Annotated in this window: 138 protein-coding genes and 1 riboswitch; of the genes, 54 read left to right on the forward strand and 84 right to left on the reverse strand. The window is 38.1% G+C overall.

From position 1 onward, the window contains the following. Positions 1 to 93 precede the first annotated feature (93 nt). Both BM141_RS04545 and BM141_RS04550 read left to right on the forward strand, forming a co-directional pair. The gene (locus BM141_RS04545; RefSeq protein ID WP_091540794.1) at positions 94 to 2256 is read left to right on the forward strand and encodes a PAS domain S-box protein; all 2163 of its coding nucleotides are present in this window, start codon (positions 94 to 96) and stop codon (positions 2254 to 2256) included. Positions 2257 to 2386: 130 nt separating this feature from the next. Then, positions 2387 to 3625, forward strand: a complete 1239-nt coding sequence (locus BM141_RS04550) for an MFS transporter (RefSeq protein ID WP_091540797.1) — start codon at positions 2387 to 2389, stop codon at positions 3623 to 3625. 11 nt (positions 3626 to 3636) lie between these two features. Here BM141_RS04550 and BM141_RS04555 read toward each other — a convergent pair whose 3' ends face one another. The 4 genes from BM141_RS04555 to BM141_RS04570 form a co-directional block, all read right to left on the reverse strand. Beyond that, positions 3637 to 5010: an ethanolamine ammonia-lyase subunit EutB gene (locus tag BM141_RS04555; RefSeq protein ID WP_091540799.1), complete on the reverse strand. Its 1374-nt coding sequence runs from the start codon at positions 5008 to 5010 to the stop codon at positions 3637 to 3639. Positions 5011 to 5093: 83 nt separating this feature from the next. After that, positions 5094 to 5393, reverse strand: a complete 300-nt coding sequence (locus tag BM141_RS04560) for an SCP2 sterol-binding domain-containing protein (protein ID WP_091540802.1) — start codon at positions 5391 to 5393, stop codon at positions 5094 to 5096. A gap of 60 nt (positions 5394 to 5453) precedes the next feature. Continuing rightward, a complete protein-coding gene (locus BM141_RS04565; RefSeq protein WP_091540807.1) occupies positions 5454 to 6086 on the reverse strand; it encodes an OB-fold-containig protein in 633 nt (210 codons plus the stop codon). 180 nt (positions 6087 to 6266) lie between these two features. Beyond that, positions 6267 to 7136: a PIG-L deacetylase family protein gene (locus tag BM141_RS04570; RefSeq protein WP_091540809.1), complete on the reverse strand. Its 870-nt coding sequence runs from the start codon at positions 7134 to 7136 to the stop codon at positions 6267 to 6269. Between the two features lie 505 nt (positions 7137 to 7641). On the opposite strand from BM141_RS04570, the gene BM141_RS04580 reads away from it, so the two are divergent. The 3 genes from BM141_RS04580 to BM141_RS04590 all read left to right on the forward strand — a co-directional run bounded on the left by BM141_RS04580 (position 7642) and on the right by BM141_RS04590 (position 11188). Further along, the gene (locus BM141_RS04580) at positions 7642 to 8106 is read left to right on the forward strand and encodes a hypothetical protein (RefSeq protein WP_091540812.1); all 465 of its coding nucleotides are present in this window, start codon (positions 7642 to 7644) and stop codon (positions 8104 to 8106) included. 220 nt (positions 8107 to 8326) lie between these two features. Next, a complete protein-coding gene (locus BM141_RS04585; RefSeq protein ID WP_091540815.1) occupies positions 8327 to 8656 on the forward strand; it encodes a PadR family transcriptional regulator in 330 nt (109 codons plus the stop codon). Positions 8657 to 8686: 30 nt separating this feature from the next. Then, positions 8687 to 11188, forward strand: a complete 2502-nt coding sequence (locus BM141_RS04590) for a PspC domain-containing protein (protein WP_091540816.1) — start codon at positions 8687 to 8689, stop codon at positions 11186 to 11188. A gap of 69 nt (positions 11189 to 11257) precedes the next feature. Here BM141_RS04590 and BM141_RS04595 read toward each other — a convergent pair whose 3' ends face one another. Next, positions 11258 to 12031 carry a glycosyltransferase family 2 protein gene (locus BM141_RS04595; RefSeq protein WP_091540819.1) on the reverse strand — a complete coding sequence of 258 codons (774 nt, stop codon included), beginning with the start codon at positions 12029 to 12031 and terminating at the stop codon, positions 11258 to 11260. A 45-nt stretch (positions 12032 to 12076) separates the two neighbouring features. Between BM141_RS04595 and BM141_RS04600 the strand changes: the two genes are divergently transcribed. The 7 genes from BM141_RS04600 to BM141_RS04630 all read left to right on the forward strand — a co-directional run bounded on the left by BM141_RS04600 (position 12077) and on the right by BM141_RS04630 (position 17826). Continuing rightward, positions 12077 to 12877 carry an amidohydrolase gene (locus tag BM141_RS04600; RefSeq protein WP_245763981.1) on the forward strand — a complete coding sequence of 267 codons (801 nt, stop codon included), beginning with the start codon at positions 12077 to 12079 and terminating at the stop codon, positions 12875 to 12877. A gap of 179 nt (positions 12878 to 13056) precedes the next feature. Continuing rightward, the gene (locus BM141_RS04605) at positions 13057 to 13518 is read left to right on the forward strand and encodes a CBS domain-containing protein (RefSeq protein ID WP_091540821.1); all 462 of its coding nucleotides are present in this window, start codon (positions 13057 to 13059) and stop codon (positions 13516 to 13518) included. Between the two features lie 105 nt (positions 13519 to 13623). Beyond that, positions 13624 to 14067, forward strand: a complete 444-nt coding sequence (locus tag BM141_RS04610) for a DUF3592 domain-containing protein (RefSeq protein ID WP_177217259.1) — start codon at positions 13624 to 13626, stop codon at positions 14065 to 14067. A gap of 73 nt (positions 14068 to 14140) precedes the next feature. Beyond that, positions 14141 to 15775, forward strand: a complete 1635-nt coding sequence (locus tag BM141_RS04615; protein WP_091540831.1) for a GAF domain-containing protein — start codon at positions 14141 to 14143, stop codon at positions 15773 to 15775. A gap of 47 nt (positions 15776 to 15822) precedes the next feature. Then, positions 15823 to 16380 carry a DJ-1/PfpI family protein gene (locus BM141_RS04620; protein ID WP_091540838.1) on the forward strand — a complete coding sequence of 186 codons (558 nt, stop codon included), beginning with the start codon at positions 15823 to 15825 and terminating at the stop codon, positions 16378 to 16380. A gap of 6 nt (positions 16381 to 16386) precedes the next feature. Further along, positions 16387 to 16749: a transmembrane 220 family protein gene (locus tag BM141_RS04625; protein WP_091540841.1), complete on the forward strand. Its 363-nt coding sequence runs from the start codon at positions 16387 to 16389 to the stop codon at positions 16747 to 16749. Positions 16750 to 16755: 6 nt separating this feature from the next. Continuing rightward, on the forward strand, positions 16756 to 17826 hold the full coding sequence (locus BM141_RS04630) for an aminotransferase class V-fold PLP-dependent enzyme (protein ID WP_091540845.1): 1071 nt from the start codon (positions 16756 to 16758) through the stop codon (positions 17824 to 17826). On the opposite strand, the gene sdaAB is transcribed toward BM141_RS04630, so the two are convergent. Next, positions 17801 to 18475 carry an L-serine ammonia-lyase, iron-sulfur-dependent subunit beta gene (gene sdaAB / locus BM141_RS04635; RefSeq protein ID WP_091540849.1) on the reverse strand — a complete coding sequence of 225 codons (675 nt, stop codon included), beginning with the start codon at positions 18473 to 18475 and terminating at the stop codon, positions 17801 to 17803. The two genes, BM141_RS04630 and sdaAB, sit on opposite strands and share 26 nt — an antisense overlap. 3 nt (positions 18476 to 18478) lie before the next feature. Then, entirely contained in the window at positions 18479 to 19174 is a 696-nt protein-coding gene (trmB, locus tag BM141_RS04640) for a tRNA (guanosine(46)-N7)-methyltransferase TrmB (protein ID WP_091540852.1), read from the reverse strand. Between the two features lie 217 nt (positions 19175 to 19391). On the opposite strand from trmB, the gene BM141_RS04645 reads away from it, so the two are divergent. Next, positions 19392 to 21017, forward strand: a complete 1626-nt coding sequence (locus tag BM141_RS04645) for an NADP-dependent glyceraldehyde-3-phosphate dehydrogenase (protein WP_091540856.1) — start codon at positions 19392 to 19394, stop codon at positions 21015 to 21017. Between the two features lie 133 nt (positions 21018 to 21150). Here the strand turns inward: BM141_RS04645 and BM141_RS04650 are convergent, their stop codons facing one another. The 3 genes from BM141_RS04650 to BM141_RS04660 form a co-directional block, all read right to left on the reverse strand. Continuing rightward, positions 21151 to 22488: a D-alanyl-D-alanine carboxypeptidase/D-alanyl-D-alanine-endopeptidase gene (locus tag BM141_RS04650; RefSeq protein WP_091540860.1), complete on the reverse strand. Its 1338-nt coding sequence runs from the start codon at positions 22486 to 22488 to the stop codon at positions 21151 to 21153. A gap of 73 nt (positions 22489 to 22561) precedes the next feature. After that, positions 22562 to 23167: an NADPH-dependent FMN reductase gene (locus BM141_RS04655; RefSeq protein WP_091540863.1), complete on the reverse strand. Its 606-nt coding sequence runs from the start codon at positions 23165 to 23167 to the stop codon at positions 22562 to 22564. A gap of 69 nt (positions 23168 to 23236) precedes the next feature. After that, positions 23237 to 25102, reverse strand: a complete 1866-nt coding sequence (locus BM141_RS04660; protein ID WP_177217260.1) for a PAS domain S-box protein — start codon at positions 25100 to 25102, stop codon at positions 23237 to 23239. Between the two features lie 233 nt (positions 25103 to 25335). Between BM141_RS04660 and trhO the strand changes: the two genes are divergently transcribed. Together trhO and BM141_RS04670 are read left to right on the forward strand one after the other, a co-directional pair. Further along, positions 25336 to 26310: an oxygen-dependent tRNA uridine(34) hydroxylase TrhO gene (gene trhO / locus BM141_RS04665; protein ID WP_091540870.1), complete on the forward strand. Its 975-nt coding sequence runs from the start codon at positions 25336 to 25338 to the stop codon at positions 26308 to 26310. Between the two features lie 41 nt (positions 26311 to 26351). Then, on the forward strand, positions 26352 to 27218 hold the full coding sequence (locus BM141_RS04670; protein WP_143090799.1) for a methyltransferase, TIGR04325 family: 867 nt from the start codon (positions 26352 to 26354) through the stop codon (positions 27216 to 27218). Positions 27219 to 27222: 4 nt separating this feature from the next. Here the strand turns inward: BM141_RS04670 and BM141_RS04675 are convergent, their stop codons facing one another. Beyond that, entirely contained in the window at positions 27223 to 29625 is a 2403-nt protein-coding gene (locus BM141_RS04675; RefSeq protein ID WP_143090800.1) for a tetratricopeptide repeat protein, read from the reverse strand. Positions 29626 to 29862: 237 nt separating this feature from the next. Here BM141_RS04675 and BM141_RS04680 point away from each other — a divergent pair, with 237 nt between their 5' ends. Both BM141_RS04680 and BM141_RS04685 read left to right on the forward strand, forming a co-directional pair. Continuing rightward, on the forward strand, positions 29863 to 30636 hold the full coding sequence (locus BM141_RS04680; RefSeq protein WP_091540879.1) for a PAS domain-containing protein: 774 nt from the start codon (positions 29863 to 29865) through the stop codon (positions 30634 to 30636). A gap of 18 nt (positions 30637 to 30654) precedes the next feature. Beyond that, positions 30655 to 31212, forward strand: coding sequence for a PAS domain-containing protein (locus BM141_RS04685; RefSeq protein ID WP_091540885.1), 558 nt, complete (start codon positions 30655 to 30657; stop codon positions 31210 to 31212). Between the two features lie 80 nt (positions 31213 to 31292). Here the strand turns inward: BM141_RS04685 and BM141_RS04690 are convergent, their stop codons facing one another. Beyond that, positions 31293 to 32843 carry a SusD/RagB family nutrient-binding outer membrane lipoprotein gene (locus tag BM141_RS04690; protein WP_091540888.1) on the reverse strand — a complete coding sequence of 517 codons (1551 nt, stop codon included), beginning with the start codon at positions 32841 to 32843 and terminating at the stop codon, positions 31293 to 31295. A gap of 126 nt (positions 32844 to 32969) precedes the next feature. After that, positions 32970 to 36260, reverse strand: a complete 3291-nt coding sequence (locus tag BM141_RS04695; protein WP_317039430.1) for a SusC/RagA family TonB-linked outer membrane protein — start codon at positions 36258 to 36260, stop codon at positions 32970 to 32972. Positions 36261 to 36620: 360 nt separating this feature from the next. On the opposite strand from BM141_RS04695, the gene BM141_RS04705 reads away from it, so the two are divergent. Next, positions 36621 to 39629: a SusC/RagA family TonB-linked outer membrane protein gene (locus tag BM141_RS04705; protein WP_143090801.1), complete on the forward strand. Its 3009-nt coding sequence runs from the start codon at positions 36621 to 36623 to the stop codon at positions 39627 to 39629. A gap of 64 nt (positions 39630 to 39693) precedes the next feature. Here the strand turns inward: BM141_RS04705 and BM141_RS04710 are convergent, their stop codons facing one another. The 12 genes from BM141_RS04710 to BM141_RS04760 form a co-directional block, all read right to left on the reverse strand. Next, positions 39694 to 40056, reverse strand: a complete 363-nt coding sequence (locus BM141_RS04710) for a DUF5615 family PIN-like protein (RefSeq protein WP_091540898.1) — start codon at positions 40054 to 40056, stop codon at positions 39694 to 39696. Positions 40057 to 40072: 16 nt separating this feature from the next. Continuing rightward, the gene (locus BM141_RS04715; protein WP_091540901.1) at positions 40073 to 40309 is read right to left on the reverse strand and encodes a DUF433 domain-containing protein; all 237 of its coding nucleotides are present in this window, start codon (positions 40307 to 40309) and stop codon (positions 40073 to 40075) included. 114 nt (positions 40310 to 40423) lie between these two features. Further along, a complete protein-coding gene (locus tag BM141_RS04720; RefSeq protein WP_091540905.1) occupies positions 40424 to 41074 on the reverse strand; it encodes a hypothetical protein in 651 nt (216 codons plus the stop codon). Positions 41075 to 41145: 71 nt separating this feature from the next. Continuing rightward, positions 41146 to 41778, reverse strand: a complete 633-nt coding sequence (locus BM141_RS04725) for a hypothetical protein (protein WP_091540908.1) — start codon at positions 41776 to 41778, stop codon at positions 41146 to 41148. Between the two features lie 276 nt (positions 41779 to 42054). Beyond that, the gene (locus tag BM141_RS04730) at positions 42055 to 42369 is read right to left on the reverse strand and encodes a hypothetical protein (protein ID WP_091540911.1); all 315 of its coding nucleotides are present in this window, start codon (positions 42367 to 42369) and stop codon (positions 42055 to 42057) included. Next, positions 42339 to 42497 carry a hypothetical protein gene (locus BM141_RS22775; protein WP_177217261.1) on the reverse strand — a complete coding sequence of 53 codons (159 nt, stop codon included), beginning with the start codon at positions 42495 to 42497 and terminating at the stop codon, positions 42339 to 42341. The genes BM141_RS04730 and BM141_RS22775 overlap by 31 nt, the downstream gene beginning before the upstream one ends. 206 nt (positions 42498 to 42703) lie before the next feature. Then, positions 42704 to 43285: a hypothetical protein gene (locus BM141_RS04735; protein WP_091540915.1), complete on the reverse strand. Its 582-nt coding sequence runs from the start codon at positions 43283 to 43285 to the stop codon at positions 42704 to 42706. Between the two features lie 72 nt (positions 43286 to 43357). After that, complete coding sequence (locus tag BM141_RS04740) at positions 43358 to 43972, reverse strand: hypothetical protein (protein ID WP_091540920.1); 615 nt, start codon at positions 43970 to 43972, stop codon at positions 43358 to 43360. Between the two features lie 4 nt (positions 43973 to 43976). Then, the gene (locus BM141_RS04745) at positions 43977 to 44594 is read right to left on the reverse strand and encodes a hypothetical protein (protein WP_143090802.1); all 618 of its coding nucleotides are present in this window, start codon (positions 44592 to 44594) and stop codon (positions 43977 to 43979) included. 235 nt (positions 44595 to 44829) lie between these two features. Further along, positions 44830 to 45639: an enoyl-ACP reductase FabI gene (locus BM141_RS04750; protein ID WP_091540926.1), complete on the reverse strand. Its 810-nt coding sequence runs from the start codon at positions 45637 to 45639 to the stop codon at positions 44830 to 44832. Between the two features lie 86 nt (positions 45640 to 45725). Continuing rightward, complete coding sequence (locus BM141_RS04755) at positions 45726 to 46601, reverse strand: NAD kinase (RefSeq protein WP_091540929.1); 876 nt, start codon at positions 46599 to 46601, stop codon at positions 45726 to 45728. Between the two features lie 84 nt (positions 46602 to 46685). Beyond that, positions 46686 to 48131 (reverse strand): transglutaminase domain-containing protein, encoded by a 1446-nt coding sequence (locus tag BM141_RS04760; RefSeq protein ID WP_091540933.1) that lies wholly within the window; start codon positions 48129 to 48131, stop codon positions 46686 to 46688. 85 nt (positions 48132 to 48216) lie between these two features. Here BM141_RS04760 and BM141_RS04765 point away from each other — a divergent pair, with 85 nt between their 5' ends. Then, entirely contained in the window at positions 48217 to 48651 is a 435-nt protein-coding gene (locus tag BM141_RS04765; protein ID WP_091540936.1) for a DUF4174 domain-containing protein, read from the forward strand. Positions 48652 to 48669: 18 nt separating this feature from the next. On the opposite strand, the gene BM141_RS04770 is transcribed toward BM141_RS04765, so the two are convergent. Further along, on the reverse strand, positions 48670 to 50505 hold the full coding sequence (locus BM141_RS04770) for a GAF domain-containing protein (RefSeq protein WP_091540940.1): 1836 nt from the start codon (positions 50503 to 50505) through the stop codon (positions 48670 to 48672). A gap of 113 nt (positions 50506 to 50618) precedes the next feature. Between BM141_RS04770 and BM141_RS04775 the strand changes: the two genes are divergently transcribed. Together BM141_RS04775 and BM141_RS04780 are read left to right on the forward strand one after the other, a co-directional pair. Continuing rightward, a complete protein-coding gene (locus BM141_RS04775) occupies positions 50619 to 54359 on the forward strand; it encodes a PAS domain-containing hybrid sensor histidine kinase/response regulator (protein WP_091540944.1) in 3741 nt (1246 codons plus the stop codon). A gap of 209 nt (positions 54360 to 54568) precedes the next feature. Then, entirely contained in the window at positions 54569 to 59842 is a 5274-nt protein-coding gene (locus BM141_RS04780) for a T9SS type A sorting domain-containing protein (RefSeq protein ID WP_091540947.1), read from the forward strand. Between the two features lie 78 nt (positions 59843 to 59920). Here the strand turns inward: BM141_RS04780 and BM141_RS04785 are convergent, their stop codons facing one another. Together BM141_RS04785 and BM141_RS04790 are read right to left on the reverse strand one after the other, a co-directional pair. Beyond that, entirely contained in the window at positions 59921 to 62089 is a 2169-nt protein-coding gene (locus tag BM141_RS04785; RefSeq protein WP_091540950.1) for a glycoside hydrolase family 9 protein, read from the reverse strand. A 108-nt stretch (positions 62090 to 62197) separates the two neighbouring features. Then, positions 62198 to 63145 (reverse strand): N-acetylornithine carbamoyltransferase, encoded by a 948-nt coding sequence (locus BM141_RS04790; RefSeq protein WP_091540955.1) that lies wholly within the window; start codon positions 63143 to 63145, stop codon positions 62198 to 62200. A gap of 103 nt (positions 63146 to 63248) precedes the next feature. Between BM141_RS04790 and BM141_RS04795 the strand changes: the two genes are divergently transcribed. Continuing rightward, positions 63249 to 64655, forward strand: coding sequence for a Gfo/Idh/MocA family protein (locus tag BM141_RS04795; protein ID WP_091541227.1), 1407 nt, complete (start codon positions 63249 to 63251; stop codon positions 64653 to 64655). Positions 64656 to 65012: 357 nt separating this feature from the next. Here BM141_RS04795 and BM141_RS04800 read toward each other — a convergent pair whose 3' ends face one another. Both BM141_RS04800 and BM141_RS04805 read right to left on the reverse strand, forming a co-directional pair. Then, positions 65013 to 66791, reverse strand: coding sequence for a flotillin family protein (locus BM141_RS04800; RefSeq protein WP_091540958.1), 1779 nt, complete (start codon positions 66789 to 66791; stop codon positions 65013 to 65015). Between the two features lie 227 nt (positions 66792 to 67018). Then, on the reverse strand, positions 67019 to 67969 hold the full coding sequence (locus BM141_RS04805; RefSeq protein ID WP_091540961.1) for a DMT family transporter: 951 nt from the start codon (positions 67967 to 67969) through the stop codon (positions 67019 to 67021). 180 nt (positions 67970 to 68149) lie between these two features. Between BM141_RS04805 and BM141_RS04810 the strand changes: the two genes are divergently transcribed. From BM141_RS04810 to uvrB, 7 genes are all read left to right on the forward strand, one after another. Further along, positions 68150 to 68560, forward strand: a complete 411-nt coding sequence (locus BM141_RS04810) for a hypothetical protein (protein ID WP_091540965.1) — start codon at positions 68150 to 68152, stop codon at positions 68558 to 68560. Positions 68561 to 68931: 371 nt separating this feature from the next. Then, a complete protein-coding gene (locus BM141_RS04815) occupies positions 68932 to 71124 on the forward strand; it encodes a sodium-translocating pyrophosphatase (RefSeq protein ID WP_091540967.1) in 2193 nt (730 codons plus the stop codon). Positions 71125 to 71312: 188 nt separating this feature from the next. Beyond that, a riboswitch (SAM riboswitch) is annotated at positions 71313 to 71444 on the forward strand. Between the two features lie 228 nt (positions 71445 to 71672). Next, positions 71673 to 72215 (forward strand): GNAT family N-acetyltransferase, encoded by a 543-nt coding sequence (locus BM141_RS04820; protein WP_091540970.1) that lies wholly within the window; start codon positions 71673 to 71675, stop codon positions 72213 to 72215. Positions 72216 to 72364: 149 nt separating this feature from the next. Then, on the forward strand, positions 72365 to 72916 hold the full coding sequence (locus BM141_RS04825; RefSeq protein WP_177217267.1) for an REP-associated tyrosine transposase: 552 nt from the start codon (positions 72365 to 72367) through the stop codon (positions 72914 to 72916). A 464-nt stretch (positions 72917 to 73380) separates the two neighbouring features. Then, positions 73381 to 74043, forward strand: a complete 663-nt coding sequence (locus tag BM141_RS04830; RefSeq protein ID WP_091540975.1) for a CAP domain-containing protein — start codon at positions 73381 to 73383, stop codon at positions 74041 to 74043. A gap of 185 nt (positions 74044 to 74228) precedes the next feature. After that, positions 74229 to 78047 (forward strand): methionine synthase, encoded by a 3819-nt coding sequence (metH, locus tag BM141_RS04835; RefSeq protein ID WP_091541231.1) that lies wholly within the window; start codon positions 74229 to 74231, stop codon positions 78045 to 78047. 38 nt (positions 78048 to 78085) lie between these two features. Continuing rightward, positions 78086 to 80116: an excinuclease ABC subunit UvrB gene (uvrB, locus tag BM141_RS04840; RefSeq protein ID WP_091540979.1), complete on the forward strand. Its 2031-nt coding sequence runs from the start codon at positions 78086 to 78088 to the stop codon at positions 80114 to 80116. Positions 80117 to 80167: 51 nt separating this feature from the next. Here uvrB and BM141_RS04845 read toward each other — a convergent pair whose 3' ends face one another. The 4 genes from BM141_RS04845 to BM141_RS04860 form a co-directional block, all read right to left on the reverse strand. Then, entirely contained in the window at positions 80168 to 81247 is a 1080-nt protein-coding gene (locus BM141_RS04845) for a bifunctional 3-deoxy-7-phosphoheptulonate synthase/chorismate mutase type II (RefSeq protein WP_091540983.1), read from the reverse strand. Positions 81248 to 81630: 383 nt separating this feature from the next. After that, complete coding sequence (locus BM141_RS04850) at positions 81631 to 82842, reverse strand: class I SAM-dependent methyltransferase (RefSeq protein ID WP_091540986.1); 1212 nt, start codon at positions 82840 to 82842, stop codon at positions 81631 to 81633. After that, positions 82833 to 84593, reverse strand: a complete 1761-nt coding sequence (locus tag BM141_RS04855; protein WP_091540989.1) for a M61 family metallopeptidase — start codon at positions 84591 to 84593, stop codon at positions 82833 to 82835. Before BM141_RS04855 ends, BM141_RS04850 begins: the two co-directional genes overlap by 10 nt. 93 nt (positions 84594 to 84686) lie before the next feature. Continuing rightward, positions 84687 to 85799: a toll/interleukin-1 receptor domain-containing protein gene (locus BM141_RS04860; RefSeq protein WP_091540993.1), complete on the reverse strand. Its 1113-nt coding sequence runs from the start codon at positions 85797 to 85799 to the stop codon at positions 84687 to 84689. A gap of 171 nt (positions 85800 to 85970) precedes the next feature. Between BM141_RS04860 and BM141_RS04865 the strand changes: the two genes are divergently transcribed. Further along, entirely contained in the window at positions 85971 to 87050 is a 1080-nt protein-coding gene (locus BM141_RS04865; RefSeq protein WP_091540996.1) for a dipeptidase, read from the forward strand. Between the two features lie 69 nt (positions 87051 to 87119). Here BM141_RS04865 and BM141_RS04870 read toward each other — a convergent pair whose 3' ends face one another. The 5 genes from BM141_RS04870 to BM141_RS04890 all read right to left on the reverse strand — a co-directional run bounded on the left by BM141_RS04870 (position 87120) and on the right by BM141_RS04890 (position 92975). Then, positions 87120 to 87851: a DUF4097 family beta strand repeat-containing protein gene (locus BM141_RS04870; protein WP_091541000.1), complete on the reverse strand. Its 732-nt coding sequence runs from the start codon at positions 87849 to 87851 to the stop codon at positions 87120 to 87122. A 145-nt stretch (positions 87852 to 87996) separates the two neighbouring features. After that, complete coding sequence (locus BM141_RS04875; RefSeq protein WP_091541003.1) at positions 87997 to 88842, reverse strand: DUF4097 family beta strand repeat-containing protein; 846 nt, start codon at positions 88840 to 88842, stop codon at positions 87997 to 87999. Positions 88843 to 88975: 133 nt separating this feature from the next. Further along, positions 88976 to 89854, reverse strand: coding sequence for a HEAT repeat domain-containing protein (locus tag BM141_RS04880; protein ID WP_091541007.1), 879 nt, complete (start codon positions 89852 to 89854; stop codon positions 88976 to 88978). Positions 89855 to 89924: 70 nt separating this feature from the next. Then, positions 89925 to 90449 (reverse strand): RNA polymerase sigma factor, encoded by a 525-nt coding sequence (locus tag BM141_RS04885; protein ID WP_091541010.1) that lies wholly within the window; start codon positions 90447 to 90449, stop codon positions 89925 to 89927. A 330-nt stretch (positions 90450 to 90779) separates the two neighbouring features. Continuing rightward, positions 90780 to 92975 (reverse strand): DUF5916 domain-containing protein, encoded by a 2196-nt coding sequence (locus BM141_RS04890; protein WP_091541013.1) that lies wholly within the window; start codon positions 92973 to 92975, stop codon positions 90780 to 90782. A 358-nt stretch (positions 92976 to 93333) separates the two neighbouring features. Between BM141_RS04890 and BM141_RS04895 the strand changes: the two genes are divergently transcribed. Beyond that, positions 93334 to 94179: a type 1 glutamine amidotransferase gene (locus BM141_RS04895; protein WP_091541017.1), complete on the forward strand. Its 846-nt coding sequence runs from the start codon at positions 93334 to 93336 to the stop codon at positions 94177 to 94179. Between the two features lie 84 nt (positions 94180 to 94263). Here the strand turns inward: BM141_RS04895 and BM141_RS04900 are convergent, their stop codons facing one another. Further along, complete coding sequence (locus BM141_RS04900) at positions 94264 to 95616, reverse strand: Gfo/Idh/MocA family protein (RefSeq protein WP_245763982.1); 1353 nt, start codon at positions 95614 to 95616, stop codon at positions 94264 to 94266. A gap of 430 nt (positions 95617 to 96046) precedes the next feature. On the opposite strand from BM141_RS04900, the gene BM141_RS22780 reads away from it, so the two are divergent. Both BM141_RS22780 and BM141_RS04910 read left to right on the forward strand, forming a co-directional pair. Further along, positions 96047 to 97054: a septal ring lytic transglycosylase RlpA family protein gene (locus BM141_RS22780; protein WP_091541020.1), complete on the forward strand. Its 1008-nt coding sequence runs from the start codon at positions 96047 to 96049 to the stop codon at positions 97052 to 97054. Positions 97055 to 97101: 47 nt separating this feature from the next. Continuing rightward, on the forward strand, positions 97102 to 99504 hold the full coding sequence (locus BM141_RS04910) for an alpha-L-rhamnosidase-related protein (protein ID WP_245763983.1): 2403 nt from the start codon (positions 97102 to 97104) through the stop codon (positions 99502 to 99504). Between the two features lie 114 nt (positions 99505 to 99618). Here the strand turns inward: BM141_RS04910 and BM141_RS04915 are convergent, their stop codons facing one another. From BM141_RS04915 to BM141_RS04925, 3 genes are all read right to left on the reverse strand, one after another. Next, positions 99619 to 105072 (reverse strand): alpha-2-macroglobulin family protein, encoded by a 5454-nt coding sequence (locus BM141_RS04915; RefSeq protein ID WP_091541022.1) that lies wholly within the window; start codon positions 105070 to 105072, stop codon positions 99619 to 99621. Positions 105073 to 105587: 515 nt separating this feature from the next. Next, complete coding sequence (locus BM141_RS04920) at positions 105588 to 106811, reverse strand: efflux RND transporter periplasmic adaptor subunit (RefSeq protein ID WP_245763984.1); 1224 nt, start codon at positions 106809 to 106811, stop codon at positions 105588 to 105590. A 67-nt stretch (positions 106812 to 106878) separates the two neighbouring features. Beyond that, entirely contained in the window at positions 106879 to 107283 is a 405-nt protein-coding gene (locus BM141_RS04925; protein WP_091541025.1) for a hypothetical protein, read from the reverse strand. A 399-nt stretch (positions 107284 to 107682) separates the two neighbouring features. Here BM141_RS04925 and ubiE point away from each other — a divergent pair, with 399 nt between their 5' ends. The 3 genes from ubiE (at position 107683) to BM141_RS04945 (ending at position 110352) form a co-directional block, all read left to right on the forward strand. Further along, positions 107683 to 108408 (forward strand): bifunctional demethylmenaquinone methyltransferase/2-methoxy-6-polyprenyl-1,4-benzoquinol methylase UbiE, encoded by a 726-nt coding sequence (ubiE, locus tag BM141_RS04935; RefSeq protein ID WP_091541032.1) that lies wholly within the window; start codon positions 107683 to 107685, stop codon positions 108406 to 108408. A gap of 162 nt (positions 108409 to 108570) precedes the next feature. Beyond that, entirely contained in the window at positions 108571 to 109281 is a 711-nt protein-coding gene (porT, locus tag BM141_RS04940; RefSeq protein WP_091541035.1) for a type IX secretion/gliding motility protein PorT/SprT, read from the forward strand. Between the two features lie 195 nt (positions 109282 to 109476). Then, positions 109477 to 110352 (forward strand): SDR family oxidoreductase, encoded by an 876-nt coding sequence (locus tag BM141_RS04945; RefSeq protein ID WP_245763985.1) that lies wholly within the window; start codon positions 109477 to 109479, stop codon positions 110350 to 110352. Between the two features lie 78 nt (positions 110353 to 110430). Here the strand turns inward: BM141_RS04945 and recQ are convergent, their stop codons facing one another. Beyond that, positions 110431 to 112644 carry a DNA helicase RecQ gene (recQ, locus tag BM141_RS04950; protein WP_091541243.1) on the reverse strand — a complete coding sequence of 738 codons (2214 nt, stop codon included), beginning with the start codon at positions 112642 to 112644 and terminating at the stop codon, positions 110431 to 110433. A gap of 205 nt (positions 112645 to 112849) precedes the next feature. Further along, the gene (locus BM141_RS04955; RefSeq protein ID WP_091541042.1) at positions 112850 to 113083 is read right to left on the reverse strand and encodes a 4a-hydroxytetrahydrobiopterin dehydratase; all 234 of its coding nucleotides are present in this window, start codon (positions 113081 to 113083) and stop codon (positions 112850 to 112852) included. A gap of 202 nt (positions 113084 to 113285) precedes the next feature. Between BM141_RS04955 and BM141_RS04960 the strand changes: the two genes are divergently transcribed. Next, positions 113286 to 114680, forward strand: a complete 1395-nt coding sequence (locus BM141_RS04960; RefSeq protein WP_091541045.1) for an arylsulfatase — start codon at positions 113286 to 113288, stop codon at positions 114678 to 114680. Positions 114681 to 114765: 85 nt separating this feature from the next. Further along, the gene (locus tag BM141_RS04965; protein WP_091541048.1) at positions 114766 to 115689 is read left to right on the forward strand and encodes a sugar phosphate isomerase/epimerase family protein; all 924 of its coding nucleotides are present in this window, start codon (positions 114766 to 114768) and stop codon (positions 115687 to 115689) included. A 62-nt stretch (positions 115690 to 115751) separates the two neighbouring features. On the opposite strand, the gene BM141_RS04970 is transcribed toward BM141_RS04965, so the two are convergent. Beyond that, entirely contained in the window at positions 115752 to 116171 is a 420-nt protein-coding gene (locus BM141_RS04970) for a nucleoside-diphosphate kinase (RefSeq protein ID WP_091541052.1), read from the reverse strand. Positions 116172 to 116431: 260 nt separating this feature from the next. On the opposite strand from BM141_RS04970, the gene BM141_RS04975 reads away from it, so the two are divergent. Both BM141_RS04975 and clpB read left to right on the forward strand, forming a co-directional pair. Beyond that, positions 116432 to 117187 carry a lysophospholipid acyltransferase family protein gene (locus BM141_RS04975; protein WP_091541055.1) on the forward strand — a complete coding sequence of 252 codons (756 nt, stop codon included), beginning with the start codon at positions 116432 to 116434 and terminating at the stop codon, positions 117185 to 117187. A gap of 123 nt (positions 117188 to 117310) precedes the next feature. Continuing rightward, positions 117311 to 119920: an ATP-dependent chaperone ClpB gene (gene clpB / locus BM141_RS04980; protein ID WP_091541057.1), complete on the forward strand. Its 2610-nt coding sequence runs from the start codon at positions 117311 to 117313 to the stop codon at positions 119918 to 119920. A gap of 14 nt (positions 119921 to 119934) precedes the next feature. Here the strand turns inward: clpB and BM141_RS04985 are convergent, their stop codons facing one another. From BM141_RS04985 to BM141_RS05035, 11 genes are all read right to left on the reverse strand, one after another. Next, complete coding sequence (locus BM141_RS04985) at positions 119935 to 121128, reverse strand: NAD(P)/FAD-dependent oxidoreductase (protein ID WP_091541060.1); 1194 nt, start codon at positions 121126 to 121128, stop codon at positions 119935 to 119937. Positions 121129 to 121133: 5 nt separating this feature from the next. After that, on the reverse strand, positions 121134 to 121952 hold the full coding sequence (ppk2, locus tag BM141_RS04990) for a polyphosphate kinase 2 (RefSeq protein WP_245763986.1): 819 nt from the start codon (positions 121950 to 121952) through the stop codon (positions 121134 to 121136). A gap of 315 nt (positions 121953 to 122267) precedes the next feature. Then, positions 122268 to 122807, reverse strand: coding sequence for an acetolactate synthase small subunit (gene ilvN, locus BM141_RS04995; protein ID WP_091541248.1), 540 nt, complete (start codon positions 122805 to 122807; stop codon positions 122268 to 122270). 107 nt (positions 122808 to 122914) lie between these two features. Continuing rightward, positions 122915 to 123604: a class I SAM-dependent methyltransferase gene (locus BM141_RS05000; RefSeq protein WP_143090803.1), complete on the reverse strand. Its 690-nt coding sequence runs from the start codon at positions 123602 to 123604 to the stop codon at positions 122915 to 122917. A gap of 29 nt (positions 123605 to 123633) precedes the next feature. Beyond that, on the reverse strand, positions 123634 to 124248 hold the full coding sequence (locus BM141_RS05005; RefSeq protein WP_091541067.1) for a hypothetical protein: 615 nt from the start codon (positions 124246 to 124248) through the stop codon (positions 123634 to 123636). Between the two features lie 103 nt (positions 124249 to 124351). Continuing rightward, a complete protein-coding gene (ilvB, locus tag BM141_RS05010) occupies positions 124352 to 126091 on the reverse strand; it encodes a biosynthetic-type acetolactate synthase large subunit (protein WP_091541071.1) in 1740 nt (579 codons plus the stop codon). 499 nt (positions 126092 to 126590) lie between these two features. Continuing rightward, positions 126591 to 126944 carry a DUF5615 family PIN-like protein gene (locus BM141_RS05015; RefSeq protein ID WP_091541074.1) on the reverse strand — a complete coding sequence of 118 codons (354 nt, stop codon included), beginning with the start codon at positions 126942 to 126944 and terminating at the stop codon, positions 126591 to 126593. 1 nt (position 126945) lies between these two features. Then, entirely contained in the window at positions 126946 to 127179 is a 234-nt protein-coding gene (locus BM141_RS05020) for a DUF433 domain-containing protein (RefSeq protein ID WP_091541078.1), read from the reverse strand. Between the two features lie 156 nt (positions 127180 to 127335). Next, positions 127336 to 127602: a hypothetical protein gene (locus BM141_RS05025; RefSeq protein ID WP_091541081.1), complete on the reverse strand. Its 267-nt coding sequence runs from the start codon at positions 127600 to 127602 to the stop codon at positions 127336 to 127338. Between the two features lie 420 nt (positions 127603 to 128022). Next, positions 128023 to 129144 carry a S1 family peptidase gene (locus tag BM141_RS05030; RefSeq protein WP_091541084.1) on the reverse strand — a complete coding sequence of 374 codons (1122 nt, stop codon included), beginning with the start codon at positions 129142 to 129144 and terminating at the stop codon, positions 128023 to 128025. Between the two features lie 48 nt (positions 129145 to 129192). Then, the gene (locus BM141_RS05035; protein ID WP_091541088.1) at positions 129193 to 129741 is read right to left on the reverse strand and encodes an RNA polymerase sigma factor; all 549 of its coding nucleotides are present in this window, start codon (positions 129739 to 129741) and stop codon (positions 129193 to 129195) included. 361 nt (positions 129742 to 130102) lie between these two features. Between BM141_RS05035 and tsaB the strand changes: the two genes are divergently transcribed. Then, positions 130103 to 130783, forward strand: a complete 681-nt coding sequence (gene tsaB / locus BM141_RS05040) for a tRNA (adenosine(37)-N6)-threonylcarbamoyltransferase complex dimerization subunit type 1 TsaB (protein WP_091541091.1) — start codon at positions 130103 to 130105, stop codon at positions 130781 to 130783. Positions 130784 to 130810: 27 nt separating this feature from the next. Here the strand turns inward: tsaB and BM141_RS05045 are convergent, their stop codons facing one another. The 6 genes from BM141_RS05045 to BM141_RS05070 form a co-directional block, all read right to left on the reverse strand. Further along, complete coding sequence (locus BM141_RS05045) at positions 130811 to 133903, reverse strand: tetratricopeptide repeat protein (protein ID WP_091541095.1); 3093 nt, start codon at positions 133901 to 133903, stop codon at positions 130811 to 130813. An 89-nt stretch (positions 133904 to 133992) separates the two neighbouring features. Then, a complete protein-coding gene (gene eutC, locus BM141_RS05050; protein ID WP_091541098.1) occupies positions 133993 to 134763 on the reverse strand; it encodes an ethanolamine ammonia-lyase subunit EutC in 771 nt (256 codons plus the stop codon). 78 nt (positions 134764 to 134841) lie between these two features. Further along, positions 134842 to 136014, reverse strand: coding sequence for an efflux RND transporter periplasmic adaptor subunit (locus BM141_RS05055; RefSeq protein WP_091541101.1), 1173 nt, complete (start codon positions 136012 to 136014; stop codon positions 134842 to 134844). 65 nt (positions 136015 to 136079) lie between these two features. Then, entirely contained in the window at positions 136080 to 140489 is a 4410-nt protein-coding gene (locus BM141_RS05060; protein ID WP_091541104.1) for a CusA/CzcA family heavy metal efflux RND transporter, read from the reverse strand. Positions 140490 to 140788: 299 nt separating this feature from the next. After that, positions 140789 to 141169 carry a hypothetical protein gene (locus BM141_RS05065; protein WP_091541109.1) on the reverse strand — a complete coding sequence of 127 codons (381 nt, stop codon included), beginning with the start codon at positions 141167 to 141169 and terminating at the stop codon, positions 140789 to 140791. Between the two features lie 70 nt (positions 141170 to 141239). Further along, a complete protein-coding gene (locus BM141_RS05070; RefSeq protein ID WP_091541113.1) occupies positions 141240 to 143222 on the reverse strand; it encodes a tetratricopeptide repeat protein in 1983 nt (660 codons plus the stop codon). Positions 143223 to 143343: 121 nt separating this feature from the next. On the opposite strand from BM141_RS05070, the gene BM141_RS05075 reads away from it, so the two are divergent. Both BM141_RS05075 and rsmA read left to right on the forward strand, forming a co-directional pair. Further along, positions 143344 to 143925, forward strand: coding sequence for a hypothetical protein (locus tag BM141_RS05075; RefSeq protein WP_091541117.1), 582 nt, complete (start codon positions 143344 to 143346; stop codon positions 143923 to 143925). Positions 143926 to 143930: 5 nt separating this feature from the next. Further along, positions 143931 to 144731, forward strand: coding sequence for a 16S rRNA (adenine(1518)-N(6)/adenine(1519)-N(6))-dimethyltransferase RsmA (gene rsmA, locus BM141_RS05080; protein ID WP_091541120.1), 801 nt, complete (start codon positions 143931 to 143933; stop codon positions 144729 to 144731). 53 nt (positions 144732 to 144784) lie between these two features. On the opposite strand, the gene rpmA is transcribed toward rsmA, so the two are convergent. From rpmA to BM141_RS05105, 5 genes are all read right to left on the reverse strand, one after another. Beyond that, complete coding sequence (rpmA, locus tag BM141_RS05085; protein ID WP_091541123.1) at positions 144785 to 145048, reverse strand: 50S ribosomal protein L27; 264 nt, start codon at positions 145046 to 145048, stop codon at positions 144785 to 144787. Positions 145049 to 145088: 40 nt separating this feature from the next. Beyond that, entirely contained in the window at positions 145089 to 145400 is a 312-nt protein-coding gene (gene rplU, locus BM141_RS05090) for a 50S ribosomal protein L21 (protein WP_091541126.1), read from the reverse strand. Positions 145401 to 145583: 183 nt separating this feature from the next. Continuing rightward, entirely contained in the window at positions 145584 to 146537 is a 954-nt protein-coding gene (locus BM141_RS05095) for a c-type cytochrome (RefSeq protein WP_091541129.1), read from the reverse strand. A 63-nt stretch (positions 146538 to 146600) separates the two neighbouring features. After that, positions 146601 to 148259 carry an FMN-binding glutamate synthase family protein gene (locus BM141_RS05100; protein WP_091541133.1) on the reverse strand — a complete coding sequence of 553 codons (1659 nt, stop codon included), beginning with the start codon at positions 148257 to 148259 and terminating at the stop codon, positions 146601 to 146603. A gap of 213 nt (positions 148260 to 148472) precedes the next feature. Beyond that, positions 148473 to 151475 carry a PVC-type heme-binding CxxCH protein gene (locus BM141_RS05105; protein ID WP_091541136.1) on the reverse strand — a complete coding sequence of 1001 codons (3003 nt, stop codon included), beginning with the start codon at positions 151473 to 151475 and terminating at the stop codon, positions 148473 to 148475. 260 nt (positions 151476 to 151735) lie between these two features. Here BM141_RS05105 and BM141_RS05110 point away from each other — a divergent pair, with 260 nt between their 5' ends. Together BM141_RS05110 and BM141_RS05115 are read left to right on the forward strand one after the other, a co-directional pair. After that, positions 151736 to 152521 carry a Uma2 family endonuclease gene (locus BM141_RS05110; RefSeq protein ID WP_091541139.1) on the forward strand — a complete coding sequence of 262 codons (786 nt, stop codon included), beginning with the start codon at positions 151736 to 151738 and terminating at the stop codon, positions 152519 to 152521. Positions 152522 to 152590: 69 nt separating this feature from the next. Next, positions 152591 to 153208: a tetratricopeptide repeat protein gene (locus BM141_RS05115; protein ID WP_091541142.1), complete on the forward strand. Its 618-nt coding sequence runs from the start codon at positions 152591 to 152593 to the stop codon at positions 153206 to 153208. A 55-nt stretch (positions 153209 to 153263) separates the two neighbouring features. Here the strand turns inward: BM141_RS05115 and BM141_RS05120 are convergent, their stop codons facing one another. Further along, a complete protein-coding gene (locus tag BM141_RS05120; protein WP_091541144.1) occupies positions 153264 to 155153 on the reverse strand; it encodes a beta-N-acetylhexosaminidase in 1890 nt (629 codons plus the stop codon). A gap of 97 nt (positions 155154 to 155250) precedes the next feature. Between BM141_RS05120 and BM141_RS05125 the strand changes: the two genes are divergently transcribed. Next, entirely contained in the window at positions 155251 to 156054 is an 804-nt protein-coding gene (locus tag BM141_RS05125; RefSeq protein ID WP_091541147.1) for a DUF4905 domain-containing protein, read from the forward strand. An 8-nt stretch (positions 156055 to 156062) separates the two neighbouring features. Here BM141_RS05125 and dnaG read toward each other — a convergent pair whose 3' ends face one another. From dnaG to nadD, 7 genes are all read right to left on the reverse strand, one after another. Then, positions 156063 to 158102, reverse strand: a complete 2040-nt coding sequence (gene dnaG / locus BM141_RS05130) for a DNA primase (RefSeq protein WP_091541151.1) — start codon at positions 158100 to 158102, stop codon at positions 156063 to 156065. Between the two features lie 81 nt (positions 158103 to 158183). Continuing rightward, the gene (locus BM141_RS05135; protein WP_245763987.1) at positions 158184 to 161612 is read right to left on the reverse strand and encodes an amidohydrolase family protein; all 3429 of its coding nucleotides are present in this window, start codon (positions 161610 to 161612) and stop codon (positions 158184 to 158186) included. Positions 161613 to 161633: 21 nt separating this feature from the next. Further along, positions 161634 to 163256: a tubulin-like doman-containing protein gene (locus BM141_RS05140; RefSeq protein WP_091541158.1), complete on the reverse strand. Its 1623-nt coding sequence runs from the start codon at positions 163254 to 163256 to the stop codon at positions 161634 to 161636. A gap of 210 nt (positions 163257 to 163466) precedes the next feature. Then, the gene (locus BM141_RS05145; protein WP_091541159.1) at positions 163467 to 165884 is read right to left on the reverse strand and encodes an OmpA family protein; all 2418 of its coding nucleotides are present in this window, start codon (positions 165882 to 165884) and stop codon (positions 163467 to 163469) included. Positions 165885 to 166006: 122 nt separating this feature from the next. Continuing rightward, complete coding sequence (locus tag BM141_RS05150) at positions 166007 to 167155, reverse strand: aspartate aminotransferase family protein (RefSeq protein WP_091541162.1); 1149 nt, start codon at positions 167153 to 167155, stop codon at positions 166007 to 166009. 214 nt (positions 167156 to 167369) lie between these two features. Further along, complete coding sequence (gene aroQ, locus BM141_RS05155) at positions 167370 to 167789, reverse strand: type II 3-dehydroquinate dehydratase (RefSeq protein ID WP_091541164.1); 420 nt, start codon at positions 167787 to 167789, stop codon at positions 167370 to 167372. A 126-nt stretch (positions 167790 to 167915) separates the two neighbouring features. Beyond that, a complete protein-coding gene (gene nadD / locus BM141_RS05160; protein ID WP_091541166.1) occupies positions 167916 to 168488 on the reverse strand; it encodes a nicotinate (nicotinamide) nucleotide adenylyltransferase in 573 nt (190 codons plus the stop codon). Between the two features lie 123 nt (positions 168489 to 168611). Between nadD and BM141_RS05165 the strand changes: the two genes are divergently transcribed. Together BM141_RS05165 and BM141_RS05170 are read left to right on the forward strand one after the other, a co-directional pair. Beyond that, positions 168612 to 169586 carry a glycosyltransferase family 9 protein gene (locus BM141_RS05165; protein ID WP_091541170.1) on the forward strand — a complete coding sequence of 325 codons (975 nt, stop codon included), beginning with the start codon at positions 168612 to 168614 and terminating at the stop codon, positions 169584 to 169586. A gap of 10 nt (positions 169587 to 169596) precedes the next feature. Then, a complete protein-coding gene (locus tag BM141_RS05170) occupies positions 169597 to 170238 on the forward strand; it encodes a phosphoribosylanthranilate isomerase (protein ID WP_091541174.1) in 642 nt (213 codons plus the stop codon). 3 nt (positions 170239 to 170241) lie between these two features. Here BM141_RS05170 and BM141_RS05175 read toward each other — a convergent pair whose 3' ends face one another. Then, positions 170242 to 171387, reverse strand: a complete 1146-nt coding sequence (locus tag BM141_RS05175) for a glycosyltransferase family 2 protein (RefSeq protein WP_091541177.1) — start codon at positions 171385 to 171387, stop codon at positions 170242 to 170244. Continuing rightward, the gene (locus tag BM141_RS05180; protein WP_091541180.1) at positions 171384 to 171845 is read right to left on the reverse strand and encodes a DUF1801 domain-containing protein; all 462 of its coding nucleotides are present in this window, start codon (positions 171843 to 171845) and stop codon (positions 171384 to 171386) included. Before BM141_RS05180 ends, BM141_RS05175 begins: the two co-directional genes overlap by 4 nt. Before the next feature lie 197 nt (positions 171846 to 172042). Here BM141_RS05180 and BM141_RS05185 point away from each other — a divergent pair, with 197 nt between their 5' ends. From BM141_RS05185 to accC, 3 genes are all read left to right on the forward strand, one after another. Beyond that, entirely contained in the window at positions 172043 to 174400 is a 2358-nt protein-coding gene (locus BM141_RS05185; protein ID WP_143090804.1) for a TonB-dependent receptor, read from the forward strand. A gap of 211 nt (positions 174401 to 174611) precedes the next feature. Beyond that, positions 174612 to 176291 carry a sodium-dependent transporter gene (locus BM141_RS05190; RefSeq protein WP_091541187.1) on the forward strand — a complete coding sequence of 560 codons (1680 nt, stop codon included), beginning with the start codon at positions 174612 to 174614 and terminating at the stop codon, positions 176289 to 176291. Between the two features lie 168 nt (positions 176292 to 176459). Further along, entirely contained in the window at positions 176460 to 177962 is a 1503-nt protein-coding gene (accC, locus tag BM141_RS05195) for an acetyl-CoA carboxylase biotin carboxylase subunit (RefSeq protein WP_091541193.1), read from the forward strand. Between the two features lie 11 nt (positions 177963 to 177973). Here accC and BM141_RS05200 read toward each other — a convergent pair whose 3' ends face one another. Further along, a complete protein-coding gene (locus tag BM141_RS05200) occupies positions 177974 to 178798 on the reverse strand; it encodes a class I SAM-dependent methyltransferase (protein ID WP_091541197.1) in 825 nt (274 codons plus the stop codon). A gap of 199 nt (positions 178799 to 178997) precedes the next feature. Here BM141_RS05200 and BM141_RS05205 point away from each other — a divergent pair, with 199 nt between their 5' ends. From BM141_RS05205 to BM141_RS05215, 3 genes are all read left to right on the forward strand, one after another. Then, the gene (locus BM141_RS05205; RefSeq protein ID WP_091541200.1) at positions 178998 to 180635 is read left to right on the forward strand and encodes a pyruvate dehydrogenase complex dihydrolipoamide acetyltransferase; all 1638 of its coding nucleotides are present in this window, start codon (positions 178998 to 179000) and stop codon (positions 180633 to 180635) included. Positions 180636 to 180703: 68 nt separating this feature from the next. Beyond that, positions 180704 to 181690: an NAD-dependent epimerase/dehydratase family protein gene (locus BM141_RS05210; protein WP_091541203.1), complete on the forward strand. Its 987-nt coding sequence runs from the start codon at positions 180704 to 180706 to the stop codon at positions 181688 to 181690. A 42-nt stretch (positions 181691 to 181732) separates the two neighbouring features. After that, entirely contained in the window at positions 181733 to 182386 is a 654-nt protein-coding gene (locus BM141_RS05215; protein ID WP_091541206.1) for a protein-L-isoaspartate(D-aspartate) O-methyltransferase, read from the forward strand. 2 nt (positions 182387 to 182388) lie between these two features. Here the strand turns inward: BM141_RS05215 and glmS are convergent, their stop codons facing one another. The 5 genes from glmS to BM141_RS05235 all read right to left on the reverse strand — a co-directional run. Then, the gene (glmS, locus tag BM141_RS05220; protein WP_091541210.1) at positions 182389 to 184233 is read right to left on the reverse strand and encodes a glutamine--fructose-6-phosphate transaminase (isomerizing); all 1845 of its coding nucleotides are present in this window, start codon (positions 184231 to 184233) and stop codon (positions 182389 to 182391) included. A 235-nt stretch (positions 184234 to 184468) separates the two neighbouring features. Continuing rightward, positions 184469 to 184606, reverse strand: a complete 138-nt coding sequence (locus BM141_RS22790; protein ID WP_177217266.1) for a hypothetical protein — start codon at positions 184604 to 184606, stop codon at positions 184469 to 184471. 147 nt (positions 184607 to 184753) lie between these two features. Then, positions 184754 to 186238, reverse strand: coding sequence for a PorP/SprF family type IX secretion system membrane protein (locus BM141_RS05225; RefSeq protein ID WP_091541213.1), 1485 nt, complete (start codon positions 186236 to 186238; stop codon positions 184754 to 184756). 150 nt (positions 186239 to 186388) lie between these two features. Beyond that, entirely contained in the window at positions 186389 to 188308 is a 1920-nt protein-coding gene (locus tag BM141_RS05230) for a T9SS type B sorting domain-containing protein (protein WP_091541217.1), read from the reverse strand. A 29-nt stretch (positions 188309 to 188337) separates the two neighbouring features. Then, positions 188338 to 190866: tail fiber domain-containing protein (locus BM141_RS05235; protein ID WP_143090805.1), on the reverse strand; the 2529-nt coding region annotated here is incomplete at its 5' end.

The following is a 190866-nucleotide window of genomic DNA, read 5'->3' on the forward strand; positions in this document are numbered from 1 at the left end:
ACCCATATTGCCCAATATAAGCAGGAATTAGAAACCTTAATTTCTTGGAATTTTCATATCCCTAAAACCAAAACCAATTTTTATTGAGTATAAATGAACCTACCTATAAATATTAATATTGATTATGAGTACTTTAAGCGTTTTGTACCAACCTACTTACAAAACTCTAAGCAGTATTACGTTTGTATTACTAATTTGGCAGGTAAATATGTTTTTGTGAATCAACTTTTTCAAGAGCGTTATTCTTTTATTACAGAAAATTTTTTAGGTTTAGACTTTGCTATTACTATCCATTACGAAGACATAAATAAATGTAATGAAGCTGCTCTGTACTGCATTTCTCACCCCAACAAAACAACGATTGTAAAGATAAGAAAGCCTCAAGAAAACTTAGCAGATTTTTATTGGACTGAGTGGGAGTTTTCATTGCTCAAAGATGAAAACCAACAAGCAATAGGTATTTTGTGTGTAGGAAATGATGATACGGAAAAAGAAAATTTGAAAGTCAAAGAAAAAGAAAATTACGAAAGATTAGTCTATTCTGAAAGCAAATTAAGAGCTATCATAGACTGCTCCCCTAATTATAAGTATTTGATTAGCTCGGATTTTGCTATACTGAGTATCAACAAGAGTGCTAAAAAGCTCATTAAATCTATCTTTGGCAAAGAACCAGCGGAGGGACATGACTTCCGCCAATACCTTATAAAAGGTACAGAAGAGAACTTTTTTAAAAATTTTTACCAAGCACTTGCAGGAAAAACTGTATTAGTAGAGGAGGAGTTTGCACTTCAAGAAGGCGTGCCTAAGTCTTACTTTCAAATTGCCTACGTGCCTGCTTATCACAAGCAAGGAAAATTATTAGGGATTACACTCACTTTTACTAGCATCAACAAACGCAAGCAAATAGAAGAAAGTCTATCCGATGCCCAAAATAAATTAAAGGCTATACTGGACAGTTCGCCTGTCATCTACATACTACTTAGCCCTGACTTGAAAGTACTTAGCACTAACCAAACCGCCAGAAAAAGTTACCTTACTCTCATGAATAGAGAAGTAAAGGAAGGCGATGATTTTAGAGGTTTTATTTTAAAAGAAACAGAAGAAAGCTTTTTTCAGAACTTTAACCGTGCCTTAGCAGGCGAGCAGGTAACAGTAGAAAGGGAAATCTACTTAAAAGAAAAATTTAAAAAGTGGTTTGAGTTTGCTTTTTTTCCTGCTTATGACCAGCAGGGTCGCCTAATAGGTGTATCTTTTAGTGCCTTAGACATTGACAGTCGGAAGCGAACAGAGCAGCAGCTTAGATATTCCGAATCAAAAGTACGAGGAATTTTGGACAGTCGCTTTAGTAGCATAGCTCTTATAGGTCGTAGTTTTGAAATGTTGAGCATTAACAAGAAAATGAAGGAAGCTGCTAACAAACTTTTTGGGAAAGAACCCCAAGAAGGAGATAATTGCTTAGAATACGTAATGCCTGATGCTCAGGATAGTTTCAAAGCTAATATCGAGAAGGCATTTACAGGGGAAAAAGTATTTGTAGAAAAAGAACTCTTGGAAGTAGGAGGGAAAAAATATTGGCTCGATGTTACCTACAGTCCTGTTTTTGATGATAGCCACCAAATTATTGGGGTAGCATATAACGCCATAGACATAACACATTGGAAAAAAGTAGAAGACGAATTATTAGAAAGTGAAAGAAGATTAGCTATCTTAGCAAACAATTTTCCTGATGGCTCTATTAGTTTGATAGACAAAAACTTACAAATATTATATACAGGGGGTAAAATATATCAAACGCTTGGTATTAATCCTTTGACACTTATTGGGCAATCTATCAGTAGTATATTTCCTGCTGATACATCTTGTAAGATAATAGAGTTACTACCCAGCATACTCGCTGGTAATTTGCACCATTTTGAGGTAACTCGTGAAAATAAAGTATATATGAATACTCTCAGCCCTATCATTGATGAACCCAAAGATATAATAGATAAGTTTGTGCTTTCTATTATTGACATTACTGCACAAAAGCAACGCGAGGAGGAGATTCGCTCTAAAAATGAGAAATTGGAGAAAATAGCATGGATACAGTCCCATGAGATACGACGCCCTGTAGCAAATATCTTAGGCTTAGTGAACCTGATGAATGAGGAGAGTAGTTATGAGGGCATAGAAATTTATTTAGAACACTTGTATCGTGCAACTAAAGAACTCGACATGATTATTCATAAGATTGTATATCATAGCAACGATTTATAGTGAAATCTACAATTTTTGCTTCTTTAAGTAGCTAAGTTGCTTGTCAGTAGAGTAACAATTCATTAAGCGGGCGTTTTAAAATTCCTATTTCTTTGTATTTTTGCACCCAATCATTTTACAAGCAAATTTCATGTCCCACGACCCGTACTTGGCGTTGCGCCTTCCAGAGTTTCGTTATTACTTGGCGATGCGTTTTTGCATTACCTTAGCCGTACAAATAGAATCCGTCGTAGTCGGTTGGCAGATTTACGAAATTACCAAAGACCCGCTTTCTTTGGGTTTGATAGGTTTGGTAGAGGCTATTCCTGCCATGAGTGTAACCTTGTATGCAGGCTACTTGGTGGACATCAGCAATCGCCGCAATATCATTTTAATTACTTACATAGGTTTGTTATTGAGTGCTATGGCTTTGACATTCAGCACTTTTGACTCTTACCAAACTTTTATTAAAGAGGTAGGTATCTCCCGAACTGCTCCTATCTACTTAGCGATATTCATTACAGGTTTGGCGCGTGGCTTTCTTGCTCCTGCTAACTTTGCTTTTATGTCGCAGATAGTCAGCAAAGAAGAGATGCCAAGTGCAGTAACTTGGAACAGTTCCAATTGGCAAGTGGCTACTATTGGAGGTCCTGCTTTGGCGGGGCTTCTCTATGGTTTTTTAGGAATTACGATTACTTACAGTATCCAAACGGTATTAGTACTTTTTTCTATTGTTTTTTGTTTGTTGATAGCGGCAAAGCCTGTTCCCCCTAAGTCAGACCGCTTGCCTATAGGTCAGAGCCTAAAAGAAGGAATCAAGTTTGTTTTTGGTAATGAGCTGATTATCAGTGCTATTTCCTTAGATTTGTTTGCAGTACTATTCGGTGGAGCAGTAGCCTTATTGCCTATTTTTGCCTCAGATATTCTGCACGTAGGGGCAGAAGGTTTAGGATTTTTGAGGTCAGCCCCTGCTATTGGCTCGGTATTGATGATGTTTTTGATTACTTACCGCCCTGTAAAAAGAAATGCGGGAGGGGTACTGCTTTGGTCGGTGGCAGGTTTTGGACTTTGTATGATAGTTTTTGCTATTTCTACCAACTTTTGGCTTTCACTGTTGGTGCTGGCTTTGAGTGGTGCATTTGATAGCATAAGCGTCATTATCCGAAGCACTTTGTTACAAACTCTGACCCCTGAAAATATGAAAGGCAGGGTTTCGGCAGTTAATAGTATTTTTATAGGCTCGTCCAATGAGATTGGGGCTTTTGAATCAGGGGCAGCCGCCAAACTCATGGGCGTAGTGCCTTCTGTTATTTTCGGCGGTTGCATGACTTTATTAGTCGTAGCTGTTACAGGTTGGAAAGCAAAGAAACTGAGGAAGTTAAACTTTTGAAAATACATAGATTAAAATTGCTTATGGTAGTCTAATAGCAAGGATTGGGAGGTGGACAAAGAAAAATTCCTGTCCATCAAGCCCATGTTTATCAACCATGTTTCAAACTCTGGTGCAGGGCGCAGTCCAAGTAACTTTCTGATATACAAGGCATCGTGAAAAGAAGTGCTTTGATAGTTAAGCATGATGTCGTCTGCGCCTGGTACACCCATGATGTACGTACAGCCCGCAGTAGCCAAGAGCGTAAGCAAGTTATCCATATCGTCTTGGTCTGCTTCTGCATGATTGGTATAGCACACATCGCAGCCCATAGGCAAGCCTAAGAGTTTTCCGCAAAAATGGTCTTCCAAACCTGCCCTAATGATTTGCTTGCCGTCAAATAAATATTCAGGTCCTATAAAACCTACTACCGTATTGACTAAGAGAGGGTTAAAGTGCCTTGCTACTGCATAAGCCCTTGCTTCGCAGGTTTGTTGGTCGAGTCCATGATGGGCATTGGCAGAAAGCGCACTTCCCTGTCCCGTTTCAAAATACATGACATTGTTCCCAATGCTTCCTCTTTTCAAAGACAATGCTGCTTCGTAGGCTTCTTGGAGTAGGCTTAGCGAAACTCCAAAACTCTGATTTGCTTTTTCTGTACCCGCAATCGACTGAAATACTAAATCCACTGGCGCATTTTTTTCGATTGCCAAAAGCGCAGTAGTTACATGACAAAGTACACAGGACTGCGTAGGAATCTGATACTGAACTATCAGCTTATCAAGCATTTCTAAAAGACGAATTACAGCCTGTACGTTGTCAGTTGCAGGATTAATCCCAATGACTGCATCTCCATTGGCATACATCAGCCCGTCCAAGATAGAGGCAGCAATGCCTTTCAAGCTATCTGTGGGGTGGTTGGGCTGGAGGCGTGTAGAAAACCTCCCTTTTAGTCCGATAGTGTTGCGAAATTGGGTAATGACTTCGCACTTTGCACCTACCAAAATCAAGTCTTGCAAGCTCATGATTTTGGAAACAGCTGCCGCCATTTCAGGGGTAATTCCTTGACTTATGTGCTTTAATGTATTTGTAGTGGCTTTGTCTGAAAGTAACCAATTTCTAAAATCTCCTACGGTAAGATGACCAATGGCTTGAAAAGCCTCTGCATCATGGGTGTCTATAATGAGGCGAGTAACCTCATCTTCTTCGTAAGGAATGAGAACTTCTTGTAAAAAAGTTTTCAAAGGCACCTCAGCAAGAGCAAGTTGAGCAGCAACACGCTCTTGATAAGTTGATGCGGCTACTCCTGCCAACTGGTCGCCTGAGCGCAGGGGAGTAGCCTTTGCCATGAGGGTTTTTAGGCTTTCAAAGGTATAGGTATAACTGCCAAGCGTGTGTCTATACATAAGTAGGGGAATTTGCAAAATTTTTAGAAATTTTACCCTTTCTCAAACTATCAGACAAATAGCCTTACTGCTGATACAGCTATTTATTTCCCAATAATTTGTGCAATTTTCATGGCAATTCCTGTATCTCCGCTCACTTTTAGTTTTCCAAACATAAAAGCGGTAACAGGATTAAGTTCACCGCTAAGCAACTTCATTGCATCGTCTAAGGAAAGACTAATCGTGCAGTCTGCGTCTTTATTGTCATTGCTCACCGCATACGGTTGTTGGGTAGGGTCTATAAAAACTACCCCTTCATTGAATGAAAATTTGACAGAACCTTTGAGTCCTGTGGCAGTAGATGCAATTTTTGCTACTTGTTCTGTAAAAGACTGTAAGCTCATGTGTACTAAGGAATTATGTAAATGATTGTTTTATGTTTGCAAATTAATACAAAAAACACATCAATCATATTTTTCTACCAAATAAACATTTCTTTCTTTGTCAAAATCTAAGATGAGTAGTTTTTGTCCATATTCTAACTGATTCTGCTGTTCTGTAATTCGGACTGCTATTTCTATGGTATTGCCGTCTTCTAACTTCAAGGTAGCTTGTCCAAATTCTGTACTGACCTTGCCAGAGGTAACTTGAGCGATTTTCCCCACCACTGACTCTGCTTTGGTTACAGTTCCATAATCTTTAAAAATATAACGTAGAGGTCGACTAACTACCCCAGCCAATACCATTCCTACAATCAAAGAGGCTAAAAAATTACCTCCTAAGACAAGGTAACGCATCGCTCCCTCTGGAGCAAAAAGGCTCAATAGCCACTCATTCAAAGTAATGCCTGTAACTCCTTGGAAAAACAAAATTAGCGTAAGCAAAACAGAAGTTGGCACCATGCCAAAGCCAATGGCTTCGCCTATGCCGTCAAAAAAAGAACCTCCCTCTACATGAACATCATGCGACACATCTGCTCCTGTATCACTATGGAAAATACCTAAGGCAGAAACTAACCAAATCCCTAAGGAAACAAAAATGGAAAAGGAATAAAACCAGTTGTAGGGTTGTTCTAAAACATCTATGATGAATTGCATAGTCAGTAGTTTTTATCTATAGTAAAAGTATAGATTTTTATTTGTTTTTCCAAACAGAAAATATTACGGTCAAAATTTAATCAGTAGAGTTCTTGCGAAAGTACCTATTTTCCTTCTCAGAAGGAGAAGGGGCAGGGGTGAGGCGATAAAAAAACACTTTTGCAAGGAGTATAGTGATTTTTACTTTTCTACTTGTAGAGTGAAGTATTCTTTGTCAAAAAGCCTAAAATACCAAAATGGAGGAACTTGGTCATACAAAGGGAATACATCGGTAAAAGTTCTTTTTTGAGTGCGGTGTGCTTGGATAGCTTGCAGTTTACACTCGCCTACAGAGCTAATATTAACGGCAAAAGAGGCGGGAGGCAAGCCTTTTTCTGGGTCTTGAGGATAGTTGCGTTTGAAAGTTTCAGCAATAGAAAGAGCTATTTCTATCATGCCTTGGGAGAGGGTAGGGCAATAGAGTTTTTGTATAGGAAAGCTATCATTTTTCATGTTTTCCTCACAAATCTGTTTTGCCCATTTACCTGCAAGCAAGTGGTCGGGGTGTCCATACAGCCCTACTCTGTCATCAAAGGAAATCATGATGTCTGGGCGATAGCGATAGATAGCTTCCAAAATGCGCATTTTTACTGTATCTACCTCCGCCTGATTTAATTTGCCATCTGGAAAACCTAAAATTTCTAAATGCTTGTAGCCTACTACTTTTGCTAAGTTCTCTAATTCTTTGGTGCGCTCCTCGCCGAGTTGCTCTTGGGGGACAAGTCCTCCTGTGCCGCCCGCCTCCCCTCTGGTCAAGTAAATGCCTATGATTTGATTTTGAGGATTTTGACTGAGTTGGCAAAGCGTACCTGCTATGGATATCTCATCGTCGGGGTGAGCAAAAAGACACATGATAGTGTGCTTACCCTCTTCCAAAGGGAAGTTTTCGTAAACGGTAATAGGATTTGCTGTTTTATTTAGTTTATTTTTTACAAAAAATAGCCCTGCTGCTAAGATTATCACTACTAACAACAGCAACAACACGAGAGATAGAAGTATTTTTTTTATCATAGGTTTATGTAAAATTAAGAATTTTATGGTTATCTATTTCATAAAACACCTTTCCTGTCCGATTAATAGAGCCATTTTTGTAGTTGCCTTTGGCTCGGCTACCAAATATATAGGCTTGTTGTACCTCTGGATACTTCGATAATGCATGGCATATAGTTGTTAAATCACTTTGCCTGAGTCCAAAACTATGATTCATTGTTTTTTTGATTAAAGGTGTTTTGCAAGGCTTTGGATATAGGAAAATATTTTTGATGAATCAAAATACCCCATAGTATTATTTTTAAAGTTCTTGCTAATTTCTTTTTTATGATTGTATCGCAAAATATTGCCAATGAAAATCAAACAAACCTACAAAAGTTTTATATTTTCAAAGCCCTTTGAGATAGTTTTTTAGATTTTATCACTTCATATAAAATGATTTTTACCATAAAACAAAAATTTTTTTACCAACTACTTGGTAATACAAGGTAACTTTTTATATATTTGTTGCGTATATGTTAGTATTATGAAAAACTTGCTGATTTTAATAGGCTTATTAATCCTGTTTGGGTGTGCCTCGCAAAAGAAGGGAGTAGCATCAAACAGGGCAACGGGAGATACTCGAACTCAGGAGGTAGAGTTCTTAGATGAAAACACCTATCTGTTAAATGAAAAGTCAAATGACAAATCTTACGGATACGACAAATCCAATCCGATAAAAGTAGGTGGAGCAGAAGAGGGTAGTGGACCGAGAAACGAAAGAAGATTTTTAAACGCACTTTTGGGACCGAATGGAGAGGAAATGATTTATTATAGGGCAGGAAACTGTTGTGCTTTCTCAACCCCTAATGGAACTTTTGACAACATGGGACTGCTTGATAGATATAGGGTAAGTTGGGAAGGGGCTTCGGATACCTTAGATATTTATATCAATATGTATGGTAAAGGGGATTTAAAGATACCTGTGGGGTTGACAGCTAAGAAAAAGTAGCACTATATCGAGAGAATCTACAACAGTTAAAACATATTTTTTTTGAAAAAATACTTGGTATTACAAGGTACTTTAATAATTTATATAAAAACTTAAACTTCTTACTTTCATGGAAAATTTACTTCATAGGCAAGTTACTGCCAAAGAGGCTAAGAGCCATAGCGTGATTTTGAAAAAATCATTTTTAATCAGGTTACTCAACCATTTTTAAGAAAAGACTATGAACTTGGAAAATACACAGGTACAAATGCGAAAAGGAGTATTAGAATTTTGTATATTGAGCATTATTGCCAGAGGGGAGGTATATGCCTCTGATATGCTTGAGGAACTGACGAATGCTAAGATCATGGTAGTAGAAGGAACACTTTACCCTTTGCTTACTCGCCTAAGAAAAGCAGGTCTGGTGGATTATAAATGGGTAGAATCTATCTCTGGACCTCCACGAAAATATTATACTCTTACGGACAAAGGAAATCAGTTTTTACAAGGGCTTAGAAGCACTTGGAATGAGTTGGTAACATCTACTAATACTATCGTCAATCACGTATAAAAACCACAAACTTTGAATTACACGAGTGTTATGAAAAAAAATATAAGCATCAATATAAGCGGTATCATTTTTCACATCGAGGAAGATGGGTATGACAAGTTAAAAAGTTATTTGAGCAGTATTCATCAATATTTTTCTACTTATGAGGAGAGTGAGGAGATTATTGCTGACATAGAAAATCGCATTGCGGAGATTTTTCTTTCTAAATTAGGGCAACATAAACAGGTAATTACAGTAGAAGATGTGCAGGAACTGATAGCCACTATGGGTACGGTAGATGATTTTGAGGTAATGGAAGGTGAAAGCAAGCAACAAAAGCAAAAACAGCATGCTAATTATCAGAGTGATTTTGCTTTTGAGGAGAGTAGCTTTCATTACTCCCACGAGGAGGGTGCGACAGAGGGTGGGCAAACAAATGAGAAAAAGAAGCTATACCGCGACCTAAAACGCAAGTTGATTGCTGGTGTAGCCTCAGGCATTGCTCATTATTTTAGTATTGACCCTCTTTGGATTCGTTTGATTTTTGCTGCGACTTTTTTAGGTGTATTTGGGGCAGAGATTATTCCTACTATCGCCCTCATTACCTACATTGCTTTGTGGATAGTTACGCCTGTGTCTGACAACCTGCCCGAGGATACAAAAATCAAAAAACTATTCCGCAATCCAGATAAGCGTATCTTAGGAGGGGTAGCAAGTGGCTTAGCAGCATACTTTGGGGCAGATGAAACTATCATTCGCTTGCTTTTTGTATTAGGGATTCCTTTGGGGGGAACAGGCTTTATCATATACCTGATTTTGTGGGCAATTACCCCAGAAGCAAAGACCCTGACCGAAAAAATGCAAATGGAAGGAGAACCTGTTACCCTTTCTAATATAGAGAAAAAGATTAAGGAAAGTTTTAATATAAGCGAAGACGATGAGGAAAATATTTTTGCCAAAATCTTAGTTTTCCCTTTCCAAATTATCGCTAAGATTTTTAATTTCCTGACAGAAAACTTCAAGCCCTTAGGTAATTTTATCTTTGAAACTATTAGGGTATTGGCAGGGAGCGTTCTGACGATGAGTTCTTTTGCCATAGTGTTAGGTTTGCTTATCTTCTTAGCCATGTTCTTAGGATTATTTTCTGTACCTGCGGCAAGCCACGCTTCTATAGATGGTATTCCACTCAGTTTAGTTAGGCAAAGTGTTCCCTTAGGTGGTTTGGTAGCACTTGTTTTTATTTTACTTATTCCCTTCCTCACCTTAGGCATTACGGGGGTATCTTTGATTGCCAGACGCAAAGTAGTAAGCACGGCAGCGGCTTGGACTTTATTTAGTATATGGGTATTAGGTTTGTTAGGGGCGGCGGCGACTATTCCTCCCTTTGTGCAGTCTTTCCAAGTAGAAGGTAACTATAAAGAGATTAAGACTTACAAAGCAGATGCTCCTCTTATTACGCTTGGCTTAGAAGATACCAAGGAAGGTTTGAACTTAGTAAAATTAACACTTAGAGGATACGAAGGCAAGGAGATGAAGTTGGTGCAAAAGGTAGAGGCTCGTGGAGCAAGCCAAGAAGATGCTAACAAAAATGCACAAACAGTGATTTATAATATAAAAGATAAAGGCGATTCTCTACTTTTTGATAAAACTTTCTTTCTCAAAGAAAATGCAGCTTTTAGGGCGCAAAATGTAAGCATGGAACTTTTTATTCCTTACGGCAAAGAGTTTGCGATGCAAGAAGATTTAGGAGAAATCCTACGTCATACCCTGCACCCATTTGGTTATGGGAGGCAGGAGTTGAAAAAGGAGCATCGCTGGACTTTTGATGAAAACGGACTAAAATGCTTGAACTGTCCTGAAAAAGTAATGGAAAAGCAAGAGGAGATAGATGAAGAACAAGATGAAAGTAGTGAAAACGAAAGTGGAGAAATATTTACCCAAGAAATCAAGGACTTCAAAGGTTTTAAGAAAATAGAAGTCAGAGATAACTTGGAAGTGGAAATAGAAGGAGGGAAAGATTTTTCCATAGTACTTGACGGTGAAGACAAGATAATCAAAGATATAAAAATAACACAAGATGGCGAGGAGTTAAAGATAGGTTTTAAGACAAGTTCCAATCAAGTAAAAAAATGGCTCAGATATAAGGCAAAAATTTATATAAGTATGCCCTCCATGAGTAGCCTTTCTCTCAAAAGCTCATCTAACGCTACCTTAAATGGATTCAAAGAAAAAGAAATGAACATTACGCTCGCTGACCGCTCAGAGTGCGAGGTAAATGCGGAGATAGCTAAGTTGAACGTAGTAGCCAAAGACCGCTCAGAAATTGATGTGGCAGGCAAAGGAGAGTATTTATCTATTTTTGCCAGCGATAGAGCCGAGATAGATGCTTTTGATTACGAAGCCCAAAGAGTCAATGTGAAAGCCAATGACAAAAGTAATGTGAGAGTATTTGCCTCAGAAACTATCTATATGGATGCCAAAGATAAGGGAGGTGTAGTATATAAAGGCAAACCAAAGGTGGTGAACAACAAAGGTAATCATGGGATAGAATAACGCTTTTTAGTCTATGTTAGAGGTCATAATATTCTAACAGGACGTCAAAAGTACATAGTTTGCGAAGAATTACTTAAAATTCTTCAGACTCATCAAACCCTCAAAAAGGTGGGTAGGAAGCAACTTTTCTGTCCACATCACAAACTTTGCATAAAGGATTTGTTTTTGATAATACTTTTTTGACTGGGGGTAAGTCTGACTTGCAATACTTTGACATTCTTTTAGGTAATTGATTTTGTGCTTTGTAGAAGTACCGCCTGCTTTGAACTCGGCAATAAAAAGGTCGATATGCTGGAATATTCTTCCTGCTTGATAAAAATGAAAGAGTTGTTCGTAATCGCAGGCAAATCGGAAGCTGGTATCGTACAAATGCGTTTTAGCTAAGTCTGTTTTGATGAATGTACTTTGGTGATTAAGCAACATACCTTTGTATAAATCCTTTAAAACTTTGGGAGTATATTTAGGTTTGAGGTAATTTTCAAAACTGATGACATAATTCCCATAAAGGATTTCTGAGGATTCTTTGGCATACTGAAATACCTGCTCTACAATTTTAGGGCTTGTAAACGTATCTCCTGCATTCATAAAGTTAATCCATTCCCCTTGTGCTATTTGTATGCCCTTGTTCATGGCATCGTAAATGCCTCTGTCGGGTTCGCTTACCCAGTGCGTAATGTATTTTTCATATTTCTTAATGATTTCTGTTGTATGGTCTTGGGATTTGCCATCTATGATAATATACTCTATTTGAGGAAAATAAGATTGGGTAATGATGCTTTGAATGGTTTTTTCCAATACCTGAGCGGCATTATAAGTTACAGTAACGATGCTTAGTTTCTTCATTTGAAATCTCCTATATTTGCAAAAATACGTAACCTTAGTAAGAAAATGAACAAAATTCCCACAGAAGAAATCTCTATCACACTGATACAGTCTGAACTACATTGGGAAAATATCCCAGCTAACTTAGCAATGTTTGAGGAAAAAATCTGGCAGATAAGTAGGAATACTGACCTCATCGTCCTACCAGAGATGTTCAGCACAGGCTTTACTATGAATGTCAAAGACTTAGCAGAGCCTATGAACTTGACTACTTTCAAATGGATAAAACAACAAGCCGCACAAACGAAGGCTGTCGTTACAGGCAGTTACATCGTCAAAGAAAAAGACCAATATTTTAATCGCTTGCTTTGGATGCAACCTGACGGGAATTTTACTTTTTATGACAAGCGGCACCTCTTCCGTATGGCTGGTGAGCATCAATATTATGCTATGGGGCAGAGCTTAGTAATCAATCAGTGGAAAGGTTGGAACTTTTGTGGCTTGATTTGCTATGACTTGCGATTTCCTGTGTGGAGTAGGAACGCACCAACTTTAAAATATGACTGCTTATATTATGTAGCCAATTGGCCGCAGCCAAGAGCCAATGCTTGGAATACCTTATTGAGGGCAAGAGCCATAGAAAATCTCTCTTACGTAATAGGGGTGAATAGGGTAGGGCAGGACGGCAATGGCATCGCTTACACAGGAGAGTCGGCAATAATAGATGCCAAAGGCAATGAACTTTTCTATCAAAAAGATATACCTACAATAGCTACCATAACGCTCAAATACAGCGAATTATCTACTTTCAGAGAAAAATTCCCAGCTTACTTAGATGCAGATAATTATGAATTGCTTTTGAAGTAACTAAAAGTGTTCGGTCTATTTATCAAAATTTTTTGAAATGATTTTAAAAAATTTGTAAAAAAACATTTTTTCTTATTAATTTAATATAAATCTTTCTGCCAAAAATTTATTTTTTAAACTTTTCTATTGATTTTCAATATTTTATCGTATAATTTACTAAATCTAAAAATTGTTAGCCTATGAACTTCACTCCAAGAAAAGCAGAAGACGAGAGTAAAACTGCAAAACTGATTAAATATGAATCTGTGACCAAATACATGGCGAAGGACTTAATCACATTTAGACCTGAGCAAGATATTTACGAAGCTATAGACCTAATGCTCAAGCACAAGATTTCTGGCGCACCTGTACTTGACAACAATGGCAAACTTATCGGTTTGCTTTCTGAGAAAGACTGTTTGAGAGTGATGATTTCGAGTGCCTATCACAACGAACCGGTAGGAATTAGGTGTGTAGCTGATTATATGACCGTCAATGTAGCTACTATTACCCCAGACAAAGACGTACTTGATGTTGCCAATATGTTTCTTAGCTCCAATTACAGGCGATTCCCAGTAGTAGAAAATGGTAAACTGCTTGGGCAGGTAAGCCGTAGAGATATTCTCAGAGCCGCCAAAGACTTGAAAGCAAGTACATGGTAAATGGCTTTCAATCAAATCTATCAATCAATTCCACTTTTAATAATAAAGTGGAATTTTTTATCAAAAATTTATCCATTTTCCCATTTAATCCAAACTTTATTTATTATGTCAGGAAATAGCGACAAAGCTTTTTTATTGCTTTTTGGAGGAATATTTGGTGGCGTTGGTTTGTTATTACTCTCCTTAGCTATCTACTTTTTTTATGATACTATTCAAGCCCAAAAAAGTGCTTTTAGAGTGAAAGGGACTGTGGTAGAAATGCAAAGGTCGCGAGGGAGCAAGGGAGGGAGTGTTTATACTCCCGTAGTAGAGTTTCAACTCAATAACCAGACCGTTCAAATCTATGGCTCGGTAGCAAGTAACCCTCCTGCATTTGACAAGGGGGAAGTTGTAGATGTAATAGTAAACCTGAACAATCCGCAAGAATCTCGTATTGATAGCTTTATGGAAAATTGGTTTGGGGCATTAATATTAGGATTTATGGGAAGTATATTTTCTGCCGTAGGTGGAGGTATTTTCTATCAAGGCATGAAAAGTTGGAAAAGGTAAACAAAAATATTAGCTATATCTTATTCTTTATATGCTAAAAATTTGTCAAATTTGAATTATAAAAATTGTTGATATGCTTAGAACACGTTTAGGCATTCGTGGAAAAATTTTGCTTGGCTTTGTTGCATTAATCATATTTTTTATCATTAATGTTATTTTTATCTTTCGTACTATCAACAACTCTCGTGAGATAGTTACAGGACTTTTTGAGGACAAAGACCAGTCTGTTATTTTGCTCAATGACTTCAAAGACTTAGTACTGCGCTCTAAAATGTACACACTCAACTGGGTATTCCAACGCAAAGATGAGGAAGGCAAAACCATATTGAAAGAGATTCATACCGAAGAATATCCCGTAATGAAAGCCAATTTCGAAAAGTATGCCGATATTTGGGGAAGTAAGGAACAGTACAACGAAATTAGCAAGATTCTGCTCAACTTTGAATTTCTCAAAGACAGCCAAGAGGACATTATGAAAAAGTTGGCGAGTTTTTCAGATTACGATGACTTTGTCATCAAATCGGAAGCAGAAGACATTTTAGAAACCTCTGTTATCCCCCAATCTAACAAAATTCTTGCTCAGATAGACCAACTGCTCCAACTTAAAAAGCAAGAAAAACAGATTGCTCGTCAGAATATTTTGAACTCTTTTGATAATCTTTCCACAGGGCTAATTTTTTCTTTGGGGATAGTTGTGTTGATAGGTTTAGGTATGTCCTTTTTTGCGGCTAATAAGATTACTCAACCAATCCAAAACCTCAAAGTCTTGATAGATGCTTTAGGCAGAGGAGAACAGCCCAAACTGGTCGAGAAAATTTCTAATGATGAAATCGGCGACATGAGCAAATCTGTCAATCAACTTATCACAGGCTTAAATGCTACTTCGCAGTTTGCCGAGGACATTGGGCGAGGCAATTTTGACTCATCTTTTACTCCCCTAAGTGCCAGAGATGTTTTGGGGAATGCACTGATGGAAATGCGTGATAACCTCAAAAAAGTGGCAGAAGAAGATAAAAAACGCTACTGGGCAAATGAGGGAAATGCCTTGTTTAGTGATATGCTGAGGCGTTACAACACTTCTGTCAATGAATTAGCCAATCATTTGATGGCTGCTTTGGTCAAATTTGTAAGAGCAAACCAAGGTAGCTTTTTCATTGTCAATGATGACCTTAAAGATGACATACACTTACAACTTATTTCATGTTACGCTTGGAACAAGCAAAAGTTCATCAAGAAACGTGTGGACTTGGGTGAGGGTTCGGTAGGGCAAGCATGGATTGAAAAAGATGTCATTTTCCTAACAGATATTCCTAATAACTACATTCAAATCACCTCTGGTCTGGGGGAGAGCAATCCTCGCTGTATTATGATACTTCCTCTGATTTTTAATGATGAGGTTTTTGGGGTCATTGAATTAGCCTCTTTTAATGTTTTTGAAAAACATGAAATTGATTTTTTAAAGAAATTAGCAGAAAATATTGCTTCCTCTGTTTCTATCATTAAAAACAATGAACGAACCAAACATCTACTCACCGAATCCCAACTGATGTCAGAGCAACTTCGCACCCAAGAAGAAGAAATGCGACAAAACTTAGAGGAACTAATGGCTGTTCAGGACGAACTCCAAAGAAAAGTGAAAGATTATGAGCAGGAACTTAATGAGTACAAAATTAGGCATGCTAAGGGAAATGGAGTAATGGCAGGATAACCCAAATATTTATATCGTATTCATCAATAAATCAAAAAACTAAAACTATGGCAAATCAAATTTTAATTGTTACAGGCGATGGAGGAGAAAGTTATGAGGCGTGGTATGCTTACCACCGTTTTTTAGAGGCAGGCGACAGACCTGTTATCGCTGCACCCTCTAAGCGTAGGCTGCACTTAGTCATGCACGACTTTGAGGAAGGCTGGGATACCTATGTAGAGCGACAAGGCTACGGCATGGAGTCCCAAGTAACAATAGATGAAGTCAAAGAAAGCGACTATGATGCTGTCCTGATTTTGGGAGGACGCGCTCCTGAGTACTTGCGTCATAACACTAAACTTCTCGACTTAGTGCAGCAGTTTCATCAAAAAGGCAAATGGGTATGGGCTATTTGTCATGGTATTCAGGTACTTATCAATGCAGGACTCGCTGATGGGAACTGTCTTACTTGTTACGAACACGTCAGGTCTGAGGTGGAGCGAAATGGAGGTACTTACAGCACTTTGGAGGCGGTCAGAGATAAAAATATAGTTACTGCCCAAACTTGGCAATCTCACCCTGACTTTTACAGAGAAGTTTTCAAATGTTTGGCAGAAAAAAAATAACAGAATATGGTCAAAAGAATCATTAGCCTTGTTTTAGCCCTTTTATTTGCCCTATTTGCCTATTTTCAGTTCAACGACCCTGACCCTGCTATCTGGGTAAGTATTTACGGATACGTGGCAGTTATCGGTTTTTTGGCTTTCATGCAAAAGTTTTACAAAATACCTACGCTGATAGGCATACTCATTTGCGGATCAGGTATGTTATATCTACTTCCAAGTGTATATGATTGGCTTTCCAATCATTCAGATGTTAGCTTGCTGTACGGCATGGCACCCGATAAGCCCTACATAGAAGAATCTCGTGAGTGTGGTGGCTTGTTTATCGCCTTATTAGGTATGGTCTATTTTTATTTTCAAGGGAAGAATTGATAAAGTATGCTCTATTTTTACCCTGGTCCTTCTAAATTGTATCCTACTGTTCGTCAGTACTTATCAGATGCTTACGACAGTGGGATACTCAGTTTGAATCACCGCAGCCAAGAATTTGTAAATCTTTCAAAATCAACTATTTCTTTCTTAAAAGAAAAGTTGCATATTCCGCAAGAATACACTATTTTCTTTGTTTCTTCTGCGACTGAATCTTGGGAAATCATTGCCCAATCGCTTTCTCCTCAAGGGAGTTTGCATATCTTTAATGGTGCATTCGGGCAAAAGTGGTATGAATATACCTTGAAAATCAATGAAAAAGCCCAAAGTTTTCCCTTTGGACTTAATGAAGAAATAAATATTCATTTCTTACCTACTATTGAAATAGATACTGTTTGCCTCACCCAAAATGAAACTTCTAACGGCACACAAGTAAGTAATGAAACTATTGCCCAAATCTCAAAAAAATACCAAAACAGCCTTATTGCTTTAGATGCTACTTCCAGCTTAGGAGGGATTGAAATAAATTGGCACTATGCAGACATTACTTTTGCTTCGGTGCAAAAATGCTTTGGCTTACCCGCAGGATTGGGTATGATGGTTTGCTCTCCCAAAGCCATAAGAAAAGGAATGGAAATTAATGAAAAAAAGTATTATAATAGCTTTATTTTTCTTTACGAGAATATGCAAAATTGGCAAACTAATTATACACCTAATGTGCTGAATATTTACCTATTGAATCGTGTATTGAACGATGTCTTGCCTATTGATTTGGTAAGTAAACAAATAAAAGAACAAGCAAAAAATTGGTATGGTTTCTTAGAAAAGTCTTATTTTTCTGTTTTAGGGAAAAATCCCAACACACGCTCAGATACAGTCATTGCCGTACAGGGAGAAGAAAATTTCATCAAAGCAATAAAAGAAAAAGCTAAAAATCAAGGCATTATCTTAGGAAACGGCTATGGAAAATGGAAAAATAACACCTTTCGCATTGCTAACTTCCCTGCGATTACTCAGGAAGAAATAGAGGCTTTACAAGATTTTTTAGAAAAATTTATCTCACAGGAAGTAAGTAATTGACTTCTTTTACCCAAGACAAATTTTTGATGTACTCCAAAGAAATTGGGCGAATGTCAGAATCCAACTCTATGAACTGACAGGCAAAGTCATTTTTGCCCTTGCGAGAAACGGACATAGTAGCTATATTGGCATCATCTTGGGCTAAGATACTTGCAATGAAGGCGATAGCTCCTTTTATGTCCAAAGTAAGGATAATGAGCGTATGCAAGGAAGCAGAAAAATTGGCGGTAAACCCATTGACTTCTTCTATGTGTATCAAACCTCCTCCCTTGCTAATTCCTATGAGTTCAATGCTTTTCTCTCCTTTTCTAATGTTCAGTTTGATGGTATTGGGGTGCATGACAGAGGAACTTCCTATTGCTTTGAAAGTATATTTTAGTCCTGCTTCTTTGGCAAAGTCAAAGGAGTTTTTGATTCTCACATCGTCAGTGGCATAGTCCAACAAACCAGCAATAATCGCTCTATCGCTCCCATGACCTTCGTAAGTCCTTGCGAATGAGTTATAAAAAGTAACTTCTGCTTCGTCAGGGATTCCGCCTAATATGCCTACGGCAGTGCGAGCAATTTTAACTACTCCTGCCGTATGCGAACTCGAGGGACCTATCATAATAGGACCTATCATATCAAAAATGCTACTCCTTTCTGCCATAAATTAGGGATTTGAGTTAGTTGCTGCTTCCTTTAATTTGAATTTGATGTAATGAATAGAGTGTCCCTTTTCTGAAAAATGATTTTCGTATTTTGTTTTGATAGCTTGCTGATTGATGTCCAAATGGTCTGCTAACAAGGGCGACTCGTATAAATTATCAGTATGAACTAAATCACTAATAGCCTCATTTTCAAGAATTTCTAATGTGTATTGGTATAGTAACTCGCTATCTGTTTTCAGGCGTACCCACATATCGGGCTTGCCAATCTGGCGATATAAGTTCAAAAATCTTGGGCTGGTGAGTCTTCGCTTGGCATCTCTGAGTTTGGGCTGGGGGTCGGGGTGAATCAGCCAAATTTCAGATACTTCTCCTTGCTCAAAAAACTGGTCTAAGTTTTCTATAATAGTTCTCAAAAAACCTACATTTTTTAATCTTAGCTTATCTGCTGTAACAGCCCCTTTCCATATCCTTGCACCTTTGAGGTCGACCCCAATAAAATTTTTCTCAGGGAACTTTTGTGCCAAAGCTACCGAATATTCGCCTCGCCCACACGCCAGCTCCAATACAATAGGGTTGTTATTTTTAAAAAAATCGCTATGCCATTTGCCTTTGATAGTTTGATAGTTAGGTTTACCTGCTTGGATAACACGCTCATTTTGCTGGTTTTCCTCAAATCTCTGTAATTTCTTTCGCGACATGAATTTGTATAAAGTTTGCCCAATAATGCCTTTTCAAAGCACAAAAGTAGCAAAGAAATTAGAATTTTTATGCTGAGTTGGATTTGCTTCATTATATTTTAATTTTTTATTCTATACTTGACTTTCATAAAAAATTTGTTAATTTTATCTTTGAAATCTCTTTAAATGTAAAATTTTAAACAATATTTTTTACAATTTTTCTAAAACAACAAACCTCATGTCTTTAAACGAACAAATTGCAAACATTTTTCCTACTGAATCTCAAATTCCCGAAGAGTTTAACTTAACTGAGCCAATTCATCAAAAGGAATATTTGGTGAATGGAGAAATGCGCACTTGGAACGGTGCTATGCACACTGTACTTTCGCCTGTGTACATAAAAACAGCCAATGGCTTGGAGCAGAAAGTGGTAGGGAGCTATCCTTTGGCTACAGAAGTCGAAGCCTTAGAAGCCTTAGAAGCGGCAGTAAAAGCCTACAATCACGGCAGGGGAGAGTGGCCCACAATGACTATACCTGAGCGAATCGCTTGTTTAGAGAAGTTTACCAACATGATGACCGAGAAAAAAAAGGAGATTGTAAACTTGCTCATGTGGGAAATAGGGAAGTCTTATGCTGACTCAGTCAAAGAATTTGATAGAACGGTACAGTACAACTACGATACGATAGACGCTTTGAAAGACTTAGACCGCAATCACTCTCGTTTTGTCATAGAGCAAGGCATCATTGGACAGATTCGGCGCGCACCTTTGGGTGTAGTGCTTTGCATGGGACCTTTTAACTATCCACTCAATGAAACTTTTGCTACCTTGATTCCTGCACTTATCATGGGCAATACCGTACTTTTCAAGCCACCAAAACATGGAACTTTGTTGCATTACCCTCTTTTAGAGGCATTTAGACAGTGTTTCCCCAAAGGCGTAGTCAATACAGTCTATGGCAGAGGCAATACCATCGTAGGACCTATGATTGCTACGGGCAATATCAACGTACTTACTCTCATAGGCTCAAGCAAGGTGGCAGACAAATTGAAAAAATCACACCCTAAGTCCAATAGATTGAAAGCTGTTTTAGGATTAGACGCAAAAAATTTAGCTATTATCTTGGACAATGCAGACATAGAAGCTACGGTCAAGGAATGTATTTTAGGTACTTTGTCTTTCAACGGACAGCGTTGCACAGCTTTGAAAATGATTTTTGTGCATAACAAAGTCAAAGATGTTTTCATCAAACGCTTTTCCGAAGAAGTAAGTAAGTTGAAGATAGGAATGCCTTGGGAGAAAGGTGTGCAAATTACTCCGCTTCCTGAGCCTCAAAAACCAGCCTACATCAAGGAATGTATAGAAGATGCCGTAAGTCAAGGTGCGAAGGTGATGAACGAAGGTGGTGGACTTACGAATCAATCTTTTGTATTCCCTGCGGTGCTTTATCCAGTCAAAAAAGGCATGAAATTATATACAGAGGAGCAGTTCGGTCCTGTGATTCCTATCGCTTCTTTTGATGACATAGAGGAGCCTATCCAATACATGATAGAGTCTGAGCATGGACAACAGCTGAGCATTTTTGGGACAGACCCTACACAGATTGCTAAACTCATAGACCCCTTAGTCAATCAGGTTTGCAGGGTAAATATCAATGCACAGTGCCAGCGAGGTCCTGACACATTCCCTTTTGCGGGGCGTAAGGATTCGGGTGAGAATACCCTTTCTGTAACTGATGCTTTGCGGGCATTTTCTATCCGTACTATGGTAGCGACTAAGCAAACAGAGGAAAACAAAGCCATTTTAAACCATATTGTAGAGCATCACGAGTCTAAGTTTTTATCTACGAGGTTTATTTTTTAGAAAGTAATTATTGGGATACTCTTAAAAATTACAAATCATAAAAATATTTTTTACCACAAGTTCACAAGATTCACAAGAGAAATTATAAAAAACTTGTGATGTTTGTGTGCTTGTGGTAAATAGCCAATTTATTTCAATAATTAAGATAAAAATTAGTCAAAATCTTTTCCATTTCTGCCCTGATGGTAGAGGTGGCTTGCATAAAATGGTTATTCATAAATGCGAAGCACAATCTCCTACCTGAGCGGGTAATGAGGTAGCCGCTTAGGCAAGAATTATTACTCAACGAACCTGTTTTAGCAAAGACAAAGGGAGGGTAATTTTTAAACAAATTTCTCAGTGTGCCTGCTTTACCCCCTATGGCTAACATACTGAATAGGCGAGCTTCTTCTGACTTACTTACAGCGACTTCTTTATAAATTTTCAGGAGTAGCTCTACCTGAGAGCGAGGAGAAAAGAGATTCATACGAGAAAGTCCAGAGCCATCTACCCACTTGGGCTTGTCGCTGAGGTCTGCAAGGTGATTTTTGAGCATAAAATCTATAGCATTTTGCGTACTGATAACGCCCTCTCCAATCTGGCTACTACACATGAGCAAAATCTGCTCTGCTAAAAAATTATCGCTTGGCTGTAACATTCTGCGATAAAGGCTATCAGCTTGGAAACCTTTTAATACTTTTACTGCGGATTTTTGATAGGGATACTGGATAAGTTTGACCTCTTTTTTCAAAGTATCGCTGAGCAATTGAGCGGTAAGCATAGAAGAAGTAATAAATGGAACTTCTTGGTATTGAGTCTTTTGTACTTTTTGCAAAGTATAGGTAAAATCATTTTCTCTCAGTTTCCTTTGCACAAACAGTCCCTCGCCTAAGTTTTTATCCTCTTTCGTAAATCTTTCAAAATACTTAGGCTGCGTATTCAGATTCTTTTCTGATTGGGCAGTGAATGTTACCAAATTTCCATAAATAGGCAATACGGAACGTTCAGGCGAATAATCTTCGTTATAATCGTCCCAAGACCAACCTTCTCCAAAATGAACTTCTTTCCAGTGAGTATCAGAAAAGTAGATTTTTTCTTTGCTATTTTTTAAAAAGTCAAACACTGCATCATGAGCAAAATCTGGGTGTAGGAAAGTAGGGTCGCCTGTGCCAAAAATAATCAGAGAATCAGTACGTTGAATATACTGTAGTGCAGGAACTTGCTGATTAGGAGTGTTGCCCAAGATTTTTAAGCCTGCGTAAAAAGTGAATAATTTGGTAGTAGAGGCAGGGGTAAAATATTTATCATAGTTGTATGCTAAGAGGTATTTTCCTTTGTCCATGTCATACACCGCTACTCCTATCAATGTTTTAGCCTGCGCTGGATTTTTCTGTATATAAGCAGAAAATTTTTTGTTAGAAGCAATGTAAGATGTTGTTTTACAGGAAGTAAAAATAATAAAAGTAATGATAAAAAGTAATAGATTTCTCATATTCACTCAGATTTGTTGAGTCAATATTATAGCAAAAAATTCAATAAATCGATTTTAGTATAAAAAATTCGTTTTAGAGTAAAACTTTGGCTTTTTGCTTAGCTTTCTGGCTTACGATAGCCTCTGCAAACCAAACAAATTCGCTGATGAACTTTTCAAAGTTTTTAGCAATGCTTTCATTTACCAAAATGCCATTTTCATCAAAGGCTTCATCTACAAAAGGGACAAGCAACTTGTAGGGCATAGGGAAGGCGCCCAGAGCAAGAACAAGTAGCTGCATTTGTGTAGAGGCATTAATCCCTCCAAACTTGCCTGTAGTGGCTGTTACTACTCCTATAGGCTTTTTGTCAAACTCTTTCCAAACATAATCTATGGCGTTTTTGAGTGCGCCAGAGTAACTTCCATGATATTCAGGAGAAACAAAAATCATGGCATCTGCTTCCTCTAATTTTTGAGCAAATGCTTTAAGACCCTCAGGGGGATTTTGGTGCTTCTTAGCAGTTTCTTCCAACATAGGAAATCTATACTCGCTCAGGTCTATTATTTCTGTGCTGATTCCTCTTTTGGCAAATCTTTTTTGTAGTTCTATACTTGCTTGGTGTGACAGTCTTCCGATACGTGTACTTCCAGAGATAATGACAACATTCATGATAAAAAAATTAATTTGTATTTTATTCATAACTGATTTGGTATAAAGAAAGTTTAAGATACAACACGATGTTTTGCACTAATACCTTAAAGCATCGTACTAATACATTTCTATCTGCTGTGTTAGTTCTACGATTCTATGAATGACGGCATCGAGGTCTTCAGTAGCCTTATATAGATAGTCTATGTACTGCTGTACATTTTTCTCATCTGTTTTAATCAGGTGTGCTAAGCCAAGAATATTAGCCACAGGGCGGCGGGCATCGTGGGACTGTAACCATGCAATTTCTTTGAAAATATTGTTCTGACGTACTAATATTTCGTTTTGCAGCCTAATTTTCTCCTCGCTTTGCTTTTGCTCGGTAATGTCAAAGGAAGCTAAGACAAATGCGCTTACTTGTTGATTTTTATCTAAAATAGGTTGGTAAACGTTTAAAAAGGTCTTATTCTCGAAATTTGCTTCATGTGTACATGTGTTTCCTGCAAAGATTTCTGGCAGGCAAGTTTCTAATTGCTGATAAATTTCTTTGATTAATATACTTTTGACTGGTTTCCCAATAAAGTCTTGTGGATTAATAGGGTAATTCTTGTATCCCGCTCCTCCTGTATAAAGAAACTTTAAATCTTTATCTATCAAGCTAATAGAACCTTCTGGAAAGTTATCTACTACTGCTTTGAGTCGGGCTTGGCTTGCCTCAAGCTGCAAGTTGGCTTGATAAACCTCTTCCAAACTCTGCCGGAGTTCCTCCTCCGTATTGGCGAGCATTTCATTCTTTTGTTGTAGCTGTCTTTCTAACAATTTTTGATTGGTAATATCTTGTTGCATTCCGTACATTTTCAATGGCTTGCCTTCTGCGTCCCATTCCAAAACTTTGCCCTTGTCCAATATCCAAATCCAATTTCCGTTCTTGTGTTTCATGCGAAGTTCACATTCATATATTTCAGTTTCTCCTCTTATATGCTTTGCTAAGAGTGCCTTAGCTATCTTGAGGTCTTCGGGGTGTACGAACCTTTCCCATGTATGAATCGTATGAGATGTTATTTCCTTTAATGTATAGCCTATCATATCTGCCCACTGCTCGTTATGCTTTACTTCTCCCGTTTGTATATTCCATTCCCATGTACCTACTCCTACACTACGAATAATATTGGTAAGTTGTTGTTTTTCAGTAGCTATACTATTTTCCATGATTTTCCTTTGGCTAATATCAATCAAAGTATATAAAATGCAAGGCGTGTTACTAATTTCGTATTTCTCCAAAGATGCCAAGACTGTTTTAGGTGTTCCTTTACTTGTTTGAATAGTAAGCTCAATATGTCCTGAAAATCCATTAATGGTGATTCGTTCTTTTAATGCCTGTCTTGCTTGCTCATCTATCACCCCAAGTTCTGTATGCGTTTTTCCTATCACATTTTCATAGTCAAAATCTAACAATTCCAACCAAGCTTTATTTACCTCCATGATTTGCCCGTTAGCAAAATTGGTAATTGCAAGTGCTACGGGAATAGCCCCAAAGGATTTTGAAATTAGTTCTTCAGATTTTTTAAGCAAGTCAGAAGCGCGTTTTTTTTGGTCTATATTCTCTATGCTAAAGTTTATACCCAATAACTCATTGTTAGAATGATAGACAGGAAGGTATTTGCCTCTAAGCCATACCTTATTACCCATAACATCTGTAATTTCTCTTTCTGTATGAATGATTTGTCCTTGGAGGGCTTTTTGAAATTCTTGTTCAAACTCATTTTTTAAATTAGGAGCAACATAAGGCGAAAAATCTTCTCCAATAGCGATTTCCTTACCCCATAGTTGCAAAATATCCTTTTGAGTTGTTTTATTAAAAAATAAGACTTTTTGCTCAGGGCTTAATAGTACATTTCCTACATCAGAACTGTCCAATATGGCTTGTAATAAGTTTTTTAGCTTATTTACCTCTTCGTATGTATTTTCTGTATTTGTATGACCCACAGTAAAAGAAGTTAAATCATTTTTAGTAAGACAAAGAGAAGTAAAAATTTTAAGAATGAATACCAATAAAACATTACATTTAAACTTTTACGAATATATAGATAAAAAAATAAAATAGGGAATTAATAATTAGAAAATTTAAGAGAAGGTGCTTTATCCAATATTCGATTATTTTTTGTACTTTTGTGGCTCAATTCGCACCATGTCTGAAGCATGGCTAAGTATTTTTTATTATGGAAAACAACAAAAAGTATTACATTTTACTGTATTATTGCTATACTCCTATTGACCATCCAGAGGAGTTCAGAGAACAGCATCACTATTTTTGCTTAGACCTTAACCTTAGAGGGCGTATCATTGTCGCTCCTGAGGGCTTAAATGGTACAGTTTCAGGATTAAAAGCAGATTGCCAAAAGTACATGGACACCATGAAGGCAGACCCTCGCTTTGCCAACATAGATTTTAAAGTAGAGGAACATGACACCCATGCTTTTACCAAACTTCATGTAAGAACGAAACCTGAAATCGTACATTCTGACTTGTACCATATAGACCCTAACAAACGTACAGGCATACACCTTGCCCCTGCGGAGTTTAAAAAAATGAAAGATGCAGAAGACGTAGTGATTTTAGATGTAAGGTCTAACTACGAACACGCTGTAGGTAAATTTAAAAATGCAATTACTCTTGATATCGAGAACTTTAGGGACTTTCCTGAGAAAGTAGCGGAGTTAGAGCAATTCAAAGACAAAAAAATAATTACCTACTGTACGGGAGGCATCAAGTGCGAAAAAGCAAGTGCTTACTTACTGGAAAAAGGCTTCAAAAATGTTTATCAGTTGCATGGAGGAATTATCAAGTATGGTTTGGAAGAAGGAGGAGAGGACTTTGAAGGAAAATGTTATGTATTCGATAATCGCATTACCGTTGATATAAACAAAGTAAATCCTACGGTTATCTCTAAGTGTTTTGTGTGCGGAACTACTTGCGACAGAATGGTAAATTGTGCCAACCCAGAGTGTAATAACCACGTTCCTATTTGCGAAAAATGCGGCTGGGAAATGGAAGGGGCTTGCTCACCTGCTTGCAAAGCACACCCCGAGAAGCGACCTTATGACGGTACGGGTTACTATCAAAAAAATACTAATCATTACAACCCCTTCAAAAACGTAAAAAGGGAAAAGAGGTTAGTATTTGCCAAAAATTAATAGCATAGAGTATATATATAATTGTACTAAACCTTGCAACATTGATAAAATTTGCAAGGTTTGATTATCTCATAGCTGTTGTCAATTACTTCTTAATGATGAATATTTTAAAAAGAATAGCTCGTAAGTTTAGCTACCAGCATCAACAAGATACTTTTTGGAAAGGGAACTATGCTACTTGGCAGGAGGCAATGCAATATGCACAAGGGTATGACGCACAGGCTTCTTTCGAGCAGATTAAAACGGCAGCACTAAAAGTTAAAAATGGAGAAGCTATCTTTGAGCGAGATGGTAAACTATTTCACCAAGCTGAGTATAATTGGCTCTTACTAACTCATTTACAAAAAATAGCCTTAGCTTCTGCCAACTCCCTCAACCTTATAGATTTTGGGGGAGCTTTGGGAAGCACCTATTTCCAACATTTGACATTTTTAAAAGAGATTGCTCATTTGAGGTGGAACATAATAGAACAGCCTCATTTTGTAGCATTTGGCAAAGAGAATTTAAGTAGTCCAAACCTATATTTTTATGAAAACCTTGCTACTTGCTTCAAAGAATCAAAAGCAAGCACCATTTTACTCTCAGGTTTACTATCTTATGTAGTTGAGCCATACAGGCTCTTAGAAGAAATACAAAGTCTTGGTTTTAACTACGTTATTATAGAGAGAACTCCTTTGATAGCTTCTACTTCTGATATTCTTACTATACAATACGTCAATCATACTAATCTGTACCAAGGGAGCTATCCTGCATGGATTTTCAGTGAAGGGAAACTGAAAAAAGCTCTTGAATCTACCTATGATTTGCAAGGCGAATATGCTTCTTTTGATACGATTTCTGCTCAGGTAAAAGGCTTACCTTCTCATTTTAACCAATTTAAAATGCTTTTCTGGGAAAAGAAAAAATAGTCGTTTACTTCATCTTTTCCAGTACTTGCTTAAACCTTGCATTGCCTTGTAAGCCCTTAAAAACTTCTTCATTCTCAATTTCGTATCTATTCTGAAAGCCTACACTGACCGCTTTTTCTATTTGATTGATGGCTTCCTCTTTATCACCACTGACAGCGGCAAAACCTGCCCTCGCAATAAGTGTATAAGCGGTATTTTGGTCTAACTGCTCTAACTGTTTTAAATCAGCCTCAGCCTTTTGCGTTTGTTTAAGGTTCAAATAGCATAAAAAGCGAATAAGGAATGCATCTAAATCCTTGTCTATCTTAGACATAGCCATATATCTATTCATTTCCTCTACGGCTTGTTTGTATCTTTTTAGGCGATATAAGCAAAAAGCACGGTTATAAAAAGCATTGGGGTCATCTTTGACCATGCCAATCACTGTATCAAAATCTTTGAGTGCCTCCTCGTAGCGGTGCAACTTTTCTAAGGTCAAACCTCTGTTAAAATATACTCTGGGTTGATTTTTAAGAAAAATAGCGGCTTGGTTTAGATAATTTAATGCTTTCTCATATTCTCCCAGATAAAAATGAGTTACCCCGAGTTTCATATTCATAACACCTTTGTCTGATTCATCTCCTATATTCAAATCAAACTGTTGAAAATAACTCAATGCCTGTGAGAAAAGACGGTTATCCCCATAGATAGTGCCTATCTTGTCCAACAATATATTGACCAAAGGTTTATTATTCAATGACTTTCTTATTTGCAAAGACTTGTCCCAAAGTTCCACGCCCTTATCTGTTTGATTAGCTAAAATGTAAACCTCTCCCATACTGTAAAAGCAAGCGGCAATAGATTCGCTGTCATTTGCCTCTTCGTAAACCTTCATGGCTTCTTGGTAATAAGCCAATTGCTTTTCTATCGGTTGCTTTAACTCTTTGGCAACTACTGCTAAGTTGATGTAAGATTGGGCTAACGCCGCTTTTTTATCAGTTTGCTTGAGCAAAGCAATGCGTTTTTCCTCATAGCCTATGGTTTTCTCAAATTCTTTGTTTGCATAGAGTAGGCTAATTATTTTTTCTACTGCTGTTAATTGTTTTTCTTTTTCTCCTTGTTTTTCAAATAATTCTAAGGCTTGAGAAAAGTATTTCAGTGCGTTAGCGTTATCTTTGAGTTCTTGGTAGATAGTAGCCAAATTATTGTAGAGTATAGGAATTACGGCTTCGTTGCCTATCTCTTTTCTGATTTCTAAAGATTTCGTTACCAACTTGATAGCCTCTTGGTAGTTTTGTTTCAAACCTTCTACTTCTGCCAAATTAATCAGCGATGCCGCATAGTTTTCTTTATTGCCTAATTGCAGATAGATTTCTGACATTCTTTTGAAAGCCTTTAAGCAGTTATCATAATCTTCTAACTGCCTGTAAATGTTACCAATATCTATATTTATCCTTGCAAGAGATGCTTTATCTCCTCTCTGTTCGTAAATTGCTAAGAGCCGTTGAGCAAAAGGCAGTGCGGCGGCATATTGTTGGAGCGAAAAGTTGAGTTTCATGATGTCCTCATCAAGTTCGGGCATTTGGTCAGCTTGCCCTAATTCCGTGTAAAGGACTTTGGCTTTTTCTGCATACGAGAGGCTTGTTTTCAAATCGTCAGCTTGAGCATATAAATTAACCAAGTATCGGGCTATGTACGCCTGATTTACTTTTTGGTTGAGTGCCTCTTGGAGACGGTAAGCCTCCTGCATATTGGCAAGGGCATTTTTTAAGTCCTTGTTTGCCAAATATATCTCTGCCAGAGAATAGTGTACCTCTGCGACTTTTGTTTTTTGATTAAGTTCTTGGTAAATTTTTAGGCTTTGCTGAAAACTTTGGAGAGCTTGCTCAGGTTTAGGGACATTAGCGTATGCAATTCCCTGATAACCATAGAGTTCTGCTATTTCTTCTTTATTACCCAATCCTTGATAAATCTGTATGGCTTCCTGCAAAGCCTCTACTGCTTTTTCTGCTTGCTGTGTATAGATATGGCAACCAGCCATTTTGCTTAACACGTTGGCGACTTCCTGCTTGTTTGTTACCTGTCTGTTGATAGTCAATGATTTACTATACAACTCTAAGGCTTCTTTGAACTGCTGACTGCGGGCTTTGGCATTGCCCATGAACTTGTAGCTATCGGCTTTGCCTTGCACAAAGTTGTTTTTTTCTGACAGGTCTAAGGCACTTTGGGCAGTTTCAAAAGCCTTTGTATAATCTTGAACTTCAGCATATTGAAAGGAAAGCTCATTCATTAGGCTTACTTTATCTGCTATTTTCTCTGCCTTAGTAAGTAGATTTTTTACGCTATCAATTTGGGCATTCTGGGCAAATAGCTTGGTACTACATAAAAATAGTATTGGAAGGAAAATATATGGTATTGTGTTTTTCATGGTTTTATACAATTGATTTGTTTGGTGTATTTATCTTGGAAAATTGAGCCAAGTATGGTAAATATAGCTTGAACTGTTAAAAAATAAATTTCATTTAAAACATTTTAACATAACCAATCGTTATATTGGGTATCTATTATCATCTGCTTGGAATAGTTTGTCTTTATTTATCTTTGACTAATAGACCCTACTACTTTTCCTATCAATTTTTATAAACTTTAATTATGTGCTATCATTATGTCCCTGTCTTATAATGAGATTACTCGTTGGCTACCGGTTTCTTTACTTCATTCTCAGAGCTACTCTGTGGTACTTACTGACTTAGAGGGCAGATGTATTTTTGTGAATGACTTGTTTAAAAAGCGTGTTTCTTTTATTGCTACGGATTTTGTTGGCTTACCTTTCCAACGCACTGTGCATGAAGAAGACATAGAAAAATGCAATGAAGCGGCTTATTACTGCATTACTCACCCTGAGGAAATCATTAGCCTTATGGTTCGCAAGCCAGAAAATGAGCTTGGTGAATTTTATTGGACAAGCTGGGAGTTTTCCCTTTTCAAAGACCAAAATGGGCAGGCAGTTGGCATACTTTGCATAGGGCATGATGTTACAAGCGAAAAAGTAGCACAGCAAAAATTGCAATCGTCTCAAAATATGCTTTCTGCTATTTATAATAGTGCTATAGATGCCAAAGTATTTATTAGTTCTGAATCTAAAATTCTATATTTCAATAAGATAGCAGCAGAACTTGCGAAAGGACTTTTTGGGAAGTATCCACAAATCGGAGAGAATTATTTGGACTATATACTGCCTCACTTGCAGGAAAAAGTAAAAGCTGAACTTAATAGAGCTTTATTGGGAGAAGTTATACGAGATGAGCAAACAGATGGCAAAAAGTGGTATCAGTTTACTAACTTTCCTGTATATGATGAAAATAACAAATTGGTGGGTATAGCTATCAACATTAGGGATATTTCTGAACTTAAAACAACGCAACTTACACTCAAATAAAGCGAACGACGCTTAGAAATTTTAGCCAGCAATTTCCCCGATGGTTCTATTAGCTTAATAGATAAGAACTTAAAATTCCTCTATACAGGTGGGGCGGGCTACAAAAATTATGATGTGAATCCTTGGGTGTTTATAGGAAAATCTATCTATGAAGTGCTACCTGTGGAGATTTATACCCAAATTGTAGAGTTGTTGCCAAGCCTACTTGCGGGGCATTACCATTCGTTTGAAGCGATGTTTCACGGACAAGTCGTTTTGAATACGCTTCAACCTATTGCCAATGAAGAAGGGCAAGTAGAGAGTTTTGTGCTTGCTTCTATAGATATTACTGAACGCAAAAAAAACGAGGAGAAAATTAAAGAAAGAAATAGTCTTTTAGAGGAGATAGCATGGCTACAGTCCCACGAAATGAGGCGACCTGTGGCAAATATTTTAGGACTGATGCACCTAATCAAGATGGAAGAGCAGGATGAGGATAGAAAAATTAGGCTTTACCTTGAGCATCTCGAGAAAGCTACTGAACACCTCGACCAAGTTATTCATAAGGTGGTGGCAAAAGCCAATGGCATTGTTTGATAGGCAGTATATTATTTTGAAAGAAAAAGTCATTCCCTTTGCAGGAAATGGCTTTTTTGAGGCTATTACAAATTTTTAGCTTATTTCATTATCCACAAATCTGTATTAATATCGTCCTTGCCGTCAAATTGGCGTTGGATAGCTTCGGTGTAATTAGCCAAGTTAGTTTGTCTTTCGCTTTGTGGGTACTGCCAACGCTTAGGGATACGACCGCTGTTAGCATTACCGGGACCTGCTGCAAAGAAAGTAGGTATGCCTGTTCTTCTTTGGTTATAAAATGCCTCCCAGCCTGAGTTTTGGAAAAAAGCCAAGTATTTTTGCAAAAGAATTTGACGCAATCCCTCAGCATTATTTCCTGCGTATTTCACAGTTGTTTGGTTCAAATAATCGGTAACAGATGCTTTTACTCTGCCTAACTCTCTCCTGTCTTGGTCGGTAACAGGAATCTCTACGCCATCAGTAATTCCGAAGAAACTCATAGAAGCAATGATACCTCTACGGTAAGCCTCTTCTGCATTACCACTTATCCAACCTCTGTTGATAGCTTCAGCAATGTTAAAACACTGCTCTGGAAAGCCAATTTGGATAGTAGTTTCGGGAGTGTAAGAACTGTAATAGCGCAGGCGGCTGCGGAAAGAATACTCACCATTGAGAGCCTTAGTGGACATCGTGCCTAAGTCTTCGTCAGAGGGTGCGCCTACGTAAGCGGCAAAATCGTCAAACTTAATGCCTGCTTTGAGTTTTGCAGCGGCAGGAACAGAAGTTACAAAAGTTCTTGGGTCTTTCAAAGCAGTTAAGTTACCTAAGAAAGTAGCAGCCATATTGTATCTGAGCGCATCAAAACCAAAGTTATCAGGGTTGCTTGGGTATTTGTTGAAAACTGCATTGTAGGTATATTGGAGGTTATCTTCCATACCTGCAAACAAAGGATATTTGGCTGGATTACCTACTACGTTGGCAAAATCTTGCTTGATTCTCAAGTCGTTATCTCCATCTTTTTTGCTTAAATGAATTAAAGTACGCAAGCGAAAGGCATTGACTGCTCTTTGCCATTTTCTCAAATCGTTGTTGTAATAAATATCTCCAGAAAGAGAAATATCCCCTGCAGCAATCAGCTGCGCTAAGTCGTTGTTTGCTCCTTCCAACCATTGAATAATTTGCAAAAAGATTTCCTTTTGGGTATCATACTTTGGTGTAGTGTTTTCTAATGCCTTCAAAGACTCTTTCAAAGGCAAATCCCCTGCTCTCAAAGTCATCTGCTCAAAGAAATATGCCCTAAAAAACTTGCCTAAAGCCGAGTAAGGATTCAAGTCTTTGCCTGAGGATTTTTTGGCTTCCTCCTCCATTTTAATTACGTTTTTCAAGGTCAAGTAATTCAAATCTGTAGCTGTCCAGTTGTATTCTTGCGTGCCGTAATAGTTGTAGTTTACGCAGTCAAACTGATTCCAGCGAGAAACATTATTCCAAGGTCTTTGGTACAAATCATTCAAGATACCATTGAAAATCAAAGAGGCAGGTACAGAAGTTGGACGGTTAGGGTCTTTTTCCAACTCCTCAAATTTTTGGCAACTGCTTAAAGACAAGCCAATTGCAAAAAAGAAAATGATGAAATTATATTTAAAGTTTTTCATAAATCGTTTTAAAAATTTTTGTTGAAAATTGTTTTGCGATTGATAACATTCGCAAAATGGTCTATGTTATGGATTAAAAATCTCCTTGTCTGGAGTTATCACCAGACAAACGCAACCTACTTATTATTAAAACACAATATTCAAATTCACCCCATAACGGCGCATAGTAGGCGTTTGGAAATCAGAGCGACCCTGTCCAGAACCCGCAAATTGGTCTAAGTCAATGTCTTTCTTCTCTGCAAAATACAAGAGATTTCTGCCTACAAAAGATACACTTACCATTCGGAAAGGAGTTTTAGCTATTAGACTTTGAGGTAAGGTATAGCCAATAACTACCTCTCTCAACTTAGCAAAAGAACGACTCATCAGGTTGCCTTCAGAAGTATTGTAGTAGCGACTGATGTAGTCTTGCAAGAATTGCTTAGTTTCATTAGGTTTGAACTGCAACTCTCCATAGTTAGTAATATTGCCTAATACGTCGTAGTTAATTCTTGCTCCATTACTTACTTGCACCCCTTCGCCAAGCCAAGTTCTGTTGCCTTTGGTGTCTTCTTCTCTGGCGATTCCCATTGCTCCTTCTACGGTAGCGATGTGTCTGCCACCCCTGAAAGTTTGCTGTTGGATATAGTTTACAACTTTTCCACCTACTCTGCCGTCAAATTGGAAACTGAAGGTAAAGTTTTTATAAGAAAACTTATTGTTTAAGCCCCAAACCCAATCAGGATTGGTATAGCCTAAAAACTGTCCCACAGGATTTACAATCGGTCTGCCCCCTGCATCATTGATAATTTGACCATCTTGGGTACGAACAAAGGCACTTCCAAAGAACTTATCGGTGCGGTCGCCAATATTGATGAAGTTGTTGCCGCTGCCACCGCCTACAAAATAATTGGAAGGCAATTGCGTAACACCTGGATAAATATCTCGCAGATACTCTCTATAATAAGACCAGTTGGCAGTAACGTCCCAATTTAGCCCTTCCTCATTTTTCAAGGCAGTTCCCGTCAAAGCGATTTCCATACCTTTTTTCTGTGTTTTAATCCCGTTTACGATTTGGCTGGTGTAGCCCGTAGTCTGAGAAAGAGGCAAGTTAAAAATCCTCGGACCATCATTGCTGACGAAGTAAGTTATGTCCAATCCTAAGCGGTTTTCTAAAAACTTCATCTCCAAACCAGCCTCATAGATAGAAGTAGAGTTAGGCTGTAAGTTTGGATTGTTTAGCGTATTGGTAAAAAAGGCAGCAGGTTGGTTGTTGTAAATCAGTTGGTTAGTATAAACTGCGGCATTGGCATAAGAGGGACCATCATAAGAAGAAGCATAATTTTCCCCGTAGCCAATAGGATAGCTTGCAAAAGGCGTAGTGCCTATGTAACCTTGCGTTAATCCATCTTTTACATTGGCAAAAGAACCTCTCACTTTTAAAAATGAAATCACCTCTGGTAAGTTTACATAATCAGAGATAGGTGTACTCAAAGAAACAGAAGGATAGAAGTAGGTATTGTTTTTTGAAGGCAAGGTAGAAAGTTTGTCCACACGACCTGTAGTAGATAGATTGATGTAACCCCTATAAGACAAATCTATGGAGTAGTATCCGCTTGCTACTTGCATTTTAGAGTTGTAGCTTGAGGCTACTAAAGGATTTCTGGAATTGTCGAAGCGATATAAGCCCGGTACGTTCAAGTAGTTGGTAGAAGTGAAAGCAGAGTTGTACGACCAAGTACGCAAGTTACCACCTACCCAAGCCTTCACATCAAAGTCATTAGAAATTTTTTTATCGAATTTCAATAAAATATCTGTATTATTCTCAAATAGGTTTCTTCTATTTTCTCTATAATCTCCTCTGGCTTCTTCTCTGCCATAGGAAGTAGCAGAGTATGGGAATTTCTCATTGCGGAAAAGGTCATAAGTAGTTACCTGGGTTCTACCTGTAACCTCTATGAAATCATTGATTTTGTACTTCAAAGAAACCGTACCGTAAATATCTGTTTTGTAATGCCCTCTGAGCCACTCATACACCATAAAGTAGGGGTTATTGTAGCGTTGGTACTCGGCATAGATTTGCTGGATGCCTTCTTTACCCGGTTGCCAATAGTTTTTCATATCATCCACGTTCCAGTCTGCACCTCCCCAAGTAATCATATTGTAAACCAAACTGTTGGGACCGTAGTTAATATCAGGGAAGTTAGGTGTATATTGGCGATTGTAGTTGATATTGGACTCAAAACGCAATTTAGAAGAAAAGTTGTACCCCAAAGAAGTATTAAAGTTGGTGATATTTAACTGCGTATTGGGTACAATGCCTTGCTGATAGCCATGCGAAACAGAAAAGCGTAAGTCATAGTTTTGTCCAGAAGAAGAAACCGCCACATTGTTATTAGACAAAATTCCCGTGCGGATAAAACGTTTCAAATTGTCTTTTCCTCTTGGAATCCAAGGCGTTGGAATACGCTTGCCTGTGGCAGGGTCTATCGGACTATCGTACTGAGGTAAAAGTCTTCCATCTAATTTAGGTCCCCAAATGTCATAGTCCCCGTCATTTTTCCCACCGCCACGACCATCTACAAACTCATACACTCCATGGTCGCCGGGGCCGTAGATGTCTTGCACTTTGGGAATAGCGATAAAGCCTTTGTCAAACATAGTGCTTGAATTGAACTCTACGGAGAAACCTCTTTTGTCCGCAGAACCTCTCTTAGTGGTGATCAGAATCGCACCATTTTTCCCTCTGAAACCATACAAGGCGGAAGCATTTGCCCCTTTTAAAACAGTGTAAGATTCAATGTCGTCAGCACTCAAATTCCAAGTATCAGAATTAATTGGTACACCATCAACTACATACAGCACATTGTCACTGCCTCTCAAAATCACTTGCGGTCTTCTAAGCATTTCCGCAGAAGGGGCAACTGTCAAGCCTGCGATTTTTCCTGTCAAAGAGTTCATAGGGTTAGGTTCTCTGGCTTTGACCAAATCTCCACCTTTTACCTCTTGTACAGAATAACCTAAGGCTTTTTTCTCTTTGGCAATACCCAAAGCAGTAACTACTACCTCTTGGAGTTGCTTTAAGTCCTGCTCTAAGATGATGTTAATTTCCGTTTGATTACCAACAAGAATTTCCTGTGCCAGATAACCTACATAAGAAACTACTAAAATAATCTTTTCTTTGCTTCCAAATTGTTGGATAACAGTTGGATTGAGTGCTAATTTAAAAATACCTTCAGCATCAGTAATAGTACCGATGTTTGTGCCTTTTACGAGGATATTGGCACCTGGAATAGGGCTACCGTCTTCTTTGGCTGTGATTTTTCCATTGATAGTCTGTGCAAATAGACTACCAGCCCACAGCAAAAAAAACAACATAAGTGTGAAACTTCTGCAAACATTTTTGGCAGAAGTTTTGTTTTGTAAAAGATTTTGCATAAAATGTAGTGTTTTTGTTCGACAAATTCCTACTCCATACCTTTATTTATTTGGCGATAAGTACAGGTGTGCAAAGACAAAAGCCGTATGACTGTTGGCGCAGTTTACGGCTTTTTTATAATTATACAATTATCAAATTTGTATCTCTCACAGGAGTAAGTTTTTGTCAGTTTTGTTTAAATTTTAACATTCAAAATTATGGTGCTTATTTGTTAAAAAAGAAAAAAGAGGGTTACAAAATATTTAAAGAATTGTTAATTAAAATTTCTGCCTATTCCTTCTGCTCTTTCTCGCAAAAATTTGTTTAAAACCTTCCTTCCCGCTAAATTGCAGTCCTTTGAAAACACAAAAATCGCTTGTATGAAAAAAATAGAAGTGCCTTGTTGGTTTATATTTTTTGTATTTACTTGTTTATCAATAATTTCTATTCTGTCCTTTGCCCAGAATCGCACTATTAGCGGTAAGGTTATTTCTGCCAAAGACGAAACACCTTTGGAAGGAGTAAACATCATGGTTAAAGGGACAGAAAAAAGCACAACTACCAATGCCAAAGGTACTTATCGCATTGTTATCAACAGGCGAGATGATAAAGAATTGGTTTTCAGCTTAGAAGGATACGAAAGCCAAACAATAAAAATAGGAACAAAGGGAACTATCAATGTAGAACTCATGCCCGATGCGACTACGGTTTTAGAGCCAATTCATATAGGCTATGGAATGCAGGACAGGCGAGTGCTGGCAGGAGCAATCACTTCTATCAATTTAAAAAATACTGAGCAAATGCCTTTGGCAAGTCCTGATTTGCTTCTGCAAGGCAGGGGAGCGGGAATCTTGGTAAATAGCCACTCTGGAACGCCCAATGCAGGGGCTACGGTTTGGGTGAGAGGGGTAAGTTCTATTTTGGCGAGTAGTTCGCCCTTGTACGTCATAGACGGCGTACCTGTTTTGCCTACGGATTTGAGTAGCCAAGACGTAGGTGGGCAAATTGCTAATCCTCTATCAGACCTCAATCCTGCGGACATAGAACGCATAGAAGTTCTCAAAGATGGCAGTGCCACGGCAATTTATGGCTCAAGAGCGGCTAATGGAGTGGTGTTGATTCAGACTAAAAGAGGGACAAAAGGCAAGCCTATGGTGAATTTTAGCATTTTGTATGGGGAACAAAGTACACAAAAAAGACCTGAAATTGCTGATGCCTCTACTTTCCAACAGTTAATGAACGAAGCAGCTACCAACAATGGGCTTACGCCACCTTTTGCCAATCCTACTCAGACCAATGCCAATGTGAACTATCCAAGCCAAGTATTCCAATCTGCGGCAGTGAGAAACATCAACTTTTCTATTGCAGGAGGAGATAGTACAGTGAAATACCTTTTTTCGTTTAACAATTGGAATCAAGACGGCATAGTAAAACCTGCTGCTTTTGATAGAAAAACTTTTCGCTTGAACTTGGACTTTGATTGGAGCGAAAAAATCAAAGCAGGAGCAAACCTTCTGTATGCCAGAGGAACAAACGAAAGAATGCAAAATGATACTGATGCGTTGAACGGGGTATTAGGAACTTCGGCTAATTTTTTGCCGAATCTGCCTACTTTCCAAGCCAACGGAAGCTATACGAAGTCAGGTATTTACGCTAACCCTTTGGCTACGCTCAACGAACAGGGCAATACGCTTTTGACTAACCGCTTTTTAGGAAATATTTTTGCCAATTATTACTTTACAGAAGATTTGTTTTTCAAAACCAGTTGGAGTCTGAACTACCAAAATGCCCAAGAAAACTTGTATTACAGTACAGCTACTAATTTTTCGCAAGGCAGAGGTGTATCTGCTCATACTTTTGAAAATCAATATGTAATAGAAAATACCTTGCACTACCAAACGCTCATCGGCTACAACAAGCACCAAATCCATGCAGTTATAGGCAATACAGTCCAAGAAAATATACTGAAACGCACGATTGCTGAAGGGCAGAACTTCCCTACTAATAATTTTACCAATGTGGGGGCAGCTTTTATCCGAAATTCTTTTGCAGGGAATACCTCTTGGGCTTTGCTTTCTTGGTTTGCCCGCTTCAATTATGCTTACAAAGGCAAATACATGGCAAACTTGACTGTTCGCACTGATGGCTCTTCTCGCTTTGGCACAGATAATCGCTGGGGAACGTTTCCTGCGGTGGGCTTGGCGTGGAACATCAAAGAAGAAAAGTTTTTGGAAAAAGTCAAGGCGATTTCTTCTATGAAAATCAGAGCAAGTTATGGCTTAGCGGGCAATCAAAATTTTACCAATTTTTCCAATAACCCCAATGCCATTTTATTGAGCAACTACATCGCCCAAGGGCTTTGGAATAGCGGAGCAAACTATGCAGATTGGTTGGGCATAGAGCCTGTGCAGTTAGCAAACCCTAAGCTAAAATGGGAAACTACCGCACAAATGAATGTGGGTTTGGACGTAGGTTTGTTGAAAGACAAAATTAACCTAAGCATAGAATACTATCAAAAACAAACTTCTGATGTGCTTGTGCCTGTGTCGATTCCCCGAAGCACAGGATTTGCCACTCAGATTCAGAATATAGGTCAAGTGGAAAACAAAGGCATAGAAATAAATCTGAATGCTAAAATATTGAATAAGAAAGATTTGACTTGGGATTTGTACTTTAATGTTGCCACCAATCAGAATACGATTACTTCCCTGTCCAATACCTATTCTTCCTTTGAAAATGGAGTTATCAGATTTGAGGAAGGCTCTCCTATGTACTCTTTCTGGTTGCACAAGCAAAATGGAGTCAATGCAGAAAATGGCAATATTCTTTTAGAAAGCAGAAACACGGTTTTCAATCCTGCCACAGACCGCTTTATTATAGGCAATGCCCTGCCTCAATTTTATGGAGGCTTTGCCAATGTAGTGAATTGGAATGGCTTAGAACTTACTGTTTTTGTGCAGTTTACACAAGGGAACAAGCAACTGAATTGGAGTAGGTATGCTCAGGAACATGGAGGTACTCGCAATGCCAACTTCAGCATTTCGCAGTTAGACCGTTGGCAGAGAACGGGAGATATTACCAATGTACCTAAAATGACCGATGCCAACTATGAAAATATTTATGCCTCTCGTTTTTTAGAAGATGGCTCTTTTGTCAGGCTCAAAAATATAGTTTTGGCATACCACTTGCCCAAAGAAGTCGCAGAAAAAGTAAAACTCCAAACGGCAAAAATTTACCTCTCTGTCCAAAATTTGCTGACTTTTACCAAGTACAAAGGGCTTGACCCTGAAACCAATGCAGGAGGAGGCTATCCCGCCGTGCAAGGCGTAGAATTTTACACTGTCCCCCAAGCAAGGTGGCTGACTGCGGGAGTGCAGATTGGGTTTTGATATTACTTTTTCAGAGGATACAGTTTTTTATTAGAGGTCGATTTTTTGTGAGTTTAATGCTTTTTTATTCCAAATATAGCTTAACCCCTTCTCGGCTTACCTCTATAATTCTATGATTTTCTAATAGCTGTGCAATATAAGCAATGTTATTTTCAAAAATAGTTATCAATTCTTTGTTTTTGATGTTGCCAGTAGTAACATATACTAACTGTTTCAAAACTTTACTAATTCTTACTGTATCAACGAAATCGGCATCTTTGGAAATAATGATGCGGTCTTGTTTGGTAGCAATAGAGATAAGCGTATCATCAGAAGTGTGGTTTTGCGTATCGGGAATGTCTTTTGTATGCAGGGTATCATAGGAAAGATTGTTTAACTTCTGTGCCAAACCGTAAGGTAGCTGGGCATCTACCAAAAATTTTTTCATTTGTAGCTACTTTTTTTTAAGCCTCAGCCAATTCCTTTACTTCATAATTCACCACCTTTGCCGCATACCACAAGCACGCATAAATATCTTGTATTTCCAACTCAGGATAATCTTCTATTAATTCTTCTATGCTCATCCCTGCTGCTAAAAGCTCTAAAACAGTAGAAACCATGATTCTCATGCCACGAACAGTCGGTTTTCCATGACAAATTGTAGAAATTTTAGTAATGCGTTCTAAAAGTATATCTTTCATGCTTCTCATTTTTATTTACCAAAGATACATATTTTTCAATAATTCACCAAGTTATGCTATCTTCATTAAAAAAAATCTTTTAACAAAGCAATGCTTCTAAGGTTGCTTTCTCTCTTACTTATACTCCATCTTTGCTCCATACCCTTCCGAAGTTTGGATTCGTATAGGTCTGCCATCAGTTCTCTCTATGACCATAGTCTGCAATCGGTCAAAGTTGTTACCGTGCCAAAATAGCTTAAACTCGTTTTCTGTCCACTCTTTGGGAGTAAAAGTGGGGAAACTGACTACGTACCTTGGGCTATCGGTTTTGCTTGGCAGGTTAAAGGGTTGGGCTATTTTCCTGTAATTGACTAAGTGCAGGTATAGGGAATACGCAGGAAGCCCCAAAGAGGTATAAGCATAAAACCAACGCCAAACTTCCTGAAAAGTAATGCGTCTGATATAGGAACGAGAAATCCACAAGTCTTTGACATCGGAATCAAACATAGGGTAGTTGATGCGGATAACAGAGGTAGTATTGGGTTCGTAGCTATAGGAGGTATCCAAGCGGTGATAAAGCTTGGGAAGGTCATCTATCTGAATCCAGTCGCCGTCATAGATTTCTTGGTCATAGTGAATCACTACCTTGTTGCCCTTGCCCTGTGTATAAAATTTGATACCTGATTCAGGTACAGGCACGATGGAAAACTCCTCTTGCTTAGTACAAGAGAAAAGGAGGAGGAAAACTACCAAAGCAAGCAAATTTTTCATAAGTAGATTTTTCATATACAGTCTAATTTTTAGGTTTTATGAGAGCATCAAACTTGTTGAAATAAGTTTGATGCTCTGTATTCTTTTTACTGATACTCTATCTTTATCTTGTACCCTTCAGATGTTTGAATTTTAATATCTTTTCCATCAAGGCGTTCTATATTCAGCACTGCGTACTTGTCAGCGGTTCTTTTATCAGAAAACCCTTGCCCATCAGGGAAAGAATAGTAATACTGCAAGGAATCGCTGAAGGTTTTAATATTTTCAAAACTTATTTTGTACTGCATCTGAGTAGTTGAGGGCTTTATCCCATAAGGATTAGCTAATGCTCTTGTTTCTGTCAAATTCCTAAATAGAGAATAAGCTGACAAGCCGCCTGAGGCAAAGCTTTTACGCCACCTTACAGATATAAAACCCAAATTCCATTTTTCGGAAACCCACCCATTAGAGAAATCTTCAATTAAAGGCATATCTCTTGGATAGGTGGTTTGTATGATTGCTAATCCATCAGGCTGGTCAACAAATTTATTTGTATCTAAGTAATGATAAAATTTCTCATTATCATCAAGCTGAATCCAAGCCCCATCAGGCACTTCCTCAAAAGTAACTTGTACCTTGCTACCACTTGTTTTGGGTTCTATATTTTTATTTTTGCCACAAGCCCAAATGCCTAAGCAAAAGAAAAAGGCTAATAGTAGATTTTTCAAATATGTTTTCATGATCTTATTTATATTAAATTAAAGATTATTTGCACAAGTTTCTGTGCTTCCTGTTGTTTTCCCACACCCACCAGGTAAAGCACTGACACATACAGTTACATTAGGATTGCGAGAGGTGTAAGAAATTTCAATAAATAATTCTCCTTGTGAATTAACACCTTGATTTAGTATAGTTAAACCAGTAAATCCACTAAACGACCAAGAGCCAGAAGTTGCATTAGTACCTATTCCTCTATATCTAACTTGATTTGTTCCAAGAATATCTCTCTCTATGTCTTATACACCTACAATTTTAGTAACATTCAAAGAAGCATATCTTGTTGCAGGGGTAGGAGAACAAGAAGTAGCTGTAACATTGATTGTGCCTGTGCCTCCTGAACTATTCCAAGTAATATTAATGACTGAACCAAAATTGCTGGTGATAGAGCCTCCTGTAACTGACCATGAATAACTACCACAAGTCGCTCCTGTATAAGCGTAGGTATGCGTACCATTCACACATACATTGGTACTACCTGTAATAGCCCCTTGTGCTAATACATAAGTATTTAGCAAGCAAGCTATAACTGCTCCTTGCCACTTTCCAAACAACAGTCCAAAGATTTTTGCGAGAAACCCGATGAGAAAGTTCCCATCAGTAAGAAAAGCGTAAGCACCCGCCCGCTCAGATTCTTTCTGGGGGGGGGGGGGGTAAAACAGTGATTTTGAAATACTTTCATAAGCTAATTTGGATTAAATAATTGAAAAAAGAAGTAGGTTTTGAAAGTCTAAGCAGTGAATTTGATGATAAAAACAAAGGGCGATGCCGCTTTGTTTTGTTAAACTCATGCTCAATACGAAAGGAAATAGCGGGAGGGTTGCAAGGAAGAGAAAAATTTTAGAGCATCAAACTTGTTGAGATGAGTTTGATGCTCATATTTCTTTTCTACTGATACTCTATCTTGGCATCATAGCCTTCGGAGGTCTGAATCTTGATAGGTTTTCCGTCAAGGCGTTCTATGATGATGGTTGTTATTTTGGCAAAATTATTGGCAATCATAGCCTCACGTTCATATGCAAAAAAGTCTTCTTGCTTACCAAAATTTTTAAAAGTAATTTTGTAGATGCTTTTTTCACTTATCTTATCATAAAAATTGCCTATTCTACGAACATTTACTAAATGATAATAAAGAGAGTAAGAAGGCACTCCTCCAATTCCATCACCAGAAATCAGCCAGCGATTAGAAATCAAGCCAATCGTCCAACGCTGACTTATCCATAAATAATCTATCAAATCTTCCATTGGAAATAGTTGTGGGTAGTTAGAACGAACAAATATGCTTCCGTCAGGCAAATCTTTAAACCTCATAGTATCTAAACGATGAGGTAACTGTGGCAAATCGTCTATCTGAATCCAATCCCCATGTTTGATGTTACCAAAGGTAATGCTTACCTTGTTTTTAGGAGAGATTTTGGATTCTGAACAAGCAAACGCACCAATCAGAAGTAATATAATGAGATTTTTCATATACAGTCTAATTTTTAGGTTTTTATGAGAGCATCAAACTTGTTGAAATGAGTTTGATGCTCTGTATTCTTTTTACTGATACTCTATCTTGGCATCATAGCCTTCGGAGGTCTGAATTTTGATAGGTTTTCCGTCAAGGCGTTCTATGATGATGGTAGATAGCTCTTTAAAATTGTCTATTAGCATTCTTTCATTCTTATAAAGCTCAAAATATGCCCTTTCAGCAAAGGCTTTAAACGTAACCTTATAAATAATTTTACTTGAATCATCATTAAAAGCTCTTTCGTAAAATCTGCTATTCCTACGAACATGTACCAAATGATAGTACAAAGAGTAAGCTGGCATACCAGTTACTACCTCTGGGGAAGGAGACCACTTATCAAAGATAGCTCCTATTCCCCATCTTTGGCTTATCCATAAGTAATCTTCTAAATATTCCATAGGAAATAATTGGGGATAGCTTGACCTAAAAAAAGCACTACCATCATCAAAAAATCTTATGCGCATCGTATCTAACAAGTGAGGCAGTTGTGTCAAATCGTCTATCTGAATCCAATCTCCATGTTTGATGTTACCAAAGGTGATGCTTACCTTATTTTTAGGCGTTTCTTCTTGAGGGGCTACGTCTGTTTGTTTGCAAGCAACAGCAAGTAACAGACAAAGTGAAAAATAAAATAGTTTTTTCATAGTGTTACATATTTAGATTTGGGAAGTTAGAAGCACAAAAAGGTTGCCTTGAAGGAGGTTGACAGTCTATTGGGCAGGTATTGACGCATACGACAGCACTACTTGTAGATGAAAACCTAATAACAATTTTTCTACCTGACCTACTTATTTCTTGATAGTCGTTAAAGTTTGTAAAACTCCATTGGAAACAATTTGCAACAGCGCAGTCTGCCTCAAATTCATATTGAAACTTTCCATTAACTATGCCTTGGGCTATCCATTTTATATCGCAAGGGGGCTTAATCACATTCACACTGAGAAAACCAGACCTTTCCGCAGGAGTGGGAGAGCAACTGTAAGCATTGACTGATATGTAGCCTGTAGTACCACTATTGTTCCACTGCACAGTAACCGAGATATTGTTAGAGGAAAGAATAGTTCCACCTCCTACAATCCAATTTGCCGTAGAGCAAGTAGTCCCTATAATAGAATAGGTCTGTGTACTACTAACGCAAACATTAGGACTCCCTACAATGGTAACGCTGCCAACCTGCGAGAAACCCGATGAGAAAGTTCCCATCAGTAAGACAAGCGCAAGCACCCACCCGCTCAGATTCTTTCTGGGGGGGGGGGGGTAAAACACTGATTTTGAAATACTTTCATAAGCTAATTTGGATTACATAATTGAAAAAAGAAGTAGGTTTTGAAAGTCTAAGCAGTGAATTTTGATGATAAAAACAAAGGGCGATGCCGCTTTGTTTTGTTAAACTCGTACACAATACGAAAGGAAATAGCGGGAGAGTTGCAAGGAAGAGAAAAATTTTAGAGCATCAAACTTATTGAAATGAGTTTGATGCTCTGTATATTTTAGTGGTAAACTATTTTCCAAACTGAGCAACTATCTCTTCGCTGATACCCATAGCAGAGAATCCTCCGTCATGGTAGAGGTTTTGCATAGTAACTTTTTCGGTCAGGTCAGAGAAAAGAGTAATGACATAATTAGCACAGTCATCTGCGGTCGCATTGCCCAAAGGGGACATTTTTTCTGCATACTCCAAAAAGACATCAAAGCCACTGATGCCTGTACCTGCGGTAGTAGGGGTAGGGGACTGTGAAATAGTATTGACTCGGATTTTCTTGCTTTTCCCAAGTTTGTATCCATAACTGCGTGCAATAGACTCAAGCATGGCTTTTGCTTGTGCCATGTCGCCATAGTCAGGGAAAGTACGCTGGGCAGCTATGTAAGAAAGTGCCACGATAGAAGCTTTTTCGTTCAAAGCATCGGCTTTTTCGCCTACTTGCATTAGTTTATGGAAAGACAGGGCAGAAATATCTAAGGTTTTCAGAAACCAGTCATAGTTTAAGTCGTTGTAAGGTCTATCTTTTCGTACATTGGGGCTCATGCCGATAGAGTGCAATAGAAAGTCTATTTTTCCGCCTAAGTGTTCCATAGATTGTTGGTAGAGTTTTTCTATGTCCTCAACCAAAGTTGCATCAGCAGGAATCACAATAGTATTACATTCATCAGCTAACTGCTTGATTTTACCCATTCTAAGTGCGATAGGAGCATTGGTTAAGGTAAAGGTTGCCCCTTCTTCTTTTGCTTTCAAGGCTACTCTCCATGCAATAGAGTTTTCGTCTAATGCGCCAGTAATGATGCCTCTTTTCCCTTTTAATAAATTATACATAACAGTTCTATGTTATAAATTGTAAATGAAGTTACTTGTTTGATTTAAAATATTAAGTATTAAGACTTGATAGCTATGTTAGTATATCAATTTCTCGAGTCCAGCCCCCAGTTGAGTTTTTGTCGTAGAGTAGTCAAAAAATTTTCTCCATTGAGGCGTAGCAACTTGACTTTAAAATCACACTTTCTTACGGCTAACTGCACGCCTGCCTCCACTATTTGAGAGCGGGAGTCCAAAGAAACTAAAAAATTATTATTTCTTCCCTCTACCTCAAAGGAAAGTACGGAATTATCAGAAACTATCAAAGGTCTTACGTTCAAGTTGTGTGGACTGATAGGGGCGATGATAAAGCTACTTGAATGTGGCAGGACTACGGGACCTCCTACGCTGATAGCGTATGCAGTAGAGCCTGTGGGCGTAGCTATAATCAATCCGTCTGCCCAGTAAGAGTTCAAATACTCTCCATCTATGTAAGTATGCACAATAATCATGGAAGCAATATCGCGCTTGCTGATTGTAAATTCATTTAAGCCAAAATTTAATTCTCCAAAGACATCGTTGGAACTGTCCAAACTAATCAGCGTGCGCTCATCAAAAGTATAATAACCATTGAAAATAGCATCTATTCCTTCCTTGATTTTGTCATTAGAAACAGTAGCAAGAAAGCCCAAACGTCCTGTATTGATACCTAAAATAGGCACTTCTGTGTCTTTGACTAAGGTAACAGATTCCAATAGGGTGCCGTCCCCACCTATGCTTATGAGCAGGTCTGTATCTGCTAATTCTTTGTAAGAAGAAAAAATATTTTTATACTGACAATGATAGTTTACTCTATCCAAGTAAGACTTAAAATCTTTAGAGAGAGAAATTTCTACCTTTCTTTGGAGCAGTTCCTCGATGACAGTTTGTATAAAAGGGAATTTGTGTTGCTCAAAAGAACGGCTATGTAGGGCAATTTTCATTTTTTGTTAATCCCAAATGTTAAAAAGTTTTGCAATGATACAAAGAATTAGGAAAAACAATAAGCAAATGAAAAGGAAAATGTACTAATTCACAAAATGATTAATATTTTTTAGTGCTTTTTCCAACTGAGGTTTATCAGGCTGCAGAGCGAGTGCTTTGACGACGTGAGGCTTCGCTTTGGTAAGGAGATTGACCAACTCTTTTTTCATTTCTTTGCTTTGATTTTCATTGGGGTTGAGGTTTCTCCAAGAGTCATAAACGTCAATCGCTTGATTGTAATACAGTACTCCTAAGTTGTAATGAGGCTCGTAGTAGTCTGGGGCGAGTTCTATGGCTTTTTGATAAGCAAAAATGGCTTTTTCTATCAAATTTAGTTTTTCATACAAATCTCCTAAGCGAAAGTATAGCCACTTATTGTTGGGATAAAGGCTAATACCTTCTTTGAGTAACTTTTCCAACTTAAAATAATGCTCTTTTTGAGCGTATTCTATAAATTTAAACATAAACCAATAAGGCATCTTTGTCAAGGTATCCAACTTAAAGTCTGATTGAGTATTGCAGACATATTTCAAGCTATTCTTGCCTGTATCAATGTAGTAAGTTACCAACAAATCAAGCATTTGGCAAGAATCCGTGCTTGCTCCATAGATATTTAATTCATACGTTTGATTTGCTTTGAGGCTATCTATTTTGATGCTTACTTGGTTGTTTTTTCTACTAATATTCTCTTCTAAATCTATGACTTCTTCCTCAGACTTTAAAGTAGCAGCAAGCTGATTTTTGGCAGGGGTACTGAATGTAAAGTAAATGACTGCCTGGGAAGCGTTGATAATAGCTTCCTTGTGGCTTAGGTTGCTCAGCGGCATATCAAAAAAGGCAGGATATACCAAAGGTTTTCGCTCAAACTCATACATGGTCAAGCGAGAAGGTAATAATTGCCATTTGCTCTGCTCAGGAAAATGCGTATAGATGAGTTTTTCTGGAGCAGGCAGGAAATAGTAATCGTTCATGCGATTGTTTCTGTCATTCGTTCCCCATGTTAAGTCGGTAAGATGCCATTTTCCTGCAATTTTAACCACATTCCAAGAATGATTTGGCTCGTCAATAGGCTCTCCTACTTGGTAATCTGTGCCTTTGGCATATCCACTCACCACCTCGCAGGGAATATTTAATGCTTCGCAAAGCGCTTTGAAAAGGTTGGCGTAACCTTCGCATACTGCTAAACGGCTTTGTAGTATTTTTTCTGCACTTTGGTCGGTAATAGACTTTTGCTGGAAGGTATCCCAATCGTATCTTATGTGGTGCGTAATCCATTTATAAACAGCACGAACCTTCTCTAAGTCGTTTTTAGCTGGTTTGGAGAGTGTTTTAGCAAGCAAGTTAATGTCTTTGGTTTGGTTTTCAGGGATAGTAAGCACAAACTTGTCTATTTCTGCAAACGGCGATTGGGGTTGTGCAGAAAGCAGATGGCTAAATATGCAACACGCAATTAGCAAACTCCAAAAACTATGATGATAATAAGAGGGCATAATGTTATCAGGAATCTATTAATCTAACGTTTTTTCTTTTAATTAGGTTTAACAAACATAATTTGTATTTTGGAGTTTTATAGGCATGAGCAAAATTATTAAAACGGTAGCATTATTGTTATGTATTCCTATGCTGACTTTTAGTCAATCAGAGGATATTTTACAGCCATATATTTGGAAAAATCGTCTGCTGCTGGTTTTTGCTACTTCGGATAAAACCCTTGATTATCAACAGCAAATGAGCATAATTGCAAAGGCAAGCACAGGTTTTGCAGAAAGACATCTGATAGTATTTTCCTTTTTTGAAAATCGTGGCATTAGCCCTACGCATCAAAACCTTGATTTTCATACTTGTAAGAAATTATATGAGAAGTTTAGGATAAGCAAAGATAACTTTACTGTAGTACTCATTGGGAAAGACGGTGGAGAAAAGTATAGGAAAAATACTATTTTGACCAGTGAAGAATTATTTGCTATCATAGATGCAATGCCTATGCGAAAGGCAGAAATGAAAAATTAAGAAAGTGAGGTTTTGTTTTTAGCTTTTGTTTTTCAGTTCCTCTATTTCCTTTTCTTTTTGTGCTAACTGTTCTTTGAGGTTTCTTTCCTTATTTTTAAAATCTTCCATAAACTTGACCATGAGTTTTTTCTGTTGTTCTACTAAGAGCTTGGTGCGTTTCTGTTCTTCTTCCTTTAGCTTTTCTATCTCGGCTTTGGCTTTTTCCAATTCTGCTACTTTTTGTTGCATTTCTTCTTGCTTCTGCTCCAATGCTCTGTTTACCATTTGTAGTTCTTCGCCTTGTTTTTTGGCTTTTTCCATAGACTTTTTGAGAATAGCCTCATTGGTCTTGAGTCTTTGATTGACAAATTCTACTTCTTCTTGTTTGCGTTTCATCTGCTCTTGGGTAGCGATAAGTTCCTCTACGTTTTGGCGCATTTCTTCTTCTTGAGCGCGTAACATTTCTGACTGCTCTTGGCTTTCTCTAAGCAAGCGGGCTGTTTTTTCATTGATTTTGGCAGTAGCGATGGTAGATGCGATGTTTTCTGCTGTTTTTTCCAAAAATTCTCTTTGGTAGTCTTGAAAATCCTCAAAGGAAGCTATTTCTATTACACCATATACTTTATCATTGATTTTCAGCGGAATAATTAAGAGGTGTGAAGGGGTTGCCTCCCCAAGTCCTGATGTAATGCTTACATAGCCATCTGGGACTTCTTTGAGATAAATGATGTCTTTCTCTAAAAAAGCCTGCCCAAGCAGTCCGTCTCCTACGGGAACACTATTTTCTATGTAACGTTTTCGCTCGTAAGCATAACAGGCAAGTAGGTCTAAGGTATCTTTATCTTCGTTATAAAGAAAAATTCCGCCCTGATTGGCATTTAAGTACTTGACTAAGTTGCTGATAATCTTATCGGCTAACTGCTTGAGGTCTTGATTGTCCAGACGCAAAATACTAACAAACTTTGCCAGTCCTTCGGTAGTCCACTTCCTTTTCTGCTCGTCCTCATTGGCTTTTTTGAGGTTATCTCGCATGGCAAGCAGCGCATAGCCCAGTACATCTTTTTCGCTGCGTAACTCTAATTGGGCATTGAAATCGCTTTTTCCCACTTTATCAGCAAAGGAAGTAATTTTTTCTAAACCTTCGCTGATGTCATTTAGACCACTGAAAACTGTACCTATTTCATTGTTTTGGATTTTGTTAGCATATTTTACTAATTCTCCTTTGGCAATGCGTTGGCTAAGAGAGGAAACCTGATGCAAAGGTTGGATAACGAAACTAAAAATAGCATAAAGATTAATGGCAAAAATGGATAACAAGACTACTAATAAAGTAAGTAAGTATTTAAGATGCCTATTGTTATACTGTTGGATAAGTTGGTAGTAGTGGTCGCTTAGGCTATCAATGATATTTCTAATTTTGCTTACATTATTAACAATATATTTTTGGGCGTTGAGGTCTATTCTGTCAGGGCGACTATTAGTAATTTTCAAAAGATTTTCTTTATAACCTATCCACTCTGCCTCCAATTGAGAGAGAATATCTAAACTTTTTGTATCAGAGAACGGTTCAACTTGTGTTTCTATATTTCTAAATGTAACTTTCCCCCCTTGCTTCAGTGTGTTGAAATAACTATCAAAGTCATTCATATCATTGTTAATATCTACTATGGCAGTACGCTCTCCGTCTGCGTAGTTGAGGGCATGAAAACTCAAGGAAGTTACTGACTGTTCCATCTGATTGGCTAATTCCAAGTGAATAACCTTCTCAGAAGTTTGCAAATAGTCATAAATAAGCCCAGAAACGCCAAAGATAATAGTAGTAAATACTAAGCTAAAAATTATCCTTAATCGCTGTTTAAAGTTTAAATTGTTCATGCTTATTGGATAATATAACAACAAAAATTTGTAGTTTTAGCAAAATAGGAAAATACAATACTATAACAAAATTAACTTTTTAAAGTAATATTGTTTAATATTCGGATAAAAATATGTTTTTTTCAAATAATATCCAAAAACAAGATTGGCAAGTTATAAAGATTATCTTACTTCTTGGAGCGTTGATGATTCCTTTGGCAGGTCATTTATGTAGTTTTTGGCTCTTAGATGCAAAGGACTCATTAGTAGTGCGTTATTTTTTTGCTTTAGAAAGTGTGCTATGGGTATATTTTTTCGCTCAGCAAAAGATAAATGATAAGGTAGCTTACCTGTGGCTTTATGTTCATATCTTTACCTTAGCTATATTTTTTTCCTTCTGCCTTTACATCAATCAATTAAATTATTTGTATCAGCTACAATACCTTATTGTTTGCGTAGCTCTTTCTTTTTGCATTCGTAGTTTTCGCCTAATACTCATTTTTACTTTGTTTAATGTAGCATTTTTGGGTTTTATGGCTTTTTCTTTGGAGGATTCTTTATATACGGCTTACGCTTTCTGTATTGCGGCTTTAGCTCTTATGTCAATAACACTTGCTTTTCATCTACCTTTCATCAAACTACTTTCCAATTTACAAAATAGCTGGGAAGCATTAGAAAAAAGTCAAACTGCCTTAGAAGATTCCGAACGCTACATGAAGGCATTTCTGAATAGTACCGAAGAGGGTATTATTATTCTTTCTATTGATAAAAAAGTGATGATATTCAATAACATAGCAAAAGTTTTAGCCAAGACTTTTGCTAACCTTACTTTGGAAAAAGGTGTTTTATTTGATAAGTTTTTTACCAGTAAAAGCCGTTTAGATAGTTTCAAGTATAGTTTCAATAGTGCCTTGAGCGGGGAAAGAGTAAAAGTCATCGAAAAATCTTATGGTGGGCAAAAGTGGAATGCTTACAGTTATACACCCATCTACAACGAGCAGGAAAAGATTTGGGCAGTAGGCATAGCTATTGCTGACATTACAAAAGAAAAAGCTTACGAGGACGAACTTCGCAAAGCAGAGGAGATGTATAGACAGATATTGAATGCAGTGGAAGAGCATATCATCGTCAAAGAAAGAGGCTCAAAATATGTCTGGGCAAACCAAGCCTTTCATGATTTTTATCAGATGAGTTTAGAGCAGTTTTCTAAGTTTTCGGAAGGAATTTTTGAGAATAAAGCTATAGAACAAAGGCATAATCAAGATGATGAGTATATTTTTGAAACAGGACAGAGCATTACCACCAGCGAGTCGTTGAGGCGTTATGATGGGCAGGAGAGAATATTCCAAACAGTAAAATCTCCCATTAAAGATGCCGAAGGAAAAGTAACCATGACCGTGAGTGTAGCCAGAGATATTACCGAACAGTTCAAAATGGAAAAAGCCCTGCGACAGTCGGTAGAGGAAGTAGAAGAATTGTTTAAACAACTTGTCAAAAGTAGAGATGAACTGGCAGAAAGTGAACGAAAATTACGCTTATTGGCAGACAATTCCGCAGAAATGATTTCTCTTTGTACGCCTGAGGGGGTTATTACCTATCTTAGTCCTTCTTCGGAAAGACTGACGGGCTATTCAAGGACATACCTCTACGGGAAAAATTTGGTTGACTTTTTCCATCCTGACGACATTCACCCTGTCCAGATAGCCTCACAAGAACAGGTAAGTCAAAATATCAAAGAAGTGCATCTAACACATCGCTTTAAGTGTAGTGCTGGTAATTACATCTGGGTAGATAGTATTTTTAAATATATCTTTGATGAGGACGGGGAAGTGCTCAATTTGCAGACCTCTTCTCGCGATGTGAGTAGCAGGGTAGCCGCAGAGAGAGCCTTGCAGTCTTCGGAAGCTAAGTTCAGGGAACTTTTTAATAGTGGTTATGATGCCATTTTTATTTTTGAAATCCTTGAAAATGGGCTTCCTGAACTCATAGAAGTCAATCAGATAGCTTGTCAAATGTTTGGCTATACGCCTGAGGAATTTTTAAGGCAAAAAATCCGCGATTTAGAACCCTTACTTAGCAGAGAGGTACTTCAAGAAAGAATACAAATCCTTCTCAAAGAAAAATCGCTGTCTTATGAAACTACTTTGCGTAGCAAGCAAGGTAACTTAGTACCCGTAGAGATAGTCAATACCTTCTCCAAATACGCAGACCATCAAGTAGTTCAGGCGGTAGTGAGGGACATAACAGAGAGAAAAAAAATAGAGAAAATACAGAGAGAAAAGGAAATAGCCGAACAAGCCTTAAAGATAAAATCTAATTTTTTGGCAAACATGGGGCATGAAATCCGTACTCCCATGAATGGCATTATTGGTATGGCACACCTCTTGACCAGTACTTCGCTTACTGCTAAGCAGGCTATCTACACCAAAGCTATTTTGGACAGTAGCCAAAACTTGCTGAATATACTGAATGATATTTTGACGCTTTCTCAAATAGAAGCAAACAAGGTAGTACTCAACACCAAAGCATTTCATCTTCAAAGATTAATTAGAAACCTGAAACAACTTTTCGCTCCCCTGCTTATGCAAAAACACTTGCATTTTTTTGCAGATGTAGATGACAACGTACCTGCTTACATCAAGGCAGATGAAACCAAACTCTTGCAAGTGCTAACTAATCTGCTCAGCAATGCTATTAAGTTCACTCATCAGGGAAAAATTAGTTTGAGAGTGGAGATTCTCAATAAAGACGAGATAAGTCAGCACTATTGGCTCAAAATCAGTGTATCTGATACAGGAAAGGGTATTCCCCAATCGCATCAACAAGCTATTTTTGAGCATTTTTATCAGGTAGAAAACAAAAGTGAAGGTAAAAATGAAGGAGCAGGGCTGGGTTTGGCTATTTGCAAGGAATTAGTTACGCTCTGGAAAGGAGAAATAGGAGTAAAAAGTATTGAAAATCAAGGAAGTACATTTTGGTTTACTATTCCAGTACAAAAAGAAGCTAAGCCCCAACCGCAAATACTTACACAAAAGATGGATTTTTCTTCTATCAGATTTCTTGAAACAAAAGTGCTAATTGCAGAAGATAAAAAAGTCAATCAAGAAATTATCAAAATTATGTTAGAGGAAAAAGGCTGCGTAGTAGAAATAGCCAATCATGGGGCAGAAGCCTTGCAATTAGCAAAGGAAAAATCTTTTGACTTAATAATTATGGATATATTGATGCCTGTTATGGACGGGCTGGAGGCTACCCGCCAAATTAAAGAAAAAGTATCTAAATCACCTATAATCATTGGGCTAAGTGCCAACACAGTGGAAGCGGAAGTTCAAAACTACCTTGCACAAGGCATGGACGATTATCTCGCCAAACCAATTGTTCCTGATTTACTCTATGAAAAAATGGCTTATTGGTTAGCAGATAAAGTATCGTCAAGCAACAATGAAAGCGATACAGAAAAAAACGCTCTTTTAGAAAAAATGAATCTTAAAAAAGAATCAAATCACGAAGAAATTAATTTGATAAATATAAAAACTGTAGAGAAAATCAAAATTTTGTCAAAAAACAATCAAAAGTACATAGCTTCTCTCTATCAGTCTTTTAAAGAAGATGTAGAAAATTTGATAAAGGAAGCTCACAAAAGTATTCACTTGCAAGACAAGGTACAGTTAGCTCGCCATGTCCATACTTTGAAAGGCTTAACAGGAACTATAGGTGCATCTGCCCTGTATAGTATCGTTTCAGAGTTTTACATAAAGCTAAAAAACAATGAGTTAGAGAACGAAACCGAAGAGAATTTATTAGCTACTCTCCAAGCGATACAGCATACTTTCCAACAAACCTGTCCATTGCTTGCGCAATCATTAGGAATTTAACAAGTATAAAATCGCAAATTATTTCTACTAATTTTTTTATTTCCATGAAAAATGATATAATTTGCAAGAAAATTACAATTCTAATTATCACTTTTTCGTTAAGTTTTCGTTTTCAAACTTTATAAACGACAAACCAAGAACTATAAATCTATAAAAATACATACGCATTTTTTTAATCAGTGTACCTAAACCTAAACAATCTGACACTTATGAAAAAGATACTTTTACACCTAATTTTACTCTTTATTTCCATTTTATTTTTTCCTGCTCAGGGTCTTTTGGCTCAGGGTTCAGGAAGTGCAGTACAACTCAACGGCACTACGGGTTACTTACAGTCAGGAGAAGATGTAAATGTGCTGTTTTCCGAGGATTTGCGCATGGAAGGCTGGTTCAAGTTCGATAATGTAACAAAAGCAGTTTTTTTAATTACTATTGCCAATGATGAGGCTTCCTCTGGCGCACCTGCTTTTCCTAATCCTGCCACTACGCCACCATTTCGTACCCAGAAAGCCCTTTGGTGGAGTGGAAGTACGGGGGCATTAAATATCCCTGCTAATCACCTTGTAATTACAATCAGAGATAACAGCGGGGACTTTAACAATGGAGGAGGAAGTTGTAGTTTAGTAAGTGAGAACAGAGGCAGATTTTGGGATTTCTCTTTCCCATTTACCTTACAGCCAAATGTGTGGTATCACCTTTCTGCCATCATTAATGATGACGCGGTAGGTGATAATTTGAGTACACAAATGCTTGTCAATGGGGTTGCTATTACTTCAAGTACCAATGTACTAAGGACAAGACCTGCTGGTGTAGGAATGGGGTGTCCTACAGAAACCTTAAACGTAGGTATTGCTGCTTCTACCTTGCCCACAGTAGATATTGGGGGACGCATCATTGCAGGTGCAACTTATGGAGCAATAGCAGCAGGTGATGTAGAAACTAATGTTTTTATTGGTATGCGTCCAGATGAATTATTAAATGATAATACTCTACCCGATGCAGACTTCCTTTTTGCAGGGCAGATAGACCATATCCGACTGTCTAATTCAGGAAGGAATGAAACAACAGTTCGCACCAATATGTGTAACAATAGCGTAACCAACCTCATGACCTATACCTTTGACGATGTCCCTGACTATGACGATACAGGAACCTTAGCTACACAGCCACCATTAAGACCTATTGGTGGCGTTACCCAAGTACTCTCGGGGGCTCCTATTGGGAATGCAAGTAATTTTGTCTATGGAGGTACCAGCCTTACACTCAACTATCCTCCCGCAGGCACAAGTACATTCGGCGTGAACGTAACTGCTGGAACTTCTAATGTACTGCATATTTATAGGGTAGATGCTTCGCCTAATAATACTACTCTACCAACAGAAATGGGCAATTTTGATACGCGCTATTTTGGTATTTTTACAGGAACAGACAATATCACTTACGATGCAGTATACACTTATACCACGAACACTGTTCCCAACCCTCCTTTGAGTGGTAGCCCTACTGCCCTCGCTGTAGCAAGGCGATTGCGGAATAATGCCAGAGTAGCAGATGGAGATGATAGGCGGTTTACTTTCCAAGTAGGAACGGTAAATACAATAGCTACTACACATACCGTTACAGGGCTAACAACCGACCTCAGCGCAGCTACACCAAGAAATCAGCAAGAATTTATTTATGGAGCAGTTTCAGACCCTATCTTAGCCAATATAGAACCCCAAGCAATTAACTATTCGGAAGGAGCGGGAGACCCTTCCACTAATCCTACAGTAAATATTACTAACAATATCACAGTAACCTATCCGGGTACGCTAACGAGTGCTACTGTGCAGATTACTGGCAACTACCAAAATGGGCAAGATATTTTAGGCTTTGTCAATGGAACTTATGGAGGGGTTGCTTTCTCTGGTACTTTCAATGCCGCCACCGGCACAATGACTATTACCCCTGATGTAGCAGGCACAGGCACTGCCGCTGCCACACAAGCCGCTTTGAGTGCAGTAACTTATTACAACAACAGCGATAATCCTAATACCTCTATAAGAACTGTTACTTTTAGGGTAATAGATGGAGTCAAACAGAGCAATACGCAAACAAGAAATATAAATATTACCGCAGTAAACGATGCCCCTACGCTTTCAGGGCAGGTTTGCTCAGGGACTACTTTCACAGAAGACGGCGCAGCTGTAAATATTTTGACTGCTATTACTGTAAATGACCCTGATAATACTTCATTGACAACAGCCACTGTTCGTATTACCAACGTACAGGCAAGCGATATATTGTCATTTACTACCATTATGGGAAATCCTGTTACTTCTGCGGGCTATAACGCTGGCACAGGTACACTAACCTTAAACGTAAATAGTGCTACTCATGCCCAACTCGCAGCGGCTTTGCAAGCAGTGCAGTTTAGCAATAGTAGCCAAAACCCCAATACTACCCCAAGAACTATCAGATTTACGGTGAGAGATGCGGCATTGAACAGTAATGATGTAGATTGTACGATTAATGTGGTTTCTGTTAATGATGCTCCTGTCATTAGCCCTGCCACAAGCAGCGTTACCTACAACAAGTTAGCCTCAGCTGTTACTGTAGCCTCCTCAGCTACAATTACTGACTCTGATAATACTACCTTAGCAGGTATGACTTTAAATATAGGTAGCTATAATGCAGGCGAAGACATTATTACTTTTACTTGCCCTGCTGGCGTAACCTGCTCCGCCGTAGGTGCCGCTATGACTTTTACTGGCACCGCTCCTTTAGCCTCATATCAAGCACTGATTAGGAGTTTTGCTTACAGAAATTCCTCTGCTACACCCACAGGAACGGATAGGACGTTTACCTTCCAAGTAGATGATGGAGAAGCAGCAAATAATTTGAGCAATAATGCAGTATTTACCGTAAATATTAATGCAAACTTTAATATCGCACCTACCTTAGATGCAGGCTGTCCTACTACTATTGCTAATTTTACAGAAGGAGATAATACGCTTGCTATCTTCCCCAGTCCCGTAGATATTAATGACATAGATAACGCTAACCTGTCAAAAGCAGAATTTAAAATTACTACAGGATACCGCAACGGAGAAGATGAACTTTTGTATGATGATGATGCTATACCTCTTCCCGGTACGCTTACTGCCACTTGGAACGCCGCTACAGGTACACTGACTATTACAGGAGTCGACCTAATTACTGTGTACGAAGCTATACTTGCTCGCATTAAATTTAAAAATGAAAGCGAAAACCCCACAGGAGGAAATCGCACTATTACTGCACAATTTTTTGATAATGGCTTCCCTGACGGAACTGTGGCTAATATAAAAAGTACGACCCTCTGTTCGTTTCAAATTAGTGTAATTCCTGTCAATGACCCACCTGTACTTGATAATATCGGTGTTTCTCCGATTACATATACAGAAAATGACCCACCTCTTATTATCACTTCCACGATAGAAGTTACAGATGTGGACAATACGAATATGTCAAGTGCTACGGTAAGCATTACGGGTAACTACCAAAGCGGACAAGATGTATTAGAATTTACCAATCAGTTAGGCATTACAGGCTCTTGGAATGCAACATCTGGCGTGCTTACATTGTCTGGTTCATCTTCTAAGGCAAATTACCAAACTGCCCTAAGAAGTGTTACATATAAAAATACAAGTGAAAATCCAAGCAATTTGGTTCGCACTGTTTCTTTTAGAGCAAATGATGGACAATCAACTAATAACCTTAGTAATATACTAACGATAAATATTAATGTAGTTCCCGTCAATGACGCTCCTGTATTGGCAAATATAGAAAGTACACCTTTGACTTATACAGAGGGAGATTTATTAAAAATCATCACTTCTAATATTACGATAGCTGATGTAGATGATGACAACATGGAAAGTGCAACAATAGCTATTACAAGCGGCTACCAAAATGGAGAAGATTTATTATTTTTTACTAATCAATTAGGCATTACAGGGTCTTTTAACTCCACAACAGGTGTGCTTACGCTGTCTGGTTCATCTTCTAAAGCAAACTATCAAACAGCTTTAAGAAGTGTAAGTTATCTCAACCTGAGCAACGACCCTAACACAACTGATAGAACCATTACTTTTAGAGTAAATGACGGAGATTTGAATAGCAATTTGCAAAGCAGAACTATCAAAGTGATTTCTGTAAATAATGCTCCTATTATCACTTATACTCCTGTTGATGCTCAGACCTATGTAGAGAATGAAGCACCTAAAGGCATCTTCCCGTTCCCTAACAATTTTGCTATTATTGATTTAGATAATATTAACTTAGTTAGAGCAACCATACAAATTACTACTAACTACTTTGCTAACCAAGATGTCTTGGGCTTTACCAATCAGTTAGGTATTACAGGCTCTTGGGACCCAATTACAGGTACATTAACCTTGACGGGAGTGTCTTCTGTAGCCAATTATCAAACGGCTATTAGGAGTGTTACTTATGTCAATACAAGTGAAAACCCAAGTAACCTCCCGCGTACACTCACCATCATAGCAAGTGATGGAATTACCAACAGCGTTCCTACAATTACACAAATTATCAATGTAGTTCCTGTCAATGACCCCCCAGTAGTTACCAATATTAATCGCCAAATTATTATCAATGGTTCTTTACAACTCTTTAGCAATCCTTTTGAAGAAGCCTATACTGATATAGAAAGCGACCCATTGCAGCGAATCATTATTACTTCTTTACCAAATAATGGTAAACTGAAAAATAATAACGTAGATGTAGTACTCAACCAAGAAATCTCTGTGGCTAATATTAGCCTGAACTATGTGCCTAACTTGAATTATGCGGGTGATGACTTTTTTGAGTGGAGAGCCTCAGACAGGACTACAGGTATGAGTTTGTCTAATACTGCAAGGGTAAATATACAAGTGGGGCTTCCTTCGCTTTATCCTCCTGACAAGTTGAAGGCACAAGCAGGCAGCAGGCAAGTGTTGCTTACTTGGGACCCAGTAGTAGTAACTGGACTAAATATGCAGTATGAAATTTATATGCTTGCTCCTAATCAGCCTTGGAAACATGTAGGCACTACCAATGAGGAAAAGTTCTTAGTAACAGGGCTTGAAAACGCAACAGTATATAGCTTCAGAGTACTTGCTTTTGACAACTTGGGTAGGAGAAGTGATTTTTCATTTACAGTAACGGCAAGACCTTCTATTGTTTTAGGAACAGAAGATGAGTTGTCAGCACTACAACTCAACCTTTTCCCTAATCCCAATACGGGAAGTTTTGTCATTCAGTTTATAGAAAAAACAAGCAAGAAAGCGAACCTCTCTATTATCAATACCATAGGACAGAGGGTATTTGAGAAAGAAATAAAATCAAGCACAGGGTTATATGAAGAAAAGATAGAGGTAGAGGTACTCAGTGAAGGAACTTATATCTTGCAGATTAGTACAGGGACAAATACCTATCAAAAAAGATTTGTAGTGCAGAAATAAGTTGGTTTTTATTAGCGTTGCTAAAACATAAAAATAAAACCTATCATGCAGTTTTGCTTGGTAGGTTTTATTTTTATCTTATTCTACTACTAATTTTTTTACTCCGTATAGCTGATTCGTAGCAAGATGAATAAGGTAAATTCCTCTCGAGAACTGACTAATCTCTATCTCACAATTAGCTTCCTGTGCGGTAAAAGTGTAATTAATTTCCTTTAAAATTTTTCCTGTAACATCTGTAATGCTAATGTTAGTATCTTCACTTTTGGAGGTAATAAACTGAATTTGTACTTTGTTTTTACTTGGATTAGGGAATACTTTTAGTTGATTTTCTGGAATTTCGTTTTTTTTTACTCCTGTGGGTATAGTATTGGAGGGTAAAGGCAAATCAGTATTAGAGGCAGTAGCAAAATAAGAGAGTGCTTTGATGTAAGCTGATTGGTAGTAGATAGCGGGTTCGGTAACTTCCCAGCTTGCATCGGGCCATATCCCGTTCCAATCTCGGTAAGATTTCTGCACTGGTTGGTTACAAGGCGGCGATAAAATACAACTACCTTGCCCAGGTTTATAATCTTTATTAGGACCTCCCGGTACATATCCCGGGGCAGGACCTCCTTTGGCGGATTGAGGATTATCCCAAGCCGAGCCATCTTTAAACCAAGAGTGATAAATTTCATTGAGAGATTTTTCTGCTCCATACATAGGCATATTGCTCAAATAAACCGTGTTCAGGGGATTTACTCCATGAAAATAATGCAATATCTCCTCAGCACGCTGTCGATAAATTTCATGATTAGCAGGGTCGAGATTGTAAGTAATCATGTTCATATTGAGAATAGCTGTATTGGCTCTTGTATTCAGGCTTCCCCAATGATAAGTTTCATTTCGCATAAAGGCACGATAAGGGTCTTTGGTATTCCACTTGTAAAAGTCTTGGTTGGTAGCTTGAATCTTACTGTTCCTAATGGCATTGGCTATTTCGTTAGAAACATTGGGTAGGCGAGTAAAATAGAGCAGTGCTTCTGTTACTGTTACGTTATAAGGTCCCCACCAAACAATTTCATCTACTACTGTTCTATATTCCTTTTCTACAGTTTCTTTGTAGGTATTTTCTCCTGTAAGTGCATAAAGATAAACTGCCGTTTGAATTTTTACTTTTTCTTGTGTTTTGATGTCCCAATCTGCATCGCCTGCTTGTATGTTGCCATTGTCGCAGTCAGTTTGCTTAGGATTCATGTTATAGTGCCGATAAGCACTAATAGCTCTTTGCTGAAGGTCGTTAGCATAATCAATGAAGGCAGGAATGGTTTTAAGAGTAATAGCGGCATGGGCAAAAATACTTGCTAATGAGATAGTTGCCGACGAGCATCCATTAGGATAGTAATATCTTGGTCTTCTGTCTGTACTTGGTGGAAGCGGTCCGTCAGTATCTTTTAAATTCCCAACTTTAATGAGGGCATTGCCTTCGGGGAGTTGCATTTTTTTTAGCCAGTCGAGTTCCCACTTTACTTCATCTATCAGGTCAGGGATTCCATTACCAGACTCAGGGATTTTGTTGTTGTCCCCCCAGATAGTTGGGTTATGCTCATACGCTTCTAAAAGTTGGTGCATAGGACTGTGGGCAAAAGTAGTATATTTGTTGTAATCTCCTGCGTCCCACCAGCCGCCGCTAAGGTCTTTGGCAGTAGCGGGATTGTTCCTATCTCTTTCAGAGCGAGCCTCTCTGTCTTGCCCTGCCCCTACAAAAGAAGCCCCATCTACGTAGTTTACCCCTGCATGTTCTAACTTTTTTTCTGCATTACAACGGTTATAATAAAACATTCGCAAGGCAACTCTGAGCAAATCACTATATACATCATCTCTAATATCGAACTTAAAAGAGCCAACCCTATTTCCTACATCATAGATATAATAACTCCCTACTGCATTGACCGAAGAAAAGTCGAACCACCATGCTCTATCTCCAGAACTTGGGTCAGTAACCCCATTGTTCCAGACTTCCAATGTTCCTGTAAAAACAACCTCGTCATTATCCCACTTCCGAACTTGGTACTGGTTAGCGGCAACAGAGGGATTAAAAGATTGGTTAGCATTGAAACCTACCAAGGGGTTTATGATGACAGCCACTTTTTTTGCTTTTGTACGGTAGCCAAATTGGTCGATGCGGATAAAATCAGAAATTTGTGTAGGCACAGAAAACCCTTCTAAGTAAGAGATAGCTAATAAAATAATAGGCAATAATTTTTTCATATTTATAGAATAGTTAGTGTTGAATAAGGAACGGTATTTTTCTATAAAGTACGCCTACTTGTATTTTTTACTCTTTACTTTGATGAAATAGCTTAGTGATATGTAAAATTATGTATGCTCTAAAATTTTTTTCAATACCGCTTGGGCTGCCCAAAGGCGATTTGCTGCTTGCTTGATGACGATAGATTGAGGACTATCGATGACCTCATCATCAACTACAACATTGCGACGTACCGGAAGGCAGTGCATAAAATAAGCCTCATTTGTAAGTTTCATCTTGTCTGCTGATACCGTCCAGTTGCGGTCTTTGCTCAAAATTTTTCCATATTGTTTGTAAGATGACCAGTTTTTGGCATAAATAAACTCTGCTCCTTCAAAGGCTTTCTTTTGGTCATACTCTATGGTTGCATTCCAAGTATATTTTTCATCTAACTCATAGCCCTCGGGGTGAGTAATTACCAAATCTACCTCTGCATTGCACATCCACTCAGCAAAAGAGTTTGGCACAGCTTGAGGTAGGGCTTTGGGGTGAGGCGCCCATGTCAATACTACTTTGGGTTTGGGTGTTTTTTTGTATTCTTGGATAGTAACAAGGTCAGCTAAAGACTGTAAAGGGTGCAAAGTAGTGGATTCTAAGCTCACTATAGGCACGCCTGCATATCGGATAAATTGATTTAATACATTTTCTGCATAGTCATCTTCCCTATTTTCCAAACTTGGGAACGACCTTATCCCAATTATATCACAGTACTGCCCCATAACAGCCACCGCATCTTTTACATGCTCTGCCGCATCTCCGTCCATAACTGCTCCTTCTCTGCTTTCCAACTTCCACCCTTCTTTGTTAATATCCATGACTATAACATTCATTCCTAAGTTCATGGAGGCGCGTTGCGTGCTTAGTCGAGTTCTCAAACTGGGATTCATAAAAATTAAGCCCAACACTTTGTTTTCGCCAAGGTGTTTGAAAGCGTAGGGTTGTTGTTTTAAAAATAGTACCTCTTCTACTAAGGCTGAGATGTTAGTAACATCTTTGACACTCGTAAAATGTTTCATTTTTCAAATTTCCAAAAATAGGTAAATGAACAATTTGATTAAGTTGATTTTTAATTGCAAATTTGAATATAATTTTGAGAAAAATTTAAAAATCTATGTAGATATGAAAAAAAGGGAAACAAAAAACTCAAGAAGAAAATTTTTAAAGGCTTTGGGTGGAACTTCTGCCTTACTTGCTTCTGGCTCATTGGGAAACTACGGTCATGCTAAGGTAATAGAGCTTAAAGCGGAGCAGGAAACTGAAAAAAAATATACGGCTAACGATAAAGTACGATTAGCTGTAATTGGTTTAGGTATCATTGGGCATTATGATATAGATACGGCTTTGAAAGTACAAGGTACTGAGTTAGCCGCCATTTGCGACTTGTATGATGGAAGGATAGAGCAGGGGAAACGCAAATATGGGAAAAATGTATTTACTACGCGAGATTATCACGAAGTATTAGAGAGAAAAGACATAGATGCTGTATTGATTTGTACGCCAGACCATTGGCATAGTCAAATAGCAATTGATGCTATGAACAAAGGCAAGCATGTGTACTGTGAAAAGCCTATGGTGCATAAATTGGAGCAGGGATTATCGGTCATAGAGGCACAGAAAAAGACAGGAAAAGTATTGCAAGTAGGTAGCCAACGTACAAGCAGTATTGCGATGGCGGAGGCTAAAAAATTGTACGAATCAGGGACGATTGGACAGATTAACATGGTCATGGCTACTTATAACCGCCACAGTTCAGGGGGGGCATGGCAGTATTCTATTCCTCCAGATGCCTCTCCAAAAAATATTGACTTTGACCGTTTCTTGGGTAATGCCTCCAAGGTGGCATTTGACCCTATGCGATTTTTCCGTTGGAGAAACTACCAAGACTACGGCACAGGCGTACCGGGCGACTTGTTTGTTCACTTGCTTTCTGGCTTGCACTACATCACTGGCTCGCTCGGACCTACGAGGATTGTTGCAAGTGGCCAATTAGCGTATTGGAAAGATGGTCGCGATGTGCCAGATGTAGTTTCCGCAATTATGGAATACCCCGCAACAGACAAGCACCCTGCCTTCCAAGCAGTCTTACAGGTAAACTTTGTAGATGGCTCAGGGGGAAGGAATCAAACGCAAATTATTGGTTCTGAGGGAATGATAGACATTGGTTGGAATGATTTTGTTGTCAAACGCAACCCACTTCCTAAGGCACCAGACTTCGGCGGTTATGATTCCCTTTTTACCTTTACTGAGGAGGTACAAAAAGAATTTATCAAGCAATACGATGCCAAGTACAGCAAAGAAGATAGAGAGTGGAAAAAAGTAGAAGACATTATTTATAAAGCAGAAAGAGGATACGATGATAGATTAGACCACTTTAAGAACTTCTTTGCCTCTATTCGCGAAGGTAAACCCGTAGCCCAAGATGCTGCTTTTGGCTTTCGTGCCGCCGCACCTTGCTTAGCTACTAATCTGAGTATTTTCGAGCAGAAAATAGTACAGTGGGACCCAGTGAATATGAAAATGAGTTAAACTGCAAAATAACTATGAAAATATTGACATAAGTACCTAATCAAATTAAAACGTTTTTTATTCAGTGCCGTAGGCACGACAGCTTTGTAGTGGATAGTAGTCAAACAGATTTATCAAAGTCCCGTTAGGGACGGCACATAAAAATTAATAATCAATTAGTTACGTCCCTAATAGGACTTTGATGATTATTTCTCATGATTCATTTCAAAGCGGTCATTCCTACGGAATTAAAAGAAGGCAAAAAAAGTTAAATTACTTATCAATCCAAGTCAGACACACACTGCCTTGAAAAGTCATACCTGCACTCGAGGAGCGATTTTTCCTTGAATGTTAATAAAAAAAATCTTAATTTTTTTGTTACTTACTGAATTTCAAAGCGTCGTCTTCTACTGTTTGAGCATGCTCTACTTTCCCATTTTCATTAAAATTTTCAATGTATTTAAGTAGATTTTCTCCCCCCGGTAACTGTTTAAGGTTTTCTAAGACACTACTGAGGTCATTGTCAGTTTTTAATGTCTTTACTACTTCTTTCATTACGGGTAGGAGCATACTTACGTTCATCAAAGTTCCAATGACTCCCCCTGTACTTGTAATAGGTGCATTTGTCGCTGCTTCTCCATTTTGGTTGGTTAATCCATTGATATGCAAAAACTTAATGCTATCTATTTTTTCCGCAGGAAGCATAAGTTTTTCAATGATTTGAGGCAATAAAGGTATGAGTTTTTCCAAAGCCTGAGAAAGCATAGCATTTCTGCCTATGGAATTTTCTGCTTCTAATTTTGCCGCTAAGGCTTTGGCTTCTGCATTACCTATTTCCATAATAGCTTTGGCTTGATTTACTGCCGCTTGGAGTTCTAATTCTGCTGCTTCCTTTTTTGCCTTAGCAATAGTCATGAGCCTGTATGCTTCTGTATCACTTTCTACATTGTTTTTAGCTAACTGCACTTGTGCTTCTTTTTCGGCATTAGTAACCTCTATTTGCTTTTGACGATTGGCTACTTCTATGGCTTTGACTGTAATAGCCTGTTCCTCTGCTTTGATTTTTAAGGCTTCTTGCTTAGCTGTTGCCTCCAGCATTGCCAATTTTTGCTTCAATTGCTCTGCCGTCATAGTTTCACGCTGAATTTTAGCAATCTCAACAGCTTGCTCTTTTTCCTGTTGGGCAACTAAAATGGCTTTTTCTCTCAACGCCTCTACTACTCTGGTTTCTTGGAGTTTTTTCTCTTCTGCAATTTTTACTGCTCGCTCTTTTTCTATAAAAGCCTGTTGCTCGATAGATTCCTGTTCTTGCTTAGTTTTTTCTGCTAAGGCATTTTCTTTGGAAACTCTTTCCTTAATTTCTCTTTGTTGTATAGCTTCTTTTTCTTTCAAATCTTGCTCTATTTGCAACTGCTTGGTACGTGCCTCTTGGTTTTGAACTGCAATGGTGATTTCTCTCTCTCTCAATCGCTTGTTGGCAGATTCTGCTTCACCAGAGGTGCGTTGTGCTATTTCCTTAATGCCTTTGGCATCTAATACATTGTTCTCATCGTGCTTGGAAAGCGGTAACTGCTCTAAGTAATGAATAGCCACATCATCGAGGCGATAACCGTTGAGTATCACATCTCCCCCTTGTGTATGTCCAAGTGCTATGAGGATTTCATCTCTGAACTGATGCCGATTTTGGTAGAGTTGGTCAAAAGTAAGTTTTGAGCCTGCTGTTTTGAGTGCATCGGCAAATTTTGCTTCAAATAATTCTTTGATAGTCTGCAAATTAGATGCTCTATCACAACCGATAGTAGTAGCCACTCGCCTGATGTCCTCTTCTACTGAATTGATTTTGACGTAAAAATCTACCTCTACTTCTGCACGAATCCCATCAGCGCAGGAAAGGCTGTCTGAACCTTTACGGATAATTTTCACAATTTTCACCGTCAAATCTATTGTTTCTATGCGATGGAGTAGGGGAATCACAATAGAAGAACTTGTAGAAACTTGTGGGTGCGAAAAGCCCAAACCTGTTTTGACCAAAGCCGTCCCCGGTGCCGCTTTTTTCAGAAAGGCATTGAGCAAAGCAAAGATAAAAACGAGAAAAATAACTACAATCCCTGCAGGAACTAAAATAGTATAGATGTCCAAAAGCATTAGGTATATCATAATAGTAATAATGTTGAAATGTTAATTAGTCAATGTAATTATACGCAAGATTTGAGAATAAAGGCATAGAATTACTAAAAAACTTTTAGAAAATGACCTGATTTATTTAGTAGAGTTCTTGCGAAAGTACCTATTTTCCTTCTCAGAAGGAGAGGGGGCAGGGGTGAGGCGATAAAAAAACACTTTCGCAAGAAGTATAGTATTTAATTTTCTGATAATATTCTCAGCTACACTAAGTCTTCCTGATTTTCCACAGTCGCTATTGCTTTATCTTTCTTTTTGATGCCAATGAGTAAGATGCCCGCAAGAACAAATAAAGTACCTATCACTTGCCAGAAAGCAATAGGTTCATCTAAAAAAATATTGGCTAAGACAATAGTGGAAACAGGTCCTATCGTACCTACGATTGCCATGTTGTCCGAGCCAATAAGCCTGATGCCCTCTGCTGTAAGGAAGGCAGGGGCTACAGTAGCTATCATTGCCATCCAAATGTTAAGTTGATAGACTTCTTTGGGGAAATCCCATAAGCCACTACCTTTGACAAAAAGATAGTGCATAAATATACAGGCTGTCGCCACCAGCATTACGTAAGAAGTGTATAAGAGAGAGCCTACTCTGGGTATAATTCTACCACTCCCAATCAAATAAACAGAATAGGTAAGGGCAGAAGAAAATATCAAGGAAACGCCTAAAAAGAAGTTAGCACTATTCAAAGAAAAATCGGTTAATAAAGCCAGAGAAATTCCTAAATAAGTCATTACCAATGCAATAATTTGATTTTTAGTGATTTTTTGCTTAAATAAAACTGCCATAAGTAAGATAACAATAGTGGGATAGATGAATAATATTAGTCTTTCTAAACCTGCACTGATGTACTGTAAGCCTAAAAAGTCCAATAAACTTGAGCCATAATAGCCCACTATTCCCATAATAGGAATGAGTAGCTTGTCTTTTTTGCTAAGGGCATGGAAAGGTGCTTTCTTGTATTTATAAAGAATGACTAAGAAAAAGAAAGGAATAGAAAATACCATTCTCAACATGAGGGTAGAAATAGTATCTACGCCATAGCGGTACATGAGTTTGACTATCACGGCTTTAGAACTGAATCCAATCGCCCCAAGCATGACCATACCTACCCCCATAAGTCTTTTCAAATCAAGCGAAATGCTTTTTCTCATCAAGAAGTAATTTTAAGGATTCAAAGTTAGGTAAGATATAAACTAAAAATCGGGTCATTTAAAAAAATAAATCATTTTTTACGATTGAAAAGCAACCTTTCGTATTTTTTATTCCTCTATATCGTAAATTTTAGTAGTAATAAAAACATAAAAATTATCTAATGTCAAATTTACTTTTATATGAAAACTTATCTTTTTTTTGTTTTACTTTTGTTGATTATTGGATTGAATCAACAAACATTTGCGGCCCACGATACCTCTTTCCCTGTAATTACGGCAGTTTATGAGCGTATGGATTTACCTGTGGAGAATTTTTTAGAAGTTACCAATGAATCAACAAAGCATCGCGTATCTTGGAAAGAGCGAACTCTCTCCAAAATGATACATAAAAAAGTTACCAAAGCGAAAAAAAGTATCCAACATCATAGAAAATCAAAGTCCTTAGGTGGCTTGCTTGCTTTGGTAATAGTTGGCTTAGTACTTATTCCAATAGGTATTGTGATACTTTTGCCTTTGCTCATAGTAGGAGTGGTTTTGTTAGTATTAGGTATTACAGGTACATTTTTGAGTGGCATAGGAAGTATTTTTTGATAAAATATGCTTACCTTTACTAAAATAAACCTTATAAGATTGAAAAATCTTACAAGGTTTTTTAGTTTATTTTTGTTTTTGAATATTACCTGATTTCTCAAATTTCAAAATATTCACAAATTATTTTTAAATGTTTTTCCTTCCATTATCTTTGCAAACCTTTTTTTTAGAGTTATGAATAATGAGTTATGAGTTATAAATTGATTATCAAATATATAGTACTCAATTTGGACAACTTAAATGATTTGTTTTTTTATTTATAACTTCATAATTTACAATATTCTATGCTTTTTTCACATATTACAATGCTAAACTCATAACTTAGAACTCATGACTCACAACTTAAAACTTATAACTATATAATATAACGTATGGAAAACTTGGTTTACTCTCTACCGATTTTTGGTATAATCGGTTTACTCTATGTGGCTTGGCGTTCGGCATGGGTAGCAAAGCAAGACGTAGGTTCTCAAAAAATGGCTGACATTGCGGCGCGTATCGCTGAGGGTGCTATGGCATTTTTAAAAGCAGAATACAGAGTATTAGCGATTTTCGTAGTTTCTGTTGCTATTCTGCTTGGTGTAAGTGCAGGTGATAATTCTTCTCCTTTGGTGGCTGTTTCTTTTGTGTTGGGGGCATTTTGCTCTGCTTTGGCAGGCTTTATAGGAATGCGCGTAGCAACCAAAGCAAACGTAAGAACTACCAATGCTGCCAGAACAGGATTGAGCAAAGCCTTAGAAGTAGCTTTCATAGGCGGTTCTGTGATGGGAATGGGAGTAGTTGGCTTAGGAGTGTTAGGTTTGGGAACGCTTTTTATTGTGTATGGCAATCTCTTTGGTACTGATGCTCAAAATATTCAAAAGGTAATTACAGTAATCACAGGTTTTTCTTTTGGAGCTTCCTCTATTGCACTTTTTGCACGTGTAGGTGGAGGCATTTACACCAAAGCGGCAGACGTAGGGGCTGACTTAGTAGGAAAAGTAGAAGCAGGTATCCCCGAAGACCACCCTTTAAACCCTGCCACTATTGCAGACAACGTAGGGGATAACGTGGGGGACGTAGCAGGTATGGGAGCAGACTTATTTGAGTCTTACGTAGGTTCTATTATTGGTACTATGGTATTGGGTGCGGCTTTTATGTCTGCGGATTTTGTTCAGGCTGATGGCATGAATGGACTCTCTGCGGTGCTTTTGCCTTTGGCTTTGGCGGCAGTAGGTATCATTGTTTCTATTATTGGTACGTTCTTCGTAAAAGTAAAAGAAGGTGGTAATCCTCAATCTGCCCTAAATATTGGTGAGTTTGGCTCATCTGCCATTATGATTGTTGCTTCTTACTTCATCATTACCAATATTTTGCCTGAAAAATGGACTTTTGTAGATGCTTTGTATGGTGGAGTTACCAGAGAAATGACTGCTATGGGGGTATTTTGGGCTACTATCATTGGTTTAGTAGCGGGTGTACTGGTAGGTTTGATTACGGAATACTATACAGGCATGGGCAAAACTCCTGTAAAATCTATTGTAAATCAGTCTTCTACAGGTGCAGCAACCAATATTATCGCAGGTTTAGGCGTAGGTATGATGAGTACCGCAATTCCTGTGCTTTTAATCGCTTTCTCTATTGTAGCGGCATTTGAAGCAGGTGGCTTGTACGGCATTGCGATTGCGGCGGTAGGTATGCTTTCTAACTTAGGGATTCAGTTGGCAGTAGATGCTTACGGACCGATTTCTGACAATGCAGGTGGTATTGCAGAGATGTCAGAATTACCCAAAGAAGTACGTGGCAGAACGGATAAATTAGATGCAGTAGGAAATACGACAGCGGCGATTGGAAAAGGTTTTGCGATTGCTTCTGCGGCATTAACAGCCTTGGCTTTGTTCGGGGCTTATATGACTTCTGCGGGAGTAGGTTCTATTGATATTTCTAAGGCAAACGTAATGGCAGGTTTGTTGATTGGGGCTATGTTGCCTTTTGTATTCTCTGCTTTGGCAATGGGAGCAGTAGGTAAGGCGGCAATGGATATGATTCAAGAAGTTCGCAGACAGTTCAACAATATTCCTGCCCTAAAAAATGCACTTGAAGTAATGCGTAGGAATGAAGGCAAAGAGGAGCATGAATGGTCAGCACAAGACCAAGAAACTTTCCGCTTGGCAGATGGGAAAGCTGAGTATGGAAAATGTGTAGAAATCTCCACTAATGCAGCAATCAAGCAAATGGTAGTACCGGGAATGTTGGCAGTAGTTGCTCCTGTGGTAATTGCTTTCTTGCCGGGTATGGGCAAAGAGGCTTTAGGTGGCTTATTAGCGGGTGTAACTGTTTCAGGTGTACTCATGGCGATTTTCCAATCTAATGCAGGTGGTGCTTGGGATAATGCAAAGAAATCTTTTGAAGAAGGGGTGGAAATCAATGGGAAGGTATATTACAAAAAATCTGACCCACACAAAGCAGCAGTAGTAGGCGATACCGTAGGCGACCCTTTCAAAGATACTTCAGGACCCTCTTTGAATATCTTATTGAAATTAATTTCAGTAGTGGCTTTGGTGCTTGCGCCATTTATTAGATAAAAATTTATATATTTCATACATCTTTTAAAACTGTACTCTAAACTTAATCATTGCATTAGGTTTTGGGTACAGTTTTTGATTTTCGTGAACACTGCGTTTTGACAAATATTGTAAGTTTTCATTCTATTACATTTGTAAATCAGCAAAATACCTATTATATTTGTAAGTCAAATAGTTTATTATACAAATACTTATCAAGAAAGGCGGAGGGCTGGGTACCCTGCGAAGTCTTAGCAACCTACCAAAACTCATTGGCAAGGTGCTTCTGGGCGACAATTCGCTTCCCACTCAAAACTAATTGATTTTGAGATAGATAAGTAAGAGCAAATCTTTTGTTCTCCCGCCAAATTAGTAATAGTGAATAAGTTTTTTACAAGTAAGTAAAGTGTATAGGGCATAGGAGTTAGTAGCTTTTAGCATATAGTGGATTTCTCACGTGTTTTCACGTGAGAAGGGAAAAAACTTAGGTTATTTTTCACATCAAGCGACATGAAAAATTATTCAAAAAAACAATCAGTTTCGCGAGTGATAACACACGAGAAACCCATATGAAATCATACAAAATGCTAATATACAAACTACTGTCCCAAAACGAAATCTCAAAATTCCCTGAAATTGACAGAAGCGAAAAGGTACAATATAGTTATGTTTACAAAGATAATCAGTTGGAAATTGTGCCTTGTGAGCTAAAAATTGAGGATTGGGAGGAGGAAGAATTAGCAGATTTTATACAAAGATTGCATGATTTATATGACAGATGCGGTTTTATTTGGGGAACTTTTGAAGAAAATAGATTAGTAGGCTTAGTTTCATTAGATAACAAGCGATTTGGGAAAAACTTGGATTTCTTAAAATTGGATATGCTGTATGTAAGTAACTCGCACAGAGGAAAGGGAATAGGGCGTAAACTCATGGCAATCAGCAAGACAAAAGCGAGAGAAATGGGTGCAAGTAAACTCTATATTTCTGCGACTCCTTTTAAAAATACGGTGGACTTTTACTTGGGCTTGGGCGCAGTGCTGACTTCCGAACTGAATCAGGAACTCTTTGATTTAGAGCCAGAAGATGTGCATTTGGAAATAGAGGTGTGAGAAGCTATTGTTTTTATCACGTCAAAATATGTGGCTCGTGTAGTTTTTCACGTCAAAAGACGGTGAAAAAGGGTTTTAAAATGTAAATAGTCAATTTATCATGTGTTGAACTCGGTACGAAGTACATGATAAACAATATAGTAAAATATATGCTTCGCAGAGATGTTTATTTTTTTACAGCAACTATCCATGAGTGGCAAAAACTACTCAAACCAGATAAGTACAAGCAACTTATCATGGATAGCTTGAAGTTTTTGGTGGAAAATAAACGGATTTTCTTGTATGGTTTTGTCATCATGCCAAACCATATTCACCTGCTTTGGCGTATGCAAGAGGGGCATGATGAAAGAGATGTGCAAAGGGATTTTCTAAAATTTACAGCACAACAAATCAAGTTTGACTTGGTAGCCAATCATCCGAGAGTTTTACCTTTTTTCAGGGTGCAAGAGAAAAGTAGGCAATATCGTTTTTGGCAAAGTGAACCCTATATCAGTACCATGTATCGCAAAGAAGTTTTTGAGCAAAAGTTGAATTACATTCATCAAAATCCTTTGCAAGAAAAGTGGCAGTTGGCAAGCAAAGCAGAGGATTATCATTATTCATCTGCTCGTTTTTATTTGCAAAATGTTGACGATTGGGGTTTTATCACTCACTATCAAGCACATAGTGAAGAAGTAGGCTGGGAGAAAAAGAAAAAGTGAAATGAAGTAGTTTATCACATCAAAAGATGTAATAAATGGAAAGGATATGTAGAGGGTTTATTAAGGTTTCTCATGTGAAAACACATGAGAAATGGAAATATTAATCAATTTGTTATGTCTTATGACATGGCAAACTAATGTGTAGAGCGGTAGTTTTTCACGTCAAAAGACGGTGAAAAATGGAGATACACAAGAAAAAGTCAATTTTTCACGTGTTATCACGTGAAAAACTAATGCAGTGAAGTAGTTTTTCACGTCATAAAACGGTAAAAAGGGAAGAATTAGATAGGAAACCAATCAATTTGTCATGTCTTGACCCTCAGTGGAAATGATGACAAATTTGTATGAGTGATGGTTTTTCACGTCATAAGACATGAAAAATGGAAGGTTACATAGAAAAACTAGTCAATTTGTCATGTGTTTTCGCAGGGCAAACTAACGAATCATAAAAAAGTAGATTTAAAATGAATGGACGCTTTCTAAGTATTTTAGTATTACACCTACTTCTTTCGCCAAATCTATTCCTTTTTGCACAAGACAAGGAAAAATTTGTAGAGTGGACTGAAATAGAAATAGAACTTGCTAATACTGCCAAAGACAATAAAAAATTAACAAAAGAAGAGAAAAGAGTAGTTTATTTGACAAATCTATGTCGTATCAATGGAAAAAAATTTACCTTGACTTATTTGAAAGAATACTGCCAGAAAAATAAACTAAATCATCGCAAAGGTAACATAGCAAGTTTGATAAAAGATTTGCAAAAAGTAAGAATGCCTCCACTCATTGTCCTACCAGAATTGTGTGATGCAGCTACTTTTCATGCCAAAGATATGGGAGAAACAGGACAAGTAAGTCATAATTCATCTGATGGAACTGATTTTTCTGATAGAATGAAAAGTTTTACAGGTGCTATTTATGGATTAGGCGAGAATTGCTCATACGGACATGATAAGGCAGAGAATATAATTATGCAATTACTAATAGATGATGGAGTGCCAAGTTTAGGACATCGCAAGAATATTTTAAATAAGGATTATCGTAGTATTGGAGTATCTATCCAAAGACATAAAACATACAAATATAATTGTGTCATGGATTTCTCAACATCAAAGAAAATTGAAAAATAACATTAATCAATTTTGCATGGTCTTTTGACCTGCAAGACTAACATATAGCAAAGGACTGTTAGGGTTTTTACCTACTTATAGCCATAAATCATTCATAATTAATAATTTATAACTCATAATTAAGAGAAGTGAAGAAAGACATCAGAGAAATTTTAAAACATAGAATCCTCATTTTGGACGGAGCAATGGGGACAATGATTCAGCGATACAAACTCACTGAGGCTGATTTTCGTGGCGAGCGATTCAAAGACCACCCTTGTGATTTGAAGGGAAATAACGACCTGCTATCTATTACCCAACCGCAGATAATCAAGGAGATACACCACCAATACTTAGAGGCGGGGGCTGACATCATAGAAACCAATACATTCAGCAGTACAACTATTGCAATGGCTGATTATCAAATGGATAACAATGAGTTGGTTTATGAACTTAACTTTCAATCTGCTAAAATAGCCAAAGAAGTAGCCGACGAGTTTACTGCTAAAAACCCCGATAAACCTCGATATGTAGCGGGGGCTTTGGGACCTACCAACCGCACAGCTTCTATTTCTCCTGACGTGAACGACCCTGCTTTTCGGGCTGTTACTTTTGATGAGCTGGTAGAGGCTTACTACGTTCAGGTCAGTGGTTTGGTCGAAGGCGGGGTAGATATTTTATTAGTAGAAACCATTTTTGATACACTGAACGCAAAAGCAGCACTTTTTGCGATAGATAAGTATTTTTCTGAACCGCATAAGCCTCACCCCCTACCCCTCTCCTTTGGAGAGGGGAGTAACTCCCTCTCCAAAGGGGGCGCAGTGCATACTGAGGGCAGGGGTGGGGGCAGACACCTCCCTATCATGGTTTCTGGCACTATCACCGATGCAAGTGGACGTACCCTTTCGGGGCAGGTTACAGAGGCGTTTTACAATTCCGTTTCTCATGCCCACCTGTTGAGTGTGGGGCTGAACTGTGCCTTAGGAGCAGATTTATTGCGACCTTATCAGCAGGAGTTGGCTCGTATCGCTACTACTTATGTGAGTTGTTACCCTAATGCAGGTTTACCAAATGCCTTTGGGCAGTATGATGAAACGCCAGAGTACATGGCAAAGCAGTTAGAAGATTTTGCAAAAAATGGCTTTTTTAATATCGTGGGTGGTTGCTGTGGCACTACGCCTGACCACATTAGAGCCATCGCCGAGATGGTGAGAAAATACCCACCAAGGAAGCTACCAGAGCCAGATACTTTTCTTCATTTATCAGGTTTAGAGCCAATCGTGATTAAGCCTGAAACTCGTTTTGTCAATATTGGAGAGCGTACCAATGTAACGGGCAGCCGTAAGTTTGCCAAACTAATTAAAGAAGAAAAGTATGATGAAGCATTAGAAATTGCTAAGCAACAAGTAGAAAATGGTGCGCAAATCATTGACATCAATATGGACGAGGGAATGTTGGATTCGGAAGCGGCGATGGTGAAGTTTTTAAACTTAATTGCCTCAGAGCCAGATATTTGTAAAGTACCTATTATGATAGACTCTTCCAAGTGGTCAGTTATTGAAGCGGGTTTGAAGTGCATACAAGGCAAGGGCATTGTCAATTCTATTTCTTTGAAAGAAGGAGAGGAAAAGTTTATTCATCAAGCAAGGCTGATTCGCCGTTACGGTGCGGCTGTGGTCGTCATGGCTTTTGACGAAAATGGACAAGCAGATACTTATGAAAGGCGTATTCAGATTTGTGAGCGTTCCTACAAAATCCTGACTGAGCAGGTGGGTTTTCCTCCCCAAGACATTATTTTTGACCCGAATATCTTGACCGTAGCTACGGGCATAGAAGAACACAACAACTATGCGGTAGATTTCATCAATGCCACTCGTTGGATTAAGGAAAACTTACCACATGCCAAAGTTAGTGGTGGGGTAAGTAACATATCTTTCTCATTTAGAGGCAATGATGTAGTAAGAGAGGCGATGCACTCTGCTTTTCTCTTCCATGCAATCAAGGCAGGTTTGGACATGGGTATCGTCAATGCGGGTATGATTGAAGTGTATGAGGAAATTGACAAAGAACTTTTGGAACGCATCGAAGATGTGTTGCTAAACCGCAGACCTGATGCCACAGAACGCTTAGTAGAATTTGCCGAAACAGTAAAAAACAAAGGTAAAGCCGTAGAAAAAGACGAGGAGTGGAGGAAAGCAGACGTAAAAGAACGCCTCAAACACGCACTTATCAAAGGCATTACAGATTACATAGAGCAAGATACAGAAGAAGCAAGACTACTTTACGAAAAACCTTTACAAGTGATTGAAGGACCGCTCATGGACGGAATGAATGTAGTAGGTGATTTGTTTGGAGAAGGCAAAATGTTTCTCCCCCAAGTAGTTAAATCGGCAAGGGTAATGAAGAAAGCTGTTGCCTATTTGATTCCTTACATAGAGGAAGAAAAACTAAAAAATCCAGGGAGTAGCCAAGCAAAAAATAACGGAAAAATCTTATTAGCTACCGTTAAGGGTGATGTGCATGACATTGGGAAAAATATTGTAGGAGTGGTTTTGGCTTGTAATAACTTTGAAATCATAGACTTAGGAGTAATGGTACCCAAAGAAAAAATCTTAGAAACTGCAATCAAAGAAAATGTAGATATTATTGGGCTAAGCGGTTTGATTACTCCTTCTCTTGATGAAATGGTCTATGTTGCCCAAGAAATGGAACGCAGAGGCATGAAAACGCCTTTATTGATTGGTGGAGCTACTACTTCCCGCTTGCATACTGCGGTGAAAATCGCCCCTAATTACAGTGGAGCGGTGGTACATGTATTAGATGCTTCTAAAAGTGTACCGGTGGCTTCAAACTTAGTTACTGATAATGAGCAAGTAAAATTTGATTTTATTCAAGAGGTTAAAGACGAATATACAAGACTTAGACAAGAACATGCTAAGAAACAAGATAGTAAAAACTATCTTTCTCTGGAAGAAGCAAGAAAAAATAAAGTACAGATAGACTGGGAAAATGAGCGTATCGTAAAACCTTCATTTTTAGGAACAAAGGTTTTTGATGATTATTCTTTGGAAGAATTGACGAATTACATAGACTGGACTCCTTTTTTCCAGTCTTGGGAACTCTACGGAAAATATCCACAAATTTTGAAAGATGATGTAGTAGGGGCAGAAGCAACTCGTCTATTCAATGATGCCCAAAAACTTTTGAAGGAAATAGTTGATAAAAAACTCATTAAGGCAAAAGCAGTGATAGGTTTTTTTCCTGCCAATAGCGTAGGGGACGATATAGAACTTTATGATTTTGAGGAATTTGAAGTAGAAACGGTTTGTGATAAGCATGGAAGTCATGTCGAGAAGGTGTATGAGGTCAAGAAGGAAGCAAGTTCTGTCAGGTTTTCAAAACCTGACAGAACTAAAACGGTTCTCCACCACCTCCGCCAACAAAATCAAAAGGCGAAAAACTTACCTAACTTCTGCCTTTCTGATTTTATTGCCCCTGTCGAGAGTGGCAAGCAAGACTATATTGGCGCTTTCGTAGTTACAGCTGGGATTGGCACAGAAGAATTGGCATTGCAGTTTGAGAAAGACCACGATGACTATAATGCTATCATGGTTAAAGCTCTTTCTGACCGCTTGGCAGAGGCTTTTGCAGAGCGTATGCACGAAAGAGTACGCAAGGAATTTTGGGGATACGCACCTTTTGAAAACTTAGACAATGAGGAACTTATCAAAGAGAAATATCAAGGCATACGTCCTGCCCCCGGTTATCCTGCTTGCCCTGACCACTTGGAAAAAGGCACTTTGTTTGAACTGCTCAATGTAGAGGAAAGCATAGGTGTAACCTTAACAGAAAGCTATGCTATGTTCCCTACTGCTTCGGTAAGTGGGTGGTATTTTGCCAGCCCACATGCCAAGTATTTTGGTTTGGGCAAAATCAGCAAAGACCAAGTAATGGACTATGCCGAACGCAAAGGCATGAGTGTAGAAGAAATAGAGAGATGGCTGGGGAGCGTATTGGGGTATTAGATTAGTGCAATACATAAAACACAAAATAACTGCAAATTATGCAATTTCGACTTATTTCTAAGTACGCCCCCACAGGCGACCAACCTAAGGCGATAGAGCAATTAGTTAGAGGAATAAAAGAAGGAGAACGTTTCCAAACACTCTTAGGGGTTACAGGTTCGGGCAAAACTTTTACTATGGCAAATGTGATTGCCCAAATCAATCGTCCTGCTTTGGTACTTAGTCATAATAAAACTTTGGCAGCGCAGTTATATGGAGAGTTGAAACAGTTTTTCCCTGAAAATGCGGTGGAGTATTACATTTCTTATTATGATTACTACCAGCCAGAGGCATACATTGCCAGCACTAATACCTACATAGAAAAGGACTTGGCGATTAATGAAGAAATAGAAAAGCTAAGATTGAGTGCTACTTCTGCCCTCATGTCGGGGCGTAATGATGTAGTAGTAGTAGCCTCAGTGTCTTGTATTTATGGTATTGGAAATCCAGAGGAGTTTAGTAGGTATATTATTAAAATAGAGCAAGGAGATAAAATTTCACGTCAGAGGTTTCTTTTTGCCTTAGTAGATATTTTGTATAGTCGCACAGAAGCAGAGTTTAAGCGAGGGAATTTCAGAGTAAAAGGGGATACCGTTGATATTTTCCCTGCGTATGCTGATTTTGCTTATCGAGTTTTCTTTTGGGGAGATGAGATAGAGGCTATTCAGCGCATTGAGCCTCAGAATGGGAAAAAAATTGCCGATGAGAGTTCCATTGCTATCTTTCCTGCCAATCTGTTTGTAACGGGTAGAGAAACTCTCAACACTGCTATCTATGAAATTCAAGACGATTTAGTTTCGCAAATCAAATTTTTTGAAACAGAGCAACGCTACATAGAAGCCCAAAGAATCAAAGAGCGTACAGAGTTTGACTTAGAGATGATGCGGGAACTGGGCTATTGCTCTGGAATAGAGAACTATTCTCGTTATTTTGACCGAAGACAAAAAGGACAAAGACCTTTCTGTTTGCTTGATTATTTTCCCAAAGATTATTTATTACTTATAGACGAAAGCCATGTTACCATTCCCCAAGTAAGGGCAATGTTTGGAGGAGACCGCTCTCGTAAAATTGCTCTGGTAGATAATGGGTTTCGTTTGCCTTCTGCTTTGGACAATAGACCTCTGACTTTCAACGAGTTTGAAGATATGATGGGCTATACTATTTTTGTAAGTGCTACCCCAGGTGATTACGAAGCGATGAGGTGCGAAGGAGTAGTGGTAGAGCAGATTATCAGACCTACAGGCTTGCTTGACCCACACATAGAAGTACGCCCAAGCATCAATCAAATAGATGACCTATTAGAAGAAGTTGATATTACAGTAAAAAATGGAGATAGGGTACTCATTACTACGCTTACCAAACGCATGGCAGAGGAACTTACGGATTATCTAATAAAATTAGGAATCAAAACTCGCTATATTCACTCTGAGGTAAAAACTTTGGACAGGGTAGAGATTTTGAGGGAATTGAGATTGGGGGTGTTTGATGTATTAGTGGGGGTAAACCTGCTTAGGGAAGGTTTAGACCTACCTGAAGTTGCTTTAGTAGCTATTATGGACGCAGACAAGGAAGGTTTCTTACGCAACCAACGCTCTCTAATTCAGACTATTGGACGAGCCGCAAGAAATGTAAACGGTAGGGTAATCATGTATGCAGATACCGTTACAGAATCTATGCAAGTAGCGATTGAGGAAACCAATAGACGTAGAAAAATCCAAGAAGATTACAACAAGGCTAATGGAATTGTCCCAATGACTGTAAAAAAATCCACAGAGGCTATTCTACAACAAACTAAAGTAGCAGATGCTAAGAAAGAAGCCAAACAGTACTACATAGAACCTGAGGAAGCAGGCTATGGCATAGCGGCAGACCCCGTAGTGAACTATATGAGTGCCAAAGATATAGACAAGCTCATCATGCAAACTCAAAAACAGATGGAAAAAGCGGCAAAAGAGTTAGACTTTATAGAGGCAGCGAGGTTGAGAGATGAACTATTGGCATTGAAAAAAAAGAAAGAAGAAAAAGCTTAACATATTTCAACGCTTACAAGATTAAAACCCTGTAAGCGTTGAAGATAGTGATTATCTGCTTGCTTGAATCTTGATAGACTCATCGTGAATAAGTTTGAAAAGCTGGGCGGTGAAGTCCTTGTGCAGTTTCATTTTCTCTCCCCACTCTGGACGAGTTTGGAACACTTTAATCCATCTATCTACTTGGAAAACAGTGATGTTATTTTCCCTTTTATAATCCCCTATTTTTTCTACCAAAGCCATACGAGCCGCCAAAATCTCCAAAATTTCTCTATCAATCATGTCTATCTTTTGGCGCAAATCGTCTAAATGTGTATTAAATTCTTTATCTTCTGTGCTTGGACTCTTAATTTTCAATTCACTCAGTATTTCACTTAGGCGAACAGGGGTAACTTGCTGGCTGGCATCGCTCCAAGCATTATCAGGGTCTATGTGCGTTTCTATCATCAGTCCATCATAGTTCAAATCTAAGGCTCTTTGGGCTATTTGGAAGATAAGGTCGCGCTTGCCGCCAATATGACTTGGGTCGCAAAAAATAGGCAAGTTTGGCAAAGTACTTTTCAGTTCAATAGCAATTTGCCACATGGGAATATTGCGATATTTAGTTTTCTCAAAAGAAGAAAAACCTCTATGCAAAGCGGCAATTTTAGTAATTCCTGCATTGGCAATGCGTTCAATACCTCCTAACCATAGGGAGAGGTCTGGGTTGATAGGATTTTTAACAATCACAGGAATATCTACACCCTTTAGGGCATCAGCTATTTCTTGGACAGTGAAAGGATTAACAGTGCTGCGCGCCCCAATCCAGAGGACATCAACCTCATGTTTTAAGGCTAACTCGACGTGCTGGGCATTGGCTACTTCGGTAGCAGTAGGTAATCCTACCTCTTTTTTTACCTCTTTGAACCACTTTAAACCAATCTCGCCCACTCCCTCAAAGCTATTAGGGCGAGTACGCGGTTTCCATATTCCTGCACGCAAAATATCTACTCCTGCATCAGTCAATGCTTTGCAAGTATTGAGCAACTGCTCTTCTGTTTCCGCACTGCAAGGTCCTGCAATCACTACAGGTTTTTTTTCACTGTTTGTATTGGTTTTGCCAATCCAAGACTCTAAAGTACTAATGTTCATAAAATACTGAAATTTAATTAGATTAATAAAGTGTGCTATTACATTGTTTACAGTTTTAAGTTTTATGCAGTTGTTTTTGGCAAATAAAAAAGGCTTGCGGTTCGTATGAACAGCAAGCCTTTTTAGATTTATGTTATTTCAACTCATAACAATAGCTTTCTGCTCATACGATTTTATCGTACCAGAAGTAATAAAAGCTAAAGTATGTGTTGTTCATTAAATTCATCACCTATTATAATTGCTTAATTTTTGACAAATGTAGGTATTTTTTAATATTCTACAAATTTTTTACTTGTTTTTTTTTAATATTTTAAAACGTATAGATTGCTTTATTATACTATTTGGCTTGAAAAAATTAAATAAAAAGTATAAATTACTTATAATTAAATAGTTAAATTACTTGAAGCGTTGATTTTCTTACACACTATCACTATTTTTTTTTCTTGATAGTCTGTGGTAGCAAATAAATACATTTCTCCCCCTTCCTTGATGCCTGTTTTCTTGCGGATTTGCTCTACGGTCATGGGGAAATTGCGGACAGCTATATTTGCCTTGTTTTCAGGAAGATAAGCTAATAATTCTTTTTTATCTAATTGGCAAACAGCTTGCACTTCAAATGCTCGTCCTGCAAAATTTTCTACTAAGTGATTAGATGTATATAAATGACTGTGAGTATGTAGCTTGCTTAGCTGAAAGTAATAAGCAATGCTTTTAAAACCTCCTGCTTTGAGTACGGCTACATTTGGCTCGTAGAGGTAAGACTGAGGAAGGCTGTAACGATTTGATAAAGAGCTTTCTACTTCTTTTTCAAAAGAAAAATATTGAGTTTCGTTTTTTGCTAAGTTCACAGTTTCTATCAGTAGTTTTTCATTTGTTATGCCTAAAAGATACAAGACTTCTTTACACTCATTTTCTATGGCTAATACAATGATTTTTTGAACTTTTCCTTGTAAAGACTTCACTGCTAAGTCTATATCCAGCATAGGGGAAGTTTTGACAAGTACGCACTGGGCTTTTTCCAATAAAATCTCTGCGAGTTCGAGCAGATTGGGTTCGCAGTCTTCTAATAAAAATACTTTGCGGTTAGCTCTGTCCCTGCGGGCAGGGTCTAAGTAAATGCAGTCGACTTTTTCTGATAGATTTTGTAAAAAAGTTTCTGCTTGATTTATATGAATGTGCACATTATCAGCTTTTAAAACTTTAAAATTGTGTTGGGCTATACAGGCAAGGACTTCATTTTGTTCTACATAATCTACCTTTGCAAAAGACTTACTCAAAAAATAAGCATCTATGCCAAAACCACCTGTTAAATCTACTAAATATTTCCCTTTCAATAGTTTAGCTTTAAAAAGAGCCGTTTGCTCTGAGGAACACTGCTCCAAAGAAAGCGAGGCAGGATAGACGATATGGGCTGTTTGGTAAAAAGTGGGAAGTTTAGTTTTCGCTTTTTGTCGCCCCGCAATTTGCTGAATCATCAAAGGTAAGGGAATCTGAGGATACAAATTCCCTTTTAATGCCAACTGTTGCACATCTGCATTTTCATTTTTAAGTATAAAATCTTGAATATGAGGCTGTAAAAGTATATCTATATCCACAATGCTAAACTTTTTGCTTGTTCTTCTGATTGTTTTTCCATTAATCTTATCTCATAAATAGGTAGGTATAATTTTCCGTCTGTACTGATTTGTATTTCTCTAATTTTGTTCATTCGCCTAATTTTCAAAGAAATATTTGCTTTTTCTTGCACCAGTTCATTCATTTTATTATTTCCCTCTTGAATAACTCTTTCATTGTCAATTTCTAAAATGCTATCTTTCAAGGAAAGCACACAGTCCGCAGGAGAGTTAGGGGCGATAAGTTCTATAACCAATTCATTGTCTTTTTGGGCTGTGATAAAGCCAAAATGGCTTTCATTCAGATTTTCAGAATAAGACTTAAACAACTCACAACCAACATGTTGTAAGGCTTGATTTAATCTCTGTGCCAAATCACCTATACCAAAAATACACTGTTCAAAGTAGTCTTTCATCTCTCTGCCCGCTACTTGATTGACGATGCTCATGTAATCCTCTGCGCTGTAACCTACTTGCTTTTTTCCAAAACTTTCCCACATTAGTCGCATTACATCGTCCATAGAGCGTTGATTATCTGTATGTTTACGAATTTCCAAATCTAAAATCAGGCAAGCAACAGCCCCTTCTACGTAGATAGAACCCTTGCGATTGGGGATTCCCTTCTCGTAGCCGTCCAGCCAAAGGTCAAAAGAGGAATCAGCCACAGAAAGATTCAAGCGCCCAAAGTTATTAAAATGCCTTTTCAAAAGATTTTTAAGTTCGGTAAAATACTGTTCTCTTGTCCAAACGCCACTCCTTGCCAAAATCCAATCGCCATAAAAAGTCGTAATTCCCTCAATCACAAAACCTGTTTTAAAGTAGTTTTCTTGGGTAAAATCGTAAGGAAGCAATTCTTTAGGTCTGATTTTCACTACATTCCACACGTGAAAAAGCTCATGAGAGGCTACTCCTACTATGTCATTGTAAAAATAAGTCTGCTTAAACATCTCCTCACTACCCAACACGATGACCGTAGAGTTAAAATGCTCTACACCATGATAAAACTTAAATGGGGTAATGATGAAAATAAAGTGATATGTTGGTTCAGGAAAGCCACCGAAAATATCGACTTGTAGTTGTGTAAATGCCTTAAAATCAGTAACTAACTTTTGCCAATCAGGTTCACAATTACCATAAAACCAAATATGAAAAATACTTTCACTGTTAGCCACTTGGTAGCTTTGGTGCTGTAAACTCTGAGCGGCTAAGAGGGGTGCATCTACTACTTGATAAAAACTTTGGGCATGAAGTGTGATTTCTTCAAAAAGTACATCTTCCTTTTTTACTTGCTTACCTACTGTGTATTTTAAGCCACAAGCGATTTGATAACTACTTGGTAATAAAATTTTTACCTCATATCCTTCATTAATTCTCCCTTCTACATACATCAAACAATTTACAAAATTCAGGTAAAAAACTTCCTCATCTAACCAACTTCCTCCTCCATCTAACTGCTGAGCATAGTAGTTGTATTTGACTATTATTTGCTCATGTGTCCCAACGAGTATTTTCCAACGGTCTTTGGTAATTTTCTGAAAAGGAATGACTTGTCCTTCCATATTTTGCACAGAAAACCGTTGAATATTTTTGGCATAGTATTGTAGCTGATACCTTCCTGCTCGCCAAGTAGGAAGTTGGATTTCTATTTCTTCTTGCTTAATATTTTCTATAAGCATTTCAAAATCAATAAAATGCCTGTTGGGGTACTGATAAGAGAGGGTATATTTTATCATGTTTTATTCAGTGCTTGTATCAGTTGCAATTCAACCTAAATCGGATTGCTTAGTAGTTGGTAGTAAAGACTACTTTTGTCATCTGGAATCTAATTAAAATTGAGTATCTTTAAAATACAAACGCTCCGATTTAGCGTATATTTTTTGTTTAGTAATAAAATGTACGACTAAATCCGTATTAGGGTCTGGAAGTACATATTTCTTCTGCTCCTTCTGGTAAATAATGAGAGGAATAGTCAGATGAGTTCCTTTAAGGCATTTGAGCGTTGGGGTCAATGTAAAAAGATAGTGAGCATTTATCTCTTCCTTAGGCAAATCTATGGCAAAAATAGGACTATCTGCTTGGGTAGAATCAGCAATTAGTTCCAGCGAGCTTGCTTTCTGCTCATAAGCAGGATAGTTATTGCGAATAGCCTCTATTTTAATAAATTCTATGTCTAAATCTTGGCTTGTGTCATTAAATAAAATAAATTTACTTACGAGCAGGTCTTTATAAACAGTTTGCAAAAAATTTTCATTTTTTTCTGATTTCACATCAACCAGTTTGAAATTGTAAAAATCGGGGTGATTTGTATCTATTGAGTCTTGAGGAAGACCATTATTTTCTTTCAAGCTACTTGTTGGTGGTATATCTTTTACATCTACTTGATTTCCGTCAGCTTGTATAAACAGAAAAAGTACGATTGCACTAAACGCAAAGAATGAAGAGGCTATCCAAGTTTTGCGTTTAAGCCATATTGAGGGCAGATTAATGGAGAGTGTTTGGCTCTCGAAGGTAATTTCAGGAAATGCAGGCTCTGATTTTTGCCTTATTCTATCTGCTATTTCATTGGCAATAGCTTGTGGGCTTTTATTCTCAGTAGCCACTACCCTGATAGAAGAAATCAGGCTGAACATCGCATTATTTTTAATGTAATCGTAGTTGATAAGATAAGTAACAGGAATAATTAGATGATTAGGACGATTATGGCTAGCACTATGAAATTCTTTCTCATGCCAGAACCTTCCATAATTGGGGCTAATAATAGGTAAGAAATAAAGACAATCAGGCAAGGCTTTGCTCACCTCAGCGTGTATGTCTGCTCCTATAGGTACATCTTTGGCACTGCACCACACCTTTAGCCCTTCAGCTTGCAAGGCATCGCAGAGTTCTAAGGCAAAGGATTTGTCCTCATCTGCAAAGCTAATGAAAATATCATTTTTCATAGTAATAGAAAAAATTTAAAATAGGGGTTTACCGAGCTTGTCAGTGAAAGAAAAATATGGTTGTCTTACAATTTAGACTTCTCAAAAATACAAAAAAAAAGCAATATTTAATAAAAATTTTTTAAACCTTTGAAATAAGATTAAAATACTAAGCGCAATAAGATTACTTAAATGACGAAAAAACTCATTTTTGATGCACATTTAGACCTCTCAATGAATGCCTTAGAATGGAATAGAGATTTGACACAAGACATTCAAAACATTCGCCAAAGAGAGCAGCACCTCACTGACAAGCCCGATAGGGGCAAAGGACTTATCAGTTTAGCAGAAATGCGAAAAGGCAAAATAGGTGTCTGTGTAGCCACACAAATAGCTCGTTATGTAACTCCAGAAAGTTCTCTGAGCGGTTGGAACTCACAGGCACAAGCCTGGGCGCAGACCCAAGGGCAGTTAGCATGGTATGAAACTATGGAAGAGCAAGGTGAGATGATACAAATACGAGATAGAGAAACGCTAAAGAAGCATATAAATTTGTGGGAAAATGCAAAAAGTACTGAAAAACTACCTATTGGCTATATTTTGAGTTTGGAAGGGGCTGACTCTTTGGTTAAGATTTCTTACTTAGAAAAAGCCTATCTGAAAGGGTTGAGAGCGGTAGGTTTAGCCCATTATGGTAAAGGAGTGTATGCCTACGGGACTGATTCTGACGGAGGTATAGGACAAAAAGGTAAAGATTTGCTTAAAGAAATGGAGAGGCTCAATATTATTTTAGATGCTACTCATCTTTCTGATATAAGTTTTAGAGAGGCAATGGACAATTTTCAGGGAGCAGTTTGGGCAAGCCATCACTTATGCCGAAGCATTACGCCACACAACCGACAGTTTTCTGATGAGCAAATCAAAGAACTTATACAAAGACAAGCGGTTATTGGGATGGCTTTTGACGCATGGATGATGATTCCTAATTGGGTGAGAGGCAGAAGCACTCCTGAAAATACAGGCTTGAAATTAGAACATATCGTTCCTCATATAGATACGATATGTCAAATTGCAGGAAATAGCTTGCATGTGGGGATTGGCTCGGATTTAGATGGTGCTTTTGGAAAAGAGCAATGCCCACAGGATTTAGAAACGATAGCAGATTTACAAAAGTTGGAACTCATTTTGAAAAACAAGGGCTATACAGACCAAGATGTAGAAAATATTTTCTATAAAAATTTCTTGCGATTTTTAGAAAGGGTTTGGATATGAGGAATTATTTTGCTCAAAAACTAAAAAGCGAATGTTATCTTTTAAGAGAAACATTCGCTTTTTATTTCACTAATTTTCCTTTCTCAGGTACACATTCCCACTAATAGATTCTAAATGAATAGGAACGCCACCGCCATTGATTTTGCCTTTGAGTTGGTAGCCTACGGGAGAGTTTTTCTTTTTGTTTTCTATGGCTACATCAAAATTGGAAAAAACATCGCCTGAAATAGTTTTCATTTCTAAATCTGCCCCTTTGTTATTTTTCCATGTGAGGTCGACAAAGCCAGAGATGGTTTTAGCAAAAAGTTTTCCTGCAAAACCTTGAATTTCCATATTGCCCGAGATGCTCTCTATCCGCAAATCTGCTTTATCGGGTAATTTGATTTCAAAATAAATGTCTGAGCAAATCATGTTTCCGTTGTTCCAATGTGTGCCTTTGCCATTAACAGCGTAAGACTTTCCATTTTTATCAATGTACTGAACATAATCTTTGCAGTCCGCTGCATTTCCTTGTTTTATCATTTCCTTGTCAAAATCAGTAACTATTTCCAGTTCACCTCCCTCTTTGTCGACTTTCATGGTGAAAGCATCGTTAAGTCTGCCATTGTTGATAAGAATGACAGCTTTGATTTGGATTTCATCTCTATCCCAAGAGGTTACTCGGATAGAATCTGCAAATTTAAGGTTCAAGTTTACCTTGCTACTCTCGGGGAGTTTGTAAGTTTCATTGACAATCTTTTGTCCTAAAATGAGGCTACACGCCTTGATAAATAAGAGTGAAAATAAAATAAGCTTTTTCATACGTTTAAGTTTTTATAAATAATTAGAAATTTGACAATCAGGAATGTGGAATATTTGTTTAATGTGGAATTTGAAATTTGTATCTTAGTCATTTTTAATTCCTTATTCCAGATTTCTCATTCTGTATTTCATTCCAGATTTGTATTTATTTTTTCCTGATATACACATTCCCGCTGATGGATTCCAGACGCATCTCTACTCCTCCGCCATTGAGCGTCCCTTTTGCCTCATAACTACCATGCTTCCATGAGGTCATTCCTTTGGACTTCTCATCGTTCTTTTTTTCTGTTTGAATATCCAAGTCAGTATAAACATCACCAGAAATAGATTTGGTTTTGATATTGGCTTTGGTATCTGAGGGCAGAGTTACATCTACTTCTCCGCTGATGTTGGTAATAGAAGTAGGCTTGTCAGGGTTCACCTTGCCGAAGACTACATCTATGCTTCCGCTTGTGCTGTGGGCAACTAATGAGCCGTTTAGGTTGCGGACAACGATGTCTGCTGTTTTGGACTGTACCTCTACGTTGCCTTCAATATCGCTTATTTTAAAATCGCCTCCTCCATGAAAAGACATTTCCTCCACTAACAAAGACACATTTTTTGGAACTTTGATTTTAAAATCGCCATCTCTTTTATTGACTTTGGTAACTTTGATAGTGCTTCCTTCGCTGACTACTTCCAAGCCAATTCCTGTGTTGTCTGTCCCATTGGCGTAGAGAGATTTTAAGCCTTTTGCCCTTTCTGGGGTAGCTTCTGCTCTGTCTGTGGTGATTATCAACTCATCACCATTGTAGCCTTCTATGCTCAGGCTTGCTTTGTCCAAGTAGATTTCTAAGCGTCTGTCTTTGGCGGAGCCTCCAAATTTGACCTTATACTCGCCAGAACGCCCACTGCGAGAGCTACTTACGCTACCTCCTACTGAAACATTTTGAGCATATAATCCCTGCACCCAAAAAACTGCACACACTAAAATTAAAATTGCCTTTTTCATTGTTTTTAAAAATTTAAGTAATTGAAAGTTAAGTTTTTATAATTATTAATCTGAAATCTGAAAATTTGTAATCTGGAATATTTTTAACTTAGAATTTATACTTTACTATTATTTCTCATTCCAGATTCTACATTCATAATTTGTAAAGTTCTCCCACTCCTTCTGCCGCTTTAAATTTCACGATGTCGGGGAGTTGTTTGTTTTCCATGAGCTTTTGTATCTCGTTTACGGCTTCTTTTTCCTTCAGACGCACCAAGGTTTCTATCAAGGCTATTTGCAAGTTTGGTTCAGTTTGCAAGCGCAAAGATTTGGTCATGGCTTGGCGCACCTCTTTTTTATCGCCAAAGTAGTAAAGTGCATTGATGGCTTCCAGCCTTACGTTAATGCTTTTGTCGTAATTCATTACATTGACCAAAGCGTCAATCGTTTCTTTATCAGCATCTTCCATTTCATATACATAGCTAACTGCCTTGATTCTATCGCTTGCCGATGCTTGTTTGAGCATGTTGAGCATGACCAAGTTTTTAGTATTTGCAATTTCTTGTTTTAAAAGAGCAATTGCTTCGCTGTTTTGCTCTGTAACTGACTGTCTGCCAAAGAAAAAGGTGGCAATTAACAAGGCAATAGAAGCGGCAATTCGCAGAAGACTTGCTTTACGAGTGAAAACACTCGCAAAGGTGAAAGTTTTTGCTTTTTGCAGGTCAGACGTTCCATCAACCCTATCCACTTTGCCATTGTCAGTGTCCTCACTGATAATTTCCATAAACGACTTGGAAAGCCGCTCTACTGCTTTTTCCTTTTCCAAAAAAGCATAAAAATTATCGTCTAATGCCTTTGGTGTAGGGACAAGTGGCTGATTTTGAAAAGTTTGGAAAAGTATTTTCAGTTCCTCATATTCTTGCTGACAATCGGGACAGTTTGCCAAACCTTCTTCTACTTCTTTCTGAAGTTCAGTAGGGAGGTTGTTGTCTATCAAGTCTATCAGATGTATTTTTATCTCTTCGCAGTTCATGATTTTATTGTTAAATTATTGAATTGCTTTATTGTTCTTTTTTATGTATTTGATTTTTATTCCAGATTCCTTATTCCAGATTCTGTATTAATTCTTTTAATTTCTGTATTGCCCTGTGTGCTTTGACTTTGACGTTGGCAACGGAAAGTCCTAACATCTGCCCAATTTCCTCGTATTTTAATTCCTCAAACCTGCTCAAAATCAAGATTTCCCTTTGGTCATCTGGCAGTTTTTTCAATGCGTTGTGAAGTAACTGTTCTCTTTCATGTTGCATCATGGGTTCAGTTTCTGTGTCGTGTTTTTGTCGTGCCGATTTCAAGTCTATCATCTTTGTTTGGTTCTCTTTATAGCTGTCTTTCAATATATTCCGAGCAATCTGGTAAATCCAAGCCTTAAAAGGTTGCCCTTCGTGATAAGATTGACGGTATTTCAACATTCGGTAAAAAGTGTTTTGCGTCATATCTTGACTTTGCGCCTCGTCCCCACAGAATTTGAGAAAAAAGTTGAACAGACGAATTTTGTATCGCTCAAAAAGAATCGCCGCCTTGTCCAAATCTCCCGCTTTTACGGACTGCATTGCCTGTTCGTCAGTCATTTACTTTCGAAATTGTTTATTGTTTTATTGTTCTTTTTATTTCTCTTTCCAGATTTCAGATTTCCAGATTTTGTATTTGATTTTGTATTTTGATGCTATGGTTACAAAGGTTTTTGAGAAAGGTTACAAAGGATAGGAAATTTTTTTTTTAAATCTAAAAGTTTTTGCAACTTATTAAGAATAGCGAAAAGCCATTTTGTTCTGGAAAATCCAAATGGGAGGATTAGACTCCAAAACATGATGGCTTTTGGGGGATTTCAATAAAAAGTAGAATACTAAGGTTTTATATATTTGAAAATTACTAACTTATCTATTTGTTTGTAATCTTCTTTATACATTCCACCAATAAGTAAACTTAAACACCAAAGCCCTGTTTCTTACTTTAAAAGAATCTGAATAATAGTTGTCTGTATAGACGATAAATAAATCAGATGCAGGGCTATATCTCCACTGCAATCGCATATTCATATTTACGTTTTGGATTTGATTATTGTATTGCAAGAAGTTGGTGAAAAATAGCTTATTCGTCAAAGTAATGTCCAAGCGAGTCCCTACTAACCAAATGTCATAACTTTGATTTTTAAGCCTTTCTGGTAATACTTCTGCATCATGGAAGTCTATGCGATTGTAGTTCCAAGTAAGTGAAAGAGCTGCATAAGGCTGTATGCGATAGCCCACTTCACCATTGAGGCGCAAACGCTTCCCATCTGCATAAAAACCCCCATAACGACCTGACAGCGAGTAGGTAAGTAATGTTTGGGGTTTAGAATTATAATCGAAGCCGTAAGAATGCCAAAAATGCCTCGTTCCTGTGGCTAAGGTATCCCCCACAAAATTGGTAGGGTCAAAAGGACGCAGGAGTTTTACGTAGTTTGTTGCCGTCCAAACTACCAGTTCGCTCCTATTGTAAAAGTTAATTCTATACAGTATAGGTAGCTCATTTTCAGTTTGTTGCATATTTTTGTCAAAATAAAAACTTAAAAAGGTACTCGGTCCGTGGCTAAGTACTGCTCCTTTTCTCTTAGGGAAAAATAAATGTCCTATGGTAGGGTAAAATCCATGATAGTTCAAACGAGGGACGAAACCTACTTCTGCGTTATAGTTCTGCCCAACGTATTCGTACTGAACTCTATAATTCCAACGGCGAGAGTTGTGTTGGATATGCCCTGCTATAGTTTGGTCATTGCCATTGCTGTTGGGGCTAAGGGATTGGAGAAAAAGCAACTTTCCCGTCCAAATATTATTAGAAGAAGCAAGGTTATACTCAAAGCCAAAGTTTCGGTTATAACGTGTAAGCGAGGTATTATTTTTAACTGCATTTTCGTAGTCAAAGGTTTCTTTATTGATAAATATTGCCGAGATATTTGAGCGTGAAAAAACTTGCCTTTGCAAGGCTAAAATACCAAAATTTTGTGCAGGCGTACCTTTATTATTATCTCCTGTTTGCATATTCATCACCCCTATTCGCCAGTTTTTATCTATCTTTCCGCTTAATCTCGCTCCAAAGTGGATAGGAGCATTCAAACCAATTCTTCGGGAAAAGAAAGGTCTAATGGTTTGATAACCAAAATTGGCAAAGAGGTCTGCATTTTCTAAGAAGAATTGGCGGCGTTCAGGGAAAAAAAGCTCAAAACGGTCAAGGTTAATCTGCTGTCTATCTACTTCCACCTGCGAAAAATCAGGATTGATAGTCAAATCCAAGTTTAAAGAAGAAGTTACGGCTACTTTTGCGTCCATACCTGCTTGCAAAGCGTAAACTGCCTCAGCATTTTTCTCATGATTCTTGTTCAGACTGCTTGCTACGTATGGGATCAAAGAAATATTGGTGCCTACTCTGGGCGGTGCTTCGTCCCAAAGGAGAATGCCTGTATAGGCAAGTGAGGCGGTAGGGAACTGTCGGGGGACGGGCGCCCAAGCTGATTTTTCTGTAGTTTTCATATCCAAACGGCTAAAATTTACTCCCCAGCGTTTGATGCCTTCTTTGTAACGTATGCTCTTGAAGGGAACTTTCATCTCAAATACCCATTGGTCGTCCTCACTTTTTACTACGGATTCCCATTTGTTATCCCAGTTGAGATTGACCGAACCGCCGTCAAACATTTGCCCGTCCCACTGTGCCCCCATCGCATTTGCTCCAAAGGTAAAACCATTGATTTGGTCATCAAAAGGGTCTAAAAAGAGCAAAAAGTTGTCGTTTCTCCCAAAAGAAAAATCCCTACGCAAGGACTCGACCATGTAATCACCTTCCAATTTATCATAATTTACAGCTAATAAATAAAAACTCTCATTGTCATAAAGCATTCTTACTTCTGTGCGTACGCTTGACTTGCTCGTATCCATAGGCAAAACCATAAAAAAATCGGTGGCAAGCTCTGCTTCGTTCCATGCAGACTCATCTCCTATACCGTCAATTTTGATAGGAGCGGTTGCCCGATGAATGTGGTATTGGTAGCTTTCATTTTTCTTTTGTGCAAAAATGATAATTGGAAAAAATAACAAAAAATACAAAATGGCTGTTGGTTTCATGAATTGGTTTGCGATATAATAAAACGAAGTCACTAAGTAAAAAACGCATGTTTTGTACTTTTGTAAAGTTAATAACTAATAGGTTGGCTTATGTTTTTAAGATTTTGTAGTTTGGCTTTAGAGCAAGAAGTTCAGATAGAATTAAGTGCAAGCATAATAAAATAAAAACACAAGGCAAAATTACTTAATTTTTTTACTTTTTATCCAAAAAAACAGATTCTTGCAGAACATTTTATCTTGAGAGCTTGTTAAACCTAATTAATGTTTTCAATCTTAAGCCTAAGTTGCTCAAAAGGCTTAGGAAGTTTTCAATTTATTATTTTTTTCTTATTTTTATCAGTACCAAACAAAGGACAATATGAGCGAGAATCACATCAAAGTAGCGGTGTTGGATTTGTATGACAATGTGCCTAACCAAGGAATGAGATGTATCAAAGAAATCGTAGAGGCACATAGTGGAAAGACCTTAGACCAAACCCTTTCTTATCATATCTACGAAACCCGCTATAAAAACGAACTGCCTCACAAAGACGAATACGATATATACATTTCTACAGGCGGCCCAGGTAGTCCTTATGATGGGGAAGGCAAGGCGTGGGAAAGGAACTACTTTGACCTAATAGAGGACTTATGGAATCACAATCAACGCAATTATGAAAAGAAAAAATACGTTTTCTTTATTTGCCATTCCTTTCAGATGATGTGCAGACTCTTTCAGTTAGCAGAAGTAACTAAAAGAAAATCAACATCATTCGGTATATTTCCTGTGCATAAGGTAAACAGTGGCTTGGAAGATGCTATTCTTGGGAGTTTGCCAGAGCCTTATTATGCAGTAGACTCCAGAGATTGGCAAGTTATACAGCCCAATCATCACGCTATCAACGATTTAGGAGCAGAGATAATTTCCATAGAAAAAGAAAGACCCCATGTAAATTTGGAAAGAGCTATTATGTCTATACGTCTTTCTGACGAATTTTTTGGTACACAATATCACCCTGAGGCAGACCCAATAGGCATGACTATGTATTTCCAACAAGAGGAAAAAAGAAAGCAAATTATTGAAAATCACGGAGAGGAAAAATACAACAATATGATAGAGCATCTGAATGACCCCGACAAAATTCTGATGACTTATAGCACAGTGATTCCTAACTTTTTGAGTAATGCTATCTATGCACTTAAAGGCGAAGAAGTGCTTTATTGAGTTATTTCAACAAGAGTTTTTACCACAAGTTCCCAATTTATGTTCTTGTGGTAAAAAACTATGTGTAGAAGACAGAATAGGTAGTTAAACACTCGGCAATCCCCAAGGCTTGCGGTAAGTTCTTTTGGTCATGGCTTGGGCTTCTGGGTCTTTGAGGAATGTATTAGTAGTTGTGTCCCAATAAACTTTTCTGCCTAAGCGATAAGCAATATTTCCTAAGTGTGCATTGATAGCTACATTCGCTCCTATTTCTATATCACAAATAGGTTTTTGGCGTGTTTTGATACACTGCACAAAGTTAGCGGCGTGCAAATCTCGGTCATCTGCTCCTGCTCTTTGGTAAGGCATCGCTTCCAACTTATATTTTCTCATGTGTGCAGGGCTGTTGTTGTCTATTTCTGGAAAGACCTCCCATCCATTTCTGTCGACCACTAAATAGCCATTTTCTCCATAAAAAGCTACACCATGATGCTTGTCGAAAAGCCCCTTGAATGAACCAAAAGTATGCTCCCAACTTATCAAGAAGTTGTCGAACTCATAAATCGTCATCATGGTATCAGGCGTTTCCATCATGTCGGTAGGATAGGCAAATTTGCCACCAGAAGCGACTACCGATTTAGGAGTTTTTACGTTCATAGCTCCAAATGCAATGTCAAGCAAGTGTACGCCCCAGTCTGTCATTAGTCCGCCTGCATAATCCCAGAAAAACCTGAAAGTCCCATGAAAGCGGTATTTGTGAAAAGGCTTGAGAGGGGCAGGACCTAACCACATATCGTAGTTTACGCCTGTGGGTATAGCTTCCTCAGATAGGGGGGGGAGCTCACCTCTGTTCCCATTAGAAATCCAAGTTTTTATATTGCGGATTCGCCCTAATTTTCCTGATTGTATATAGTCCATGACCGTTTGCCAGTGAATCCCACTGCGTTGTTGCTGTCCTACTTGTACTACTCTGTTATACCTTTTTGTAGCTTTGACCATAGCTAAGGCTTCCTCAATAGTAACGGAGATAGGTTTTTCTACATATACGTCTTTCCCAGCACTGCACGCGTCTATCATCTGTATAGCGTGCCAATGGTCAGGAGTTCCTATAAGTACAGCATCTATGTCCTTGTTTTCCAATAGTTTGCGATAATCTTCGTAAAGTTGTACTTTCTTTCCTGTGAGTTTTTCAAAATCTGTAGCTTTTTGATTCAGTACATTGGCATCTACATCGCAGAAAGCTACACACGATACATCAGCTAACTTATTGTGGGACATCAGATTAGCCCATCCTATATTCCTACAACCAATGACTGCTATTTGTACCTTATCATTGGGCGAAACCCTTTTGTAATTGGCAAAACTCTCTGCTAAGGGTAGATTGACCAAGCCAATTGTAGCGGCTAACTTAGAAGAATCAAACAAAAACTTGCGTCTTGAAATTGCTTTCATTTTCATATTTTTATCACTTTATGGATTAGACAAAAACAACTACCAAAATTTACTTTAAAGTTCTTATACTCAATAAAAATGGGTTTTGGTTTTAGGAATATGAAAGTTCCAAGAAATTAGCCTGTCAAATTCCTGCTCATATTGGGTAATTAAGCCTCTTTTTTTTTTTAAGAATCATTATAATTTTTCCAATTTGAAAGTTTATAACGATATTTGACTGGGCTTTTTGACATTTGTTTCATGTAATTTATGCTTTGGTAAAACAAAATTATATAAAAAGCCCTTTTTCACTAAATCAAACGTTGCAACAAAGCCGCAGAAAAATACAAACTTTTTCTTAATTTTGCAAGTACCTAAATAGTTACAAAAGTAAAAGAAAAACAACCATAAAGAAGTCCAGAGGAGAGCGTATTATTTTTTACTAAAATCATTGCCAATGATAAAAAAACAGACTTTTATATTTTTACCCCTTTCATTTTTATTCGTAAGTGCTGATAATCTTGACCAACCCTACAATCTTGTGGGTTACAAACAAGAAGGCAATGCGTCTTATTATGCAGAGAAGTTTCACGGTAGAAAGACAGCAAGCGGAGAGTTTTATGATATGAATGAACTGACCGCCGCTCATCCGCGTATTCGTTTTAATACTAAAATCAAGGTAACTAATCTTAATAACAACAAGACTGTTATTGTAAGAATCAATGACAGAGGACCTTACACGGGAGGACGCATCATTGACCTTTCACAAGCAGCTGCTAAAAAGTTGGATATGATAAAAGCAGGGGTAGTGCCTGTAAAAACAGAGGTAATAGCTACGGCAGAACAGCCTATTTTAGTAAAAAAAGAAGAAAAACCAGTAGAAACAGTAAGAAAGACAGAAGAAAGACAACCTTCAACCAAGAAAAAAACGAAAATTGGTCGTTTGTTAGATAGAGTTTTTAACAATAAAAAACAAGAGCCTCAAAAGCAGGAAAAACCCAAGCAAGAGGAAAGCAAAAAAGATACTAAACCAGTAGAACAACAAGTCCCCGTCCAGCAAGAGGAAAAGCCTGTTTCTTCGGAAAATAATAAGAATGTTTCAAGCAATACTTCTGAGAAAAGCAAAGGAGGAGTATTAGACAAACCTGAAAAGCAGGTGAAACCAAAAACTAACGAAGAGAAGTTTGCTGGAGTAAGTACTTATAGTATTTGGGGAACGGTCAAATATCCTAATGGTTTTGGGGTGCAGATAGGTTCGTTTACGGTTTTAGATATTGCTTTAGAAAAAGCCAAAGGAGTGTATGAAAAAGGATACAACGATGTATTTATTCAGACAGGATGGGCGGGGGAGAGGCGAGTATATCGCATTCTGGTTGGGGAAGGTTCAAGCGAAACAGTGGCAACCCTCATTCCAAAGTTAAGGGCATCGGGCTATGCTGGAGGCTTCGTAAAACAACATTATTGATTTTTCTCTCTAAATGTCAAACTTCTATCATCAAACACCTAAGCAATATGAAAATGAAAAGATTTTGTTATTTATTTTGTTTGGCATGTTTTAGCCTCTACCAAAGTACTGCTGCACAAGTACTCATGCAAGAAATAAATCCTGAGTTATTCCGTTCTCTTTGGTCTGCCCATTGGATAGCTCCACCCAATACCTCTTTGAAGGAGTACGGGGTTTTTCACTTTCGCAAAGCTTTTTCTTTGGAGAGTAAACCTGACAAATTTATCATTCATGTTTCTGCGGATAATCGCTATCGCTTGTTTGTCAATGGGAAATCTGTGGGTGTTGGACCTGCCAGAGGTGACTTAGCTCATTGGAACTTTGAAACTTTAGATATAGCTAAGGAGTTGGTAGTGGGGAAAAATGTCATTGCCGCCGTAGTCTGGAATTTTGGTGAATATATACCCTTTGCCCAAATTACCAACAAAACCGCTCTTATCGTACAGGGAAATTCGGAAGTTGAGAAAGTAGTGAATACAAATAATTCTTGGAAAGTAATTCAAAATCACGCCTATAGCCCTATTGGTGATTTTAGCTATCTGCGCACTTTTATCGTAGTGGGTTGTGGGGACGAAGTCAAGGGGAAGAAATTCATTTGGGGATGGCAAACCACAGATTTTAATGATGAAAATTGGACAAAAGCAAGACAGTTAGAGAGAGGCGTTCCCAGAGGAGTAGGTTCAGGTGCGGAGTGGCATTTAGTCCCAAGAACTATTCCTTTGTTAGAAGAAAAACAAGAACGTATAAAGAAAATTGCAAGGGCAGAGGAAGTGAATATCAATGACAACTTCTTGAACGGCAAGGCGGTAACTATTCCCGCTAACAGCAAAGTAAGTTTGTTGTTAGACCAAACTTTCCTCACCAATGCTTATCCTCATCTCTTAGTAAGTGGAGGAAAAGAGGCACAAATCAAACTCACCTATGCAGAGGCTCTTTTTGATGCAAATGACCAAAAGGGCAATCGCAATGAAATAGCAAGGAAATCTATCAAGGGGACTTATGATATTTTTCACTTGGAAGGTGGGGAAAATAGGCTTTACACTACGCTCTGGTTCCGAACCTATCGCTATGTCCAAATGGAAATAGAAACCAAAGCACAGCCTTTGATTATCAATGATTTTTATGGAGTTTTTACTGCTTATCCTTTTCAAGAAAAAGCAAGTTTTTCCAGTAATGATGCTTCTTTAAAAGAAATATGGAATGTAGGCTGGAGGACAGCAAGACTATGCGCCGCAGAAACCTATTTCGACTGCCCTTACTATGAGCAGCTACAGTATGTAGGCGATACGCGTATCCAAGCCCTTATTTCTTTGTATGTGAGTGGAGATGATAGGCTAATGAAAAAAGCAATTACCGATTTTGATAACTCGAGAGTGTACGAAGGGCTTACTCAAAGCCGCTATCCAAGTGTAGTTCAGCAAATTATACCGCCATTTTCGCTTTTCTGGACAAATATGGTCTATGACTACTTCATGCACCGAAAAGATGATGACTTTGTAAAATCTCAATTACAAGGTATTGAAAATGTGTTAAATTGGTACGAAAATCATCTTGACAGGGAAAAAAATATGTTAGGAAAAATGGAGTGGTGGAACTTTGTCGATTGGGCAAAAGAATGGCCTTGGAATATCAATAAGAGCATAGGAGGCGTTCCACAAGGCACGCTTGACGGCAATTCTTCTATTTTGACTTTTCAGTATGCCTATTCCCTAAATTTGGCAGCACAGGTCTTTGATTATTATGGAAAAACAGCTCAAGCACAACATTATAAGCAACTTGCTGAGAAAATTGCTAAAAGCACTTTTGAACTTTGCTTAGACAAGGAAAAAGGAATCATAGGAGATACACCTGAAAAACAAGCCTTCAGCCAACATGCTATTATCATGGGTGTATTGAGCGGCGGAATACCTGCCGAACAACAAAAAGCATTTTTGGAGAAAGTATTGAAAAGCAATGACTTAATTGAAATAACTTTTTACTTTCGTTTTTACCTGACCCAAGCACTCAAAAAGGCAGGCATGAGCGAATTGTACTACTCCAATCTAACTCCTTGGCGTGAGATGCTTAAAATAGGACTTACTACCTTTGCAGAGAAGCCAGAGCCGACTCGCTCTGATTGCCATGCTTGGTCATCGAGTCCTAACTATGACTTTTTAGCGACTATTTGTGGCATCATGCCCGAGAAGGCAGGATTTGAGCGTGTATTGGTACAACCTGCTCTTGGAGAGTTGAAAAATATAGAAGCCCGAATGCCGCACCCCAAAGGAGAAATCAACCTTAAACTCAGTAGGGTAGGGGAGAAGGGCGTAACAGGAGAGATTAGCTTGCCTCCTAATACCACAGGTAGGTTCATTTGGAAAGAAAAAATCATCAACTTGAATGTAGGGGTGAACAAAGTGGAGGTGAAATAAAACTTTAAGTTTAAAGGATAAATAATAAGCAAACCTTTCTAAAAAGATTTTAAGACGTTTCAGGTTTTTAAAACCTGAAACGTCTTAAACACTTGTATTCCAACCAAATAATTTTTATTCCACCACTACCGTCCCTGCGCCGTTATACGAATGATACTCCCCATTATACATCGCATCAGCACTGACGGGACCCATCTTGAATGTACCACGACTGACGGCTCGGCAGATATAGTAGAAATTCTTAATTTCCGTAGGCGAAGCAGAAGTAAAAATATTGATGCGGTCGTCGCGGAAGTCAAAATGCTCAGCTTCGGAGGCATTAGCAATCCAACTTACCCCTACGCCCCCCAAGCGTGGGTTATCTATCTCTAAGCCCGCAGGTAACATATCGGTAATCACTACGTTAGGTACGCTTCCCCCTGTACTTTGCAAGGTAATTTTTACTACTACTAAATCGTTCTGTTTGAAGGTATTGCCACTGATACGGTTGCCGTTGCGGTCATAAAATTCCTTACGCACTTTGAGGAAACTGTCCTCTTCCTTATACTCTCCTGTGGTGTTTAATCCTTCTAACTCCCAGAAATAGTAGAGATTACCACCTTGGGCATCTATTTTTACTTGCTTACCTTGCACTTGCTTAGAAAGAACAAGAGATTTATTGCTCACTTCTCCAATTCTCGAACCATCGGCATAGACCGTAGCAGTCGCATTGCTTTCACCTGCTTTCTTCGCCAACTTGCCCAGAGCCAAAAGCCCAAAGGCATTTTCTTGGGTGTTGAGGTAAACCGCTTGCTTCATCTGTTGGGCTAAGTGTCTTGCCATGATGCCAATTTGGGCATTTTGAGGGTCAGTTTCTATCAAAGCGTTCAGTGCAATCGCCTCATCACGAATGTAAGAGTGAAAACTTCCTCCTAAGGCAGTAAGAGATTTCTCTCCTGAAAAACTTTGTGGCAAAAGTTTGCGGTAGGAGGCTTGGTCGCCTACATGGTAATAGGCAGTTGCCAATAAGTATTTGGAATCCAAAGACATCAACTGCTGATTTGCCTTATAATAGTTCATAGTCGCTACATCCTGCCTGCCTGCCAATGCCAACACATACAAAGAATAGAAGGTTTCTTTAGGGGCAATGCGCGTCGCTTTTCTTATGTTCCCATTGTCAAAATATTCGTAGATATAGGTTTCTTTTCGTTTGACTTGGCTACCTAAGTAGCTGTAAATCTGATTTAAAAACTTGGTATCCACCTCAAAGCCCGCCTTTCTTGCCTCTATCAAGAAATGCGCCGCATACACCGTTCCCCACCAGCTTGCATAGCTTCCACCCTGCCAATAAGACAGTGAGCCATCGTACAACTGCATGGTTTGCAACTTCCTAATTGCCTCTTGCACATTGAAATAGGCATTTTGCTTGGCGTAATTACTGCCCGCTTGGGTAGAGTACAAATCGTCTATCAAATCGGCAAAATAGATTTGTGGGAAGGCAGTAGAAACTGTCTGTTCCACACAGCCATAAGGATACATCACTAAGTAATTCAAGGACTTAGCAAATTCTACTACAGGAGAGCGACTGATAATCAGCTTGCCTTTGACCGAGTTTTGAATGTAATCTGCTTTCATGTCTATATTGGCAGATTTTCCTGCTTCCACCAAACCTGAGCCACTTCTTTTCAGCAATGAAGTACTTGGACGAACAGTCATGTCTATCTTTTCAGTGAATTTCTCCCCTAAGCCATTGACTTCCACGTTTACTAAGGCTGTCCCTATCTCATTTTTTGCTTTTGCCCTAAAAAATACTTGGCGTTCATCTCCCGCAGGAACACTCACGCTTTGAGCATTTTCGTCCACTAACTCCATTGCTCCGCTTGTCCCAATTTGTACTTTTGCTTCTGCATTTTTTTCTGTGGTATTGGTCAAAGTTACAGGAACTAAAATCTCGTCATTGGGGCTTAAAAACAGAGGCAAAGAAGTACTAACTACCAAAGGGTCAACTACTTTCATATTAGCTACGCCTGTGCCGAAGGCATTGTCTTTGGCGGCAACCGCAATAATCCTTAAATCTCCCGAGAATTGGGGAACGTCTATGGTAAACTTGGCTGAGCCACTTCCGTTGGTTTTTAGCGTACCACTCCAAAAAGAAATAGGCTTAATGCGCTTATTTGCCATAGGGTTTAATCGCTTGCCCAAGTCGTAACCGTCAGCCCCATAGTTGCGTTGCGTTGCCTTCAATTCAGGGAAAAGTCTTGGGTAAATGTTGTAAGAATTGACCTCTAAGGCTCTTTTTTGATAGAAAAATTCAAATGGTGCGGGGTTGTCGGAGTTTTTCAAAAGCAAAATGCCCTCATCCACTGCCGCAATCGTAACTTCTATGTCCGATTGCCTCTTATCTGTTTGAACTACAATCTCTTGCTTTGTTTTTGCTCTGATTTTCTCAGGTACTTTAATCGTCAAGTTGAGTTTGCTTCCTGCGTCTTCTACTTTCAAAGTTTTGTAACCGTAAGCTACCGTTAGCGGTACAGAAGAGTCGTCAGTAGGTTTTATCAAGGTAGCTGAAATATAAGCATTGGGCAAGTATTCTTTCTTGATAGGCAAGTTAAATGATGCTGCTTTTTTGTCCGTTTGCACTATGAAATAATCATACACTTTGTCCCTTTCTATTGTCAATAAAATTTTTCCTGCAAAAGGCGTTTTCATCAAAATTTTGGCTTCTTCGCCCACTGCAAATTTTTCTTGGTTCAAAGTAATGTCAATCTCACCTTCTTTATTTACTTCAAAAGAAGTTCCCGAAGTCATGCCCCAGCCGTAAGCATAAAAAGTGCGGCTCACATAGCTATCTGTGGCATTGGGCGAGGAGATGCGGATTTCGTATTCGCCAGACCTTGTGGGGACAAAAGGAACATAAGTACTTGTTCCTGTAATGGTTAAATCTAATTCTTTCTCTACAAATTCTTTTCTTTGCGACACATAGCGATAGCCCGAATAGGTATTTTCCAGGGCATTTTGCCACTCGTAGCGCATAATTCTCACCTTTGCCTTCGCATTGGTTGCTAACTGTCCCAAGTGATTGACCGCTATAACAGGAATACTCAGAGGTTGGCGTGTGTCCACGTAATAATCAAAGCCTTTGATGCCATAGAACACGTCTTGGGTGAGTATAGTAAAAGTGCGAGAACGGTTTACTTTTCTTCCCGATTCATCAAAAACGGTAATATAAACTTTGCCCTCTAACATTCCTACATTTTTGTAATTGCTTGGCATAGTGAAAGTTTCAGAAAAGCGACCTTCTTCATTGGTTATGCCTTCTCTGAAAATATTTTCAAAAGTGATGTCCCCTCTGCCACTCAAAGCAAAAGTGTAATCTGAATATTGCGCAGGGCTAAAATACTTGCGGGAAAGTTGCATCTCCATTTCGTAGTTACGGTTCTTGGCAGGAGGTCCAAAAAGATTCAAGGCTTGCCCACTTACCTCTAAGTTTTCCCCAATTTTGACCACTTCCTTGCTCACTTTTGCTTCTACTTTGATGCGGTCAGGGACAAATTCCTCTACATAGATGTATTTGGAATTGAGCAAGATGTCATTAGAAGTATAAACCTCTACGGTATATGCCCCCGTTACCGTACTTGCAGGAATTTTTACCGAAGTTTCAAAAGAGCCTTGCTTGCTCAATGTGCCTTTTTTCGTGATAAATTCCTTTCCATTGGGCAGTAAGACCTTCATTTTTATAGGCAAATCCGTTACTGCTTGCCACTGTTTATTTCTGATGATGGTTTTCAGATTCATGGTTTCATCAGGACGGTATAGTTCTCGCTCTCCATAGATAAATGCCTGATAACCAGATTCATTTTCACGAATCCCTCCTACATCATATCGAGAAGTACTTACTCCTGTCTGACTGAAATAGAGGTAGTTAAAATCACTTTCCTTGCTTGCGGTAATCATGCCTACTTTGAAACCACTTGCCTTGGACTTGATACTTGGGAATTTGGCAACCCCGTCGCTCCCTGTGGTGGCGGTATAGACTTCTTGGTTATTGGTGCTGACTAAAGTAACACTTACACTATTAAGCGGTTGAGCATCTAAGATAGAATTAGCAAAAACCAAAATCTCGTCAGGTGTTTCTTTTACTATCAAACCAATGTCAGACAGCGAAAGCAGTTGAGTCGCACTGCGATAGCTCTCGTTGTCATCTGAAACTTTCATGACGTAAATCCCTTTAAAAGGCTTAGAATCAATGAAACTCATATTGAGCAGGGACAAACCATCGGCTTTGGGTAAGTTTTTGGTTTCATAAGTTTGCTCAAAAACCAAATCTCCATAATTATCAAAACTGCCATAATACCCATAATCATATTCATAATCAAAGTAGTAGCTCTGTTCTCTCAAATATGCCAAAATGTTATTTGCATAAATTTTATAAATTTGTACTCTAATTTTGGGAATACTCGTAATTCGCATTCCCACATTTTTGTTTCCTTTGGAAGTCAAATAGATAGCTTTTTTAGAAGCAAAAGCGATGCTGGGTTGCAAGTCGCCAAAAACCACCATTTGCTCTACATTGCTGTTCAGACTTCCACCAAAAATGCCTTTCAAAGATTTATCAACGATTAGTCTATAATTTTTCCCAAACTCAAAATTCCCTTTGAGCATAAAGCCAAAATCCGCTAATTCTATCTCATAAGAAATTGCAGGAGAAAGACTTAAAAACCTCTTAATATCGCTGATATTGGGTTGTACGGCTTGGTTAGTATAAACTTTGATGTAAGGCTTGTCCTCATCAGTTTCGCCTGTGATTTGCAAAATTTTAAAATTGTCTTTGGAAGGAATCTCTGTTTCGAACTCCAAGTCAGAGGCGGGTTTTTCGCCTTGTGGTGTTTTCAAGCCTGGCTTAATGGTAATTTTAAGTTTCTGCTCATCAAACTTTTGAGAGGACTGCTGAGGAACAGCCAATTGGACAGATTCACTTATTTCGGAAGTATTGGTTTTGTAGCCTGCCTCAGCCCCACCTATGGAAACTTTGGCAAGTTGGTTCACCTCCGCAGGGTTTACAGGATAGTTGAAATTCAAGTTCATACGCAACTCAGGTATGTTTTGCTTGTTCATTACCCAAAAAATATCTGTTCCTAACAAGTTCAGGTAAGGCGTATGAAAGGAAAAAGCAATGTCGTCGCCTAATTTCAACTTTTCAGTAGAAGCCTCTACCACCTTGTCCGTAATTTCTGCCTTGTAGTCCGTGCTTGGCTTAAAACCTGTTTCAGGGGAAAAAACCAACTCGTTTGCAGCAGTCCACTTGAACTTTCCTTTGACTTCTGGGGTAAACTTAATGTAATCTTCTTTCTTCCAAATATCTATTAATGAATCTTTTACGATATTAGCGTTAAAGGTAAAAACTAAGTTTTGCTGCACGGCAATCTCCTCCGTAAAATTGCGGTTGGTAACATTGAGTGCGCTCCTGCCAAACTTCCCACAAGCAAAAGCAAGGAAAAGAAGGGCAGTAAAAAATAAAGCAATTTCGGCTTTTGAGAGAAATTTTTTTTCATGTAAAAACATATGAAAAATGGAATTACGTTTAGACATATAGATTTATGATTTATTTTTTGTTGTTCATTGTCCATTCCTACACCTGAAAGGTTTCCCAAACCTGTCAGGTGCAAACTAAAATGTAAGAATTTGAGGGAAATTTACACATTTTTTGATAGAGAGATGCGGAATGGCAGAAATTTATTTTAGATTTCTTTTTTTTGAATAAAATGGACAAATACTATGAGCTTAACTTTTGATGAAATTCCTTACAAGGAAGAAATAAGTATAGACATACCAAGCAGAAATCATAGAAAATGTATTGAGAGATTTATGTATTTGTATTTTTGTGTCATAAGAAATGAACAAGGAAAAGGAGTTAGCTTGCTTGCTTAAATTTCCTTTATTAAGTTTCAATAAATATTTGTTCTCATGTAGCTCTGGCTTTCTAAAGCAGACTATCCGATCTGGAAAATCGGAACTACAGTCAAAGAACGATTTTTTTAAATACCAAAAAAGTAAGGGTTCTATTTATGTAAGTTTGAAATAAAACCCTTCTCTGATACTACCTCCTACTTATTGGCTGTTTTCATCTCAGGTACTTTAATCTTAGCATTTTTGTCTATGCCTGATAAGATTTCTATATTGATACCATCAGAAATTCCTGTTTTTACCAAACGTTTTTCAAAGATTTGAGACTGTGAAGTTTCTACTTCTACGAACACGCTGTCTTTTTTACCAAACTGCAAGAAACTTTCTTTGATGGCTAATACACTATCTTTGTGGTCAAGAACGATGTCGGCATTGGCACTGTACCCTGCTCGGATAAAATCCTCTTGGCTGAGCAATACTTTTGCCTTGATTTGGAATTTGATTGCCCCTTCTTCTGTAACGCCTTTGGGCGAGATAAACTCCAATTTAGCTTTGAAAACTTTGTCAGGAATCGCTCCTACGGTCAAGTTCAAGTCCATACCTTCTTTGATTTTTCCTACTTCCGACTCATCTACTTTCCCCTCGAAAAGCAAGCTATTCATGTCTGCTACAATCGCAATCGTAGTGCCTTCATTAAAGTTATTGCGTTCTATTACCGAGCTACCTACTTTTACAGGTACGTCTAGCACCATTCCGTCCACCGTAGAGTAAATTTCGTTGGCGATGCGTCCAGAGTTTTGCAACACATTTTGGCGGGTAATATCCAAGCCTCTTTCTGCTCTTTCCCATTCTTCTTTTCTCATGTTGTACTCTGTCAAGGCACGCTGATATTCTTGTTGGGAAATAGCTTTTTGGGCTAATAGTTTTTCTTGACGCTCTTTCTCGATGCGTGCATTTTCAAAACTTACCTTAGCGGTTTCTACAGCTCGCTCTCCTTCGTTGATAGTTCTTAGGTCATTGTTTTTACCTGATAAGTTCTGAACTACTCTTACTTTGGCGATGAGCTGCCCTGCTTTTACGCTTTCCCCAGCTTCTACATACAAGGCTTCGATGATGCCCGAAACTTGGGGTTTTATTTGTACCTCGCGCTTTGGAAGGATAGAACCTGTGGCTACCGTTTTCTTGGTAATGCTGGTAATAAACGGAGTTTCTGTCTTATAAATGGTTTTTGGAGTGCTTGATTTATTGACAAAATAATAAATTAGCCAAATCGTCCCTGCGGTAAAACCAATTAAAAAGAGGGCTAAAAATGCTTTTTTCAGTACCCCACCAATAGAGAGGCTTTTTTTAGGCGTTCTTTCTTGCATAGGCACTTCTTTTACGCCGTTTTGCTTTTTTTCCAAAATGATTTCTGTGGTTTCCATGTAAAATCAGTTTAAGTCTTTTTGTTGTTATGTAAATGAATCGAATGTAAGTTTTTAGTTCTATCAGTTATCTTCTGTGTTGTTTTCCCACATTGTTGTCCAGCATGGTATCTACCTTTTGTAGCATTTTACTCATCACAGATTTAAAGTTCTCCTCCAAAGGAACTTCTTGTGGCTTCTTAAAATGTGTACCATTCCATTGACCTTGATTTATATGAGTTTGCTTATTTTGCTGCTGCACTCTGAGGTAGTTTTCCATGAGCGTAGGGTCTGCGTTGGTAACGATGACCTCTAAGTTTTCTAATCTCTGCCTAAGTTCTTCATTTTCAGCTTTTATTTGCAATAAGTCCTTATTGCTTAGGCTGTATTTACCTCTCCCTGTCAAAATCTGCAAACTTTTGATAAACGTCCAACTCAAAATGCCTATGATAGGAGTCCCAAAAATAAATGTAATTGCAATGATGTCTTCCATGTTACTTAATGCTTAAAAGTATTTTAACTGAGTTAATTGCCGTATAAATGATAACTATAATTTAGTATGAGCAGAATTTTACCTTTTCATTAAATTTTTTTAACACAATTAGCCAATTAACATACCAACTAATTTAAAATTATGAAAATCAAATAGTTAAAATATTTATTTTTTATTCTAATGTTCAAAAACGAACAATAGGTTGTACGAGTAGGAACGTTTTGAATCAAAGATGCAAGACAGTAGAAAAAGGTTGCTTGCAAAATAGAAGTTTAGGCTACATTTTAAAAATCAAACATTTTGACAAACATTTTGTAGTTTTGTATGCTTATAATTTTAAAGCCTCACACCTAACAGGTTTCAAAAATCTGTTAGGTGCGAGCATAATCAAAAAATCCAATGACCGTAGTACCGTATAAAGACCAAAGCAAAAGCAAAAAAGAGCAAGTAGCTCAAATGTTTGATAATATCTCTCCCAAGTACGACCTCTTGAATCGAGTGTTGAGCATGGGTATAGATGTTTCTTGGCGAAAAAAAGCGATTACAATGCTTGAAAAAGAGCAACCTAAACTCATCTTAGACGTAGCGACAGGCACAGCGGACTTTGCGTTGGAAGCCCTATCTTTGAATCCCGAGAAAATCATAGGGGTAGATATTTCCGAAGGAATGTTAAACCTTGGTAAAGAAAAAATTGCTAAGATGAACCTAAGCCATAAGATAGAGCTACAAATGGGTGATTCTGAGCGACTTTTATTTGCTGATGAAACCTTTGATGCAGTGATTGTGTCTTTTGGGGTTCGCAACTTTGAAAATTTGGAAAAAGGTTTGCAAGATATATACAGGGTGTTGAAAAAAGGAGGAACATTGATTGTTTTAGAATTTTCTCAGCCACAAGGCTTTATCTTTAGCCGTTTGTACCATTTTTACTCCAAATATATTTTACCGACCATAGGCAAGATAGTTTCCAAAGACGATGCCGCCTATACCTACCTGCCTGAGTCGGTCAAGGCTTTCCCTTTTGGCAAGGATTTTTTAGCTATTATGGAAAAAGTAGGCTTTACAAAAACAGAGGCAAAAGAATTGACCTTTGGCATAAGTTCGATATACAAAGGAAAGAAGGGGTAGGCTCATACGTACCTGTACTTGATATTAAAACCATAAAAATCCAAACTTTTAACTAAAAATTACATTAAAATTTGCACTATGGCATAAAATTTTACACTTTTATTAACTTTCAAAAGTTCTGAGCAAATTTTTTAAATTTTCAAGTAAAATCATTCAATATTAATGACTTATTTCAGATTCTTTTTAATCGCATTTGCCATAGTAAGTTTGTCCAATGCTACTTTTGCCCAACGCCAAAAAACTAAAAACTTACCTTTTTATGACGATAAAAAGTTGCACTATGGGTTCTTGATAGGGCTTCATTATTCGCGCTTGCACATTCAGCGATATTCTGAACTTTTTGCTACTCGCGATGACTTGGATACGCTCAAAGCGGCCAACCCTATGATTTCTCCCGGATTTTCTTTAGGTATTATTACTAACTTTCGCTTAGGCAATGAGTTATGGAATTTACGCTTTTTGCCCAATGTTTCTTTTTATGAACGAAGTACCAAATATACTTTTGAGAAAGGGAGTGTTCTGACTGACCTTACAGAGTCGACTTTTATAGAACTTCCTGTCTTAGTAAAATACAAATCTATTCGCCGAAACAACACACGCTTATACATGATAGGTGGCTTTTCTTACAATATCAAAGTGGCAGGGAAAAAGGAACTCATAGATACTCACCTCATTACCAAAGACAGCAACTTAGAAATTCAATACGGTTTTGGCTGGGATAGGTACTTAGATATGTTCAAGTTTGCTTTGGAAGTGCGTTTTTCGCATGGAATCCCCAATGTTTTGAGCATAGAAGATAGCAAGAAAAATCTTGCAGACCCTATTGGTAGGCTTACTACACACAAAGTTGCTTTGTTTTTGAATTTTGAGTAAAAGAAAAGATTATCTTTACAAATACTTATCTGCTTTTTTGTAATAAAACATGGATTTTGGGGAGATTCATCAGTGGAAATTTGTCTAATCCGTAAAATCTGTGTTCCAAAATCATTATCTAAAAAGATAATAGACTAATTGAGTGATTATAACCAAGAATAAGCAATATATTTTTCACTATCAACTCAAAACAATATGTATCAAGAACCAATGTTAAAAGACAACGCCTTGAAAGACAAAGTAATATTAGTTACAGGAGGCGGAACAGGCTTGGGGAGGTCTATGAGCAGGTACTTCCTCCAACTTGGAGCAAAAGTAGTCATTGCCAGCCGTAAATTAGATGTATTAGAGCAGACAGCAAAAGAATTGGCAGAGGAAACAGGCGGAGAAGTGCTGCCTCTGGAATGTGATGTCAGGGATTACCTAAAAGTAGAAAAAACTTTACAAGCCATTTTAGAAAAATGGGGAAAAATAGATGTATTGGTAAATAATGCAGCAGGAAATTTTATTAGCCCTACTGAAAGACTATCTGCCAAAGCTTTTGACACTATTATAGGCATTGTTTTACAGGGGACTTATAATTTTACCTTAGCTATAGGGAAGCATTGGATAGAGCAAAAACAAAAAGGCACTATTCTTAACATAGTTACTACTTATGCTTGGACAGGCTCGGCGTATGTAGTGCCTTCTGCTTGTGCCAAAGCGGGAGTACTTGCGCTTACTCGCTCTTTGGCCGTAGAGTGGGCAAAATATGGGATTCGCTCTAATGCCATTGCTCCTGGTCCTTTCCCTACAAAGGGGGCATGGGATAGGCTTTTTCCTGAAAATCTTAGAGAAATGATGAAAATAGAAAAGAAAATACCCGTGGGGCGTGTAGGGGAGCATCAGGAGTTAGCTAACTTAGCGGCTTATTTGGTTTCAGATTTTAGTGCTTACGTAAATGGAGAAGTCATTACGATTGACGGTGGTGAGTGGTTAAAAGGAGCAGGAGAGTTTAATTACTTAGATATGCTTACCCCTGAAATGTGGGAAATGGCAGAGAAGATGGTCAGGAGTGCGAGAGGTAGTTAGTGGGTAGTATTTTTTTCAAGTTAGAATGTCCAAATCAAGACACATTTACAAAGCATAAAGCCTTGTAAATGTGTTTTTTTATAAAGCTACTTCTGATAGGAATTTAATCCTCATGAGCCTCAATTCTTCTTCAGAGTATTCATCTTCGCCTAATTCTCCTAAGGCTACAGAAATGTTATCGGTTTCTGCCCCCATGAAGTAGTCGTAGATTTCTTGCTGCCTATCCTTGTCCATGATTTGATTGATATAGTAGTCTAAGTTAAGCTTTGTTCCAGAGTAACAAATATGTTCAATCTCTTCTATGACTTCCTGCATACTTACTCCTTTGGCTTCACAGATTTCTTCTAAATCTACCTTTCGGTCTATCTGTTGGATAATGAATATCTTAATTTTAGACTTATTGACCATAGATTTCACTACCACATCAGAAGCTGTTTCTATCTCGTTTTCTTCTACGTATTTGGAAATCAGTTCTACAAACTGTTTTCCAAATTTGCGGGCTTTGCCTTGACCCACTCCGTTGATTTGGGCTAACTCCTCCATGGTAGTTGGGTAAGTGGTCGCCATTTCTTCTAAGGAGGGGTCTTGGAAAATCACATAAGGAGGCAAGGACATTTGCTTAGCTACTTTTCTACGAAGTCCTTTGAGTAAGTCATAGAGAACCTCGTCATAAGAGCGAGTTTGAGGAAGATTGTTTTGCTCTACATCATCATCTTCACTTTCTGTATCGGAGTAATCGTGGTCTTTGGCAAAAGTAATAGGGGAAGGTCTTTGTAAGAACTTTTCTCCTTTTTCACCTATTTTTAGTACACCGATATTATCAATATCTTTGACCAAAAATTCGTAAAGGAGTGCCTGCCTTACCACCGATAACCATACTTTAGCATCTTCGTCTTTCCCCTTGCCGAATACAGGAAGCTGGGTATGTCCATAGCTTATGGCATATTCATTTGCCACTCCTCTAATGACATCAACTAAATGCTCAGCATTAAATCTTTGCCCTGTTTTGATAGCAGTTTCTAATACTAAAATCAGTTTTTCTTTTGCTTCAAACAGTTTTTCTTTGGGGACATGACAGTTGTCGCAGCCTCCGCTTTCGTTGCACAAGTGGTCATCATATCTTTCTCCAAAATAGTGCAGCAACTGTCTGCGTCGGCATACAGAAGATTCTGCATACGAAGACATCTCTGCAAGCAGGTGTTTGGCATTATCTCTTTCGGTAACAGATTTATCTTTGTTGAATTTTTCTAACTTCAAGATGTCATTAGGGCTATAAAACATAAGGCAATGCCCCTCTAATCCGTCCCTACCTGCTCTTCCTGTTTCTTGATAATAGCCTTCTAAGGATTTAGGTGTATCATAGTGAATTACAAAACGCACATCGGGCTTGTCTATACCCATACCAAAAGCAATAGTAGCGACAATCACGTCCACATCTTCGTTCAGAAATGCGTCTTGGTTGTGCATTCTTACCTCTGCATCTAATCCCGCATGATAAGGTAAAGCCTTAATGTCATTGACTTTGAGAAACTCGGCAATTTCCTCTACTTTTTTTCTGCTCAAGCAATAGACAATGCCTGACTTGCCTTTGTGCTGTTTGATGAACTTGATGAGTTGCTTTCGAGTATTGATTTTAGGCTTTACCTCATAGTGCAAGTTAGGACGGTTGAAAGAGGAGATAAAAATATCTGCATCTTCCATTTGCAAGTTTTTCTGAATATCTAATTGCACTTTGGGCGTAGCTGTAGCGGTCAGGGCAATAATAGGAAATCTACCAATTTGGTCTATGATACTTTTGATTTTTCGGTATTCAGGTCTGAAATCGTGTCCCCACTCTGAAATACAGTGTGCCTCGTCTATGGCTACAAAAGAAACCTTAGCATTTTTCAAAAAGTTGATATTCTCTTCTTTGGTCAAAGACTCAGGGGCTACATAAAGCAGTTTTACCTCTCCACTAAGGGTTTCTTTTTTTACTTTGGTAATTTCTGCTTTAGAAAGGGTCGAGTTTAAAAACTGTGCATTTACACCTAAGGCATTGAGTTGGTCGACTTGATTTTTCATCAAGGCAATCAAAGGAGAAATCACTATTGCCGTACCTTCCAATACTACCGCAGGAAGTTGGTAACACAAAGACTTACCTGCCCCTGTGGGCATAATGACAAATGTATTCTTTTTTGCAAATACGTTCTTAATAATTGCCTCTTGATTTCCTCGAAATTGGGTATAGCCAAAAACAGATTTGAGGCTCTCTTTTAACGTCGACGTAACGTCTTTCTCTAAGGTCTGTGTCATCTTCTGTCGTCGTTTTAAGTAAAAAAACATCCTCTTGATTTGCTGTATTTCTTTATTTATACTCAGCAAAAATATTTTGCTTTCAAAATATAATCTAATGAAAGGGAAAACAAAAAATCCCTCTTTCATAAAAATCAGCTAAGTGTGAGTATAAATTACAGAAAAGTAAAAAATGTAAATGTTTTGAGATTTGATTTGTAAAATATTAAACTAATAATTTATCTATTTCTTTTGCCAATGTACGGTCTTTGTCTGTAACGATATTACCTGCATCATGAGTACTAAGTCTGATTTGAACTCTGTTGTATATGTTTGTCCACTCTGGATGGTGGTTCATTTTCTCAGCGATAAAAGCCACTTTGGTCATAAAGCCAAATGCCTCTATGAAGTCTTTGAAAGTAAAAGTTTTGATTAATTGGTTGTTTTCTTCTTGCCACATATTTTGCTAAGTTTAGGGTAAATATAGTAAAATCTCTGTAAATAATTATCAAAAAAAAAAGTATAAAAAATTGTATAAAAAAATAAACCCTTTAAAACTTTGAAATTTTAAAAGATTTGATTATATGTGCTTTGAAAACCCTTCTTAGTTAAAATTTGCTTTTTTTCAGTGTTATGTAATCTCAAACAAAACCAATACTATTATGAAGAAATACCTATATTTTTTACTTCTTTTTCTTACACAAGTTATCTGGGCGCAAAAAAATACTCCTAAACCAAACATCATCTATATTCTCATGGACGACTTGGGTATTGAGGAAATAGCACCTTATGGAAACACTATTTTTAAGACTCCTCACTTGACCAAAATGGCTCAGGAAGGCATGAAATTTTCCAAGCATTACGCAGGAACTTCAGTATGCGCCCCTTCGCGATGTGCTTTGATGACGGGTAAGCATACAGGCAACTGCGAAGTAAGAGGAAACAAACAAGCCATCCCTCACGGACAAATGCCTATATCAGACCAGACTCTAACCGTAGCCGAACTACTCAAGCAAGCAGGTTATCAAACTTTTTTATCTGGAAAATGGGGATTAGGCATTGAGGGAACCTCAGGCGAACCTACCAAGCAAGGTTTTGATGCTTATTATGGATTTTTAGACCAAATCCTTGCTCATAATAACTTTCCTGAATATTTGCTGAGAAATGGGCAAAAAGAATATCTGAAAAATAAAGTTATCTGGGAACCTACTCAAACTACATGGAGTAGAGGTTTAGGAAGTTATACCCCAGAGGAGAACAAAGCAGAATATGCAAACGATTTATTTACCCAAGAAGGCTTGAAGTTTATAGAAGAATATGCAAGCAAAAAACCTTTTTTCCTTTATCTTGCTTATACTTTGCCTCATAACAATGGCGAAGCACCCAAAGAAATCCGCTTCCAATCGCCTACTTTGAAACCTTATGAAAATGAGGACTGGACAGAATTGGAAAAAAACTATGCCGCTACGATTAGCCGAATGGACGATTATATAGGTCAGATTATGCAAAAATTAGAGAAAAAAGGTATTGCAGAAAATACCATCATCTTTTTCTCAAGCGACAACGGCTCTACGGAAGATATACCAGAAAGGTTTGTGCAAAAAAACAGGTACAGAGGTTTTAAGCGAAGCCCCTACGAAGGTGGGATTCTGGCTCCTTTGTTAGTTTGCTGGGAAGGCAAAATCAAGAAAGGTGGCATTTCTGATTTTCCTACGGCTCAGTGGGATTTTCTGCCGACTGCTTGTGAATTGGCTGGGGTAGCACCACCCAAAGACATAGACGGCATTTCCATTGTACCAACTTTAACGGGGAAAAAACAGATAAAACGCAAAACTAATATGTATTGGGAATTTCACGAACAAGGAGGTTGGCAGGCACTGCAAGAAGGCGACTACAAACTCATTTATTTTGTAAAAAAACAAGTCTATGAACTTTATAACTTAAAAAAAGATACAGGTGAAAAAAATAACTTGGTAAACCAAGAACCTGAAATCTTTGAAAAAATGAAAAAGAAACTTCACAACGCTCGTTCAGAGTCAAGTACATTTAATTTTTAGGATACTTGTTTCTCTCTATAAAATTTATTTACTTGGCAATGTATCTATAAAAGTTTTAATCACTCATAACCTAATTATAAACAACATGTTATCACTCGGATTTGTAAGTGCTATTTTGGCAGAAAGTAGCTTTGAAGAAGTAGTAGAATTTGCCGCTAAAAATAAGTTTTCGTGTGTGGAAATAATGTGCTGGCCTTCAGACAATACGGACAAAAGGCGTTATGCAGGCGTTACACACATCAACGTAGAAGATTTGACAGAAAAAGAGATAAAGCAAATCCATAAAACGCTTAAAAAAAATGAAGTATTTATCTCTGGCTTAGGCTATTATCCTAATCCTCTTGACCCTGACAAAGAAAAGTCAGAGTTTTACATTGAACATATCAAGAAAGTAATCCGTGCTGCTGCTAAGTTGGAGATTCCTGTAATGAATACTTTTATTGGTAGAAATCCTTTTAAAAATGTAGCTGAAAATCTGCAACTATTTGAATATCATTGGAAGCCTATAATCAAAGTAGCAGAGGAATGTAATGTAAAAATTGGGATAGAGAACTGCCCTATGTTATTCACCAATGATGAGTGGCCCGGCGGGAAGAATCTGGCAACTACTCCCGCCATTTGGGACAGGATGTTTGAAATCATACCTTCTCCTATCTTAGGACTAAACTATGACCCTTCGCACCTAATTTGGCAAATGATGGACGAAGTGCAACCTCTTTACGATTACAAAGACCGATTGCACCATATTCACCTCAAAGATGCCAAAGTATTCAAAGACAAACTCAACCGAGTAGGCATCATGGCTTATCCCTTGGAATATCATTCGCCTAAGCTACCGGGACTGGGAGATGTGCGATGGAGGGAATTTTTCTCTGCCTTGACCACTGTTCGTTATAGAGGGGCAGTGTGTATAGAAGTAGAGGACAAAGCCTATGAAGGCTCTAAGGAAGACGTACAAACTGCTATTTTAACAAGTCGCAACTATTTGAGTCAGTTTTTAGTGCTGTAGTAAAAGAAAATTAAAAAGCCCGTCATCGTAAAAGGAAGGGCTTTTTAATTCTATTTATATGCTTAGAACTGCTCAGTTCCTGCAAAGAAAAATGCACCCTCTATGGCTGCATTCTCATCTGAGTCAGAGCCATGTACGGCATTTTTTTCAATAGATTGAGCAAAAATTTTGCGGATAGTACCAGCCTCTGCGTTAGCAGGATTCGTTGCTCCTATCAACTTGCGGAAGTCTGCTACTGCATTTTCTTTTTCTAAAATCATCGCAAAAATATTTCCTGAAGACATGTACTTACAAAGGTCTTGATAAAAAGGTCTTTCTTTGTGGACTGCATAAAACTGACCTGCACGCTCTTCTGTAAGGCGAGTAAGTTTTGCCGCCACAATTCTAAATCCAGCCTCCTCAATCATTTTGATAATTGCTCCGCTATTACCAGCCTCATAAGCATCAGGCTTTATCATGGTAAAAGTCCTATTTGTTGCCATAAATTTGTGTTAAGCTATTAGATAAATAAATAAAAAAATAAGTCTAACTAATTAGTCATCAAATACTAAGCATTTTGTTTTACTTATCAATGCACGCATTTGCGAAGCAAAATTATAAAAGAAATCTAAATGCACTATGGATTTTAATAAAAATACTCACTACCTTTGACAACCTTAACAGCTTTGAACTAAGCTATTGCTTTTATATTAAAAGTATTAATTGTTGATTATTAACTGTTTACTAACTTTCTTATTGCTCTATGTGGCGTAAAATTCTTGGTTGGCTCATTACACCCTTTTATGCAATAGTTTTCTTTTTTATTCTTTGTTTCTTCCATCCAATCTTGTGGATTACACATAAGTTATTTGGCTATCAAGCCCTTAAAAATAGCGTAGATGTATTAATGCACTCCTTGCTTAATAGCCTTTATCTCATGGGGGTTCAGTACACCTTTGTTATGCCAGATAATCCTTTTCCCTTAGACCGTCCCATGATTATTGTGAGCAATCACCAAAGCATGTTCGACATTCCTATTATAGGTTGCCTGCTCAAAAAACATCACCCAAAATTTGTTGCAAAACAAGAATTGGCAAGAGGAATCCCAAGTATTTCTTATAACATTAGAAATGGAGGCTCTGTTACCATAGACCGCAAAGATGCTCGTCAAGCCCTTACTGCCATCAAAGAGTTTGCAGAATACCTCAACAAAAATAATTATGCAGGTTGTATTTTCCCCGAAGGTACCCGCTCTCGAAATGGCGAGCTTAAAACTTTCAAATCGCAGGGATTACTGATGCTCTTGCGTTCTATGCCTACAGCTACGGTTGTGCCTGTAGCAATAGACGGTGCATGGAAGCTCATGCGCTACAATGCCGCTCCTATCCCTTTTGGCGTACACGTCAAAGCCAATATTCTTCCTGCAATAAACCGCGAAGGTAAGACCAACGAACAAATCATAGAAGAAATAGAATCAGCAATTAGAGAGACTTTGGGGCAGGAACTTGTAGAGAAATAAGTCATTTTGTCTTAGTTTTGCTCTGTTTTTTTGAAAATCCTGAAATTTTGACAGCTTTTTTTATTGAAATTACTGTGGCAATACTTTTGTTAAAATGAAGTAAAAACTTTTACTTTAACAACTATGAACTTTGATAATTTCACAATTAAAGCACAAGAAGCAATACAGCAAGCGGCAAGCATGGCAAGTTCACGAGGACAACAAATCGTGGAAACAGGACATATCTTGAAAGCTGTTTTAGAAACTGATGAAAATATTACCAATTTTCTTATTAAGAAATTGGGTGTCAATAAGAATCTGTTAGACAGCAAATTAGAACAGTTTATTAACAACTACCCTAAGTCGAGCAGTACCTCCCCTTATTTGTCTAATGATGCTCATGCAGCCTTGCAAAAGGCACAGAACTATTTAAAACCTTTCAAAGATGAGTTTATCACCATAGAGCATATACTTTTAGGATTGTTAGCAGGCAAAGACAAGGTAGCAGACTTGATGAAGGAAGTAGGCTTCACAGAAAAATACTTGATAGAAGCGATAAAATCTTTGCGAGGGAATACTTCGGTCAAAGACCAAGATGCAGAAACCAAGTACAGAAGTTTAGAGCGTTATTCCAAAAATCTCAATGAATTGGCACGACAGGGTAAAATAGACCCCGTGATAGGCAGAGATGAGGAAATTCGTCGCGTTTTGCAAATTCTTTCTCGCAGAACTAAAAATAATCCTATTTTACTTGGTGAGCCGGGGGTAGGTAAAACGGCTATTGTAGAGGGCTTGGCACAGCGTATCGTCAATGGAGATGTTCCTGAAAATTTGAAAGGAGTAACTTTGGTATCTTTGGACATGGGCTTACTGGTGGCAGGAGCAAAATACAAAGGCGAATTTGAGGAACGCTTGAAATCCGTCATCAAGGAAGTGATAGATTCTGATGGGCAAATTGTACTTTTTATAGATGAGATTCATACTTTGATAGGTGCTGGTGGAGGCGAAGGGGCTATGGATGCGGCAAACTTGCTGAAGCCAGCCTTAGCAAGAGGTGAGCTGCACGCAATCGGGGCGACAACTTTGAAGGAATACCAAAAATACATAGAAAAGGATAAAGCCTTAGAGCGTCGTTTCCAAGCAGTTATGGTGGACGAGCCAAGTGTGGAAGATTCTATTTCTATCCTAAGAGGTATCAAAGACAAATACGAGGTACATCATGGCGTACAAATCAAAGACGATGCAATTATTGCTTCTGTCCAACTTTCTGACCGCTATATTTCTGATAGGTTTTTGCCAGATAAGGCAATAGACCTTATGGACGAGGCGGCTGCCCGATTGCGAATAGAAATAGACTCTATGCCAGAAGAACTGGACGAGGTAAATCGCAAAATCATGCAGTTAGAAATTGAGAGAGAGGCGATTAGGCGAGAAAATGATGTAGAAAAAGAAAGAGTTTTATCTGCCCAAATTGCAGAATTGGAGGAGCAGAGAACTTCTATGCAAGGCAAATGGAAACAGGAAAAAGAGATTATCAGTAACTTGCAACAAGAAAAAGAAAATGTAGAACGCTACAAGCAAGAGGCAGAGCAGGCAAGGCGAGAAGCAGACTTAGGCAGGGTAGCGGAATTGGAATATGGAAAAATTCCAGAAACTTTGCAGAAAATCAAAGATTTACAACATCAATTTGATACCCTTTCTAAAGAAAAGAGTATGCTCAAAGAGGTTGTTACTGCCGAAGATATCGCTGAGGTAGTCGCTAAGTGGACGGGAATCCCCGTGAGCAAAATGTTGCAAAGCGAAAGAGAAAAACTACTGAACTTAGAGGCAGAATTAGGTAAAAGAGTCGCAGGACAGGAAGAAGCTATTACTGCGGTAGCTGATGCAGTTCGCCGAAGCAGGGCAGGTTTGCAAGACCCTAAACGCCCTATTGGTTCATTCATTTTCTTAGGAACGACAGGTGTAGGAAAAACCGAATTGGCAAAGGCTTTGGCAGAGTTCCTGTTTGATGATGAGAATGCTATGGTGCGAATAGATATGTCTGAGTATCAGGAAAGACACGCCGTGAGCCGTTTGATAGGGGCACCTCCGGGCTACGTAGGCTACGATGAAGGCGGGCAACTTACCGAAGCAGTGCGAAGAAGACCTTATTCTGTGATTTTGTTAGATGAAATAGAAAAAGCACACCCCGACGCTTTCAACGTACTCTTACAAGTGCTTGACGAAGGGCGGCTTACAGACAATAAAGGCAGAGTAGCCAATTTTAAAAATACTATTATCATCATGACCTCAAATATGGGTTCTGACCTTATTAGAGAACGCTTTGAGTTGATTTCTCCGTTCAATGAGGAAAGCATAGTGGAGCAAACCAAAAAAGAGGTGATGAATCTGTTGAAAGCCAATATTCGCCCTGAGTTTTTGAACCGCATAGATGAGATAATTATGTTTAAGCCTTTGTCTAAGAAGGATATGCGTAAGATTGTAGATATTCAAGTGAAGCAAATTCAAAAACGCATGGATGCGGCAGGCATTGTGTTAGAAGTAGCCCCAGAAGTGTTATCTTATTTGGCAGATTTAGGTTTTGACCCTCAGTTTGGGGCAAGACCACTCAAACGCATCTTGCAAAAACAGTTGTTAAATGAACTTTCCAAAGAAATCCTAAGCGGAAAAATTAACAAAGATACGCCCGTGGGAGTAGTGTTGGAGAATGGACAGATTCAGTTTATTAATGTAGAAAATGTGGAATTGCCTTAGGTGGGCTAACGCCCCTACCTCATCTGAAACAAAGGGTGTAGGGGCTTTTGCCCACTAATTATCTGAGCAGCTAATTCGCCTAAAGCAGGCGCGTGCTTGAAGCCATGTCCCGTACCACCGCCTAAGAACCAACAGTTACCTGCCTCTGGGTGCGTATCTAAAATAAAGTTTCCATCGGGAGAATTTTCATATGGACAAACCCTGTTTTCTACCAAAGGAGCATTTTTGAGGGCAGGGAATCTATGAGAAATAAACTGAGAGGCTTTGATAAAAACTTCTTGATTCAAGAAACGATTGCTACATGTAGGGTCAAAAATTTCTCCTCTTTTGTCCACCCCAATCTTGAAACCACGAGCAGCATTGGCAGGAATACCATAATAAAAATTTTCGCCATCTAAATCTACCCAAACAGGCATACCGTCAAACAAGGCAGCATGGGAAGCAGGTACGCCAAAATAATACGCTTCTTGCTTGGTGCAAGTAATGACCTCCCCTAATACCTCAGGGAAAATTTGCCCTAACCACGAGCCACAAGCAAAGATAAAAACATGTGATTGCCAAATACTTCCATCAGATAGTCTTATGTTTTCTAATCTTTCATTCTTGATAGTAGCAGGACTAACTTGGGCTTGGAGATACGTTCCACCCTCTTTGACGAAGGCTTCTTGGACTGCTTGACAGCTTTCACGAGCTTTGAGATAGCCACCATAGGGGTCAAAAACCAAATGATGTAGGTCATCTACGTAAATGTGCGGAAATCGCTGTTTTGCTTCTTGCAAAGGAATGTATTGGTATGCTAAGCCATGTTTTTGCATAAAAGGTAAGCTATCTTCTATGATAGGCGGATGGGCTTCGTAGCAAAACCACAAAATCCCTGAGTTGAAAAATAAGGATTTGTTCCACAATTTTTGATGAGTTTTCCACAACTCTAAAGCCCTGACATTGAGGTCAAAATAAGCTTCATTAGCGCCGTAGGTGGAGCGAGTAACTCTGGTTTCATCTCCCGAACTTGAACGAGAGTTTCCTGCTCCCCACGCATCTATAAGGGTAACTTTAAAGCCATTTCTAAGTAAGAATAATGCCGTCCAGCCTCCAAAAGCCCCCGCACCTATGACGGTAATAGAGGCACTTTTTTCTAATAGAGGGGCTTGTCTTGGTATTTTAGTTTCTACTGTGCTTCGTGGGGCAAAAGTTGCTTGTTCTTTCATATTGATTAGTACGGGTCTGTAATCACAGGTTGATACAAACTAATGATAGTAGGGTCTGGGGCTATCAAATCAGCGATTTCCTCCTTTTCCCTGTAATTAATCGTTCTCAATACGTATTTGATAGATTCCAAGCGTGCTTTTTCCTTGCTGTTCCCTTTGATAATGACCCAAGGGCTGTATGTACGGTGAGTAGCATCAAACATTTTATCTTTGTAAATAGTAAACTCTGACCATTTTTTTTGGGCTTCCATATCTATTGTGCTAATCTTCCACTGTTTAAGTGGATTGGTTTGGCGTGCTATTAGTCGGCGTTTTTGTTCTTCTATGTCTATGGAGAACCAAAACTTGATGAGTAGAATACCGTCATCGACTAACATTTTCTCAACCATAGGTACTTGCTGTAAAAATAATTGGTACTGTTCCTCTGTGCAAAAACCCATGACAGGCTCTACTACGCCTCTATTGTACCAACTTCTGTCAAAAAAAACCATTTCTCCCGGATTAGGAAGTTCTTTGATGTATCTTTGGAAAAACCATTGCCCTTTTTCTACTTCGGTAGGTTTAGGCATAGCTACTACGCGCATAGCTCTGGGGTTAAGGTATTGGGTAAAGCGAAAAATAGCCCCTCCCTTGCCTGCGGTATCTCTTCCCTCAAAAATCAACAATACTCTTTTATGGTTCTCTTGCACCCATCGTTGGAGGCTTACAAGTTCTATCTGCAATTTTTCTAAGGTAGCTTCATAAGCCAATGGATAGTTCTCCATGTCTATGTAGCCATTGTTTCTCAAAGGGGAAATAGTGGGGTTCAATGTTGAAATCTCCATAATCGGTAATAAAAAGTTTCTACTATGCCACAACAAACGTAAAAATACACTTTCTTGTTACTTTTTATTCAAGATGAATTAAGTTAGACACTTACTTTTCGTGGTTTTGACTTTTTCTGTCAATCACCACTGAAAAGGTTGTTCTAAAATATTTTTAAAAAGTCAGAAAGTACATACAATGCTCAAAATTAATTCTTTGAAACATCATTTGTATCAATGGCAAGTTAATAAATTGCTAAGATATTTACATAGAGGTTTCATATTTTTTATCTCTAAGCAAATGAATCCGCCAAATCTTACTCCTACACAACTATACTATTCAAAGAGCGACACACTTTCCAACTCCTCCAAGTGGGTTTGCAAGCGTTTCATCGGCTTGGCAATCGCTACCCTGCCTGAGCGCACAAAACTCAAAATCCCAAAAGGTTCTAATTTCTTGAAAAGGGCTTGAGTTTCATGTTCTCTGCCTGTTTTTTCTATCACGATAAACTCAGGCTCAATCGCTAAAACCCTTGCATTGCTCTCCCTAATGATGTCTTCCACAGATTCGCTATTGGCAAATACTTTGGTAGGCATCTTGTAAAGTGCTAACTCTTGATAGACAATCTGCTCGTCTTCGTAGAAAAAGCATTTCAGTACTTCTACTTGCTTTTCTATTTGCTTGACTACTTGGGCGATTTTGTCATAACTCCCATTGACCACAATGGTAAAGCGACTAACGCCCTGAGTTTCCGTTTCTGAAACGGTAAGGCTTTCTATGTTAATTTTTCTGCGAGTAAAAACCGTAGTTACTCGGTGCAGTAAGCCAATGGTATTTTCTGTAAAAACAGAAATGGTAAATTTTTTATTTTCCATTTTTTTATTTTTTCCACGAAGACAATAAACCATGAAGAAATTTAATAGAATACATATCAAAATCTCGTCATGGGGTATTACGTGTCTTCTCTTAGTAAGTGATAAAACTAAATATTTGTAATTTTCCAAAGAATTAAAGACTTATCTTTATAATTTCCATCGCCTTCCGTACAGTTTTCATTAATGACTTTCAAAGGTTTAGGAAAATGAAAAGGGGCAATCTCCAAGTTTAAAGTACGCCAATCTCCTGTAACGATGTCCTGATTTTCAGTTCTATCGGGAAAACTTGTCGTTAAAAGATATTTAATATTGCTTTTCTTCAGATTCTCGAGAAATCGGTGAATGTCTGCAAAAGACAAATGCACCAAACAATCCCTGCAAAGCATTAGCTCTGCCTCGGGGAGTGCATCATTGGTAATATCCAAGACAAGAAATTGGTAATGCGTTTGCTTTGTGGCATTGGCTAAGGGGGCATGTTGCTCATTATGTTTGGTGATGACCTCTGGCACTATGTCTGCCCCGATGTATTTTTTTACGGGCAAATCAACTTTGCTAATCCAGCCAAAGTCGCCACAAGGGGCATCAAGGAGGGTTTCTATGCCCAATTCTGCCAATAGCTTAGGTACTTCTACGGAAATAGTAGCTGTTTGCTCGCTATTAGAGCCTTGCCCAGACACTGACTCGCCGTCCCCCCAATGGTTTTCTTGGTGGATTTTCTTAAAAACTTCCTCAATATTTAGGGCTACTCCACTCTCTTTTAGTTTTTGAAAATGTTTTTCGTCAAAAGGTAAATTCATGTTGTTTATGGTTAAGAGTTTAATGTACCTCAATCCTTTTTCATATAAAAATCAGCTATTTGTTTTAAAATACTCAACAAAATAGGAAGTTCGTTAGTCCCACTATAATAACGTTGCAAGTCAATGTAAGCATCTTGATGGTCTAATTTTAGAAAAAGCCAATCATATCCGTTTGTTACACAGCCATAGATAATAGGGGTAGGCTTATCGTTGCGAAGATTAAAAATTTGTGCGGCATACATTTCTGCAAATGCTTGTGGTATGCCTTCCTCTATTGCTCTGTTTTTTGCCTCAACTACACAAAAAACTATAGAACGAATCTCTATACTTTGCTCTGTGCTGAATAGATAATCACAAACCCCAACTAATTTGTCTTCTTCTGAGATATTAAAAGAATAGCCAGAATAAAAATGAAACTGACGGTCGCTTTTTCGCCAAACCTCACGCAGAATGGGAGCAATCATGTTTTCTGATTTTGCTTTTTCACTAAGTATAGGAAGCAGTGCAGCTTCTTCCAAATCTCGAACTAAACTTTCACTTGGTGGTAAAGGCGTAATTGCTTGCAAAGAAAAGAGGTGTGCTTTTTTTTCTTTTAGACCAAATTTCTTAGAAAGTTCAGTCATAGTAAAATCGCTATATGCCATAATAATTACCTTTTTAAAGCATAAATTTACAAAATATTTGCACAAAATCCTATCTTGACAACTAAACCTTCCCAATGATTTTTAGACAAACCATGAACTAACTTCATTCTAACCTAATATCCCCTACCCCTGCACCCGCAGGTACCATAGGGAATACATTGGTTTCTTTTTCTACGCAGATTTCCAAGAAATAAGCCTCTGGACTCTCGAGCATGGCATCTAAGGCACTGCTCAATTCTTCTCGTGTTTCTACTTTTTGGGCTTTGATAGAAAATGCTTCTGCTAACTTGATAAAATCAGGGTTTTCCATATCCACTGACGAGTAACGATTGTCAAAAAAGAGCTGCTGCCACTGGCGAACCATGCCTAAGAAATTGTTATTCAATATGATGATTTTTACAGGAATTTTGTATTGCATAATTACGCCTAACTCTTGCATAGTCATTTGGAAACCTCCATCACCGATAATAGCTATTACTTGGCGGTCAGGTCTGCCCACTTTTGCACCGATGGCAGCGGGCAAGCAAAAGCCCATGGTCCCTGCCCCCCCTGAGGTGATATTGCTGTCTGTTTCGGTGAATTGGTAATAGCGAGTTGTGGTCATTTGGTGCTGCCCTACGTCAGTAGCTATGATTGCCTTGCCTTCAGTTTTATCAGAAAGCATTTTAATGACTTCCGCCATCTTGATTTTTTCTGTATTAGGGGCAAAATCTTTACTCACTACTTTCTCATACTCAATTCTATCTGCATCTGCAAACTCCTGTAGCCAGTCTGGGTAGGATTTTGGAGTTACTTTTTCAGTCAAAGCTATTAAGGCTTCTTTAGCATCGGCAATAATAGCTACTGTGGTTTTTACGTTTTTATCTATTTCCGCCGGGTCTATTTCTATGTGAATCACTTTGGCTTGCTTGGCGTAAGTCTTCAAATCGCCTGTAACTCGGTCATCAAAACGCATTCCCACTGCCAAAAGCACATCACATTCATTGGTTTTGATATTGGGTCCGTAGTTTCCGTGCATTCCCAAATAGCCTACGTAAAGCGGGTGTTTGGTAGAGAAAGCAGACAAACCAAGCAAGGTACTTGCCACAGGAATCCCCGATTTCTCAGCAAATTCTTTGAGTTCCTTTTCTGCTTTGGAAAGTATCACGCCTTGCCCTACCAACATCAAAGGTTTTTTAGCACTATTGAGCAAGTCAGCCGCTGCCTCTACTGCGTTCATGTCCACTTTACGGCGAGGGAAGTAGCTACGAATTTTAGTACATTTATGGTATTCAAAATCAAAACGTTCATTTTGCGCATTTTTAGTAATGTCAATCAGCACAGGACCGGGACGACCACTCTGGGCAATATAAAAGGCTTTGGCGATAGCAGTAGGGATTTCCTCTGCTCTGGTAACTTGAAAATTCCACTTGGTTATCGGCAAAGAAACACTAATCACATCTACTTCCTGAAAAGCGTCAGAACCAAGCAAGTGTCGGAAAACCTGACCTGTAATGCAGACCACAGGTGTAGAGTCTATCATCGCATCGGCGATGCCTGTAATGAGGTTGGTCGCTCCAGGTCCGGAGGTAGCAATAGCTACTCCTGCTTTGCCTTTTACTCTGGCATAGCCCTGTGCAGCGTGGATAGCCCCCTGCTCATGGCGGACTAAGTAGTGCTTTAGTTTGTCTTGGTAGTGATAGAAGGCATCATAGACAGGCATAATAGCTCCCCCAGGGTAGCCAAAAACGCATTCTACGCCTTCTGCTAAAAGGGAAAGTACAACAGCCTCCGCTCCCGTGATATTTAATTTCTGACTGCTTGGTTTTTTTTCCGTAGTTACTTCTTGCAACAGTGTTTCCATATATTCTTAAAAAGTTGGATAGTTTAATAGTTAATTGTTAGTTGTTGGTTGTTATTAGACATTGTTTGAGGTAGTTTGACATTGTTTGAAGTGGTTATTCAACCATTTCAAACTTTTGTATTCAAACTTGTATTTTTTACAAATTTAATGAATCAAATTGGCAAAAATTCTATAATTCGGTTCATTTTTTTTATAGTTCGTCAAAAAATGACTGATAGTCAGTTTTTGTAAGTTAATTTCAAATCCATATCATTATGTCCCAAAGGAACGAGATATTGGTAGAAAAATTTACCTATCAAAAAAATTATGTTCCATAGGAACTATATATGGTGGTGTACCTAACAGCACACTCACAGATGTCTTATGATTTTTCTACCAATATTTAATTCCTAACGGAATATTTATTTTTGTACTGTTTCTATTAAGAATTTGATTTTCAAAATATTGCTGCATTTAAAATTCCGTTAGGAATGACCGCTTTGTAAAAAAAAATTGATTTTTAAAGCAAAGGAGTTACTTTATCTTTATACAAATTTACTACTTCATAATTTTGTAAAGCAGCTACAATTTCATCTAAATAACTTTCAAAAACAGCTTTCAAATCCTTTGTACTCATATTGCCTGTTTGGATAAAAAGAATTTTATAAGGCTGTTTCTTTAAAAGGAAAGTATCAAAAAAATCACTGTCTTTTGTTACAACAATCCTCTCCTCTTGCATAGAAATTTTAATAATTTCCCTATCATCTGTTTCATTTTGCAAAGGCAAATCTCTTGTATGCGAAGTATCAAAGCCTTTTTCAATCAAAAAAGTCTGCAAGCTTGGCGGAATATGAGCATCTAATATAAACTTCATACTATGCCATAGTTGTCGGTAAATTTTTGGCTCTTACAGATAACAAAGCATACTGAAGACAAGCCAAAATATCCTCTCTTTCCAAATCTTCAAACTCTGCTAATAAGTCTTCTACTGTATCGCCTCCTGCTAAGTATTCTAAGATTGCTTCCACAGGATACCGCTTATTGCGAATGGTTGGTTTCCCATGCGAAATAAGTGGGTTAATAGTAATTCTATGCAGATGTGTTTCCATATCAGTTCAATTTAAAATTATGATTTTCAAAACATTACTGTATTTAAAATTTCGTTAGGAATGACCGCTTTATAGCAAAATAATCCATATATTTTTTAGTTCCGTTAACAATGCAACTTATTTTAATTTGCTAAGAATTTGATTTTCACCATAATTTTACTTAAATAAATTCATTACCTTTTTATAAATACTTTTCAATAAGTCTGGTAGAAAGAAAAGACCAAGAAAACAAGCTATACCGATAAAAATAGTATATTCTATTGCAGTTTTTGGTCGATTCCAATAATGATGATGCAAATAAGCAAAACTTAAAAAGGCTGTTATTATGCTTCCTGCTATACTAAAATACAAGTACCCATAAAAAAATTTATTTGAGAGAGAGAATTCTTTCTTTTTTACTTCTTTTATCTCGTTGTTTTCCATATTGTTATAAAATTTAGATTTTACAAATTTTATAAATAAATACGCTGTTTTAGGCGATAGAGTTATCAAACCACCTCAAACTTGTATTCTCAAACCACTATCATTTCAAATATTTTAGTTATCTAACAATCTTCTATGGCAGTTAATTTACCCAAAATTTATTTAGGAGTTTGACTTTTCTATGCTTCAAAACAAAAAAGCCCCTCTACATTGGAGTAGAAAGGCTTTTTTGTTTTATTTAGTATGCAACTATTCCTTTCTTACCCCGAAACCGAAGTAATAATGAGAATGACCACCACGAGAATAATTGCACTAAATTTCATTTCTTATTAGTTTGTGTCAAATGTCTTGAATAAAAAATAAAAAAGCAAATAATTTTTAGAAAATTTATATTTTTAACAGGAAAATAACCACAGGTTTCTAATATACTTTGACTTGGAAGATATAGTCTTGTAATTTTTTGATTTGCTGTGGTCTTTTAACCCCTGCTAATTTGTTACTTTTTGGCAAAACTATGGGTATTTTTAAGGAGTCTGGGTGGACTTCTTCTAAGATTTTAAATAACTCTTTGGTTTTAAGTGCAAAAGCTACTCCTTCTGAGTCTTTGTCTTTTTTGGTAATTACCCCAATGATATTGCCTTTACTGTTAAAAACAGGACTTCCACTGTTCCCACGATTGACTGGGATAGATACTTGATATTCAGTGGTATCACTATCAAAACCTGTTTTAGAACTTACCGTTCCCTCGCTATATACAATATCATCTTTGGGGTAAGCCAAAGTAAACACCTCCTCGCCCAAATCTGCAATATTTTTCTCGAGAGTATAAGGTAATTTGCCAAATCCTGTGAAGTTACTATCTGAAATTTTTAAGATGGCAATGTCTTTATCTTTATTACCATAAATCATTTCTATTCTGTATCTATGTTGAGCATTGGTCATAGACTCAATAACTAAAGAATCTGCCATTCCTTCTAAGTGCTGATTTGTCTTTTTGACGACGTGGTAGTTAGTAATCAAGTAGCCGTCAGACGAGATGACAAAGCAAGTGCCTCCACTTTTTTGTACTCGGGAATGTTGATTTTCTTGTGCTTTGATAGTATTCTTTAAATCATTGATAGAGAGTTTTGTTTGGTTTAGCTCTCTGGCAAGTTGCTGTACACGAGAATATTGCTTCCCTTCTAAGGTTTTGATGTAGTCTAAGGTAAATACTGTACTTAATACAGCTATCAAGGCTACCGAAGCCGCTACGGCAATGGTAGGCAAGTATTTCTTTTGGAATAACTTGATAGAAAAATTGAGTGATGAAGGCTTAACCTTGCTTTGCGCAGCCATTTCCTCATGAAATTCATTAAGCATTGATTTCAACTGCTTGCTTTTGGCGTACTTATCAAAGCCCTTTCTTAGTTTTTGGTGTGCTTCTACTTCTTGGGCTAAGAATTTATCATTACTTAATTCCTCCTCAAATTGGCGTAATTCTTTTGCTGAGAGTTGTCCTTCTAAGTATCTTTCTATTTGCTCTATTTGCTTATTGGTCATCATGGATATTAGTAATTTCTAACGGTTAAAAAGCAAAATATTTAAAATAGCTTAAATACCAATTATTTTTTTCAAGCGATTTAAGCATTTATATTTCTGAGTTTTAGCATTATCAGCATTGGTATAGCCCATTTTTTCGGCTATTTGATTCATGCTTAGTTTTTGGATATAGTAATCTTCTAAAATAGTACGACAGGGTTCACCTAACTTGTTGAGTGCTTCTTCCATTTGACCAAAGTGAATTTCGGTATCTACCTGTTCATCTTCTTCAATTAGAATGAAATCCTCAAAATCCTCTATTTTTCCTAAGAATTTGTTTTTCTTATATAGATTTTTTAACCAAAGTCGCCTACAAACAGAATAAATATATGTTTTTATTTTACAATTCAGTTGGAAGTCAGGATTTTGGAGATTTTCATAAAGGATAATAAAAGCTTCTTGATAAATGTCCTTTGCTTCGTCTTCTGTTCCGTTATTGGTATTGACAAAGTGCAATACCATAGGAAAATGGATTTTATACAAGCGATTCATTATCTGGCGGTTATCTTGCCTAATACCTTCAACAAATTCCTCTTCCGTCAGAATTTTTAATTGGTTCATGCAAATGCTATGCTGTTAATACGATTAATAAGGTAAAAGTAACCCTCAAATTTGCAAAAATAAGTTTTTTAATATTTTTTTAATTAAATGAGTAGCAAGAATCTATGCTCAAAATTTTTGAATCTTCTGACTTTTTAGTGCAAAAGTTATTTTCTATCAATATACTACGCCCAAAGATATTTATTTTGTAGCCTGATGGTTATGTGTTATCAAGTAAGAAGTTACGTTTTGTGCTAAAATCATTGATGAGCCAAAGTTTTTGATATTTTCTTGATTTTAATGATGGCGATGGTAAAAAACAAAACAAAAATCTCAACTTTGTACTCAATAAGCCCATAATTCAAAGTAATAACATCTAAATATGATTTTGAGTATAGAAACTTCCACTGAGGTTTGTTCGGTTGCCTTGCACGAGAATAGCAAGGTGCTTTCCTACTATGAACTTTTTACAGAAAAATCACATTCCTCTGCCTTGACTTTGCTCATCAAAAATGTGATAGAAAATACTCAAAAAAAACTTTCTGATTTGCAAGGCATACTACTTTCTCAAGGACCGGGGTCTTACACTGGGCTGCGTGTAGGTACTTCGGTAGCCAAAGGACTTTGCTATGCTTTGGACATTCCCTTGTTTGCGGTAGATACGCTATTAGCAATGATACATACTGCTAAGCAAATGATGTATTTAAGAGATGAAGTACTATTCTGCCCGATGATTGATGCAAGGCGCGATGAGGTATTCACCATGCTCGCTGATAGCCAACTTCATATTTTAAAGCCCACAGAAGCCCTGATTCTTACTCAAGATTCATTGGCAAAGGAGTTAGCAGAGAAGACTATCGTAATATTTGGAGATGGGGCAGATAAAGCAAAAAGAATCATTAGCCACTCTAACTTGATATTTTTAAAAAACATTTACCCCTCTGCTAAAGCTATTGGAGATTTATTTTTCCTGCAAAAAGCACAACAAGTTGATGTGGCGTATTTTGAGCCTTTTTACCTCAAAGAAGTTTATACCAAAGTAAAAATACCTTCTAATTCATAAATTAGATTTTTGTAGCTTACTTAGGTACTATTCCCAATTTTCCATTCTTTGCTGTACTTTTGCTATTTCTACATCAAATATTTTTTTGAAAAAAGCATATTCTTCTTTGGGAGCGATTTCTTCCAACTTAGCTATGGCATCTTCTGCAAAAGCCACATAGTTCATCTCTAAGCATTGTAAGATGTACAACTCATACAAAGAAACAGGAAATTCTTGATAATCAGAATATAGACTTAATGCTTCTACCAAAATATCGTATGCCTTTTGTGTTTGACCTCTTTTATTGTAATGCACAGCCAACTCCATAGAAATATCTGTTTGCAAAGGTAGTTGGTGATGTGCTTTCCTGAACAAAAACTCTGCATTTATACTGTCTTTTTGACTATCTAAATAAAGAGCCTTGAAAAAGTTTTTATAACCCTCTTGGTTTTTCTTTGGTTTAAAACTATCTATCAAATTCCCTATTTCTTTGATTTTCTTTAACTTGTAAAGTAATTTTAAGTCAGCCAAAATGAGTTCTTGCTGTATTTCTGGGCTTATGCCACTCACTCCTGTTAGTGCATTGCGGATAATCTCTGCTGAGGTTGGTCGGTTAAGATTAAGATAATAAGAAATTCTATCAATAGTAGCAAGTATTTGATAATTAGGCTCTTGGATGTTTTTTAGAATTTCGTTAAAACTTTGGTCTGATAGTGAAAATTGGTTGTAATGAATAAGCCTATATTTTGAAATATCATCTAAGCTAACGATATTCAATTTCTTAATACTATCTGGGTGGATAAACCTTAACATGTCCTTCGCCATAAATCTATGAATGGAATCTGCTTTGGTATCATTAGAGATAGTAGTCCAAACCTCTATGGCTTTATCGCGCTCTTGAGGAATTTCCGAAAGTGCAATCGCATAGTTGAGCCTACCTTGTTTACTGTCCAACTTGGAGGCGGAAGCCAGATATTTGATAGCTCTTGGGTAGTTATCTTGCTCTATCATCATGATTCCTGCCAAATTTCCATAAAAAGGACTTACATCATTCAAGGAGCTATGCAACTTATCCATGTTTCTGTAAGCCTCTAAGTTTTCTCCTATAGCTCTGTTTCTCAGAATATCAATCAAATCTAAGTAGAGCATTACCTCGCCGTTACTGCTTACTTTTCTGTATTGGCTTAACTTTGACCATATCAAACTGTCATTGTTTTCTATTTGATTGAGTGCATAGTTGTAAAAATAGCATAGAGTTCCTCCCAAAAGTACAGAATCAGGGAGATAGGCTAAATTAAGTTTTTTAGTACTTTTTTGCTTTTGAGCATTATAGAGAACTAACTCATTGTTGTCGGTGTGCAAGTCATCTTTTAAGCCTAACATAGTTTTCACAGAGTCAGGGGACATCAAAAGATTATTTTTTAATAAAGTAGCGTAAATATTAGCAGAGGCTACGCCCTCTTCGGCGAGTAGTGGACGTGCTTTTTCAAAGTGGTAGAAAGCAGAGTCCCACAAGTTATTGGTGTTAGCAAAAAGCAGCCCTAATTTCAAATGCAATTCACCGCTTTTGGGAAAGCGATTTATCCCCTCTTGTAGTTTGAAAATAGCCTCTATCAATCTGTCATTTTGCATGTACAAATCAGCTAACTGGGCATAAGAGAATGGTAATGTATTTTTTACCACTGCCCTGTTAAAGTAAATGTAGGCATTCTCGACATTGCTGAACTGTAGGGCTATTGTTCCTAAGGAATAGTTGGATTTATGATTAAAGGGGTCATAACCTGTGGCGGTTTTATAGTACTGTTCGCTTAGGAAAATGTCATTGGTGGCTCGATAGGTATCTGCTATTCCATTGTAATAGCCTGCAATAGACTGATTATAAATAAAATAGCTTGAACGAGAAAACATAAAAAAGAGTAGTACTCCTCCAATTACATAAATCCAAATGAAATCCAGTCGCTTAGGCTGATAAATTACCTTATAAACTTTTTGGTTAGCTTGGATATACGGATAGAAATTGGTGAGGGAGTATAAGAAAAATGATGCTCCAAAGGCTAAATGTGTATATAAAATGCTATCATGGAAAACGTCTATCAGTGGGTCATTGGCAGTAGCAAGGGCATAGCTGATAGTAGCTAAGCTAATGATTGCCAATGCCAAGTAGAAGAATGCTCCCGTGGGAGAGAACAGCATAATGCCTTTATAATGAATTTCTCTTCGTTTGAACCCCCATAGTCCAATAATCACAGTAATAGCAAAAAGTACAAAAGTATCTATATACAAAATTCTCCAATTTACCGCTCCAATACTTACCATGTAGGCATAAAGGACATTGAAAAGATAAATACTTGAAAGGACTATGTAATGTCTTGCTGTATGCTTGCTTGCTACGCTTGCCGAGTCTGTTACCAGATACAAAATGCCGTTAATGATTTCATGAGCATTAAAAGCGACAAAGGTTACGCAAATAATCATAGGTACGATGATACCGAAGTTAGCAATGAACATTTCAGGATAAGAAACTTCTGCGAATTGGTAAACAAAGATGCCTAAGCTAAGTGTAATCAAAGTAAAAACTAAGAAACGAAAAAAAGCAGATGACTGCCAACCTGTTTTACTGTTGGCGAAGGCATTGAAATAATAGCTAAGTGGCATGTAGGCGAGCAGAGCGATAAGAAGGAAGATTTTCTCTTCAGAGCCAAAAAATCCTAAAAGTTCGCTATTGAGCGTAGCTAAATAAAGCACAAAAATAGAAGCAATCACAAAATACCAAGTACGACTCAGAAAGGTAGCCGTAGTAAGTAAAACTACCAGACCAAACAAAAGAAAAATCAAATACAGGTAGGTAGCTGTAAAATTTAGTTCTATGTTACCCGCTTTGTAGCCTTCTACTATGAGGTAACTATCCGCAGTAATTTGAAACTCAAAGAGATTTTTATCAAAGGTATCTACTACTACTTGTTGTGGTTTAGTTTCGCTGACTTTTTCCCAGCGAATTACAAATCCATTGCCTACCCAATAGCTGATAAAGAACAAAACGACAGCAACTCCAAATACTGCTAAAGTTGTCAAGAATAGGTATTTTTCGCCTTTGCTCACTTCTGAGTTTTTCCAGCGATTCCAGAAAAGTAAGTCTTTCAAGGGTGTTGTTTATTTTAATAATTACAAATTTTACTGATGTAAATAATTGTAACCTCTCTATTGTTTATTTTGCAAAATTAAATGCAAATCTACATAATTTCCTTAATAAAATCAGCAGTAGGCAAATCTTCTTCATCTTTGAGTGCTACTCCTGACAGTTGTTTGTTTTTTATCATTTCTAACAAGTAAACGATCTTTGCTTGGGCGAGGGGATAAGTTAAACCCTCAGGACGAATATTAGAAATACAATTTCTCCTTTCATCAGTAGTCCCGATAGAGGGTTGGAAAGTAAGGTAAATGCCCATGCTATCCGCTGCAGTTAGCCCAGGACGCTCTCCGATTAATATAACGGCGATTTTTGCTTTTAGTAAAACTGCTATTTCATCAGCACAAGCGACTCTACCCTGCTCAACTAAACAAATCGGGGCTACTTCCCATTTTTTTGCTTGTAAGTAAGGAATGACTTGGTTCAGAATGGGGGCAGCATGAGCATTGACCGCAGTAGCAGAAAGCCCGTCTGCAATTACAAAAACTACCTCATGGCTTAGCAAATGATTCGTATTTTTTTGTAATAATTCTTGTGAAGTTGGGCTTAGCCTTCTGCCTTGATTAGGGTTTTTAAGATAGGTTAAGCGGTCTTGGGCTTGTGTCTGCAAATCAAAAATAGTAAATGATGGAAGTAAATCTCTTTTGATTTTATTTTTGTCTAAAATCGAGTAAACAGCGTCTCTTGCTTTAGCATGTTCTAAGCGAAAATGCAGTAGAAAATGTGTGGGCAAAGAAGTCCCTGTACGCCCAATAGCAATGCGTGCCTGTGTGAACTGGTTTAAAAAATCCCATGTATTCTTTTCATATTCCATGGATTATAGATGTTTTGTATTTGCTTATTTTTTTACTTGCTCTTGTTTGTTTTTTGCTAAACAAGAGCAAGTTATTCATTACAAGTTCCCCAGCAACTGTTTTCTCTGCATCTCCAAAGCCGCTACATTGTTTTGGGCAATGCTTAGATTGGGAGGTGTGCCATTAGGGAAGATGATTTCTGTAAAGTTTTCATCTTTGTCGCCAAGGCTAACCTTGTATTTCCTAATTTGTAACTTGCCACTGCCTGTGGGGGATTCTGTACCAAAGACGTAGTAGTTATCTTCCTCTTGTAATACTGAAGACAGAGGGACTGCTTGGGCTTCCACATCATCATCTTTGCTCAAAACGATGGCTCTGACGCTCATTCCCGGTAAAACCAATGCCCCTTGTGGGGGATTGAAAGTTACATGGACTTCTATGGCTTTGGTTTCGGGGTCTATGGAGCGAGAAATGCTTTGTACCTTACCTGTAACTGATTTAAAAGAAGAATTGACAAAATCTATTTCTACGCTTTGCCCTTCTTTAACCAAGTTAATTTCCTTGTCATAGACATAAATCTCGGCATGGAGTTCATTGACATTGACCAACTCTGCCAATACGGTCTGCTCCGATGCCAATGCCCCCACAGAAATAGGTAGTTTGATTACGTAGCCGTCTATAGGTGAGGTAATAGTTACCGAATTGGATATTTTAGCGTTTTGGGGGTCTTGCAAGTTATTCAGATTAATGCCTAAAAGTTCTAATTTCGCGCTGATGCTTTTTTCTCTGCTGATAGCTGCTTTATACTTTGCCTCAGCAGTTTGTAGTTCCACCAAAGCTCCTACTCTGTTTTTGATAAGTTCTTTTTGTCTTTCTAACTCGATAGTAGCGAAATCAGCCTCACTTTTGGCAGCTAAATATTCGTTTTGCAATTCTATAAGACGCATACTCGTCAAAGTCATCAAGGCAGCTCCCTTTCTGACTATACTTCCTTCTACTACGAAGATTTTGTCGACCTTGCCCTCTATATTCGAGCTTACTGTAGCACTCAGGTTGGGCAGGGATTTGACTTTGCCATTGAGATAGACATTCTGAACAATCTGCTTGCGTTCAGGCTTGATGAATTTGATATTGAGGGTAGCTAACTGACTTTCAGAAAGTTCTAAAAAGTCAGGTGCTTTGGCAAGGTTTTCTCCTGCTTTTTCATCTTTGCTACAACCTGATAAAAAAAGTACAATAGTGAGTATATAAAGAATGAATGTATTTTTCATAGGAATAATTTTTTTGTTAATTAATATTTAGTATTTACACGAGTTAAAAATTCGTGTCCCTATTTTTACTGTTCTCCTTTGAGGTATTGCAAATAAATAATGGACTGATTAAAGTTTTTAAGCGTTTCTAAGTAGTTACCTTCTATTTGAAAAGCCAATTCCAGGTTTTGCAAGTAAGCGTAATAGGTAATGCTCCCTAATCGATAGCTTTCCCTTGCATCGCGCAAAATTTCATTTGCTTCTCTTAATCCAACATTTTCAAAGTAATTTAAGTTTTCATCTGCTTGCCTATATAGGGCAAGGGCATTAGTATATTCTGTATTGAGTTGTAAGGTGTTGATGCGAGTTTGGGTTTGGGCTATTTCAAATTCTTTCATGCTTGCCCTGATGCTTGCTCGCTGTCCCCATGCCCAGATAGGGATAGAAATTCCATAACGCAAACGATTTTGGAAAGGAGCATAGCTGAGATCGTTTATATCTGTCGAGCCTTGATTAAGGTAGCCGAAAAACAAATTGGGCAAAAGTTTCCTTTTCTCTACCTTTACCAAACTATTGTTGAGGCTTTCAATTTGGCGATTAAATGTCAAGATTGGGTTGGCTGCAAAAGCAGTTGTGTCCAATAATCTATACGAAGCGGGTAGGGGAGGCATTTTGCTTAGCTTGGCATTAGGGAGCTTGGTGGTATCTGCCGCATTTCCTAAGAGTAAGCCAAATTGGAGTTTGGTATTGCGGAGTTCTACCTCTGCCTGTCGTAAGTTATACAAGATTTTTTTGTACTGAGATTCCCCATTAATACGCTCTAAATTAGTGATTTGCCCCACGCGATAGCGTACATCGTTTACTCGGATAATATCCCGATAAATAGAGTCTTGTCTTCTCAAAAGATTTACCTTTTCTATGATAAACTGCAAATTGACGTAGGCGGCTTTTACTCGGTAAGCTAAATTATTAGCTGAGATTTGCTTTTCTGCTTCTGAAACTCCTATTCTGTTTTGTTGTGCTTCTGCCTGAGCGGCATAAACCGAAGGAAATTGTATCCTTTGCATTACCCCTGGACGCATTGCCGTTCCCGTTGGGGCTTCAAAAATCAACTCTGGACTTTCTATGTAGTAAGCGGCAGGTTTGAGCAGGATTTGCTGTTGAATTTTTTGGTCAGCCAATTTGATTTGTGGATTTTTTTCTATTGCCAAATTAACCGCCTCTTGCATAGAGAGGCTTTGTTGCCCAAAAGCAAAGGTGCTGATAATCAATAAGCTCAAAGTCATCATTACCTTGCTGAAAGGTACATGCGCCTTTTCTCTTTTAGAAAGGTCTTCCTCGTCTTCTTTCTTTCTTTTTCTTTTAAAAATACAATACAAGGTAGGTAAAACAATAAGTGTCAAAATAGTAGTAGTTACTAAACCTCCTATAACTACCGAAGCCAAAGGTTTTTGCACTTCTGCCCCAACACTTGTGGAAAGAGCCATAGGCAAAAAGCCCAATGCCGCCACTGCTGAGGTCATTAAGATAGGTCTGAAACGCTCTCTCAAGCCTCTCATTACTCTGTGTTCTGGTTTGATTACGCCCATTTCTCCTAATTGATTAAAATGCTCTACTAATAAAATACCGTTTAATACAGCTACTCCGAACAAAGCAATAAAGCCTACCCCCGCAGAAATACTGAAATTCATGCCTCTGATGAGCAAAGCAAAAACGCCTCCTACAGCAGATAAAGGAACAACAGTGTAAATCAATAAACTATCCCCCACCTTGCCAAAAGAAGCAAAAAGTAAGCAAAAAATGATGAACAAGGCTATAGGCACTACAATACCCAGTCTTGCTTTGGCTCTACTAAAATTCTCAAATTCACCGCCGTACTCTATTTCATATCCTTTGGGAAGACTCACTTCTGCATTAACTTTCGCCATTAAGTCTTTGACAATAGATTCCAAATCTCTCCCTCGAACATTAAAACCAATGTTAGATTTTCTTTTTAGATTTTCATGACCGATTTCTGAGGGTCCGATTTCTTCGGTAATATCTGCTAATTCTCTGATAGGTATGCTTACGCCTGTCGAGGATTGCACAAACAAGTTTTTGATGTTTTCTACTTTTTCTCTTTCAGAGCTGCTCAATCGCAAAGTTAAGTCAAATCGTTTGTCATTTTCGTAAACCGTTCCTGCGATTGCTCCTGCAAAAGCCAACTGAATTGCACGATTCATCTGCTCTACAGTAACGCCGTACACGGCCATTTGCTTGCGGTCGTATTTGATATTGATTTGTGGTAAGCCAAAAATCTTGTTTTCTTGCACATCTACCGCTCCTTCAATAGTCTTAATGAGGCTAATAATCTGATTGCTTTTAGCCACAATAGTGTCCAAATTGAATCCATATACTTTGACCACTACATCGGTTCGCGCCCCGCTCATGAGTTCGTTTACCCTGTTTTCTATGGGCTGTTGTACCGAAATCACAATTCCGGGAAACTGCTTCATCACATCGGAAACCATGTCTGCCAAGTCTTCCTGTGCGTGTGCTTTTTTCCACAACTTTTTATCCTTTAATACGACAACTATTTCTTGAGCTTCCAAGGGCATAGGGTCCACGGGTACTTCTGAAGTCCCTATTTTGGAAACGATACGCTCTATCTCATCAGGGAATTCTTTTAAAAGTACTCTTTGAATTTTATCTCCCAAATTGATGGCTTCAGTCATGGCAGTTCCCACAGGAAGATTGACCTCAATCACTAAATCTCCCTCTTGAAGTTTAGGAATAAACTCACCTCCAATTTTGCTAAAACCATATCCCCCAGCAAACAAGATAAGCAAAGCCGCTCCAACAGCAATGTAATTTCTTCTCAAACAAACTTTTACGACAGGTTCTATGAGTCTGTAGTAAATAAACTGCACAAAAACCTCTGAAATACCGTGAGAATGAGCAGACTTCGGTGGACGCAGTATTAAGGCACTCATCATTGGGACATAGGTAACTGACAAAATCAATGCACCCAAAATAGCAAAACCCACCGTTTTCGCCATAGGGGCAAACATTTTGCCCTCTACGCCCTCTAAGGTCAAAATAGGAAAATATACGATTAGAATAATTAATCCTCCAAAAACTACTGATTTTTTGACCTCCTGAGCTGCATCTATGATGATAGCTTGTCGTCTTTTGTAAGACATAGGTTTACTTGGAGCGGATGAGTGATTATTATGGCTGTATTTACTCATTTCATTTGCCAAGAACAAGACTACGGTTTCTACTACAATAATAGCAGGGTCGACCAACAAGCCGAAGTCAATAGCACCCAAACTCATGATATTCCCTACTACATCAAAATACCGCATCCAGCCAAAGGCAAAAAGCATCGCTAAAGGAATCACTGAGGCAGCAAGTAAACTCGCCCTCCAATTTCCTAAGAAAACAATGATAACTAAAACAACTATCAACGCTCCCTCAATCAAGTTTGTCATTACTGTTTTAATCGCATTATTTACTAACTTAGAACGGTCTATGAAAGGCTCTATGACCAAACCTTCAGGGAGCTTAGCTTGGATTTCCTCCATCTTGGCTTTAATACGAGTGATTACTTCATTGCCATTTGCACCTTTAGTCATCATAATAATTCCACCTACAGTTTCACCAAGCCCGTTGTAGGTAATTGCACCGTAACGAATGCTATTTCCATAGTCCACATCTGCCACATCTTTGACTAAAACGGGGATATTATTATTCATTTTTACTACGGTATAGCCAATTTCTTCTAAACTGGTTGCTAAGCCTATACCTCTGATAGTAAAGGCTTTATTTTGTTTTTCTATGTATGCCCCCCCTGTATTGCTATTCCCTTTACTAAGGGCTTCAAAAAGTTCATCTACTGTTACGTTCAATGCCTTCATTCGCTCAGGGTTGATTTTGGCTTGGTATTCTTTTTTATATCCACCAAAACCACTGACTTCTGCAATACCCGGAATACCTAAGAGTTGTTTGCGGATAACCCAGTCCTGCATAGTTCGTATCTCCATAAGAGAGAAGGACTTATCATTAGGGTCTTTAGGGCGAATGATGTATTGGAATACCTCGCCCAAGCCTGTAGAAGCAGGTCCCATATAAGGCTTGCCTACTCCTGCGGGAATTTCATTTGCGACCTGCTCTAATCTCTCAAAAACTTGTTGGCGAGCCCAGTAGATATTTGTATCATCTGTAAAAACTACTTTTACTACAGAAAGTCCAAATTTGGAAATAGAGCGAATCTCTACCAAACCTGGTATGTTTGACATTGCCATCTCGATAGGCGCAGTAACAAACATTTCCATTTCCAAAGGAGCGAGGCTTGGTGTATTGGTGATAATATCTACCTGATTGCTTGTTACATCAGGAACTGCGTCGATAGGCAAGTTGCTAAGGGAAACACTCCCCCAAATAATCAAGATTGTTACTAAGATGCTAATAGTAAGAGGTCGCTTGACGCTGAACTCAATGATTTTATCTATCATGATGAATATGTTGCTGTTAATAAAGAAATAAACAAAGGCTTAATGAAGTAAAAATTACGTTGTTTAAAAAGGTAATAAGCTAAAAATAATCAAATAGTGGAGGTTTCATTTGAGTTTTTTAAACCTACCAATTTGTTATTATAAAGTTAAGTAATTCAACTTTTTCAAGCGTTCTTTTTAAAATTATAAAGTATTAGTTATCAATTAGTTACAAATTTGAAAGAACGATTAGAATTTTTGACTTACTTAAAATCACTTGAAATGTTTTAAGTAAAAGGCTATAGCTCGGAAAGTAATTTTTAGCAACGCAGAGAACAGTACTTCAAGTGAAGTTTGGTGAAGAAAAATGAAGAATATGACTGATAAACGGGGATATTTTTGAATAAAGCAAGTCTAATTTTGTAAAGGATACAAAAAGGAAAAACAGGTACGACAAAAAAAATAGAGTAGTTCTTATTTATAGGTTGAGATAAATGAGCAGGAGGGCAAACTAATTTTGTAAATCGTGTACTTCCTTCGTCAAAGACTTCTTCTACACATTGGAAGTTAAGCGAGGCAGAGAAATCTGCTAACCATTTTATATGTTTGAAAAACCTATCTCCTTGCATAATAGCAACTATCGTAAACAAGTAAAAGGCAACAAACAAGGTGAATTTTTTACTATAAAATCGATTAGTCATTGAAAGATAAAATTAGCCTGGCAAATTTAAGACTAATTTATGAATATTTGTATAAAAAATGTAAAAAGGTCTAAATTTCTATACCTATAACAATAATATCGTCGGTTTGTTTATTATTGCCTTTCCAGTTATTCAAGGTATCGAGCAGTATTGCCGATTGCTTTTCGATGGGTTCTCTACTAATATTTTGTATTAGATTTCTGAAATTTTTTACTAAAAACTTCTTATTGTGTTCGCCTCCAAATTGGTCTTGGAATCCGTCGGAAGCCAAGTAAAACCTATCACCTTTCTCGATAGGAATAGTATGCTCGGTGTAGGTACGTTGCATAGCATAGTGAATATCTCCAATAGGTAGATGGTCGGCTTTGACAATTTTTAATTCCTGATTATGAATAAGATACAGAGGAATTTTCGCTCCTGCATAAATCATCTGCTTTTTGTCATCAGAAATCTTGCAGATTGCCAATTCTAAGCCATCATTGCTTTGTCCTTCCTCTTGGTGCAGTTGTTTGACAATTTTTTGGTGCATTAGGGTCAGAATAGCCGCAGGAGAATCTATATTTTCAGTAATTTCTTGTAAAAATGAATTACATAAAACTGTAATCAAAGCGGCAGGAACGCCATGCCCTGTGCAATCTCCTAAGGCTACTAAAGTATGCCCTTCCATTTGTTTAAACCAACAAAAATCTCCACTGACTATATCACGGGGCTGATTAAAAATAAAATACCCTGAAAAAGACTGCATAATTTCAATGCTCTCTGGTGCAAGTGCGTCTTGAATATTGCGGGCATAATTGATGCTACTAAACAAGTTTTGATTTATTTGCTCTATGGTTTCCTTCTGCACCTGAATCTCCTCCGATTTCTGTATAATTTCCTTATTTACCTCTATTAGCTGGAGATTCACTGCTTGTTTAAGCCTATATTGTCTATAATAAGAAAAAGTAACAATTAGTGCTAAGAGGGTAACAATACTTAGTCCTATTTTTATCAACCAATCTACTTCTTTTTCTTTTTCAAGAAGTTCTTTCTCCATCTTGATAGTTTGCATCTCTTGTTCTTTCTTTTTTGCTTCGTATTTCAGTTCCATTTCGTTGATGCTTTGGCGCACATTCTTGTTAATGAGGCTGTCATCTGCGGACTTATAAAGTTTATGATAAAATAAGGATTTGTCGAACTCTCCCGATTTTTCATAGACTTCTGAAAGCACGTTGTAAATATTACGAATAGTGGGAAGTGCTTGAATCTCAATACTATTTTCCAAAGCTTTTTGCAGACTTTCTTTAGCTGTGGCATAGTCCTTTTTTAGCATATACGCCTTGCCTAAGTTGAGTAAACTTGTGGCGATTCCAAACTTGTTGTTGGCTTCTTCGCTTACCTTCAAACCTTGACTTATGTAGTCAATAGCTTTGGAAGCATTGCCCATACGGTAATACAAATCACCAATATTGGTCAATGGCTTGTAAATCAAATCTTTATCATTGGTTTGGCGTGCAATCTGTAAGGATTCTTCCAACTTTTTGAGGGCAAGGTCGTAGTTTTTCAGATTTACATAAATAAGTCCATGAAAATTAACGGCAGAGGCAAGCCCCACTTTATCGTCGAGCTGCCTCCAGATTACTTCCTCTTTCTCGGCAAATTTGAGTGCATTGTAAAAGTCTTTTTGGAAAAGATAAGTAACCCCAATTTTGTGCAGGGCATCAGCTTGTATAGGCAAATTCCCAATTTTCTCAGCCGAAACTAAGGCTTTTAAAAACTGCTCTAAGGCTACTTTAGAGTCGCCCTTGCTTCGGTAGGCTACTCCCTTATTGATTTCGGCAATTGCTATTTTATCTAAGGCTCCAAAACGCTCTCCCAAAGCGATTGCTTCCTCAGCATAACGTACTGCAAAGTCTAAATCTCTGTCTCTGAAATATTCTGATAATTCATTGAGAATATCTATTTTATCTTCTGTCTTAGCTTTTTCGAGTGCAACCTTTAAGCTATCTGCTTCGTTTTGGGCAAATAGCTGAAATGAAAAAAACAAACAAAGACTGACCAAAATATATTTCATAAAAAATGCAGTACCATGCAAGGAAAATTTCTGTTTGCAAAGATAAACAGAAATAATTTTTAAATTTGTACGCAGTATGATTTAAAAAACTCTTTTTTAAGAATTTATAAAACAAATGACGATGAGAACCTTAAAACTTTTAGTTTCACTGATATTCTTTTTCATCCTTCTTCGAAGTGAAGTGCTTGGGCAGGCAAGACAGGATTCTACACGCAATGAAAGACAGAGCAGTCCAAGCGAACCTTCATGGAAAGACCGAGTGCGATTTGGAGGTAATTTTGGCTTGCAGTTTGGCAATATTACTTTCATAGATGTTTCTCCTTTAGTGCTTTACGGAATTACTGACAGGCTTCAGTTAGGCGTAGGCGTTACCTATCAGTACATTCGCTTTAACTTTCCTACCTTGCGTACTTCGGGCAATTCTATTTATGGAGGGCGTGTTTTTACGCGGTATTTCCTATTTCCAGGTGTTTTTGCCCAAGCCGAATACGAAACGCTGAGTACGAGATATTATGATGCTTTTACCAACGAAATCAAGCGTGCCTTAGTCCCTGCGGGCTTTATTGGTGGGGGCTACAGCCAACAGGCAGGCGGCAGGGCAGCAATTAACGTAACTATTTTATACAACCTACTTTATGAACAGTACAAGTTCCAAAGTGTGTATGCAAGCCCTTGGGTCATCAGAGTAGGCTTTAACTTATAAATTTCATGACATCTCTTGAAAAATCAAAAAAAGTTGTCCCCAAAAAACATTTAGGGCAGCATTTTTTGAAAGAAAATTCCATTGCAGAACGTATCGTAAACCTTCTTTCTTTGCACAAAGGATATGATAAGGTCTTAGAAATAGGAGCAGGTATGGGTGTGCTTACTCAGTTTTTGCTTCAATCTGATAAATACGAAACCTTTGTAGTAGAAATTGACAAAGAATCAGTGAGTTATTTGCAAAAAAATTTGAACTTAGATGAGAAGCACCTAATTTCTGCTGATTTTTTAAGCTATGATATTCGCCAACTTTTTGATAGTCAGTTTGCTATTATTGGTAACTTGCCTTATAATATTTCTTCTCCTATTTTTTTTAAAATCTTAGAAAATAGAAATCAGGTGGCAGAAGTGGTTTGCATGATACAGAAAGAAGTAGCAGACCGCATAGCCTCCAAGCATGGAAATAAAACGTATGGAATCCTAAGTGTGCTTTTGCAGGCATTTTATGACATCAGATATGCTTTTACTGTACATGAAGGCTCGTTTACTCCTCCTCCCAAAGTTAAGTCGGCAGTCATTACCCTTAAAAGAAATCAAAGAGAAAACTTAGGTTGTGATGAAAGATTGTTTTTCCAAGTAGTGAAAGCAGGCTTTAACCAAAGAAGAAAAACTCTCCGCAATTCATTGAAAGTCTTAGACTTGCCTATTGAATTTAATACCAATGAGTTCCTAGATAAGCGTGCAGAGCAGTTATCAGTCGAGGATTTTATTAGCCTTACTCGACAGATAGAGCAAGTAAGGAAATAAAAAAGTCTTTATCAAAAAATGATAAAGACCTTATGATTAGTTATCTTGACGCTTTACTCAGCAGAGGTGGGTTCTATAGAAACAAAAGACCTATTTTCTTTACTTTTTCTGAAAACTACTTTTCCATCTACTAAAGCAAATAGTGTATGGTCTTTGCCCATACCTACATTCTTACCTGGGTGGTGCTTAGTGCCTCTTTGACGAACAATGATATTACCGGCGATAGCATTCTGACCACCAAATATTTTTACGCCGAGACGTTTACTTTCGGATTCTCTGCCATTTTTTACTTTACCTTCACCTTTTTTATGTGCCATGGTATTTAAACAGTTATATTTTTAAAAATGAGGATTGTTATTATAAAGTAATATCTTCTATTAGGACTTTGGTAAAGTGTTGTCTATGCCCATTTTTCTTTGCATATCCTTTTCTTCTTTTCTTTTTGAAAACAATTACCTTGTCCCCCTTGGCATGACCAAGTACCTTTGCAGTTACTTTTGCACCACTGACTGTCGGTTTCCCAACGCTTACGGTGCCGTTATCATCTGTGAGTAATACTTTGTCAAAAGTAAGTACATCACCTTCATTTGCCTCTAAACGATGCGTATAGATGTAACGGTCTTTTTCTACCTTGAACTGTTGTCCTGCGATTTCTACGATTGCGTACATAATTTTTTCTTAGATTGGTTAATAGGTTATTGGCTGATTGCCAATGATTTGATACCTGTTTAACATTAAAAATATTTAAAAGTGGTACAAAGCTATGATAAATACTTTAATTTTCAAATGTTTTGAAAAAGAATTTGTTTGTTTTCATCACATTTGATAAATCACTTCTATAATCATTAGGCTCTACAAATTCTTTTTGACTTGGTTTTTTATTTTAGGTACCGTTTTCAGGTAAGCAAAGATTGCTTTGGCTTCTGTTTCAGTCATAACAGGATATGGCAGCATGGGATATTTGAGTAGGGTGCCGTCTTTACGTTTGCCATAACGCAAAGTATTAACAAATTCTTCTTCTGTCCACGTCCCGATGCCTGTTTCCTCATCCATAGTAATATTGGCAGTGTACATTTCTTTGCCTTCTAAGTTATAAAGCATATTGCCACCACCCAAGTAACCCAAAGATTTCTCAGGCTCAACTTCATTAATTTTAGTGAAATCCGCTGAATGACAAGGGTAGCAATCATATCTGCCTGCAACCAAGTACCTACCTAATCTTACAATATCTGTAGTATCTGGCTGTATAATTGGTTGTTGTGGCATAGGATTGGGTTTCATTACAAAGTTGCATAATAGCTTTACTAAAAAGGAAGGAGTGCTTTGTGTTTGTTTAAGGTCATAAGCCTGCACTGCGGGCAAGTCAGAACGTAAATAAGCAATAATGGAGGCTAAGTCCTCATCAGACATATTGACAAACTTAGGCATGTAGTTAGGAATGTACTGACCGTCTGGTCTTACTCCAGTGCGTAATAGCCGAGCAATTTCCCCATCTGTCCACTTTCCTATGCCTGTTTGAGGGTGTTGAGTGATATTGGCGGCATAAATAGTCCCAAATTCTTTTGGAATATCCACCAGAAGTTTACCTGCTAAAATATTTTTATCATTTCCATGACAGACCCCGCAAAGCACCGAGGAAAGCTTTGCTCCATGAGCTACTCGTTCTGGAGTAATCTCGACTTTTAAGTTTACAGGCTCTGGCGTATAAGAAGGAATCCCACGCAAAGCTACATAAGCAAGTAAACCTACAAATGCTAATAGGAGTGACCCTACAAAATAGGCAACGAACTTGATAATCTTTTTCATAAAAAAATAAGATGTTTAAAAAATTAAAAAAAGATTTTAAGAGATTTAAAAATTTTGCTCAAATTACGCCAATTGCTTTGCCTTCATCTTAATTACTTCTTCTTTGCTAAATCCATTTTGGCGAAGATAGCCTGCCCCTAAGTATTGGCAATTTTGTAAGGCTTTCATGCTCTCAAACGCCACAGGCACTTTTTCGTAGTGATAGACCTCTTCTAAAGACATGGTTTGGTTGTTATCTCCCACACTCACATCTACATCGTGGGTAGTCATTTGGCAAGGGTGTTCATAACCGCAAGCATGGGTAATTTCTAAAACTTCTTTGCGGAAAGTTTTGATATAATTGTAAAAGCGAACGGATTTGAACGCAGGGTCTAAACCTGAAGTAAGCCAGCGATTATTAGTAGCTACACCCGCAGGGCAGCGATTGGTATGGCAGACTTGCGCTTGGATACAACCAATGGACAGCATTGCTTCTCTGGCTACATGAATAAGGTCTGCCCCCATAGCAAATGCCATGAGTGCATTGGCAGGGAATCCAAGTTTACCTGAGCCGATGAAAACGATTCTATCTGTCAATCCTGCTTCGGCAAATATTTTATATACATTGGTAAAAGCGTGAACAAAAGGAAGGGCAACATGGTCTGCAAAAGCTGGTGGCGCCGCCCCCGTTCCGCCCTCGCCCCCATCAATGGTAATAAAATCAGGACCTTTGCCTGTTTTTGCCATGATTTCCGCTAACTCATACCAAGAATCCATTTTACCCACAGCTGATTTTATTCCTACTGGAAGACCTGTTCGGTCTGCTATTCTTTCTACAAAATCGACCATTTCTCTCACATTGGAGAAGGCAGAATGATACGCAGGCGACAAAACGTCTTTGCCCAGAGGCACGTGGCGAATCTTGGCAATTTCAGGGGTAATCTTTTTGCCGGGTAAGACCCCGCCTTTGCCCGGTTTTGCTCCTTGTGAAAGTTTAACTTCTATGGCTCTGACAAAAGGATTTTTTTCTACTAATTCTCCTATTTTATCAAAACTAAATTTGCCATCTAATTCTCTGCAACCGAAATACCCCGTACCAAAATGAAAAATTACATCTGCACCAAAACTATGGTAAGGAGAAAGACCTCCTTCACCTGTATTATGATAACAACCTACCATTTTTGCTCCTTTGTTCAGGGCTTCTATGGCATTGGCAGAAAGCGAACCATAGCTCATAGCAGAGATATTGATGATAGAGTATGGTCTGAAAGGTCGCTTGCGATTGGAAGCCAAGCCCATGACTTTGGCGCAGGGTAAAAAATAGGGGTCTTTGTAGTTTACATGACCTTCTTTGACAGGAAAGGGGAACATGGAAGGATTGATGAAGATATGCCCTGCTTGGAAAAGGTCTTTGTCTGTACCAAAACCTTGATAGTTATTTTCTTGCTTAGAGGAGGCATATACCCAACTGCGCTGACTGCGATTGAAAGGTAATTCTTCGCGATTATTGGCAACGATGTACTGTCTAAGTTCAGGTCCAATAGTTTCTAACAGGTAGCGTAAACGCCCTACTACAGGATAGTTGTTTTTTATAGTTTGTTTCTTATTACGAATATCTTGGACAAAGATGACGACCAAGAAGATAAAGAAAGCAATGGCAAAATACACGCCCCAAGGCAGACTTGCTACATACTCAGCAAAACGCTCAAAGGCAGTCAATTCTTTGACGAGTTCTTCTTTCATATATGATTCTCTGTTGATTGATATTTGATGAGATGAATTGTTACAGTTTGGAGGTATTTGAAATACAATTTTTTACTAAGCTTTAAATGTTTACAAGTTATGAGTTTTTATAGAAAAAGCAAAATCATAGCAAAAAAACAGCAAAACAAAAAACTCACCCCATGAGATGATACTTGTTAGGGGTGAGTTTTTGTTTTATTAGTTCGCTTAAACTTAGCTTGCTTTTTTGAGTTCACTTAAATACTCTACTAAATCAATTAGTTCTTTATCAGGTAGTTGGAAAGCAGGCATCAAAGAACCATCATATTCTTTCTTACTTTCTATCTCACTTATTTGTACTTTGGTAATAGTCCCTCCTACTTGTTTGATAGTAACCTCTGTTTCTGTTTGGCTGGCAATAATTCCTACTAAGGTAGTACCATTTTTGAGTTTAAATACAAAACCTTCGTAGCCAAAACTAATGCCCTCATTGGGTTTTAAAATAGATTTATAGAGGGCTTCTTTAGGCAATTTTGAGCCAATTTCTGAAAGTTTGGGACCGAAATCTATACCTTCACCTTTAACTTGGTGGCACTGGGCGCAGTATTGAGTAAAAATATTTTTTCCACTGATAACATCTCCTTTTTGAGCTACTAACTTTGCAATAGGGGAGGTTTCCTGAGTAGATTCGTTTCCATAAAACTTAACAGCTTGCCCTTTGATGTCAGCTCGCCATGCAGTAGTAAGTACTTGCTTTGCCGTAGGTGCTAAATCTTTCTTTAACTTACTATCTTTTACCAATTTCCAAAGTTGCTCTTGTCCTCCCCAGCCTGCACCATACTTCTCCAAAGCCAAAGTGCGTATAGCCATTTCATATTCCTCATTGTTCATTACGCTGGAGATTAGTTCTCTGGCATCTTCGCTATCTAATTTTCCCAAGACATTAAGCGTATTTCTGACTTTTTGGTTATCTTGGTCTTTGAGGGCTTTGGCAAGAAGGTCTTTCCCGCCTTTTTTCATTAATATTTTAGCCCCTTCAACCGCTTCAATGCTATCCGATTTAGCAAAGATTATTTCCATAAGAGCAGGATACTGCTCCTTGATTTCAAATTGACTGACTAAATCTACAAAATCCAAAGTACCTTTGGTCGCCGTTAAAGCGGCAGACAAGGCTCTTTTTAATTGTGGAGTTTGAGGTACATTTTTATCTAAATGCCTCAAAACCAAGTTATCTATTTCGCCTTGTTCAGGGTGTTTTGCCTCAAATAAAGCTAAAAGTACGCCTTGCTTAGAGGCATCTTTTTGAAAGTCAAAAGCCCTAAAATAACGCAATTTTTCTTCTCCTTTACTTTCTTGAATCAATTTAGCAAGGAGTTGTGGGGTTTTTCTGGCTCTGCTTCTCCAAATAATGTCTTTGTTCCAATCTTCACCTACTCTTTTTAAATATGCTTCTAAAAAGCTATCCCACTGCTCATCAGCCCCAATTCCTAAGGCTTCCAAATACCAACGGTCGCCGTTATGCTGAGTGGCTAACTCAGCCCAGATTTCTGCGGCTTCGGGGGCTGGGTTATTTCTCAACGCTAAAGCAATCTCTCGTCTTACCTGAGCAGAAGGGTCTTTCACCAAAGTTTGGTAGGCAGGTAATAAGTTCATTTTTATTTCTCTGCCTGAGCGGATAGCAGTAATTCTCAAATCTGCATTTTCACTTTTCAAAGCTTCGTTGATATAGTTTTCTCCTTTGCCTTTGATTTTTGAAAGCAACCATAAAGCACGTGCTTTCATGCGTGGATTGGGGTCATTTTTCCACATATTTGCTAAAACAGGTTCTGCCTGCTCCTGCCATTCGTTAAGTTTTGTCCATGCCAAATAACGAGTAGCCATATTGGGGCTTTTTAAGGCTTCTATGGCTTTTTCAGGAGTAGAAAGGTCAAAAGTGGGGACTTCGTATTTTTTCTTTTCAGGCACAGTAATTCTGTAAAGCCTTCCCCTGTCCAAATCGCCGACTTGATGTCCACCTACTCCCGGGTCGTACCAGTCAGCTACTATCAACGAGCCATCAGGAGCTACGCATACGTCAGCAGGTCTAAACCATTGGTCTTTTGTGCCTTGCAAAAGATTGACCATAGTTGCTTTGTAACCTGCCCCGTCGTTAGTAACAGGATAAGCACGAACTACATTAGGACCTGCATCGCAATGAATTACTTGATTATGAAACTCTTGTGGAAGTAAGTTTCCTTCATACACCAACAAGCCAGTGGGAGAACCTGCTCCTGTTTGTAAAAGGTTTGGTACTACGCCAGGGTCGTTCAAATGCCAATGTCTAAGCGGGATTTCCTTTTCTATGTTGGTTCTGCGGGCTTGCCAACTCGCTCCTGTCATTTGGTCTTTGAATCCAAAGTTGCCATATTCCATGACATAGTTGATTCTCACGCCTTTATTCCCGTCATCATCATTGTCAGACTGCCAAAGTGTACCGTAGGAGTCCATAGCTACCTCATAGTTGTTGCGGAAATTGTACCCTAAAACTTCTACATTTTTACCGTCTAAGTCGCAACGGAATACCATACCTTCCTGGTAAAGTTTGCCATCAGCAATGATAGGTCTGCCAAATTGGTCGCTGATAACTACGCTGTCTTTGTCTAAGAGTGCTTTCCCATCATTGCCAAAGTTGAAATATAATTTCCCGTCATGTCCAAATGTAACAGCATGAACGGCATGGTCGTGTTGGAAACCGCCTCTGGTTTTAAATAAAATTTCTTTGCTATCTGCTTTGTCATCGCCGTCAGTATCTGTCAGCACAAAAATGTTAGGACTGCAAGAAACAATGACTTTATGGCCTAAAACACAAATTCCTAACGCAGAATTTACATCTGTTCCTTGATAAAAAACCTTAGTTTCATCAGCAACACCATCGCCGTTCTTATCTTCTAAAATAATAATTCTATCTCCTTCATCATTTTGGGGATTATTTGGATTGAGGTGCATGCGATAGTTATAACCTTCGCAAACCCAGACCCTCCCCTTAGCATCTACATCTATGTTAGTCGGATTCACCAGTTTGGGTTCTGCTGCAAAAAGCTGAGTAAGTAAACCTTCTTTGGTTTCTAAACCTGCCAAAGCATAGTCTGCGTGTCGCTTGTCTGCGTCGGAGAGTTGGGCATAGTCCACTGTCGTTTGTTTTTCTCCACAAGCATAAAGGAGCGAAAAACAAGTAATAAAAGGAAGTAATTTTTTCATTTTCAATATATTTTAGAATAACTAAACACTTGCTAATAATTGGAGGTATAGAATAGAGTTAATCAAAGCGTTTTTCTAATCACAAATCTTCTTATAATTCAAAATTAATTGTTTTAAAGTAAAGTTTAGAAAACGATTGCAAAAATTTGTTCTGTTGTTCAAAAATACTACAAATAACTATCCTTACTAATAAAACTTTTAGTCTTATCTTTCTATTTCTCGTAAAAAATTAAGTATATTTGCTAAAAAATTAGGGACTTATGATAATAAAGACAGACCCAATTACAGACGAAATTATTTATCCTTCTTCTGACGGTAAACGTATGGCAGAAAATACATTACAATACCGCTATATTACTACCATTCACGGTGGCATAGATGCTATGTTTGCACAAGACCCTAATGTTTTTGTGGCGGCAGACTTGCTTTGGTATCCTGTGCAGGGACAGCCGCAGATTAGTACTGCTCCAGATACAATGGTAGTCATAGGCAGACCAAAGGGGGAACGCCTTTCCTACCTTCAATGGAAGGAGGATAATATGCCTCCTCAAGTAGTTTTTGAGGTGCTTTCTCCAAGTAATACCCCTTCGGAGATGAATCGAAAACTTGCTTTTTACGACCGATATGGAGTAAAAGAATACTATATCTATGACCCTGATAATGGAGAATTTTATGGGTACATACGTAGTGGAGAACGCCTTACACAAATTTTAGAAAATATGCAAGGTTATCAAAGCCCCATTCTAAAAATTACTTTTGAAATAGGAGAGCAGGGAGAGCTAAAAATTTACGACCCTAATGGTATGCCTTTTTTGAGTTACAGAGAGCAAACAGAACGTTTTTTTCAAGAACATAAAATGAGAATAGCTGAGGAGAAAGCTAAAGAGGAAGCTCTAAAAATGTTAGAAGAGGAACGTAAGGCAAAAGAAGAGGAACGTAAGGCAAAAGAAGAAGAACGTAGAGCAAAAGAAGAAGAACGTAGAGCAAAAGAAGAAGCCTTAGCAGAGTTGGAAAGGCTCAGACGCTTGCTTGGAGATAAAAAGTAATGAGATTTGTCTGGTAAAAAATTGCTTAATTTTTATAAAAATCTACATGTAACTTAATACATAGATTAAATGCACAAAATCAAACCTATTTGTTATATTATACTCATTTTAGCATTATTCTTAAACTGTCAGAAAAGCACAGAGCAGGAACTTTCAAAGGCAAAGCAATTATTCAGCGAAGGAAATTTTAGCATGGCAGTGCCTATTTTGGAGGAGATTACTAAGCAAGATGAAAATAATGCAGATGCTTGGAATATGCTGGGGATAGCATATTATGAAATGAAAAATTTTGAGCAATCCATATCTTACTTTAATAAAGCGATTAAGATTAACAATCAGAATTACAAGTATTTTTACAATCGTGCCAATGCCCAAAGAGAACTTAAATTGCTTTTGGAAGCTATAGAGGATTATGGGCAAGCATTAACTTTAGAGAAAAATGTAGTAGACATTTACTTTAATCGGGCTGTGGCACTGATGAGTTTGAACCGCAAAAAAGAGGCTATTGCTGACTTTGAGGTGTGTTTACAGCTCGATAGCAAGTTTGCCAGAGCATATTTTGGTTTGGCTTCTGCCCAAATTTCTTTGAATCAATCCGTAAGTACAGAAAATTGCCAACATCTGCAAAAAGCCTTAGATTTGGGCTACATGGAAGCAAAAGAAGCCATAGATTTGTACTGTAAGTAAGATAAAACAGCTACTGCTCCCCCAAAAAAGAAGTAATAGCTGTTTTTTTGTCTATTTATCTTCCTATCCTTCTTTCTAAATCTGTTCTTTTCAAGGCAATTAGATGCCCTATAGGTTTTCCATTGCGATAAGTAACTACCCTAAGCGTAATATTCCCTTCAGGAAGTTCAAGCGGTTTGCCATCATGTTTTGTGGAAAACTGGTCAGGCATGGTGTCATCTATGGTATAATAAATGTCTAAACCTGCAATTTCACTTTCCATTTCTATAATTAATTTTCCATTTTTTCTCGAGGTACGTATTATGGCATCATATACAGCTTTAGAGTAATTGATTTCGGATATGTCATTTCTTTGAAAATGTGCTTCCATGCGTTTGGCAAAATTATCCCAATTTTTTACTTCTTTGGGTGACCAATATACCTCTGCTAATGCCCATGCTCTTGGGAAGGTCATATAGTAGGCATGGCGAAGAGTAGGAATCTGCTCCGTCCAAAGATTGCCTTGTCCTCCTAAAATATATTTGGCATCTACCCCATCTGGCACAGGCTCAAAACTATACGATTTTTTAGTACGTAAGTAAGCATAAATAGGTGGTTCTATAGTAGGCTCGCCTTGCATATAGTCCAAATAAGCAAACGTAGTGGGGGTCATCACCACATCATGCCCTAAATGAGCCGCTTCTATGCCTCCTTTGACTCCTCTCCAACTCATGACGGTCGCTTTTGGGGAGATGCCTCCTTCTAAGATTTCGTCCCAACCTATTAATTTTTTCCCTTTTGCTTCCAAGATTTTTTCTACCCTACCCATAAAATAGCCTTGCAAATCCTCTACATGTCTGATATTTAGCTTTTTCATCAATGCTTGACAGCCCGCATCTTGCGCCCAATAACCTTTGTAGCACTCATCGCCTCCCACGTGGATATAGGGATTAGGGAAAAGTTGGGCTACTTCGGTAAAAACTTTGTCCAAAAATTCATATACTTTTTCATCAGAGGGGTTTAAGGTATTTTCTACTAACATTTTAAAAGTTCCATTCCCGTACCATTCAGAAAAAGCTGTTCCCGGGTTTACATGAACTTTTTGTTTGGTACAACTTAGCTCAGGATAAGCCGCCAAAGCCGCCATGCTATGTCCTGGCACATCTATTTCAGGTAAAATACTAACATTTCGCTCTTGAGCATACTGTACTACTTCTTTGATGTCCTCATGCGTATAAAAACCTCCATAAGGAGTAGGTTCGCCTTCTTTGGGTTCTTCTCTGTCGCCAAAATGCCCTGTGCGTGCTACTCTCCATGCTCCTATTTGGGTTAATTTAGGTAAAGACTTGATTTCTATACGCCAGCCATTGTCATCGGTCAAGTGCCAGTGCAAGGTATTGTATTTGTACTTGGCGATTTGGTCTATGTAGTCTTTTACTTCGTTTTTTGTAAAAAAATGACGGCTTACATCAAGCATGATACCTCGCCATACAAAGCGCGGATAGTCTGTAATCTTGATTGCGGGGACGCTCCAGTTGGCTTTTGTTGCTTTTTTGCTTTCTATTTCTTTGGGAAAAAGTTGTAAGAGTGTTTGCATACCATAAAACAAACCTGCGAAAGCGTTGGCAGAAATTGTAATTTTTTGTGGGGAAACATTTAGTATGTAACCTTCCTTTCCTATTTTTACATCATCATTCTCATTGATAATGAGTTGTATCGCTCCAGCATTGCCTTGTTGGGCTTTTAGGCTAAAACCTGTAGGCACATTGAGTCTTTGAGCAAGCATTTCTGCCACTGAGCGTGCTTCTGCTTTGTTGAAACTGATGCTTTGCCCGTTTTTAAGTTGGAAACTGCCACTTAGTTGCCGTATCTCTACAGGCTGGGGAATGATATTGACAGCACTATTTTGTGCCTTACCTATGTTAAAAATTAGCAAGGATAAAAAAAGTAATAAAAGTTTCTTCATATTACCAGATAGTTTTAAAATATTGAAATCTCATTTTTGTTCAAATGTAATTCAAAATTTATAAAATTTATAATTTTTAAGATAAACTACAAATAGCGTGATAGAAAACCAGAAAAGTCATTTAATAAAATATTGGGAACATAGATTTGAGGGGCTGATTTTTAAAGTTTTACCTGATAGAGTCCTACCTTTGCTTGCGGTGGAAATCCGCCATGCTGAAACTAAAGAAGCAAGTTTTGCGGTCATCGATTACAAAAAAAATCAATTACTTTTCAATGGATTGGGTTTAGAAGAAAATTGGTGGGTAGGTTTAACGGCTTTTTATGCTGGAAAACTATTTTTCCATCTTTTTGAAGGGAGGGAATATCCTGAGCCTACGGGTTTGGTTGTCGCAGATGCCCTCGAGCAGAGTTTACTTTGGGAGAAAAAAGATGTTTATTTAGAAAAAGTAGAAGCGCAAGGAGTGCTGGTTTCTCCTTTGAAAAAACAAGGGAAAGAGTTACTACTATTAGATATAAAATCAGGGAACGAACTGAATAAAAAGGAGTTAGAAAATTTGGGAGGCAATTACGAACAAGTAGCCAATTCACTCACTTTTCCTTCTCAATACACAGAAGGCACAGAGTATTTTAAAACCATTGCGCAGTTTTTGAAATATAAATTAGGTATAGAAGTCGCTCATAAAATAGATTATTTGGAGTGGAATGAATATATCCTACTCTCTTATTGGGAAGGAAAAAGCAATTTTCTTCTTTCAATGAATAAAAAAGGAGAAACCTTATTCCATGAGTTGCTCCAAGAAAATGCAGGGAATCAATTAGAAGAAACCTTTTTTTTGGTGAATAATTACTTGGTCAGCATAAAAAACAAGCAGACTATTTTGATAAACAAATTGGTCTAAATCGGCTTTTACTCAGGCAAAATCACCGTCCCTAAGTCTGCCAGCATTGTTTTTTTTACTTCGTTGAGGTGAAAATATCTATCCAAGAGCATTTGCATTGCCTCCTCCTCAGCGGTGTGGAGTTCTTCTTCTATTTCTTTTAATAGCTTGATAATGAACTTATATTTGTGCCTGATTACGTACTCATACACTGTATTGGGCAGTCGCTCGGCATCGCTTTCGTGAGGAATAAAAATCTCGTGCATGAGTTCCCAATTTTCGCTGGCTTGGTATTTTTCTGTGGTAACATTTACGACAGTTTCTACTACCTCAGGCGTGCCAAAACGTATCATGTAACTATCATCTGCCTCAATGCCTTGACCGATCGCTTCTTTGTACATGGTTAGTATTTTGAAGTAAACAGGAGTATGAAATTGCAACTCCTCAATCTCGCTGAGTAAGTATTGCCAGAGTTTTGTTTCAGAATCTACTTGATAGTTGCCATATTTGAGCAGTAAGCGCACACACTCTCTTTCATGTACCGCAATGGTACGCAAAACTTTGTTGTCTTTTCGCTGGAATAAAGCAATATCTTCCTCATAATAAATTTCTTGCGAAGGTGTATAGTACTCTTCCGTAGGCAGAGGAATATCGTCTAAAAAGGGAGGTAAATCTGCGCTTTGTTGCTTTTGCTTTGCTTCATTTCTTTTCTGCTCTTCTTGCTTGCGTTTTTCTTCTTGCAAGCCCTTTTGAATCAGGATTTTATCAATTTCCACTAAAAGCGTATGTGCCTCTATATCAAAAAGTTCAGCGCATTGCTTGGCATACACTTCCCTTTTGATGCTATCAGGGATTTTGCTAATGCTGTTAGTAATTTCTCTGATAGCTCCCGCTTTGCGTATAGGGTCTGTTTTTACTTCCCCCAAGAGCATCTCAGCCTTAAAAGTGATAAAATCTTTGGCATTTTCTTTTAAAAAATCTTTGAAAGCCATGCTACCTACTTTCTGCACGTAGCTATCAGGGTCTTCTCCATCGGGAAAAACCACTGCTCGCACATTCAAGCCCTGCTCTAAAATCAAATCAATGCCGCGCAAAGAGGCTTTAATTCCTGCATTGTCCCCATCGTAAAGCACAGTAATATTGTCAGTAAAACGCTTGATAAGTCTGATTTGCCCTTCGGTGAGCGAAGTCCCCGAAGAAGCCACCACATTGGTAATGCCAGCTTGGTGTAGGGAAATCACATCGGTATAGCCTTCGCAGAGGTAGCAGTTGTCCTGGTTTCGGATTTCATTTTTGGCTTGGAAAATACCATACAAAACTTCACTTTTTTTATATACCTCATTTTCAGGAGAGTTGAGGTACTTAGGCTGTTTATCATCTTTTTTTAGAATCCGCGCTCCAAAAGCAATGACTTTTCCTGCTAAATCATACACAGGAAACATTACTCGCCCACGAAATCGGTCGTACTGATTGACTTTGCCGTTTTCTTCTTTTTTGATGAGTAAGCCAGCTTTTTCTAAAATTTCTTGTGTAAATCCTTCCTTTGTCGCACTTTGCTCTAAATCATGCCAATCGTCTTTGCTGTATCCTAAGCCAAACTTTTCAATAGTTTGTGGGGTAAAGCCTCTTTCTCTGAAATAACTCATGCCCAATGACAAACCTTCTTGGTCATGTTGAAGTAGTTTCTGGTAATGCCTTTGAGCAAACTGCATGACTATCAAAATACTTTCTCTAAGACTTTGCCATGCTTTGTAATCATCTGTATTGGTACTTTTATCTTCTTCTATTTCAATATTGTACTTACTTGCCAAATACTTTAAGGCTTCGGGATAGCTCAGTCCCTCTATGTCCATGACAAACTTGACCGAGTCCCCTGCCGCCCCACAACCAAAGCACTTGTAAATGCCTTTGGCGGGAGCAACAGAGAAAGAAGGCGATTTTTCATTGTGAAAAGGACAGCAAGCCCAATAGTTTTGCCCTTTCTTTTTTAAGGAAAGGAAGTCTTGCACCACCTCCACAATGTCAGCACTATCTTTGATTTTTTGAACGGTCTGTGAACTAATCCGCATGAGTAATAAAGAAGATGGAAAAATTTACCAAATACAAATTTAAGCGAAAAGTTCGATAAATTATTCGCATTTGATAGTCTTCTAATCCTTTATCCCTGTTACATTTTCAGGTTTGTTGATTTGCCACTCAAATTTGTCTGCTTTTTTCTTTCTTGGGAAAACCTCGTTCAGATTACCTGCATCGTACAAGCGTCCATTCTTCATCACATATTTTAGTGTATTGGAATTTCTAATATTTTCTAAAGGATTTTTGTCCAAAATCACTAAATCAGCCAATTTCCCCACCTCGATAGAGCCCAAATCTCTGTCTAAGCCAATAGCCGTAGCCCCTAAGATAGTCGCTACTCTGAGGGCATCGTGGTTGCTCATGCCTCCTGATTGGACTGACCAAAGTTCCCAATGATAGCCTAAACCTTGCAGCTGCCCATGACTTCCTATGCCTGCAAGTCCTCCACTTTCTACTAAATTTTTCATAGATTGAGCGTGTTTGACAAATACGTGTTCTTCGGGCATAAACCAAGAGCCACGTCTTCGAGATTTTGCAGCTAACTCCTCATAAGGTGTAAAATATTGGAGCTTGGCATCTTTGTAAGGACTTTCAGTAGCATAATAATAGTTTTCAGCCCAAGGACCTCCATAAGCCACTAATAAAGTAGGAGTTACGCACATTTTTGAATCAGCAATGGATTGATATACGTCTTTGTAAATAGGGTAAATCGGCAGAGCGTGTTCGTGCCCAGGATAGCCGTCAAGGAGTTGGGTCATGTTGAGCTTGAAATCTAAGCCTCCTTCGGTAGTGGGCATTAGATTCTGTTCCTTAGCCGCCATGATAATCCATTGGCGTTGTTGGCGATTGCCCGTGAGGTACATTTTGATGGTTTTGGTATTGTAATATTTACTATACTGTTTCAGAATTTTTCTGGTTTGGTCTAAATCTTTCAGGTTATACGCCCAAAAACCTACCCCAGGTCCTGTAGAATAGATGCGAGGACCAGGGATAGCACCTGCTTCTACCATGTCGGCATAAGTCAATACATCAGTAGTCGCCGTTTGCGGGTCGCGGGTAGTAGTTACCCCATACGCCAAATTTGCGGCGTACATCCAAACATGGTTTTTATGCAAGCCCCAATAAGGCCACATGTGGGCATGAGTATCTACAAATCCAGGGATAATGGTTTTTCCTGTTACCTCTATGACTTGAGCATTAGCAGGTATGCTCAGAGTGCCACTTGCTCCCACTGCCTTGATGCGGTTGTTTTCTATCAGAATATCTCCATTTTCTATGATTTCTTTGCCTTTCATGGTAATAATTCTTGCTCCTTTTAGCAGCGCAATGCCTTGGGGAATGTCTTTGGCAAAGTTTACTTTGATTTCGTATTCTTTAGCCTCGTATTTGGTGCTTTTCTTTTCGTCTTTTTTAGTTTTATCTTCTGTGGTTTTGTTGTCCTTTTGTGTAGTGTCTTTGGCAGCTAATCTTTTTCTCTCGGCTTCTTCTTTTTGTGCCAATTTGACACTGTCTTCAAAGGTTTTTGCCTTGTCCAAATCATAGACAAAATGAGATGCTCCTAACGACCAATGCACTTTTTTGCCATCTCCAGACCATGCAGGAAACTCGCCTCCTAACTCTGTGAGTTTGCGAGCAGGGAAAGAGGCATTGGTCGGGTCTGCTACAGAAATACTTGGTGTTTTTCCTGCTTTAGGAATAGTAACAGTGTAAATCTCATTGTTGATTTGAGCGAGGGCTTTGTCGCCTTCTGGGGCAATCTCTATTTGGGAAGCTACACTTGGGCGATTCATCTCCATTTCTTGGAAATTTTCAGGCAACATACACAAATAGGCTTTGTCAAAATGCACAGTTCCAAAGGTAGTAATGCCTGTAATTTTAACGTGAGATTTTTCATCTGTGCCGTCCCAGCGCATAGAAATCAAACCTTCCTCAAAAGAATTAAGATAAACTCTGTCGTCATTTTTAGTAAAATGGGGATTGGAACGACCATAAGCCTTAGTAATGACATTTACCGCTCCTCCATTATCCGCAATCCAGCAAATATCCTCTGCTGTATTAGGTTGGAAAGGGTCGACAGCATCTTTGTAAACCTGATTGCTTCCACGCATAAAAGCAATGCGATTGCTTTTGTAAGACCAAGCCAACTCTGTATAAACCGCAGGGGTATTGGTGAGTTTTTGAGGAGCAGTTTTACCATTGGCACTTACCTTATAAATATGTCCTCCGTCTTCTGCCCAAGTAGTAAAAGCAATGAAGTTTCCATCGGGCGACCAAGTAGGTTGAGCTTCTGTAAAGTTAAAATTGGTCAATCTTTGTGGTTTTCCATTGGGGAAGTCCATGACATAGAGGCGATTGAGTGCGGTAAAAGCTAATTTTTTACCGTCAGGAGAAGGCACAGCATCGCGTATTTGTGTAGCTAAAAGTTCTTTTTCATCTTTGATAGGATATTTGAACTCTAAGCGAGGTCCCATTTCCAACTCTATATCTACGTCCAAAGGAATTTCTACTGAGGAAGAGCCATCAATGCTGATTTTATATATTTTCCCACCATAAGAGGTAATCAAAAATTTGCTGTCAGGAGTAAAAGCCATACCAGGCAGTACGCCCATCAAAGCAATAGATTCTTGCTCATCACGCTGAACGGGGTAAGCCAGCCATTTTTCATCTCCATTTTGTAAGTTTCTAATAATCAGTCCCGTTTTGTCTTCGTAGCGCGTTCCATACACTAACCATTTGCCATCTTTGGAAAGCACAGGGGTAAAAGCAGAGCCATAGCGAGAGGTAATGACTTGGTTTTTCCCTGTTTCGCGGTCATACACTCCTATTTGGTACTGAGGAAGTTGGGCATTGTAGTTCCAAGCTCCAAAGCGGCGAGAATAATATACATAGCGTCCATCAGCACTTACGGCAGGGTCATAAGCACGCATATTTTCTGGTTTGTCCACCAAGTGGATGCCTCCACCGCCATCTTTGTGGAACATCCACAGTTGCACTGTTCTTCTTCCTCTTGCCGCAATAATGTACTCTCCGTCAGGTGTCCAAGCAGCAGAGGTATGGTTTTGGTCGCGGTCTTTGGTGATTTGTAGGGTATCTTTTTTCTCTAAATCAATCCACCAGATATTTTCCGCCCCACTTTTATCAGAAGTAAACAAAATTTTCTTCCCGTCGGGGCTGTAGCGCGGGTGAGTATCATAAGCCAAACCTTTGGTGATAGGGGTAGCTTTCCCTCCACTGATAGGCATGGTATAAATATCTCCCATCATATCAAAAACGATATTTTTTCCGTCAGGACTGACATCTAAGGAAATCCAAGTACCTTCTTTGGTATTGAAAGAGATTTTGCGTTCAGGTTCGAGAGGAAGTTCTTTTGTTGCTTTTTTTTCTTTCTTAGTAGAGTCGGCTTTGCTATTTTGGGCATCTTGCGCTAAAAGAGAAGTGGTACCAAAACACCACATTGCACAAGCAACACAAAGCCAGTACGGCAATGTAATTTGATTTTTCATAGTTTAAAATTTTTTACTTTCCTATTTTCTAATTTTATGTAATGCTTTGAAAGTCTGATAAATATGATAAAGTAGTCGTTCCCCTATTTTAGCAGATTCGAAATCAGAGGCAGGTTTTAGGTTTGGGTCTTCTCTAAATTTTTTCAAAAAAGTATCATAAGGCTTAGGACTACTGAGCCAGCCACCGTCCCCCTCAAATTGATATTCTTTGGCATCTAATAGCTGTCCCCAATTATACTTTTTTAAGCCATTAGCATCTGTTTGAAAGCTATTGACGCTAAACAAGAAATGCTCGTCAGTAGAACTTTTTTGTACCTGCCTAAGCCAACCGTCTTGGATATGACCATTGGCATAAGAGAAAGCAAACATTTTCAAGAAGTTATTGATAAATTTGGCTTCTTCTTCAGTAAGGTCTTTGTAGTCAGCGATGTTGTATTTGCTTGACAAAGCACTGACGAAGTTTTTAATATCGCCGTCTTGGTGATTTTGTACCATAAAACTCAAAGCATAAAAAGCAGTCCACTTGTCCATGAGCTTGTACTGCTCTTCCTGCCCTACAAAGTCAGCAAAGGTGAAGTCAAATCGCTCATTGTCATTGACTATAGTTTTGTATAGGATTTTATGTTCTCCTTTTTTTATACTGCTGTCTTTAAAAAAATCATAAGCAGCACTGGCACACATTAGCTCTACTACATGAGCCACATTTTTCTGCTCTGCTCCACCCGTAGTGGTACTTTTTCCAGTTTTTCCCTCATCGTAGTTGAGCAGTCTCGAAGACCAGCCCACATGATACATTCTTTGATAAATATTGCGAATAGTGCTGTCTGCCTCATAAAACATCAGAGCGGCTTGGGAATTGAGGGAAAACTTATCAGCATCTGCAATGACTTTTTCTTGAGCAAGTTGCTGGTTAGTAGGCTTATTGAAGGTAAAATAGTTGGTGAGCAGGGTCGTACCAAAAAGCAACTCCTCTGCTATATTGGCTGTGCTGTCCCAAATTTTTAAGGCATCTTTCAAGGCTCTGGGAATCACAGGAATAGATGAAGCCCCTGTACCTCCAAAAATAGAACCCATGATGAATACCCTGACTTGTTGCCCACTCAGTCCAGCATCAGAAAGTCGCTTTAAAAAGGCAGTAATATCATCGGGTTTGGCACTTTTTTCCCCATTTTTTATTTTAGTAACTTCCTCTAAAATAGCATGATACATCAAGTAAGAACCTACATGTGTTTGCGCTCTGTATCCATGAGAAAGGTCAAACTCTTGTACCTCTTTGTCAAACAACAAACTCATTAAGTCTTCATTATTTTTGTTTACATGTCTGTCTGTACTTTGCCCTAACTTACTGACTAAGCGAAAGGTACGGTTTGTTCCTGAGTACTCGGGCGAAAAGCGAAAAAGGTGAATATTAGCAGAGAAAAAAGAATCTCTTAAGGCTACTTGCTTGCCTGTACTATCTTTTTTGATACGGATATAGGTATCTATGAGTTGTTCAGATTGGCTTTTATTTCCGTTGTTTGTATCTGTATCTAAGGACAAAATATCTATTTCTTGCCCATCAAATAGTCCGCAAGCGGCAAGATGAGTAAAAGCCTCTAAACACCTCATTCCCGTTCCGCCTACCCCAATGAGAAAAAGTTTCATAAAAAATTTGACTTAAAAATGTAATTCTGAGTAAAGAAAATAAATTTTATGCAGACTTTCTAATGAAGGCAATTTTTATTTTATTAGGACTTTTGTCTTTTACATGATAATACATGAAAGAGAGCAGAAAGCTGTTTTTCACATAAAAACACATGAAAAACATAAGTCCTATTTATATTTAGAAGGAGATAGACAAAGCTAACATTGCATTTATCTTTCCACAATCGCAAAATCAATCCTTCTGTTCTCAGCGTGTTGAGCTTCTGTGCATTGGATTTTATAGCAATCATTTTTCATTTTGGTTGCTCCCAAAGAATAAATAGCAATGAAACGTTTTCTATCTATACCTTTTTTTAACAAATAACTTACAGCAGCATTGGCACGCTGGCGAGAAAGTTCCTCATTGGCTTTGGGTTTGTCGGTATTGTCTGTATGAGAAAATATGCTAACTTTCAAACCTTCATGCTCTTTTAAAATTTTAGCCACTGCGTCCAATTGGGTTTGTACTTCTTCATTAAAAGTAATTTTTCCCGCAGGATAATAAATAGAAGGCAAGGTAAATGTCAAAGGCACAGGCTTGTAATTGACTGCTCGCATCGGCAGAATTGCCTCTACTACTCTCCCTGACTCTATGCCTATCATGCTTACATCTATGTAGTCATTGGCTTGGTATTTTTCTTTGACTGCCCAAAGCTGATAGTTATAGAGTGTATCTACTACAAAAATGGCTACTCCATTGTCATCAGTCTGTCCTTCGTAAGTTTGTCCTGTATTTTTATTTCTCAAACCTACGGTAGCCCCTATCAAAGCTCTGCCATCTTCTGTATCGGTAACTATCGCTCTGATAACTGCTCGGCGTTTATTTTGTATTGTCTTGGTCAAAGGTATTTGCAAGTCGAGGGTTTGAGCAGAATTCTTGCGGACTGTATAAATACGATAAGGCAAGCTAATGTCAAAGCCTTCTTTGAAAACAGTCAGTTTATAACTTTTATCTTGTTGTAAATCAAAGGTATATTTTCCTTGCAAGTCAGCATAGACTTCTTTCACCTCCTTCGAACCTGTTTCTTCTAAAAGCAACCTTGCATCTGGGATAGGTTTTTTTATAATTTCTGAAATTGTATCTTTTTCTATTACTTCTATATTGAGCCTAAAACGGTAAGTGTTTGGGGACATGAGCATATCTATACTCACAGAGACAGGACGCAAGATACCAAAGGTAGAAAACTCATAATCTTTGGTAGTTTGGTAGTTTAGCTTAGTTACAGCTAACTGATAGCGTTTTTCATTCTGTACGATAAAGCGATACTTGCCACTATTATCAGTAAAGCCGATGCGAATGTCGTCATTTTCTATGTCCCTAATTTTGACAATGGCTTTTTTGATAGGCTGTCCTGTAATACTATCAAATACATTGCCTGTAAGTTCAAAGTTGAACTGTCCAAACACGTCTGCACCGCCGTCAGTAATATTCCGAGAAATATTGAGTAGCAAGGTATTAGACCTGTAAATATCAAAATTCCCTCTACGGTTAGAGGCAAAGTATCCTATTCTTTTGGAATCATTGATAATGAAAGAGATATCATCATCTTCGGAGTTGATAGGTGCACCTACATTTTTTACTTTTTCAAAAAAATCGCCTATTTTCTTGGCTTCGTAAATATCAAATCCCCCCATGCCTCCTTGTCGGTTAGAAGCAAAATACAAATTGCCGTCTTCGTGATAGAAAGGGGTAATCTCATCGGCAGGGCTATTCACTTGACTACCCAAGTTCTGGGGTTCAGACCAAGTACCATTGGCTTGTTTAGTAGTTACATAAATATCTGTACCTCCATAGCCACCGGGCATATTGGAAGTAAAAAATAAGTATTTTCCATCTGGTGAGATAGAAGGATGGGCAATAGAATAGTCCTCAGTTTCAGGAATCTGCACGGGAGAAGCACTGAACCACACACTTCGGCTTACTCTGGCTTCGTAAAGCGAAGACTTACACAGCTTTATTTCTTCCTTATCAAAAATATTTAAAGGTAAAGGATTGGTCTTAGCAAAAAAAATGTGTTCCCCGTTTTCTAAAAATTGCGCCCCTACTATATTACTTTTTTGTGCTTGACGCACTGCCGTATAAATGCGTCTTTGTTCTCTCATGCTATCTGGGTGAGTCACAAAAAATACGCGGGTGCGTGAGGGTTTATTCCAAGCTGTAATGCCTAATTTGAGTGGATATTTATCCTTTAAGCGATGAAAAAACAAACCTTGCCTGTAAAAAACAGGGAATAGCTCATCTGATTCTGTGTTGAAACGCAGTAATTTGATAGAAAAGCGGTAAGATTCTGCAAAAAACTCAGGGGCTTTCAAAGACCGTACATTTTGCATAGTCGAGTCTTGCTTGCTAAAATTGAAAAGACCGGGAAGCAAAGGAGTGGTTTTTTCTGTATTTTCCTCAAAAGTTGGTCTTTGAGCAAACAAATTATAGGAAAGGAAAAAGCAAATAAAAAAGAAAACAAGGAAACATACCAATGATTTTTGACAAAAGTAGGATAACTTTTTTAGATGATTGATAGCAAGTAGTTTAACATCTAAAAAGCCCAAGTAATACTTTATGTGTAATATCTGTACGTGTATATGATTCATTTCTTTTTATTCAAAGCAAGCCTGTTTCATTCTCATACTTGCAAATTCCTTGCCTACTGTTTTTCAAAACGTAATTACATCATTTTTTGTATAATTACGAAATAAAAAATAAAAATGTAAACCTATTCCACCGCTACCAATACTTTTTCTAAACAAGCCGTAAACTGCTCATTAAAAAAGTCCATTTCTTGTTGAGCAAGGTTTAGGGCAGGCAGCAAACGAATCGTATATTTGTCGGAGGAAGAACCCGTAAATATTTGATAATCTTTTACTAAGATATTTCTTACTTCCTTGCAAGGCATCTCTAAAGCAACGCCTATCATTAGCCCTTTTCCTCTTACTTCTTTTACACCTTCTATTTTCTTCAGCTTTTCTATCCATTCGTTTCCTGCTTTCTCAGCGCGTTGGATTAAGTTTTCTTCCTTGATTACGTCCAATACAGCTACTCCCGCCGCACAAGCCAAGTGATTTCCGCCAAAAGTAGTTCCCAACATTCCGTAAGTAGCTTTAAACTTAGGGCTTATCAGTACGCCTCCAATAGGAAATCCATTACCCATGCCTTTGGCTGTAGTAATCAAATCGGCTTGGATACCAGCGTGTTGGTGGGCAAAAAACTTTCCTGTCCTTCCGTAGCCAGACTGTACCTCATCGGCAATCAGGACGGTATCGTATTTATCGCAAAGTTGGCGTGCCGTCTGCCAAAACTCCACTGAAGGCATAAAAACCCCGCCTACGCCTTGTATGCCCTCAGCAATGACTGCACAAATTTCGCCTGTACTTAGGTGTTTTTCTAAAGCCTCTACATCATCAAAAGGAATAAAAATCACATTAGGCGTTTCGTTGATAGGAGCAACGATTTTAGGGTTATCTGTAATCACGACTGCCCCTTCTGTTCTTCCATGAAACGAGCCTTTAAGGGCAATTACTTTTTTGCGTCTGTTGTAAAATGAAGCCAATTTTAAGGCATTTTCGTTGGACTCAGCCCCTGAGTTAGTAAGGAAAAGCTCGTAGTCAGGATAGCCAGAGAGTTCACCCAATTTGTAGGCTAATTCTTCTTGGATAGTAATTTGGACAGAGTTGGAGTAAAAAGCAATTTTATTCAACTGTTCAGTAATTTTGGCGACATAGTGCGGGTGCGTATGCCCGATGGAAATTACAGCATGACCGCCGTACAAGTCTAAATAACGCTTTCCCTTGCTGTCCCAAACGTAAGAGCCTTGTGCTTTTACCAACTCTATATCAAAAAGTTCATAAACATTAAAAAGTTTCATTGGCTTATTTAGTTTTATACTCACATCTAAGGTTTACGAAACCTGTCAGATGTAAAAGATTGTTTTGGGTATAGATAAAATTTACCCCCTTAAACAAAAGATAGATACGATAAGTTTCAGTTCTTTCGGACAATGGAGTAAGTTTTATAACTTAATTTTCAATTAATCACTTTGTATTTTTCTTAAACAACATCATATAATGGTATAGAATTGCTTACCCTAAGAAATGCAAAATAGCCAATCTATATCCATCTAATCCAAATCCACAAATGAAACCTTTACAGTTTTTGCTGAGATAGCTTTTGTGACGGAACTCCTCTCGGGAATAAGTATTAGAGATATGTACCTCAATGACAGGGGTTTTGATAGCTTTGATAGCATCTCCCATAGCAATAGAAGTATGCGAGTAGCCTCCTGCATTTAAGACGATGCCGTCATAGCCTCCAAAACCGCACTCATGTAACTTATTGATAAGTAAGCCTTCTACGTTGGATTGATAGTACTCTAAGGTAACTTTGGGAAATTTTTGTTGCAGAATCTCGAAATAAGCCTCAAAAGTCTGCAAACCATAGATTTCTGGTTCTCTCCTTCCTAAGAGATTCAAATTGGGACCGTTGATAATAATAATTTTCATTTTTCTAATGCGTATAATAAAATAGTAAAAAAAATGCGTTTAGTACGATTGAAAAACAAACCTATTGAAAATAAAGTAGATAATCAAGTGTAAAGAATATTTAGCTTAGCAAGTTACTCAAAATGATTACAAATAAAAACCTTTTACCCGAATCAGAGTTTCTACGTCTTCATGCACTAAGTATTTGATAGACTGACGGTTGCGTATCAGATTTCTAATATAAGTAGCTGAGAGGTCTATCAAAGGAGCAGAGATAAACTTCACTTTGGGGTGAGAGTGAAAGGGGGTCTGCTCAACGTAAGGACGGGGATATACTAAAACTTCGTAATACTCCAAGATTTTATCGTGATTTTTCCACTTCTCAAAACCCTTGAGATTGTCCTCACCGACTATAATTTTGAACTCATGCTGAGGATATTTTTCTTGCAAGTAAGTAAGTGTGTCAATGGTATAGCTGGGTTTGGGAAGGTGAAACTCTATGTCTGTAACATTAAGTTTTTCATTGTCAGCAATCGCCAAACGCACCATATCGAAGCGGTCAAACTCATGCAAAAGTGAAGTGTTTTTTTTGAAAGGATTGTGAGGGGAAACTACTAACCATACTTGGTTTACCTCAGGACTGTTAGCAATAGTATTGGCAATAATCAAATGTCCAATATGAATAGGGTTGAAAGAGCCAAAAAATAATCCAATTTTCATACTTTTGTGCAATTTTTAATAAAGTTTGTGCTTTTAATGATTGTATTTTAGCGTTTTTGATTGTTGAGAAAAAAGAAAAATTAACCAAAAATAAGAAACTTATACCTGAACCACCAAACTGATATGCCCAAAATCCTGATTATTCGCTTTTCCTCTATTGGAGATATTGTCTGGACTACCCCTATTATTCGTTGTGTGAAACAGCAAGTTCCTGATTGTGAACTACATTTTGCTACTAAAGCGAGTTATGCAGAAATGTTGGCTGCCAATTCGTACATAGATAAACTTTTTTTACTCAAAGATAATTTAGGGCAGCTTACTCAAGAGTTAGCCCAAGAAAAATACGATTATGTAATTGATTTACACAAAAATCTGCGGACTTTACGCATGAAACTGAGCCTTTCAGGAAAAAAATTTACTTACAAAAAATACGTAATAGAAAGATGGCTTTTTGTAAAGCTGAAGATTAACCGAATGCCCGATTCTCATATTGTGGATAGGTACTTTGAGGCAGTTGCTTCTTTGGGTGTAAAGAACGACGAGAGAGGTTTAGACTACTTTATTCTGCCTGAGCATGAGATAGATACAAAGCAATACCTTCCTTTAGCGTTTCATCAAGGCTATGTAGCTTACGTAATAGGAGGGAGTGAAGCTACTAAAAAATTACCTTTAAATAAAATGGTAGAGTTATGTGAAAAAATTAATCGTCCTATGGTCTTAGTAGGTGGCAAAGAGGATATTGATAATGGAAATAAATTGGTTGAAATCATTAACTCTCAAAGTAAACAAGCAATTATCAATCTTTCAGGAAAGCTAAGTATTAGCCAATCTGCTTCCATAGTTAAGCAAGCGGAGCGAGTGATTGGGCATGATACGGGCTTGACTCAAATAGCGGCAGCTTTTCACGGAACGGTTTATTCTATTTGGGGAACGACAACGCCGCTTTTCGGCATTAAACCTTATACGAAAAATTCTATTTTATTAGAAAATAAAAATTTAGACTGTCGCCCATGCTCCAAAGCCGGGGCACCTGTTTGTCCTTTGGGGCATTTCAAGTGTATGAATGACTTGGATTTGAGCCAATTAGAACTTATTTAACCCAACAATTATGAAAATCAAAGTTTGTGGAATGAAAGAATCAAGCAATATTATAGAAGTGGTCAATTTAGGAATTGATTACGTGGGCTTTATTTTCTATGAAAAATCTCCTCGCTTTGTACAAGACGATTTCTCCTTTCCCAAAGATTTCACTTTGCAAACTAAAAAAGTAGGTGTTTTTGTAAATCATTCCTTGCAAATAATTGTAGAAAAAATTATTAAATATCGTTTAGATTTAGTACAGTTGCACGGCAATGAAACCGCAGATTTTTGCCATCATTTGAAAATGAAACTTGCCTCTTTGGATAGTTTTATGCCGCAAGTAGAAATCATCAAAGTTTTTAGTATAGGAGAAAGTTTTGATTTTAAGCAGTTGGAGGCTTACAAACCATATATAAATTACTTTCTTTTTGATACCAAAGGTACTAACTTAGGAGGGAATGGCGTTGCATTTGACTGGAACATACTCAAAAACTACAAACATGAAGTACCCTTTTTTCTAAGTGGGGGGATTGATGTGCAACACGTGCCAGAAATTAAGCATTTAAGTAGCCTACCCATTCACGCTGTGGACATCAACAGCCGTTTTGAAGTTAGTGCAGGTTTCAAAGATGTAGAGAAGATAAAAAAATTCAAACAATCATTGCTTTAAAAATTATTTTTTTACCAAGACACACCTAATTTGCTTATGGTAAGTAGTTTCAAAAGCATAATCAGCTATATAATTTTGATTTTCTGCAATAAAATAAAACAAAAAATCTCTAACATTGATAAAATTCACTGCTTCGGTTTCAAAGGTAAATAGTTCGGTGATTCGGTAAGAAATTTTTGTTTTTTCCAATAACTGATTTATTGTTGAAAATAAATGTCCAAGACGCGATTTTTCTTGTACCTTTATAGGTGTAAACTCCTGATTAACTGATATATGTTCTCCTTTTTGGAGGGAGAAAAATGCTTGAGAAAACTTAACAAAAGACTGCAAAGTAGGATACTCAAAAGCAAAAGCATATGAAAAATTCCCAGCCTTTAATAATTTTAAAGCTACTCTTTGTTCATTAAACTCTTGATTATCAATGAGTTTTTTCAGATAGGGTAGGGGAGAGACTATTTTTTCCTTAGCATATTTTTCCATAGCTTTGAGCCAAAGGGCAGGCATGAGGTCTTCGTTAGAAGCAGAAGCGTGCCATTGGTGAAAGGTCGGGGCTTCATTGATACTCAATATCTTTCCTTGTACGCCTGCGGCTAAAAGCCTCTTTTTCAAATCCATGTCTTCTACTCCCCACACTTTAAAATACTCATCATACCCCCCTATTTCGTGCATTTTTTCCTTAGGCATAGCGATTAGTCCTGCGGCAAACTCTGTGCTACTGACCTTGTAAGGATAGGTTTTGGAGAAGTCCAAGTTTTGACAATTTTGCTGATTTTCAGGTAGATAGTAACATTGGTATTGCACAAAAGAATTTTCATCAATCTTATTTTTAAGTAAGTCAGTAAAGTTAGGCGGATAAATCAAATCTATGTCGACAATAACTAAGAACTGTCCTTGTGCTTGCAATATGCCCAAATTAATTGCGTGGGAGCGTGACCAAAACTGGTATTGAGTATCAAAAAAGTAGTATTTTACTTTGGGAAATGTGCCGCATAGTTTTTCCGTTGCTTGCTGTATGGCTAAATCGCTCCCATAATCTATGAAAATGACTTCAAAATCAGCAAAGTTTTGATTTTGAATAGATTGTAGGCAGTTTTTTACGCGAATACTATCGCGATTCCTATACGGGACGATGAAGGAAAAAAATGTCATTTACTTTTTTTAATTTGTGCCTCGTATAAAGCAATCCACTGTTCGGGTGAGATTTTTGAAGCCAACTCCCCAATGAGTTCGTAAGGGATAGCCTCTATTTTTTTGAAGCGAATACAACTTTTTCCCATGTCTAATTTAGTTTTGCTGTATTTAGGATATTCATTAACAAACCAATTCAGGATAGTTGGGTCGGCATATATACCCATGTGATAAACAGCAATAAAATTTTTCTGAGAGGCAATATTCAAAAAAGGTAAGGCTTGCTTGGGGTCGCAGTGATAGCCGCTTGGATACAAGGAATGAGGGATTACATAACCTATAGACCCGTAAGTCATGGCTTCTACAAAACCCGAGGGAAGATTTTGGACAATGGTTTCTCTTAATTGGCTCATAGGTTTTTTCCTATCTTCTGGAAGAGAGGCGAGGTATTCTTCTACTGTAAAGGCTTGTGATTGCATATTACTAAAATTAATTTTTTACATAAGCAAAAGTAAATTTTTATTTTGAAATATTGCTTATTTTCACTATTTATTTATAAATAATTACACATAAGATTTATATTTTACAACAATAAAGAAAATAATCTTATACAACTTTTCAAAAATTATGTAAGAGCATTGTGGTATTTATTTACGAATTTTGCAAAAAAAAATCTATGGAAAACAATAGATTAAAGATATTACTATCATTTTTTTTGCCTTTGTTAGTACTACCATCGGTAAAAATATTCGCCCAAAGCACGATAAAAGGCACTGTGTACGAAGCACCTAAAACACCTTTGGTTGGGGCGAATGTCTATTGGCTGGGTACGCAACAAGGTACAGTTACAAACCAAGAAGGCAAGTTTGAAATCAAGACTTCTAAGGAGTCTAAAAAATTGGTTGTCAGCTTTGTAGGGTTTAAAAATGATACGATTGACATAGCCACGAATTTCACGAATTTACACGAACTGGAAATTGTCTTGCAATCCAATACCGAACTCGAGGCGGTGGAGGTAGTAGGGGAACGCAAAGCCTCTTATACGGATTACATAGAAACGAAGGCAGTCAAAGTGATGACAGAGAAGGAGTTATTTAAGGCGGCGTGTTGCAATCTGTCAGAGAGTTTTGAAACTAACCCTTCCGTAGATGTCAATTTTGCTGATGCAGTGAGCGGCACAAAGCAAATAGAAATGTTGGGATTGGCAGGGACTTACACGCAAATTACGACGGAAGTTATGCCTTCGGTGCGTGGTTTGGGGGCTTATTTTGGACTTTCCTATATACCGGGTACTTGGATTCACAGTATCCAAGTTGCCAAAGGAGTTGGTTCTGTGGTTAATGGATACGAATCTATTGCAGGACAAATCAACGTAGAGCTTAAAAAGCCAGAATTTGATGAAAAACAGCAAGAAAGAATGTTTTTCAATGCCTACATAGACGGCGGCGGGAGAATGGAAGCAAACCTCAATTTGAGCAAAACTTTCAATAGACGCTGGGGAACTGCTTTGCTCTTGCATGGAAGTACAAGACCCTTTCGTAGCGATATGAATATGGACCATTTCTTAGATTTTCCTTTGACTAATCAGATCAACTTCATTAATCGCTGGGCATATCGCAATGCCAACACGGGTATAGAAGCCCAATTTGGTATCAAATATGTGAAAGACAGCAAATTAGGCGGAGAGTTTGACTATAAGCAAAATGGACAAACAAGTAGAATAGAACCCATAGACCACTCTTTGCATACGCCAGAGGAACACGCAGAACGAATCAATGAAAACTTCCAGAAAATTCCGATTTGGGGCTTAGAAATCAATACACAACGCTCTGAAGGTTGGGGAAAAATTGGTTGGGTAAATAAGAAAAAACCTTATCAAAGTGTTGGTTTACAGCTTTCTATGACAGATTACAGACAAGATGCTTACTTTGGCTTTACTACTTACAAAGGCAATCAGCAGACAGGCTATGCCAATTTGATTTATCAAAGTATCATAGGCAATACCAATCACCTCGTCAAAATGGGGACAAGTCTGCTTTACGATAATTATGATGAGAGATTTAACGCTCTCCAATTCGCTCGGAAAGAAGTAGTTGCAGGAACATTTTTTGAATACACTTATACGCACTCTGAGAAGTTCAATATGGTGGCAGGGCTTCGGGCAGACTATCATAATTTATTTGGTATATTTGTAACTCCCAGATTTCATGCACGTTATGCTCCTACGGAAACTACTGTTTTCCGATTTGCAGCAGGAAGAGGACAGCGTACTGCCAATATTTTTGCAGAAAATATGTCCATTTTTGCAAGTTCAAGGGTTATGCGTATCCAAACCGACAACATCAATAGCAAGGCTTATGGACTGAACCCCGAAGTAGCTTGGAACTTTGGTATAAATCTTCATCAAGACTTTATCCTTGCCAGCAAGGAAGGAAGCATCAGCATAGATTTTTATAGAACTAATTTTGAAAATCAGGTCGTGGTAGATTTGGACAAGTCAGCGAGGGAGATTAATTTTTACAACTTAGATGGGAAGTCTTATTCCAATAGTTTTCAAACAGAAATAAATTACGAATTGGCAAAGCACTTTGATATAAGGTTAGCCTACCGTTGGTACGATGTAAAAACCACCTACCACGGTGAACTTTTGCAAAGACCTCTGGTAGCCCAGCATCGCGCTTTCGTCAATCTTGCCTACATGACGCGTAGCAAGTGGACTTTTGACTATACCTTGCAATGGTGGGGTAGAAAACGCCTGCCCAATACGAGTATGAACCCTGAGAAATATCGCTTAGCCGATTACTCACCTACTTTTTTCTTAATGAATGCACAGATTACCAAGAGTTTTGCTTGGTCGGCAAATCAAAAGAAGTTTGATGTATATGTAGGTCTGGAAAATATTTTGAACTTTCGCCAAGAAATGCCCATCATTGCCCACGAAGCTCCTTTTAGCCGATATTTTGATAGTGCTATTGTTTGGGGACCTATTTTTGGGAGAATGGTCTATGCAGGGCTAAGGTGGAGGATAAAATAGCGATAAAAAACCTTCATATTAATTTTTTGTGTATTTAAACCTTAAAAATATTGCTTAATTTTAAAATTATCTTTGTTTTGCATTATCAAAAGTTCTAAGTAAATGTTTTTTTAGTATTTGACTACAATTTAACCCGTTCATTTACATAGAACTACCAAATTGATTTAGGATTAATCACTAAGTAATCTTACATTCATTTAACCATATAATTATGAGTGCAAATAAAGAATCTTGGGGTTCACGCATAGGTTTGATATTAGCTATGGCAGGAAATGCGGTAGGTTTGGGCAATTTCTTACGCTTCCCTATGCAAGCTATTCAAAACGGTGGAGGGGCATTTCTCATTCCGTACTTAGTCTGTTTTCTAATTATGGGCATACCGCTCCTATGGATTGAGTGGTCTATGGGACGTTTTGGTGGAAGGTTTGGGCATCACTCTACTCCTTTTATCGTACAGGAAATGGACAAAAAGCGAAAATACTGGAAGTACATAGGTACTTTTGGAATTTTTACCAATATTGCCGTTGCTGCTTATTATTGTTATATTGAGTCTTGGACGCTATCTTATGTATTCCATTCACTTTTTGGAACATTTGATGGCAAGAGCCAAAGCGAAGTTGCTCAATTTTTTACAGATTATATCAATGTTTCTACCACTACTTCTGGCATTCCGTATGAAGCAGTGGTTTTTTATTTGATATGTGTTAGCCTAAATACTTACATACTCTCAAGGGGTTTGCAAGGCGGGGTAGAGGTAGCGGCAAAAATTGGTATGCCCTTATTGATTCTATTTGGAATTATCTTAGCCATCAGAGGTATTACCTTAGGGACTTCAGGCGCTCCAGAAGGTTGCACTGATTGTGATTCTTTCTTGGGAATGAACTACTTGTGGGAGCCTAAGTTTGACTCTTTGGCAAATCCCAAAGTTTGGCTGGCGGCGGCAGGGCAAATATTTTTTACGCTTTCCGTAGGTATGGGGACGATTCACTGCTATGCCTCTTATGTTCGTTCTAAGGAAGACGTAGCCCTCAATGCGATGTCGGCGGGTTGGATGAATGGCTTTGTAGAAATCGTTTTAGGAGCATCTATTGTTATCCCAATTGCTGCTGGCTACTTGGGTTTAGCTTGGGTCAAAGAAAAAGCAGGCTTTTCTATGGCTTTTCAAACTATGCCGTATTTATTCGAGCAATGGGGGACATTTTTCTCTGCCTTAGCGGGTATGATGTGGTTTGGTTTGTTGTTCTTTGCAGGCATAACTTCTTCATTAGCCATGGGAACGCCTTGGATGGGCTTTATGCAAGATGAATTTGGCTGGAAAAGAGAAAAAGCGGCTTGGTCTTTTGGACTTTTTACTACCGTTTTAGGTTTACCCACTGTTTTCTTCTATAATGAAGGCGTTTTTGGCGAATACGATTATTGGGCGGGGACAGTTTCTTTGGTAGTTTTTGCTATGGCTGAGGTGATTTTGTTTTCTTGGATTTTTGGTTTGGAAAAAGGTTGGCATGAAATCACTATGGGTGCGGACATACAAGTTCCTGAATTTTATCGCTTTATCATCAAATATATAACCCCGATGCTTTTGTTAGTTGTATTTATTGCCTCTTTCTGCTCGCCTGCGGGAGGGGATTGGGGTGCGGCTTTCGCAGGGCTATTCAATGGTCAAGGCTGGAATTTAGACAATGGCTCTATCATTGCCCAAATTATGCACAAAGGACTGAATGAGCAGATAGCAAACACTACCGACCCAGCAACCATAGCACAATTAGAAGAAAACAAATTTTATATCAATATTGGACGCATACTGCTTTTGTCTGCCTTTGCTATCATTGCCTTTATCATTTTTATAGCACACGGGAAGAGAAAAGTAAGACAAGGCGAAGCAGTTTTATAATGATTAGTGTTATTTTCTTCGAAATTTCAGATTCTTAATTCTATATTCAAATATGACTACTACGGCACTTTTAATGATGATAATAGTTCAGGTAACTGTAACCTTAGTAACAGGTTACTTTTTGATGAAGGTATTAAAAACACCACCTAAAACGGATTAAGCGAAAATATGAAAATCAAAAAGTTATTGGTTGCTAATCGCGGAGAAATTGCTTTGCGGGTGATGCGTTCTGCACGAGAGATGGGGATTCAAACGGTTGCTATTTATAGCGAAGCTGACCGTTTTTCGCCTCATGTCAAGTATGCTGATGAAGCAGTTTGCGTAGGGGCACCTCCTTCTGCTCAGTCATATTTGCAAATGGATAAAATCATAGAAATAGCTAAGAATTTAGGAGCAGATGCGATTCACCCTGGCTATGGCTTTCTCTCTGAGCGTGCTGTTTTTTCACAAAAAGTAGCCGAAGCAGGTTTGATTTTCGTAGGACCTTCGCCCTATTCTATAGAGATAATGGGAAGCAAAATCGAGGCAAAAAAAGCAGCGGATAGGTTTGGTATTCCTTTGGTACCGGGTCTAAAGGAAGCGATTATAGACATTAACGAGGCTAAGAAAAAAGCACAAGAAATTGGCTATCCTATTCTTATCAAAGCAAGTGCAGGCGGGGGAGGCAAGGGCATGAGGATAGTTAATAACGAAAATGAGTTTGAAGAACAGATGCAAAGGGCTATCAGCGAGGCAAGTGCGGCTTTTGGCGATGGCTCGGTTTTCATAGAAAAATACATCACTTCCCCTAAGCACATAGAAATACAAGTGCTTGGCGACCAACATGGCAATGTAGTATATCTCTTTGAAAGAGAATGTTCTATTCAAAGAAGGCATCAAAAATTAGTAGAAGAAGCTCCCTCCTCCTGCCTTACTCCCGAAATTCGCAAAGCGATGGGAGAATGTGCAGTCTTGGTAGCTAAATCCTGCAATTATTATGGAGCGGGGACAGTGGAGTTTGTGGTAGATGAGGCACTGAATTTTTATTTTTTGGAAATGAATACCCGCTTGCAAGTAGAACACCCTGTTACAGAGATGATTACAGGGGTGGACTTGGTAAAACAGCAAATACTCATTGCCGAAGGACAGCCCTTGACTATCAAGCAAGAGGACTTGCAAATCAAAGGACATTCTATAGAAGTAAGGGTATGTGCCGAAGACCCTGCCAATAATTTTTTGCCTGAAGTAGGTAAACTCCAAACTTACCGACCACCAAGAGGGGTAGGCATTAGGGTAGATGACGGCTTTGAGGAGGGCATGGAAATCCCCATTTACTACGACAACATGATTGCCAAGTTGATTACCTACGCAGATACTCGTACTGAAGCTATCCAAAGAATGATGCGTGCTATAGATGAGTTCCAAATTACAGGCATACAAACTACTTTAAGTTTTTGCAAGTATGTACTTGGACATGAGGCTTTTGCATCAGGAAAGTTTGATACTAAGTTTGTAGAAAAATACTTTAAACCAGAACACATAGCTACCCAAGCCCAAGCAGATGAAGAAAAAATTGCTGCCGTTTTAGTAAGCAAATTAGTTGAAAAAATTAGCAAGTCTGCTACTTTCACTAATGGCACAGCCCCAGCCAGACAAGTAAAAAGTAATTGGAAAAATAGAAGGTACAACTAATAGTCTAATCTTTAGACTTTTCTCATTATCAAAACGAAAGTTCCATTTCTGCGATAGAGTTTAGTTTCATTTTTAGGGGGGTAGATGCTATAAACTATTTCCATTGGCTCTACTACTATATCAGTATTAACCGTACTTGTCCATGCGTCATCTACTTTAACCCCTTGAAAAGAAACTTCATTTTTAAAAGTTTTTTTCAAAAATGACCTCCAGCCTCTCAGTGTTTTTAGCTGTGGTTTTTTGACAGTTGCAAAAGGGGTAGCAAAAGTAAAATATAGATAATAGCCTACTGTTCCTAATAATAATCCTTTCAAGTTGTGGGTTTTGTGCAGTTTTAAGGGAATTTGTAAGTCTATGCAATGCACCATGATACCTCCCTTTTTAAGCATTTTACCCATGTGAGTAAATACATCATACATCGCAGTAGGGGGAATATGCTCTAAGGTAGAAACAGAAAAGATGACATCATAATAATCCAAAGGGATATTGGGGTTATGGATATTGCCAACTCTCTCAAATATATACTTTACATTAGGATTTTTTTGCATTAGTTCTTCACGACTGCCCCATCTGTTCCAAAGCGGTTCGCCGCTTTCTACCCCAAAGTCATCAATTACATGGACTTCACAATCGTAATTTTGGGCAATGTACTGCGGAAGGTCGCTATACGCACCGCCGACTTCTACTACTTTCATTCCTTGTTGAAAATGACAGTTTTTCAAAATAAAAGGACGATTATGCCCTTTGATTCCCCAGTCTGAAAAAGGAATTTTCTCATCGTGAAATCGCATGAGTTCCTCCACTGTTGCCCAGCGTAATTGTTCTACTTTAAACATTTAGAATAAGTTATTGCCTCGCTCAATAAAAACCTTACAAAAATAACAAAAACATATAGTTTTTAGCTGGTAGTTTTAATTTTAGTTCAAAATGAAAAAAACTCACTTCCTACATCTAAAATATTTTTGATTTCTAACTTTATCAATTATTTTTGAATAATTAAAGACAAGAAAACTCAAAAAATTTAGGATATACACTATGGCAGAAGTAATCAGAATGCCCAAGATGAGCGATACCATGACCGAAGGAGTAATCGCTAATTGGTTAGTCAAAGTGGGCGACAAGGTAAAATCTGGAGATATTTTAGCAGAAGTTGAAACTGACAAAGCAACAATGGAGTTGGAAAGCTATGCAGACGGCACTATACTTTTCATAGGCATAGAAAAAGGCAAAGCTGTGCCTGTAGATGGTATCATTGCTGTAGTGGGCAAGGAAGGGGAAGATTACCAAAGTTTGCTTCATGGAGGAGCGGTATCCTCGCCTACTCCAAAAGCAGAAGTAAAAGTAGAAACTCCTATTACTACTCCTCCGGTGGCACAAGCCTCGACTGATGATTTAGCTAAAATCAAAGCAACCATAGTGCGTATGCCCAAGATGAGTGATACGATGACCGAAGGGGTGATTGCTAACTGGTTAGTCAAAGTAGGGGACAAGGTAAAATCTGGGGACATTTTGGCTGAGGTAGAAACTGACAAGGCAACTATGGAGTTAGAAAGCTATGAATCAGGCACTTTGCTTTATATTGGGGCGGAAAGTGGAAAGTCTGTGCCTGTGGACGGCATCATTGCGATTATTGGGGAAGCTGGAGCAGATTACCAAAAACTACTCAATGCCGCCTCTACTGTAAGTATGAGTAAGTCAGAAGCAGTTGCATCTACTACTGACACCAATTTGGTCAGTGCTACTACTGCCTCCCAATCTCTTGCTTCTGAGCCTGTTACAAGCTCAGGAGGTCGTGTTTTTGCTTCTCCTTTGGCAAGAAAAATGGCACAAGAAAAAGGATATGATATAGCTAAAATTAAAGGTACAGGAGAGAACGGTAGAGTTACCAAAAAAGATGTAGAATCCTATCGCCCAGAAGCACAACCCACTCCCTCGACAAGCACATCTAAAACTGTAAGTCCTGTCATAAGCACGCCACAAGTAATTGGTCAAGAGAGTTTTACTGAGATTCCTACTTCACAAATGCGTAAAACTGTGGCTCGCAGACTGTCAGAAAGTAAGTTTTCTGCACCACATTTCTACGTTACTATGGAGATTGTCATGGACAAAGCCATAGCAGCACGCAATAGCATGAACGAAATCTCCCCAGTCAAAATCTCTTTTAATGACTTAGTCATTAAGGCAGCAGCGATGGCACTAAAAAAACACCCTGCTATCAACTCCTCATGGTTGGGAGATAAGATTCGTCAAAACCATCATATTCATATTGGTATGGCAGTAGCTGTTCCAGAAGGTTTGCTCGTCCCTGTGATTCGCTTTGCAGATAGCAAATCTCTTTCTCAGATTGCGGCGGAAAGCAAAGACTTAGCAGGAAAAGCCAAAGATAAAAAATTGCAACCTGCTGATTGGGAAGGAAATACATTTACTATTTCTAACTTAGGAATGTTTGGAGTAGATGAGTTTACGGCGATTATCAACCCACCAGATGCTTGTATTTTGGCAGTAGGAGGCATCAAAGAAACCGTTATCGTAAAAGATGGACAAATGCAAGTGGGCAATATTATGAAAGTAACCTTGTCCAGCGACCACCGCGTAGTGGACGGAGCAACTGCGGCGGATTTCTTGCGGACTTTAAAGGGCTTACTCGAAGACCCATTGAGAATGTTGGTATAAAGAAAAATATTTGTTTAAATTAACTTTGACAAAGCTCAAGGGCTTTGTCAAAGTTTTATTATTGATACATGGTGGCGGAAAGATATTTTATTACAGGAGCAACAGGCTTAGTCGGGAGCTACATCACTCGCAAATTGGTTTCAGAAGGCAAGGAAGTTCATGCCTTGAAAAGGAAAGACAGTAGTTTGGAATTGGTAGAAGACATTGCCAAGCAAATCACTTGGATAGAAGGAGATATTTTAGATGTAAGCCTCTTGTTTGAGATATTGCCACAAATGACTTATGTAATTCACTCTGCCGCTGCTGTTTCCATGCTCCCCAAAGACAAGGAAAAAGTTTTCAAAATCAATATAGAAGGAACGGCGAACATGGTAAATGCTTCCCTAAAATCTCCCATTAAAAAATTTTGCCATGTCAGTTCGGTAGCCGCCATAGGAGTTCCTGAGAATGCACATTTAGTCAATGAAAAAGCAAGTTGGAACGAAGATAATACGAACTTTATCTATGCTAAATCCAAGCATTTTGCAGAAATGGAAGTTTGGAGAGGCATAGCAGAGGGGCTGAATGCAGTCATAGTAAACCCTTCCACTGTTTTGGGAGTCAGTTCATTAAACAAATCATCAGGGCAGATTTTTAACCGTTTGCGAAAAGGTATTCGCTTTTATCCAAAAGGCAAAATTAATTTGGTAGATGCCTCAGACGTAGCGGAAATAGTCTATCACTTGCTACACCACGAAGTAAGCAATGAGCGATTTATTCTCAATGCAGGAAGTATTGCTTACAAAGATTTTTTTGCCAAAGTAGCACAAGTTTTGGGAACACCTGTACCCAAATATGCACTTAACCAGTCCGTGCTTAGTATTGCTTACTTTTTATCCCAGTTAGCAAGTTTATTAGGCATTACTAAAACCGTTTTGCCCAAAGAAATTATCAGTGCTATGCAAAGCACACACACCTACGACAACAAAAAAATTACTGATTTACTCCATTTTAAGTTCAAAGACTTGAACCAAAGCATTAAAGAAGTGAGTGAAAAATATAAAAAAACAAAGTAAAAAAATTAAATTTGTATATTTAGACTCCAATTTAACAGCTCTATGGCAGCAGATACCTACAAGACCAAAGGAATGAGGCAAGTGCTCATCAATAGCCTACGCAAAAAGGGTATCACTCATGAACGTGTGTTGGAAGCTATGAATAAAGTACCAAGACATTTATTTTTGGACTCTGCTTTTTTATCTTATGCTTACCAAGACAAGGCTTTTAATATTGGAGAAGGACAAACGATTTCTCAACCTTACACAGTAGCTTATCAATCTAGCCTTTTAGATGTGCAAATAGGAGAGAAAGTATTAGAGATAGGCACAGGCTCTGGCTATCAAGCAAGCGTATTGATAGAAATGGGTGCAAACTTATACACCATAGAATACAATCGTAAACTCTATGAAAAAGCTAAACATCTCTTGCAAAAACTTAAATACAAGGGAAATTTTATTTATGGAGACGGTTCACAGGGCTTTACTCCTTCTGCCCCTTATCATAAAATTTTGGTAACTGCGGGCGCACCCACTGTACCGCATACCTTAGTGGAGCAGTTAGCTGAGGGAGGTCGCTTAGTGATTCCAGTGGGTAATTTACAAAGTCAGCAAATGTATTGCATAGATAAATTACCCAATGGAAAAATCAAAGAAACTGCTTTGGATTTTTTTGTCTTTGTACCCTTACTTGGTAAGTATGGGTGGGATAAATAGATTTACTCCACCGTTACCGACTTTGCCAAATTACGAGGCTGGTCGACATTGCAGCCTCGAAGCACCGCAATATGATAAGCCAATAATTGCAAAGGAATCACTGTAAGTAAGGGAGTTAGCACATCGTAAGTTGCTGGAATCTCTATCACATGGTCTGCCATACTACTTATCAAATTATCTCCTTCATTGACTATGGCAATGACCCGTCCTTTCCTTGCTTTTACTTCTTGGATATTGGACACTACTTTTTCATAAGAATTGTCTTTGATAGCGATGAATACTACAGGCATTTCTTCATCTATCAAGGCAATAGGTCCATGTTTCATTTCTGCCGCAGGATAGCCCTCTGCATGAATATAGGAAATTTCTTTGAGTTTTAAAGCTCCTTCTAAAGCTACAGGGAAGTTATAACCCCTACCCAAATAAATCATATTGCTGGAGTGCTGGTAAATATGAGCTATTTTTTCTATTTCCTCATTGATTTTTAGTGTTTTAGCTATTTTTTCAGGGATACTTTCTAGCTCATAAAGCAATTCAGAAAACTGCGCTTCGGCAACATTTTGTCGCTTTTTAGCTATCATCAAAGCCATCATCAGCAATACTGTAACCTGAGCGGTAAAGGCTTTGGTACTTGCTACCCCAATTTCGGGTCCTGCGTGGGTATATGCCCCTTCATGCGTGGCTCTGGCGATAGAAGACCCTACTACATTGCAAACGCCAAAAATAGTTGCGCCCTTACTTTTTGCTAATTCTATGGCTGCTAAGGTATCTGCCGTTTCGCCCGATTGGGAAATGGCAATGACAGCATCGTCAGGATAGATAATAGGATTGCGATAGCGGAACTCTGAAGCATACTCTACCTCTACGGGGATACGTGCCAACTCCTCAAAAATATACTCTGCTACCAAACCTGCGTGCCAAGAAGTCCCACAACCTAAGATAATAATTCGCTTGGCATAGAGTAGCCTATCTATATACTTGTTGATGCCTCCTAATTGGAGATGTCCTTTTTCAGCGATTAGTCTTCCTCTTAGGCAGTTATGCACAGATTCTGGTTGCTCAAAAATCTCTTTGAGCATGAAAGAATCAAAACCACCTTTTTCTATGGCATCTAAGGTCAAGTCTAAATACTGAATATAGGGAGTAGTAGGCACATTGCTAATGTCTTTGATTTCCATGCTCCCTTTTTGTAAGATAGCAATTTGGTGGTCGTCCAAGTAAACTACTTCGTTGGTATATTCTATGATAGGCGTAGCATCAGAAGCAAGCCAAAATTCTTTTTGGTCTTTACCAATTCCTATCACCAAAGGACTACTTTTTCTTGCCGCAAGCAACTGATTAGGGTCATCGGCAGACATCACTACGATAGCATAAGCCCCTACTACCTCGTTCAAGGCTATTCTCACCGCTTCAAAAAGAGAACATTGGTTTTCTTTTTGTATTTGTTCTATGAAGTGAACCAATACCTCAGAGTCTGTTTGCCCTAAAAACTGATGCCCTTTGTGCATAAGTTCTTGGCGGATAGTGGCATAGTTCTCGATAATGCCGTTGTGAATCAAAGCTAATCTACTGTCAGAGGAGAAATGAGGGTGAGCATTGATGTCATTGGGTTCTCCATGCGTAGCCCACCGGGTATGTCCCATGCCTATACTTCCTGTAATTGCCTTATCGGCAAGATGCTTTTCTAAATCAGTAACTTTTCCCTTTTTTTTGAAAACAGATAAGTTATTTTGATGAATAAGTGCTACTCCCGCACTGTCATAACCTCTATATTCTAAGCGTTTTAAACCTTTTAAAACAATGGGGCAGGCTTCCTGCTCACCCAAGTAAGCGACGATTCCACACATAAGTTTGACGTATTAAAGAAGTTTGTTTGCTTTATCTAAGACTAATATTTTCACAAAAATTATACGCAAAATTAGCATTTAATTTTTGAGTTTGAGATAAAATATATGAGTTATTACAGCTATAAGTACTATGCCCTAAAGAACAGCTAATAGAGGTCGTTTTGAATGTTGGACTGCCTCCTGCATCACAAGCGTTAGCTACCCTTACGCACACTGAGCTATTGGTAGAGCCAGCTCAGCTATCAAGGTCAGAAAGAATACGTGTAGCGGACTTATCTATAGGAGCGAAAACATGATTCAGACGTACACATAATAGCGAATCGCTATGCTGAGCATAGAAAAAAGCATAATTGCTTTCCCCTTGTTTGACCATAAAATAGATATAATCTACTAATTTTTCCCAAATTTACAAGTATTAGCCTATTTTTGTTTGTGTACAGTTTTAAAGAGTATATTCAAAATAAAAAACCCGTTCAAATTTTTAGATTCAAACGGGTTTGATTCGTTATCAAAATCAATTTTACTCTATAATTTTCATTTCAATTCTTCGGTTTAGTTCGCGACCGTCTTTCTCGTCATCATTGCTGGCAATAGGTTGGGTATCTCCATAGCCTTTGAAAGTGATGCGGCTTGCATCTATGCCTATTCCTTTCAAATAATCCACTACAGCTTTGGCTCTATTTTCTGAAAGCCTTTGGTTAGAGGCTTTATTACCTACATTATCCGTATGCCCTCCTATTTCTACTCTCAGGTTAGGATTTTTTCGTAAAAACTCTACAATATTATCTAAGGCAGGGAAGGAGGCTTTTTCTATTTGAGCTGAGCCTGTCGCAAAATATAAGCCACTGACCACGTACTTTTTGCCTACTTCTGGTTTCTCAAAAACTTGTTTTTCTGATGGTGTACTTGTTTCTATAGTGGCAGAATCTATTACAGTCTTGGGTTCATCTACTTGGGTAACTGCGGAAGAGTCTATTTTTTCTACCTCTGTAACTTTATTTTCATCAATGCTATCTTTTCTTACTACAATCTGATTATCAATGTCTTTGTCTTCTGGCTCTACTTTTTTCTTTTCTTTCTTCCTGCCAAAATGATATGATACTAAAATTTCATGCGAACCATTAGAAACATTGCCTATTAGGCTTTTGTTATTGGCAAACTCATAAGCGTAGCCAAAAGAAAACTGTCCTAAGTGCAGACCTGCATTAATAGCATTGCCGTAATCTGTTCTATGCAAAAAAGATAGCCAAAATGTTTCTTTCCAATCTATTACCACATTTACGTCAAACTGTCCTGCTTTTTGGATAGCAAAAGTCCCAAATCTGTGCAAAACCATAGGTGTAATAGATAATTGGCTATTGGGCAATTCCACACGATAAGAAACTGCGGCGACTGATTGGTTGATGTATCTGAAAGGACTTGTTGAGTTGAGGTTTTCTTCTCTTAAAGACCTATTGAAAAGCTGGGGGAAGGCAAAACTTACTTCCAAACCTTTAAAATTGTAATATGCGCCAAAAGCCCCATCTACTACAAAGGAGTTATTTAAGCGATACAGTGCTTGGTCTTGCAAGTCAGAACCACTCAATAGCTCCCAACGAACGCTATTTACCAAAGTTCCCAAAGATAAGCCAAAATGTAACTGATTATCTTCATCAAACTTGACACCATACGCATAGCTTGCCTGCGCTCCTGTACGACTTACTACGCCCGTGTTATCGCGAAAAATCCTCATTCCTGCACCCATTGCTTTGCTAAACGGCGTTTGAAAGGAAAAAAGCATGGTTTCTGGTGCCCCTTCCAAGCCAGACCATTGCTTGCGATACACAAGGTGTGCTACGGAATAGCCATGATAACCTGCATAAGCAGGATTGTAAAAATACTTATTCTGATGATATTGAGTAAATAAGGAAGTTTCCTGAGCCTTTACCTCTTTCAATGCCCCCTCTGCTACTACAATCATACACAACACAAAAAAAACGAATAATTTATATTTTATCAGTTCCATACTTTCAAAGTTTTTATTGTCTGATTTTCATCAAGCGGCTTGTAAAAAATGATTGATTTTCTTGAAATTTCTATTATATAAACTCACTTAATAGGAAAATATTGTGAAAAAATTGTAATTTTTTTATACTTTATTTAATTAAACACCATATTAGCGTACTAAGGAGAAAAAGCCAGAGATGAATTTATTATCATCAATTTTGATAACATAATAATAGGTGGCTTCTGGCAACGCTCCATTAACCCCTGTTCCATTCCAGTTGTTTTGATAGCTTTTGGTCGCAAATACTTCCTGTCCCCAGCGATTATATACGACAATCTCTGCATTAGGAAAATCCTCTATTCGTTCAATCGTCCAAAAATCATTTACTCCGTCATTATTAGGAGAAAGCACCTTGCTGACATTTAAGGTTTCCAACACAAATACAGTAACCTCATCGGTACTTTCACAGCCTTGTGCATTACGTCCTGTAACTTTGTAAATTGTAGTAACGTCTGGTCTTGCTGTAGGCGTAGCCGTATTCGGATTATCTAAAGTATTGCTTGGTGTCCAAGTATAAGTACTCGCTCCTGTGGCTTGCAACTGTATAGATGAACCTCGTAAGATGCTTACATCTCTACCTGCATCAACAGGAACGAAGTTCTGTTCGGTTACGGTAACTTTGTTAGTAGTTTGGCAACCTGTATTATTTTGAGAAATTATCGTGTAATCTCCTTTGGAAAGATTATTGAATTCTGCATTAGTTCCTGTTTGTGTGCCAAGTACTGTGCCATTGTTATTGACCAATAGGAAAGTTAAAGTACTTTGATGCGTAGAAGTGGCTCTAATAACCCCATCTGCACCTCCAATACAAGAAATCGGTCTGGTTTCTGTATTAAACAAACTACTTCCTATAATTACTTGCGTTTCCCCCACGAGTTCACTTCCATTGACTTTGGCAATAACTTTGTAAATCCCTGATTGTAAGTTAGTAGAAAAAGGAATCACGGGGGTTCGGCCGGTAGCTGTAAAATTGTTAGGACCTGTCCATGTATAAGTAGCCCCCTCTATTTGATTAGCTTCTAATCGCAATTCGCTGCTACAAATAGGGGTATTGGAAGAGACTCTTAGTGGGAGATTTTTCTCAAAGATTGTCCAACGCGATGTTTGATTAGCTACTAAGCTAAAATCTGAGGTTTCTATAAAATTGCCATCTTCTGATAAGCTACCTTGTTTCTCTTGCCAATTTACTCCTGCATCTTTAGATTCAGAGAGTTGTAAATTAGATTCTATTTGGTTGGGTGCTATTTCTGTGTTGAAGTATCTAAAAGTAAGTTTAGTTTCATCTTTGGCAACTGGATTGGTAGTGGTAATATCAAAATAACGTCTAATGCTTTGCCCTGCTTGGTTGGTAAAGGCATCATGTCCACGTTTTACATTGATATTCCCTAAGTTAGCAGAGGAAACTAATGATATACCTAAGCCAGCAATATTTTCAACATCTGTTCTATTACTTGCTTGGAGAAAGCCACCGCTACCTTCTTCACGAATACGATTTTGTTCATTTTCCCCTACTAATTTTCCTGTTTGCCCAAAGTTGATATTTTTCCCATTCAGATTTATATAGCCAATGCCTAACAAGTTTAGTTGATTAGCAATGATGATATTCTGATTCAGTGTTACTTTTTGATTAAGAAAACTTAAGTTATTCCCAACAAGTAAATTCCAAAACCTCAAAGATGATGTTCCATTCATCTCTTGTGATGTACCTGTCAAGATAAAAGCACTGTTAGAATTGCTGGTAAGCAAGCCATTCATTTGTAGATTGCCAAGTAAAGTAATATTACCGCTATTAATTAGCGTCCCTGAGGTGTAATTCAAGTTTCCTTTTATCAATAAACTACCCTCGTTGGTTATTTGACCATTATTTTGGTTTTCCAACTGACTTGAGGTAGTAATGGAAGCCCCATTTTTGATAACTATTGTCGCACCATTATTAATAAGTTGGGCTTGAGCTTGATAGTGAGCTAACCAAGCCCAACAAAGTATCAGTAGCGACAAGATTTTGTATTTTATGATTATATTTAGCATCTTACTTTCTTTTTAAAATACAAGATTGATTATTTGTCGCTTACTTTTTCAATGGTATTATTATTTGTTTGAGATTGGTTTTGCATGAGCAACATGAGCACGTTGAGTTGCTTTTGCATGGTTTCCATTTGTGTTTTCAAACTTGCTGTTTCATTTGCTTGTGCCTTTAAGGTATTATTTTCTGTATTCAATGTATTTACCTTGTTACTCAATGCCTCAATTTGTTTTTGCTGTTCTTTGATAGCCTCTAAAAGCACAGGAATCAAACCAATGTAATTCACTGATTTGTAACCTTTATCGTTCGTATGCACCAAATTAGGGAATACTTTTTCTAATTCTTGAGCAATTACCCCTAACTGAAGAGTTTTATTATCTGAAAATTCTTCTTTCCAATGATAAGTTACTCCATCAACTTGGTTTACCTTCTCAAGTGCATTTTCAATAGGTTTGATATTTTTCTTGTAGCGAGCATCACTGGCATTAATTAATGTTCCTCCTGCATCAGTTTGTAGGTCAGTAACACTTGTCAAACCTGTAATGGTAAGGGTGCCTGCCAAAGTAGTATTACCTAAAACATCTAACGTTCCAGATAAAGTGGTCGCTCCAAAGTCATTTACGTTCAGACCTGCTCCACCAGAGATATTGAAAGCATTACCATTACCATTAACAGTAAGGTCATTCCCATTTAACTCGATAGTGGTTGCTTGTACTAAGTCGCCTCCTAATTGTGCATTCGTGCCTGTGATAGTAATGCCATTATCTGCTGTAAGCATATTAGCATCTATGGCATCTCTTACTGCTTTTTCTGTAGCTAATACATCGTCAGTTGCAGTACCTGAAGGACGAACGGTATTTAAAATTTGAGTAATAGCAGGAGTACTACTATTTATTTGGAAAGAAGAAACATCAGTAGCAGTGAGAGAAACAGAAGCTCCTAAAACTGTAAGATTTCCACCTACACTGAAATTTCCACCTACGGAACTCGCTCCTGTACCTGTAGTATTAATTGTTCCATTGGTATTAATGTTGCCATTGGTAGGATTTACATTAAAGCTTCCCACTGTCAGGTTGGCACCAGTAACATCTAAACCTGCATTAGCATCTACATTGCCACTAAAAGTTACTTGCCCACTACCAGATTGGGAAAGCTGACTATTTACAGTTACTACCGTTCCATTGTCAGTAATGTTACTTGCTACTAAGGTAGTGCCGTTTCCTTTGAAAATTACATTGTTTGTGGCTGTAACTCCTGAAACAACGCCTGCATTTTTTACTAAGATTCCGTTACTTGCAGTTCCTAAGCCTAAAGTAGCATCATCTACGTATTGTTTGGTCGCGGCATCTGCGGAAGCAACAGGAGTTCCTAAGTTGGAAATAATGTTACTACTCATATTTAGACCTCCTCCAAAAGTAGATGCTCCGGTGGTAGTTAAAGTAGTGAATCTCCCTGTCCCCGCAGTAGTAGCACCAATGTTCGTTCCATCAATAGTTCCCCCAGTAATACTCACAGCGTTTGCATTTTGGGTAGCCATTGAGCCTAAGCCAAGGTTAGTTCTTGCTGTTGTAGCATCGCCAGCCCCTGTTCCCCCTCTGGTGATAGGTAAAGTACCAGAAGTAATTACTGAAGCGTCTAAGTTAGGAATATCGCTGGGGGCTAATGTCCCTACGGAAAGCAATCCTGTTCCTGCCGCAGCTTTTACTATCCCACCTGCATTGAGGTTACTTGCCGTGATAGTTCCCGCAATCAATGTATTTCCTGTAGCTGGGGCTACTGTGAAATTACCACCACCAATGTTTAAAGCACCTGTAGCTCCTGTAATATTAAATCCAGATGCCCCTCCAATAGAAAGATTCCCATTTACTCCTGTTACTAAGAAATTACCTCCAGCATTAATATTTCCATTTGCCCCTGTAATTTGTAAATTACCTGCTCCAACATTTATGCTCCCTGTACCTCCATTAATAACTAAATTACCACTCCCCATACTTAAATTACCACTTCCTCCATTCACTTGAAAGTTACCCGCAGCAACGCTAACATTCCCACTTGTTCCATTAACAGTGAAGGCTCCCGCTCCTACAGAAAGATTACCGCCATTCACTGTTAAATTTGCACCAGTAACATCTAAACCATTAGTGGCATCAACATTGCCATTAAAAGTAACTTGATTCGCAGCCCCTGTTTGAGTCAGTTGGCTGTTTATAGTTACTAACGTTCCATTATCAGTAATATTACTTGCCACTAAGGTAGTACCATTACCTTTAAAAATAGTATTTATAGTTGGAGTAACTCCTGTTACTGTGGAGCCATCGCCTACTAATATGCCAGCGGTAGTTGCTGGAACAAAGATAGATTTGTTTTCATATTGAGGGTTTCCCGCTCCATCAGTGGTTAAGACTTGATTTGCCCCTCCATTTTGAATTTTTGCCAAAGTAACAGCGTCATCAGCAATTTTTACAGTAGTAACACTTCCGTCAGCTAACTTAGCAGTGGTTACGTTAGCATCAGCGATTTTAGCAGTAGTTACTGCATTATCAGCGATTTTAGGAGTAGTTAC

Source organism: Thermoflexibacter ruber (assembly GCF_900113045.1).
GTDB lineage: Bacteria > Bacteroidota > Bacteroidia > Cytophagales > Thermoflexibacteraceae > Thermoflexibacter > Thermoflexibacter ruber.

Bases quoted from the DNA above. Each gene is read 5' to 3' on its own strand.
- BM141_RS04615 (WP_091540831.1), top strand. From the start codon at position 14,141: ATGCTTAGAACACGTTTAGGCATTCGTGGAAAAATTTTGCTTGGCTTT.
- BM141_RS04970 (WP_091541052.1), bottom strand. From the start codon at position 116,171: ATGGCAACAAATAGGACTTTTACCATGATAAAGCCTGATGCTTATGAG.
- BM141_RS04865 (WP_091540996.1), top strand. From the start codon at position 85,971: ATGACGAAAAAACTCATTTTTGATGCACATTTAGACCTCTCAATGAAT.
- BM141_RS04655 (WP_091540863.1), bottom strand. From the start codon at position 23,167: ATGAATAAAATACAAATTAATTTTTTTATCATGAATGTTGTCATTATC.
- BM141_RS05015 (WP_091541074.1), bottom strand. From the start codon at position 126,944: ATGAAGTTTATATTAGATGCTCATATTCCGCCAAGCTTGCAGACTTTT.
- BM141_RS04780 (WP_091540947.1), top strand. From the start codon at position 54,569: ATGAAAAAGATACTTTTACACCTAATTTTACTCTTTATTTCCATTTTA.
- porT (WP_091541035.1), top strand. From the start codon at position 108,571: ATGACTTATTTCAGATTCTTTTTAATCGCATTTGCCATAGTAAGTTTG.
- BM141_RS04960 (WP_091541045.1), top strand. From the start codon at position 113,286: ATGAAGAAATACCTATATTTTTTACTTCTTTTTCTTACACAAGTTATC.
- BM141_RS04870 (WP_091541000.1), bottom strand. From the start codon at position 87,851: ATGAAAAAGCTTATTTTATTTTCACTCTTATTTATCAAGGCGTGTAGC.
- BM141_RS04605 (WP_091540821.1), top strand. From the start codon at position 13,057: ATGAACTTCACTCCAAGAAAAGCAGAAGACGAGAGTAAAACTGCAAAA.
- metH (WP_091541231.1), top strand. From the start codon at position 74,229: ATGGGGACAATGATTCAGCGATACAAACTCACTGAGGCTGATTTTCGT.
- tsaB (WP_091541091.1), top strand. From the start codon at position 130,103: ATGATTTTGAGTATAGAAACTTCCACTGAGGTTTGTTCGGTTGCCTTG.
- BM141_RS04695 (WP_317039430.1), bottom strand. From the start codon at position 36,260: ATGCAAAATCTTTTACAAAACAAAACTTCTGCCAAAAATGTTTGCAGA.
- BM141_RS04570 (WP_091540809.1), bottom strand. From the start codon at position 7,136: ATGATAAAAAAAATACTTCTATCTCTCGTGTTGTTGCTGTTGTTAGTA.
- BM141_RS04770 (WP_091540940.1), bottom strand. From the start codon at position 50,505: ATGAACAATTTAAACTTTAAACAGCGATTAAGGATAATTTTTAGCTTA.
- BM141_RS05030 (WP_091541084.1), bottom strand. From the start codon at position 129,144: ATGATGACCAATAAGCAAATAGAGCAAATAGAAAGATACTTAGAAGGA.
- sdaAB (WP_091540849.1), bottom strand. From the start codon at position 18,475: ATGGCAGAAAGGAGTAGCATTTTTGATATGATAGGTCCTATTATGATA.
- rsmA (WP_091541120.1), top strand. From the start codon at position 143,931: ATGACATCTCTTGAAAAATCAAAAAAAGTTGTCCCCAAAAAACATTTA.
- nadD (WP_091541166.1), bottom strand. From the start codon at position 168,488: ATGAAAATTGGATTATTTTTTGGCTCTTTCAACCCTATTCATATTGGA.
- BM141_RS04875 (WP_091541003.1), bottom strand. From the start codon at position 88,842: ATGAAAAAGGCAATTTTAATTTTAGTGTGTGCAGTTTTTTGGGTGCAG.
- BM141_RS05025 (WP_091541081.1), bottom strand. From the start codon at position 127,602: ATGGAAAACAACGAGATAAAAGAAGTAAAAAAGAAAGAATTCTCTCTC.
- BM141_RS04920 (WP_245763984.1), bottom strand. From the start codon at position 106,811: ATGGAAACCACAGAAATCATTTTGGAAAAAAAGCAAAACGGCGTAAAA.
- BM141_RS05110 (WP_091541139.1), top strand. From the start codon at position 151,736: ATGATAATAAAGACAGACCCAATTACAGACGAAATTATTTATCCTTCT.
- BM141_RS04945 (WP_245763985.1), top strand. From the start codon at position 109,477: ATGTATCAAGAACCAATGTTAAAAGACAACGCCTTGAAAGACAAAGTA.
- BM141_RS04725 (WP_091540908.1), bottom strand. From the start codon at position 41,778: ATGAAAACATATTTGAAAAATCTACTATTAGCCTTTTTCTTTTGCTTA.
- BM141_RS05205 (WP_091541200.1), top strand. From the start codon at position 178,998: ATGGCAGAAGTAATCAGAATGCCCAAGATGAGCGATACCATGACCGAA.
- BM141_RS04705 (WP_143090801.1), top strand. From the start codon at position 36,621: ATGAAAAAAATAGAAGTGCCTTGTTGGTTTATATTTTTTGTATTTACT.
- BM141_RS04755 (WP_091540929.1), bottom strand. From the start codon at position 46,601: ATGAAAATTGCCCTACATAGCCGTTCTTTTGAGCAACACAAATTCCCT.
- BM141_RS05020 (WP_091541078.1), bottom strand. From the start codon at position 127,179: ATGGAAACACATCTGCATAGAATTACTATTAACCCACTTATTTCGCAT.
- BM141_RS04825 (WP_177217267.1), top strand. From the start codon at position 72,365: ATGCTTCGCAGAGATGTTTATTTTTTTACAGCAACTATCCATGAGTGG.
- ilvN (WP_091541248.1), bottom strand. From the start codon at position 122,807: ATGGAAAATAAAAAATTTACCATTTCTGTTTTTACAGAAAATACCATT.
- BM141_RS04690 (WP_091540888.1), bottom strand. From the start codon at position 32,843: ATGAAAAACTTTAAATATAATTTCATCATTTTCTTTTTTGCAATTGGC.
- BM141_RS05100 (WP_091541133.1), bottom strand. From the start codon at position 148,259: ATGAAAGAAGAACTCGTCAAAGAATTGACTGCCTTTGAGCGTTTTGCT.
- dnaG (WP_091541151.1), bottom strand. From the start codon at position 158,102: ATGCGGATTAGTTCACAGACCGTTCAAAAAATCAAAGATAGTGCTGAC.
- BM141_RS22775 (WP_177217261.1), bottom strand. From the start codon at position 42,497: ATGAAAGTATTTCAAAATCACTGTTTTACCCCCCCCCCCCCCAGAAAG.
- BM141_RS04750 (WP_091540926.1), bottom strand. From the start codon at position 45,639: ATGTATAATTTATTAAAAGGGAAAAGAGGCATCATTACTGGCGCATTA.
- BM141_RS04800 (WP_091540958.1), bottom strand. From the start codon at position 66,791: ATGATATACCTAATGCTTTTGGACATCTATACTATTTTAGTTCCTGCA.
- BM141_RS04790 (WP_091540955.1), bottom strand. From the start codon at position 63,145: ATGAAACATTTTACGAGTGTCAAAGATGTTACTAACATCTCAGCCTTA.
- BM141_RS04715 (WP_091540901.1), bottom strand. From the start codon at position 40,309: ATGAAAGATATACTTTTAGAACGCATTACTAAAATTTCTACAATTTGT.
- BM141_RS05120 (WP_091541144.1), bottom strand. From the start codon at position 155,153: ATGAAGAAACTTTTATTACTTTTTTTATCCTTGCTAATTTTTAACATA.
- BM141_RS04585 (WP_091540815.1), top strand. From the start codon at position 8,327: ATGAACTTGGAAAATACACAGGTACAAATGCGAAAAGGAGTATTAGAA.
- BM141_RS04595 (WP_091540819.1), bottom strand. From the start codon at position 12,031: ATGAAGAAACTAAGCATCGTTACTGTAACTTATAATGCCGCTCAGGTA.
- BM141_RS04985 (WP_091541060.1), bottom strand. From the start codon at position 121,128: ATGAAAGAACAAGCAACTTTTGCCCCACGAAGCACAGTAGAAACTAAA.
- BM141_RS05170 (WP_091541174.1), top strand. From the start codon at position 169,597: ATGAAAATCAAAGTTTGTGGAATGAAAGAATCAAGCAATATTATAGAA.
- BM141_RS04675 (WP_143090800.1), bottom strand. From the start codon at position 29,625: ATGAAAAACACAATACCATATATTTTCCTTCCAATACTATTTTTATGT.
- BM141_RS04650 (WP_091540860.1), bottom strand. From the start codon at position 22,488: ATGAGAAATCTATTACTTTTTATCATTACTTTTATTATTTTTACTTCC.
- BM141_RS04560 (WP_091540802.1), bottom strand. From the start codon at position 5,393: ATGAGCTTACAGTCTTTTACAGAACAAGTAGCAAAAATTGCATCTACT.
- aroQ (WP_091541164.1), bottom strand. From the start codon at position 167,789: ATGAAAATTATTATTATCAACGGTCCCAATTTGAATCTCTTAGGAAGG.
- eutC (WP_091541098.1), bottom strand. From the start codon at position 134,763: ATGGAATATGAAAAGAATACATGGGATTTTTTAAACCAGTTCACACAG.
- glmS (WP_091541210.1), bottom strand. From the start codon at position 184,233: ATGTGTGGAATCGTCGCTTACTTGGGTGAGCAGGAAGCCTGCCCCATT.
- BM141_RS05185 (WP_143090804.1), top strand. From the start codon at position 172,043: ATGGAAAACAATAGATTAAAGATATTACTATCATTTTTTTTGCCTTTG.
- BM141_RS04765 (WP_091540936.1), top strand. From the start codon at position 48,217: ATGAGCAAAATTATTAAAACGGTAGCATTATTGTTATGTATTCCTATG.
- BM141_RS05135 (WP_245763987.1), bottom strand. From the start codon at position 161,612: ATGAAAAATCAAATTACATTGCCGTACTGGCTTTGTGTTGCTTGTGCA.
- BM141_RS04785 (WP_091540950.1), bottom strand. From the start codon at position 62,089: ATGAAAAAATTATTGCCTATTATTTTATTAGCTATCTCTTACTTAGAA.
- BM141_RS04710 (WP_091540898.1), bottom strand. From the start codon at position 40,056: ATGAAAAAATTTTTGGTAGATGCCCAGCTACCTTACGGTTTGGCACAG.
- BM141_RS04740 (WP_091540920.1), bottom strand. From the start codon at position 43,972: ATGAAAAAACTATTTTATTTTTCACTTTGTCTGTTACTTGCTGTTGCT.
- BM141_RS04795 (WP_091541227.1), top strand. From the start codon at position 63,249: ATGAAAAAAAGGGAAACAAAAAACTCAAGAAGAAAATTTTTAAAGGCT.
- BM141_RS05140 (WP_091541158.1), bottom strand. From the start codon at position 163,256: ATGAAACTTTTTCTCATTGGGGTAGGCGGAACGGGAATGAGGTGTTTA.
- ilvB (WP_091541071.1), bottom strand. From the start codon at position 126,091: ATGGAAACACTGTTGCAAGAAGTAACTACGGAAAAAAAACCAAGCAGT.
- ppk2 (WP_245763986.1), bottom strand. From the start codon at position 121,952: ATGGAGATTTCAACATTGAACCCCACTATTTCCCCTTTGAGAAACAAT.
- BM141_RS04550 (WP_091540797.1), top strand. From the start codon at position 2,387: ATGTCCCACGACCCGTACTTGGCGTTGCGCCTTCCAGAGTTTCGTTAT.
- BM141_RS04555 (WP_091540799.1), bottom strand. From the start codon at position 5,010: ATGTATAGACACACGCTTGGCAGTTATACCTATACCTTTGAAAGCCTA.
- BM141_RS05180 (WP_091541180.1), bottom strand. From the start codon at position 171,845: ATGCAATCACAAGCCTTTACAGTAGAAGAATACCTCGCCTCTCTTCCA.
- BM141_RS05070 (WP_091541113.1), bottom strand. From the start codon at position 143,222: ATGAAATATATTTTGGTCAGTCTTTGTTTGTTTTTTTCATTTCAGCTA.
- BM141_RS05065 (WP_091541109.1), bottom strand. From the start codon at position 141,169: ATGACTAATCGATTTTATAGTAAAAAATTCACCTTGTTTGTTGCCTTT.
- BM141_RS04735 (WP_091540915.1), bottom strand. From the start codon at position 43,285: ATGAAAAATCTCATTATATTACTTCTGATTGGTGCGTTTGCTTGTTCA.
- BM141_RS04890 (WP_091541013.1), bottom strand. From the start codon at position 92,975: ATGAAACCAACAGCCATTTTGTATTTTTTGTTATTTTTTCCAATTATC.
- BM141_RS05105 (WP_091541136.1), bottom strand. From the start codon at position 151,475: ATGAAAAAATTACTTCCTTTTATTACTTGTTTTTCGCTCCTTTATGCT.
- BM141_RS04680 (WP_091540879.1), top strand. From the start codon at position 29,863: ATGTCCCTGTCTTATAATGAGATTACTCGTTGGCTACCGGTTTCTTTA.
- BM141_RS04805 (WP_091540961.1), bottom strand. From the start codon at position 67,969: ATGAGAAAAAGCATTTCGCTTGATTTGAAAAGACTTATGGGGGTAGGT.
- BM141_RS04810 (WP_091540965.1), top strand. From the start codon at position 68,150: ATGAAAACTTATCTTTTTTTTGTTTTACTTTTGTTGATTATTGGATTG.
- ubiE (WP_091541032.1), top strand. From the start codon at position 107,683: ATGACCGTAGTACCGTATAAAGACCAAAGCAAAAGCAAAAAAGAGCAA.
- BM141_RS05200 (WP_091541197.1), bottom strand. From the start codon at position 178,798: ATGTTTAAAGTAGAACAATTACGCTGGGCAACAGTGGAGGAACTCATG.
- BM141_RS05230 (WP_091541217.1), bottom strand. From the start codon at position 188,308: ATGCTAAATATAATCATAAAATACAAAATCTTGTCGCTACTGATACTT.
- BM141_RS05035 (WP_091541088.1), bottom strand. From the start codon at position 129,741: ATGAACCAATTAAAAATTCTGACGGAAGAGGAATTTGTTGAAGGTATT.
- BM141_RS04895 (WP_091541017.1), top strand. From the start codon at position 93,334: ATGAGCGAGAATCACATCAAAGTAGCGGTGTTGGATTTGTATGACAAT.
- recQ (WP_091541243.1), bottom strand. From the start codon at position 112,644: ATGACACAGACCTTAGAGAAAGACGTTACGTCGACGTTAAAAGAGAGC.
- BM141_RS04820 (WP_091540970.1), top strand. From the start codon at position 71,673: ATGAAATCATACAAAATGCTAATATACAAACTACTGTCCCAAAACGAA.
- BM141_RS04720 (WP_091540905.1), bottom strand. From the start codon at position 41,074: ATGAAAAATCTACTTATGAAAAATTTGCTTGCTTTGGTAGTTTTCCTC.
- uvrB (WP_091540979.1), top strand. From the start codon at position 78,086: ATGCAATTTCGACTTATTTCTAAGTACGCCCCCACAGGCGACCAACCT.
- BM141_RS04775 (WP_091540944.1), top strand. From the start codon at position 50,619: ATGTTTTTTTCAAATAATATCCAAAAACAAGATTGGCAAGTTATAAAG.
- BM141_RS04965 (WP_091541048.1), top strand. From the start codon at position 114,766: ATGTTATCACTCGGATTTGTAAGTGCTATTTTGGCAGAAAGTAGCTTT.
- BM141_RS04590 (WP_091540816.1), top strand. From the start codon at position 8,687: ATGAAAAAAAATATAAGCATCAATATAAGCGGTATCATTTTTCACATC.
- BM141_RS04630 (WP_091540845.1), top strand. From the start codon at position 16,756: ATGCTCTATTTTTACCCTGGTCCTTCTAAATTGTATCCTACTGTTCGT.
- BM141_RS05005 (WP_091541067.1), bottom strand. From the start codon at position 124,248: ATGGCATATAGCGATTTTACTATGACTGAACTTTCTAAGAAATTTGGT.
- BM141_RS04915 (WP_091541022.1), bottom strand. From the start codon at position 105,072: ATGTCTAAACGTAATTCCATTTTTCATATGTTTTTACATGAAAAAAAA.
- rplU (WP_091541126.1), bottom strand. From the start codon at position 145,400: ATGTACGCAATCGTAGAAATCGCAGGACAACAGTTCAAGGTAGAAAAA.
- BM141_RS04620 (WP_091540838.1), top strand. From the start codon at position 15,823: ATGGCAAATCAAATTTTAATTGTTACAGGCGATGGAGGAGAAAGTTAT.
- BM141_RS04900 (WP_245763982.1), bottom strand. From the start codon at position 95,616: ATGAAAATGAAAGCAATTTCAAGACGCAAGTTTTTGTTTGATTCTTCT.
- BM141_RS04565 (WP_091540807.1), bottom strand. From the start codon at position 6,086: ATGCAATTCATCATAGATGTTTTAGAACAACCCTACAACTGGTTTTAT.
- trmB (WP_091540852.1), bottom strand. From the start codon at position 19,174: ATGTCGCGAAAGAAATTACAGAGATTTGAGGAAAACCAGCAAAATGAG.
- BM141_RS05210 (WP_091541203.1), top strand. From the start codon at position 180,704: ATGGTGGCGGAAAGATATTTTATTACAGGAGCAACAGGCTTAGTCGGG.
- BM141_RS05150 (WP_091541162.1), bottom strand. From the start codon at position 167,155: ATGAAACTTTTTAATGTTTATGAACTTTTTGATATAGAGTTGGTAAAA.
- BM141_RS04580 (WP_091540812.1), top strand. From the start codon at position 7,642: ATGAAAAACTTGCTGATTTTAATAGGCTTATTAATCCTGTTTGGGTGT.
- BM141_RS22790 (WP_177217266.1), bottom strand. From the start codon at position 184,606: ATGGTCAAACAAGGGGAAAGCAATTATGCTTTTTTCTATGCTCAGCAT.
- BM141_RS04760 (WP_091540933.1), bottom strand. From the start codon at position 48,131: ATGCCCTCTTATTATCATCATAGTTTTTGGAGTTTGCTAATTGCGTGT.
- BM141_RS04845 (WP_091540983.1), bottom strand. From the start codon at position 81,247: ATGAACATTAGTACTTTAGAGTCTTGGATTGGCAAAACCAATACAAAC.
- BM141_RS05225 (WP_091541213.1), bottom strand. From the start codon at position 186,238: ATGGAACTGATAAAATATAAATTATTCGTTTTTTTTGTGTTGTGTATG.
- BM141_RS05115 (WP_091541142.1), top strand. From the start codon at position 152,591: ATGCACAAAATCAAACCTATTTGTTATATTATACTCATTTTAGCATTA.
- BM141_RS04955 (WP_091541042.1), bottom strand. From the start codon at position 113,083: ATGTGGCAAGAAGAAAACAACCAATTAATCAAAACTTTTACTTTCAAA.
- BM141_RS05175 (WP_091541177.1), bottom strand. From the start codon at position 171,387: ATGACATTTTTTTCCTTCATCGTCCCGTATAGGAATCGCGATAGTATT.
- BM141_RS04645 (WP_091540856.1), top strand. From the start codon at position 19,392: ATGTCTTTAAACGAACAAATTGCAAACATTTTTCCTACTGAATCTCAA.
- BM141_RS04610 (WP_177217259.1), top strand. From the start codon at position 13,624: ATGTCAGGAAATAGCGACAAAGCTTTTTTATTGCTTTTTGGAGGAATA.
- BM141_RS05055 (WP_091541101.1), bottom strand. From the start codon at position 136,014: ATGAAAAATACATTCATTCTTTATATACTCACTATTGTACTTTTTTTA.
- BM141_RS04830 (WP_091540975.1), top strand. From the start codon at position 73,381: ATGAATGGACGCTTTCTAAGTATTTTAGTATTACACCTACTTCTTTCG.
- trhO (WP_091540870.1), top strand. From the start codon at position 25,336: ATGGAAAACAACAAAAAGTATTACATTTTACTGTATTATTGCTATACT.
- BM141_RS04625 (WP_091540841.1), top strand. From the start codon at position 16,387: ATGGTCAAAAGAATCATTAGCCTTGTTTTAGCCCTTTTATTTGCCCTA.
- BM141_RS04975 (WP_091541055.1), top strand. From the start codon at position 116,432: ATGTGGCGTAAAATTCTTGGTTGGCTCATTACACCCTTTTATGCAATA.
- BM141_RS05000 (WP_143090803.1), bottom strand. From the start codon at position 123,604: ATGAATTTACCTTTTGACGAAAAACATTTTCAAAAACTAAAAGAGAGT.
- BM141_RS05215 (WP_091541206.1), top strand. From the start codon at position 181,733: ATGGCAGCAGATACCTACAAGACCAAAGGAATGAGGCAAGTGCTCATC.
- rpmA (WP_091541123.1), bottom strand. From the start codon at position 145,048: ATGGCACATAAAAAAGGTGAAGGTAAAGTAAAAAATGGCAGAGAATCC.
- BM141_RS04545 (WP_091540794.1), top strand. From the start codon at position 94: ATGAACCTACCTATAAATATTAATATTGATTATGAGTACTTTAAGCGT.
- accC (WP_091541193.1), top strand. From the start codon at position 176,460: ATGAAAATCAAAAAGTTATTGGTTGCTAATCGCGGAGAAATTGCTTTG.
- BM141_RS05095 (WP_091541129.1), bottom strand. From the start codon at position 146,537: ATGAAAAAGATTATCAAGTTCGTTGCCTATTTTGTAGGGTCACTCCTA.
- BM141_RS05060 (WP_091541104.1), bottom strand. From the start codon at position 140,489: ATGATAGATAAAATCATTGAGTTCAGCGTCAAGCGACCTCTTACTATT.
- BM141_RS04600 (WP_245763981.1), top strand. From the start codon at position 12,077: ATGAACAAAATTCCCACAGAAGAAATCTCTATCACACTGATACAGTCT.
- BM141_RS04880 (WP_091541007.1), bottom strand. From the start codon at position 89,854: ATGAACTGCGAAGAGATAAAAATACATCTGATAGACTTGATAGACAAC.
- BM141_RS04860 (WP_091540993.1), bottom strand. From the start codon at position 85,799: ATGAAAAATGATATTTTCATTAGCTTTGCAGATGAGGACAAATCCTTT.
- BM141_RS04855 (WP_091540989.1), bottom strand. From the start codon at position 84,593: ATGATAAAATATACCCTCTCTTATCAGTACCCCAACAGGCATTTTATT.
- BM141_RS05165 (WP_091541170.1), top strand. From the start codon at position 168,612: ATGCCCAAAATCCTGATTATTCGCTTTTCCTCTATTGGAGATATTGTC.
- clpB (WP_091541057.1), top strand. From the start codon at position 117,311: ATGAACTTTGATAATTTCACAATTAAAGCACAAGAAGCAATACAGCAA.
- BM141_RS04925 (WP_091541025.1), bottom strand. From the start codon at position 107,283: ATGGAAGACATCATTGCAATTACATTTATTTTTGGGACTCCTATCATA.
- BM141_RS04910 (WP_245763983.1), top strand. From the start codon at position 97,102: ATGAAAATGAAAAGATTTTGTTATTTATTTTGTTTGGCATGTTTTAGC.
- BM141_RS22780 (WP_091541020.1), top strand. From the start codon at position 96,047: ATGATAAAAAAACAGACTTTTATATTTTTACCCCTTTCATTTTTATTC.
- BM141_RS05190 (WP_091541187.1), top strand. From the start codon at position 174,612: ATGAGTGCAAATAAAGAATCTTGGGGTTCACGCATAGGTTTGATATTA.
- BM141_RS05075 (WP_091541117.1), top strand. From the start codon at position 143,344: ATGAGAACCTTAAAACTTTTAGTTTCACTGATATTCTTTTTCATCCTT.
- BM141_RS04885 (WP_091541010.1), bottom strand. From the start codon at position 90,449: ATGACTGACGAACAGGCAATGCAGTCCGTAAAAGCGGGAGATTTGGAC.
- BM141_RS05145 (WP_091541159.1), bottom strand. From the start codon at position 165,884: ATGAATCATATACACGTACAGATATTACACATAAAGTATTACTTGGGC.
- BM141_RS04815 (WP_091540967.1), top strand. From the start codon at position 68,932: ATGGAAAACTTGGTTTACTCTCTACCGATTTTTGGTATAATCGGTTTA.